This is a genomic window from Mycetocola spongiae (genome assembly GCF_020424085.1).
Classification (GTDB): Bacteria; Actinomycetota; Actinomycetes; order Actinomycetales; family Microbacteriaceae; genus Mycetocola; species Mycetocola spongiae.
In genome coordinates this window covers 224,798-455,483 of the sequence record NZ_CP080203.1, presented here as the reverse complement: position 1 = coordinate 455,483, position 230,686 = coordinate 224,798, and the positions used below count along the sequence as shown (strand labels likewise).

At 66.9% G+C, this 230,686-nt stretch carries 192 protein-coding genes, 7 tRNA genes, 1 other RNA gene, 1 pseudogene and 1 riboswitch (2 of these 202 cut by a window edge); of the genes and pseudogenes, 83 read left to right on the top strand and 118 right to left on the bottom strand.

Features of this window, described 5'->3' with window-relative positions; all coding sequences use genetic code 11:
• Both KXZ72_RS02185 and KXZ72_RS02180 read left to right on the top strand, forming a co-directional pair.
• Positions 1-1,103: the 3' portion of a thiolase family protein gene (locus KXZ72_RS02185; protein WP_226082107.1), read on the top strand. It extends 94 nt beyond the left edge of the window; 1,103 of the gene's 1,197 nt are visible here — the last part of the coding sequence; the start codon falls outside the window, past its left edge; its stop codon occupies positions 1,101-1,103.
• A gap of 3 nt (positions 1,104-1,106) precedes the next feature.
• Positions 1,107-3,239 carry a 3-hydroxyacyl-CoA dehydrogenase NAD-binding domain-containing protein gene (locus tag KXZ72_RS02180; RefSeq protein ID WP_226082106.1) on the top strand — a complete coding sequence of 711 codons (2,133 nt, stop codon included), beginning with the start codon at positions 1,107-1,109 and terminating at the stop codon, positions 3,237-3,239.
• 55 nt (positions 3,240-3,294) lie between these two features.
• Here KXZ72_RS02180 and KXZ72_RS02175 read toward each other — a convergent pair whose 3' ends face one another.
• The 3 genes from KXZ72_RS02175 to KXZ72_RS02165 form a co-directional block, all read right to left on the bottom strand.
• Positions 3,295-3,750: a hypothetical protein gene (locus tag KXZ72_RS02175; RefSeq protein ID WP_226082105.1), complete on the bottom strand. Its 456-nt coding sequence runs from the start codon at positions 3,748-3,750 to the stop codon at positions 3,295-3,297.
• 18 nt (positions 3,751-3,768) lie between these two features.
• The gene (gene dxs / locus KXZ72_RS02170; protein ID WP_226082104.1) at positions 3,769-5,721 is read right to left on the bottom strand and encodes a 1-deoxy-D-xylulose-5-phosphate synthase; all 1,953 of its coding nucleotides are present in this window, start codon (positions 5,719-5,721) and stop codon (positions 3,769-3,771) included.
• A gap of 276 nt (positions 5,722-5,997) precedes the next feature.
• Complete coding sequence (locus KXZ72_RS02165) at positions 5,998-6,144, bottom strand: sigma factor-like helix-turn-helix DNA-binding protein (protein ID WP_264159493.1); 147 nt, start codon at positions 6,142-6,144, stop codon at positions 5,998-6,000.
• A 47-nt stretch (positions 6,145-6,191) separates the two neighbouring features.
• On the opposite strand from KXZ72_RS02165, the gene KXZ72_RS02160 reads away from it, so the two are divergent.
• Positions 6,192-6,410: a hypothetical protein gene (locus tag KXZ72_RS02160; protein ID WP_226082103.1), complete on the top strand. Its 219-nt coding sequence runs from the start codon at positions 6,192-6,194 to the stop codon at positions 6,408-6,410.
• 74 nt (positions 6,411-6,484) lie between these two features.
• On the opposite strand, the gene acnA is transcribed toward KXZ72_RS02160, so the two are convergent.
• The 4 genes from acnA to dut form a co-directional block, all read right to left on the bottom strand.
• Positions 6,485-9,238, bottom strand: a complete 2,754-nt coding sequence (gene acnA / locus KXZ72_RS02155; RefSeq protein ID WP_226082102.1) for an aconitate hydratase AcnA — start codon at positions 9,236-9,238, stop codon at positions 6,485-6,487.
• A gap of 167 nt (positions 9,239-9,405) precedes the next feature.
• Positions 9,406-10,200: a DUF3159 domain-containing protein gene (locus KXZ72_RS02150; RefSeq protein WP_226082101.1), complete on the bottom strand. Its 795-nt coding sequence runs from the start codon at positions 10,198-10,200 to the stop codon at positions 9,406-9,408.
• A gap of 101 nt (positions 10,201-10,301) precedes the next feature.
• Positions 10,302-10,970: a DUF3710 domain-containing protein gene (locus KXZ72_RS02145; RefSeq protein ID WP_226082100.1), complete on the bottom strand. Its 669-nt coding sequence runs from the start codon at positions 10,968-10,970 to the stop codon at positions 10,302-10,304.
• Positions 10,967-11,425, bottom strand: coding sequence for a dUTP diphosphatase (gene dut / locus KXZ72_RS02140; protein ID WP_226082099.1), 459 nt, complete (start codon positions 11,423-11,425; stop codon positions 10,967-10,969). Before dut ends, KXZ72_RS02145 begins: the two co-directional genes overlap by 4 nt.
• 38 nt (positions 11,426-11,463) lie before the next feature.
• Here dut and KXZ72_RS02135 point away from each other — a divergent pair, with 38 nt between their 5' ends.
• Complete coding sequence (locus tag KXZ72_RS02135; RefSeq protein WP_226082098.1) at positions 11,464-11,928, top strand: DUF3093 domain-containing protein; 465 nt, start codon at positions 11,464-11,466, stop codon at positions 11,926-11,928.
• On the opposite strand, the gene KXZ72_RS02130 is transcribed toward KXZ72_RS02135, so the two are convergent.
• A complete protein-coding gene (locus tag KXZ72_RS02130) occupies positions 11,925-12,218 on the bottom strand; it encodes a DUF4193 domain-containing protein (RefSeq protein ID WP_226082097.1) in 294 nt (97 codons plus the stop codon). The genes KXZ72_RS02135 and KXZ72_RS02130 overlap by 4 nt on opposite strands.
• 201 nt (positions 12,219-12,419) lie before the next feature.
• On the opposite strand from KXZ72_RS02130, the gene sepH reads away from it, so the two are divergent.
• Positions 12,420-13,532, top strand: a complete 1,113-nt coding sequence (sepH, locus tag KXZ72_RS02125) for a septation protein SepH (protein WP_226082096.1) — start codon at positions 12,420-12,422, stop codon at positions 13,530-13,532.
• Here sepH and KXZ72_RS02120 read toward each other — a convergent pair.
• Positions 13,529-14,611, bottom strand: a complete 1,083-nt coding sequence (locus KXZ72_RS02120) for an alkaline phosphatase family protein (RefSeq protein WP_226082095.1) — start codon at positions 14,609-14,611, stop codon at positions 13,529-13,531. The genes sepH and KXZ72_RS02120 overlap by 4 nt on opposite strands.
• 143 nt (positions 14,612-14,754) lie before the next feature.
• Here KXZ72_RS02120 and KXZ72_RS02115 point away from each other — a divergent pair, with 143 nt between their 5' ends.
• Complete coding sequence (locus KXZ72_RS02115) at positions 14,755-17,508, top strand: DNA gyrase/topoisomerase IV subunit A (RefSeq protein WP_226082094.1); 2,754 nt, start codon at positions 14,755-14,757, stop codon at positions 17,506-17,508.
• A 37-nt stretch (positions 17,509-17,545) separates the two neighbouring features.
• On the opposite strand, the gene KXZ72_RS02110 is transcribed toward KXZ72_RS02115, so the two are convergent.
• The gene (locus tag KXZ72_RS02110; RefSeq protein ID WP_226082093.1) at positions 17,546-18,022 is read right to left on the bottom strand and encodes a MarR family winged helix-turn-helix transcriptional regulator; all 477 of its coding nucleotides are present in this window, start codon (positions 18,020-18,022) and stop codon (positions 17,546-17,548) included.
• Positions 18,023-18,067: 45 nt separating this feature from the next.
• On the opposite strand from KXZ72_RS02110, the gene KXZ72_RS02105 reads away from it, so the two are divergent.
• Positions 18,068-18,997, top strand: a complete 930-nt coding sequence (locus KXZ72_RS02105) for a DMT family transporter (RefSeq protein ID WP_226082092.1) — start codon at positions 18,068-18,070, stop codon at positions 18,995-18,997.
• Positions 18,998-19,014: 17 nt separating this feature from the next.
• Complete coding sequence (locus tag KXZ72_RS02100; protein WP_226082091.1) at positions 19,015-20,628, top strand: peptidoglycan DD-metalloendopeptidase family protein; 1,614 nt, start codon at positions 19,015-19,017, stop codon at positions 20,626-20,628.
• Between the two features lie 50 nt (positions 20,629-20,678).
• Here the strand turns inward: KXZ72_RS02100 and KXZ72_RS02095 are convergent, their stop codons facing one another.
• Positions 20,679-22,763, bottom strand: a complete 2,085-nt coding sequence (locus KXZ72_RS02095; RefSeq protein ID WP_226082090.1) for a DNA gyrase/topoisomerase IV subunit B — start codon at positions 22,761-22,763, stop codon at positions 20,679-20,681.
• Between the two features lie 244 nt (positions 22,764-23,007).
• Between KXZ72_RS02095 and KXZ72_RS02090 the strand changes: the two genes are divergently transcribed.
• On the top strand, positions 23,008-23,232 hold the full coding sequence (locus tag KXZ72_RS02090; protein ID WP_226082089.1) for a DUF7455 domain-containing protein: 225 nt from the start codon (positions 23,008-23,010) through the stop codon (positions 23,230-23,232).
• Between the two features lie 82 nt (positions 23,233-23,314).
• The gene (locus tag KXZ72_RS02085) at positions 23,315-23,824 is read left to right on the top strand and encodes a nucleoside deaminase (protein ID WP_226082088.1); all 510 of its coding nucleotides are present in this window, start codon (positions 23,315-23,317) and stop codon (positions 23,822-23,824) included.
• A gap of 16 nt (positions 23,825-23,840) precedes the next feature.
• On the opposite strand, the gene KXZ72_RS02080 is transcribed toward KXZ72_RS02085, so the two are convergent.
• From KXZ72_RS02080 to KXZ72_RS02055, 6 genes are all read right to left on the bottom strand, one after another.
• On the bottom strand, positions 23,841-25,064 hold the full coding sequence (locus tag KXZ72_RS02080; protein ID WP_226082087.1) for an MFS transporter: 1,224 nt from the start codon (positions 25,062-25,064) through the stop codon (positions 23,841-23,843).
• Positions 25,065-25,130: 66 nt separating this feature from the next.
• Complete coding sequence (locus tag KXZ72_RS02075; RefSeq protein ID WP_226082086.1) at positions 25,131-25,850, bottom strand: type 1 glutamine amidotransferase; 720 nt, start codon at positions 25,848-25,850, stop codon at positions 25,131-25,133.
• Positions 25,847-27,154: a Mur ligase family protein gene (locus tag KXZ72_RS02070; protein WP_226082085.1), complete on the bottom strand. Its 1,308-nt coding sequence runs from the start codon at positions 27,152-27,154 to the stop codon at positions 25,847-25,849. The genes KXZ72_RS02075 and KXZ72_RS02070 overlap by 4 nt, the downstream gene beginning before the upstream one ends.
• On the bottom strand, positions 27,138-28,475 hold the full coding sequence (locus KXZ72_RS02065; RefSeq protein WP_226082084.1) for an RNA polymerase sigma factor: 1,338 nt from the start codon (positions 28,473-28,475) through the stop codon (positions 27,138-27,140). Before KXZ72_RS02065 ends, KXZ72_RS02070 begins: the two co-directional genes overlap by 17 nt.
• Positions 28,476-28,729: 254 nt before the next feature.
• Positions 28,730-30,046, bottom strand: a complete 1,317-nt coding sequence (locus KXZ72_RS02060) for an MFS transporter (protein ID WP_226082083.1) — start codon at positions 30,044-30,046, stop codon at positions 28,730-28,732.
• 100 nt (positions 30,047-30,146) lie between these two features.
• Positions 30,147-31,163 carry a proteasome assembly chaperone family protein gene (locus KXZ72_RS02055; RefSeq protein ID WP_226082082.1) on the bottom strand — a complete coding sequence of 339 codons (1,017 nt, stop codon included), beginning with the start codon at positions 31,161-31,163 and terminating at the stop codon, positions 30,147-30,149.
• Positions 31,164-31,260: 97 nt separating this feature from the next.
• Here KXZ72_RS02055 and KXZ72_RS02050 point away from each other — a divergent pair, with 97 nt between their 5' ends.
• From KXZ72_RS02050 to KXZ72_RS02040, 3 genes are all read left to right on the top strand, one after another.
• Positions 31,261-32,757, top strand: a complete 1,497-nt coding sequence (locus KXZ72_RS02050; protein ID WP_226082081.1) for a leucyl aminopeptidase — start codon at positions 31,261-31,263, stop codon at positions 32,755-32,757.
• Between the two features lie 99 nt (positions 32,758-32,856).
• Positions 32,857-34,230, top strand: coding sequence for a dihydrolipoyl dehydrogenase (gene lpdA / locus KXZ72_RS02045; protein WP_226082080.1), 1,374 nt, complete (start codon positions 32,857-32,859; stop codon positions 34,228-34,230).
• A gap of 61 nt (positions 34,231-34,291) precedes the next feature.
• A complete protein-coding gene (locus KXZ72_RS02040) occupies positions 34,292-35,680 on the top strand; it encodes a 2-oxo acid dehydrogenase subunit E2 (protein ID WP_226082079.1) in 1,389 nt (462 codons plus the stop codon).
• A gap of 870 nt (positions 35,681-36,550) precedes the next feature.
• Here the strand turns inward: KXZ72_RS02040 and KXZ72_RS02035 are convergent.
• Positions 36,551-36,775, bottom strand: a complete 225-nt coding sequence (locus KXZ72_RS02035; RefSeq protein WP_226082078.1) for a hypothetical protein — start codon at positions 36,773-36,775, stop codon at positions 36,551-36,553.
• Between the two features lie 1,511 nt (positions 36,776-38,286).
• Between KXZ72_RS02035 and KXZ72_RS02030 the strand changes: the two genes are divergently transcribed.
• Positions 38,287-39,018, top strand: coding sequence for a DUF4191 domain-containing protein (locus tag KXZ72_RS02030; protein ID WP_226082077.1), 732 nt, complete (start codon positions 38,287-38,289; stop codon positions 39,016-39,018).
• 58 nt (positions 39,019-39,076) lie between these two features.
• On the opposite strand, the gene KXZ72_RS02025 is transcribed toward KXZ72_RS02030, so the two are convergent.
• Positions 39,077-39,505 carry an RDD family protein gene (locus KXZ72_RS02025; protein ID WP_226082076.1) on the bottom strand — a complete coding sequence of 143 codons (429 nt, stop codon included), beginning with the start codon at positions 39,503-39,505 and terminating at the stop codon, positions 39,077-39,079.
• Between the two features lie 141 nt (positions 39,506-39,646).
• Between KXZ72_RS02025 and glnA the strand changes: the two genes are divergently transcribed.
• Positions 39,647-41,071: a type I glutamate--ammonia ligase gene (gene glnA, locus KXZ72_RS02020; RefSeq protein WP_226082075.1), complete on the top strand. Its 1,425-nt coding sequence runs from the start codon at positions 39,647-39,649 to the stop codon at positions 41,069-41,071.
• Positions 41,072-41,131: 60 nt separating this feature from the next.
• Here the strand turns inward: glnA and KXZ72_RS02015 are convergent, their stop codons facing one another.
• Positions 41,132-44,737, bottom strand: coding sequence for a S8 family serine peptidase (locus KXZ72_RS02015; RefSeq protein ID WP_226082074.1), 3,606 nt, complete (start codon positions 44,735-44,737; stop codon positions 41,132-41,134).
• 210 nt (positions 44,738-44,947) lie between these two features.
• Between KXZ72_RS02015 and KXZ72_RS02010 the strand changes: the two genes are divergently transcribed.
• A complete protein-coding gene (locus KXZ72_RS02010; protein ID WP_226082073.1) occupies positions 44,948-45,598 on the top strand; it encodes a TIGR00645 family protein in 651 nt (216 codons plus the stop codon).
• Positions 45,599-45,672: 74 nt separating this feature from the next.
• On the opposite strand, the gene KXZ72_RS02005 is transcribed toward KXZ72_RS02010, so the two are convergent.
• The 4 genes from KXZ72_RS02005 to KXZ72_RS01990 all read right to left on the bottom strand — a co-directional run bounded on the left by KXZ72_RS02005 (position 45,673) and on the right by KXZ72_RS01990 (position 52,965).
• Positions 45,673-48,240 (bottom strand): DEAD/DEAH box helicase, encoded by a 2,568-nt coding sequence (locus KXZ72_RS02005; RefSeq protein ID WP_226082072.1) that lies wholly within the window; start codon positions 48,238-48,240, stop codon positions 45,673-45,675.
• Between the two features lie 108 nt (positions 48,241-48,348).
• The gene (locus KXZ72_RS02000) at positions 48,349-51,351 is read right to left on the bottom strand and encodes a bifunctional [glutamine synthetase] adenylyltransferase/[glutamine synthetase]-adenylyl-L-tyrosine phosphorylase (protein WP_226082071.1); all 3,003 of its coding nucleotides are present in this window, start codon (positions 51,349-51,351) and stop codon (positions 48,349-48,351) included.
• 3 nt (positions 51,352-51,354) lie between these two features.
• On the bottom strand, positions 51,355-52,710 hold the full coding sequence (locus KXZ72_RS01995) for a glutamine synthetase family protein (RefSeq protein ID WP_226082070.1): 1,356 nt from the start codon (positions 52,708-52,710) through the stop codon (positions 51,355-51,357).
• 69 nt (positions 52,711-52,779) lie between these two features.
• Positions 52,780-52,965 carry an SPOR domain-containing protein gene (locus tag KXZ72_RS01990; protein WP_226082069.1) on the bottom strand — a complete coding sequence of 62 codons (186 nt, stop codon included), beginning with the start codon at positions 52,963-52,965 and terminating at the stop codon, positions 52,780-52,782.
• Between the two features lie 34 nt (positions 52,966-52,999).
• Between KXZ72_RS01990 and map the strand changes: the two genes are divergently transcribed.
• Together map and ppgK are read left to right on the top strand one after the other, a co-directional pair.
• Positions 53,000-53,875, top strand: coding sequence for a type I methionyl aminopeptidase (map, locus tag KXZ72_RS01985; RefSeq protein ID WP_226082068.1), 876 nt, complete (start codon positions 53,000-53,002; stop codon positions 53,873-53,875).
• 4 nt (positions 53,876-53,879) lie between these two features.
• On the top strand, positions 53,880-54,644 hold the full coding sequence (ppgK, locus tag KXZ72_RS01980) for a polyphosphate--glucose phosphotransferase (protein WP_226082067.1): 765 nt from the start codon (positions 53,880-53,882) through the stop codon (positions 54,642-54,644).
• A 293-nt stretch (positions 54,645-54,937) separates the two neighbouring features.
• On the opposite strand, the gene rnpB is transcribed toward ppgK, so the two are convergent.
• The 3 genes from rnpB to KXZ72_RS01965 all read right to left on the bottom strand — a co-directional run bounded on the left by rnpB (position 54,938) and on the right by KXZ72_RS01965 (position 56,958).
• An RNA gene (gene rnpB, locus KXZ72_RS01975) (RNase P RNA component class A) lies at positions 54,938-55,303 on the bottom strand.
• Positions 55,304-55,356: 53 nt separating this feature from the next.
• Positions 55,357-56,094 carry a zinc ribbon domain-containing protein gene (locus KXZ72_RS01970; protein ID WP_226082066.1) on the bottom strand — a complete coding sequence of 246 codons (738 nt, stop codon included), beginning with the start codon at positions 56,092-56,094 and terminating at the stop codon, positions 55,357-55,359.
• Between the two features lie 45 nt (positions 56,095-56,139).
• Positions 56,140-56,958, bottom strand: coding sequence for a Nif3-like dinuclear metal center hexameric protein (locus tag KXZ72_RS01965; RefSeq protein ID WP_226082065.1), 819 nt, complete (start codon positions 56,956-56,958; stop codon positions 56,140-56,142).
• A gap of 101 nt (positions 56,959-57,059) precedes the next feature.
• On the opposite strand from KXZ72_RS01965, the gene KXZ72_RS01960 reads away from it, so the two are divergent.
• On the top strand, positions 57,060-57,503 hold the full coding sequence (locus KXZ72_RS01960; RefSeq protein WP_226082064.1) for an acyl-CoA thioesterase: 444 nt from the start codon (positions 57,060-57,062) through the stop codon (positions 57,501-57,503).
• 142 nt (positions 57,504-57,645) lie between these two features.
• Here KXZ72_RS01960 and KXZ72_RS01955 read toward each other — a convergent pair whose 3' ends face one another.
• Positions 57,646-58,242: a short chain dehydrogenase gene (locus tag KXZ72_RS01955; protein WP_226082063.1), complete on the bottom strand. Its 597-nt coding sequence runs from the start codon at positions 58,240-58,242 to the stop codon at positions 57,646-57,648.
• A 119-nt stretch (positions 58,243-58,361) separates the two neighbouring features.
• Here KXZ72_RS01955 and KXZ72_RS01950 point away from each other — a divergent pair, with 119 nt between their 5' ends.
• Positions 58,362-59,987, top strand: a complete 1,626-nt coding sequence (locus KXZ72_RS01950) for a hypothetical protein (RefSeq protein ID WP_226082062.1) — start codon at positions 58,362-58,364, stop codon at positions 59,985-59,987.
• Here KXZ72_RS01950 and KXZ72_RS01945 read toward each other — a convergent pair.
• The 3 genes from KXZ72_RS01945 to KXZ72_RS01935 all read right to left on the bottom strand — a co-directional run bounded on the left by KXZ72_RS01945 (position 59,984) and on the right by KXZ72_RS01935 (position 64,235).
• Positions 59,984-60,670, bottom strand: a complete 687-nt coding sequence (locus tag KXZ72_RS01945; protein WP_226082061.1) for a YceI family protein — start codon at positions 60,668-60,670, stop codon at positions 59,984-59,986. The genes KXZ72_RS01950 and KXZ72_RS01945 overlap by 4 nt on opposite strands.
• A 118-nt stretch (positions 60,671-60,788) precedes the next feature.
• Entirely contained in the window at positions 60,789-62,855 is a 2,067-nt protein-coding gene (locus tag KXZ72_RS01940; protein ID WP_226082060.1) for an Ig-like domain-containing protein, read from the bottom strand.
• Positions 62,856-63,248: 393 nt separating this feature from the next.
• The gene (locus KXZ72_RS01935) at positions 63,249-64,235 is read right to left on the bottom strand and encodes a helix-turn-helix transcriptional regulator (RefSeq protein WP_226082059.1); all 987 of its coding nucleotides are present in this window, start codon (positions 64,233-64,235) and stop codon (positions 63,249-63,251) included.
• A 99-nt stretch (positions 64,236-64,334) separates the two neighbouring features.
• On the opposite strand from KXZ72_RS01935, the gene KXZ72_RS01930 reads away from it, so the two are divergent.
• Entirely contained in the window at positions 64,335-64,787 is a 453-nt protein-coding gene (locus tag KXZ72_RS01930) for a VOC family protein (RefSeq protein WP_226082058.1), read from the top strand.
• Between the two features lie 44 nt (positions 64,788-64,831).
• On the opposite strand, the gene KXZ72_RS01925 is transcribed toward KXZ72_RS01930, so the two are convergent.
• A tRNA-Val gene (locus KXZ72_RS01925) sits at positions 64,832-64,907 on the bottom strand.
• Between the two features lie 135 nt (positions 64,908-65,042).
• Positions 65,043-65,118: transfer RNA gene (locus KXZ72_RS01920), tRNA-Val, on the bottom strand.
• 166 nt (positions 65,119-65,284) lie between these two features.
• On the opposite strand from KXZ72_RS01920, the gene KXZ72_RS01915 reads away from it, so the two are divergent.
• Positions 65,285-65,944: an AIM24 family protein gene (locus KXZ72_RS01915; RefSeq protein ID WP_226082057.1), complete on the top strand. Its 660-nt coding sequence runs from the start codon at positions 65,285-65,287 to the stop codon at positions 65,942-65,944.
• 58 nt (positions 65,945-66,002) lie between these two features.
• Here KXZ72_RS01915 and KXZ72_RS01910 read toward each other — a convergent pair whose 3' ends face one another.
• A complete protein-coding gene (locus KXZ72_RS01910) occupies positions 66,003-66,476 on the bottom strand; it encodes a peroxiredoxin (protein WP_226082056.1) in 474 nt (157 codons plus the stop codon).
• A gap of 196 nt (positions 66,477-66,672) precedes the next feature.
• Between KXZ72_RS01910 and aceE the strand changes: the two genes are divergently transcribed.
• From aceE to fabF, 6 genes are all read left to right on the top strand, one after another.
• A complete protein-coding gene (gene aceE, locus KXZ72_RS01905) occupies positions 66,673-69,399 on the top strand; it encodes a pyruvate dehydrogenase (acetyl-transferring), homodimeric type (protein WP_226082055.1) in 2,727 nt (908 codons plus the stop codon).
• Between the two features lie 14 nt (positions 69,400-69,413).
• On the top strand, positions 69,414-70,613 hold the full coding sequence (locus tag KXZ72_RS01900; RefSeq protein WP_226082054.1) for a PucR family transcriptional regulator: 1,200 nt from the start codon (positions 69,414-69,416) through the stop codon (positions 70,611-70,613).
• 127 nt (positions 70,614-70,740) lie between these two features.
• Positions 70,741-71,670 carry an ACP S-malonyltransferase gene (locus tag KXZ72_RS01895; RefSeq protein WP_226082053.1) on the top strand — a complete coding sequence of 310 codons (930 nt, stop codon included), beginning with the start codon at positions 70,741-70,743 and terminating at the stop codon, positions 71,668-71,670.
• Entirely contained in the window at positions 71,671-72,675 is a 1,005-nt protein-coding gene (locus tag KXZ72_RS01890; RefSeq protein ID WP_226082052.1) for a beta-ketoacyl-ACP synthase III, read from the top strand. It abuts the gene before it with no gap.
• A gap of 80 nt (positions 72,676-72,755) precedes the next feature.
• The gene (locus KXZ72_RS01885; RefSeq protein ID WP_226082051.1) at positions 72,756-72,998 is read left to right on the top strand and encodes an acyl carrier protein; all 243 of its coding nucleotides are present in this window, start codon (positions 72,756-72,758) and stop codon (positions 72,996-72,998) included.
• An 83-nt stretch (positions 72,999-73,081) separates the two neighbouring features.
• Positions 73,082-74,323, top strand: a complete 1,242-nt coding sequence (gene fabF / locus KXZ72_RS01880; protein ID WP_226082050.1) for a beta-ketoacyl-ACP synthase II — start codon at positions 73,082-73,084, stop codon at positions 74,321-74,323.
• Positions 74,324-74,375: 52 nt separating this feature from the next.
• Here the strand turns inward: fabF and KXZ72_RS01875 are convergent, their stop codons facing one another.
• On the bottom strand, positions 74,376-74,876 hold the full coding sequence (locus KXZ72_RS01875) for a DUF3145 family protein (RefSeq protein ID WP_226082049.1): 501 nt from the start codon (positions 74,874-74,876) through the stop codon (positions 74,376-74,378).
• Positions 74,877-75,053: 177 nt separating this feature from the next.
• Between KXZ72_RS01875 and KXZ72_RS01870 the strand changes: the two genes are divergently transcribed.
• Complete coding sequence (locus KXZ72_RS01870; protein ID WP_226082048.1) at positions 75,054-75,605, top strand: PadR family transcriptional regulator; 552 nt, start codon at positions 75,054-75,056, stop codon at positions 75,603-75,605.
• 47 nt (positions 75,606-75,652) lie between these two features.
• Here KXZ72_RS01870 and KXZ72_RS01865 read toward each other — a convergent pair.
• The 3 genes from KXZ72_RS01865 to KXZ72_RS01855 form a co-directional block, all read right to left on the bottom strand.
• Positions 75,653-75,727, bottom strand: a tRNA-Ile gene (locus KXZ72_RS01865).
• 35 nt (positions 75,728-75,762) lie between these two features.
• Positions 75,763-76,941, bottom strand: coding sequence for a glycosyltransferase (locus KXZ72_RS01860; RefSeq protein WP_404823678.1), 1,179 nt, complete (start codon positions 76,939-76,941; stop codon positions 75,763-75,765).
• Positions 76,942-77,170: 229 nt separating this feature from the next.
• Positions 77,171-78,088: a DMT family transporter gene (locus KXZ72_RS01855; RefSeq protein ID WP_226082047.1), complete on the bottom strand. Its 918-nt coding sequence runs from the start codon at positions 78,086-78,088 to the stop codon at positions 77,171-77,173.
• A 43-nt stretch (positions 78,089-78,131) separates the two neighbouring features.
• On the opposite strand from KXZ72_RS01855, the gene def reads away from it, so the two are divergent.
• Complete coding sequence (def, locus tag KXZ72_RS01850; protein WP_226082046.1) at positions 78,132-78,698, top strand: peptide deformylase; 567 nt, start codon at positions 78,132-78,134, stop codon at positions 78,696-78,698.
• A gap of 51 nt (positions 78,699-78,749) precedes the next feature.
• Here the strand turns inward: def and KXZ72_RS14695 are convergent, their stop codons facing one another.
• Both KXZ72_RS14695 and KXZ72_RS01845 read right to left on the bottom strand, forming a co-directional pair.
• Positions 78,750-78,878 carry a hypothetical protein gene (locus KXZ72_RS14695; RefSeq protein ID WP_264159435.1) on the bottom strand — a complete coding sequence of 43 codons (129 nt, stop codon included), beginning with the start codon at positions 78,876-78,878 and terminating at the stop codon, positions 78,750-78,752.
• Positions 78,879-79,020: 142 nt separating this feature from the next.
• On the bottom strand, positions 79,021-80,796 hold the full coding sequence (locus KXZ72_RS01845) for an oleate hydratase (RefSeq protein ID WP_226082045.1): 1,776 nt from the start codon (positions 80,794-80,796) through the stop codon (positions 79,021-79,023).
• A gap of 651 nt (positions 80,797-81,447) precedes the next feature.
• Here KXZ72_RS01845 and KXZ72_RS01840 point away from each other — a divergent pair.
• The 6 genes from KXZ72_RS01840 (at position 81,448) to KXZ72_RS01815 (ending at position 88,694) form a co-directional block, all read left to right on the top strand.
• Positions 81,448-82,320 carry an ATP-binding cassette domain-containing protein gene (locus KXZ72_RS01840; protein ID WP_226082044.1) on the top strand — a complete coding sequence of 291 codons (873 nt, stop codon included), beginning with the start codon at positions 81,448-81,450 and terminating at the stop codon, positions 82,318-82,320.
• Positions 82,317-84,263 (top strand): YhgE/Pip domain-containing protein, encoded by a 1,947-nt coding sequence (locus tag KXZ72_RS01835; protein ID WP_226082043.1) that lies wholly within the window; start codon positions 82,317-82,319, stop codon positions 84,261-84,263. The genes KXZ72_RS01840 and KXZ72_RS01835 overlap by 4 nt, the downstream gene beginning before the upstream one ends.
• Before the next feature lie 69 nt (positions 84,264-84,332).
• Positions 84,333-85,733 (top strand): glutamate decarboxylase, encoded by a 1,401-nt coding sequence (locus tag KXZ72_RS01830; RefSeq protein ID WP_226082042.1) that lies wholly within the window; start codon positions 84,333-84,335, stop codon positions 85,731-85,733.
• Positions 85,734-85,819: 86 nt separating this feature from the next.
• On the top strand, positions 85,820-86,506 hold the full coding sequence (locus tag KXZ72_RS01825; RefSeq protein WP_226082041.1) for a hypothetical protein: 687 nt from the start codon (positions 85,820-85,822) through the stop codon (positions 86,504-86,506).
• A gap of 92 nt (positions 86,507-86,598) precedes the next feature.
• Positions 86,599-87,678: a linear amide C-N hydrolase gene (locus tag KXZ72_RS01820; protein ID WP_226082040.1), complete on the top strand. Its 1,080-nt coding sequence runs from the start codon at positions 86,599-86,601 to the stop codon at positions 87,676-87,678.
• Between the two features lie 116 nt (positions 87,679-87,794).
• Positions 87,795-88,694: a DMT family transporter gene (locus tag KXZ72_RS01815; RefSeq protein ID WP_226082039.1), complete on the top strand. Its 900-nt coding sequence runs from the start codon at positions 87,795-87,797 to the stop codon at positions 88,692-88,694.
• A 33-nt stretch (positions 88,695-88,727) separates the two neighbouring features.
• Here the strand turns inward: KXZ72_RS01815 and KXZ72_RS01810 are convergent, their stop codons facing one another.
• Positions 88,728-89,351, bottom strand: coding sequence for a TetR/AcrR family transcriptional regulator (locus KXZ72_RS01810; RefSeq protein WP_226082038.1), 624 nt, complete (start codon positions 89,349-89,351; stop codon positions 88,728-88,730).
• 184 nt (positions 89,352-89,535) lie between these two features.
• Between KXZ72_RS01810 and KXZ72_RS01805 the strand changes: the two genes are divergently transcribed.
• The 6 genes from KXZ72_RS01805 to KXZ72_RS01780 are packed head-to-tail and all read left to right on the top strand — an operon-like array spanning position 89,536 to position 96,627.
• Positions 89,536-91,086 (top strand): ABC transporter substrate-binding protein, encoded by a 1,551-nt coding sequence (locus KXZ72_RS01805; RefSeq protein WP_226082037.1) that lies wholly within the window; start codon positions 89,536-89,538, stop codon positions 91,084-91,086.
• Positions 91,083-92,033, top strand: coding sequence for an ABC transporter permease (locus tag KXZ72_RS01800; RefSeq protein ID WP_226082036.1), 951 nt, complete (start codon positions 91,083-91,085; stop codon positions 92,031-92,033). Before KXZ72_RS01805 ends, KXZ72_RS01800 begins: the two co-directional genes overlap by 4 nt.
• Positions 92,020-92,868 carry an ABC transporter permease gene (locus KXZ72_RS01795; RefSeq protein WP_226082035.1) on the top strand — a complete coding sequence of 283 codons (849 nt, stop codon included), beginning with the start codon at positions 92,020-92,022 and terminating at the stop codon, positions 92,866-92,868. Before KXZ72_RS01800 ends, KXZ72_RS01795 begins: the two co-directional genes overlap by 14 nt.
• Positions 92,865-93,716, top strand: coding sequence for an ABC transporter ATP-binding protein (locus KXZ72_RS01790; RefSeq protein WP_226082034.1), 852 nt, complete (start codon positions 92,865-92,867; stop codon positions 93,714-93,716). Before KXZ72_RS01795 ends, KXZ72_RS01790 begins: the two co-directional genes overlap by 4 nt.
• On the top strand, positions 93,713-94,486 hold the full coding sequence (locus KXZ72_RS01785; RefSeq protein WP_226082033.1) for an ABC transporter ATP-binding protein: 774 nt from the start codon (positions 93,713-93,715) through the stop codon (positions 94,484-94,486). Before KXZ72_RS01790 ends, KXZ72_RS01785 begins: the two co-directional genes overlap by 4 nt.
• Positions 94,483-96,627 carry a family 1 glycosylhydrolase gene (locus tag KXZ72_RS01780; protein ID WP_226082032.1) on the top strand — a complete coding sequence of 715 codons (2,145 nt, stop codon included), beginning with the start codon at positions 94,483-94,485 and terminating at the stop codon, positions 96,625-96,627. Before KXZ72_RS01785 ends, KXZ72_RS01780 begins: the two co-directional genes overlap by 4 nt.
• 95 nt (positions 96,628-96,722) lie before the next feature.
• Here the strand turns inward: KXZ72_RS01780 and KXZ72_RS14690 are convergent, their stop codons facing one another.
• The 7 genes from KXZ72_RS14690 to dusB all read right to left on the bottom strand — a co-directional run bounded on the left by KXZ72_RS14690 (position 96,723) and on the right by dusB (position 106,014).
• Positions 96,723-100,103 carry a DUF7927 domain-containing protein gene (locus KXZ72_RS14690; protein ID WP_264159433.1) on the bottom strand — a complete coding sequence of 1,127 codons (3,381 nt, stop codon included), beginning with the start codon at positions 100,101-100,103 and terminating at the stop codon, positions 96,723-96,725.
• A gap of 273 nt (positions 100,104-100,376) precedes the next feature.
• Positions 100,377-100,449, bottom strand: a tRNA-Asn gene (locus KXZ72_RS01765).
• A gap of 159 nt (positions 100,450-100,608) precedes the next feature.
• Positions 100,609-100,681 (bottom strand) — tRNA-Asn (locus tag KXZ72_RS01760).
• A 109-nt stretch (positions 100,682-100,790) separates the two neighbouring features.
• On the bottom strand, positions 100,791-101,588 hold the full coding sequence (locus KXZ72_RS01755; protein WP_226082031.1) for an ABC transporter ATP-binding protein: 798 nt from the start codon (positions 101,586-101,588) through the stop codon (positions 100,791-100,793).
• A 70-nt stretch (positions 101,589-101,658) separates the two neighbouring features.
• Positions 101,659-103,515: a DNA primase gene (gene dnaG, locus KXZ72_RS01750; protein WP_226082030.1), complete on the bottom strand. Its 1,857-nt coding sequence runs from the start codon at positions 103,513-103,515 to the stop codon at positions 101,659-101,661.
• A 113-nt stretch (positions 103,516-103,628) separates the two neighbouring features.
• Entirely contained in the window at positions 103,629-104,870 is a 1,242-nt protein-coding gene (locus KXZ72_RS01745) for a deoxyguanosinetriphosphate triphosphohydrolase (protein ID WP_226082029.1), read from the bottom strand.
• Entirely contained in the window at positions 104,860-106,014 is a 1,155-nt protein-coding gene (dusB, locus tag KXZ72_RS01740; protein ID WP_226082028.1) for a tRNA dihydrouridine synthase DusB, read from the bottom strand. The genes KXZ72_RS01745 and dusB overlap by 11 nt, the downstream gene beginning before the upstream one ends.
• 211 nt (positions 106,015-106,225) lie before the next feature.
• Between dusB and cyoE the strand changes: the two genes are divergently transcribed.
• Positions 106,226-107,179, top strand: coding sequence for a heme o synthase (cyoE, locus tag KXZ72_RS01735; RefSeq protein WP_226082027.1), 954 nt, complete (start codon positions 106,226-106,228; stop codon positions 107,177-107,179).
• Positions 107,180-107,198: 19 nt separating this feature from the next.
• Here cyoE and KXZ72_RS01730 read toward each other — a convergent pair whose 3' ends face one another.
• Both KXZ72_RS01730 and recO read right to left on the bottom strand, forming a co-directional pair.
• Complete coding sequence (locus KXZ72_RS01730) at positions 107,199-108,005, bottom strand: isoprenyl transferase (RefSeq protein ID WP_226082026.1); 807 nt, start codon at positions 108,003-108,005, stop codon at positions 107,199-107,201.
• A complete protein-coding gene (gene recO / locus KXZ72_RS01725) occupies positions 108,002-108,766 on the bottom strand; it encodes a DNA repair protein RecO (protein ID WP_226082025.1) in 765 nt (254 codons plus the stop codon). Before recO ends, KXZ72_RS01730 begins: the two co-directional genes overlap by 4 nt.
• A 60-nt stretch (positions 108,767-108,826) precedes the next feature.
• Here recO and KXZ72_RS01720 point away from each other — a divergent pair, with 60 nt between their 5' ends.
• Positions 108,827-109,558 carry a trimeric intracellular cation channel family protein gene (locus tag KXZ72_RS01720; protein ID WP_226082024.1) on the top strand — a complete coding sequence of 244 codons (732 nt, stop codon included), beginning with the start codon at positions 108,827-108,829 and terminating at the stop codon, positions 109,556-109,558.
• Here KXZ72_RS01720 and KXZ72_RS01715 read toward each other — a convergent pair.
• The 5 genes from KXZ72_RS01715 to KXZ72_RS01695 all read right to left on the bottom strand — a co-directional run bounded on the left by KXZ72_RS01715 (position 109,555) and on the right by KXZ72_RS01695 (position 116,567).
• Positions 109,555-110,139 (bottom strand): DUF805 domain-containing protein, encoded by a 585-nt coding sequence (locus tag KXZ72_RS01715; protein ID WP_226082023.1) that lies wholly within the window; start codon positions 110,137-110,139, stop codon positions 109,555-109,557. The two genes, KXZ72_RS01720 and KXZ72_RS01715, sit on opposite strands and share 4 nt — an antisense overlap.
• Before the next feature lie 184 nt (positions 110,140-110,323).
• Positions 110,324-112,081, bottom strand: a complete 1,758-nt coding sequence (gene leuA / locus KXZ72_RS01710; RefSeq protein ID WP_226082022.1) for a 2-isopropylmalate synthase — start codon at positions 112,079-112,081, stop codon at positions 110,324-110,326.
• A gap of 383 nt (positions 112,082-112,464) precedes the next feature.
• Positions 112,465-114,597, bottom strand: a complete 2,133-nt coding sequence (locus KXZ72_RS01705; protein WP_226082021.1) for an ABC transporter ATP-binding protein — start codon at positions 114,595-114,597, stop codon at positions 112,465-112,467.
• Positions 114,594-115,613: an ABC transporter permease gene (locus KXZ72_RS01700; RefSeq protein WP_226082020.1), complete on the bottom strand. Its 1,020-nt coding sequence runs from the start codon at positions 115,611-115,613 to the stop codon at positions 114,594-114,596. The genes KXZ72_RS01705 and KXZ72_RS01700 overlap by 4 nt, the downstream gene beginning before the upstream one ends.
• Before the next feature lie 9 nt (positions 115,614-115,622).
• A complete protein-coding gene (locus KXZ72_RS01695; RefSeq protein WP_226082019.1) occupies positions 115,623-116,567 on the bottom strand; it encodes an ABC transporter permease in 945 nt (314 codons plus the stop codon).
• 527 nt (positions 116,568-117,094) lie between these two features.
• Between KXZ72_RS01695 and KXZ72_RS01690 the strand changes: the two genes are divergently transcribed.
• Both KXZ72_RS01690 and KXZ72_RS01685 read left to right on the top strand, forming a co-directional pair.
• Positions 117,095-118,774 (top strand): ABC transporter family substrate-binding protein, encoded by a 1,680-nt coding sequence (locus KXZ72_RS01690; RefSeq protein ID WP_226082018.1) that lies wholly within the window; start codon positions 117,095-117,097, stop codon positions 118,772-118,774.
• A gap of 339 nt (positions 118,775-119,113) precedes the next feature.
• Complete coding sequence (locus KXZ72_RS01685) at positions 119,114-120,778, top strand: ABC transporter family substrate-binding protein (RefSeq protein WP_226082017.1); 1,665 nt, start codon at positions 119,114-119,116, stop codon at positions 120,776-120,778.
• A 199-nt stretch (positions 120,779-120,977) separates the two neighbouring features.
• Here the strand turns inward: KXZ72_RS01685 and KXZ72_RS01680 are convergent, their stop codons facing one another.
• The 12 genes from KXZ72_RS01680 to hrcA all read right to left on the bottom strand — a co-directional run bounded on the left by KXZ72_RS01680 (position 120,978) and on the right by hrcA (position 132,430).
• The gene (locus KXZ72_RS01680; RefSeq protein WP_226083391.1) at positions 120,978-122,366 is read right to left on the bottom strand and encodes an ABC transporter permease; all 1,389 of its coding nucleotides are present in this window, start codon (positions 122,364-122,366) and stop codon (positions 120,978-120,980) included.
• Positions 122,366-123,127 carry an ABC transporter ATP-binding protein gene (locus tag KXZ72_RS01675; protein ID WP_226082016.1) on the bottom strand — a complete coding sequence of 254 codons (762 nt, stop codon included), beginning with the start codon at positions 123,125-123,127 and terminating at the stop codon, positions 122,366-122,368. Before KXZ72_RS01675 ends, KXZ72_RS01680 begins: the two co-directional genes overlap by 1 nt.
• 106 nt (positions 123,128-123,233) lie before the next feature.
• On the bottom strand, positions 123,234-123,926 hold the full coding sequence (locus KXZ72_RS01670) for a response regulator (RefSeq protein WP_226082015.1): 693 nt from the start codon (positions 123,924-123,926) through the stop codon (positions 123,234-123,236).
• 59 nt (positions 123,927-123,985) lie between these two features.
• Positions 123,986-125,212: a sensor histidine kinase gene (locus KXZ72_RS01665; RefSeq protein ID WP_226082014.1), complete on the bottom strand. Its 1,227-nt coding sequence runs from the start codon at positions 125,210-125,212 to the stop codon at positions 123,986-123,988.
• Positions 125,213-125,321: 109 nt separating this feature from the next.
• Positions 125,322-126,263, bottom strand: a complete 942-nt coding sequence (era, locus tag KXZ72_RS01660) for a GTPase Era (RefSeq protein WP_226082013.1) — start codon at positions 126,261-126,263, stop codon at positions 125,322-125,324.
• The gene (locus KXZ72_RS01655) at positions 126,260-127,564 is read right to left on the bottom strand and encodes a hemolysin family protein (protein WP_226082012.1); all 1,305 of its coding nucleotides are present in this window, start codon (positions 127,562-127,564) and stop codon (positions 126,260-126,262) included. Before KXZ72_RS01655 ends, era begins: the two co-directional genes overlap by 4 nt.
• Positions 127,565-127,579: 15 nt before the next feature.
• A complete protein-coding gene (gene ybeY, locus KXZ72_RS01650) occupies positions 127,580-128,041 on the bottom strand; it encodes an rRNA maturation RNase YbeY (RefSeq protein ID WP_226082011.1) in 462 nt (153 codons plus the stop codon).
• Entirely contained in the window at positions 128,038-129,063 is a 1,026-nt protein-coding gene (locus tag KXZ72_RS01645; RefSeq protein WP_226083390.1) for a PhoH family protein, read from the bottom strand. Before KXZ72_RS01645 ends, ybeY begins: the two co-directional genes overlap by 4 nt.
• A 67-nt stretch (positions 129,064-129,130) precedes the next feature.
• The gene (locus tag KXZ72_RS01640) at positions 129,131-129,484 is read right to left on the bottom strand and encodes a histidine triad nucleotide-binding protein (protein WP_226082010.1); all 354 of its coding nucleotides are present in this window, start codon (positions 129,482-129,484) and stop codon (positions 129,131-129,133) included.
• Positions 129,485-129,497: 13 nt separating this feature from the next.
• The gene (locus tag KXZ72_RS01635) at positions 129,498-130,238 is read right to left on the bottom strand and encodes a 16S rRNA (uracil(1498)-N(3))-methyltransferase (RefSeq protein ID WP_226082009.1); all 741 of its coding nucleotides are present in this window, start codon (positions 130,236-130,238) and stop codon (positions 129,498-129,500) included.
• A gap of 3 nt (positions 130,239-130,241) precedes the next feature.
• Positions 130,242-131,339 (bottom strand): molecular chaperone DnaJ, encoded by a 1,098-nt coding sequence (gene dnaJ, locus KXZ72_RS01630; protein WP_226082008.1) that lies wholly within the window; start codon positions 131,337-131,339, stop codon positions 130,242-130,244.
• Between the two features lie 68 nt (positions 131,340-131,407).
• Positions 131,408-132,430: a heat-inducible transcriptional repressor HrcA gene (gene hrcA, locus KXZ72_RS01625; RefSeq protein WP_226082007.1), complete on the bottom strand. Its 1,023-nt coding sequence runs from the start codon at positions 132,428-132,430 to the stop codon at positions 131,408-131,410.
• A 171-nt stretch (positions 132,431-132,601) separates the two neighbouring features.
• Between hrcA and KXZ72_RS01620 the strand changes: the two genes are divergently transcribed.
• Positions 132,602-133,006 carry a DUF4870 domain-containing protein gene (locus KXZ72_RS01620; RefSeq protein ID WP_226082006.1) on the top strand — a complete coding sequence of 135 codons (405 nt, stop codon included), beginning with the start codon at positions 132,602-132,604 and terminating at the stop codon, positions 133,004-133,006.
• A gap of 66 nt (positions 133,007-133,072) precedes the next feature.
• Here the strand turns inward: KXZ72_RS01620 and hemW are convergent, their stop codons facing one another.
• The 3 genes from hemW to lepA are packed head-to-tail and all read right to left on the bottom strand — an operon-like array spanning position 133,073 to position 136,804.
• Complete coding sequence (gene hemW / locus KXZ72_RS01615) at positions 133,073-134,296, bottom strand: radical SAM family heme chaperone HemW (protein WP_226083389.1); 1,224 nt, start codon at positions 134,294-134,296, stop codon at positions 133,073-133,075.
• Entirely contained in the window at positions 134,293-134,946 is a 654-nt protein-coding gene (locus KXZ72_RS01610) for a DUF1990 family protein (RefSeq protein ID WP_226082005.1), read from the bottom strand. Before KXZ72_RS01610 ends, hemW begins: the two co-directional genes overlap by 4 nt.
• Positions 134,947-134,950: 4 nt before the next feature.
• Positions 134,951-136,804: a translation elongation factor 4 gene (lepA, locus tag KXZ72_RS01605; RefSeq protein WP_226082004.1), complete on the bottom strand. Its 1,854-nt coding sequence runs from the start codon at positions 136,802-136,804 to the stop codon at positions 134,951-134,953.
• 883 nt (positions 136,805-137,687) lie between these two features.
• Between lepA and rpsT the strand changes: the two genes are divergently transcribed.
• On the top strand, positions 137,688-137,954 hold the full coding sequence (gene rpsT / locus KXZ72_RS01600) for a 30S ribosomal protein S20 (RefSeq protein WP_226082003.1): 267 nt from the start codon (positions 137,688-137,690) through the stop codon (positions 137,952-137,954).
• Between the two features lie 131 nt (positions 137,955-138,085).
• Positions 138,086-138,595, top strand: coding sequence for a hypothetical protein (locus KXZ72_RS01595; protein WP_226082002.1), 510 nt, complete (start codon positions 138,086-138,088; stop codon positions 138,593-138,595).
• Positions 138,596-139,309: 714 nt separating this feature from the next.
• Here KXZ72_RS01595 and holA read toward each other — a convergent pair.
• Positions 139,310-140,344, bottom strand: a complete 1,035-nt coding sequence (holA, locus tag KXZ72_RS01590; RefSeq protein WP_226082001.1) for a DNA polymerase III subunit delta — start codon at positions 140,342-140,344, stop codon at positions 139,310-139,312.
• A gap of 198 nt (positions 140,345-140,542) precedes the next feature.
• Entirely contained in the window at positions 140,543-141,397 is an 855-nt protein-coding gene (locus tag KXZ72_RS01585) for an SDR family NAD(P)-dependent oxidoreductase (protein WP_226082000.1), read from the bottom strand.
• Between the two features lie 417 nt (positions 141,398-141,814).
• On the opposite strand from KXZ72_RS01585, the pseudogene KXZ72_RS14735 reads away from it, so the two are divergent.
• Together KXZ72_RS14735 and KXZ72_RS14730 are read left to right on the top strand one after the other, a co-directional pair.
• A pseudogene (locus KXZ72_RS14735) lies at positions 141,815-142,003 on the top strand (transcriptional regulator); the annotation flags it as partial.
• Between the two features lie 150 nt (positions 142,004-142,153).
• Positions 142,154-142,678: an MmyB family transcriptional regulator gene (locus KXZ72_RS14730; RefSeq protein ID WP_318999891.1), complete on the top strand. Its 525-nt coding sequence runs from the start codon at positions 142,154-142,156 to the stop codon at positions 142,676-142,678.
• A 495-nt stretch (positions 142,679-143,173) separates the two neighbouring features.
• Here KXZ72_RS14730 and KXZ72_RS01575 read toward each other — a convergent pair whose 3' ends face one another.
• The 9 genes from KXZ72_RS01575 to KXZ72_RS01535 all read right to left on the bottom strand — a co-directional run bounded on the left by KXZ72_RS01575 (position 143,174) and on the right by KXZ72_RS01535 (position 158,033).
• Positions 143,174-145,576 carry a ComEC/Rec2 family competence protein gene (locus KXZ72_RS01575; RefSeq protein ID WP_226081998.1) on the bottom strand — a complete coding sequence of 801 codons (2,403 nt, stop codon included), beginning with the start codon at positions 145,574-145,576 and terminating at the stop codon, positions 143,174-143,176.
• Between the two features lie 272 nt (positions 145,577-145,848).
• A complete protein-coding gene (locus KXZ72_RS01570) occupies positions 145,849-146,832 on the bottom strand; it encodes a ComEA family DNA-binding protein (RefSeq protein ID WP_226081997.1) in 984 nt (327 codons plus the stop codon).
• An 808-nt stretch (positions 146,833-147,640) separates the two neighbouring features.
• The gene (gene leuS / locus KXZ72_RS01565; RefSeq protein ID WP_318999879.1) at positions 147,641-150,163 is read right to left on the bottom strand and encodes a leucine--tRNA ligase; all 2,523 of its coding nucleotides are present in this window, start codon (positions 150,161-150,163) and stop codon (positions 147,641-147,643) included.
• Between the two features lie 85 nt (positions 150,164-150,248).
• On the bottom strand, positions 150,249-151,673 hold the full coding sequence (locus tag KXZ72_RS01560) for an anthranilate synthase component I family protein (RefSeq protein WP_226081996.1): 1,425 nt from the start codon (positions 151,671-151,673) through the stop codon (positions 150,249-150,251).
• Complete coding sequence (locus KXZ72_RS01555; RefSeq protein WP_226081995.1) at positions 151,670-152,161, bottom strand: hypothetical protein; 492 nt, start codon at positions 152,159-152,161, stop codon at positions 151,670-151,672. Before KXZ72_RS01555 ends, KXZ72_RS01560 begins: the two co-directional genes overlap by 4 nt.
• A gap of 27 nt (positions 152,162-152,188) precedes the next feature.
• Positions 152,189-153,892, bottom strand: a complete 1,704-nt coding sequence (gene cydC / locus KXZ72_RS01550; RefSeq protein WP_226081994.1) for a thiol reductant ABC exporter subunit CydC — start codon at positions 153,890-153,892, stop codon at positions 152,189-152,191.
• A gap of 17 nt (positions 153,893-153,909) precedes the next feature.
• Complete coding sequence (cydD, locus tag KXZ72_RS01545; RefSeq protein WP_226081993.1) at positions 153,910-155,586, bottom strand: thiol reductant ABC exporter subunit CydD; 1,677 nt, start codon at positions 155,584-155,586, stop codon at positions 153,910-153,912.
• Between the two features lie 11 nt (positions 155,587-155,597).
• On the bottom strand, positions 155,598-156,605 hold the full coding sequence (cydB, locus tag KXZ72_RS01540) for a cytochrome d ubiquinol oxidase subunit II (RefSeq protein WP_226081992.1): 1,008 nt from the start codon (positions 156,603-156,605) through the stop codon (positions 155,598-155,600).
• Between the two features lie 9 nt (positions 156,606-156,614).
• Positions 156,615-158,033: a cytochrome ubiquinol oxidase subunit I gene (locus KXZ72_RS01535; RefSeq protein ID WP_226081991.1), complete on the bottom strand. Its 1,419-nt coding sequence runs from the start codon at positions 158,031-158,033 to the stop codon at positions 156,615-156,617.
• Between the two features lie 203 nt (positions 158,034-158,236).
• Here KXZ72_RS01535 and KXZ72_RS01530 point away from each other — a divergent pair, with 203 nt between their 5' ends.
• From KXZ72_RS01530 to KXZ72_RS01520, 3 genes are read left to right on the top strand one after another with little or no spacing between them, the layout of a single operon-like run.
• Positions 158,237-158,896 carry a DedA family protein gene (locus KXZ72_RS01530; protein WP_226081990.1) on the top strand — a complete coding sequence of 220 codons (660 nt, stop codon included), beginning with the start codon at positions 158,237-158,239 and terminating at the stop codon, positions 158,894-158,896.
• A 39-nt stretch (positions 158,897-158,935) separates the two neighbouring features.
• Positions 158,936-159,994: an App1 family protein gene (locus KXZ72_RS01525; protein ID WP_404823677.1), complete on the top strand. Its 1,059-nt coding sequence runs from the start codon at positions 158,936-158,938 to the stop codon at positions 159,992-159,994.
• Entirely contained in the window at positions 159,994-161,040 is a 1,047-nt protein-coding gene (locus KXZ72_RS01520; RefSeq protein ID WP_226081989.1) for an FUSC family protein, read from the top strand. Before KXZ72_RS01525 ends, KXZ72_RS01520 begins: the two co-directional genes overlap by 1 nt.
• A 6-nt stretch (positions 161,041-161,046) precedes the next feature.
• Here KXZ72_RS01520 and KXZ72_RS01515 read toward each other — a convergent pair whose 3' ends face one another.
• Positions 161,047-161,433 (bottom strand): YchJ family protein, encoded by a 387-nt coding sequence (locus KXZ72_RS01515; protein WP_226081988.1) that lies wholly within the window; start codon positions 161,431-161,433, stop codon positions 161,047-161,049.
• Between the two features lie 137 nt (positions 161,434-161,570).
• Between KXZ72_RS01515 and KXZ72_RS01510 the strand changes: the two genes are divergently transcribed.
• Positions 161,571-162,272, top strand: a complete 702-nt coding sequence (locus KXZ72_RS01510; RefSeq protein WP_264159431.1) for an SOS response-associated peptidase — start codon at positions 161,571-161,573, stop codon at positions 162,270-162,272.
• Here KXZ72_RS01510 and KXZ72_RS01505 read toward each other — a convergent pair.
• Positions 162,249-162,986: a gamma-glutamyl-gamma-aminobutyrate hydrolase family protein gene (locus KXZ72_RS01505; protein ID WP_226081986.1), complete on the bottom strand. Its 738-nt coding sequence runs from the start codon at positions 162,984-162,986 to the stop codon at positions 162,249-162,251. The genes KXZ72_RS01510 and KXZ72_RS01505 overlap by 24 nt on opposite strands.
• A gap of 73 nt (positions 162,987-163,059) precedes the next feature.
• Positions 163,060-163,207: riboswitch (FMN riboswitch) on the top strand.
• A 57-nt stretch (positions 163,208-163,264) separates the two neighbouring features.
• Between KXZ72_RS01505 and pnuC the strand changes: the two genes are divergently transcribed.
• From pnuC to KXZ72_RS01470, 7 genes are all read left to right on the top strand, one after another.
• Complete coding sequence (gene pnuC / locus KXZ72_RS01500) at positions 163,265-163,972, top strand: nicotinamide riboside transporter PnuC (RefSeq protein ID WP_226081985.1); 708 nt, start codon at positions 163,265-163,267, stop codon at positions 163,970-163,972.
• Positions 163,973-163,985: 13 nt separating this feature from the next.
• Positions 163,986-164,630: a protein-tyrosine phosphatase family protein gene (locus tag KXZ72_RS01495; protein ID WP_226081984.1), complete on the top strand. Its 645-nt coding sequence runs from the start codon at positions 163,986-163,988 to the stop codon at positions 164,628-164,630.
• A 461-nt stretch (positions 164,631-165,091) separates the two neighbouring features.
• On the top strand, positions 165,092-166,738 hold the full coding sequence (gene kdpA / locus KXZ72_RS01490) for a potassium-transporting ATPase subunit KdpA (protein ID WP_226081983.1): 1,647 nt from the start codon (positions 165,092-165,094) through the stop codon (positions 166,736-166,738).
• Positions 166,739-166,824: 86 nt separating this feature from the next.
• Entirely contained in the window at positions 166,825-168,894 is a 2,070-nt protein-coding gene (kdpB, locus tag KXZ72_RS01485; RefSeq protein WP_226081982.1) for a potassium-transporting ATPase subunit KdpB, read from the top strand.
• 9 nt (positions 168,895-168,903) lie between these two features.
• The gene (gene kdpC, locus KXZ72_RS01480; protein WP_226081981.1) at positions 168,904-169,488 is read left to right on the top strand and encodes a potassium-transporting ATPase subunit KdpC; all 585 of its coding nucleotides are present in this window, start codon (positions 168,904-168,906) and stop codon (positions 169,486-169,488) included.
• A gap of 17 nt (positions 169,489-169,505) precedes the next feature.
• Entirely contained in the window at positions 169,506-172,040 is a 2,535-nt protein-coding gene (locus KXZ72_RS01475; protein ID WP_226081980.1) for an ATP-binding protein, read from the top strand.
• Entirely contained in the window at positions 172,037-172,720 is a 684-nt protein-coding gene (locus KXZ72_RS01470; protein WP_226081979.1) for a response regulator, read from the top strand. Before KXZ72_RS01475 ends, KXZ72_RS01470 begins: the two co-directional genes overlap by 4 nt.
• Here the strand turns inward: KXZ72_RS01470 and KXZ72_RS01465 are convergent.
• Positions 172,717-173,439, bottom strand: a complete 723-nt coding sequence (locus tag KXZ72_RS01465; RefSeq protein ID WP_226081978.1) for an SRPBCC family protein — start codon at positions 173,437-173,439, stop codon at positions 172,717-172,719. The two genes, KXZ72_RS01470 and KXZ72_RS01465, sit on opposite strands and share 4 nt — an antisense overlap.
• A gap of 113 nt (positions 173,440-173,552) precedes the next feature.
• On the opposite strand from KXZ72_RS01465, the gene KXZ72_RS01460 reads away from it, so the two are divergent.
• The 4 genes from KXZ72_RS01460 to KXZ72_RS01445 are packed head-to-tail and all read left to right on the top strand — an operon-like array spanning position 173,553 to position 177,684.
• Positions 173,553-174,494: an ABC transporter ATP-binding protein gene (locus tag KXZ72_RS01460; RefSeq protein WP_226081977.1), complete on the top strand. Its 942-nt coding sequence runs from the start codon at positions 173,553-173,555 to the stop codon at positions 174,492-174,494.
• Positions 174,494-176,344, top strand: a complete 1,851-nt coding sequence (locus KXZ72_RS01455) for an ABC transporter permease (protein WP_226081976.1) — start codon at positions 174,494-174,496, stop codon at positions 176,342-176,344. Before KXZ72_RS01460 ends, KXZ72_RS01455 begins: the two co-directional genes overlap by 1 nt.
• On the top strand, positions 176,341-176,643 hold the full coding sequence (locus KXZ72_RS01450; protein WP_226081975.1) for a DUF427 domain-containing protein: 303 nt from the start codon (positions 176,341-176,343) through the stop codon (positions 176,641-176,643). Before KXZ72_RS01455 ends, KXZ72_RS01450 begins: the two co-directional genes overlap by 4 nt.
• 51 nt (positions 176,644-176,694) lie before the next feature.
• Positions 176,695-177,684, top strand: a complete 990-nt coding sequence (locus KXZ72_RS01445) for a diaminopimelate dehydrogenase (protein ID WP_226081974.1) — start codon at positions 176,695-176,697, stop codon at positions 177,682-177,684.
• Between the two features lie 65 nt (positions 177,685-177,749).
• On the opposite strand, the gene KXZ72_RS01440 is transcribed toward KXZ72_RS01445, so the two are convergent.
• The 10 genes from KXZ72_RS01440 to hemE form a co-directional block, all read right to left on the bottom strand.
• The gene (locus tag KXZ72_RS01440; protein ID WP_226081973.1) at positions 177,750-178,937 is read right to left on the bottom strand and encodes a hypothetical protein; all 1,188 of its coding nucleotides are present in this window, start codon (positions 178,935-178,937) and stop codon (positions 177,750-177,752) included.
• 687 nt (positions 178,938-179,624) lie between these two features.
• A tRNA-Ala gene (locus tag KXZ72_RS01435) sits at positions 179,625-179,697 on the bottom strand.
• 260 nt (positions 179,698-179,957) lie between these two features.
• Positions 179,958-181,286: a glutamate-1-semialdehyde 2,1-aminomutase gene (hemL, locus tag KXZ72_RS01430; RefSeq protein WP_226083386.1), complete on the bottom strand. Its 1,329-nt coding sequence runs from the start codon at positions 181,284-181,286 to the stop codon at positions 179,958-179,960.
• A 33-nt stretch (positions 181,287-181,319) separates the two neighbouring features.
• Positions 181,320-182,246, bottom strand: a complete 927-nt coding sequence (gene hemB, locus KXZ72_RS01425; protein ID WP_404823676.1) for a porphobilinogen synthase — start codon at positions 182,244-182,246, stop codon at positions 181,320-181,322.
• 44 nt (positions 182,247-182,290) lie between these two features.
• Entirely contained in the window at positions 182,291-183,076 is a 786-nt protein-coding gene (locus KXZ72_RS01420) for a uroporphyrinogen-III synthase (RefSeq protein ID WP_226081971.1), read from the bottom strand.
• On the bottom strand, positions 183,076-184,020 hold the full coding sequence (hemC, locus tag KXZ72_RS01415; RefSeq protein ID WP_226081970.1) for a hydroxymethylbilane synthase: 945 nt from the start codon (positions 184,018-184,020) through the stop codon (positions 183,076-183,078). Before hemC ends, KXZ72_RS01420 begins: the two co-directional genes overlap by 1 nt.
• Positions 184,017-185,186, bottom strand: a complete 1,170-nt coding sequence (locus KXZ72_RS01410; RefSeq protein ID WP_404823675.1) for a ferrochelatase — start codon at positions 185,184-185,186, stop codon at positions 184,017-184,019. Before KXZ72_RS01410 ends, hemC begins: the two co-directional genes overlap by 4 nt.
• Positions 185,187-185,350: 164 nt before the next feature.
• Positions 185,351-186,052 (bottom strand): hydrogen peroxide-dependent heme synthase, encoded by a 702-nt coding sequence (gene hemQ, locus KXZ72_RS01405; protein ID WP_226081968.1) that lies wholly within the window; start codon positions 186,050-186,052, stop codon positions 185,351-185,353.
• Between the two features lie 7 nt (positions 186,053-186,059).
• Positions 186,060-187,607 carry a protoporphyrinogen/coproporphyrinogen oxidase gene (locus tag KXZ72_RS01400; protein ID WP_226081967.1) on the bottom strand — a complete coding sequence of 516 codons (1,548 nt, stop codon included), beginning with the start codon at positions 187,605-187,607 and terminating at the stop codon, positions 186,060-186,062.
• Entirely contained in the window at positions 187,604-188,710 is a 1,107-nt protein-coding gene (gene hemE / locus KXZ72_RS01395) for a uroporphyrinogen decarboxylase (RefSeq protein ID WP_226081966.1), read from the bottom strand. Before hemE ends, KXZ72_RS01400 begins: the two co-directional genes overlap by 4 nt.
• A 119-nt stretch (positions 188,711-188,829) precedes the next feature.
• On the opposite strand from hemE, the gene KXZ72_RS01390 reads away from it, so the two are divergent.
• Positions 188,830-190,194: a glutamyl-tRNA reductase gene (locus tag KXZ72_RS01390; RefSeq protein WP_226081965.1), complete on the top strand. Its 1,365-nt coding sequence runs from the start codon at positions 188,830-188,832 to the stop codon at positions 190,192-190,194.
• Between the two features lie 34 nt (positions 190,195-190,228).
• Here the strand turns inward: KXZ72_RS01390 and KXZ72_RS01385 are convergent, their stop codons facing one another.
• Positions 190,229-191,965 (bottom strand): ABC transporter ATP-binding protein, encoded by a 1,737-nt coding sequence (locus KXZ72_RS01385; protein WP_226081964.1) that lies wholly within the window; start codon positions 191,963-191,965, stop codon positions 190,229-190,231.
• Positions 191,962-193,617, bottom strand: coding sequence for an ABC transporter transmembrane domain-containing protein (locus KXZ72_RS01380; RefSeq protein WP_226081963.1), 1,656 nt, complete (start codon positions 193,615-193,617; stop codon positions 191,962-191,964). Before KXZ72_RS01380 ends, KXZ72_RS01385 begins: the two co-directional genes overlap by 4 nt.
• A gap of 48 nt (positions 193,618-193,665) precedes the next feature.
• On the opposite strand from KXZ72_RS01380, the gene KXZ72_RS01375 reads away from it, so the two are divergent.
• From KXZ72_RS01375 to KXZ72_RS01335, 9 genes are all read left to right on the top strand, one after another.
• The gene (locus tag KXZ72_RS01375; RefSeq protein ID WP_226081962.1) at positions 193,666-194,472 is read left to right on the top strand and encodes an AraC family transcriptional regulator; all 807 of its coding nucleotides are present in this window, start codon (positions 193,666-193,668) and stop codon (positions 194,470-194,472) included.
• 125 nt (positions 194,473-194,597) lie between these two features.
• Complete coding sequence (locus tag KXZ72_RS01370; RefSeq protein ID WP_226081961.1) at positions 194,598-195,626, top strand: iron-siderophore ABC transporter substrate-binding protein; 1,029 nt, start codon at positions 194,598-194,600, stop codon at positions 195,624-195,626.
• Positions 195,627-195,850: 224 nt separating this feature from the next.
• The gene (locus KXZ72_RS01365) at positions 195,851-196,924 is read left to right on the top strand and encodes an iron-siderophore ABC transporter substrate-binding protein (RefSeq protein WP_226081960.1); all 1,074 of its coding nucleotides are present in this window, start codon (positions 195,851-195,853) and stop codon (positions 196,922-196,924) included.
• Positions 196,925-197,134: 210 nt separating this feature from the next.
• A complete protein-coding gene (locus KXZ72_RS01360; protein ID WP_226081959.1) occupies positions 197,135-198,172 on the top strand; it encodes a FecCD family ABC transporter permease in 1,038 nt (345 codons plus the stop codon).
• The gene (locus tag KXZ72_RS01355) at positions 198,169-199,218 is read left to right on the top strand and encodes a FecCD family ABC transporter permease (RefSeq protein WP_226081958.1); all 1,050 of its coding nucleotides are present in this window, start codon (positions 198,169-198,171) and stop codon (positions 199,216-199,218) included. Before KXZ72_RS01360 ends, KXZ72_RS01355 begins: the two co-directional genes overlap by 4 nt.
• Complete coding sequence (locus KXZ72_RS01350; protein ID WP_226081957.1) at positions 199,215-200,048, top strand: ABC transporter ATP-binding protein; 834 nt, start codon at positions 199,215-199,217, stop codon at positions 200,046-200,048. The genes KXZ72_RS01355 and KXZ72_RS01350 overlap by 4 nt, the downstream gene beginning before the upstream one ends.
• Positions 200,049-200,155: 107 nt before the next feature.
• Positions 200,156-200,773, top strand: a complete 618-nt coding sequence (locus tag KXZ72_RS01345; RefSeq protein ID WP_226081956.1) for a helix-turn-helix domain-containing protein — start codon at positions 200,156-200,158, stop codon at positions 200,771-200,773.
• Complete coding sequence (locus KXZ72_RS01340; RefSeq protein ID WP_226081955.1) at positions 200,770-202,023, top strand: MFS transporter; 1,254 nt, start codon at positions 200,770-200,772, stop codon at positions 202,021-202,023. Before KXZ72_RS01345 ends, KXZ72_RS01340 begins: the two co-directional genes overlap by 4 nt.
• Positions 202,024-202,304: 281 nt before the next feature.
• Entirely contained in the window at positions 202,305-202,724 is a 420-nt protein-coding gene (locus KXZ72_RS01335; protein ID WP_226081954.1) for a hypothetical protein, read from the top strand.
• On the opposite strand, the gene KXZ72_RS01330 is transcribed toward KXZ72_RS01335, so the two are convergent.
• From KXZ72_RS01330 to KXZ72_RS01320, 3 genes are all read right to left on the bottom strand, one after another.
• Positions 202,658-203,422: a PIG-L deacetylase family protein gene (locus KXZ72_RS01330; RefSeq protein WP_226081953.1), complete on the bottom strand. Its 765-nt coding sequence runs from the start codon at positions 203,420-203,422 to the stop codon at positions 202,658-202,660. The two genes, KXZ72_RS01335 and KXZ72_RS01330, sit on opposite strands and share 67 nt — an antisense overlap.
• Before the next feature lie 52 nt (positions 203,423-203,474).
• Entirely contained in the window at positions 203,475-204,230 is a 756-nt protein-coding gene (locus KXZ72_RS01325) for an SDR family NAD(P)-dependent oxidoreductase (RefSeq protein ID WP_226081952.1), read from the bottom strand.
• 126 nt (positions 204,231-204,356) lie between these two features.
• On the bottom strand, positions 204,357-205,547 hold the full coding sequence (locus tag KXZ72_RS01320) for a glycosyltransferase (RefSeq protein WP_226081951.1): 1,191 nt from the start codon (positions 205,545-205,547) through the stop codon (positions 204,357-204,359).
• A gap of 118 nt (positions 205,548-205,665) precedes the next feature.
• Here KXZ72_RS01320 and KXZ72_RS01315 point away from each other — a divergent pair, with 118 nt between their 5' ends.
• The 3 genes from KXZ72_RS01315 to KXZ72_RS01305 are packed head-to-tail and all read left to right on the top strand — an operon-like array spanning position 205,666 to position 208,767.
• A complete protein-coding gene (locus tag KXZ72_RS01315; RefSeq protein WP_226081950.1) occupies positions 205,666-206,829 on the top strand; it encodes a type III polyketide synthase in 1,164 nt (387 codons plus the stop codon).
• Entirely contained in the window at positions 206,807-207,526 is a 720-nt protein-coding gene (locus tag KXZ72_RS01310; protein WP_226081949.1) for a methyltransferase domain-containing protein, read from the top strand. Before KXZ72_RS01315 ends, KXZ72_RS01310 begins: the two co-directional genes overlap by 23 nt.
• Positions 207,523-208,767, top strand: coding sequence for an FAD-dependent oxidoreductase (locus tag KXZ72_RS01305; protein WP_226081948.1), 1,245 nt, complete (start codon positions 207,523-207,525; stop codon positions 208,765-208,767). The genes KXZ72_RS01310 and KXZ72_RS01305 overlap by 4 nt, the downstream gene beginning before the upstream one ends.
• On the opposite strand, the gene KXZ72_RS01300 is transcribed toward KXZ72_RS01305, so the two are convergent.
• The 3 genes from KXZ72_RS01300 to KXZ72_RS01290 all read right to left on the bottom strand — a co-directional run bounded on the left by KXZ72_RS01300 (position 208,718) and on the right by KXZ72_RS01290 (position 212,104).
• On the bottom strand, positions 208,718-209,119 hold the full coding sequence (locus KXZ72_RS01300) for a DUF779 domain-containing protein (protein WP_226081947.1): 402 nt from the start codon (positions 209,117-209,119) through the stop codon (positions 208,718-208,720). The genes KXZ72_RS01305 and KXZ72_RS01300 overlap by 50 nt on opposite strands.
• On the bottom strand, positions 209,119-210,642 hold the full coding sequence (gene exaC / locus KXZ72_RS01295) for an acetaldehyde dehydrogenase ExaC (protein WP_226081946.1): 1,524 nt from the start codon (positions 210,640-210,642) through the stop codon (positions 209,119-209,121). The genes KXZ72_RS01300 and exaC overlap by 1 nt, the downstream gene beginning before the upstream one ends.
• A 100-nt stretch (positions 210,643-210,742) precedes the next feature.
• Positions 210,743-212,104 carry a helix-turn-helix domain-containing protein gene (locus KXZ72_RS01290; protein WP_226081945.1) on the bottom strand — a complete coding sequence of 454 codons (1,362 nt, stop codon included), beginning with the start codon at positions 212,102-212,104 and terminating at the stop codon, positions 210,743-210,745.
• Between the two features lie 263 nt (positions 212,105-212,367).
• Between KXZ72_RS01290 and adhP the strand changes: the two genes are divergently transcribed.
• Complete coding sequence (gene adhP, locus KXZ72_RS01285; protein WP_226081944.1) at positions 212,368-213,381, top strand: alcohol dehydrogenase AdhP; 1,014 nt, start codon at positions 212,368-212,370, stop codon at positions 213,379-213,381.
• A 70-nt stretch (positions 213,382-213,451) separates the two neighbouring features.
• Here adhP and KXZ72_RS01280 read toward each other — a convergent pair whose 3' ends face one another.
• From KXZ72_RS01280 to KXZ72_RS01265, 4 genes are all read right to left on the bottom strand, one after another.
• Positions 213,452-215,626 carry a heavy metal translocating P-type ATPase gene (locus KXZ72_RS01280; protein WP_226081943.1) on the bottom strand — a complete coding sequence of 725 codons (2,175 nt, stop codon included), beginning with the start codon at positions 215,624-215,626 and terminating at the stop codon, positions 213,452-213,454.
• 50 nt (positions 215,627-215,676) lie between these two features.
• On the bottom strand, positions 215,677-216,519 hold the full coding sequence (locus KXZ72_RS01275) for a siderophore-interacting protein (protein WP_226081942.1): 843 nt from the start codon (positions 216,517-216,519) through the stop codon (positions 215,677-215,679).
• Between the two features lie 117 nt (positions 216,520-216,636).
• Entirely contained in the window at positions 216,637-217,674 is a 1,038-nt protein-coding gene (locus tag KXZ72_RS01270) for a prohibitin family protein (RefSeq protein ID WP_226081941.1), read from the bottom strand.
• A 169-nt stretch (positions 217,675-217,843) separates the two neighbouring features.
• On the bottom strand, positions 217,844-219,970 hold the full coding sequence (locus KXZ72_RS01265; RefSeq protein WP_226081940.1) for an Ig-like domain repeat protein: 2,127 nt from the start codon (positions 219,968-219,970) through the stop codon (positions 217,844-217,846).
• Between the two features lie 121 nt (positions 219,971-220,091).
• On the opposite strand from KXZ72_RS01265, the gene KXZ72_RS01260 reads away from it, so the two are divergent.
• Positions 220,092-220,739 (top strand): TetR/AcrR family transcriptional regulator, encoded by a 648-nt coding sequence (locus KXZ72_RS01260; RefSeq protein WP_226081939.1) that lies wholly within the window; start codon positions 220,092-220,094, stop codon positions 220,737-220,739.
• Positions 220,740-220,816: 77 nt separating this feature from the next.
• Positions 220,817-221,257, top strand: coding sequence for a carboxymuconolactone decarboxylase family protein (locus KXZ72_RS01255; RefSeq protein WP_226081938.1), 441 nt, complete (start codon positions 220,817-220,819; stop codon positions 221,255-221,257).
• Here KXZ72_RS01255 and KXZ72_RS01250 read toward each other — a convergent pair.
• The 11 genes from KXZ72_RS01250 to rplU form a co-directional block, all read right to left on the bottom strand.
• On the bottom strand, positions 221,254-222,159 hold the full coding sequence (locus KXZ72_RS01250) for a sigma-70 family RNA polymerase sigma factor (RefSeq protein WP_226081937.1): 906 nt from the start codon (positions 222,157-222,159) through the stop codon (positions 221,254-221,256). The two genes, KXZ72_RS01255 and KXZ72_RS01250, sit on opposite strands and share 4 nt — an antisense overlap.
• Positions 222,160-222,247: 88 nt before the next feature.
• A tRNA-Ala gene (locus KXZ72_RS01245) sits at positions 222,248-222,320 on the bottom strand.
• A gap of 106 nt (positions 222,321-222,426) precedes the next feature.
• The gene (gene rsfS / locus KXZ72_RS01240; protein ID WP_226081936.1) at positions 222,427-222,831 is read right to left on the bottom strand and encodes a ribosome silencing factor; all 405 of its coding nucleotides are present in this window, start codon (positions 222,829-222,831) and stop codon (positions 222,427-222,429) included.
• 17 nt (positions 222,832-222,848) lie between these two features.
• Positions 222,849-224,291, bottom strand: coding sequence for a hypothetical protein (locus KXZ72_RS01235; RefSeq protein ID WP_226081935.1), 1,443 nt, complete (start codon positions 224,289-224,291; stop codon positions 222,849-222,851).
• Complete coding sequence (gene nadD, locus KXZ72_RS01230; protein ID WP_226081934.1) at positions 224,288-224,887, bottom strand: nicotinate-nucleotide adenylyltransferase; 600 nt, start codon at positions 224,885-224,887, stop codon at positions 224,288-224,290. Before nadD ends, KXZ72_RS01235 begins: the two co-directional genes overlap by 4 nt.
• A 16-nt stretch (positions 224,888-224,903) precedes the next feature.
• Positions 224,904-225,098, bottom strand: a complete 195-nt coding sequence (locus KXZ72_RS01225; RefSeq protein WP_226081933.1) for a hypothetical protein — start codon at positions 225,096-225,098, stop codon at positions 224,904-224,906.
• A 49-nt stretch (positions 225,099-225,147) separates the two neighbouring features.
• Positions 225,148-226,422, bottom strand: a complete 1,275-nt coding sequence (locus KXZ72_RS01220) for a glutamate-5-semialdehyde dehydrogenase (RefSeq protein WP_226081932.1) — start codon at positions 226,420-226,422, stop codon at positions 225,148-225,150.
• Between the two features lie 52 nt (positions 226,423-226,474).
• Positions 226,475-227,263 (bottom strand): glutamate 5-kinase, encoded by a 789-nt coding sequence (gene proB, locus KXZ72_RS01215; protein ID WP_226081931.1) that lies wholly within the window; start codon positions 227,261-227,263, stop codon positions 226,475-226,477.
• Positions 227,264-227,365: 102 nt separating this feature from the next.
• A complete protein-coding gene (gene obgE / locus KXZ72_RS01210) occupies positions 227,366-228,943 on the bottom strand; it encodes a GTPase ObgE (protein ID WP_226081930.1) in 1,578 nt (525 codons plus the stop codon).
• 121 nt (positions 228,944-229,064) lie between these two features.
• Positions 229,065-229,322: a 50S ribosomal protein L27 gene (gene rpmA, locus KXZ72_RS01205; RefSeq protein WP_226081929.1), complete on the bottom strand. Its 258-nt coding sequence runs from the start codon at positions 229,320-229,322 to the stop codon at positions 229,065-229,067.
• A gap of 21 nt (positions 229,323-229,343) precedes the next feature.
• Positions 229,344-229,652, bottom strand: coding sequence for a 50S ribosomal protein L21 (gene rplU / locus KXZ72_RS01200; RefSeq protein WP_226081928.1), 309 nt, complete (start codon positions 229,650-229,652; stop codon positions 229,344-229,346).
• A 311-nt stretch (positions 229,653-229,963) separates the two neighbouring features.
• On the opposite strand from rplU, the gene KXZ72_RS01195 reads away from it, so the two are divergent.
• Positions 229,964-230,257, top strand: coding sequence for a DUF4031 domain-containing protein (locus KXZ72_RS01195; protein WP_226081927.1), 294 nt, complete (start codon positions 229,964-229,966; stop codon positions 230,255-230,257).
• A gap of 68 nt (positions 230,258-230,325) precedes the next feature.
• Here the strand turns inward: KXZ72_RS01195 and KXZ72_RS01190 are convergent, their stop codons facing one another.
• Positions 230,326-230,686: the final stretch of an Rne/Rng family ribonuclease gene (locus KXZ72_RS01190; protein WP_226081926.1), read on the bottom strand. Its footprint extends 2,714 nt past the window's final position; 361 of the gene's 3,075 nt are visible here — the last part of the coding sequence; its start codon lies beyond the right edge, outside the window — the gene reads right to left on this strand; its stop codon occupies positions 230,326-230,328.

The following is a 230,686-nucleotide window of genomic DNA, read 5'->3' as shown; positions in this document are numbered from 1 at the left end:
ACGACCTCGTAGTCAAGGCGATGAGGGGGCTGCTGGAGAGAAATCCGCGCGTCCCCGGCGATCGCATCGATGAGGTGGCGATTGCCGCGACCACCCAGCAGGGCGATCAGGGGCTCACCCTGGGCCGCACCGCCGCGCTCCTCGCGGGCCTGCCCACCACCGTTCCGGGCTTTGCCATCGAACGCATGTGTGCCGGCGCCATGACCGCCGTGAGCACCATCGGCTCGGGCGTGGCCTTTGGCGCCTATGATCTTGCGCTGGCCGGCGGCGTGGAGCACATGGGCCACCACCCGATGGGCGAGGGTGCCGATCCCAATCCGCGTTTCCTCGCCGAGCGCCTGGTGGACCCCGAGGCCCTAAACATGGGCATCACCGCGGAAAACCTGCACGACCGCTTCCCCGCCCTCACCAAGGAGCGCGCCGATCGCTTTGGTATGCGCAGCCAGCAGAAGGTGGCAGCGGCCTATGCCGCGGGCAAGATTCAGCCCGACCTGATCCCCGTGGCGCTGCGCAGCGAGGAGGGCTGGGGCCTGGCCGATACCGATCAGGGCCTGCGCCCCGAGACCACCATGGAGGGCCTTGCCACCCTAAAGACCCCGTTCCGTCCGCACGGCCGGGTCACCGCGGGTAATGCCTCGCCGCTCACCGATGGCGCCACGATCAGCCTGCTCGCGGGCTCCGATGCGGTATCCGAGCTGGGCCTGAGCCCCAAGATGCGCATGGTGAGCTTTGCCTATGCCGGCGTGGAGCCCGAGGTAATGGGCCTGGGGCCCATCCCGTCCACCGAGAAGGCGCTGCGCAAGGCCGGCCTGACCATTCACGATATTGGGCTTTTTGAGCTCAACGAGGCCTTCGCGGTGCAGGTGCTCAGCTTCCAGGACCACTTTGGCATCGAGGACGACGACCCGCGGGTCAACCCCTGGGGCGGCGCCATCGCGTTTGGCCACCCCCTCGCGGCCTCCGGCGTGCGGCTCATGATCCAGCTGGCCGCACAGTTCGCCGAGAACCCCGGCGTGCGCTTTGGCCTCACGGCCATGTGCGTGGGCCTGGGCCAGGGCGGCACCATCATCTGGGAGAACCCCAACTGGAACGGAAAGAAGTAGGTTATGCGCGAATACTCCGGTATCGACTTTCAGCCGCTCGTGGACGCCTCCCCCGATGAGGTGGTCACCCATAGCTTTGTGCGTGATATCACCCTGGAATCGGGTAAGATCTTCGCGCTGATCACGCTTGATAATGGGCGCGACCATACCCGCCCGAATACCTTTGGTGCCCGCACACTCATCGAGCTCGGCGGGGTATTGGATGCGCTCACCGAGCGCGCGGCCCGCGGGGAAATCGCCGGCGTGGGCGTCACGGGTAAGCCGTTTATCCTGGCCGCCGGTGCCGATCTGAGCCGCGTGGACGACCTCAACAGCCACGAGGTTGCACGCATGCTGCCGCAGCTTGGCCACTCGGTTTTCCATAAGCTCTCCACGCTTGGTGTGCCCTCGTTCACGTTTATCAACGGCCTTGCCCTCGGCGGCGGCCTGGAGATCGGCCTGAACTCCGATTACCGCGCGGTGGATGCCACCGCCGCGGGCATCGGCCTGCCCGAGGTTTTCCTGGGGCTCATCCCCGGCTGGGGTGGCTCCTGGTTGCTGCCCAACCTGATCGGCATCGAGAACGCCCTGAAGGTCATCATCGAAAACCCGCTCAAGATGAACCGCATGCTGAAGCCGGCCCAGGTGCTGGAGCTCGGCATCGCCGATGCGCTCTTTGACTCGGCCACGTTCCTCGAGTCCTCGCTGCGCTGGGCTTCGCGCGTGATCGAGGGCACCGAGAAGGTGGAGCGTAAAAATAAGCCCGGCAAGATGGAGCGCCTGGCCAAATGGGATATCGCCATCGGCATTGCCCGCAAAACGCTCGAATCCAAGATCGGCACGGAGCCCGTGGCCCCGTATCTGGCCCTCGACCTCCTCAAGGCGGCCAAAAACACCACGCGCGAGGAGGGATTCCTCCTCGAGGACGAGGCGCTCTCGCGGCTCATCGCGGGAGACCAGTTCCGGGCGTCGATCTACGCGTTTAACCTTGTCCAGAAGCGCGCCAAGCGCCCCGCGGGTGCCCCCGATAAGGCGCTTGCCCGCCGGGTCACCAAGGTGGGTGTGATCGGTGCGGGCCTGATGGCCAGCCAGTTTGCCCTGCTCTTTGTGCGTCGACTTAAGGTGCCGGTGATCATCACCGACCTGGATCAGGCGCGCGTGGATAAGGGCCTCGACTATATCCGCGGCGAGATTTCTGCGCTCGCGGAAAAGGGCCGCATCTCGGCGGATGAGGCAAACCGCCTCGCCTCGCTCATTCATGGCACCACCGATAAGGCCGATTTTGCCGATTGCAGCTGGGTGATCGAGGCGGTGTTTGAGGAGCTGGAGATCAAGCAGAACGTCTTTGCCGATATCGAAAAATACGTCTCCGAGGACACCATCCTCGCCACCAATACGTCCTCACTCTCGGTCGAGAAGATCGGCGCGAAGCTTGCGCATCCCGAGCGCCTCGTGGGCTTCCACTTCTTCAACCCGGTGGCCGTGATGCCACTGATCGAGGTGGTGCGGGCCCCGGCCACCAACGATGCCACGCTCTCCACCGCGATGGTCACCGCCAAAAACCTCCGCAAAAACGCCGTGATCACCCGCGATACCCCCGGGTTTGTGGTTAACCGCGTGCTCGCCGTGCTCCTGGGCGAGGCGATGCGCGCGGTGGACGCCGGCACATCCTTCGAGACCGTGGACCGCGCGCTGGCCCCGCTGGGCCTGCCGATGTCGCCCTCGGCGCTGCTTGACCTGGTGGGCCTGAAGGTGGGCGCCCATGTGCTGGATACCCATGCGCAGGCCTTCCCCGAGCGTTTTTATACCTCGGAGAACCTGCATCGCCTCGCCGATTATGGCACGCTCCTGGAGAAGGACGCCCGGGGCAAGGTCAAGGGCTTTGATAAGGGTGCGCTCAAGCTTGTCGCGGGGGGCAAAAACCCGGTTCCCGCCGAGGAGATTCTGCGTCGTGTGCAGGACGGCCTCGCGGTGGAGATCCACCTGATGCTAGAGGACGACGTGGTACACGCCGCGGAGGACATCGACCTCTGCCTCATCCTGGGTGCCGGTTGGCCATTTATCGACGGCGGCGTCACCCCGTATCTGGACCGGGTGGGGGCCAGCGAACGCACGTTCGGCGGCTCGTTCCACACGCCGCAGATCCGCGGCCTCTAGCAGGCCCCGCAGTCGGCCCCGCAGACTCCCCCGGGAGTGTGCGGGGCCGCCCGCGTTAACGCCGGTTGGCGGCGGGAATGGGCAGGGCGTAGTCCTCCGCATAGCCGCGTACCATAAGGGTCTCGGCATCCAGGGCGCCCGCGGGCAGTTCCAGGCGGGTGATATACGGCCCACCCAGGTCGGCGGTGCATACGCCCAGGAGCGAGGAAGAGCCCACCTCCACCTCCAGGACGCCGGGCTCCACAACGCTCAGGGAGTCCACGCGCGGCGGGCACGAGGAGCTTCCATAATTGCTGATATACAGCACCGCGGGCTCCGCGCTCAGGTCCACGTCCCAGCGCGGCTGCTGCGAGAACTCCATCCCCTCCGCGAAGATCTGCGTGGGCGGCCCCAGGGCTCCCGCGGGCACCCGGGACACCATCTGGCCGGCCGGGCCCGCGCAGGCGCTAACGGCCCAGGCCAGGCCACACGCCGCGAGGGCAAGGATGAGGTTCCGCGTCGTTGCGGGCATCTGCGTGACGCCGTGGCCCTAGTTGGCGATCGCGCCGAGATCGGGGCTCGTGGCAGGATGCGGGTCATCGCCATCGGGACGGGCCACGGGAATGCGGCTACCCAGCACCTGCGCCACAACATCGCGCGCGATCTGCTGGCCCGTGAGGCCGGCATCCTCGAGGATCTGCTCGCGCGTGGCGTGATCGATGAACTCATCGGGCAGGCCCAGCTCATCCACCGCGGTATCCACCCCGGCGCGGCGCAGCTCCTGGCGGATCCGCGTGCCGATGCCACCCACGCGCACGCCATCCTCGATGGTGATCACGAGGCGGTGATCCCGGGCCAGGTCCACGATGCTCGCCGGGACCGGCACCACCCAGCGCGGATCCACCACCGTGGCACCGATGCCCTGATGCCGCAGCCGTTCGGCCACATCCAGCCCAATTTCCGCCATGGTTCCCACCGTGACGATGAGCACATCGGCGCGCCCGCCCTCGGCGAGGATATCCACGCCATCGGCGGTGCGGCGCAGCGCGGGGATCTCCGCGATCGCGGTGCCCTTGGGATAGCGCAGCACGGTGGGGGCGTCGTTTATCGCGAGGGCCTCGGCGAGTTCCTCACGCAGGCGAATTGCATCGCGCGGCGCGGACAGGCGGATGCCGGGGATGACCTGCAGGATCGAGAGGTCCCAGATGCCATGATGCGAGGGCCCGTCGGGGCCGGTCACCCCGGAGCGGTCCAGCACAAACGTGACGCCCGCGCGGTGCAGCGCCACATCCATCAGGATCTGATCAAACGCACGGTTCACAAACGTGGCATAGAGCGCCACGACGGGATGCAATCCGCCATAGGCCAGACCGGCCGCGCTGGTCACGGCATGCTGCTCGGCGATACCCACATCGTGGACGCGTTCCGGATAGCGCTCGGCAAAGCGATGCAGGCCGGTGGGGCGCAGCATGGCCGCGGTGATGGCCACAACCCGCTCATCCGCTCCCCCGAGTTCCACCAGGGCCTCGCTGAATACGCCTGTCCAGCTCTGCGCGGAGCTTGTGGCCAGCGCCATGCCCGTGGTGGGATCAATCTTGCCCACGGCATGGAACTGATCGGCCTTATCCTCCAGGGCCGGGCCATAACCGCGGCCCTTTTCCGTGATCGCATGCACGATCACCGGAGCGCCATAGTTTTTGGCCTGGGTCAGCGCCTCCTCCATCGCCACGAGGTCGTGGCCATCGATCGGGCCGATGTACTTAATATCGAGGTTTGAATAGAGAGCCTCGTTATCGCTCGCGCGGGACAGGAAGCCGTGGGTTCCCCCGCGCACACCACGATAAAACGCGCGGCCCGGGCCGCCCAGGCGGTTAAAGAACCGCTCGCTCTTGCGGTGCAGATTGCGATAGGAGCGGCGGGTACGCACGTCATTGAGGAAGCGGGCCATACCGCCGATGGTGGGCGCATAGGAACGGCCATTATCGTTCACGATAATGACCATGCGACGGGCGTTATCGTCCGTCATATTATTCAGCGCTTCCCAGGTCATGCCGCCGGTCAGGGCGCCATCGCCCACCACCGCGACCACCGTGCGCTTATCCTGGCCGGTCATCCCAAAGGCGCGGGAGATTCCATCGGCCCAGCTCAGCGAGCTGGATGCGTGGGAGCTCTCGACGATATCGTGCTCGGATTCGGCGCGCTGCGGATAGCCGGCGAGGCCGCCGCGCTCGCGCAGATGCGAGAAGTCCTGGCGCCCGGTGAGCAGCTTATGCACATAGGACTGATGCCCGGTATCAAAGATGATCGGGTCATTGGGTGAGTCAAATACCCGGTGGATGGCCATGGTGAGCTCCACCACGCCCAGGTTTGGGCCGAGGTGTCCGCCCGTGAGGGAGACCTTTTCGACGAGGAACTCGCGGATCTCGGTGGCCAGCTGCTCCAGCTGTTCGGTGCTGAGTGCATCAAGATCGCGCGGCGACGATATGGTCTCTAGAACGGTCATGACACTCCTCAGCTGGCCGCGGGTATCGGAACACCCACGAAATATCTCTCGGAATAACCCGAACGGCTAGTTTACGCGATCACCCCCCGCATTGCGCGAATGGCCGCGCCACCCCAACGGGGGTAGCGGCGTGCCGCGACGCCATTTTCCCGAAAATACCCGGGGCGGCTGCGGCGCGCGGGGCGTGGAAGGTCTCCGGGCCGGGCATGCGCGGCGGGATAACCGCGGGCTCGCGAACCCGGGCGCGGGCAAAACCGACATGCCCAATAGACCGACTCAGCATGCCGCGTTGCCCGGGCCGGCCCGGCGCAGGTCCGCCAGTTCGGCACACAGCCGCGTGCGCGCGCGGTGGAGCCGCGATTTCACGGTGCCGGGTGGGATGCCCAGTATCCGTGCGGCAGCGGCGGTTGATCGCTCCTCCACGAGGCACAGCCGCAAAACAGCATGTTCCGCGGGGGGAAAGCTGCGCGATGGCAGCGGCGCCCGAACGGCGCTCCCTGGACGCGCTGATCGCCGCCTGGCGCGTGGGCCTGCGGAGCATCATCACGATCCCCTGCCGGGGCACCCATACCCGGGTGATCGGCCCCTCCACCCTCCTGGTGACGGCGGCCAGCCGCCGCGATCCCACCACCTATAGCGCCGCGCTGCACGAATTCCGCGGCAAATACGAGGCCAACTCACGGTGGTGAGCCCGCCCCCGGGTACGGAAAATGCCGGGCGGGGTTTCCCCCGCCCAGCATTTTAGCTATCCGACGTATTATCCCTAGCCGACGAGGCTACGCAGCACGTACTGCAGGATTCCGCCGTTGCGGTAATAATCGGCCTCACCGGGGGTATCGATGCGCACGATGGCATCAAACTCGATGGGCTCCTTGCCCGCGGGCGAGTCGACACTCGGGGTGGCGATCACGCGCACGGTCTCGGGGGTGATGCCCTCGTTGAGCTTCTCCACGCCGATGATCGAAACAACCTCGGTGCCGTCCAGGCCCAGGTCGCCCGCGGACTTGCCGGCGGGGAACTGCAGCGGCACAACGCCCATACCGATCAGGTTCGAGCGGTGGATACGCTCGAAGCTCTCGGCGATCACGGCGTGCACACCGAGCAGCGAGGTGCCCTTGGCGGCCCAGTCGCGGCTCGAACCCGAACCGTACTCCTTGCCGGCGAAGATCACCAGCGGGGTTCCGGCGGCCTGATAGTTCTGCGAGGCGTCATAGATGAACGACTGCGGGCCACCGGCCTGGGTGAAGTCGCGGGTATAACCACCCTCAACATCGGTCAGCAGCTGGTTGCGCAGACGGATATTGGCGAAGGTTCCACGGATCATGATCTCGTGGTTTCCGCGACGCGAGCCATAGGAGTTGAAGTTACCGCGGCTCACACCGTGCTCGGTGAGGTAGCGTCCGGCGGGGGTATCCGCCTTGATCGCACCGGCCGGGCTGATGTGGTCGGTGGTGACCGAATCGCCGAGCTTCGCAAGAACGCGGGCGTTAGCGATATCGGTGACCGGGGTCAGCTCCATGGTCATGCCGTCAAAATACGGGGGCTTGCGCACATAGGTGGACTCATCGTCCCACTCAAACGTGGCACCCACGGGCGTGGGCAGCGAACGCCAGCGCTCGTCACCGTCGAAGACACCGGCATACTGCTTATCAAACATGGCGGTATCGATCGAGTCGTCGATGACCTGCTGAACCTCGGCGGCATCGGGCCAGATATCGGCCAGGTAGACGTCGTTGCCGTCGTGGTCCTTACCCAGCGAGTCCTTCTCGAAGTCGAAGCTCATCGAGCCGGCGAGGGCATAGGCGATCACCAGCGGCGGCGAGGCCAGGTAGTTCATCTTCACGTCGGGGTTGATGCGACCCTCGAAGTTGCGGTTACCCGAGAGGACGGCCGTGACGGCGAGGTCGTTCTCGTTTACTCCCGCGGAGATCTCATCGAGCAGCGGGCCGGAGTTACCGATACAGGTGGTGCAGCCATAACCCACGAGATAGAACCCGAGGTCCTCGAGGTAGCCGTTCAGGCCGGCCTTCTCGTAGTAGTCGGTGACAACCTTGGAGCCCGGCGCCAGGGTGGTCTTCACCCAGGGCTTGGACTTCAGGCCCAGCTTGCTCGCGTTGCGGGCCAGCAGACCCGCGGCCATCATGACCGAGGGGTTGGACGTATTGGTGCAGGAGGTGATGGCGGCGATGGCCACGGCACCGTGGTCGAGCGTGAACTCGGTGCCATCGGCGAGGGTCACCGGGGTGGGCGTCGAGGCCACCTTGGGGGCGGCCGACACCAGTGCCTGCTCGAGCGCGTGCGCCGGAACGGTGGGGTCGGTGGGCTTGGTATATACCGGCAGGTCGTTTTCGAACTGCGATTTTGCGGCCGAGAGCTCGATGCGGTCCTGCGGGCGCTTCGGGCCGGCGATCGACGGTACAACCGTGCCGAGGTCCAGCTCCATGTACTCGCTGTAGACGGGCTCCACGGAGGCGTCGTGCCACAGGCCCTGGATCTTCGAATAGGCCTCCACGAGGGCGACCTGCTCGGCGCTGCGGCCGGTCAGGCGCAGGTAGTCGAGGGTGACGTCATCGATCGGGAAGACGGCGGCGGTGGAGCCAAACTCGGGGCTCATATTTCCGATGGTGGCGCGGTTGGCCAGCGGCACGGCGGTCACGCCGGCACCGTAGAACTCCACAAACTTGCCCACAACACCGTGTGCGCGCAGCATCGAGGTGATGGTGAGTACCACGTCGGTGGCGGTCACGCCGGCGGGGATCGAGCCGGTGAGCTTAAAGCCAACCACCTTGGGGATCAGCATCGATACGGGCTGGCCGAGCATCGCGGCCTCGGCCTCGATGCCACCCACGCCCCAGCCGAGCACACCCAGGCCGTTGACCATGGTGGTGTGCGAGTCGGTACCCACGCAGGTATCGGGGTAGGCCTGCAGCACGCCGCCCACCTCGCGGGTCATGGTGACGCGGGCGAGGTGCTCGATGTTGACCTGGTGCACGATACCGGTTCCCGGGGGAACCACCTTGAAGTCGTCAAATGCGGTCTGGCCCCAGCGCAGGAACTGGTAACGCTCGCCGTTGCGCTCGTATTCGATCTCCACGTTGCGCTCGAAGGCATCGGCCTGGCCGAAGAGGTCGGCGATCACGGAGTGGTCGATGACCATCTCGGCGGGGGCGAGCGGGTTGATCTTGGTGGGGTCTCCACCGAGGTCGGAGACGGCCTCACGCATGGTGGCAAGGTCCACGATGCAGGGCACGCCGGTGAAGTCCTGCATGACCACGCGGGCCGGGCTGAACTGGATCTCGGTATTGGGCTCCGCGGTGGGGTCCCAGTTTCCGAGGGCCTCGATCTGCGCGGCGGTGATGTTCTTGCCATCCTCGGTGCGCAGGAGGTTTTCCAGGAGCACCTTCAGGCCGAAGGGAAGTTTCTCGTACCCCTTGACGGAGTCGGTGCGGAAGATCTCGTAGTCGGTACCACCGACTACGAGGGTCTGCTTCGCCCCAAAGCTATTTACGGTAGACACAGCGTGTTCTCCTTTTACCTAGTCAGGCGCGCCCGCACCTGCTGTCAGGGCATCTCCCGCGGCCGCAACGCCGCGGAATTCCCTCGGGCACGCGAATCGCGCGACTAAGGGTGTCCTTATTTATCTTGATATCGAGATAATTCTATCAGCTTTCCGACACCGTGTAGTTATTCTGCCGTATCGGCGCGGCGATATACCGAGCGCACAATAAGCCAGGTGACCACCAGAATGGGCGCATAGAGCGGCAGTCCCATGGCGATCCGGGTGATCCCCAGCCAGACGGTATCCTCGGCCAGATAAAACGGCAGCTGCACCGCGAGGCGGGCGAGGAACATCGCAACCCAGAGCCCGGTCAGCGCCTGCATGATGCGCCGCTTTGCGCGCTGCGCACGCCAGGCCGTGCCATCGCCCATCAGGAAGCCGGCCACGAGGCCGATCAGGGGCCAGCGCACGAGCATCGAGATGATCAGCGCCAGCGCATATCCGCCGTTGATATAAAAACCGATCAGGAAGTTATTCTCGGGCTTGCCTGTCCACAGCGCGAGCGCCGCGGAGGCCACAACCCCCACCAGCCCGCCAATCGCGGCGGTAATCGGGGTCTTCCCGATCACGCGCGCCACGGTGGCCAGCAGCGCAATTGCCACCGATACCCCGGCCGCCCAGGGCAGCGATTGGGTGGTGGTATAGACGATCACAAAAACCAGCCCGGGCACGATGGCCTCGAAGATTCCCCGGATTCCCCCGATGGCCGAGAGCAGCGAGGAGGCCGAGAGGGTCTCCCCCGCGGCCAGCTCACCCAGACCGGATTTGCGCGCGGCCTCGGCCAGGCTCTTGCCCAGGGTCGCGGCGGCATCCTCCGGAATAACCTCGGGCAGGTGCTCCCGCGCGTCCGGATGAACGGGCGAGGAATTCTCGGTGGGGCTTTTATCCTCGGGCGTGGCCGGGGTCTGCGGATCCGTCATGGGTCAGTCCTTCTGGGAGAAAAAAGCGGCCGGGGCGGGAGGGATCGGGTCGGTTACCCCGCGATTCCTCCCACTCCGGCCAACGATGGGTGCGCTGTGGCCTATTCGGCGCCCGGCGCGACGGGCATCTTCAGCGCCAGCAGATCGCGCGGCGGCATCGGCGTATTGCCGCGCACCACCACAACGCTGCGGAACAGATCGTCGATCGCGTCGATTGCGGCGGTGGCGCCCTGTTCGGCACCGGCGCCGGCAATCACGCCGCGCAGGAACCAGCGGGGACCATCCACGCCGATGAAGCGTGCGGCGCGCGCGCCGCCCGGGTTTTCCTTGGTGGTGGTGCCGGGAAGGGTGGCAAAAAGCTCGGGCCCCAGTTCGGTCTCCACCTCGATCACCTCTCCGCCCTGGGCGGCGATGCCCGTGCGGATCTGCTCGCGGGTCTCGTGCCACAGGCCCGCGCTGCGCGGTGCGGCAAAGGCCTGCACCTGAAGCGTGGAACCGGCATAGTCGAGGCCCACGGCCACGATGCGCTGGGTGGATTCCTCCACCTCGAGGCGCAGGTTCAGGCCCTCGCGGGGAAGAATCTTCACACCGCCCAGATCGATATAGGGGCGAACCGGGTTCGCCTCCTCCTCGTCATAGGGACCCGCGGAGGCGCGATCGGCGGGGGCCGATTTGGCCTCCTGATCAAATTCCTCCTCGATGGTCTCCTCGACCTCGGGGCTGGTTTCGGCAACCTCCACGGAGGTCTCCTCGGCCTTATTCTTTTTCATCGCTGTACTCCTGTCTGGTTCTGACCATATCCGGTTGAGCCGAAGCCGGTTGCGCCGCGCGCGGTTTCCGGCAGCGTGTCCACGGGAATGAACCGTGCCCGGGTGACCGGCATGATCACCATCTGCGCGATGCGATCGCCCACGGCGATACTGTACGGCGTCTCGGGGTCGGTATTCAACAGGATGACCTTGATTTCACCGCGATACCCCGAATCCACCGTGCCCGGGGAGTTCACCACGGTGATTCCGTGTTTCGCGGCGAGGCCGCTGCGGGGCACCACAAACGCGGCATATCCCTCGGGCAGGGCGATTGACACCCCGGTGCCCACGAGGGCGCGCGCGCCGGGCTGCAAAATGAGGGCTTCGGAGGACACCAGATCGGCTCCGGCATCACCCGCCTGCGCATACTGGGGCGGTACGGGGGCGATAATGGGTATATCAACGCTTTCGGTCACAGATCGAGGGTAGTGCAGAACTCTGAATGAATTGAGCCATGACACATTTCCATGAACGGCTGTGGCCGTCCCCCATGATGTTTATTGCCACCGCTCTGGTGATTCCCGCGAGCATCCTCGTGATGTTCCCCATCTCGCTCCTGGCCGGCTATATCGTCGCCGCGGTGCTCTATCTGGGGTGCGTCGCGCTGCTGCTGCTGATGGCGCCCACGGTATCGCTCAACGACGGCGAGCTGCGCGCCGGACGGGCACGCATTCCCGTCACGATGCTCGGCGAGGCCGAGGCATTTATCGGCGAGGAGGCCGCTCAGAAGCGCGGACCCGAGCTGAATGCGCGCGCCTATTTCCTAATTAACGGCTGGGCCAAGCAGGTGGTACAGGTTCCGGTTCTGGATGAGAACGATCCCGCACCGTACTGGCTGATCTCCACCCGCCGGGCAAAAGAATTGGCCGCCGCGATCAATAGATCACGACGGCCGGAAACGCTTAAGCCGAGGGGCTAGGCTGCGCACTCCACGCAGACAGGGCCCAGCTTCGTTTCGTGGTCGATCTGCGAGCGGAACTTCACGAGGAAGCACTCGACGCAGGTGAATTCATCCGCCTGGGGAGGCAGGACGACCACGTCCAGATCGAGGTCGGAGAGATCGGCTCCCGGCAGCTCAAAGCCGCCCGGGTTATCCGCGTCCTCGACATCTACGGCACCCGAAAGCTTATCCGGCACGCGCTCCTTGAGTGCTTCGATCGATTCAGAATCGTCGTCGCTCTTGCGGGGTGCGTCGTAATCCGTTGCCATGTTTATCCACTTCTATTCGCCAATACCGAACTGAATCGGCGGCCATAGTTTGCATCAATCTAGGCGCAATAGCAAACCGAGCCCCGGCTTTTCTCAGGGAATTCCCGGGATACCGCGGCGCGCCCGCAGGAATCCGCGGAAAGCACCCGGTTCATGGCACGATAAGACTCAGGATTTCTGAGGGCGAAAGAGGCATGTGACATGCAGGATTTGAAGGTTATCGGTGTCGAGGACGGCGCCCTGATTGCCGCAGCCGAAAACGGCGATCGCTACCGCCTCGTAATCGACGAGGTATTGCAGTCGCAGCTGCGCCGCATGAAGACCACCCCCACCGCCACCCCGGCGCTGCGCCCGCGCGAAATTCAGGCGCAGATTCGGGCGGGCCTCTCGGCCGCCGAGGTGGCCGAGCTCACCGGGGCCGACCTGGACTATATCCAGCGCTTCGAGGGCCCCATCCTGGCCGAACGCGAGCATATGGTGGTCGCGGCACTGAGCGTGCCCGTGGTGGCCGCGATCGAGCCCGGCGCCGAGCTGGAGGATGCCACGTTTGGGGCGGCCATTCGCGCCCGTCTGGAATCCCTCGGTGCCGAGGGTGAGCGCTGGACCAGCTGGAAGGACGAGGAGGAGGGCTGGATCATTAAGCTCTCGTTCACGGCCAACCGGGTAGATCACGACGCACGCTGGTCCTTCGAGGCCAAGCGGCATATCCTCACCCCCAATAACAGCGAGGCGATCACGCTCTCCAAGCAGGGTGAGCTGCCGGCCCAGCTGATTCCGCGGCTGCGCGCCGTGGAGACCGCCGAGGACCCCGCGGATGCCCGCTTTGATAGCGGAGCCTTCTCCCCCGTGACCGAGCCCGTGGACCCCGCGGTTATCGAGGCGGCGGCCCGGGTGGTGCCCGCGGGCAGCAATGCGGCGGCCGATGCGGCGATCAACCGCGCCGAGGCGCGCGATGACGACGGCAATCAGCACACCGCGGATCTCCTGCAGGCGCTGCGCAAGCGGCGCGGGGAGCGCGAGAGCCGCGCCGAGCGCGAGGCCCGCCTGGAAAGCGATCAGCGCCTCGCTGCGGCCCGCGATGCCGAGACCGGCTTTGGTCTTCGCCCCGTGGACGTGCCGCTGGAAAACTTTGAGACGCTCGCGGGCGATGCGACCCCCGCGGCCGAGGGTGAGCCCGAGGCCGTGATCGAGGCCGTCGAGACTCCCCCGGCCCATGTGGGCGACGATACCGCGGCGATCCGAAACCGGCGCGGGCGCAAGGCGATGCCGTCCTGGGACGAGATCGTCTTTGGCGCCCGCACCGACGAGGACTAGGCGCTATACGCCCCGGCCAGGATCCAGGGCACCTGGCTCTCCTCCTCGGAGAGCGACCCGTGCTGGCCGATCATGCCGCGAGAGCGCTGATCGGCCGGGCGGGAATCATAATAAACAACACGCTTTCGGGCGGCGATAATCAGATCGCCGATGCGCGGGGCAACCTCGGGGTCCACCTCGCCAAACTGTCCCGAGGCGATGGCCTCCTCGCGCGTGCTAATCCGGGCGCGATGACCCTCCTCCGCGATCCAGCGCTCGCGCACGGCCTCCCGCTGATCGGCGGTGGCCTCCGGCTGGAAATAGAGGTGGCGCATGCGCGGTTCCCCGCCGATATGGCGCACGTGGTCCACGAGGCCCGGCTTGTGATCAAATAAAATCTGTGCGTGCTCGGGCACATCCACGCTGCCGTGATCGGCGGTGAGCACGAGCCCCACGTCCCGGGGCAGCGCGGAGACGCAGCGGCGCACAGCGGAGTCCACCTCCTCGAGTGCGTGCAGCCACTCCTCGGATTCCCAGCCCGCGCGGTGGCTGATCTGATCCAGCTCGGGAATATAGAGATATACCAGGCTGCGGCCCGATCGCACCTCCGCCGCGGCGGCCTCAAAGCGCTCCGCGATGGTCTGCGCGGCCACATAGCGGGCGCCGCGCAGGACGGCGCGGCTGAACCCGGTATCGGCATAGCGGGCGGGGCCCACCGCAATCGCGTCGATCCCCTCCTCCCGCGCGCACTCAAAACCGGTGCGGGCGCGCTGCCACGTTGCCGGGTCCATGCCCGCGTCCCAGCCGGTCAGCTGATTCACGATGCGGTCCCCCGCGGGATCCAGCGCCTCATAACCCACGAGGCCGTGCCGGCCCGGAAGGACACCGGTGGTGATCGTGGCCAGTGCCGCGGCCGTGGTGCTGGGAAATACCGAGGCGATCGAGCGCACCTTGGTGGCCGTCAGGAAGCGGGCATAGGAGGAACTCGCGCGCAGCTGTTGCGCCCCCAGCCCATCCACGACAACCAAAATGGCCGAACGCGCACTCAAAAGTGACAGTGTGGAGCGCTCGCCCCGAAGCGAGGCCAGTATATTGGGCATGACATCGGCAAGGCTTCGGGTTTCGGGGCCGCGTGTCGGTAGCATTGTAACCATCGGTGTAAGTCTGGCACAGAGTCGGGCCACACCATCGTCCCCACGCTCTCCCGCGGGCCCCAGGCCCGCGTCTTCTCCGGAAATAAGGAATGACCCGAAAAGATAGCACCGCCGCAGGCGACCCCGTGAACGACCGCATCCTCGACGTGGATGTGGCCGAGGAGATGCAGGGGTCGTTCCTCGAGTATGCATACTCGGTGATCTATTCGCGCGCACTCCCCGATGCCCGCGATGGCATGAAGCCCGTGCAGCGGCGCATCCTGTATCAGATGGCCGAGATGGGCCTGCGCCCCGATCGTGGGCACGTGAAGTCAGCGCGCGTGGTCGGCGAGGTCATGGGTAAGCTCCACCCGCACGGCGACTCGGCGATCTACGATGCCCTGGTGCGCCTCTCGCAGTCGTTCACCCTGCGCCTGCCGCTCGTGGATGGCCACGGAAACTTCGGCTCCCTGGACGACGGCCCGGCCGCCTCGCGTTATACCGAGGCCCGCCTGGCCCCCGCGGCACTGGCCATGACCGAGGACCTCGACGAGGACGTCGTGGACTTCATCCCCAATTACGATAATCAGTTCCTGCAGCCCGCCGTGCTGCCGGCCGCCTATCCAAACCTGCTGGTTAACGGCGCGAGCGGTATCGCCGTGGGTATGGCCACCAATATGGCCCCGCATAACCTCGTGGAGGTGATCGGCGCGGCCCGGCACCTGCTGGAGAACCCGCGCGCCACCCTCGAGGACCTGATGGCCTATGTGCCCGGACCCGATCTGCCCACCGGTGGCACCATCGTGGGCCTGGACGGCGTGAAGGATGCCTATACCTCGGGCCGCGGCAGTTTCCGCACCCGCGCCCGCGTGAGCGTGGAAAACCTCACCCCGCGCAAGAAGGGCCTTGTGGTCACGGAGCTGCCGTATCTGGTGGGCCCCGAGCGCGTGATCGAGCGCATCAAGGACGGCGTGAACGCCAAGAAGCTCTCCGGCATCTCCGATGTCACGGATCTGACCGACCGCACCAATGGGCTGCGCCTCGTGATCGGCATCAAGACCGGCTTCAGCCCCGAGGCGGTGCTGGAACAGCTCTACCGCTATACGCCGCTCGAGGATGGCTTCAGCATTAATAACGTGGCCCTCGTGGACGGTAGCCCGCAGACCCTGGGCCTGCGGGAGCTGCTCCAGGTCTATGTGGATCACCGCATCCAGGTGGTCACGCGCCGCTCCAAATATCGCCTCGCGCGCCGCCGCGAACGCCTGCACCTGGTGGAGGGTCTACTCGTGGCGATCCTCGATATCGACGAGGTCATCCAGGTGATTCGCGCAAGCGATGACACCGATACCGCACGCAAAAAACTGCGCGAGGTTTTTGACCTGTCCACGCTCCAGGCCGAATATATTTTGGAATTGCGCCTGCGCCGCCTCACCAAGTTCTCGCGCATGGAGCTGGAAACCGAGCGCGATGAACTGCTCGCACAGATCGCCGTGCTCGAAAAGCTGCTGAGCTCCAATCGCCGCATCCGCACCCAGGTCTCGAAGGAGCTTGAGGGTGTCTCGGATCGTTTTGGCACGCCGCGGCGCACGATGCTCACCGAGGCCGCACCGAGCATCGCCGGATCCGCGCGCAAGAAGGCCGGAGTGGTCCTCGAGGTGGCCGATACCCCGTGCACGGTCTTCCTCAGCAGCACCGGCCGCATCCTGCGGGTGGATCGCCCCGAGGGCGAGGATCCGGGCATCAGCGCCCCTGCCCGCCGTGCCAAACACGACGCTATCGCCACGGTCCTGGAGACCACCAGCCGCACCGAGATCGGGGCGATCACCAATACGGGTCGCCTGATCCGATTCACCCCGGTGGATCTGCCCGCGGCCCCGGCCACGTCGATCCACCTCACGGCGGGCGTGAAGGTTGCCGACTATATCGGCCTGACCGATAAGAAGGAGCGCGTCCTGGCGCTGGTGGACCTGGGCTCCGAAAACCCGGTGGCGCTGGGTACCGCACTCGGTGTGGTCAAGCGCGTCACGCCCAATGCCTGGCCCAATAAACCCGATTTTGAGGTCATCTCCCTGAAGAAGGGCGATGAGGTAGTGGGCGTGGCCCAGCCCGGCGAGGAGGAGGAGCTGATTTTTGTGACCTCCGATGCCAAGCTCCTGCACTTCTCCGCCGCATCGGTGCGCCCGCAGGGGGCACCCGCCGGCGGCATGGCCGGCGTGGCCCTCGTAGGCAATGCCCGGGTGCTGTTTTTTGGGGCGGCACCGCATGCCGAGAATATTATGGTCACCACCATCTCGGTGGCCGAGGGCACCATCCCGGGCACCGATCCGGGCCGAGCCAAGACGTCCACCTTCGCCGATTTCCCGGCGAAGGGCCGCTCCACCGGGGGTGTGCGCGCACACTCGTTCCTCAAGGGCGAATCGCATCTGGAGCTCGCATGGGTGGGCCCCGATCCGGTCCGCGCACTGGGGGCCGATGGCGGGACCCGCACGCTTCCGGAACCGGTGAATCGCCGCGATGCCTCGGGTACCGCGCTGGATCAGGTCGTGGCCTTCCTGGGCCGCGCGATCCAGCCGCAGGCCCCCGCGGGCGCCCCCGGCGCCCCGGACGGCGGGGAGGATAATCCCCCGCCCGCGCCGGAGGAGGAGGATCTGATCCGGATCCCTGCCCGCGCCTCCAGCCGACCGCGTCAGCCCCTGGGGCAGACCGAGGAGGGCGAGGACGCCATCATCACGGTGACCGAGGCGCAGACGGTATCCCTGGAGACCCCCGCGGAAAAGCCGGCCCCCAAGCGAGCGCCGCGCGCCCGCAAGGCCCCGGCCACATCCGCCACCGAGGTGGGGCTCGACCTGGATCTTCCCGAGTAGTTCACTGCCGGGGCCCGCGGGCCCCGGCGGTTCCCGCTTAGGGCTCCAGCAGGTCCAGCAGCGTGCACAGCTGCTCGCGCTGCTCGGGGCTCAGCCGGGCGAGGATCTTTTCCTCGGTGTGCAGGTGTTCCGGCAGTGCCGCCTCGATGCGCGAGCGCCCCTCCACGGTGAGCCGCACCCGCACCCCGCGGCGGTCCTCGGGATCGGGTAGCCGCTCGATCAGGCCGGCGGCGGCAAGCCGGTTGAGCCGCTGCGCCACGGCACTGGTGGTGATCATCGCACTCTCGGCCAGGTGCCGGGGCGAGAGCTCATAGGGGTCCCCCGCGCGCAGGAGCGTGGCGAGCACGTCAAAGGAGGCGGCGTCCAGCCCGTGCCGGGTGAATGTGCGCGCGAGGCGGGTATCAACGAGTGCACCGAGGCGTCCCAACCTGCCGATGACGGCCATCGGGGATACGTCCAGATCGGGGCGCTCGCGCCGCCACTGTTCCAGGATCTGCTCTATGCCGTGGGTCATGGATCCAGGCTAGCATTTAACTAAGCACTTAGCTATATTAGCTAAGTGCTTAGTAAAAACTCGTTGCTCTATGCAACCACCGCCTATGCCCCGCTGATCTGGGGCGCGACCTATATCATCACCTCCCAGATGCTGCCGCCCGGAACGCCGCTACTGGACGCCGTGCTGCGCGCCCTGCCCGCGGGGCTGCTCCTGCTCGCCCTCACCCGCACACTCCCGCGCGGGTCCTGGTGGTGGCGCTCACTGGTTTTGGGCACGCTGAATATCGGCGCGTTTTTTGCGCTCCTATTCATCGGGGCGACCCTGCTGCCGGGAGGGGTCGCCGCGACCCTCGGCGCCATCCAGCCACTACTGGTCTCCCTCCTCGCCCACGGCCTGCTCGGGGAAAAACTGAGCACACGCCGCGTCCTGGCCGCGCTCCTCGGGATGCTCGGCGTGGGCCTGCTGGTGCTCCAGGCCCAGGCCCGGCTTGATCCCCTCGGCGTGCTTGCCGCGCTCGGCGGCGCGGTCTCGATGGCGCTGGGCGTGGTGCTCTCCAAGCGCTGGGGCCAACCCGCCCGACCGCTGGCGACCACCGCCTGGCAGCTGATCTGGGGCGGGATCGTGCTCCTTCCGGCCCTGTTTCTCGTGGAGGGCCTGCCCACCACCCCGCTGACCCCGCTAAACCTCTGGGGATTTGCGCTGCTCTCGTTGGCGGGCACCGCCCTGGCCTATGCGCTGTGGTTTCGGGGCATCTCCCGGCTTCCCGTTTCACGCACCGCGTTTCTGGGGCTGCTGAGCCCGCTCTCCGCGGTGCTCCTGGGCTGGATTATCCTCGGCCAATCCCTCAGCCCCGGCCAGCTCTGCGGCGCCGCACTGGTCATTCTGGCGCTCGCCTGGGCGATCGTTCCGCCACGACGGCGGACCCGATCCGACAGCGCCACACCACCCCCGTTTGGGGTCCTCCCTTTGGAGGACTGTGCCAAAATCCGGTGATCACTACGGTGGGAAGCATGAGTGAAAATATCGATCCGATTACCCCCACTTCCGACCTCTCCCGCCGCAATGTGTTGCTCGCCGGCTCCGCGGCCGCCGCCCTCGCGATGGTGGGCGGCAACCTGGCGCTAGACCGCACCGCGTCCCGCGCCGCAACCGCCCGTTTTGTCTGGCCGTTCCCCCTCAGCACCGTCTATGCGGAGTTCGGATGGCGTAATTACCCGCCCGCCCCCAATCACCTCGGCATCGATTTTTCCTATTCGCCCGCCTCGCTCGGCGCCGCCGTGCGCTGCGCCGGGGACGGCATCGTCACCCACGCCGAGTCACATAATAAGCACTATAACTGCTGGGTTCGTGTGGACCACGGCGGCGGCCTGGTCACCCGTTACCACATGATGAATCCGCTCCAGGCTCCCGCCGTGGGGCAGGCCGTCAGCCAGGGGCAGATCCTCGGCTATATCGGTGCCGCCTGGGGCACGGGAAGCGGTCCGCACCTGCACTTCCAGACGGAGGAAAACGGGGTACCGATCAACCCGCGCGTCTTTATGTCCAAATACGCCGGCACGGTTGTGCCCACGGAGCCCACCACCGCCCCCGCCTCTGCCGAGGCAATCGTCACCTCCTCGGGCCTGATTGCGCTCTATCAGACCACCGCAGATGGCTCCCTGCGCGGAACCAATCAAGCCACTCCCGGGGGCTCCTTCCAGCCCTGGAGCCTGATCGGTTCCGCCCAGCCCGGCGTGATCGCGCGCCCGAGCGTGGTCCAGATGTCCACCGGGGCGCTCACGATGTACAGCCTGTCCTCCGCCGGGACGATTCTGGGCAGCGGCCAGTCCACCGCGGGAGCCGCCTTCTCGGCCTGGACCACGATTGGCGATGGCGGCAGCGGTGTCTCCGGTCCGCCCGCCGTGCTTGTGGACGCACAGGACGTGGTCTCCCTCTATGTCACCACCGATAGCGGCACCCTGGCCGGGGTAACCCAGCCCGCGGCCGGTGCGCCCTTTGGCAGCTGGCAGCAGCTGGGTGCGCTTTCCGGATTTTTCCTGCAGGGGCGCCCCGCCGCTATCCGGCGCCCGTCCGGTGTGATTGAGCTCTATGCTCACACCACCGATAACCGCATGGCACGCTCCGTGCAGACCGCACCGGGGGCCACCTTTGGCCCGTGGCAGATCGTGGGCACCGGGGGCGGCGGCATCGCCAGCAACCCCGCGGTGATCACCACCGCCGATGGCCGCATCAGCGTATATGCGATTACAGACCACGGTAATTTCTCCGGAATCACCGAGTCCACCCCGGGCGGGGCATTTGGCGCCTGGTCGCAGCTGGGCGATGCCATCGGCACCCTCCGCGGCAATCCCTCGGTTGTCCTGCACCCGAGCGGCTCCATCGTGGCCTATGCCCGCGATGAGGCCGGGAATATTCGCGGCAGCGGCCAGGGCACCCCCGGCGGCTCGTTCTCCGCCTGGGGCATCATGGGCACGGGAAGCCCGCGGCTGGTCACCGACCCGCTCGCGCTGATCGCCCCGAATAATACAATCGCCATCTATTCCACCACGGCCGACGGTGTTGTCCGCGGGGTCTCGCAGGCGAGCGTGGGTGGCTCATTTGGCCCGTGGGGCACGCTGGGCTAATCTCCGAGCGATGGTGGGTGTGGGGCGCATGCCCCACACCCACCATCGCGTTAAACGTCGATGCGCTCGCGGCTGAGATCGGCCGAATGCTCCACGATGAAGTCCTTGCGCGGGGCAACCTCGCTCCCCATCAGCAGCTCAAATACGCGAGAGGCGTTTTCGGCATCGCCCATCCGCACGCGGCGCAGGGTGCGATGACCGCGCTCCATCGTGGTGGTGGCCAGCTGATCGGCGTCCATCTCCCCCAGGCCCTTATAGCGCTGAATCGGCTCCTGATAGCGCTTGCCCTTGGCCTTGAGCGAGGCCAGGACCTCCTGCAGCTCGGCCTCCGAGTAGGTATAGATGGTCTCGTTGGGCTTGGAACCGGCGTTGATCTGCACCACGCGGTGCAGCGGCGGAACAGCGGCAAAAACCCGGCCGGCATCGATCATCGGCCGCATATAGCGGAAAAACAGCGTGAGCAGCAGCGTGCGGATATGCGCGCCGTCCACATCGGCATCGCTCATGATGATGACCTTGCCATAGCGGGCCTGCTCGATATCAAACGTCCGACCCGAACCCGCGCCGATCACCTGAATGATCGCGGCGCACTCGGCATTGGAGAGCATATCGGCCACCGAGGACTTCTGGACGTTGAGGATCTTGCCGCGGATGGGCAGCAGCGCCTGATGCTCACTATCGCGCGCATTTTTGGCGGTACCCAGGGCAGAGTCGCCCTCCACGATAAACAGCTCGCTGGATTCCACGTCATTGCTGCGGCAGTCCACCAGCTTCGCGGGCAGCGAGGAGGATTCCAGCGCGTTTTTGCGGCGCTGGGTCTCCTTATGGGTGCGCGCGGAGATGCGGGATTTCATCTCCGAGACAACCTTTTCCAGCACCAGCGAGGTCTGCGCCTTATCGTCGCGCTTGGTCGAGGCGAAGCGCTCCTTCAGGGCACCCGAGACCACATTGGCGACAATTGCACGCACCGCGGGGGTGCCCAGGATTTCCTTGGTCTGGCCCTCAAACTGCGGCTCCGCGAGGCGCACCGTGAGCACGGCGGTGAGGCCCGCCAGCACGTCGTCCTTATCGGGCTTATCGCTGCCCGCCTTGAGCCGGCGCGAGTTCGCCTCGATCTGGGCCCGCAGGAAGCGCAGCAGCCCCTGCTCAAACCCGGCCTGATGCGAGCCGCCCTTGGGGGTGGCGATGATATTCACAAAGCTGCGCATGACCGTCTCATAGCCGGTCCCCCAGCGCAGGGCGATATCCACAACACACTCGCGCTCCACCTCGGTGGGCACCATTGCGCCACCCTCGGTGAGCACGGGCACGGTCTCGGTGAACGTGCTGGTGCCGGTGAGGCGCCAGACATCGGTGATGCCGGCATCGGGTGCGAGGTGCTCCACAAACGCGGAGATGCCCCCGTCGAAGAGGAACTCGTGGTGCACAGGCGCGATGCTGCGGTCGCTTTCAACCACGATAGTCAGCCCCGGGATCAGGAAGGCCGTCTGCCTGGCGCGGGCCATCAGATCGTCCATCTGGAAATCGGCGCCGCGCGTGAAGATCTGCGGATCGGCCCAATAGCGTACGCGCGAACCGGTCTTGGCCTTGGCCACCTTTTTGATCGGGCGCAGCGCGGGCTCGGTGAGCTCCGTGAACGGGGTGAACGGATTGCCGGGGCGCACGCCCTCGGAATCGTCAAAGACACCGGGCACGCCGCGGTGGAAGGACATCAGCCAGGTTTTCCCGCCGCGATCCACCTCCACATCGAGGCGCTCACTCAGGGCGTTCACCACCGAGGCGCCCACGCCGTGCAGTCCACCCGAGGCGGCATAGGAGCCCGAGCCGAATTTTCCACCCGCGTGCAGCTTGGTGAAAACCACCTCCACGCCGGACAGGCCCGTCTTGGGTTCGATATCCACGGGGATTCCGCGCGCGGTATCGCGCACCTCCACCGAGCCATCGGCGTGCAGCAGAATATCGATCTTGGTACCAAAGCCGGCGAGGGCCTCGTCCACGGAGTTATCGATGATCTCCCAGAGGCAGTGCATGAGGCCGCGGGAGTCGGTGGAACCGATATACATTCCGGGACGCTTGCGAACCGCCTCAAGACCTTCAAGAACGGAGAGATTACGGGCAGAATATTCGGTGGTCACAGGGGCTAATTCTAGCCAATACCGGCGACACCGCGCGCCATCGACACGTTTTGACGCCCGCGGGGTCCGCCGCGAGGATCGTTGGGCCCCGGCCGCGGCACCCCGCGCTCTTGCGCTCCTCCCCCGGACTGGGTCTACGCGCACAGCGAAATGTCCTGCGCGGTGGAAGATTTTTGGCAACTTCGTGGTTGGATTGACTACGAGGCGCCGAACCGTGGGCCTCATGACGGGTCAGGAGGATCACATGTCACAGATCACCGGAAGCACAACCGACGTGGTGGATGCGCCGACGCTGACCGCGGCCGACCGCTGCGATAGCTGCGGAGCCCAGGCCTATATTCGGGTCACCCTGGCGACCGGAGAACTCATGTTCTGCGCTCACCACGGCAAGAAGTACCAGGAGAAGCTCACAGCCATGGCCTCCAACTGGCAGGATGAATCGGCCCGACTCACGGAGTCGCGCGCCTAAACCCCGCACCCATACGACGGCGCCGCCCACCGGATTATTCCGCTGGGCGGCGCTCTTTTTCTGCCCCGGGTAGGCTGGACGCATGTCTGAACACGATAAAACGCAGGCCGCACCGTCCGAGCGGGACCTGGCATTTTTAAGGGACGCCATTAGTCTCGCGGAGCGGGCGCGCGAAAGCGGACGCCATCCGTTTGCGGCCATTGTGGTGAGTGCCGAGGGTGAACCCGTCGCGGCACGCGGCAATAACTCGATGCCTCCCGAGGGTGATCCCACGCAGCACGCCGAGCTCACGGCCGCCGCCGCGGCCTGCGGCGTGCTGAGCCCCGAGCAGCTGGCCCTGGCCACGCTCTATACCAGCGCCGAACCCTGCGTGATGTGCACGGGTGCGGTCTATTGGACGGGCATCGGCCGCATCGTTTATGCACTCTCCGAGACCCGGCTACTGGAGCTCACGGGCGATAACCCCGAAAATCCCACATTCTCGCTGCCCTGCCGCGAGGTCCTCGCCCACGGCCAGCGCGATATCGAGGTGCTGGGCCCGCTGCTTGAGGACGAGGCGGCCACCGTGCACCTCGGGTTCTGGGACCGCTAGGCCACAGCGGGCGGGCCTATCCGGCGGGGTGCTCCCCCGCCGGGTCCTCGCGCGGGCTGCGCGCGGCGCCCGCGAGCAGCGCCACGGCGGCCACCAGCACCAGCACAACCACCATCGCCCCGCGCAGCCCCACGTGCTCGCCGATAAAGCCGAGGATCGGCGGTCCGGCCAGGAATGCCAGATAGCCCGCGGTGGCCACCGCCGCAACGGCCGCAACCGCGTTGCGGGACTGGCCCGCGGCCGAGATCGTGACCGGGAAGCCCAGTGCGGCACCCAACCCCCAGAGCAAGACCGCGGCGCCCGCAATCAGCGCGTTCGGGGAGAAGATTACAAGCGCGATTCCCGCGGCGGATACCAGCGCACTGCCGCGCAGCACGGTGGCCGCACCGAAGCGGTTGAGCAGCGCGGCCCCGGAGAAACGACCGATGGTCATCGCCACGGCAAATAGCGTATAGACCACCGTGCCCGCGAGCTCGCTCACGTGGTGTTCATCCACCATCAGCAGGGGCAGCCAGTCATTTGCGGAACCCTCGGCCAGCGCGAGCGCCAACACGATCAGGCCCAGCGCGATTACGCGGCGGTCGCGCCAGATCGCGAGGCGCGATTCGCGCGCCGCCCCGGCCTCCCGGGCAGCGCCGCTCTCGCGCCCGGTTCCCGACGGAATCACGCTCACAATCCAGGCCATCACGCCGACCCCGGCGATACCCACCACGGCCAGGTGCCACGCCACGGGAAACTGGAGCCAGGTGAGCAGGATACCCAGCAGCGAGCCCACCACGGTGCCGCCGGAATAGGATCCGTGTAGCGCGGGGAGCACCGAGCGCCCGGTGAGCCGCTCCAGCTCGGCACCCTCGATATTCAGGGCGATCTCGGCCACCCCGGTTCCGCCCCCGATCAGCGCCAGCCCCAGCGCGACCACCACGGCCTGTGCGCTCCCCACGCCCAGAGCGAGGGTAAACATGCCGGCCATCGCGAGCACGCCGCCCAGGGCGATGGTCTGTCGGCCGCCGCGGGCACGCACCAGGGCCGCCGAACCGAGGATCCCCGCCATCGACCCCACGGAGAGGCCAAACAGCACCAGGCCCATCTCGGCAATCGAGACGTTAATCGTGTCGCGCACGGCCGGGATCCGCACGATCCAGGAGGCCATACTCACCCCCACAACCCCACTAAACAGGAAGATCGCGAGGCGCCAGCGTTTAATCGATCCGGGCAGCGCCGCGGTGGGGGAAAAGCTCATAGGTACGAGCGTACAGGTCGGGACGGGTGGATAAATACCCACCCGCCCCGCCGATACCGCTGCCCGCTAGCGCGGCAGCTTATTAATCAGAATCTCGCGTGCCAGCGCAACCGTGGCATCGAGTTCGTCATGCTTTTCATTCTTCACGTAGGTATCCCCCGTGCGCGCCACGGCCAGCCCGATCAGGTGATCGGCAAAAACCGGGTTCAGCACCAGCGCGGGACCGTGCAGGTGCGTGCCATAGCTATTGCCCACCACCGCACCCTCCAGGCCATCGCCGTTGCCCACGCCGTTACGCACCGCACCGATCGGGGCCACACCGGCCGCGAGGGTCGTGAGTGCCGAGTGGTTTTCGGTGCCGATCAGCAGGCCAAACTGGCCGTCGATGCCAAAGGCCTCGGTGACCACGCGCGCCGCGTTGGCGTCCACCGTGATATCAAAGATGCCCGCGCCGCTCAAAACGGTGCTGTCATCGAGGCGAATCTCGCGCCCCAGCAGATGAAAACCGGCGCCGGCGGCGAGGAATACCACGCCGGCCTTGGCCCATTCCACGAGCTGCGGCGAGATCGCGGCCAGATCCTCGGCCAGCGCGCGCTGCGCACTGGAGGTTCCGGTACCGATCACCACAATATCGGGCATGATTCCGAGCTTTTCGCCGCGGTTATAGACCCGCTGCTCCACCTCGATACCGGCCAGTTCCAGGCGACGGGCGAGCGCCCGGCGGTTGCCGGTATCGCCGTTGAGCGCCAGATCGGCCGAATAGAGTTCCAGGATTGCTACACTCATGCGGCTCCCGCCTCCAGATCCTTATAGCCCAGGTATTTGCGGGTGGCCATCATCTGGTCGTAGTCCAGGAAGAAGGTATGCCGCCCACTCGCGGGCCGCGGACCGTCAAGCATAATCTGCACGGCCTTGGTCACATCGGGCTCGATCTGATCAAAGGTTTTACCCTCATAGGCCAGGCGGGTGGCAACAAACGCTCCCTTGGGGCCCGAGATGACGTCCACATGCGAGATCTTCGACAGATCGGCGTTATAGAGCCAGGAGGGGTCATAGGAGGATTCGTCATAGGCAAAAAGCACCGAATCGGGCTCGTAGCTCAGCGAGTCCAGGTTGAGCTGGAGGCTCGCGAGGTTTTTGAGCATCAGGATCTCAACCTCGCGGTCGCCGATCTGCATGATCTCGCCGCGGCCATATACGGTTTTACCGCTCTGGACCGCGCCAATGGCCGTGCGGATATCAAATTTCTCGCCGAGGTTATGGGCGGCCAGCGTAAACGACGCCGCCACATCCACCGCATAGTGCAGTCCGCGGCTGGGCATCACGATGGGATAGTCCACCCCGCCGAAGCGGATCACCGCGTTATTACCCTCGGCCGAGACCACCTCGGCCACGGGGTGCTCCCCGCGCGCGGAGGCCACGGTATCGGAGTAGTCCCGGGCGGATGCCTGGCCGTGCGGGGCCGAGGCGAGGGCCTCGGCGCTGGCACCAAAATACTCCACGGTGTGCTTGCCGCCGGCCTCCAGCTCGGTACCCAGCTTGCCGAGGAAGTTATCGTCGCGATTCAGGGCCACATAGCCGTCGATCGCATTGGCGATATTGCGGAACATCTCGGCCACCCGATCGGGCTCGCCAAAGCGATAGATCTGGTCCACAAGCAGGTTGAGGATCACGGCACTGCGCGGACGCAGCTGTTCCGCAATCACCACACCATAGCCCTCGTCGATCTCGAGGATCGCGATATCCGCATCAAGCCGCCCGGTCAGGGAGGTCTCCGCGAGCAGCGCCGAGGCGATACCCTGCGGCATATTGGCGCCGCTGGGGTTGGTGAATACCCGCAGACCGTGCGCACGCACGATATCCGTCATGATATTGGTGGTGGTGGACTTGCCGTTAGAGCCAAGAATAAACACCACGCCGTGGGGCAGGCCGGCCGCAACATCCCGCAGGACGTTGGGGGCCAGCTTCTGCACAACCAGGCCGGGCAGCGCGCTTCCGCCGCCGCGCAGGCGGGTGGCAAAGCGTGCCGCCCGCCCGGCGAGGATCGGAAGAACGTATTTTGCGCCGCCGGGCCTACTCAAGGTAGTCACGCAGCGACTGCGAGCGGGACGGGTGGCGCAGCTTGGCCATCGTCTTCGACTCGATCTGACGGATCCGCTCGCGGGTCACACCGAAGGTATCGCCGATCTGATCCAGCGTCTTCGGCATGCCATCGCCCAGGCCAAAGCGCATCCGGATGACTCCGGCCTCGCGCTCGGACAGGGAGTCCAGGAGCGACTCGAGCTGCTTCTGCAGCATCGTGAAGCCCACGGCATCGGCGGGGACCACGGCCTCGGTATCCTCGATGAGGTCACCAAACTCGCTATCGCCGTCCTCGCCCAGGGGCGTGTGCAGCGAGATGGGCTCGCGGCCGTATTTCTGCACCTCAACGACCTTTTCGGGCGTCATGTCCAGCTCGCGGCTGAGCTCCTCGGGGGTGGGCTCGCGGCCCAGGTCCTGGAGCATCTGGCGCTGCACGCGGGCGAGCTTATTAATAACCTCAACCATGTGCACCGGGATACGGATGGTGCGGGCCTGGTCGGCCATGGCGCGGGTGATGGCCTGACGGATCCACCAGGTGGCATACGTGGAGAACTTAAAGCCCTTGGTGTAGTCGAATTTCTCGACCGCACGGATCAGGCCCAGGTTTCCCTCCTGGATCAGGTCCAGGAACTGCATTCCGCGGCCGGTATAACGCTTCGCCAGCGAGACCACGAGGCGCAGGTTCGCACCCAGCAGGTGGCTCTTGGCGCGCTGGCCGTCCTTAGCCACCCAGGTGAGCTCGCGACGCAGCTGGGGCTTCATGCCCTCGCCCTCGTTTGCGAGCTTATCCTCGGCGAAGAGGCCGGCCTCGATACGCATCGCGAGCTCAACCTCCTCGGCGGCGTTAAGCAGCGCGACCTTACCGATCTGCTTCAGGTAGTCCTTGACCGGGTCGGCGGTGGCGCCGGTGATGGCCGCGGAGTAGACGGGGACCTCATCCTCGTCGTCCTGAGAGGAGAGAACCAGCGCGTCCTTCGGCAGGTTCTCGGGGATATCCGATTTCTTCTTGGACTCCTCCTCCTCGTTAACATCCTCAACATCGGCCGCTTCCAGGGCCTCGTCTACGGCGTCCTTCTTGGTGGCGCGCTTTGTCGCCGGCTTCTTTGCCGGTGCAGTCGCCTTGGTGGCGGGCGCCTTTTTTGCGGGCGCCTTCGCGGCGGCCTTTTTTACCGCGGGAGCCTCGGCGGAGTCCGCCTCGGCCACCACGGTCTTGGTGGCAGCGGATTTTGCCGCTGCCGACTTCGTGGTTGTGGTTTTCCGAGTTGCCGCCGCGGGTGCCGCGGTTTTCTCCTCGGTCACTTCCGAAGCCTGCGTATTTTTGGTTGCCATGTAGGCACCTTTCAGTCTCTTGAGTGGGATATTTACCCCTGCCCCACTCGCGAGCCCCATTAGATTTCGGACATTACTAGGACCCATGTCAAGTCCAAACGGGAAGCGCGGCAAAATAAACTACCGGCCCAAAAGGTCAAGAACGGGTCCTTAAGACCATTATGCCATGCTTTTTGAGTCGTTCGCGCCAAAAGGCTTGCGCGTCGCCCCGCATATCGACTAAACGCGCGGGGGACGCCGGGTATTCCCCGGGGTTAGGCGCGGCCGCGGCGCATTTTTGCCACGAGGGCCACCCAGACCGGGCCCACCTCGATGCCATCCTCGGCCAGATAGCGGCGGGTGCGGCGGCGCGCACGGAACAGCATAAACACGCCAAATCCCACCACAAAATACTGCACGAGGAAGGCCAGTCGGAACGCCTCCATACTGTACAGCGTCTCGGTGGCCGCACCGGAGGGAGACATGCCATCGATCACGAGACCCATCAGGAACATGATGACAAAGCTCGCGCTGAAGCCACCCACGTTCACCACACCATTGGCGGCACCCAGCACCCGGGAGGGGTTATAGGTGCGCGCAAAGTCAAAGCCGATCAGCGAACCGGGGCCGCCCGCGCCGAGCGAGACCAGGAGAAGAATCAGAAGCCACAGCGGCGGCTGCTCGGGCCAGGCCAGCACGGCGGTCCACAGCAGCCCCATCACAAAAACCAGGCCCAGCACGATATTGCTGCGGCGATACGGGAAGCGCGCGCTCAGCAGCCCGAGGATCGGGCCGGCGACCATGCCCGAGGCCACCACCACCAGGAGTAGCAGCGCGGCCATCGACTCGGAGAATCCAAGCCCATAGACCATAAACGGATAGCCCCAGAGCAGGCTAAACACGGTACCCGAGGACTGGGTCACAAAATGCGACCAGAACCCAAGCTGGGTACCGGGGCGGCGCAGGGCCAACCGCAGCTCGGCAATTGCCTCCCCCCAGCTGGCCACGCGCGGGCGCTCATCGGAATCCGCCGGGCGATCGCGCACCAGCGCGAGCGTCGCGACCAGCGCCAGAACACACAGGGCGCCGGCGCTGATAAATGCCGGGCTCCAGCCAAAGGTATGCAGCACCCAGGCGAAGGGCACGGCCGAGAGCACCTGGCCAAGCTGGCCGATATTACCCACCCACTGCGACAGGGTGGGCACGCGGGCACCACTAAACCACGAGGTCACGAGGCGCAGGACCGAGACAAACAGGGCCGCGTCACCCGCTCCCACCAGCACACGGCCCAGCACGGCAATGCCGAGGTTGGGGGCCACCGCAAGAACAAACTGTCCGCCGGCCATCAGGGCCAGGCCGGAGAGCATCAGCACGCGCGGCCCGAGGCGGTCGATGAGCACACCCACGGGGATCTGCATCAGGGCATAAACCACAAGCTGCATCACCGCCATACTCGACAGGGCCGCACCGGCGGCGTCAAATCGGTCGACGGCGGCAACCCCGGCCACCCCCAGTGATGCGCGCTGAAGCACGGCGATCATGTAGGCGAGGACACCGACCCAAAATACTATCCAGGATCTGCGCGAATTCACGCTTCCCACTCTAACCACTTGTCTGACAGCTCGGGCGCGGATCACCGATACGTACTACATATTGTTATCTTTGCACCCCCGGGAGGGACCCGTGGGGGTACTAGGGTGCGGGATCGGTGGGGGTATCCGGGCGCGGCGTTTCCGGCAGGGTATCCTCGGCCGGCGGGAACTCGGGGCGGCGATATTCCGGCTCTCCCCCGCTCCCCAGGCCGGTCACCTCGGGCTGTCCGGCCAGGAAGGACTCCAGCTCGGCGGCGATCTCATCGGCGGAGGGCAGCTCACCATCGGCATCGGTGAACGGCATCCGCGGGGAGTTCTCCTCCATATAGGTGTCGTAGCGCTCCTCAAGCGTGCTCACGAGCCGCCCCAGTTCGTCATTGCCGCCGATCTGCTCGTTAATGCGCACCAGGAACTCGCGGCCCGCGGCACGCAGCTCATCTGTGGGCAGGATCAGGCCCGTGGCGGCGGCAATCGAATCAATCGCGGTCACCACCACATCGGGATACTGGGTATCCGCCAGATAGTGCGGGGTGAGCAGGGCGAGCCCGGCCACCTCGTCTCCGCGCTCGGCGAGGCGATACTCCAGCAGGTGCAGCACGTTGGCGGGCAGTTGGGTGCGCGGACGCCAGACGCTCAGCGACTCGATCAGCTCGGCACGGTTACCGCTCACGGTCACCCCCAGCGGGCGGGTATGCGGAACGGGCATCGGGATGGCATGCACCCAGGTGGTGCGCGCCACGCCCAGGCGATCAATCAGCGTGAGCACCGACTCGATGAACTCCTCCCAGCGGAAATCGGGCTCATAACCGGTCAGGAGAAGGAAGGGCTGGGAGAGATCATCCGCCGCGAGCGAGAGCTGCAGCCGCGCGGGGGTGTAATCGGTCAGGTGGTCCTCGTCAAAGGTGACAACGGGGCGGCGCGCACGATAGTCCAGCAGTCGATCGTTTTCAAAAATGGCGAGGGGTTCGCTATCGATCTGCTCGCGGGCATAATCGAGGAACTGGCCGGACGCTCCCCCGGCATCGGAATAACCGGTCAGCGCAACGACCAGATCGAGGCCGCGCGGAACCTCCTCGGGGTCAAGGAGGAAGCGGTAAAGACGGTCGGAATCAGACATATATTCACTCTAGGCGGCGCGGGCAAAAGCCGGGCCCGGATAGCGGCACTCCGCCTCTGCCGGTAGCGAACACACTTAAAGCGCCTACCATGGAGGCATGACCGTTCCAGTATTAAGTATTTCTTCCGCGTCCGCTCTTGAATCCACCGCAGATGTTCTTGTCCTCGCAGCCTATGGCTCGGGCGAGAACCTGACCCTGCTGGCCCCGGCCGGCTATGAGGCCGTCGCCGACCTGCTGGCCCCGCTCGCGATCAGCGGTGCCGCCGATCAGCTGGTGCGTGTTCCCTCCGTGGTGGGAGCCGCCGGCGCAATTGCGGTCATCGGGCTCGGTGCCAAGCGCACCGTGGACTCGCTGCGCGATGCCGCAGGTTCCGCCGTGCGCCAGCTCGCCGGTGTGGCCCATGTTGCAATCGGCTTCCCGGTGGATACCGCCGCCGAGCTCGACGCCGTGGTGGAGGGTGCCGCCTTCGGAAGCTACGCGTTCACCGATTATCGCGGGGCCTCGCTGCCCGAGCAGAAGAGCCAGGTGGCCACTGTCAGCTTCCACTCCACCGTGGGTACCGAGGAATCTCGCGAGCAGGCCGTCACCCGCGCCGCCGCGGTGGCCGAGGCCATGGCCCTGGTCAAGGACCTCGTAAACACCCCCGCCAATGACATGTATCCCGAGAGCCTCGTGCTCGCCGCCGCCCAGGCGGCCGAGGGCCTGCCGCTGGAGTTCACCGTCTGGGACGAGGAGGCCCTCGCCGTGGACGGCTTCGGCGGGATCGCCGGCGTGGGCCAGGGTTCCGAGCGCGGACCCCGCCTCGTGAAGATCAGCTATACCCCCAGCGGCGCCTCGCAGCACCTCGCTCTCGTGGGTAAGGGCATCACGTTTGACACGGGTGGCCTCTCGCTCAAGCCCGCCAACTCCATGCTCGGCATGAAATTTGATATGGCCGGTGCCGCCTCGGTGCTCGCCGTGCTGATCGCCGCCGCCGAGCTGGCCCTGCCCGTGCGCCTGACCGGCTGGCTCTGCCTCGCCGAGAACATGCCCTCGGGTAAGGCCATCCGTCCCGGCGATATCCTCACCATTCGTGGGGGTCGCACCATCGAGGTCACCAATACCGACGCCGAGGGCCGCCTGGTTCTTGCCGATGGCCTCGTGGCCGCGGGCGAGGAACAGCCCGATGCGATCGTGGATATCGCCACCCTCACCGGTGCCGCCATCGTGGCCCTGGGCAACCGCTATACCGGCCTGATGGGTGATGAGGCGCTCGTGGAGCAGATTGTGTCCAGCGCCAAGGACGCAGGCGAGCCCGTCTGGCCGATGCCGCTGCCCGCCGAGCTGCGCAAGGTCCTGAACTCCTCGGTGGCCGATATGATGAACTCCAATGTGAACGATCGCCAGGCCGGAATGCTGGTCGCGGGCCTGTTCCTGAAGGAATTTGCCACGCCGCGCGCCGATGGCTCGGGCGAGACCATTCCGTGGGCACACCTCGATATCGCGGGCCCCTCGGATAACGGTGGGGCTCCGTATGGCTTCACGGGTACGGGCGCAACCGGTTCCGGTGTGCGTGTCCTGCTCGGACTTGCCGAAGAATATTCGCGTAAGTAGTAAGGTTCTAGGGGTGGCCTATGACCGCCCCGCGGCGATGCCACAAAAGGGTTTCGCGGTTTTTCAAGCCGAAACAAAGACGCATGAGGGAGTAGCTCAGTGACGGAGCAGAATTTTGACATCGTTGTGCTTGGTGGTGGAAGTGGAGGATACGCCGCGGCATTGCGCGCGAGCGAGCTCGGCTTCTCCGTGGCACTGGTAGAGAAGGACAAGGTCGGAGGCACCTGCCTCCACCGTGGCTGCATCCCTACCAAGGCACTGCTGCACGCAGCAGAGGTGGCCGATGTTACGCGGGAATCCGCCAAATACGGTATCCAGGCCACGCTGAACGGCGTGGACATGGCGGGCGTTACCGCCTACCGCGAGGGTATCGTGGCGAAGAAGTATAAGGGCCTGGTTGGCCTGGTGAAGGCCCGCAAGGTTGTCACCATCGAGGGCGAGGGTAAGCTCACGTCCCCGAACACCGTGCAGGTGGGCGACCAGACCATCACGGGTAAAAACATCATCCTCGCCACCGGCTCCTACAGCCGCTCGCTGCCGGGTCTGGAGATCGGCGGTCGCGTAATGACCTCCGAGCAGGCGCTTGAGCTGCCGTTTGTTCCGGGCAAGGTTGCCGTGCTCGGCGGCGGCGTCATCGGTGTGGAGTTTGCCAGCGTCTGGAAGTCCCTGGGCGCCGAGGTGACCATCATCGAGGGTCTCCCGCACCTGGTCCCCAATGAGGACGAGACCATCTCCAAGGGTCTGGAGCGCGCGTTCCGCAAGCGCGGCATCGACTATAAGCTCGGCGTTCGCTTCCAGAACGTCACGCAGCACGAGAACGGCGTGGTTGTCACGCTGGAAAGCGGCGATACCGTGGAGGCAGAGATTCTTCTTGTCGCCGTGGGCCGTGGCCCCTCGACCGCCGGTCTTGGCTATGAGGAGGTCGGCGTGAACATGGATCGTGGATTTGTCCTCACCGATGACCGCCTGCGCACCAATGTTCCGGGCGTCTGGGCCGTGGGCGATATCGTCCCGGGCCTGCAGCTGGCACACCGCGGTTTCCAGCAGGGAATCTTTGTGGCCGAGGAGATCGCCGGACTGAACCCCGTGATCATCGAGGACATCAACATCCCCAAGGTCACCTATTGTGACCCCGAGGTTGCCTCGGTTGGCCTCAGCGAGGCCAAGGCCAAGGAAACCTACGGCGCCGATAAGATCACGAGCTACGACTATAACCTCGCCGGAAACGGCAAGAGCGAGATCATCGGCACCGCCGGAAACGTGAAGGTTGTTCGCGTAAACGATGGTCCCGTGGTGGGCGTTCACATGATTGGCGCCCGCGTGGGCGAGCTGATCGGTGAGGCCCAGCTGGTTGTTAACTGGGAGGCGCACCCCGAGGACATCGCTCCTCTCATTCACGCGCACCCCACGCAGAACGAGGCCCTCGGCGAGGCGTTCCTCGCCCTGGCCGGCAAGCCGCTGCACACGCTCTAAGCACTATCCCCTGCATCACCCCACAGCACATACTTATTAAGTTTCAAAAGGAGAAAAGGTCATGAGCGAATCCGTGGTCCTTCCTGCACTCGGTGAAAGCGTCACCGAGGGTACGGTAACCCGTTGGCTAAAAAATGTTGGCGACCATGTTGAGGTAGACGAGCCGCTGCTCGAGGTCTCCACCGATAAGGTCGACACCGAGATCCCCTCGCCGATTGCCGGCGTAATCGAGGAGATCCTCGTGGAAGAGGACGAGACCGTCGAGGTTGGCGCCGTTCTCGTGAAGATTGGTGACGGTTCCGGCGCGGGCGCAGCAGCTCCCGCGGCACCCGCCGCCGCCGAGCCCGCCGCGGCTCCGGCACCCGCCACACCGGCACCCGCCACACCGGCACCGGCCGCCCCCGTGGCACCGGTTGCTCCCGTGGCTCCCGTGGCAGCCCCGACCGCACCGGTCGCCGCTCCCACCGCCCCCGTGGCGGCACCCACCGCACCGGTAGCAGCCCCCACCGCACCGGTAGCGGCACCCGCCGCGCCGGCCGCCGCAGCAGCCGGTGGCACCGGCTATGTCACCCCCCTGGTGCGCCGCCTGGCTCAGCAGGAGGGTGTAAACCTCGACACCGTCGTGGGCACCGGAGTGGGAGGACGCATCCGCAAGGAGGACGTTCTCGCCGCCGCCGCGGCAGCAACCCCCGGCGCATCGGCCCCCGCGGCCGCCGCACCCGTGGAGATTTCGCCGCTGCGTGGCACCACCGCCAAGATGAGCCGCCTGCGTAAGGTTGTGGCCGAGCGTGCCGTGGCCTCGATGCAGCAGACCGCTCAGCTGACCACCATGGTTGAGGTTGACGTCACCAACGTGGCCCTCTTCCGCGATAAGGTCAAGGCCGAGTTCCTGGAGAAGACCGGCACCAAGCTGTCGTTCCTGCCGTTCTTCGCCCTGGCCGCGGCCGAGGCCCTGCGTCAGGTGCCGATCATCAACGCCACCGTTGATGGCACCGACATCGTGTACCCGGCCACCGAGAACATCTCGATTGCCGTGGAGACCGAGCGTGGCCTGCTGACCCCCGTCGTGCGCGACGCGGGCGAGCTGTCCATTGCCGACCTCGCCACCGAGATCGCCGATCTGGCTGCGCGTACCCGCGATAATAAGCTCACCCCGGATGAGCTGTCGGGCGGCACGTTCACGCTGACCAACACCGGTTCGCGTGGCGCGCTGTTTGACACCCCGCTGGTATTCCTGCCCCAGAGCGCCATCCTGGGTACCGGAATCGTCGCGAAGAAGCCCGCCGTGATCTCCAATGGCGGCGTGGACTCGATTGCTATCCGCTCGATGGTCTTCCTGGCCCTGTCCTATGATCACCGCATCGTGGACGGCGCGGATGCCGCCAAGTTCCTCACCACCATCAAGGCTCGCCTTGAGGCCGGGAACTTCGAGGGTTCGCTCGGCCTCTAAGCCATACGAGCCATCGTCCAGGGCCGGTACCTTTCCCTCGCGGGAGGGTGCCGGCCTTCGGCGTTTCCGGGGGCGCATCCTGCGGCGCGAGGAGCGCGGCCGGAAGCAATACGGGCAGCGGCGGGCCGAGGGCGCGCAGCCGATGCTCGACGAGTCGGGCCCGGTTCCACGCGTCCGCCGCGGCGGGCGGACCCCGGGTCTCGCAGCGCGCGCAGCCTCGGGTGGGCGCGGGCCGGGGCGATTCTGGAGCCCCGAGGGGAACGGACGTGTCCCGCCCGCACCGCTCACCGCCGCGCGCGCGAGGCGCGGGCGTGTCGTGCCCGCGCCGTGCACCGCCGCGGGTGCCGGGCGCGGATTCGATACACCGCGGCGCCGTGCGGTCTCGCGGATCGGGAGGGCCTTCGGAGGCCGGTTCCGCCGGCATGTGCGTGCGCCGTGGCCGCCGCTGCGGTCGGGATCGGGAGTCTCCCGCGGGCGGTGCGCATGCCACCGGACTGAACGCTCCCGCGGGGCATCCGGGCGGGGCGCCCACACCAGCCCAAACCGGGGCAGGGGGTGCGGAATCCTCCGCGGCGCCAGGCGCTCCTTCCGGGACCGCCGTGTTCAGGCACCGCGATTCCGCCGGCTGCGGACCGGGCACCCCCACACCCGTCGCCGTACCCACCCGCGCGCGGGCGTAGTGCCGCTCCAGTACCCCGCGCCGGAGCGCCACCCGCGGCCTCGGCCCCTCCTCGCGTTCTTCCCCGCCGCCGAGCGCGACCCACGACCGCAGGGGTCGAGCCCCCGCGCCGCGCGCGCCCCCGGCAGTATCGTCCAATGGAGCCCGCGCCGTGCCGCCGGGCGGGCTGCCCCCTGCCATCGCCTCCTTGGTTATCTGCACGGCATCTCCACCGGCGCCTCCACCAGCACCAGCACCAGCACATGTACCTGTACTTGCATCTCCACCTCCATCGCCACCGGCACGGGCCCCTCCACCTGCACTGGCACGGGCACGGGCACTGGCACTGGCGCCTCCACAGGTACTGGATCCTCCATCGCCATCACCATCTCCACCCGCACATCCACCGGAACGTGCATTTGCACCTGCACCGTCACCGGCGACGGCGACTGTATCGCCTCGGGGTAAGGCCACCCGCGCCTCGTTGAGTTCCTCCGCGCAGGCCCCGAGTTCGGGATCCGAGCGTAATTGCGCGATTTCCCGCACCAGATCGGCAAAACCACACAGGGGATCGGCGGGACACGGGAAAAACCCCGCCCTCAACCGCGCGCGACCACGACCATCAACACTCAGATCGGCTAAGGATACCGGCCGCGGCCACTCGGGCGCTGCGGCCACGGCCACGACCGCCCCACGCTTGTCTCCCCGCCCCGACGCCCGTGTCCCCACCTCCGCCGCCGAGCCATCGGCGCGAGGGTCGCCGTGCCGCTCCCCCACCTCCCATGTGGACCCAGCCTCCCGCGTGGGCCCTGCATCACATATGTACCCCGCCACCCGCATGTACCCGGATGCCCGCGTTCGCCCGGGCTCCCACTTTCCCGGAGGAGGCCCCGGCGGCAGGGGCGCCCACGGGGACGACGGCCTCCCGCGTTTTGGACGACACCGCTCACCCCATACCCCCTCCTCAACGGGTGTATTGCCCGCAGATAGCCGGCCCCGCCACCCCAGGGTGGCCCTCGCGCCGCACCCCCGCCGCCCGCTGCCCGGGCCTCGCCCGGGCAGGCCGCCCCGACGCCAGCGGGCAGGCGGGGAGGACTCTTGTGAAGCCGCGGCGGGGAGGCCCTCGGCCTCGCCCGGAGGAAAGCTCCCGGAGACCACGGGGCCGCCCAACCGCCGCAAGGAATGGGCGGCGTCCGCACGCCGGGCCAGGAGCCCGGGCACGGGGAGGAGCAGATTGAGGACCACCCCGCGCGGGTGATCGGCGAGGACGCGCAGGGCCTCGGCCAGGGGCAGGCCCGGGCCCGGCGCATAACGAGCCGCCACGGCGGCGCGCTCCGCGTCGGCAGGGAACACCCTGGAAAGACCCGGTTCAAAAAGACCTGGTTCGGAATGACCTGGTTCGGAATGACCGGGTTCGGAATGACCTGGTTCGGAATGACCTGGTTCGGAATGACCAGGTTCGGAATGACCAGGTTCGGAAACAGCCGTTTCGCAAAGACCCGGCTCGGACAGATCCGACGCCGTTCCGGCGCACGCCCGGGCGCCCCCACCGCTCATGGCCGCTGCCCCGCCGCCACAGCTCACGCCACTACCCATACCCCTGGCGCATCCACTGCCTCGGTCGCATCCACTGCCTCTCTCACCGCCACTGCCCCTGTCACCGCCACGACCTCCATAACCTCCGCCGCGCTCCCCCTCACCCTCGCCGGCCCCCTCTCCGCTTGACACGGAAAAGGCACCCGGGCTCCGGACCCAAACGGCACCCTCCGGATCCCTATTTCTCTCGCCCAGGACACCCGGGCCGCCGCGTTCTCGTCTCATTTACCCAGTAAATCCGATCCCCCCTGCGGCGGCCGCGGCCCTCCATAATTTGTGGAAAACCAGCCCTCCGCGAAAATCGGTGGATAGCGGTACTCGGCGGAGACCGATTGCCGGTATCCTTGGTGTCATGGCACGTATGGATAAGGCCGAAAAGGCTCAGAAGAAGGCCCTGAAGAAGGCCAATAAGGAACCCGGCCGCTTTAAGCAAATGTGGCAGGTCTTCCAGATGACCCGCAAGCATGACTCAAGCGTGGTCTGGTACATGGCCCTGTCCCTCGTGGGCGGCCTGGTTTTGGGTCTTGCGCTCGCCCTGTGGCTGAGCAGCGGTAACGTATTTGGCACCGTCATGTGGATCATCGCCGGCTTCTTCGCCGGTATCCTCGGCGCCATGATCATCCTCGGCCGCCGCGCCGAGCGCGCCGCCTACTCGCAGATCGAGGGGCAGCCCGGCGCCGTCGGTGCCATCTTCCGCAGTTCCCTGCCCCGCGGCTGGCGCGGCGAGGAAATGCCCGTGCACGTTAACCCGCGCACCCAGGACGCCGTATACCGCGCCGTCGGTCGCGGCGGCGTAGCCCTCGTGGCCGAGGGTCCGCAGTCGCGCACCAAGCGCCTGCTGGACGATGAGCGCCGCAAGGTCGCCCGCATCCTTCCCAACGTCCCGATCACCACGTTCTATGTGGGTCCGGATGAGGACTCGGTGCCGCTGCACCGTCTCCCCAAGACCCTCCGCAAGGTCAAGAAGAACCTCACCAAGCCCGAGGTTCTTGCCGTGAGCAACCGCCTGTCCTCGCTCGGCAACAGCCTGCCGATCCCCAAGGGTGTTGACCCCTTCAAGGTTCGCCCGCAGCGCGCACGCTAACGCCATTAACAAAACGCCGCGGCCGGTGAGGATTTCCTCACCGGCCGCGGCGTTTTATTTAGGAGCGAATGAGCGCCGTGCCGGCGATCTTATCGTGGAAGCCGCGCTGATCCGAGTCCCAGACCAGCGCCGGAACCACCAGCACCAGCAGGACGGTGCGCACGATGGGCTTCCAGAAGCCGATATGCCCGGCGCCCAGCGGCAGCACCCGCATTCCCAGCAGTCGATGGCCGATCCCACCACCGATCGTGGGGATCAACAGGATCTGCAAAACCGCGAAGATCACGATGGGGGTAAAGTCCCCGAGCGGCTGGGAAATAAGCGTCGCTATCCCCCACGCTAGTGCCCAGTCGATGCAGAGCGCCGCGAAGCGACGACCCGCCCGGGCCATGCTGCGGTGCCCCTCTTTGGGGAGGCCAAGGCGCTCACCCGGGTATTTACTGGGGGCAAGGTCACCAAATGTTGTGGGTTTTTTCTCCTGAGACACCCCTGTAGTCTACGGCCGTTACACTCGTAACATGCCCGAAACACGGGCGACACCGCCGAGAAACGCCGGTTGCCTACTCTCGGTAGTGGATGACCAACCCTCTACATCCCACTCAGTACCAATTATTTGGAGCCTAAGTACATGTTTAGTGATTCTGCCGAGGTGCTCGCCTTTATTAAGGACACCGACGTTAAGTTCGTTGATGTTCGTTTCACCGATCTGCCCGGTGTCCAGCAGCACTTCAACGTCCCCGCAGCCTCCGTGGATGAAGAGTTCTTTGCCGTTGGCCAGCTCTTCGACGGCTCCTCGATTCGCGGATTTGCCAATATCCACGAGTCCGATATGCAGCTCATCCCCGATGTCACCACCGCGTATATCGACCCCTTCCGCATCCAGCGCACCCTGGTCATGATCTTCGATATCTTCAACCCGCGTAACGGCGAGCGTTATTCGAAGGACCCCCGCCAGGTGGCCCGCAAGGCCGAGGATTACCTCGCCTCCACCGGCATCGCCGATACCGCGTTTTTCGCCCCCGAGGCCGAGTTTTATGTCTTTGACGACGTGCGCTACGAAAATAAGCCCGAGGGCAGCTTCTATGCCGTGGACTCGGTTGAGGCCAGCTGGAACACCGGCCGCAAGGAGGAGGGCGGAAACCTCGCCAATAAGACCCGCCACAACAGCGGCTATTTCCCCGTGAGCCCCACCGATAAGCAGGCCGATCTGCGCGATGACATCTGCCTTAAGCTTGCCGAAGCCGGCCTCATCCTGGAGCGCTCGCACCACGAGGTGGGAGCCCCCGGCCAGGCCGAGATCAACTACCGCTTTGATACCATGGTGCACTCGGCCGACGATCTCCTGCTCTTTAAGTACATCGTCAAAAACACCGCCGACCAGTGGGGCAAGACCGCCACGTTTATGCCCAAGCCCGTTTATGGCGAGGCCGGTTCGGGTATGCACACCCACCAGTCGCTGTGGAAGAACGGCGAGCCGCTGTTCTACGACGAGAACGGCTATGCCGGCCTGAGCGATACCGCCCGCTGGTATATCGGTGGCCTGCTGAAGCACGCCCCCGCCGTGCTCGCATTCACCAACCCCACCGTGAACTCCTACCGCCGCCTCGTGCCCGGCTATGAGGCCCCCGTGACCCTGGTGTACTCGGCCGGAAACCGCTCGGCCGCCGTGCGTATCCCGATCACCGGCACCAACCCGAAGGCCAAGCGCATCGAGTTCCGCGCCCCCGATGCCAGCTCCAACCCCTATCTCGCGTTCGCCGCGCAGCTCATGGCCGGCCTGGACGGCATCAAGAACCGCATCGAGCCGCACGACCCGATCGATAAGGACCTCTACGAGCTGCCCCCCGAGGAGGCCGAGGGCCTGCAGGTTGTGCCCGCATCGCTCAACGAGGCACTCGCGGCCCTGGAGGCCGACCACGACTTCCTGCTGGAGGGCGGCGTGTTCACCCAGGAGCTCATCGACACCTGGATCTCCTATAAGCGCGAATACGAGCTGGAGCCGCTGAACGTGCGCGTCCACCCGTATGAGTTCGAAATGTACTACGGCGTTTAGTCTCAAAACGCGAAGTACCCCCGGCCACGGCCGGGGGTATTTTGCGTTCGGGGGTGCCGGCTAGGCCGATCGCCGACCGGTACGGGGCTCGCGCCTGCCGCTACCCAAAACCAGAATCGCGCCGCCGGTCAACGCCAGCACCGCCAGAAGCGTCATGCCCGCCACGATCTGCTCGTTCAGTCCCGAGCGGGCGAGTGTCCCGCCGGTGCGGTCCCGTCCCTCGGCTGGCCCGGCACCCTCACCCTCGCCACCACTACCGCCACCGGTATCGGTGCCGGGAGGCGTTCCCGGCGGAGGCGTACCCGGGCCCGCGGAAGAACCGGACCCGGAGACCGGGACCACCTGCACGCGTGCCGGGGCCGCCGGGTCTCCCCCGGCGTCGGCACCCGAGGCATTATGCAGGTGCAGAAGCAAAATCCGCGGCAGTGTCTCCTCCCCGGTATCGACCACCACCCGGTGCACCCGCAGGTCGGAGCCCGGGGCATCCAGGAACAGCGGGCCCGGCCGGGCGGCCGCGGGGCCCTCCGCGCGCTCAAACCATAACGCCGGGCTGGCCGGGGAAAAGGACAGCGTGGAGCTGCGGTCCACCGCGGCGGGCTGGCCCGCGGGCGCCCAGAGCGCCGATTCGGTCTCCACGCGATAGTTCACGCTTCCCAGCGACGCGGCATCCAACCCCAGCAGGCCTGCCCGCGCGGCCAAGATGGCCACATTATTATCCAGCGTATTGCCGTCGATATTGCCCTCCACCAGGTTGACGGGCCGGGCATCCAGCACGGTGCCCGCGCCATCCGCGCCGAGCCGAGACAGCACCGCGAGGGGAAGATCCAGCCCCGATGCCTCGCTGAATCCCAGGTGCAGCGCAAAGTCATCCACGCCATCTTGGTTGGTATCGATGAGTATCCGGATATTCGCGGCGGGTGTCAGGGCCGCCCAGTTGCCCCACGTGGCGATCCCGAAGGCGGTATCGGCATCCGCGGGGTCGCCTCCGGCAGCGGCCAGCGCAGGGAGGGTCGAGGACACCCCCACCGCCCGCAGGTCCAGGGCCCGCACCGAGGGGCTATCCGCTCCCCCCTCGGCCAGGGAGAGATCGGGTATCCGGGGGCTCTCCTCGCCCAGCAGAAATGGCGCGACCAGGGAGTGATAGCCGTCCACTCCGGGTTCCCCCTGCGCAAGCGCGCGCCCGGAGGTGGCAAGCACGGCACTCTCGGCACCCGCGGCAAAGCTCACGGCCCCACCCGTCAGCGCGGAGACGGGCTTGGGTGCCGCGTGCACGGCCACCCGCAGCTCGGGTTGCCCCTCCGCCCGCAGGATCACGCGCCCCGATTCCTCGGCCAAAAACTGGCGGGCGTGACCGGCCTGGGTGCGATCCAGGGTGGGATCGGCCGTTTTTCTCAGCGCCGCGGGATCGGCGATTCTCAGCCGCACCGGCACCGTGGCCTCGGCACCCGCGGCAACCCGCACCGATTCGGGTACACTCACCTCAACCCCGGGAACCGCGGCGGCCGCGCGATAGGACACCCGATATTCGTGGGTGCGGCTATCGCGATTTTTGATCGTGATCAGCCGCTCCTCGGTGAGGCCTCCCTCCCCCACCTCAAGCACGCCAAACTCCACCGTGGTGGCCGCGGGATCGGCCGTGGCCGCCGCGCCCGCGACCGCGCGGGTGGCGGCCAGCGCGTCCACGCGTCCGGTGCCCACCCGGCCCGGCGCATAGGGGGTGTCCCCGCGGGTGATATCGGTGCCGGCGGTATTAATCACCGCGGTTTTCAGGTCGGCACCACGCAGTCCCGCACGTTCGGCTATCAGCGCGGCGATCCCCGCCACATGCGGGGACGCCATCGAGGTGCCACTCATCACGGCCGCGGCCTTTCCGCCCCCGGCCCGCGCCGAACCGATCAGGGAGCCGGGCGCGGCCACATCGGGCTTCACCACCCCAAACGAGCCGTGTACGCCGCGCGAGGAGCTGGGGGCCAGCGTATTGGCGGCCCCGGAGGGCGAGCGGCCGGCCCCGCGATAATCGGGCGCAAGCGCCAACTCCAGCGACCCCAGCAGGGGACGCAGGTGTTCGGAGGCCTCGCGCGTGAGCTGCACCCCGGGGATGGCCGCGCTCCCGGCGATTCCCGCCGAGAAGAGATCCCGCCCCGAGTCCAGGACCACACCGGTGGCCCCGGCCTCGGCGGCGCGCTCAAACCGGGCGGTGGAGCCGCAGGCGCGTATGGCGTCGTTTTCCTCCCAGTGCAGCCAGACCCAGTGTCCGCGCACACGCTCGGCGTCCGCCGCCGAAAACGCCGCGCAGCCCTCGGCATTGGCCCCCTCGGGCCCGGCAACCACCGTATTGCGCAGCACGGAGGCGGGCGCCTCATCATAGTTAAACGCCGCGGAATACTGACCAAACTCGGTGCTCACCTTCGGCGCGAGGACGTCGATCCGATCGCGGAGCACGGTGGACCCGTAGGCATTGGCCACGCTCAGGGAGCCCACGGCGTTGCCGGGCGAGCCGCCCACATCGTAGCGATCCCCGGCGTTGCCCGCCGCGATCACCGGCAGCACCCCGAGCTCCAGGAGCTTATTAATCACGTCGTTTTCCGGATCGTCCGCGGGTGAATAATCGCTGCCCAGCGAGAGATTCACGATATCCGCACGATCGTCAAAATTGCCGTCACCATTGGGATCAAGCACCCGATCCAGCGCCTGCAATACCAGGTTGGTGGAGCCCGCGCAGCCAAAAACCCGCAGGCTCAGGAGCGTGGCACCCGGGGCCGACCCGGGCCCGATCGCCATGGTGGAGACATCCTCCGCACTCAGGCCGCCATAATCGGTCTCCGCATTGAGGGCCGTGCCATCGGCAGCAATGCCATAGCCCGCGGCGGTGCCCGCCACATGGGTGCCGTGCCCGGCCGCCGCGCAGTCCAGCGGATTATTATCGGGTTCGGGGATGGGCTGATAGCCGGGGCTCTCCGGATCGGGGTTATAGGAATCTCCCGCGAGGTCATAACCGCCGGCAAATTTGCGCGGATCAAAGAGCCCCGCGGGCGGCTCGGTGGCACTCTGCGCCCGCGCATAGGCCTCGGCCGTGCCGGGGCCGCCAAAATCGGCGTGGGTATAGTCGAGCCCGGTATCGATCACCGCAATTTTTATTCCGGCGCCGGTGGCATGGGTGTGAACCCAGGTATCCAGCACTCCGGTATCAAGATCGGAACCGGCGTTTTCCGGCACATGCTTGGGCATAATCGGGGTGATCTTTTTCACGTCCTCGCGCGCAGCCAGGCCCTGCAGGGTGTCGGGGGTGGCCAGTAGCGCCACTCCGGGCACGGTATTGGTGGTGATAAATAGCGGCCGGGTGCCCGCGGCCCGGGAGACATCGCGGGCCGCGGCCTCAATATTGGTTTTTAGCCGGCGGGTCTGGGCGCGGGCATCCCGTGTGCCCCGCGCGGCCTCAAACGCCCCCGGCCCCCGAAACTGAACAAACACGGGGAGGGCGGTATCCGGCTGCGCGGTATCCGGCACACGCAGTTTTTGTTCGATACCCACCGATCCGTGCTGCGCCCCGGCCAGCGCCTCTTCGACCGCGTCGCTGTCCGCCCCCGGTTGGGCGAGCGCCGGGGCGCCTCCCGCCCCAATACCCAGCGCAAGAATAACCGCCGCCGCCACGAGCCTCTTTTTCATTTCGGGCCTCCCTCGCCCCACGATGGGTCATGAACGGCACCAGGCTAGGATCGCCCCCTGGCAGGTAGCTCCGAGTCCGGGAGGATCGTGCAATACGCCGTCACGCCGCCCGGGGTGTGCGACCCGGGCCCGTTCCTCGGGCTCCGCGGAATCACCATAAAATAAAGGGGTGTGGGTTTCGACCGTCGAGCCCGCCCCAAAGGAGATCGAGTGAGCGCTTCGCCGCCCCCTACCCCCACCCCGTATATTCCGCGCGGCCAGCGCGGCCCGGGTCCCGCGTCCCGCACCATGGCGTATATGATCTTCGCGAGCCGCTGGATCCAGGCCCCGCTCTATCTGGGACTGATCGTGGCCCAGGCCCTATATGTCTGGGTATTCATGGTGGAGCTCTGGCATATGATCACGCATATCGTGGAGCATCCCACGGCGCTGGATTCCAATGCCATCATGCTCAGCGTGCTGGGGCTCATCGATGTGGTGATGATCGCGAACCTGCTGATCATGGTGATCATCGGCGGTTATGAGATCTTTGTCTCGCGGATGCGCCTGGACGGGCATCATGATGAGCCCGACTGGCTCTCGCATGTCAACGCCAATATGCTCAAGCTCAAGCTGGCCGTGGCCATCATCAGCATCTCCTCGATTCACCTGCTGAAGACGTTTATCGAGATCGGCAAGCTCTCTACCGATGGCAAGGGTCTCGGCGTGACCTGGGATGCGATCATGTGGCAGGTGCTGATCCACCTCGCGTTTATCGTCTCCGCGATCGCCCTCGCCGTGATTGATAAGATGCAGCACTCCTATCAGGCCATGCTGCGTCCCGCCGAGGAACCGAGCGATCAGCCGGTATCCGCCCACTAAATATCACCACGCATAGACCCCCGGGTCGCGGCCAGCTGCCCGCGACCCGGGGGTCTTTTATCTCCGCCCGTGGCCTATGCCCCGGTGAGCGGGCCCACCGCGGTCACCCGGATCACGGCCTCGCCGGCCTCCACCGACTCCGCAAGATCCACCTCCGCGGAGATCCCCCAGTCGCCATCACCCTCGGGGTCCTCAAAAATCTGCCGCACACGCCAGATGCCCTCCTCCTCGGCGGGAGACTGATCCACCGTGAGCAGCTGCGGTCCGCGCGCCGAGGGGCCAAAGCCCAGGCTCGGATAGTCCTCATAATAGGCGTCCATGGCCTCGCCCCAGGCATCGGCGTCAAAGCCGGATTTGGCATCCAGCTCGCCCAGCTCCTGATAGCGATCGCGGGCAGCGAGCTGCACCCGGCGGAACATCTCGTTGCGGATCAACACCAGGAACGCCCGCGGATTGGAGAGGATATTGCGCGGTGCGGGCGGCAGGGCCGCCGCCTGTTCGGCATGCTTCTCGGGGTCCGGATGCGCAAGTTCCTCCCACTCGTCGAGCAGGCTGGAGTCCACCTGGCGCACCAGCTCGCCGAGCCACTCGATGATATCCCGCAGCTCCTCGCTCTTGGATTCATCCGGGACGCTCTGGCTGATCGCGCGATAGGCATCGGAGAGATAGCGCAGCACCAGGCCCTCGGAGCGCGCAATTTTATAAAAGCCCACGTATTCGGTGAACGTCATCGCGCGCTCATAGAGATCGCGCACCACGGACTTCGGGCGCAGCTCAAAATCGCGCGCCCACGGCCGCTCGGTGGCATAGAGTTCAAAGGCCGCCGAGAGCAGTTCCTCAAGGGGCTTGGGATGGGTGACCTGCTCCAGCAGCTCCATCCGCTCGTCGTATTCGATGCCCTCGGCCTTCATCGAGTTCACGGCCTCGCCGCGGGCCAGGAACTGCTGGGCGTTGATGATCGGGCGCGGGTCCTCCAGCGTGGATTCGATCACGGAGATCACGTCCAGGGCGTGGGTGGGAGCCTCGGCGTCCAGGAGCTCCAGCGCGGCAATCGCAAACGGGGACAGCGGCTGGTTCAGCGCAAAATTGGCCTGCAGGTCCACGGTCAGGCGGAACTGGGTCACGCCGTCCTCGTCCTGATACTGCTCGATAATGCCGGCGGCGCGCAGCGTGCGATAGATGGCGAGGGCGCGCCGGGCCAGTTCGTATTGGCGCTCGCGCGGCTCGTGATTATCAAAGATCAGGGCGCGCACGCGCGCAAAGGCATCGCGGCCATGGGCCACCACGTTGAGGATCATCGAGTGCGTGATCGTCATATGGCTGGTGAGGGTCTCGGGGCGCGCCTCGATGATGCGTTCGAAGCTGGCCTCGCCCCAGGAGACAAAGCCCTGCGGGGCCTTTTTACGGATGATCTTGCGCTTCTTTTTGGGGTCGTCCCCGGCCTTCTGGATGAGCTTGAGGTTTTCAATCTCGTGCTCGGGGGCCTCCAACACCACATCTCCCGCGGTGTCATAGCCGGCGCGGCCCGCGCGGCCCGCGATCTGATGGAACTCGCGCGCGTTCAGCTGCCGCATCTTCACGCCATCGTATTTGGTCAGCCCCGAGAGCAGGACCGTGCGGATCGGCACGTTAATGCCCACGCCGAGCGTATCGGTGCCGCAGATGACGCGCAGCAGCCCGCGCTGGGCGAGCTGCTCCACGAGCCGGCGATAGCGCGGCAGCATGCCCGCATGGTGCACCCCAATTCCCGCGCGCACCAGCCGGGACAGGGTTTTTCCGAAGCCAGTGGTGAATTTAAACTCGCCGATGGCCTCGGCAATCTCATCGCGCTGCTCGCGGGTGACAATTTTAACGCTGGTGAGGGCCTGGGCCCGCTCGGCGGCGGCGGCCTGCGCAAAATGCACCACATAGACGGGCGCGCGATTGGTGTGCAGGAGCTCCTCGATGGTTTCCTGCACGGGGGTCTGCACGTAGTGGTAGCTCAGGGGAACCGGGCGTTCGGTGCCGGTGACCTCGGCGGTCTCGCGACCCGTGCGCCGGCTGAGATCGGCGGAGAGTTCGGTGACATCACCGAGGGTCGCTGACATCAGCAGGAACTGGGTATGCGGCATCGTGAGCAGCGGCACCTGCCAGGCCCAGCCGCGATCACGATCGCCGTAATAGTGGAACTCATCCATGACCACCTGGCCGATATCGGCCTCCTCGCCATAGCGCAGCGCCTCATTGGCGAGGATCTCGGCGGTACAGCAGATGATGGGCGCATCGGCGTTCACCGAGGAGTCGCCGGTGACCATGCCCACGTTCTCGGCACCAAACGCGGCAACCAGCGCAAAAAACTTCTCGCTCACAAGCGCCTTAATCGGCGCTGTGTAATACGTGCGCTCCCCCGCCGCCAGCGCCGCAAAATGCGCGCCCATTGCCACGAGGGATTTGCCGGTGCCGGTGGGCGTGGACAGGATCACGTTTGACCCGGAGACCAGCTCCATCAGGGCCTCCTCCTGCGCCGGATAGAGGCGCAGGCCCGTGGCCGTGGCCCAGTCCTCAAACTCGCTAAATACCTCATCGGCCGAGGCCCGGGAATCGTGGAGCCGGGTGATGCGCTCGTTCAGGCTCGGGCTGGAGGTTTCTGCGGTACCGGACATGGCTCCATTCTCCCATTATCGCGGGGCGCGCCGCGCCGACGGGGCCGCGCAGCGGGGTGAATCCGCGGCCGGGCAGGCCCGGAGCGGCGGGGAATACGCACCCCCGGGCTAGGCCTCGCCCGGGGCGTCATAAAACAGGCGCTCAAATACGGCGCGGGCGCGGCGGGTGGTGCGCAGATAGTCCTGTTCCAGCTCAGTGGCCGATCCCGCGGGATATTCCAGGATGCGCGCGATGCCCTCCAACTGGCCGCGGTCCACGGGCAGCACATCGGTGGTGCGGTTTAGCCACAGCGTCATCGCGGAGCGCACACGCGAGGACAGGATCCACGCCTCGCGGAGCACCTCCTCGTCCTCGGAGTCCATAAAGCCGTGATCGCGCGCGGCCAGGAGGGCGTCCAGGGTGCTCGTGGTGCGCAGTGCTGGAAGCGCGTGTCCGTGTTCCAGCTGCAGTACCTGCACCAGCCACTCCACATCGCTGAGCGAGCCGCGACCCAGCTTCACATGCCGGGTGGGATCGGCACCCTTGGGGAGCCGTTCACCCTCCACGCGGGCCTTAATCCGGCGCACCTCGCGCAGCGCCGCTCGGTCGATGCCGGCCGGATAGCGGGTCTGATTGGCGAGATCGGCGAAGTCCTCACACAGCGCCAGATCCCCGGCGATCGGGCGGGCGCGCAGCAGCGCCTGGGCCTCCCAGGTGAGCGACCAGCGCGCATAATAGGCGCGATAGGAATCCAGGGTGCGCACAACCGGGCCATTGCGTCCCTCGGGGCGCAGGTCCAGGTCAAGATCCAGCGGGAGGCGCGGGTCCACCGCGAGGCGTTTTACCTCCGCCGCGATCCGGGCGGCGGCGCGCGCGGCCTCCGCGGGGGCCAGCGTGCCCGGCCGGTAGACGTAGAGGATATCCGCGTCCGAGCCAAAGCCCAGTTCGGCGCCCCCGAGTCGGCCCATGCCAATCACACCAAATTCCAGCTCCGCGGTGCCCAGCCCGGGCTGGGCGCGCACGGCGGCGAGCAGGCCGCCGATACTCACCTCGGTGATCGCGCTCAGGCCCGCGGCGATCTCGCGGACATCGCTGATGCCGAGCACCGAGGCCATCGCGAGGCGCAGCACCTCGCGGCGGCGGATGCGCAGGATCGCGGTGGCGGCATCCTCGGCGCGCGCGTGACGACGCAGGACTGCCTGCACCTCCTCGCCGAGCGCGGCGGTTCCGCGTCCGCGCAACAGCTCATCGGATTCCAGCCAGGCCGCCGCCTCCGGGATCCGCCCGAGCAGTTCGCCAATAAAGCGCGAACCACTGAGCACCCGGGTCAGGCGTTCGGCCACGCCCGAGGAATCGCGCACCATGCGCAGGAACCAGTGGGTATTGCCCAGGGACTCGCTCAGCCTCCGGAACGCAATCAGGCCATAATCGGGATCGGCCCCATCGGCGAGCCAGCGCAGCAGCACGGGAAGCAGGTGGCGCTGAATCGCGGCGCTGCGCGAGATGCCCGTGGTGAGGGCCGCGATATGGGCGAGTGCTCCCGCGGGATCGCGGAAGCCAATTGCCGCGAGCCGCGCCTCGGCCTGGGCCGGGCTCAGCCGCACCTCCTCCTGGGAGAGTGCCGCCACGGCCGAGAGCAGTGGCCGATAAAACAGCCGCTCGTGCAGCATCCGCACGGTGTTTTTGGTGGCCTCCCAGCGCTGCACCAGATCGGTTCCGGTGGCCGCGAGGGTCGAGCCGCGGGCCAGCACCCGCAGGCCCTGCTCATCGCGCGGCATGAGGTGGGTGCGCCGCATCTGATGCAGCTGGAGGCGATGCTCCAATACCCGCAGGAGGCGATAATCGGCGGTGAACTCGGCAGCCTCCTCGCGGCCGATATAGCCCGCGGCGGCCAGGGCGGTGAGCGCTGCCACCGTTCCCCCCTGGCGGACCGAGGCATCGCTTGAGCCGTGGACAAGCTGCAGGAGCTGAACCGTGAACTCGATATCGCGCAGGCCCCCGGGGCCCAGCTTCAGCTGATAGTGCAGATCGGCCACGGGGATATTCTGGGTCACGCGCTCGCGCATGAGCTGCACGGATTCCACAAAATTATCGCGCGAGGAACTCGCCCATACCAGCGGGGAGATCGCGGCGTGATAGCGCGCACCGAGCTCGGCATCCCCCGCGAGCGGCCGGTTTTTCAGCAGGGCCTGGAACTCCCAGCTCTTGGCCCAGCGCTCATAATAGGCGAGGTGAGAATCGAGGCTGCGCACAAGCGCCCCCTGCTTGCCCTCGGGCCGCAGATTGGGGTCCACCTCCCACAGCGGAGGCTCTACTCCGGTGGCGGCGATCACGCGCATCAGAACCACCGCGAGGCGCGTGGCGATATCCACGGCGCGACCGGTATCCAACCCCAGATCCTCCTGACCCTCGGCCACAAAGATGACGTCCACATCGCTCACATAATTCAGCTCACCGGCGCCGGCTTTCCCCATGCCGATCACCGCGAGGCGGGTTGCGGCCACCTCCTCGCGCGGGAAGCGCGGCAGCTCGCCGCGGGGATCGGAGGCCACCGTCCGGGCCACCGCGAGGGCGGCCTCCAGGGCGGCCGCGGCGGCATCCGAGAGCGCGGACGCCACGGCGTCCAGCACCTCGCGCGGATCCTGCGCCGCGGTGTCATAGGCCACGATTCGCACCACCTCGCCGCGATATGCCACGCGCAGTGCGCGGGTGGCCTCGGCCTCGTCCAGCGCGGAAAAACCGGCGCTGGCCCGCACGGCGCCCAGCAGGGTATCGCGCAGCGCCCCCGCGGTGGGCAGCACCGAGACCGGGGTGGCCAGGATCTCCAAAAAATCGGGGTGGCGCAGGAGGAACTCGGCAAGCCCGCGGGAGATCCCAAAGACCCGAATCACGGCATCGCGCTGCACCGGATCGGCCCCGATCGAGGCCAGCAGCTCGGGGTTATCCTCCCCCAGGCGCAGCAGCGTCTGGAGCGCAAAATCGGGTTCGGCGGCACCGGCAAAGCCGGCCAGGTCCTCGGGCGTGATGCCCCAGCCAAACTCGGCCAGCCGGCCGACGGCCTCGCGCGCGGGAGTGAGCTCATCAAATCCGAGCCGGGCCAGGAGGCTCAGCCCGGTGGTCGCGCGCGCCATCCGCTAGAGAATCTCGATATTCTTGGCCAGCTCATAGGGCGTGACCTGCGAGCGATATTCGTCCCATTCCTGGCGCTTATTGGCCAGGACGTAGTTAAAGACCTGCTCACCCAGCGTCTCGGCCACCAGCTCGGATTTCTCCATCAGGCTGATCGCGTGATCCAGGCTCGCGGGGAGCGGCGCATAGCCCAGCGCGCGACGCTCGGCATCGGTCAGGCTCCAGACATCGTCCTCGGCCTCGGGCGGCAGCTCATATTCGTTTTCGATACCCTTCAGGCCCGCCGCGAGCAGCAGCGAATAGGCCAGATAGGGGTTGGCCGCGGAATCGATTGCGCGGTATTCCACGCGCGCGCTCTGCCCCTTATTGGGCTTATAGAGCGGCACCCGAACCAGCGCGGAACGGTTGTTATGACCCCAGCAGGCATAGCTCGGGGCCTCGGAGAGATTATTGCCCGCCACGCCACCCCAGAGCCGCTTATAGGAGTTCACAAACTGATTGGTTACGGCCGTGATCTCGGGGGCGTGCATGAGCAGGCCGGCGATAAACTGGCGACCCACCTTGGAGAGCTGATACTGCGCACCGGCCTCATAGAAGGCGTTGGTATCCCCCTCGAAGAGCGACATATGGGTATGCATGCCCGAGCCCGGCTGATGCGACATCGGCTTGGGCATAAACGTGGCATATACCCCCTGCTCGATCGCTACCTCCTTCACCACCGTGCGGAAGGTCATGATGTTATCGGCGGTGGCGAGGGCATCGGCATAGCGCAGATCGATCTCGTTCTGCCCCGGGCCCGCCTCGTGGTGGCTGAACTCCACGGAGATGCCGAGGTCCTCCAGCATGCGCACGCTGCGGCGACGGAAATCATGAGCGGTGCCGCCAGGGACATTATCAAAATAGCCGGCGGAGTCCACGGGGATCGGGCCCTCGGGGCCGATCTGCGCGGACTTCAGCAGATAGAACTCGATTTCCGGGTGGGTATAAAACGTGAAGCCGCGGTCCGAGGCCTGCGCGAGCGCACGCTTTAATACGTTGCGCGGATCGGCTCCCGCGGCCTGGCCATCGGGAGTGGTGATATCGCAGAACATCCGGGCGGTGGGATCAATCTCGCCGCGCCACGGAAGAATCTGGAACGTGGAGGGATCGGGGTGGGCCAGCAGATCCGACTCATAGCGGCGCGACATACCCTCGATCGCGGAGCCGTCAAAACCCAGGCCCTCGGTGAACGCACCCTCCACCTCGGCGGGGGCGATGGCCACGGATTTTAGCGTGCCCACAACATCGGTAAACCACAGGCGCACAAATTTTACGCCGCGCTCCTCGATGGTGCGCAGTACGAAGTCACGTTGCTTATCCATGGGCTCCTCTTTCTTGCGTTCTCTCCTAGGGTAGTGGGTGCGCGGGGTGGAATTCCCCGCGCCACACACCTAGTCTTCCGCTGCCTCCTCGCGCGCCCAGCGCTCGCTGTTTTCGCGCAGCTTTTCGAGGGCGCGTGCGGCCTCCTCGGGAGTATCAAACGGGCCGACGCGATCCTGGGCGGGGGAAACATACCCCTTTTCCACGTCGCCGGTGTGAATGTTGTACCAGTACTGGGTTGCGGGATCCTTTTCCATGCTGCGTCCTTTCGTGTGGGCCTAAACTGATCCTATGCCTAAGGATTCTCACGGTCACCTCATTCCCGGTTCGGTTTCTGCGCAGCGCGCCGTCCCCCGCACCATCGCCCGCCCCGAATACGTGGGCAAGGTGGCCCCGGCCCCCTTTAACGGCTCCGATATTTATGGCCCCGAGGACGTGGAAAAAATCCGGGCCTCGGGCACACTCGCGGCCGATGCCATCGCACTGGTCGAGGAGCATGCGGTGCCCGGCGTGACCACGGATGAACTCGATCGCCTCGCCCATGAGTTCCTGATCGGGCACGGCGCCTATCCCTCCACCCTGGGCTATCGCGGCTTTCCCAAATCGCTGTGCAGCTCGCTGAACGAGGTGATCTGCCACGGCATCCCGGATGACACGGTGCTTGAGGACGGCGATATCCTCAACATCGATATCACCGCCTATCTGAACGGCTTCCACGGCGATACCAACCGCACCCTGCTGATCGGCTCGGTCTCCGAGGAGGCCCGGCTGCTCGTGGAGCGCACCGAGGAGGCCCTGCGCCGCGGCATTCGCGCGGTGGCCCCGGGCCGCGAGGTGAACGTGATTGGCCGCACAATCGAGGCCTATGCCAAGCGTTTTGGCTATGGCGTGGTGCGCGATTACACGGGGCACGGGGTGGGCGCCGCGTTCCACTCGGGCCTGATCATCCCGCACTATGACTCCGCTCCCCAGTATTCCGATGTGATGGTGCCCGGCATGGTCTTCACGATCGAGCCGATGCTGACGCTCGGCGGCACCGAGTGGGACCTGTGGGAGGACGACTGGACCGTGACCACACGCGATCGCAGCCTCACGGCCCAGTTTGAACACACCCTGGTGGTCACCGAGCGTGGGGCCGATATTCTCACGCTGCCCTCGGTAAAATAGCGCCATGGGTCACTCGTCACACAGGATTGCCATTGGAATCGATATCGGCGGCACCGGCATTAAGGGTGCCTCGGTGGACCTCGACAGCGGGGAGCTGATCAGCGAGCGAATCAAGATCGCCACCCCCGAGGGCGGGCATCCCGATGCCATCATCGAGGTGGTTGCCGAAATCGTGTCCCGCATTGGCGGGCCCGGCGCGGATTCCGCGCCGCTCGGCGTCACGTTCCCCGCGATCATCCGCGACGGCCACACCATGTCCGCCGCGAATGTGTCCCGGGAATGGATCGGGCTCGACGCCCGCTCACTCTTTGGCCGCGCCCTGGGCCGCGAGATCACGTTTGTGAACGATGCCGATGCCGCGGGCTTTGCCGAATCCGAGTTTGGCGCGGCGAAGGGCCGCAACGGCCTGAGCCTAGTCACCACGCTGGGCACGGGAATCGGCGCGGGCGCGATCTATAACGGCGTACTCATCCCCAATTTTGAGCTGGGCCACCTGGAGATCGACGGCCACGATGCCGAGAGCCGCGCGGCCTTCTCCGCGAAGGAGCGCGAGGGTCTGGGCTGGGAGGAGTGGGCGGCGCGCCTGCAGCGTTTTTATGAGGTGCTGGAATTCCTCTTCTCGCCCGATCTACTGATCGTGGGCGGCGGGGTATCCAAGAGCCACGAGCACTTCCTGCCGCTGCTGCGGCTGGATACGCCGATTGTTCCCGCGGTGCACCGCAATAATGCGGGAATCCTCGGGGCCGCCGCATTTGCCGCGGGGGCCTAGGCAAACTCAACAACGGTCCGAACGCTTCGGGCCGGGCCGCCGGTTGGATAGGCCGCCCGGTTCGGGGTGCCCGGGCCTACGGAACGGCGATCCCATCGGATCACGGCAGCTCAGGCGAACCGGCTGAGGTGACCCGGGCCTACGGCACAGTGCTCTGACCGGGGACCGCGGAGGCGGGTTGAGGTGACCCGGGCCTGCGGCACGGTGACCTGACCGGGACCGCGGAGGCCGGTTGAGGTGGCCCGAGCCTATGACGCAGTGGCCTGGCCGGAGTCCGCGGAGGCCGGTTGAGGTGAATGGGCCGGCTGATACGCCGGGTTCTGTTGGGATGATCTCTCATCCTGGACGACCATCTATCTAGGCCCGCCGTTGCCGACGGGCTCAAGCGATCTACCCGAAAACGGGACGAGCAGCCCCATGGTTTTCTGTCTGATCTTGCTCCGGGCGAGGTTTACCGATCCGACCGGGTCACCCCGGCCGCTGGTGGTCTCTTACACCACCTTTTCACCCTTACCCCGCGCCCGGGGGCGCGTGGCGGTCTATTTTCTGTTGCACTGTCTCGCGGGTTACCCCGGGTGGGCGTTACCCACCGCCCTGCTCTGCGGAGCCCGGACGTTCCTCGCCGCCGTTACCGGCGCCGCGGTCGTCTTGCCGACCCATTCACAACGTTCAGTTTAGCCTGAGTTGGGGACCCCGCGAGACCACGCGGGACCTACCAGAGGCCGGATTCCTCGGTGCGCACCATGATCGCGGTGCACTCGGGGCACTGCAGCACCTCGTCCAGTTCGGCGGAGCGCACGAGGGCAAGCTCATTGCCGGTCAGCGCGATATTACAGGCCCCGCAGGTGCCGGCGCGGAACAGGGCGGCACCCACGATGTTCTTGGCGCGGATGCGCTCATAGAGGGCGATGAGGGGCTCCTCGGCGCCAATCAGGAGGTTGGCGCGCTCGTTTTCCAGCGCGGATACCTCCTCGGCGATGACCTCCAGCGATTCCTCGCGGCTGGCGTTTACAGTGTTGATCTGCGAGCTGAGCTCGGCCTCGGCCTGCTGGCTCGCGCGCAGCGCGGTCTCGGCGGTCTCCACGACCTGCATGGCCTCGAGCTGGGCATCCTCCAGGATGCCGCGGCGCAGGGTGAGCGATTCCAGCTCGGACTGCAGCCCGGCCACGGCCACGGGGCTCTGGCTCTGGGCGATAAGGGCGTTATCCCGGGCGATGCGCGCCTCAACCACCTGCACATCGGATTCCAGGCGACCCAGCTCGGTCTTGGCATCCTCAAAAACGCCGAGGTCGCGGGCGAGCCCGCCGCGCACGGCATCGCGGTCGGTGGTCAGCGAGGCGAGCGCCGCGATCTCCGGGAGGGTTCCGCGGCGATGCACGGCACGGGTGATGGCATTATCGATGCGCTGCGCGTCGAGAAGCTTCTTCTGGGCGGCGGAGGTGGATTTCACGGTTTCTCTTTCACGATGTTGTATTTTGCGTTGGGTGTGTTGTGGTCACTGGGTGACGACAAAATCCCACGGGTCGGTGCGCAGGTCACTCACGGAGAACGAGACTCCGGGAAGTGCACGGCGAAGGTTTTCGGCGGCGGTATCCAGCCAGAGCCACTCGCTGGCCCAGTGCGAGACATCCAGCAGTGCCGGGCCGGAACCCAGCAGCGCCTGCTCACGGAACTCGGATGCGGGATGGTGGCGCAGATCGCTGGTGATATACAGATCGGCGGAGGCCACCTCGGGATGCGAGAGCAGGGAGTCCCCCGCGCCGGCGCACAGCGCCACGCGCGAGATCGGGCGATCATAATCCCCCGAGCCCCGCACGCCGCTCGCGGTGGCGGGGAGAATCACGGCCAGTTCGCGGGCGATCTGTCCCAGGGTGCGCGGCTCGGCGAGCGTGCCCACCCGGCCGATCCCGCGGGTGGGGGTTTCCCCCGCGGTGAGCGGGGTGATCTGGCGGAGGCCGAGGGCGTGGGCGAGCACGGCGGAGGTGCCATCCTCCACCACATCGGCATTGGTATGAGCGGCAATCAGGGCGCAGTCGGCGCGAATCAGGCGGGCGATCAGGCTGCCCTTATAGCGGTCCTCGGCCACGCTCGTGACGCCGCGCAGCAGCAGCGGGTGATGGGTCAGGAGCACATCGGCCCCGGATTCCACCGCCTCGGCCACGGTCTCGGCCACGGGATCCACTGCCAGCAGCACCCGCTCGATCGGCGCATCAAAATCTCCCGATACGGGACCCGAGGCGTCCCAGGACTCGGCGCCGGAGGCCGGCCACGGGTTCTCGATCGCCTCACAGAGGTCGCGCAACGTAGGTTTCACACTCCCTAGCGTACTTGGTTCGCGCCCGCGTGGCTCGCGCCGGACCGTACACTGGGATTCACGACGGCTTCATCACGGCATAGGAAGCAGGCAACACCATCATGCACGGCACCGAAGACATTAATTTCCGCACGCGTAAATGGGTGCGCCCCGAGGATCTGAACGCAAATGGCACGCTCTTTGGCGGCAGTCTCCTGCGCTGGATCGACGAGGAGGCGGCGATTTATGCGATTCTTCAGCTCGGCAATATTAACGTGGTCACCAAGCTGATCTCGGAGATTAACTTTGTCAGCTCCGCGCTCCAGGGAGACATCATCGAGATGGGGCTGCGGGCCACCGCGTTTGGCCGCACCTCGCTCACGATGCGTGCCGAGGTGCGCAATATGTTCACGCGGAAGTCGATCCTGACCATCGAGAAGATCGTGTTTGTGAATCTTAATGAGGAGGGTGAGCCCACCCCGCACGGCTATACCGATATCACCTTCAGCCGCGACCGGCTGCCGCGCGGCGTGGTGATCGCCCCCGAGGATTCGGCGCGCGCCTAGGGCCCCGGCACTGCCCGGGAGGGATGTTACGCCGCGATCCCTACACCGCGGCGTAACACTCCCACGCTACGCGAGCGCGCCCCGCCGCGGGGGGCCGCTGTCCCGTCCCGAACCCCCAACGGATAACAATTGCGATTTGGGGCTAATAGCCCACCGTGAATACGCGTCCCGTGGCGTTTCCCGCGACCGAGCGCAGATAGGCGCGCCCCACCACCGCGGCATCCACGGTCTCAAAACCGCTAAAGGCCTCGTGATATCCGGTGGCCTCCGTGAGCACGGTGGGGCTCACCGCGTTCAGCCGAATGCCGCGCGGAAGCTCCGGCGCCGCCGCGCGCACATAGGCGTCCACGGCGGCATTGCTGGCCGCGGCCGCCGCGCTGCCCGGGATCGTTTCGGCCGAGAGGATCCCGCTGATCAGCGTGAACGAACCCCCGTCCACCACGTGTTCCAGCCCGCGGCGCACCAGCTCCACCTGGCCCAGAAACTTATTGCCCAGTCCCGCGAGAAAATCCTCCCGGTTCAGCTCGGTGGCCGGGGCGAAGGGCACCACTCCCGCGGCACTCACCACGGCCTCGAGCGGGCCAAGCCGCTCAAAGAGTGCCGTGATGGACGCGGGATCGTCCAGATCCACCCGCTGCTCCCCCGCACGCGAGGCGCCCACCACCCGATAGTGCCGCCCAAGCTCCGCGGCGGCTGCCGCCCCCACCAGGCCCGAGGCCCCGATCACCAATACGGTCATTTTGATCCCCTTAATTCACGAATACTGTTTTTTATAACGAGAGTCGCGGGCTCGGCATTCCCGCGCGCTAGCGGGTAGTCTTCGAAAGAATCCTCCCCGCTCCCCCAGAAAGTAGAACCGTGCGCCCTCCCCGCCGCATCGGGGTGCTCGCGCTGATCGCGATCGCCTCGGCCCTTCTCCCCGCCGCGCCCGCCGCCGCCACACCCGCACCCTCCGCGGTGACCTCCGTGGAGCTGATGCCCTATGTGGAGGGCGATCTCTACTGGCCCTCAAACCTCTTTCCCTCGTTTGCGCTGCGCGTGCAGCTGGACAGCGAATATGCCCGCCCTGGCGATTCCACCACGCTGACGCTGCCCGCGGGCCTGCGCGCGCTGGCAGCCCCCGGCGGCGTGGAGCTGGCCGATGGAACGCGGATCGCCGATTATGCGCCGGATCGCGGCGGCAAAAGCCTCACCGTGACCTTCGCCCCGGCGGTGCGCGACCTGCGCGACCTGCACGCGGTCATCGCGGTGCCGGTGACCGCCACGGACCTCACCCGCGCCGGGGGAACCTATCGCGCGGAGGTGACCGCCGGGGGGCGCGTCTTCCCCGTCTCCGCGAACTATAACGGGCTCGAGTGGGGCCTGACCGGGCGCGTGGCGCTCTGGGAGCAGGGCGTGGATCCGGCCATTCCCGAGGTCACCGTCCTCTCGCTGGTTGCCGGCGATCCCGAGCTCGCCCGCTATGGCGGCCAGTGGGTAGCGGTGGGCACCGCGCATGATCTCCCCGGGGATGTCACGGCGATACCCGAAAGCACCCGCGTATTTGCGCTGGATTCCGAGCCGCTGGGGATCGCCGATCTCACCGCACCCGCGGCCGAATTGCGCGAGGGCAGGGACTTTAGCATCAACCCCGCCGATAGCGTCCTGGGTCGGCCCGCCACCTCGGTCTCGCTGCCCCAACCGGTTGCGGGCACCTATGTGATCAGCACCCGCTTTGCCTTCACCGAGCGGGTATCCCTCGGGGATCTCCCGCATCCACGGCTGCCCGCTGCCTCCGCGAGCATCTTCGCCCCCGGCACCGCCACCGGCAACGGTTCGGTACTGTGGCATGACTCCCCCGGCGTGCCCGGGGGCGGCTATTCCACGCTCACCTCGCCGATGTATCTGGGCAGCGCGGGGGCCGAGGGCTCCGCGACCGCCGCGGTCGCGGAGATCTTTGCCGACCGGGACGTGGCCGAGGATCGCGCGGGGGCCGAGGCCACCCTCACGGTGACCAATCGGGGCAATGTTCGGATGTTCGCCACGCTCACCGAGGAGATCGGCGGCGAGGGGGTGGACCTGACCCTGGGGTCTTTTACCGCGGAACGGGGCACGCTGACGCGCACCGCCTCCGGCCTGACCTGGGTGGATACGCTGGAACCCGGCGCCTCCGCACTCATCCGCTATCGGGTGGATACCCGCCCGCGCGGGAGCGCCCCCGGGCGGGTGCACTTCAGCGCGGCGGTCGGGGCCGAGTCGCCCTCGGGATCGCGCCGCGAGGCGGCCGTGGCCGCGGATGAGCTGCTCATCGCGGGCGCGATAACCCCGCTGCCGGGCAGTACCGACCCGGACCCGGCCACGACTCCGGGTGGCTCAACTCCCCCGGCCGCCGATGCCCCGCGGCTCGCGGGCACGGGACTCAACCCGACGGTACCGGTCCTGGTCTCGGTGCTGCTGGCCGCGGCCGGCGCGCTGCTCCTGCTGCGGCGCCGACGCAGTGCCTAGGCGCGCTCCAGGTTTAGGATGAACTCCACGCTGCCGTGGTCCTCGACCTTCACAAAACCCAGGTCGGGGGCACTCACGCCATAATCGGCGAAAACCAGCGGGACCGAACCGGCCAGGCGCACGGTGGTGCCGTCGATGACCGCGGAGATCTCGGCGCTCACGCTGCGCTCCACGCCCGCGAAGGACAGCGTGCCGGTCGCGGTGGCGGTATGGGGTCCCGCGGCGGTGGGATCGGCGGGGAAGGCTATCGGAGCCGTCAGCGTGAAGGTGGCCTGCGGGAACTGAGCCGAGCGGGCCACGGTGCCGCGGAAATAATTATCCCGGGTGCCGTTATCGGTTGCGATGCTCGCGGTATCCACGCTGATGACGGCGGCCTCGATGCCCGTGGCGCTTGCGGTCACGCTGCCCGAGACCTGCTCGGTGCGGCCGGTCACGGTGACATCGGTTCCGTTCAGGACCTCGTCCACCCGGTAGCCCGCGGTGGAACCCGACCCCACGGTCCACTCGCCCGCGAGCTCATCGGCGCCCAGCTCCGGGGCGGCGGCGTTTTCGAGTGCGGTGGTCGGGGCATCGGCGGCGGGGGCGGCGAAGACATCACGATAGATTACGGGACCGAGGGTGGCCCCGAGGATAATCAGCGCGGCGGCCGAGGCCCCCAGAATAATTCCTGTTTTTTTCTGCACCCCTTTATTGTGCCCGGCCACCCGCGCGCGAGCCTGATAGTTTACCCAACAAGTTAAATGACGGGGCCCGGTGTGGTCGCGGAGATTCCGCGATCACACCGGGCCCGGGCCCGCGACGCTAGAGGCGAGCGGGGTTGCGGCGGCGCGTGACGAGGGTGACGCCACCCGCGAGTACCGCACCAAACGCGATCATGACACCAAGCATCACTCCGTCGGCACCGGTATTCACCAGTTTGCCCTCGGCATCGGTCTTGGAATCGGTTTCCTCGGGGAGCGGGGCCGGCACCCCGGGGGTACCCTCAACCTGAAGCGTGGCCTGCCCGGAGGAGGCAGCGTGGTTCGCGTCACCGGCATAGCGCACCTCGATGCCCATGTCCTGGAGCGTGCGTGCGGTCGCGGGGACCTCGGCCACCTCGCCCTGGATAGTAAATGAGCCATCGGCCTCAAGCTCCACGGTTTCCAGCTCGTTGCCGCCCTGAACCAGGACCACGGGGCCGGTGGGGATCGTGCCAAACTCGCCGGCCACGGAGCCGGTCACGGTCACGGGGTCACCCACGATTACCGTCTCGGGGTCCACCACCACGGTGGTCGTGGTGGCCGCGGGGGTGATCGTCAGGTGCGCGGTGACGGCCGGAACCAGCGCGGCACCCGCGGCGGAGCGCAGTTCCGCGGAGATCGCATAGTCTCCCACCCCAAGCGCGGTCGGGTCCAGGGTCAGGGTTGCCACTCCTGCGGCGGGGGTCGCGGCGGGCTGTTCCGCGCCGTCAATCGTGAAGACCACGGTGGCATCCGCGGGGGCCTGCTCGGCCGTGGCGGTGAGCGTTCCGGTATCGCCGTAGATCACGGCGGTATCGGTCAGCGCGAGGCTCGGGTTCACGGCCGGGATGATCGGGTCAAAGAGATAAACGGCACCCTGGCGACCATTGGCGGCGGGGGCGGCGATCAGGGCGCGGTCGCCGCTGACGTTAATCGCCGAGCCGTACATATCGGTACCAAATTCGTCATTGGGCTGCGAATCGGAGCCGGTCATGATCTGCACGGGCTCGGGGTGCTGGCGACCGTTTTCATCGGCAATACCGGCATCCAGCGAGGCGCGGGTATAAACAAAGACCTCACCGGTGTTATCGGGTCCGTGGCTTCCGTTGGCGAGGATGGCATCCCCCACGGCGGCGATGGTATAGCCAAACGAGCGCTCGCCCGCGGGCGGCACAATCTTCGCGCCGATCTGGTTGAGGTTATAGTCCAGGCGATAGATCGCACCCTGCGTGGTGGTGCCATCCGTGAGCGAGGAGAGGTTGCAGCCGCCCAGCGGGTCATCGCGGTCATCGGCGGTGTAGTTGGTCTCCTGCGGCGAACCCACGTACAGCGAGTCATCCGAGAATTCCAGCGACATCCCAAAGGCCGGGCCACTGCCGACGTTATTCAGGCACATCCGCGGGTCTTCCATGGGCTGCGAGCGGAACAGGGGCGCGGCGGTGGGGGTGTTCAGGTCAAAGAGGTGAACACCGCCGATGTGCTGGTTCTGGGCATCCTTATTCTGGACCATGCTCACCGCGACCCGGTTGCCCGAGACCGCGAGGGACTGGCCAAAGATCATAAAGGCGCGCGGGGTCTCCGGGAGCAGCATGGTGCGCTCGCCGGTGACCGTATTGATCACATAGGCCACACCCGAGTACTGAAGGCCGTCCACGCGGGCCATCGGCGCACCCACCACGAGGTTATCGCCGTCGATCACCAGCGCCTCACCGAAGGAGTTATCGTGGCTGCGAATCCGGGGGTCAAGGGTGCCCGCCTCGATCGCGGTGCCCTCGTTCCAGGTATTGGCTCCCGTGCGGTTCCAGACGTAGATCTTATTCTCGCGGGGCGAGGCGATATAGGCGGTGTCCCCGGCGGCATTCAGGCGCACGGTATCACCAAAGCCACGCACGGAGGCGGGCAGCTCGATGACCTGCTCCTCCCACTGCGTGGCGTCGGCACCCAGCTGGTGCATGATCTTCACGCTGAGGTTGCGCTGATACGTGAAGATCGCGTAGTCCCCGGACATATGCGAGGAATAACCGGTGGAGGCACCCCCGGTGGAGTCAAAGCGGTAGGCCTCGGTGTAATTGGCGGGGGCGGCCTGGCTGGACAGGGCCCCGGTGCCGATGAGCCCCACCGTGAGGCCCAGCGCTAATACGCCGCGCATGCGTCGTGAGTGTTTCAAAATATCCCCCAAAGAGATTTAGGCTTGCGATCCATGGGAGGGCGGCTGCCTCCTCCGGGCGGAAAATCGCCTCGCCCGGCGTCCCGATTCGCTTATCGAGAGAAGCCCCCCCGATAAGGGGGCACCTATCGGGTGAGTATTACACCGGGTATGGGCGCCGGGTCGAGGCTGTCGGAAACGGGATGGCTTTTCTGCGCATGCAAAAAACCCCGGAAAACCAAGGTAAAACGACAGATATTCGCGGTATTCCCGCCCCGGGAGCACTCGGATAACACGTTTCGTGTGGTGGCTCCCGCGGGGCAAAAACCCGCGCGCTATTTCCGTGGGATGGACCCGGCCGGCCCCCAATGCGGGAGCCTCACGCTAGGCCTGGCGCTACCCCCGAGGGCCGGTGCGGGCGGTCAGGGCATTGCGGGTAGCGAGCACACCAAAGGCCGCGCTCAGCTCGGCCGGATGAACCACCTCGATCCGGGTATCAAATCGGTTATAGGCCGCCGCGAGGCCCACCCAGGACCAGGAGCCCAGGGTCAGGGAGCAGCGCCGCGGCCCGAGGGGCTCCACCGTGCCATCCCCCGCGAAGGGAAGCACGGCCTCGGCCGGCAACTCCAGGATCGCTGTGCCGCGGCACGGCCAGTCGCCCCCGGCGGCGGATCCGCGGAAGTGGCCGGCCATAAACTCCGCCACGTCGTTGCCCGGGAGCTCCCGCGGCTCGAAGCGCGGGCCGCGCGGGGTACGCGGCGTGATGCGATCGGCCCGCAATACCCGCCACTGCGCGCGCTCGCGATCCCAGGCCAGCAGATACCAGCGCCCGCGGTGGGAGACCAGGTTCCGTGGCTCCACCTCGCGCGGCCCCTCCCCCGCGGCCCGCGGCGTTCCCCCGGCATAGTCACAGCGCAATACCTCGCGGGCGCGCACCGCCGCGGAGAGTTCCAGCAGCAGGCCGGGGTCCACCTCGGGCACGGGGGCCTCCCCGGGGCCGCGCGCGAGAGTCAAAAACTCGGCCGCATCCAGCCGGTAGCGCAGGCGCGGCGGCATGACCTGGCGCACGGTATCCAGGGCGCGCGCGGCGGCCTCCCCGAGCCCCGGCGCGGTAATCTCCGCCGAGCGCAGGGCAAAGGCCAGGGCCAGCACCTGCTCATCGTCAAAGAGCAGCGGGGGCAATTCGTTTCCGGCCGCAAGCCGGTAGCCACCGTCCGGGCCCATCGTGCTCAGGATGTGATATCCCATATCGCGCAGACGCTCGATATCCCGACGCACGGTGCGCGGGCTGATCTCCAACCGCTCCGCGAGCACGGCCCCGGGCCAGTCCCGGCGCGCGTGCAGCAGGGAGAGGAGGCGCAGCAGCCGGGTCGTCGCGGTCATGGCTTCATGCTAGGCGAAGTGGAGGACCAATTCTGACCTCTACCCGTGACACGGTGGGCCCGGCCCGGAAACGCCGCGGCCCCGTATCCGGGAGGAATCATGACCATCATCACCACCACCCACCTCAATTTCCACGGCGAGGCCCGTGCCGCGCTGGGGTTTTATCACTCCGTATTTGGCGGCGATATCGCCCTGACCACCTACGCGCAGCTGGGCATGCCCGCCGGGCTGCCGGGCTCCGCACACATCGTATTTGGCCGCGTGGATAGCGCGGACGGCCTGCACCTGATGGCCTATGACAGCCCGGGAGACGCCGCCCCCGGCGCCGCCCTCCCGACCCGGCGCGAGAACGGGATGACGCTCACCACCGAGCCCTGTTTTATCTCCGTGCGGGGCGATTCCCTCGCCGCCATCGCTGGCTATTGGGAGGGCCTCGCGGAAGGCGGCAGCATCGTGGAGCCGCTCGCGGCCTCGGCGTGGAGCGCGGGCTTTGGGATGCTCACCGATCGCTTCGGCGTGACCTGGGTGCTGGATGTGGCGGCCGCGGCCTAGCCAAATAAAAAACCCGCCCCGTGATAAACACGGGGCGGGTTTTATGGTGGGCCCTACCGGGATCGAACCGATGACATCCACGGTGTAAACGTGGCGCTCTACCAGCTGAGCTAAAGGCCCTCATTGCGATGTTTTGCAACGTAGATGACTCTAGCAGAACACCGCCGCGGGGCACGGATTCACCGCGCAGGCCGGGCGTGTTGGCCCCGGATAGGAAATAAAAAAACACCCCTACCGGAACGTTGGGGTGTTTTATGGTGGGCCCTACCGGGATCGAACCGATGACATCCACGGTGTAAACGTGGCGCTCTACCAGCTGAGCTAAAGGCCCTCCTGCGCCGAAGCGACGCGGTAATCGTATCGAGAAATCCCCGCGGATAGCAAACGACACGGGGTGCCTCCGCGGACCGTGCCGCACGCCCGCCGATCGAAATCAGTAGGCTGTCCCCCGCGGAACGCCGGGGAGCAACCGCATCAGAACTCAGAGAAAGCACCATATGCGCTCCACGCTATTTGATAAAGGCAATAACACTTCTCATACCCAGGACCCGATGCGCCTGCATAACGACTACACGTTGCAGTCCCGGATCACGCCGGGAAATGACCTGATCACCCGCAAGGGAGCGATGATCGCCTATCAGGGCAACCTGGAGTTTAAGCACCAGGGTGCGCGCGATGCCGCGCAGTTCATGCGCAAAATGGTATCCAATGAGGATCAGCCCCTGATGCGCGTGAGCGGCAACGGCGAGGCGTATTTTGCCCAGAATAAGGCGCGCATCCACCTGCTACAGCTGGAGCACGAGGCCGTGACCGTAAGCGGCACCAATCTGCTTGCCTTCCAGGACTCGCTGACCTATGACCTCACCCGGGTCAAGGGGTCAAGCATGCTGCTGAGCGGAATGTGGAACACCACCGTCTCCGGGTATGGCAGCCTCGCGATTGCCGCGCACGGCGAGCCGATCATCTTTGACTGCTCCCAGCAGCCGCTGTTTACCGATATGCACGCGACCGTGGCCTGGTCGGCCTCGCTCCAGCCGCAGGTGAAATCCTCGATGTCCGCGGGCGCGCTGATCGGGCGCGGTTCGGGAGAGGCCTTCCAGTATGTCTTCCACGGCCCGGGCTGGGTGATCGTGCAGCCCGCGGAATACGCCGCCTAGGAGACGCCGGGTCGGGTGATCGTGCAGCCCGCCGAATACGCCACCTAGGAGACGCCGCCTAGGAGAGGCCGGGCGCCGCGAGTGCCGCGACCGCATCCCGGTAGCGCGCGATCGCCCGCGGCTGCCCCGGCTCGGTCATAAACGCATCCCGAATCACGCCATGGATATCGATCAGGAACGTGGCGCGCTGGGCGACCCCGCGACCCTCATCATAAACACCGTATTTTTGGGCCACTGCCCCGTGCGGCCAGAAATCGGCGAGCAGCGTGAAGTCATAACCCTCGCGCTCACCCCAGATCCGCAGCGCCCATTTGGAGTCCACCGAGACCACAAGCAGTTCCACATCGGCGGAGGTTAACTCGGTGAGGTTATCGCGCAATTCGCACAACTCTCCCGTGCAGATTCCGGAAAAAGCCAGCGGAATAAATACCAGCGCTACGGCCTTGCGCCCGGCAAATTCGGACAGTGTGACACTTTCACCAAATTGATTCAGAAGCGTAAAGTCGGGGGCCTGTTCCGTGATGTTCAGCATATTTTCGCCATTTTCCCTTCGCGATGAGCTAGATCCCACCCTAATCGGCACGGACAAATGCGTGCCAGGAATCACGCAAATAGCCCCGGGGTCGGTAGGCTGGGAGAAACGCACACAACTTTTGTAACCCAAGCGGCGTGCGCGTTTTGCCCAAAATTTTATTCGGCACGATCTGCCACTGAGAGAAAGGTCGACGGTGACTGTAAACGACCAGGACCCGTACTCCGTCAACAACTTTGACGTCGATCCGGAAGAAACAGCCGAATGGCAGGAGTCGCTCGACCAGCTCGTCGCGACCCAGGGCCATGGCCGCGGCCGCGACATGATGCTGAGCCTGCTCAAGCGTTCGCGTGAGCTGCAGCTGGGTGTTCCGATGGTTCCCACCACCGACTACATCAATACGATCGCCACGGACATGGAGCCCGAGTTCCCCGGCAACGAGGAAATCGAGCGTCGTTACCGCGCCTGGATCCGCTGGAACGCGGCCATCACGGTGCACCGCGCGCAGCGTCCCGGAATCGGCGTCGGTGGCCATATCGCCACCTATGCCTCCTCCGCCGCGCTCTACGAGGTGGGCTTTAACCACTTCTTCCGCGGCCAGGATCACCCGGGCGGTGGAGACCAGGTCTTCATCCAGGGTCACGCCTCCCCCGGCACCTATGCCCGCGCGTTCCTCGAGGGCCGCCTGAGCACCGATCAGCTGGACGGATTCCGTCAGGAGAAGTCGCACGCCGGTGGCGGGCTCAGCTCCTATCCGCACCCGCGCCTGATGCCGGAGTTCTGGCAGTTCCCCACCGTGTCGATGGGTCTTGGCCCGATCAACGCGATCTATCAGGCACAGGCCAATAAGTACCTCACCAACCGCGGCATCAAGGATGCCAGCGACCAGCAGGTCTGGGCGTTCCTCGGCGATGGCGAGATGGACGAGGTCGAGAGCCGCGGCCAGCTTCAGGTGGCCGCCAATGAGGGTCTGGATAACCTCAATTTTGTGATCAACTGTAACCTGCAGCGCCTCGACGGGCCCGTGCGCGGAAACGGCAAGATCATGCAGGAGCTGGAGAGCTACTTCCGTGGCGCCGGCTGGAACGTAATCAAGGTTGTCTGGGGTCGCGAGTGGGATCCGCTGCTCGCCCAGGACACCGAGGGTGCGCTCGTGAACCTCATGAACGAAACCCCCGATGGCGACTACCAGACCTATAAGGCCGAGTCGGGCGCGTTTGTGCGCGACCACTTCTTCGGTCGCGACCCGCGCACCGCCAAGATGGTTGAGGACTATTCCGACGACCAGATCTGGGGCCTCAAGCGCGGCGGCCACGACTACCGCAAGGTTTATGCGGCGTTTAAGGCGGCGAGTGAGCATAAGGGTCAGCCCACCGTGATCCTCACCAAGACGGTCAAGGGCTACGGCCTCGGCCCGAGCTTCGAGGCCCGCAACGCCACGCACCAGATGAAGAAGATGACCGTGGAGGACCTCAAGAGCTTCCGCGATGCCATGCACATTCCGGTGACCGACGCGCAGCTGGAGGAAAACCCCTATCAGCCGCCGTATTACCACCCCGGCAACGACGATGAGGCGATCCAGTATCTGCACGAGCGTCGCCGCGCGCTCGGCGGCTACCTGCCCGAGCGTCGCAGCAAGTACACGCAGCTGAACCTGCCCCAGGACGACGCCTATAAGATGGCGAAGAAGGGCTCCGGAAAGCAGCAGATCGCCACCACCATGGCGTTTGTCCGCCTGCTCAAGGACCTCCTGCGTTCCAAGGACTTCGGCAACCGCATCGTGCCGATCATCCCGGATGAGGCCCGTACCTTTGGTATGGACGCCTTCTTCCCCTCCGCGAAGATCTATAACCCCAACGGTCAGCACTACACCTCGGTGGACCGCGACCTGCTCCTGGCCTATAAGGAGTCCCCGCAGGGTCAGATCGTGCACGTGGGTATCAACGAGGCCGGGGCACTGGCCGCGTTTAGCGCCCTCGGCACCACGTATTCGGTCCAGGGTGAGCCCCTGATCCCGTTCTACGTGTTCTACTCGATGTTTGGATTCCAGCGCACCGCCGATGCCATCTGGGCCGCCGGCGATGCGATGGCCCGCGGCTTTATGGTCGCCGCGACCGCCGGACGCACCACCCTCACGGGTGAGGGCCTCCAGCACGCCGACGGCCACTCGCCCCTGCTCGCGTCCACCAACCCGGCCGTGATCAGCTATGACCCCGCCTATGGCTACGAGATCGGGCACATCGTGCGCGCCGGCCTCGACCGCATGTACGGCGGCACGCATAACGACCCCAACGTCATGTACTACCTGACGGTTTATAACGAGCCCATCGTTCACCCGGCCGAGCCGGAGAACCTGGACGTCGAGGGTCTGCTGAAGGGTATTTATAAGCTGCGCGATTCCGAGGTCTCGGGCCCCAAGGCCCAGCTCCTGGGATCGGGTGTCTCGGTGCCGTGGGCACTGGAGGCCCAGGAGATCCTGGCCGAGGACTGGGGCGTAAGCGCCGATGTCTGGTCGGTCACCTCCTGGTCGGAGCTGCGCCGCGAGGGCCTGAAGGTTGAGGAGCATAACTTCCTGCACCCCGACCAGACCCCCGAGGAGGCCTACGTCACGAAGAAGCTCGCCGGAGCCGAGGGTCCGTTCATCGCGACCACCGACTATATGCACGCCGTGCCCGACCAGATTCGTCAGTTTGTCCCGGGTGACTATGCCACCCTGGGCGCCGATGACTTTGGTTTCTCGGATACCCGTGCCGCCGCGCGTCGCTATTTCAAGATCGATAGCCACTCGATGGTTGTGCGCACGCTGGAGCTCCTGGCCCGCCAGGGCAAGATCGACCGCGCCCTCGTGGGCCAGGCGATCGAGCGCTATAGCCTGCACGATGTCAACGCGGGAACCACCGGCAACGCCGGCGGCGACGCCTAGGCATTCGATAACCAATGAAGGAACGTTCCAAGGAAGAAACGCTCGCCTGGCTCCGCCGGATTTCCGGAGAGCTGGCGACCGTTACCCTCGGTAAACTCGAGGACGATCTTCCCTGGTACGCGGAGATGCCCCCTGGGCGACGCTCGGCCGTAGGCCTCGTCGCCCAGGCGGGCATCACCTCCTTCATTTCCTGGTACGACGACCCCCGTTCCACCCCGTGGATCGCCGCCGATGTTTTTGGTGCTGCCCCGCGGGAGCTGCTGCGCTCGGTGAGCCTGCAGCAAACCCTGCAACTTATTCGCATCACCGTTGAGGTGGTGGAGGACCGCGTGAAGGACGGCGGTCAGGGCCTGCGTGAGGCCATCCTGCTCTATTCGCGGGAGATCGCCTTTGCCTCCGCGGATGTTTATGCGCGCGCCGCCGAGGCGCGCGGACTCTGGGATGCCCGCCTGGAGGCGCTCGTGGTGGACTCGATCCTCTCGGGCGAGGCCGATGACGAGCTGCCCAGCCGCATTGCCGCCCTCGGCTGGCACGGCCACGGCGAGGTTGCGGTCCTGGTGGGCACCACGCCCGCGCAGCTGGACGTGGATCAGCTGCGCCGCGCGGCCCGCCATATGGCAGCCGATGTCCTGATCGGGGTGCAGGGAGGCCGCCTGGTCCTGGTGATCGGCCGGGCCACCCCGCGCGATCAGGTTGTAGAGGACGATACGATCGGCACCGCCTCCGCCCTGTCATTTTTTGAAATCGCCGCCCACCTCGAGCCCCTCTTTGGCCCCGGCCACCTCGTGCTGGGCCCCGAGATGGGCACGCTCGTGGAGGCCTCCAAGAGCGCCCGCGCCGCCCTCGCCGGTTTTGCCGTGGCCCGCTCCTGGCGCAATGCGCCGCGTCCCGTGGCCGCCGATGACCTGCTGCCCGAGCGCGCCCTCGCGGGTGATCCCATCGCCCGGTCCACCCTCATCGAGAAGGTCTACCGCCCGCTCCAGGCACATTCCACCGAGCTGGTGGCCACGCTCTGGTGCTATCTCGATAACGGCCGTTCGCTGGAGGCCACGGCCCGCGAACTCTTTGTGCACCCCAATACCGTGCGCTACCGCCTGAAGCGCGTCTCCGAGGTGATCGGCTGGGATGCCACCGGGGCACGAGAGGCGCTCATCCTGCAATCGGCCCTGATCCTCGGATCCATCGCCGAGCCCGAGCAGCGCAAGAAGCGCTAGCGGCCGCGCCGCAGGCGCCGGGGAGGCCATCCCCGCCGCACCCGTTATTGATTACTCACAAAGATTTTTCTCATTCTTGTGAGAGAGTCAACACTCAATCGAGCCCACACCTTGGCAAGATGGAGGGGTGATTGTGATTGTTTGCCCCGGACAGGGCTCCCAGACCCCCGGCTTCCTCACCCCGTGGCTCGACAGCCCCGAGGCGCGCGAGCTTCTTGAACGCTATTCGGTTGCCTCCGGGGTGGATCTCATCACCCACGGCACGGTCTCCGATGCCGATACGATCCGCGATACCGCGGTGGCCCAGCCCCTGATCGTGGCGGCGAGCCTGCTCGCCCTGCACGCGCTGCGTGCCGCGGCCCCCGGGGCGCAGATCGGCGGCATCGCCGGACATTCCGTGGGCGAGATCGCCGCGGCCGCCGGTGCCGGCGTGCTCGAGGAGGACGTGGCCCTGCGCTTTGTGGCCGCCCGCGCCACCGCGATGGCCGAGGCCGCCGCCCTGGTTCCCACCGGCATGAGCGCCGTGCTCGGCGGCGGCGACGCCGTGGTCGAGGAGGCCGCCGCGGCCGTGGGCCTGTCCCCCGCCAATTACAACGGCGGCGGCCAGATCGTGGTCGCCGGCGAGTTTGACGGCCTGGAGGCCCTTAAGGCCACCCCGCCCGCCGGGGCCCGCGTGATCCCCCTGCAGGTGGCCGGCGCCTTCCACACCCGCTATATGGAGTCCGCCCGCACCGTGCTGGCCGGGATCGCGCAGGACGTGGAGACCCGCGATCCGCAGCTTCCCCTGTGGACCAATAACAACGGCCACCAGATCACCGATGGGGCCGAGTTCCTGGGCCTGCTGGTAACCCAGGTGGCCTCCCCCGTGCGCTGGGACCTCTGCATGGAGTCCTTCGCCGAGGCAGGCATCACCGGAATGATCGAGCTCGCCCCCGCCGGCGCACTCACCGGCCTGGCCCGCCGCGGCCTTAAGGGCGTGCCCACCGTGGCCATTAAAACCCCCGCGGATATTCCCGCCGCCGTAGCCCTCCTCACCTCGCAGCCCGAAGGAAACTAGATGTCACGCCCCACCCTGAAGCAGGCCACCGGCCCCGCGTTCACCCGCATCCTCGGAATGGGCGCCGCGCGCGGCGACCTCGTGGTCCCCAATTCGGAGATTATCGAACCCATTAATTCCTCCGATGAGTGGATCCAGCAGCGCACCGGTGTGATCACCCGCACCCGCGCGTCCCACGACATCAGCGCGATTGACCTCGCCACCGAGGCCGCCACCGAGGCCATCGCGGCCGCCGGAATCGACCCCGCGCTCGTGGACCTGGTGCTGGTAGCCACCATCTCCAATGTGCAGCAGACCCCGTCGATGGCCGCCGTGGTGGCCGACCGCATCGGCGCCAACCCCGCCGCGGCCTATGACCTCAACGCCGCATGTGCGGGTTATGCCTATGCCATCGCTCAGGCGGACGCGCTGATTCGCGCCGGGGCCGCCCACTATGCCGTGGTCATCGGTGCGGAGAAGCTCTCCGATGTGATCGACCCCACCGACCGCAGCATCTCCTTCCTGCTCGGCGATGGCGCCGGCGCCGCCGTCGTGGGCCCCTCCGAGTTCCCCGGCATCTCCGAGACCATCTGGGGCTCGGATGGTTCCAGCGCCGATAAGGTCGGCATGAACGCCACCCTGACCCAGTTCCGCGATGGCGAGGCCCCGTGGCCCACGCTGCGCCAGGAGGGCCCCTCGGTCTTCCGCTGGGCCGTCTGGGACATGGCCAAGGTGGCCCGACAGGCCCTGGACGCCGCGGGCATCGAGGCAAGCGACCTGGCGGCATTTATCCCGCACCAGGCAAATATGCGCATCGTGGACGAGTTCGCGAAGCAGCTGAAGCTGCCCGAGTCCGTGGTGATCGCCCGCGATATCGCCGATACCGGCAATACCTCCGCGGCCTCGATCCCCCTCGCCACGCACCGCCTGCTCCGGGAAAACCCCGAGCTCAGCGGCGGCCTCGCCCTGCAGATCGGCTTCGGCGCCGGCCTCGTATTTGGCGCCCAGGTCGTCGTTCTGCCCTAAATTTCGGCACCCAATTGCCCGAAACACTCGTGACTGCCATAAACTGTTCGACGGTCACTCGATATTCAAGGAGAAACATCATGGCACTGTCCACCGAAGAAGTACTCGCCGGCCTGGCCGAGCTGGTTAACGACGAGACCGGTATCGCCGCCGATCAGGTTGAGCTCGAGAAGTCGTTCACCGACGACCTCGACATCGACTCCATCTCGATGATGACCATCGTGGTCAACGCCGAGGAGAAGTTCGACGTGAAGATTCCGGACGAAGAGGTTAAGAACCTGAAGACCGTCGGCGACGCCGTCAGCTTCATCGTTAACGCCTAGGCATTACCGTTGCCCCGGGCCCGGCCCTTTGGCCGGGCCCGGGGATGCTTCACCCTCCTTTTACAGACGAAAGAGTTCATCGAATGACCAAGAGAATCGTCGTCACCGGTATCGGAATGACCAGCCCCCTGGGCGGCAACACCGAGGACACCTGGGCGAACCTCCTCGCCGGCAAGTCCGGAGCCTCCCCCCTCGAGCAGGAGTGGGTTTCCGAGCTCGGCATCCCCGTAACCTTTGCCGCACAGGCGGCCGTGAAGGCCACCGACGTACTTGAGCGTTTTGAGACCAAGCGTCTTGACCCCTCAAGCCAGTTTGCGCTGATCGCCGCGCGCGAGGCCTGGCTGGACGCCGGCACCCCCGAGGTGGACCCCGAGCGCCTGCTCGTGGACTGGGCCACCGGAATCGGCGGCGTGTGGACGCTCCTGGACGCGTGGGACACCCTGCGTGAAAAGGGCCCGCGCCGCGTGCTCCCCATGACCGTTCCCATGCTGATGCCCAACGGCCCCGCCGCGGCCATCGGCATGGATCTCGGCGCCCGCGGAGGCGAGCGCACCGTGGTTTCCGCGTGTGCCTCCAGCACCGAGTCCATCGCAAACGCCTATGACCACCTGCAGGCCGGCCTGGCCGATGTGGTGGTCGCCGGAGGCTCCGAGGCCGCGATCCACCCGCTGCCCATCGCCTCCTTCGCCGCCATGCAGGCGCTGTCCAAGCGCAATGACGAGCCCACAATCGCCTCGCGGCCCTATGACCGCGACCGCGATGGGTTTGTGCTCGGCGAGGGTGCCGCGGCACTCATCATCGAGACGCTGGAGCACGCCCAGGCGCGCGGCGCACGCATCTATGCCGAGGTGATCGGCGGCGCCGTGACCTCGGACGCGTATCACATCACCGCGCCGGACCCCGAGGGTACCGCCGCGGCCCGCGCGATGCGCGCCGCCGTGGAAAATGGCGGCTATACGCTGGACGATGTGAGCCATATTAATGCCCACGCCACGTCCACGCCCGTGGGAGACATCGCCGAGTACAACGCGCTCAAGGCCGTATTTGGTGATCGTGTCCACGAGATCCCCGTGACCGCCACCAAGGGCGCCACCGGTCACCTGCTCGGTGGCGCGGGGGCAATCGAGGCGGCCTTCACCGCGCTTGCCCTGCATAACCGCGTGATCCCGCCCACGATTAACCTCGATAACCAGGACCCGGATATCCCCCTGGATGTGGTGACCTCCCCGCGCGAGCTGGGCAGCGAGCCGGTGCTGGCGATCAGCAACTCCTTTGGTTTCGGCGGACATAACGCCGTGATCGCGATGCGCACGTTCAGCGAATAGGCGCAGCGGAGAAAACCGGCCCCGGAGACTATTCCGGGGCCGGTTTTTTGCGTTAACCCACGCCGTGCAGCCAGGCGAGGTTGCCGAGGTCACCCGCACTGCGGAAGACCTCCAACTCCTCGTCCCAGCCCGCCCCCAGCAGCCCGCGCAGCCGCTCGGCGAGCCCGGCGGGCGCCGACTGGGACTCGGCGAGGGCGAGGCGCAGCAGGTTTTCGTCCAGCACGATATCGCCGGCGCGATTGGTCTGTGCGGCGTGCATGCCCCGGCTCGGGGTGAACATCCAGCGCCCGCCGTCCTGCCACGGCGAGGACTCCTCCACCACCTCGAAGCGGGCCTGCGGCCACTCGTGGAGCGCTGAGGCCAGCCGCGCACCGGTGCCCGCGGGGCCCTCCCACGCGTATTCGGCGCGCACGGCATGGGGCAGGATCGGCTGTGCGATCCAGGGCAGGTTGAGGGCGCACTCAAGCACCCCGCCCACGGCCCAGTCAATATGCGCGCGGAGGGCCCGAGGGGCCGAATGAATAAAGATCATTCCCCGTACGGGTTTCTGCATGGCACTGCTCCTCTCGATCACCGTGATACGTCTTCCCCAACGCACCGCGACCGACAGGTGTGGCCATTATGCCCAGATTCACGCGCCGCATGCAAGCGCGCGTCGCGATCCGGGGGCCCATGCCCGCCCCATAAACCCTATACTCGGTAGTGTCAGCTGGTATCGGGGAGGGATGTTATGTCGGTCAGGGGTGCACTTCTTGCGATCCTCACTCTGGGCCCCGCCTATGGCCTCCAGGTGCGGGATGAACTGATCGCGCGCGCGCCGCATCGCCACACGATCAACGTGGGTCAGATCTACGGCACCCTGGATCGTCTCGGAGCCGCCGGCCTGGTGCGCTCCGCGGGGCTCACCGAGGACGGCCTCCCGCTCTATGAGCTCACCACCGGCGGCCTCGAGGCGGCGCATCTCTGGCGCACCCGGGCCGAGGAGCCGGGCGCGCCCGATTGGCCGGATATGCTCGATCAGCTCCTCGTCACGGCATCCCTGCCGGGCTCCGCCCCGGATGTGCGCGATCTGCTGGACTCCTATCGCCGGGCCTGGGACTCCCCCGCGCCCGCCGAACCCGAGGGGCTCGCCGCCGCATTCCTGCGCGAGGCCCGGCGGCTGCGTGCCGCCTCGGCCCGCGAGTGGCTGGAATCCGCGGGACCCGAGCTGGCCTCGGGTCGCGCCGTGGAGCGCGCACCCAGGCCCGAACGCCCGCGGCGCGGACGCCGCGGACGGGACTAAAAACGGGCCGGCGATTCCGGAGGGAATCGCGCGACCCGTTTCTGCGGTAGGGCGGGCGGGACTTGAACCCGCGCATCGTTCGGTTATGAGCCGAATGCCTTAACCAGCTTGGCTACCGCCCCGCAGCGGGCCGCGGAGTGCGCGGCCCGAAACCATACTATTCGATCGCAGGGGTTTCGGTGACCGGATCGGCCACCGTTTCTCCGCGATAGAGTGCCTCAAACGTCGCGAGGGTGCGCTGAATATCGTGGGCGACGATGAGGTCCAGGGAGGCGTTTTTCATCCGGTCCAGCTCCTCGGGGGCGGCCGTGAGCACGGTGTTGAGCTTGCCCGTGAGGTCCTCCACATTGCCCGGCTCAAAAAGATAGCCGTTTTCGCCGTCGTGCACGAGGTGCGGGAGCGCCATCGCATCGGCGGCCACCACCGGCAGCCCCGAGGACATGGCCTCCATCGTGGCAATTGACTGCAGCTCGGCAATCGAGGGCATCGCAAAAACGGTGGCCTCCGTATAGGCGCGGATCAGCTCCTCATCCGAGACATAACCGGCGAAGTGCACACGGTCCTCGAGCCCGAGGCTCGCCACAAGCTTTTGCAGTTCCTTCAGCTGATCGCCGCCGCCGATGATGGTGAGTGTGGCGTGCAGATCGGCGTCCAGCTGGGCGACGGCGCGGATCAGCACGTCGATCTGCTTCTCGCCGGTAACGCGGCCCACAAACAGGATCTTATTGCCGGTGCGCGGCTCAAAATCGGGGGTATAGCGGCTGGAGTCGATGCCGCAGGAGATCGCGTGGACATCGCGAATATTGGTATAGCGCTCGAGGAAATCGGCCGCGCGACGGGTGGGGGTGGTCACCGATTCGGCGCGCGCAAGCGCACGCTGGGCCAGCCGCCAGGACCAGGCCGTGGCCTTATCCTGAAGCCACTTCGGAATCAGCGTGAACTCCAGCATATTTTCGGGCATCACGTGATTGGTGGCCACGACCCGGATGCCGCGCTTCTGCGCCTGCACCGAGAGGCCCCGACCGATCACAAAAAACGACTGCGAGTGCACCACATCGGGCGCAAGCTCATCGAGGATGCGCGCGGAATTGCGGTTGATCGTCCAGGGCAGCGCAAAGCGCAGCCAGTCATGCGGATACCAGCGCCAGCTATAGAGGCGGTGCACGGTCATCCGCTCGCCCTCATGCGGCTCGGTCCAGGTGCCGTGGCGGCGCGAGGCGGCGGGGGCCACAACGTGCACGTCGTGGCCGCGGGCCACCAGCCCGGCCGCGAGGCGCTCGGTGAACCGGGCTGCGCCGTTCACATCGGGGGCAAAGGTATCGGTGCCGATCACAATGCGCAGCGGTCGGGCTGCGGAGGATGCCGGAGTCGCCTCGTGAGCGGCGTCGGAAAGTGGTGCGGGTGCATCGGACAAGATTAAAAATTCCTCCGTTGATGACGCCCCAAAAACCTGGGGGCGTCCGAGCGGGTGCGGTCAGCCCATTCTACCGGGGCCATACCGCGTCACGGCGTGCGCCGCACGGAAAACGCGTGCAGCATCGTCCGTGCGGATGAGGGTGGGCGCGCTATTCCGCGACCTGCGGATGATGCCGCGCAAGATGGAATACTCCCCAGACGGCGATCGCGCCGGCCACAATAAACCCAAGGATCGCGATCATCGGGGCCCCGCTGGCCTCGCCCAGCACGAGGATACCGATCGCCACGGCCACCATCGGATCCACCACGGTGAGACCCGCGATCACGAGGTCGGGCGGGCCGGACGCATAGGCGTTTTGCACAAAATACGCGCCGAGGCCGGTACCCAGGAGCAGACCGAGTACGCAGATAAACGTGAGCGGATCAAAATCTCCGGCCTGAACCCGGCTGATGACAACCTTGGCGAGCGTGGCCACAAAGCCATAAACCATGCCCGCGGAGATGATATAAAACAGCGCGCGGGCGCGCTTGCGGAAGAAGAGGAACATCGCGCCGAGCACCACAAGGACCACGCCCAGCAGGATCAGGATGGTGATGAGTTTATCGTTGGTGATCGGTTTTTCCCCACCCACCTGGGCGGCGATGCCCACAAAGAGGCCGATGCCCACCACACAGGCGATAATCGCGGTGATTGCCGCGCGATTGAGCCGCACGCCGGACACGCGCGAGTTCACAATCGCGGTGACCACAAGCGCGATTGCCCCGAGCGGCTGCACCAGGATCAGCGGGGAGAACGTGAGCGCACCCAGCTGGAGCACGATGGCCAGGCCCAGCATGAGGGTACCGGCCACCCAGGAGGGGCGGGCCAGCAGCGCCCGCAGCTGGCCCATGTTCAGGCCCTGCTTGGCGGCATCCCCCTGCGTATTATGTTCAACCTTATTTACCCCGCGATGCTGAAGCTGCGCCCCCAGCGAGAGGAATACAGCACCCACAATCGCGATGGGTACACCAATGAGGTGCCGGGGGTTCTGCACAAAATCAGGGATACCTTCGAGGACATAGCTCACGGAAACGAGCCTACCGTGTGCCGCGAAAAGATAAGGTAAGGGAATGGCTATTCTTCCCATTTGCATTAAGGGCGAGCCGGTGTTGCACACCGTCGCGGCCCCGGTTACCGAATTTGATGACTCCCTGCGCACCCTCGTCGCCGATATGTTCGAGACGATGGACGCGGCCCCGGGCGTGGGCCTGGCCGCACCGCAGGTGGGCGTGGGGCTGCGCCTATTTGTTTATAGCTATGATTCCGAGGCCACCGGGCCGTGGCGCGGGGTGGCCATTAACCCCACGCTGCTGATCACCCCCACCGAGCCCGGTGAACCCGATGAGGACCTGGAGTCCGAGGGTTGCCTATCGTTCCCGGGTGAGCGTTTCCCGCTGCGGCGCGGGGAGCGCGCGGTACTCAGCGCGGTGGACCTGAATAATGAGCCGTTCACGCTGGATGTATCGGGATGGCGCGCGCGCATCCTGCAGCACGAATACGACCACCTCGACGGCTACCTCTACCTGGATCGCCTGGGTTCGGGCGATTGGAAAACAGCCGAACGCCTGACCAAAAAATATCGCTGGGGTGTCCCGGGCCTGAGCTGGACTCCCGGCGTGGACGATATCGACGCCTAGGCTTCCGCTCCCGCGCCTCCTCGCCCGCCCCGCGGCCGAGGGGGCGCGCCCCTATCCGTTGAGCTGCGTGATGAGCGTGGCCACGGCCACGATCAGGATCAGGCCGATCAGCGTATAACGCACGGCCTTACGCGCCACCCGGGCTGCGCGCCGGGTGCGTTCCTTTTCATAATCACTCAAGACGGGTTCCTCTCGGGCCCGCGGATCGTTGCGCCCCGCGGCCGGTCTCCAGTCTATCGATCCCGCCGGCCCGCGCGGCCCCAAACGCACATACCCCGGGCCCCGCGTGACGAGCGGGGGCCCGGGGTATGTGCCGCGGCGGCTAGCCCTTATCGACCAGCCCGTAGTGCTCCATGAGCTGCCCGACCACGTTATTTTCGATGTGGTGATGCGCAAATTTACGCGCGAGCGGGCCGCCCGGGATCTTATATTCCTCGCCGTCACGCATGGCCGTGACCGCGTGGAAGAGCGCGCGCACGTCATAGGTGGAGTTAAAGACCTCGGGAACGCCGCGCTCCACGTCAAGGAGGGTATAAACGGCCTCCATCGGGGTGCGCACCGAATACTCGGTGGTGAAGATGCAATCGCGCTCCTGCGACTGCGAGAACTGGCCGATAAACGCGAAGTTCACGGAGCCCTCGGGGACAACAGCGGGACGGTCGCTATGCTTACGCGGCATGAAAAACGCGGTGACATAGGGCATCATCACGGGCACCGTTTTGGCGCCGGTCGCGGCCATATCGGCGATCTGATCCACGGGAACACCGAGGTGGTAGAGCCACTCCTGGGTGATCTCCTCGCCGGTGCAGTCCTGCATCGGCTTCTTCACATAATCGCCGATGGCCTCCGGGAACAGGCCGTAGACCCACACCACGATCTGGTCCTTGGGCTGCTTTTTAAAGTGCGGCTGGCGGTTCACCGTCCAGGACATCAGCCAGCTGGAATCCGTGACGGTGACGATTCCACCGGTCACGATCTTGCCGCTGAAGGGGTCGCGCTCCGAGATCTTCTGGATATATTCCGGGATCCGAGTATCCAGCGTGGTGACGGTGGCCGATTCCCATTTGGTCTCCGGGATATGTCCACCAAATACCTCGGGCTTACCAAAGGACGCATCCTTGGCGGCGATCCGGCGCCAGAGGTCCCAGGCGGGGGCGGGACCGGTATTCAGCGTGGCCGGGGTGTGGTGGTCGCCGTCGTTGGAGTTCTCGGTGAGCGAGCCGATGGTCATAAACAGCAGGTCATCCGCGTCCAGGTCGATCTGCTTCTCCTCGCCCTTTTCGGTGAGGTGGATGCGGGTGGCCTGCTTGCGCGATCCATCCGGAGCGATATCAAAGTCCACATCGGTGACCACGGTGCTGTACTGGAAGTTCACACCCTGTTCGTTGAGCCAGGTCACGATCGGCAGGACCAGCGATTCATACTGGTTAAATCGCGTGAACTTCAGCGTGGAGAAATCGGGCAGGCCCTTGATCTGGTGGATAAAGCGGTGCAGATAGAGCTTCATTTCCAGCGCGGAGTGCCACTCCTCAAACGCAAACATGGTGCGCCAGTACAGCCAGAAATTGCTGTCCAGGAATGCGCTGGAGAAGACCTCGTTGATGCGCTTATCCTCCATATCCTCCGGCAGGGCCGTGAAGATATTGGAGATTTCCTGCTGAGCCTTTTTGCTCAGGTCAAATTTAAAATTGGTTTCGCCGTCCTCGCCCTGGTTTTTGGTGGTGCGACGCAGCGTGGAGTTGGGGTCATCGCGGTTAAGCCAGAAGAACTCATCGAGGACGCTGGCGCCCTTTTCTTCGAGCGAGGGAATCGAGCGATAGAGGTCCCAGAGACACTCAAAATTGCTCTCCATTTCGCGGCCGCCGCGGATAACAAAGCCCTTTTCGGGGATGTCCAATCCGTCGAGGGCGCCGCCGGGGAGCCCCTGCTGCTCAAAGATCGTGATCTTTGAGCCCTCCATATGTCCGTCACGAATCAGAAACGCCGCACCGGCCAGCGCGGCGAGGCCGGAACCCACAAACCAGGCGCGCTTGGAGTCCACCCCCGCGGGCTTTCTTGGCCGAGCAAATGCCTCATAATTTCCGCTGGTATACCGCACGTTGACCCCTTCGTTTGGTTGTTCGGACGGGCCGTTTCTCGGGCCCCGTCCCAGAATTCATCGTCTCCCCCGCCGGTCGTGCGGAATTCCGCGACCCCTCCGCGGCGAGGTTGAGACCGAGCCTAACCGCTCGGCGACGGCCAGGTCTAGAGCTACTTACAAAGCAGTCGTTTTGTTCACATATCGGCGCCAAATATTCACCGGACCCCCCAAATGGCCGCGGAATCGCGGGCTTGCACGCGAGCCCACCAATCCGCCACCCCCCAAAGGCGGTACTTACATAACTATCGCTATATAGACCCAATTGGGGATTTTTACAAGCCTGTTTTTTGACCGGACATTACGTAATGATGAGACCAAGACGCACGCGCGCCCCGTTTTTCACGAGCGGGATAGCCCGTGCACACCCGGGGGGAAATATGCACGCAGCAGGCACATCGTGGCCGATGGGGTCTTCCCTCCTGCGCCGGATACCGGCGCAGGAATCTCTGACCCTTTCCGCCCCTCGCCCCTAGCCGGCCCGCCGTGACCGCGCACGCACGATCGTCACCGCCCCTCGCTCGCGCCCGCGCGCGACCCCGGAACCACACCATCACATACCACTCCGGATCCCCGGACCCCTCTCGCGATTAACGCAGGAAGTGACCCGATATGAGTAAGCACGGCGACGCAACGCGGGATGGCACAACACATGCCGCACATGTCCCCCGGCACGAGGCCACCACCAGCCCGATCGCCGCACCCGGCACGGAACACACCCCCTCCGAGCCCACCGCCGATACCGTGACCGCGGAGCTCTCCCCTCCCATCCAGCACGGCAACGAGGTCATCCTGGCCCTGGACGAGGTGAATGTTGAGGCATCCTGGGGTCATATTTATGGCCCCGTGAGTCTCACCGTGCAGCGCGGCGGCGTGACCGTCCTCGTGGGCGAGGGTGGGCGCGGCCGCACGGCACTGCTCCTGACCCTCGCCGGAAGAATGAAACCCTCCACCGGCAGCGTGACTTCATTTGGCGAACTGAACGCACCACACGAGCTATTTAAGCGCTCCAATGTGTGCTTTATCAACGAGGTGGACGAGATCCCGCAGGCCATCCGGGTGCGCGATATCGTCACCGAGCAGCTGCGCTGGCAGGACCGCTGGTATCGCTGGGTTGCCCCCGCGCGCCAGGAGCACCTCGAGGAGCTCTGCCGCCCCGTATTTGGTGACCTGGAGCTGCCCGAGCTGAACTCGATGGTGGAGGAACTGCCCGAGCTGACCGCGGCCCTATTTCGGATTGCCGCGGCCAATGCCCGCCGCCCCGAGATCCTCGTGGTGGGCGGGATCGATAACCTCACCAGCGTTCGGGCCTCCGCGAAGCTTCTTGAACGCCTCGTGGTGCTCGGCCGGGAGCAAACCATCATCACCGCGGATGTGAACGGAAGGCAGAACGATCTCGATGTGCGCGAGTACATCGATGTGCCCAACCTCACCAACCGGGAATTTGTCGACACGCAGCTGGTATCAGGAAGGACCGATCGGTGATTGCCGCATTCTCCCCCGGGAGCGATTTTAAGAGATATTACCGCGGCAAGATGCCGCGCCTCGCGTTTGTGGTGATCCTGCTGATGCCGCTGATGTATGGCGCACTGTATCTCTGGGCATTCTGGAACCCGTTTGGCAATGTGGATAAGGTTCCCGTGGCCATCGTGAACCTGGATACCGGCGCCTCGATGCACGGCAAGGACTTCCACGCAGGCGATCAGGTGGTCAGCGGGCTGATCGAGTCCAAGCAGCTCAACCTGATTAAGGCCTCCGAGGAGGACGCCGCGGCCGGGCTTTCGCATGGAAAATACGATTTCACCATCACCATTCCCAAAAACTTCTCCGATTCCGTGGTCTCCGCGGCCACGGGAAACCCGCACTCCGCGGAACTGATCTTCACGTATGACGAGTCCAATAACTACCTTTCCACCGTGATCGGTCAGGACGCCGCCGAGGAGGTCATCAACCAGGTGAGTGCGCAGGTCGGGGAGCAGGTCTTCCAGGCCGTCATCACCGGAATCGACTCCACCCTCCCCAAGCTCAAGACCGCCGCTGCGGGAGTGGAACAGCTGAATACCGGTATGCAGCAGGCCGATGAGGGCGCACAGCTGCTGGCCACCAACCTGGTGACCGCAAAGGACGGCGCTGCCACCCTCGCCGGGGGAATCAACGAGATCACGACCCGTCTGGACTCCGTGATCGGCGATGCCGATAAGCTCATCGCCGGCTCCGGCATCACCGGGGCCGAGGTGCGTGCCGCCGCGCAGCGCATCGAGGCCAATGTGGATCAGGTGGCAACACTCTCCAATGACATCGCCGCCGCCCAGGCCCGCAATGCCGCCGCGCTGGACGCCGTGATCGCCGATATCCGCCAGGCCGGCGACGGCGCGATGGCCGACCGCATCCAGAAGATCCGCGATGACATCGCCTCGACCCCCGCGATCGTGCAGATCAACGGTGTGCTGGATGCCGTGCGCACCGATTCCTCGCTGCTCGCCGCCCAGCTGGGCGATCCCAGCAGCCAGATCAACGTGGTGATGCGCGCGGTCGAGGACGGCAAGGTGGTCCAGGATCTGGCCGCCGCCCATGCCGCCTCCGATCAGCTGCGCGGCGGGGCAAACTCGCTCAGCTCGGGACTCGTGGAGCTCAGCGACGGGGCCAATACGCTCGCCGCGGGCACCCCCAAGCTGGCGGCCGGAACCTCGCAGCTGGCCGAGGGAGTCACCCAGGGAATGAAGCTGCTCCCGCACTGGGATAACGACCAGCAGGAGAGCTTCATTAAGACGCTCGCCCAGCCGGTGAAGCTGATCGAGAAGACCGAAAACGAGGCCAAGACCTTCGCCTATGGCTTCGCGCCGTTCTTCCTCGGGCTGGCACTATTTGTGGGCAGCATCATCGCCTGGATGCTCTTTACCCCGCTGCAGGCCCGCCCGCTCGCCCAGGGTCTGGGCTCGCTGCGCACGGTCTTTGCCTCCTTTATGCCCACCCTCGCGGTGGGGATCACCCAGGGCACCATCCTGTTCCTCGTGATCTATTTTGGCCTCGGGCTGAAACCCGCGTTCCCGATACCCACGCTGTTCTTTATGTGGCTGATGGTCGCGATGTTTATGGCCATGATCCAGATGTTCAACGCGCTATTTGGGGCGGCGGTGGGCCGCGTGATCACGCTGGCCTTCCTGATGGTGATGCTGACCTCCGCCGGGGGAATCTATCCGGTGCCCACCACCAGCCCGCTCTTCCAGTGGATCCACCCCTATGACCCGATGACCTATACGGTGACCGGCCTGCGGCAGCTGATCATGGGCGGGATCGATTACCGCCTCTGGATCGCAATCGCCGTCATCGCCGGGCTGACCGCCGTGTTCCTCGCGGTCTCCACCTGGGCTGCCCGCAGAAACCGGCAGTACAACATGGATCGCCTCTACCCACCCGTGGAGGTCTAATGCCCCGATTTTCCCCCGTCCACCCCTCGATAATGCACGTCAGTACCTTCGATAAAGAAACGAGTCACGATGTCTGAAATGTACCGAAACGCAGTAGAGAAGCCGTCCTCGGATGAGCTTCAGATCTCTCCCGTTTTTGCGCAGCCCGGGGAGGCGACCAGCCTGCCCAAGTTCTCGATCCCGCAGAATATGATGTCCGGCGATACCGCGTATCAGATCGTGCACGATGAGGCGATGCTGGACGGCAACTCCCGCCTGAACCTCGCGACGTTTGTCTCCACCTGGATGGACGATAACGCGCAGAAGCTCTATGCCGAGAGCGCCGATAAGAACATGATCGATAAGGACGAGTATCCGGCCACCGCGACCATCGAGGATCGCTGCTGGCGGATGATCGCGGATCTCTGGAACGTACCGGACCCCGCGGATACCATCGGTACCTCCACGATCGGCTCCTCCGAGGCCTGTATGCTCGGCGGGCTCGCGCTGAAGCGCCTGTGGCAGGAGCGTCGCCGCGCCGAGGGCAAGAGCACCGAAAAGCCCAACCTCATCCTCTCCGCCGGCGTTCAGGTGGTCTGGGAGAAGTTCTGCAACTACTGGGACGTCGAGGCGCGCTATGTGCCCGTGACCGAGGACCACCTGGTCCTGGACGGCTTTGAGCTGGAAAACTATGTGGACGAAAACACCATCGGTGTGGTCGCCATCCTCGGCCAGACCTATACCGGTCTCTATGAGCCGGTCAAGGAGATCGCCGCCAAGCTCGACGAGATCCAGGAGGCCACCGGCTTCGACGTGAAGATCCACGTGGACGGCGCCTCGGGCGGAATGGTCGCCCCGTTCTGCCAGCCCGATCTGGAGTGGGACTTCAAGGTCAAGCGCGTGAACTCGATCAGCACCTCCGGGCATAAATACGGCCTGGTCTATCCCGGTGTGGGCTGGGTTGTCTGGCGCACCAAGGCCGTGTGCCCCGAGAGCCTGATCTTCCACGTGAGCTATCTGGGTGGCGATATGCCCACCCTCGCGCTGAACTTCTCGCGCCCCGGCTCGCAGGTCCTCCTGCAGTACTACCAGTTCCTCCGCCTCGGCCGCGAGGGCTACCGCATGGTGCAGCAGGGCTCGATCGATGTGGCCACCTATCTGTCCTCCGCAATCGGCGCAATGGCACCGTTTGAGCTGGTCAGCCGCGGAGATACGATCCCCGTATTTGCGTGGCGGATGACCAAGGCCCACCGCAACTGGGACCTCTACGACCTGGCCGACCGGCTGCGCATGCGCGGCTGGCTCGTCCCGGCCTATCCGATGCCCGATGACCTCAGCAATATGGTGGTCCAGCGCATCGTGGTCCGCCTGGGCCTAAGCCAGGACCTCGCGGCCCTGCTCCTGGACGCGCTGAAGGAAGAGGTGGAGTTCCTGGAAAACCTGGACGCCCCGATCCCGCGCGAAAAGAAGCGCCACACCTTCGCGCACTAGGCTCGCGCGGCCGCGGAGGGGCGCGCTCCGGCGCCCCTCCGCCCCACCCCGGCAACCCGCTTGCCCAGACCAACCGAAAGACCCGCATGAATAACTCCCCGCTAGCAGCATCGGGCTCAGCGCCCGATCGCGAGCGAGTGCCCGCCCTGGTGCCCACGCTGAGCAAGCAGAGCTGGTCGTTTATGATCGGCTCGGCCCTGTTTGCCGTGGGGACCCTGATCGGGATGCTGGATAGCAATAACTCCAATATCACCAACCTGCTGTGTTTTTTTGGGGCCTGGTTTTTCACCGCGGCGGGCCTCATGCAGCTCATCCTCAGTGGTGATGCCACAACCCGGGTGAGCTACGGCACCGGCAAGATGTTTCGCGCGGTCTGGCTGGCCGCGGCCATCCAAACCATCGGCACGATCCTCTTTAACGTGAGCACCAGCGCGGCGCTCACCGCCAAGACGGCGCATGCCGAGGACCGCCTGGTATGGACACCCGATGCGGGCGGGTCGGTGGCCTTTTTGGCCAGCGCCGTATTTGTCTATGTGGCCTTCCTCCGATCCGAGGGCACGCTCTGGGATCCCTCAAGCTCCGGATGGTGGGGGGCCCATATCAATATGATCGGCTGCCTGGCATTTGGATTCTCGGCCATCGGGGCGTTTGTGCTTCCCGATGGATCGGCCAAGGACCTCGCCCTGGCCAACTGGGGAACGTTTATCGGGGCGCTGTGCTTTTTTGCCGGCTCCGCGATCGCGCTTCCCCGCCGCACAACCGTCACTCCCTAGAACCGCGGGGCGGACCCGAGGCGGCGAGCAGCAGGCCCCTCGCAGCAGTGTCATTCAATCGCAATTGCTTCACTACGAAAGGACGTAACGCCATGTGTACACGAGTTGTCTGGCCCGACGCCAATGGATCGGTCATTGTGGGAAGAAACATGGATTTCCACATGGATCTCCTCACCAACCTCTGGAAGTTCCCGCGCGGCATCGAGCGTGCCGACGGGGTGAACGGAGACCTCACCTGGACCGCAAAATACGGCAGCATCGTCGCCACCGCCTTTGACCTGGTGGCTTGCGATGGCGTGAACGAGGAGGGCTTCGCGGGACATATCCTCTGGCTCGCCGAGTCCGATTATGGCAAGCCCGCCCCCTCGGACGTGCAGCTGAGCCAGGCCGTCTGGCTCCAGTACTACCTGGATAACTTCGCCACCGTCGCCGAGGCCGTGGAGTGGACCAATAAGACCCAGGTGCAGATTGCGCAGCTATTTGACCCCACCGGTCACCTGGTTCCCACGCTGCACCTCGCGATTAACGACGCCTCGGGCGATTCGGCAATCATCGAATATACCGATGGCAAGCCCACCGTGTATCACAGCCGCGACTACCGCGTCATGACCAACTCCCCCACCTACGATAAGCAGCTGGAACTGGTGAAGGAGATCCAGGGCCTGGGCGGCGATAAGCCCCTCCCCGGCTCGACCCTCGCGAGCGATCGCTTCGCCCGCGCGTCCTATTATGTGGACCACCAGGTGCAGCCCAAGACCCAGCTGGAGGCCATCGCGGCGATGTTCAGCATCATCCGCAACGCGGCCCAGCCGTTCCGCACCCCCGAGGAGGGCAAGCCCGATGCCTCGCAGACCATCTGGCAGGTGGTGCTGGACCTCACCAATAAGCTCTATGTATTTGAGTCCACGACCCGCCCAGGCATCGTCTGGGTGGATCTGAACGACGTGAGCTTCTCCGAGGGCAGCAAGGTTCTGAAGCTGGACCTGGTGAGCGAGCTGGCCCTCGAGGGTGGCCTCGCCGGCAACGTGAGCCGCAAATTCGCCGCGGTGGACGAGCTGACCACGGACGCACTCGCGGCCGGCCTGACCGCGCTGGAGCGCGTGGCCAATATGCAGGATGAGTTTAAGATCATCCAGAAGAAGGTCCAGCAGATGGTGGGCAAAAAGAAATAACGCAATACCGTATGGGCGTCCCGCAGCGGGGCGCCCATACGCCTATTATCGGCGGATAGCCCGCCCCCACCCCGTTCGGCCCGCGCCGAACGGCATCCACTCGCAAAGGACTCCCCGTGTTTACTGGTTCCCTCCCCGCCCTCGGAGTGCTCCTGGCCCTGCTCTCCGCCGCCATTCTTGCCCTCGGAAACCTGGGGCAGAGCCGCGGGGTGCGGCTCGCCGCCGAGGAAAAGGGCGGCGGCTCGCCCGTGATGAAACTCCTCCGGGTGCGCACCTGGCGCGGCGGAACCGTCCTGATTGGGCTCGCGATCATCCTGCAGATGGGCAGCCTCGCGCTCGCGCCGCTGATCCTGGTGCAGCCCCTGGGCGTCGCGGCCCTGGTATTTACGGTGATCTTCACCACCCGCATCTCGAAGAAAAAGCTCTCCCCCGAGATCAAAAACGCGATCATCATCATCCTCGGCGGCGTGATTCTCTACGTGGTTGTTGCCTCGATGGTGGGGAAGCAGAAGTCCATCGGCGACGGCCAGCTGATCGCGATCCTGAGCGTATTAACCGCGATGCTGCTCGTCTCGCTTGCGCTCTGGATCGCGGGGAAAAAGTCCAGCCCGCGCCCGATCATGTATGTGCTGCTCGGCGGCATCTACTCGGGCTTTATCGCGACCCTGGGCAAGACCGTGATCCTGCGCGTGGAGGACCTCCTGCGCGGGCATAACGTGGGTTCGGCCTCCGAGAACTGGCTCACCGTGGTGTGCATCGTGGGCATCAGTATCGCCTCGGCGCTCTCGATCTACTATGTGCAGTACTCGCATACCTGCAATTCGCCGGACGTGGTGATCGCCGGGCTCACCATCGTGGACCCCGCGGTGGCCGTGCTGCTGGGGATTACGATCTTGCAGGAGGCGGCGGGCGCCCCGATCTGGTCGATTTTTATCCTGGTTTTTGCCGGGGCAATCGCGTTTTACGGCGTCCTCAAGCTGGCGCGGGCCGAGACCGCCGAGGGCCTGGATACCTAGCACTCGGCGGGCCCACCCCGCGCCGCTGCCGGGCTAGCCGAGCGCGGCGGTCAGCGCCCGCCGCCAGACCGCCTCATCCACCCGCAGGTGCGCGATCTCGCCGCTGTCCACGTGCTCCAGGAGCACAATCTGGATCAGCCCACCCGTGATTTCGGGGAGCATCGGCACGGCAGCGTGTTGCGGATGGCGGCGCACCGTCTCGGTGATTTCGCGCGCCAACTCGGCGATTGCAGTGCGGTAATAGGCGCTCACCGAGGGCACCGAGAGCAGCGAGAGGCGCAGCCGACGCCGCCTGACATCGCGTTGGGTGGGCGGCGTGGGATAGGCGATGCTGCCGCGCAGCGAGGAGAATGCCGCGTGCAGCGGGGACTCCCCGCGGGCCAGGCAGGCGTCGATATTCTGCGGGATGCCCGGCAGTACGGTGCCCTCAAAAAGCACGGCCTCCTTGCACGGGAAATAGCGGAAAAACGTGCGTCGTCCAACGCCGGCGCGCGCGGCAATCTCGTCGATGGACGCGCGCTCAAAGCCCACCTCCTCGATGAGGTCCAGGGCGGCGGCGCGGATCAGCGCGCCCGTGCGCAGCTTCTGATCCTCGCGGCTGCGCGGCGCTTCCGGTATCGGCGCGGGGGGCCGCAGCGGGTCGGGGGCAGTGCTCATCCGGTGTGTTCTCCTTAGGTCTTGCCATATCCTCCCATGACCACCCCCGGGGGGAGGCCGCTTTTTAACCGGCTATTGTCCATCCGTTCACCTCCAGGAAAGTGGCACTAGTGCCACGATTCATGTGTGCTCCGTAGCTTTCATGACGTGGCCGGCGCACGGCCGCCACGAACCAGGAGGATCCATGTCTCGCAATTGGGCCACACGCGGCCTCGCCGCCGTAGCCGTCATCGGTGCCCTCACGCTCTCGGCGTGTAGCACCCCCGCAGGAGAGGCGGCGCCCGGCGCGACCGCACCGACGACCCCGACCGAGGGCGGCACCCTCGCGGTGGGCCTCGACCGCGAGGTCCCGAGCCTCGACCCCGCCGCCGGCGCACTCGCCCAGCAGCCGCTGTTTATCGTGGCCAATGCGCTCTACGAGCCGCTGCTTAAGCCCGGCCCGGGCGGCACCGTGGTCCCGGGACTGGCCACCTCCGTGACCTCCGATGCCGCCGGCAGCGTCTGGACCATCACGCTGCCCGAGGGCCTGACCTTCTCCGATGGCAGCCCGCTCACCGCCGACTCCGTGCGCCTGCACCTGGAGCGCCTCAACGATCCCGCCACCAAATCCGCTGCCGCCGCCCAGACCGGGCAGATCGAGGGCATGGACGTGCAGGGAGATACCGTGCTCGTGCTCACGTTGAAGAGCCCCAACGCCGATTTTAACGCCCAGTTCGCCCGCGCCCTCGGCATGATCACCTCCACCACCGCCCAGGATGCCTTTGGCTTCCCGCTGGGAGCCGGCGCCTATCGCGTGGAGAAGTTTGTGGGAGGCGACTCCCTCACCGTGACCCGCAGCGAAAACTATGGCGGCTCCGAGCCCGCCTATCTGGACTCGATCACCTACCGTATGATGCCCGATGCCGAATCCCGCCTGCAGAGCCTGCAGGCAGGTGACGTGGACCTGATGTGGACCGAGGTCACCAGCCAGTTTAAGCAGGCCCGCGATGACTCCTCGCTCGCCGTTCACGCCGCACCCGCCGCGATGAGCTCCATCATCCTCAACCTGCAGGACCCTGCCTTTGCCGATCTGGAGGTGCGCGAGGCGCTCGCCCAGGCCATCGACCGCGATGCCGTGAATACCGTGATCAACCTCGGCGAGGGCACCCCCGTGGATAACCCCTATGCGCTGCTGGGCGATCTGGCCCCGAGCATCGGCTACGCCACCTATGATGTGGACGCCGCGAAAAAGGTCCTGGAGGGCCGCAACCTCGCATTTGAGCTCACCGTGAATAACCGCACCGAGACCGTGCAGCGCGGAACCGTGCTCAAGGATATGCTCGCCGAGGTGGGCGTGACCGTCACGCTGAAGCCCGTGGACCCCGCCGAATTTGGGTCGATGCTGGGTGCCCACGATTTCCAGGCCGTGGATTTTGTCACCTCGATCTATGCCGATGCCTCGGGCGGCCGCCTCACGGCCCGCACCGGATCGCCGTATAACTTCGGTGGCTATTCCGATCCCGCAACCGATGCCGCACTGGATGCGGCCGCCGCCGAGACCGATCCGGCCGCCCGCGCCGCACTCCTGGACACCGTGGCACAGAACCTCGCCGCGGCCCTGCCCACGCTGTGGCTCACCGCCAATAACGCCGGCTTCATCGCCAAGGCGGGCGTGGCGGGCATGCCCGACCTCGCCGGCTATTCGCTGATCTCCGTGCAGCCCGCCGGAATCGGCTGGTCCGAGGCCGGGAAGTGATCCGCGCCGGGTTGCCGCGGCTGCTGCGCTCCCTCGGGGTGCTGATCGTCATCGCGGCCCTCACCTGCCAACTGGCGTTCCTGATGCCCGGCGACCCGGCACTCATCCTGCTGGGCCCAGAGTCCAGCGAGGCCCAGCGCGCGGAACTGCGCCGCACGCTGGGCCTGGATCAGAGTTTCCCCGTGCGCTTCTTCGACTGGATGCGCGGGATCCTCACGGGAGACTGGGGCACGTCCTTTACCTCGGGGCGGCCCGTGCTCACCGAGATCATCGAGCGCCTCCCCGTGACATTTGAGCTGGTGCTGCTGAGCCAGATCCTGGCCCTCGCAATCATCATCCCGCTGGCGCTGGCCAGCGCCCGCCGGGTCAACGGCACGTTTGACCGCGTGGTCTCGGGTGCCACCTTCATCACGCTGGCCATCCCGTCCTTTGTGGTGGGTGTCCTGCTCATTTATCTCTTCGCCGTGAACCTCGGCTGGCTGCCCGCAACCGGGTTTGTGCCCTTCGGGGAGAGCCCGCTGGAAAATCTGCGCCGGATGATCCTGCCCGCGCTGACCCTCGGGATCGCGGAGGCCGCGGTTTATACCCGGGCGCTGCGCGGTTCCGCAATCGAGGCGGTGCGCTCTCCCTATGCCTATGCCACCCTGGTGCGCGGCGCGAGCGATCGTGACCTGCTCTGGCGGCGCATCCTGCGCCCCGCCTCCCCCACGCTTGTGGCCATGCTCGGCATCACGATCGCCACGGCGCTGGGCGGATCGCTCCTCGTGGAGCAGCTCTTTGCCCTGCCCGGCCTCGGCCGCCTCACGGTGGGCGCACTCGGCTCCCGGGATCTCCCGCTGATCCAGGGAGTGGTGTTTTTCTCCGCCATCATCGTGGTCATCGCCGGAATCCTGACCGATATCAGCCTCACCCTCATCGATCGGAGAACCGCCCGTGTCCGCCCCTGAACTCACCCTCGCCGCGGCCCCCGCGCGCCGGCCCCGGCCGCGGGTCCCCCGACTCGGCCTCTATCTCGCCTCGGGCTGGCTTATCCTTCTGGCCCTCGCGACCATCGCCGCGCTGCTCGGGGCGGGGGCCGACCCGCTGGCCAATGACTATGCCGCGCTGAACCAGGCGCCCAGCCTCGCCCATCCCTTTGGCACCGATAGCCTGGGCCGGGATATTCTCTCCCGCTCGCTGCATGGCGCCGGGGCCAGCGGTTTTGTGGCGCTGATGACGGTGATCCTCGGCGGCGGGATCGGAATCCTGCTCGGGGTGCTCGCGGGCCTGATGCGCGGGGTGGTGGAGGCGGCCGTGGGCTTCCTGACCGATGTCACCATCGCGCTGCCCTCGCTGATCATCGTCTCGACCGTGGTGACCCTCGCCGGGCCCTCGATCCTCACGATTGCGCTGATCATCTCGGCGTTCACCATTCCGGTCTTCGCCCGGCTCGCCCGCGCCGCGACCCTGTCCATCGCCACCGAAAACCATGTCCTGGTGGCCCGCACCCTCGGCGCGAGCCGCTGGCGGATCCTCACCCGCGAGGTCCTGCCCGGGGTGATTCCGATGATGATGCCCGTGCTGATGACCACGATCGCCGGGGCCATCGTGGCGGAGGGTGCGCTGAGCTTCCTGGGATTTGGTGTGCGCCCGCCCGAGCCCTCCTGGGGTGCGCTGATCGCGCAGGGCCGCGCCGAACTCACCACCGCGCCCTGGCTCACGCTTTTTCCCGCGCTGATGATCTGCTCCACCATCCTGTGTGTCAACGTGCTCGGTGAGCACTTCCGAGAGGCAAGCCGATGAATATTCCCGCCCCCGTCCTGAGCGTGCGTGGTCTGGCCACCGTGATCCACGGCCGCGAGGGCGAACGCACCGTGGTGGAGGACGTCTCCTTTGACCTGGCCCCGGGCCGCTCCCTCGCCGTGGTGGGCGAATCCGGCGCCGGAAAATCCATGCTGATCCGCTCGCTGCTGGGCCTGCACGCCCCGGGCGTGGACGCGCGCGTCTCGGGCAGCGCCCTGATCGCGGGCGTGGATATGGTCTCCGCCGGCGACCGCGCGCGGCGGCGCGTGCTGCGCGAGAGCGTGGGCATGATCCATCAGGACCCGCTGCGTTCCCTGAACCCCACCTATCGGGTGGGCACGCAGCTCACCGAATCGCTCACGTTCCGGAAAAACCCGCCGCCGCGCTCGCGGCTGCGCGCCCGGGCCATCGCGGCAATGTCCGCCGTGGGTTTCCGGGATCCCGAACGCGAATCGCGCCGCTTCCCGCATGAGCTCTCGGGCGGTCAGCGCCAGCGGATCGGGATTGCCGCGGCCACGCTCAACGAGCCCGCGCTGCTGATCGGCGATGAACCCACCACCGCGCTGGATGTCACGGTGCAAAAGCGCGTCCTGGATCTGATCGACGAAATGCGCGCCCGCACCGGGGCCAGCCTGCTGCTGATCACCCACGACCTGGGTGTGGCCGCCGAGCGCTGCGATGACCTGATCGTGATGCGCGCTGGACGCGTGGTGGAGGCTGGGCCCGCGGCCCGCCTCCTGACCCACCCCGCCCATCCCTATACCCGCTCGCTGATCGATGCGATCCCGCGCCTGGACGGGCCGCGCCCGCGCCGCCTGCGCACCCCCTCGGAAGGAACCCAGTCATGAGCCCCGATACCCCCGCCCTGGACGTGCGCGATCTGGTGGTGGGCTATGGCGATCGCACCGTGCTGCACGGCGTGAGCCTCACGGTGCCGCGCGGCGGCTGCGTGGGCCTCGTGGGCGAGTCAGGCTCGGGTAAATCCACCCTCGCCCGCACCGTCCTGGGCCTGCATACCCCGCGCTCGGGCAGCATCACCCTCGCCGAGGACGGCTCCCCGCATCCCGTGCAGATGATCTTCCAGGACCCGATCTCCTCGCTTAACCCGCACCGCCGGGTCGTGGATATTGTGGCCGAGCCGCAGGCCATCCGCGGCGGCGTGCCGCGGGCCGCGCGGCGCGAGGCTGCACGCGAGCTGCTCGACCGGGTGGGCCTGGACCCCGTGCGTTTTGGCGAGGTGAAGCCCGGCAATCTCTCCGGCGGCCAGGCCCAGCGCGTGGCCATCGCGCGCGCCCTCGCGGCCGAGCCGCAACTGTTGCTCTGTGATGAGCCGGTGTCCTCGCTGGATGTTTCGGTGCAGGCGCGCGTCCTCAACCTCTTTGCCGATCTGCGCGAGGATACCGGCCTGAGCATGCTTTTTGTGACCCATGACCTCGCGGTGGTGCGGATGATCTCCGAGGAGGTCTGCGTGTTAAGCGAGGGCCGCATCGTGGAGCACGGCCCCACCGAGAGCGTTATTTCCCACCCCAACCACCCCTATACCCGGGAACTCCTCGCGGCGGCACCCCGCCTGCCGCGCGCCGAGTCCCCCTCCGTTTCCGAAAGGTCAGCATCATGACTCATCTATTCCCGCAGGGCTTCGTCTGGGGATCGGCCACCTCCGCGTATCAGGTTGAGGGGGCCTGGGATGCCGAGGGCAAGGTCCCCTCGATCTGGGATACCGCGATGCACAGCACGCTGGTCACCCCGGATGGCAGCACGGGCGATCGCGCGATCGACCAGTATCACTGCTTCGAGGAGGATTTTGATCTGCTGCGCGAGCTGGGCGGCACCGCACACCGTTTTTCCACGTCCTGGCCGCGGATCGTGGTGGATGCCGCGGGCACCGTCAACCCCGCCGGGCTGGATCATTATGACCGGGTCGTGGACGCGCTCCTGACCCGCGGCATCGACCCCGCGCTCTGCCTATTCCACTGGGATACCCCGCAGTGGATGGAGGACCTGGGCGGAATGCTCACGCGCGATTTTGCCGACCGTTTTGCGGAATATGCCGGGCATCTGGGCGAGCGCCTGGGTGACCGCGTGGCGCAGTGGTATACGCTCAACGAGCCCGTGAACCCCACCCTCGGCGGCTATCTGGCGGGCGGCCTGCCGCCCTATCGCACGGAGGGTGTGCGCGGCGGCCTGCTGGCCGCGCACCACCTGCTGCTGGCCCACGGCCGCTCGGTACAGGCGCTGCGCGCCGCGGGCGTATCCGGGGAGATCGGCAGCATCCTGAGCCTCGGCGGCGTGGTGCCCGCGACCGAGCATCCGGAGGATCTGCGCGCCGCCGAGCGGGCCGAGTATTTTGAGAGCCGCCTCTTCCTGGACCCGCTCTTTGGGCGCGGCCATCTGCCCGAGGTTGCCGCGGTGCTGGGTGACGCGATCCACGAGGGCGACCTGGAGACCATCGCGCAACCGCTGGATATATTTGGCCTGAACTGGTATTCGCAGTATGCGGCATCCTCCCCCGAGCGCGCGGACACCCATGCGTTTGGTGTTCCCGAGCGCGGCGCCGCGATGCTCGGCCTGGCCCGGGCCACGGCCCCGCTGGGCTTTGCCGTGGTGCCCACCCCGGGCGCGCGCTGGGGCGGGGCGCACCGCCAGCTCACCCCGGGTGGTTTCCGGCGCATGCTGGACTGGCTCGCGGCCACCTATCCCGAGCACCCCGATATCATCATCACCGAGAACGGGGTGGGCGGCGCGGATCTGCCGGGCGAGGACGGCATTGTGCACGATAGCGAGCGCATCGATTTCCTCGGCTGGGCGCTTGCCGAGCTGGCCCAGGCCATCACCGATGGCGCGCGGGTGCGCGGTTATCACGCGTGGTCCAGCATCGATAATCTGCAGTGGATGGCCGGGTTCACGCACCGCTTTGGCCTGATCCATGTGGATGCCCACACGCTGAAGCGCACCCCCAAGGACTCGTTCCACTGGTTCCGCGAGGTCATTCGCCGGGGTTCCGTGCCCGCCGTGGCCGCGGGCTCCACGGGAGCCCCCGCCACGGGAGACCATGCGGGGATCACGGTGCAGGGTGTGCGTAATGCCCGCGGCGTCGGTGGTCTGCGGCTGACCGAGGGCGGAACCGTGCGCGATGGTGCCCTGCTGCGCACCGCGGGCCTGCACGCGCTGGAGCCCGCGGGCAGGGACGCGCTGCTCGCCCAGGGCGTGTGCACAATCATCGATCTGCGCGGCCGGGCCGAGTCCTCCGCCGCGCCCGATCCGAGCTTTGGGCCCACGCTGGTCTCGCTGCCCCTACACGAGCCCGGCGCCGGTTCCGGCACGCTCCCGAGCCTGCCCGCGATCTATCGGGAGATCATCGAGCACCGCGGCGCGGATATCGTGGCGGGTATCCGCGAGATTCTCGCCGCGGGTGACGGAACCGTGCTGGTGCACTGCACCGCGGGCAAGGACCGCACCGGGGTGTTTATCGCGCTGCTGCTCTCCGCGGTGGGTGTCTGCGATGAGGATGTGATCGCGAGTTATGCCGAGTCCGCACAGCGGCTGGGACAGCCCTTTGCCGAGGAGGTGCAGGCCCATTTTGGTGGGGTGCTGATCCCCGAGGATATGCGCGATCACCTGCTCGCCTCCCCCGCCGAATATATCGTGGACACGCTCGCCCAGGTGCGCCGCGACTATGGCTCCACCTGGGCGTATCTGCTCGCGCACGGCCTCGGTGAGCAGGAGCTCGCGGCGCTGCGCGCGCACTTCCGCGGCTAGGGTTCACGCCCGGCACGACACAGGCCCGTCCCGGCACGGGGGTTTTCCGAAGAAAATCCCCCGCGCCGGGACGGGCCTCGCGGTTTTACCGGGGGCTAGCCCGATACCTCATCCCGCCGGCGTGCGGTGCGCAGGAGGCCGTAACCCAGCGCAATGGCCAGGAGCGCGGCGGGCAGGGCCGCCATCCAGCCCCCGCCGAGGCCGGTCTCGCCGAGCCCCGGTTGCGGACGCGGGGGCACCACGGTTTCCGGTACCGGAGGATCGGCCACGGGCGGCGGGCCGGGGTGCTCGGTTCCGGATTCCGGCGGGGTGATCGGCTCGCCGCCGGGCGGGGTGGCCTCACCGAGCACCACATTTTTCAGGGTGTGCCCCACGGCCGAGGCCTGGACCAGCACCTGATATTCGATGACGACGATCTGCCCGCTCTCGAGGCTGCCCTCCCAGACCAGGAGTTCCTCGCGCAGCTCGGGATCGTTCACGGGCTCGCCGTCCACGCGGGCGGCCGGCGAATCCTCCACGAGCGTGGCATAGGGCAGCACCCCGGAGAGGTCATCGCTGATCAGCACCGGGTCGAGTACCGTTTCACCGGTATTCTCGCCCGTGAGCGTATAGGTGATCACGTCTCCGGGTTTTACGGTGCTGCCGCTGGCCGGAGCGGATCCCTTGATCAGCTCAAAGCCGGGGGTCGGCACGGGGTGTTCGGTTTCCGTGCCCGGAGGGATCAGGGGATCCCCGCCCGGGGGTGTTGCGGCCCCGGTCAGGCGGTTCTGCAGGAGCTCGCCCGCCGCCCCCGCGGAGACGGTCACCGAATAGGTGATCGTGACCGTTTCGCCCGGCTGCAAAACACCGGTCCAGGTGGCGATACGCGCATCCGCGTCGATCTCGATGTCCCCGGCCGGGTCGGTCCCGTTGATGGTGGCAAAAACATCGCCGTTATAGCGGGCAAAATCGAGTACCCCGCCGAGATCATCGGTCAGAATCACCGGGTCAAGCACGGTCTCTCCGGTGTTATTACCCGTGACCGCGTATTCGATGTTATCCCCGGGGTGGACCTCGGTGCCCGAGGCGGGGTCCGCGCTCTTGGCCGTGGAGAACCCGGGGGTGGGTACCGGATGCTCGGTATCCCCGGGCGGCGGCTTAATCGGCGGGGCACCCGGCGGGGTGGCCTCGCCGGTGACGCGGTTGCGCAGGGTCTGTCCCACGGCCGTATCGCGCACCGTGACCGAATAGGTGATCGTGACCGTTTCGCCCTCGGCGAGTGCCCCCGACCAGGAGGCCTCCCCCGCGGCAAAATCAAAGCCGAATGTTCCGGCGGGGTCCACCCCGTTAATCGTGGCGAAGGCATCCCCGTTATAGCGTGCGAGCCCGTTCAGGCCGGTCAGGTCATCCGTGAGTTTCACGGGGTCCAGGAGGGTCTCTCCGGTATTTTCGCCGGTCACGGTATAGACGATCACGTCGCCCGGGTTCACCGTGTCCCCGCTCCCGGGATCGGCCACCTTGGTGGTCACAAAACCGGGGGTGGGTACCGGATGTTCGGTATCGGTCTCGGGCGGGATTATCGGGTCGCCCCCGGGCGGGGTGCCCTGCCCGGTCACCACGTTTCGGATGGTCACCCCGGCGGCCTCGGGCTTCACCCGAACGCTATACCCGATCACTACCGTCTCACCCGCCTCCAGCACGCCCTCCCAGACCAGCTGGGTGCCGCGGAGTTCGGGATCGGCGGCGGGCCGGCCGTCGATGCGTGCGGTGGCGGATCCCTCGATAAAGGTGGCATGCGGCAGCACATCGGAGAGGTCATCGGTGATGACCACGGGGTCCAGTACCGTCTGTCCGGTATTCACGCCGGTCACCAGATAGGCGATCTCATCGCCGGGACTCACCGTGGTGTACTCGGGCGGATTGGAGACCTTCGAGAGAGAGAATCCGGGGGTGGGTACCGGGTGTTCGGTCTCCTGATCGGGCGGGTTCAGCGGCGGATATCCCGGGGGATGTGCGCTGCCCGAGACGCGGTTTTCCAGGAGCTGCCCCACCGCGTTATCGGCCACGGTGACCGAATAGGTGATCGTGACGGTCTCGCCCGGGGCGAGCGTACCCGTCCAGGTCGCGGTGCCCGCGGCGAAGTCCATGTCCAGCTCGCCGGCCGGGTCCTGCCCGTTAATCGTGGCCGCCGCGTCGTTGTTATATTCCACAAACTCGTTCAGGCCACGCAGGTTATCACTCAGGAGCACGTCCTCCAGGAGGACCTCCCCCGTATTGCTGGCGGTCAGGGTATAGCCGATCACGGTGCCGGGGTTCACATCGGATCCGCTTGCGGGCACCGAGGTCTTCCCCAGTTCCAGCCCGGGGGCGGGAACGCGCACCGCGGCGCGCGCACGATCCGAGGTGCTCTCGGTGCGACCGAGTGCATAATCGGCGAAGACCTGACATCCGGGGTTGCCATTCCAGAGATAGGTGAGGCCCCCCGAGACGGGAATATCATCACCAAAGGCGCTCAGGGTGATGTCTCCGCCCAGGTCCGAGGTGATACAGATCAGGGCGGCGCGTGGCTGGCTGAAGTCCAGGATCGAACCGCGCAGCTGCACGTGGTTTTGGTTTCCGGGGCACAGCGCCACGGCAAGACCGCGGGAGGCGGAGAGGCGCACGTCGCCGGTGAAATTGGGCAGCACCGAGAAGCGGGCCACCTCTCCGGCGGTCAGCGGCGAGTTGAGGGAGGTGACCTCCAGCGTGGGGCTATCGGGCGCAACTGCCCACTCCTCACACGTGGCCTCGGCATCGTTGATGCGTGCGTTTTCGGGGCTATTGCCGCCCGCAAAAAGATTATTATTAAAGTAGTCCTGCGCGCGGCGCTCCACGTTTCCGGGCTGGATGGTCACACCATCGTAGGTCGTGCCGTATTCGGTCACACACCAAACCTGCAATTGCAGCAGGGTGCGGCTGCGCTTCGAGGAGGTATCCCCCTCGTGCAGCAGGACCGCGATGGCCTCCTCCTGCTCCTCGCTGAGCTTGGTATTGCCCTCGACGCTCTCGGGCGGCTGCGCGGCACAGCCCGTGAGGCCCTCGTCCGTGCAGAAGCGCCAGTCCACGGTGACCGATCCCGTGTCCGGGTTTAGCTGGGCGCCACAATAGGCGAGGCGGGCACCCACACCCTCATAGCTGCCGTCCGGCTGAACAACTATCTGGCCCTTGGCGTCAAAGAGGAAAACCGCGAGGCCCGCGCGCAGATCCTCGGCGGCCTCCCCGCGCAGAACGATGTCCCCGGGGGTATTCAGCACACCCCGATAGGTGGATGTGGTGCCGTTACACGCGGGGAGCGTGATATCCCCGCTGGCGGGGATCGATGGGGCCACGGCGGGGGCTGCCGCGGCGGGGGAACTCAGGAGTCCCCCGAGTGCCGCGCCCGCGGGAATCAGGAGCACAAGGGCCAGCAGGAGGGCCAGGAGCGTTCTCCCGCGCTTCTCGGGGAGTATTCGAGCCACCGAGGCGCTCGGGGGGCCGGAAAAATTACCCATCATATGTGACTGCCTTCCGCGATGAGGGCTCTTGCATAAAACGTCTCGACGGCACCGGATTAGCACCCCGCGATACATAGCGTATGATATGTACTCCCCCGGGGGTAGCTTGACTTTGCCGCCGCCGGGGCCTATTCGCGCGGGCGCGTGGCGCAACCGGAACACCGCTCCGGTCGGCGGGCCAGCCGACTCCTACGGTTAAAAAAAATAAGCCCCGCGGATCTCTCCGCGGGGCAACCGCTCCCCGAGTTGGACTCGAACCAACAACCTGCCGGTTAACAGCCGGCTGCTCTGCCAATTGAGCTATCGGGGATGACGTCTCGGATTACCCTGCGGTATTCCTTGGCACGGGAATTACTGTACTACAGCCCGCGGCCCGGAGACAATTATGCCGTTTCCCCCGCGCGTCGCGGCTTAAAACCACGGGCGTTAAACGTGAAAGGCCCGGAAAGGTGGAGCTTTCCGGGCCTAGCTCCCCGAGTTGGACTCGAACCAACAACCTGCCGGTTAACAGCCGGCTGCTCTGCCAATTGAGCTATCGGGGATTACATCTTGGCGGTGTTGCAATATCTCCACTCTAGCAGGGGTCGGGGCGCGGAAAAAAATCCGCCGACGCTTCCGGGCGTTTCTTCCACTTCGCCCCGGATCCGGCCGCTAGATTTCGCGGCATAGCCCCCGGATAAACGGGTGCCGGGATTCCGCGGCAAGCTGCCGATAGGGGGCCAACCCCACCAGGGAACCTCGCTCCAGGACGGCCACCCGATCACAAACATCGGTCAGCAGATCGGCATCATGGGTCACAATCACCGCGGCAGCCCCCGTGGAGCGCAGCGCCAACACCATATCGGTCACCACCCCGCGCACCGTGGCGTCAATACCCACCGTGGGCTCATCCGCCACCAGCAGGCGCGGGCCCAGGATCATCGCCCGGGCAAGCGCCGCGCGCTGCCGCTCCCCCTTACTCAGCTCATAGGGAAAGCGCTCCAGCGAGGCCAGCGAAAGCTGCACACCGTCCAGCACCACGGCCACGCGGGCCGCAAGCTCCCGCCGATCATAATCGCGATCTCGCGCCAGCAGCGGCTCCGCAAGCGCATCAAAAATCGTGTCCTCGGGACGCAGGGCCGCGCCCGCATCCTGCGGAAACCAGCCGATCCCGGAGTGCAGTTCGCGGCGGGCGCGCCCCCGCAATCCGCGCAGCTCCCGGCCCAGCACGCGGCCGCGGCCGCCGCCCACGCGGGCGCGGCCCTCGGAGCGTGCTGACTCGTTTTCGCGCCCGGCCAGGACCCGCAATAGCGTGGATTTTCCCGAGCCCGAGGGCCCCGCAATGCCCAGCGTCTCCCCCGGGTTCAGCTCCAGGCTCACGCCGGAGACGGCACGATATTCGGGAGAATGTCGGCGCCGCGGATACAGGATCGAAAGATCGTCAAGCTGGATCACCGCGGCGGAAGTCATAACGCCAATACTGCCGCATCCGATCCACATACCCGAAGCACGACGCTCGGGGCCCGGGAATATTTCTTCGCTATCCGCCGCGCAGCGTGCGCCGCTCGGCCTCCAGCTCCAGCAGCTCCGATTGCACGGCCCGATAGCCGTCGCGATCCTGCGGATCGGCGCGCTGTAATCTGCCGCGCAGATCATGCGAGCGACGCAATAGATCGCGATCGATCAGCGAAACCGTGATATCCACCACATAGCCGGAGAGCTCATCGCCGTTGCGCTGCGGGATCGGGGCCACGGCCAGCTGCTCCACCAGCGAACGGATCGGTCCCGGCACAATCTCGGCCACCGCCTGGAACCAGCCCGGCTGCCCAAAACTCGCAAACGTCGCCGCGATACCATCGCGCACCACGGCCAGCGAGGGATTCACAAACGAGGTATGCATCGCGCGCTCCACAAGCGAACGATCCACCGCCTCGGGATGCTGCAGGACCGCCATCAGGGCGTCGCGCTCCAGGCGGGTGGACGGATCGCGCGGCAGATCCATGAGCGATACCGGACGCTCCTCGGGCTCCGCACCCTCCAAGACCAGCGTATGCGGCGCGGACGCCTGCTGCCCCGGGCGCGCCCGGGAGACCGCTGCCTGCACCTCGGGCAGATCCATTCCCAGCTGGCGCGCCAATACCCGGGTATAGCCCGGGCGGATCGCGGGATCCCGGATCTCGGCGATCACGGGGGCCGAGACGCGCAGGGCGCCCACGCGACCCTCCACCGTCTCCAGGTCATAACCCGCGAGCTGCTGCTTAATCACAAACTCAAACATGGGCTCTTTATTATCGATCAGCCGGCGCACCGCGTCATCGCCGCGGGCGAGCCGCAGATCACACGGGTCGAGGCCATCGGGGGCCACCGCCACATAGGTTTGCGCGGAGAAACGCTTCTCCTCGGCAAACGCGCGCATCGCGGCTTTCTGCCCGGCGGCATCGGGGTCAAACGTGAAGATGACCTCCCCGGTGCCCTTATCGTCGCCCATGATCCGGCGGATCACCTTAATATGTTCCACACCAAATGCCGTGCCACACGTGGCCACCGCGGTGGTGATGCCGGCGAGGTGCGCGGCCATCACATCGGTATAGCCCTCAACCACCACCACCTGGCCGTTACGGGAGATATCGCGCTTGGCCAGGTCGAGGCCGTAAAGCACCTGGTTTTTGCGGTAGACCGTTGTCTCCGGGGTATTCAGATATTTGGGGCCCTTATCGTCCTCCAGGAGGCGGCGCGCACCAAAACCGATGGTCTGGCCGGTGACATCGCGGATGGGCCATACCAGGCGGCCGCGGAAGCGGTCGTAAACCCCACGATCACCCGAGCTGACCAGGCCCGCGGCCACCAGCTCCTCGGTACTAAAGCCCTGGCCCTTAAGCTCATCGGTCAGGGCATCCCAGCTCTTGGGGGCATAGCCCACACCAAAATGTTCCGCTGCCGCGGCATCAAAGCCGCGCTCCCCCAGAAATTTGCGCCCCGGATCGGCGCCGGGTGTACCCAGCTGGGCGCGGAAAAAATCGCCCGCCGCCTGATTGGCCGCGAGCAGCCGCGCGCGCACACCGTGATCGGTGCGCGGGCCGCCCGAGCCACCCTCCTCATATTGCAGGATGACACCGCAGCGCTGCGCCAGACGCTCCACCGCATCGGTGAAGCTCACATGGTCCATTTTTTGCAGGAACGAGATGGCATCGCCGCTCTCGCCGCAGCCGAAGCAGTGATAAAAGCCCAGCTGGGGGCGCACGTGAAAACTGGGGCTGCGCTCATCGTGGAAGGGGCAAAGGCCCTTCATGGAGCCCACACCCGCCGATTTTAACGTGACGTAATCGCCGATGATATCGGCGATATTTGTGCGTGACTTCACCTCGTCGATGTCGCTTTGTCGAATGAGTCCTGCCATTACTGCAGTCTACCCGGTTGCCGCCCCGAGATGGCTGCCGAATACCGCCCCGTCACGGCCAACCCCGCCCCCTCGACCTGCCTCCACACGGGCCAATGCCGCGCAACCCGCCGCTAGCGCAGGGCTTCAAAGCGGGTCATCGCCGCCTGATCGGTCAGGCTCGCGATCTGGTCCACCACCACCCGGCGCCGCGCGGCATCATCCGCGGCCTCGTTCCAATCGGCCGCGAAGCCCACATCCAGCGCGGCCGGGCCCGCCTCATAGGCGGTGGCGGCGAGGGCCGTGAGGATTTCGCGCTGATTACGGTAGAGCGGCTGGCGGCTGTCCCGGCTCATCACAAACGCCGCCACAATGCCCTTGAGCACCGCGATCTCGGACGCAATCTCATGCGGCACAATCACGTCGGCGGAAAAGCGGATCAGCGAATGTGCCGGATAGGCGGCGCGCGTGGCGGCGGTGGCCGCCCCGGCGAAGCGGCCGATCAGATCGCTGGTGAGGTTTTTAAGTCGGGCCAGATCGCGCCGCGAACCATCCCAGGACCCCAGCCAGCTGGGCACGGCGGAGAGCCGATCAAAGGCGGCCCCCAGGTCGTCGATCGTGAACTCATCCCCCACCCACTCGTGTGCCTTGGCCAGCACACCGGCATGGCCCGCGCGATGCCCCAGCAGCGCGGGATCGATATATTCGCCCACGATGGCATCCTCAAAATCGTGCACCGAATAGGCGATGTCATCGGAGAGGTCCATGACCTGCGCCTCGATGCAGCGCCGGCGCTCGGGGGCCTGCGCGCGCAGCCACTCAAACGCGGCCGAATCGGCATCAAAAAATCCGTATTTGGCGCGCCCCCCGGGATCGGCCACGGCCTGCGCCGCGGGCCAGGGATATTTGCAGCTCGCGTCGAGGCTCGCCCGGGTGAGGTTCAGACCATAGGGCGCGCCGTCCGCGCCAAAAACCTTGGGCTCCAGGCGGGTGAGGATGCGTAGGGTCTGCGCGTTGCCCTCAAAGCCGCCGATGGGCTCGGCCCAATCATTCAGCGCCCGCTCACCGTTATGCCCAAACGGCGGATGCCCCAGATCGTGGGCGAGACAGGCGGTATCCACCACATCGGGGTCCAGCCCCAGGCTCAGGCCAAGCTCGCGCCCCACCTGCGCCACCTCGAGGGAGTGGGTGAGCCGGTTGCGGGCAAAGTCCATTCCCGCGGTGGGGCTGAGCACCTGGGTCTTGGCGGCCAGGCGGCGCAGCGCGCTGGAGTGCAGCAGGCGCGCCCGATCGCGCGCAAAATTGCTGCGGTGTGAGGCGTGGGTCTCGGGAAGCCAGCGCTGATTATCGGCCTCGGTATAGCCGCTATCCGCCACTGGTATCACCGGCGCCCTCGGTCAGGCGCTCGCGCTGGTCACCCTCGAGTACCCGCGAGTTCAGCCAGTTCTCGGGCAGCACGGGCCGCTTCGGGGTGCCCGCGCGGCCGCGCTGACCCTCGATGCCATCGGTGGGATAATCGGCATCCCCCAGGCTCGCGAGCAGCTCGTCGAGCTGCTCCAGATTCTGGACCAGGGCCAGGCCGCTGCGCAGCTCGCTACCCACCGGATAGCCCTTAAAGTACCAGGCGACATGCTTGCGAATATCGCGGCAGCCGCGCTCCTCGCTCTCAAAAAACTCGGCCAGTAGCTCGGCATGCCGGCGGAACGCCGTGGCCACCTGGGCCAGGCGCGGGCGGTGCCGCTCATCGCTCCCGGAGAACGCGGCGGCCAGGTCGCCAAAGAGCCACGGCCGGCCGAGGCAGCCGCGGCCCACCACCACGCCATCGCAGCCGGTCTCGCTCATCATCCGCAGGGCGTCCTCGCCGCTCCAGATATCGCCGTTGCCCAGCACGGGAACCGTGGTGACCGTTTCTTTCAGCGTGGCAATCGCGGACCAGTCGGCCTGACCCGAATAAAACTCGCTCGCGGTGCGCCCGTGCAGGGCAATCGCGGAGGCGCCGGCTCCCTCGGCGATGCGGCCCGCCTCCAGATAGGTGAGGTGATCGGCGTCGATTCCCTTGCGCATCTTCACTGTGAGCGGCAGATCGCCCGCCGCGCGCACCGCGGATTCCACGATGTCCTGGAAGAGGTCCAGCTTCCACGGCAGGGCCGAGCCGCCACCCTTGCGGGTGACCTTGGGCACGGGGCAGCCGAAGTTGAGGTCCACATGATCGGCGAGGTTTTCCTCGGCGAGCATCTTTACCGCGCGATACACGGTGGGGGCATCCACGCCATAGAGCTGGATGCTGCGGGTCTTCTCGGAGGGGTGATGCGTGATCAGCCGCATGGTTTCGGTGGTGCGCTCCACGAGGGCGCGGGCCGTGATCATCTCGCTGACATAGAGTCCGGCACCGTATTCGCGGCACAGGCGGCGGAAGGCGGTATTGGTGATTCCGGCCATGGGGGCCAAAACCACGGGCACGTCGAGCGTGAGGTTGCCGATCTGAAGCGGCGCGGCGGGTGCGGTAACTGTAGTGGACATCGACTCAATTCTCCCAGAGAAACCGGCTCCGGTCGAACACGGCGGCGTGGGTTTCCCGGGCAATACCCACCGGGGGAATCGCCCGGGCCGCCGCGACGGGCCCCCGCGCGCTCCCGCGGGGGCACCCGGGGCAATACCCGCGGGGTCCTGAGCACCGCCGCGCGCCGATATACTGGAGCTTGCTTAACGCGCCGATCGGAGCTTTTCTCGTATGACCTCGCACGGACCCACCCCGGCCTTTCATCCCGGTTCCGATGGAACCGACGGGGCTCTCGCGTCCCGCGCCGAGGGGACCTCGCTGCGTGACCGCTTCACGCGCTATTACTCGCTGACCAAGCCCGGTGTGCTCTATGGCAACGTACTCACGGCCGCCGCGGGTTTTTGGCTCGCGGCCCGCGGAAACTTCGACTGGTTCCTCTTTATTGCGCTGATCCTCGGTACCACGCTGGTGATCGCCTCGGCCTGCGTGCTGAATAACGTGCTCGACCGCGATATCGATACCAAGATGGAGCGCACCAAAAAGCGGGTCACGGTCACCGGCGGCATCGGCGTGCGTAATGCCGTGATCTTCTCGATCCTGCTCTTTGTGATCGGCATGGGCATCCTGATCGCCTGGACCAATCCGCTTGTGGTGTATGTGGGCCTTGGTGGCTTCCTTGTCTACGTGGTGTTTTATGGGATGCTCTCCAAGCGGCTCTCCATCCACGGCACGCTCGTGGGAAGCATCTCCGGGGCCGCCCCGGTTCTTGCGGGTTATGTGGGGGTCACGGGTGCGTTTGACGCCTCGGCGATCCTGGTTTTCCTGATGCTCTTCCTGTGGCAGATGCCCGAGTTTTATTCGATCGCGATCTATCGTCGCGATGAGTATGCACGCGCCGGTATTCCCGTGATCTCGGTGGTCAACGGCATTAAGAACACCAAGACCCAGATCCTGATCTATACGATCCTCTTTGTCATCAGCACGCTCCTGCTGCCGATCTTTGGCGACGTGGGCATCGTTTATACCGTGGTGATGGGTGCGCTGGGCCTGTACTGGATCTGGATCGGCATCGTGGGCCTGCGCGCCACCGATGACGACGCCTGGGCCCACCGCATGTTCCGCTTCTCGCTGGTGATCATCCTCGCGCTGAGCCTCATGCTCGCGATCGGCCCGATCACCCCGTAGCGGCGCGCCCCGAGCGCGGCTAGCTCGCGCCGGGGGTATCCACGGCCCCGCCGAAGCGACGGTCGCGGCCGATATAGATGCCGATGGCCTCCCAGAGCTGGGTGCGACCAAAATCGGGCCACAGCGTATCCAGGAAAACCATCTCCGCATAGGCGCTCTGCCAGAGCAGGAAATTGCTGGTGCGCTGCTCCCCCGAGCTGCGCACAAAAAGATCCACATCCGGCATATCCGGCAGATATAGATGCTTGGCGATGGTCTTTTCGGAGATCGCGGAGGGCTTGATCTTGCCCTCGCGCACCTTCTCGGCGATCTCCCGCACGGCATCGGCGATCTCGGTGCGTCCACCATAATTCACACACATGGTGAGGGTGAGTACCGAGTTATCCCGGGTCAGTTCCTCGGCAAAGCGCAGCTCTTTAATCACCGAGCCCCAGAGCTTTGGGGTGCGTCCGGCCCAGCGCACGCGTACGCCCCACTCGTTCAGCTGATCGCGGCGGCGGTGCAGCACGTCCCGGTTAAACCCCATCAGGAAGCGCACCTCATCGGGGGAACGCCGCCAGTTTTCGGTGGAGAAGGCGTAAACCGAGAGGTGTTTTACGCCGGCCTGAATGGCCCCGGCCACCACGTCCAGCAGGGCGCTCTCGCCCGCCTTATGTCCCTCCACGCGCGGCAGGCCCTGCCGGTTGGCCCAGCGGCCGTTGCCATCCATGACAATCGCAACATGCTCGGGTACTCCCGCCCGGGGGAAGGCCGGGGGGTAGATTCCGGTCCAGTCCAGGGGACGATAGGCCACGGCATCGCGATGGGTCAGGGGCTTGGGGCTCATGCGGGTGGGTTTCCTTCGATTCGGGGGGTAAACGGTTTGCGCTTATCCAGGTGGGCGAGCGAGCGCAGGCCGCGCTCAAGATGCCACTGGGTATAGGCGGCCACCACGGCGCTTGCGCGATCCCGGGCCAGGCCCGTGGCGCTCTCGGCCATATCCCAGCGGCCCGCCAGCAGCGCGATCAGCAGCTCGATGGTATCGGGTTGCAGCGAGGGGGCGCCGGGAGGTGCACAATCGGGGCATACGGCCCCGCCCACCTGCACCACGATGCGTCCGTGCGGGCCCGGGGCCCCGCAGCGCGCGCAATCATAAAAACTCGGGGCCCAGCCGGCGATGGACAGGGCGCGCAGCAGATAGGAGTCCAGGGTGAGCGAGGGCTCGTGTTCGCCGCGCGAGAGCGAGCGCAGGGCCCCCACCAGCAGCAGATACTGTTGCAGCGAGGACTCGGATTCGGTGAGCCGGTCGGCGGTCTCGACCATCGCATTGGCGGCGGTATAGCGGCCATAATCGCTGGCGATATCGGAGCCATAGGCCCCGAGCGATTCGACCTGGTTTATGGTGTCCAGGGTGCGCCCCTCATAGAGCTGCACGTCGGCCACCATAAACGGTTCCAGCCGGGCACCAAATTTTGATCCGGTGCGGCGCACGCCCTTGGCCACGGCGCGGATCTTGCCGTTGCGACGCGTGAGCATCGTGACGATGCGGTCGGCCTCACCCAGTTTATGGGTGCGGAGGACCACGGCTTCATCTCGATATAGCGGCACACATCCATTATCCGCCAGGATGTGCTGGTGTGGCGCATCGGTGGCGTGTTAGATGGACTCGTGGCTCCTCTGTTTACGATTCCCCTATGGCTTGATCTCACCGCCGTCGCCGTCGGCGCGATTCAGGGCGCAATGTTTGCCTCGCGTTTCCGCGAGAACCGCCTGGATCTGCTGGGGGTGGCGATCATCGGCCTGGTGATTGGCCTCGGCGGCGGTCTTGCGCGCGATATCTTGATCAACCAGGTTCCCGCCTCCATGCAAAATAACTGGTATCTGATCACGGCGATCGGGGCCGCGCTGATGGGCATGCTTCTCTTGCGGCTCTTCGACCGGCTAAACCCGCTGATCATCGCGCTGGATGCGCTCACGATTGGGCTATTTGCCGCAATCGGAACCGCCAAGGCCCTCTCGGTGGGGCTGCCCGAGGTTCCCGCGATTTTTATCGGCGTGGTGGCCGCGGTGGGCGGCTCGGTGGTGCGCGATATTATGCTGAATCTCCCGGTCGCGCTGATGCATGTGGGCTCGCTCTATGCGGCTGCCGCCGCGGCGGGAACGATCGCGATGGCCACCGCGGTGCGCCTGGAGGTGCCCGTGGTCACCGCCGCCATCGGCTGCGTGATCCTCACCACCGTGGTGCGGCTCCTCTCGGTGCGCTATGGCTGGAGCCTGCCCGAGCAGCGCGCGCTCAGCTCCTGGCCGCGCTGGCGGCGCCGACAGTCGGGAATAATAAACGGCGGGGACCGTGGAGGTCCCCGCCGCTGGGTGCCGCGTCGTCGCCTGCGCGACGATTAAACGTCGAAGCGCTGACCCTCGGGTCGCGAGGGCATCAGGGCAAAGATAAAGACGATCAGCTCGCCCACCGAGGGCACCAGCTTCAGCAGCGCAAAGGCACCGGGCAGGTTGATATCGTGCAGGCGGCGCCAGATCAGGGCAAGATCCGGCAGGATCAGGCCCAGCCCGATCACAATAAAGAGGATTCCGCCGATCAGGATCAGCGCGGCGGCGGGGGCGTAGTTCAGGATTCCCGCGCCGGTCTGTGCATAAACCTCCTCCCCCGTTCCCTGGTCATATCCGATCAGGGTCTCGGTGGGGTTGGCCACGGCCCAGGCCGCACCGATGCCCACGCCCACGCTCAGCAGGATCGTGGGAATCAGGAACAGGAAAAAGCGGAACAGCGCAACCCACCAGTATTCGCTGCGCGAGGCGCGACCTGTGAAGTTCACATACTGCCGGAAATAGCGGCTCACGGCCTGACCAAATTTGGCCCCGTAGAGCGGCAGGGAGATATCGGCGGGGTCGCTCGCGCCGCGGGGCGCCGCAAAACCGGAGGCATAGGGATTGGAGGGGGCGGGAGGTGCGGGAGGATAGCTCATAAGGGGCCTTTCACGGCGGGTGTGCGATACGGGGCGCCGGTTGGCGCGGGACCGCCCAATATTAGCCGTGATTGTGTCACGCTGCGGGGGTCCCGCGCGGGTCTCGATAAATAATTTCCCGTTAACGCCATCGGGGTGTGGGCCCCGTGGGGCCCCACCCCGATGGGTGAATAAAGCGGTGAACCTAGGCGTTGCTGAGCTCGCGCTCGCCCGCGGTGACCCTCAGGGCGCGGTTCACACCCGAGATAATCGCCTTAAGCGAGGACGTGGAGCTATCGGCATCGATTCCGATACCCCACAGGCGCTGGTCTCCCACGCGCAGCTCCAGATAGGACGCGGCGGCGGCATCGCCACCCGCGCTCATCGCGTGCTCCACATAATCGTAGACCTCCACGTCGATCCCCTGCGCGGCCATCACCGAGATAAACGCGGCGATCGGGCCGTTGCCCCGGCCCGTATACGTGGCCGTGGTCTCGCCATCACGCAGGACCACACTCAGCTCGGTGCCGCCATCGCGGCTCGCGGTGGTGGTGCCACAAATCTCGAAGCGTCCCCACTTGGACTCGGCATCGTCCACGGGCAGATACTCATCGCGGAAGATATTCCAGATATTTTCGCTCGTGAGCTCGCCACCCTCGGTATCGGTGACGTTTTGCACCACACCCGAGAACTCGATCTGCAGCTTGCGCGGCAGATCCAGCGAGTGATCCGCCTTCAGCAGATAGGCCACGCCGCCCTTACCCGACTGCGAGTTCACGCGAATCACGGCCTCATAGCTGCGGCCGAGATCCTTGGGGTCCACGGGCAGATAGGGAACGGCCCAGACCAGGTCGTCCACGTTTTTATTCTCGGCCTTGGCCTGCGCGGCCATCGCCTCGAAGCCCTTCTTAATGGCGTCCTGATGCGAGCCACTGAACGCGGTGAACACGAGGTCGCCGGCCCACGGGCTGCGCTCGGGAACGGGCAGCTGGTTGCAGTGCTCGGCGGTGCGCTTCACGCGGTCGATATCGGAGAAGTCGATCTGCGGGTCGATGCCCTGGGTGAACATGTTAATGCCCAGTGCCACGAGGTCCACATTTCCGGTGCGCTCACCGTTTCCAAACAGGCATCCCTCGATGCGGTCGGCGCCGGCCAGATAGCCGAGTTCCGCGGCCGCAATCGCCGTGCCACGGTCGTTATGCGGGTGCAGCGAGATGATGACGTTTTCGCGGTGGTTCAGGTGGCGACCCATCCACTCGATCGAGTCGGCATAAACATTGGGGGTGGCCATCTCCACCGTGGACGGCAGGTTCAGGATCACGTTTTTCTCGGCGGTGGGCACAAATACCTCAAGCACCGCATTACATACCTCGGCGGCATATTCCAGCTCGGTGCCGGTATAGCTCTCGGGCGAGTACTCATAATAAACATCGGTCTCGGGGACCGTGGCCTCATATTTTTTACACAGCAGCGCGCCCTCCACGGCGAGGGCCTTAATCTTTTCCTTATCGGCGCGGAATACCACCTCGCGCTGCAGCACACTCGTGGAGTTATAGAGGTGCACGATGGCCTGCTTGGCGCCGCGGATCGACTCATAGGTGCGCTCGATCAGGTGCTCGCGGGCCTGGGTCAATACCTGGATGGTGACGTCATCGGGGATGGCGTTTTCCTCGATCAGGCTGCGGACAAAATCAAAATCGGTCTGGCTGGCCGAGGGGAAACCCACCTCGATCTCCTTATAACCCATCTCGACCAACAGGTCGAACATGATGCGCTTGCGCTCGGGGCTCATCGGGTCGATCAGCGCCTGATTGCCATCGCGCAGGTCCACGGCACACCAGCGGGGTGCGGTGGTGATCTCGCGATCGGGCCAGGTGCGATCCGGCAGGTCCACGGCGATCTGGCGGCTATAGGGCACATATTTATGTACCGGCATGGACGAGGGCTTCTGGTTGTTCTTCATGCGAAATATCTCCTGTGACACGGTTCGTGAAAAGCCAACGACGAACTCCGCGACGAGAGGGGCTTGAAACTAAGCCTCGTCGCGGCAGCTAAGGAGCAGCGCAGCTAAGAACACAGATTTAGCGTAGCACCAAAACTCCGTGCCGCGTTCCCCGTGACCGCGCCCGGTATCCACGCGGGGGGCTTTTCCGCGGCCATACCGGCGCACGATAATCCCGCGGGTCGAGGCGGGTGCGCCCGTCGCGGCGGCTACCCACGCCGATCCGGGGAAACCCGGTGCCTTATGCGGGGCGGGGCCGGTTTTTCCCGCCCAGATAGAAAAGACCCGCCTGCCACCCACTATCAGCGGGCGGCAGGCGGGTCGGGAGTGTTGCCCGGGCGGGCCTAGATCACGCTCCGCTCGCGCGGGAAATGGCACGCCACGGTGTGGTCCAGCACGGGACGCCCGTGGTTGGAGGCCACCGGAACCTCGCTCTCGCAGCGCGCGCGGTCCTTCTCGGGCAGCGCCGCAAAAACGGCACAGCGGGTGCGGAAGCGGCACCCCACCTGCTTCTGGGTGGGATTGGGCGGGTCTCCCTGCAGCAGGATGCGTTCGCGCTGGCGCTCGCGCACCGGATCGGGGATCGGCACAGCGGCCAGCAGGGCCTGCGTATAGGGGTGCAGGGGGTTCTCAAAAACATCGGCCACGGGGCCGGTCTCCATCGTGCGCCCCAGATACATCACCGAGACACGATCGGCGATATAGCGCACCACCGAGAGGTCATGCGAGACAAAAAGATAGGCCAGGCCCAGGCGCGCCTTGAGATCCGCGAGGAGGTTTAGTACCCCCGCCTGGATCGACACGTCCAGGGCGGAGACGGGCTCGTCCAGCACGATCATTTTGGGATCCACCGCGAGCGATCGCGCGATCGAGATACGCTGGCGCTGCCCGCCCGAGAACTCGTGCGGATAGCGGGAGGCATCGCTGGATTTCAGACCCACCAGGCCCAGCAGCTCGGGCACCCGCGCGTTGATGCGGTCCCGCGTCCAGCCGTGCGCCGCGAGCGGCTCGGCGAGGATATCGTGGATCGGCATGCGCGGATCGAGGCTGGCCATCGGGTCCTGGAAGACCATCGAGATTTCCTGGCGCAGGGCCCGCAGATCCTTGCGGTCGCGGGACACCGTGTCCAGGGAGCGGCCGAGGATCGAGATGCTGCCCTCCTCCGGGGCCACCAGATCGAGGATCTGATGCAGCGCCGTGCTCTTTCCCGAGCCCGACTCTCCCACGAGCCCCAGGGTTTCCCCGGCACGGATATCAAGATCCACGCCGTCCACCGCATATACGCTGCCCACGCGGCGCTTATAGAGTGCACCGCGGGTGAGCGGGAAGGTCTTGACCATTCCCCGCACGTCCAGGACGGTGGGCAGGGTATCGCGGTCGGCGCTCTCGATCGCGGCCTCGGGAATGACCGGAAGCGGGAAGATATCCTCGGGCGCGGCATCCATCTCGATCACCTCGTCCACGCGGCGGCAGGCCACCCGGTGGGCGGCCTCCCCCGGGGCCACCGGGATCTCGGCCAGCGGCGGCTCCTGGGTGCGGCAGGCATCCTGCACCAGCGGGCAGCGATCGGCAAACGGGCAGCCACCCGCGAAGTTCAGCATGGCCGGGGGCGTGCCGGGAATCGGCACCAGCGGCGCATTACGTTCGCGGTCGATGCGCGGAACCGCGCCGATCAGGCCGAGGGTATAGGGCATCCGCGGGCGGGCGAAAATCTCGTCCACGGTGCCGGTCTCCACGATACGGCCCGCATACATCACGGCCACGCGGTCGGCAAAGCCGGCGATCACGCCGAGGTCATGGCTGACAAAAACCAGCGCGGCGCCGGTCTCGCGCTGCGCGGTGCGCAGCACGTCGAGGATCTGCGCCTGAATCGTGACATCCAGCGCGGTGGTGGGCTCATCGGCCATGATGATATCGGGATCATTTGCGATGGCCATGGCGATCATCGCGCGCTGACGCATTCCGCCCGAGAACTCGTGCGGGAAGGAATTGGCGCGGCGCTCGGGATCGGGGATCCCCACGATCGAGAGCAGTTCCACGGCGCGCGCCCAGGCCTCGGATTTGCTGACCTTGCGGTGGGCCAATACCGCCTCGGCGATCTGCTCGCCGATCTTATATACCGGCGTAAACGCCGACAGCGGGTCCTGGAAGACCATCGCGATCTTCGCCCCGCGGATCTTGCTCATGGTGCGATCGCTCGCGCCCAGAACCTCGGTGCCGTCGATCTTAATCGACCCGGTGATCATGCTTGTGGTGGGCAGCAGGCCCATCGCGGCCATCGAGGTCACGGATTTTCCGGACCCGGACTCCCCCACGATGCCAAATACCTCGCCGCGGCGCAGCGTGAAGCTCACGCCGCGCACCGCGTGCATGATGCCATTGGGGGTGGGGAATCGAACGTTGAGGTCGCTGACCTCGAGGAGCGGGGCGGTCTCGGTGGGGGCCGACTCGCGCTGCATTAGGGCGTCGTTAGTCATGCGGACGCACCGCCTTTCTGCTGCTCACCGGGATCGGTGGGCGTTGAGGTTTCCGTGGTCCGGGCCAGCTTCTTCTCGCGGCGCGAGACGCGGGGCTTGCGCTTGCCCGCCGAGGAGGTCGGGTCAAAGGCATCACGCAGGCCGTCGCCAACGAGGTTGGCGGCGAGCACAAAGATGATCAGGGCGAGGAGCGCAAAGCCCCAGAGCCAGGCGGACTGGAACGCGCCGTCCTGGCCCGCGGCGATCAGGTTTCCGATCGAGACGTCCGGGGGCTGCACACCAAAGCCAAAATAGCTCAGGCCGGTCTCGGTCATCACGGCGGCACCCGCGGTGATCGTGGCATCGATGATGATAAACGACATCACCTGCGGCACAATATGCCGGCGAATGATCGTGAAGTGGCCGATGCCCATATAGCGGGCGGCGCGCACATATTCCTGTTCGCGCAGCGAGAGGGTCATCGAGCGCACCACGCGCGCCGTGATCATCCAGCCAAATGCGGCGATCATGACCACAAGCATGAGCCAGCCGAACTCGCGCAGGCGCGGCGACATGATCGCGATAAACAGGAAGGACGGCAGGGTCAGCAGCAGGTCGATCAGGAACATAATGATGCGCTCGACCCAGCCCCCAAAATAGCCGGCGGCGGCGCCGAGGAACCCGGCCAGCACGGCCGAAACCAGCGCCACGAGGATACCGATGATGAGGGATTTTTGCAGGCCCACGGCCGTGCGCACAAACATGTCTTGGCCGATATTATTTGTGCCAAAAAGATGCTGCCAGCTCGGCGGCTGACTGAGCGCCATATAGTCGATATCGGTATATTTCACCGGGCTCAGCACCGGCCCGAGGAACGCATAGACAAAGAGCAGCGCGATGATCACGAGCCCCACGATGGTGCCGCGGTTGGAGAACAGGCGTCGCACCACGAGGGCTCCGCGCGAGGCGGAGACGTTGTGCTCGGAGGAGTCCTGGGCCGTTTCGGCGGCCAGTTGCTTCTGTACGGGAATCGTCATGATGCTGCCTTAGCTCCGTACCCGCGGATCGAGGGCCGCGTGTAATAGGTCGGCGAGGAATCCGGAAATGAGAACCACCACGGCGGCAAAGGCACAGAAGGCCGTGACCGAGTTGATGTCCTGGGAGTTCACCGAGTCGATGAACCATTTTCCGAGGCCGTTCCAGCCGTAGATCTGTTCCGTCATGGTGGCCCCGGTGACCACACCGATCATGCCGTAGGAAAACAGCGTGGTCATCGGGATGATGGCCATCCGCAGGGCGTGCTTATAGGTGGCCTTGCCGCGGGTGAGGCCCTTGGCGCGCGCGGTGCGCAGATAATCGGCGTTAAGGGTATCCAGCATCGTGGCCCGCTGATAGCGGCTATAGGAGGCCACACCGCCGAGCACAATCGCGATGGTGGGCAGCAGCATATGGTTGAGCGCGTCCCAGAGTTCGGGCCAAAAGCCGCCCGTGATCCCCGGCGTGGACGCGCCCGTGAAGTTGATGAGCTGCACACCCACCGTCTGGTTCAGCCACGTGGCCCCCATCTTCAGCAGGACCGCGAGGATAAACACCGGAATCGACATGATCAAAAAGGACAGCGCCGAGATGATGCGGTCGGAGGGCTTGTACTGGCGCAGTGCGTTCCAGACGCCGATCAGCACGCCAAATACCGCGCCCAGCACGGAGCCGATGATCAGCAGGCGCAGGCTCGAGCCGATCCGCTCCGCGAACTGCGCGTTCACCGAGAGGTTTGTAATGGTCTGGCCAAAATCGCCGGTGAGGACCTTGCCGAGCCACGTCACATAGCGAGACAGCAGCGGCTCGTTATCGTTCACGCCAAGCGAGGTGAGTGTGGCCTCGATGGTGCCCTGCGGCGGCCGCGGGTTGCGCCCCTCAAAGGCGCTGCGCGGATTCATCGAGGCGGAGGCCAGGAGATAGGCCGCCGAGGTGCTGATGAAGATCAAAAGCACGTAATATACGAGTCTTTTGCCAAGAAATCTGATCAAAACGATTCCATTTGCCCGTCCGCGAGATGGCCAAATACGGGCTTCATTGACCCGTCGCCGACACACTCTCGCCGTAATTTTTGGAACGATGCGCCGCCGCCTGCCCTACCAGAACGCGCGCCACACCGAGGTTCGTTTTTACGGTAACACGACAATAACGATGTCAAATTATGACGATGTAAAAAATCGTTATTTTGAATACATTAGGGTTGTAATTTTATGTACTGAATACCGCGTGATCTCGCGGGAGTAGGCCATCATCGTATGGCGTCAAAAAAAATACGGCCAAAATTCCTGCCGGGCGCGTGGACAAATGCGGCCCCTATCGGGCGCTTAGAATCCTTGACGAGGCCTCATCTCCGTGTGAGGCTGTCCAACATAGTCGCACCGGTTTGGCCGCGCGGATTATGCAATCACACAACGAAGTGACGCGGCGGGGATATCGTTTTTTAGCGGGGGGCCCGTCCGCATCGTGAATGAGGAGAACTCCAATGAGAGTGAAATCGTGGACCGGATCCATTGCCGCCGTCGCGGCACTGACCCTGGCACTCTCCGCCTGCTCGGGTAGCCCGAGCGATGGCGGAAGCAGCGGCCCCAAGGAAGAAGTTAAGGTCGGCGCGAGCCAGATCAACCCGCACCCCGTCTCGGACCTCAAGCAGGGCGGCTCGCTCCGCCTGGCCCTGAGCCAGCTGCCCGAGCAGTGGAACTACTATCAGACCGATGGTTCCCTCCTGGACACCGCAACGATCCTGCGCGCCGTGATGCCGGGTGCCTTCCGCATCAACGCGGAGAACGAGCCCGTGATCAACGAGGACTATGTGACCTCGGCCGAGCTGAGCACCGAGGGCGACCAGAAGGTCACCTATAAGATCAACGAAAAGGCCGTCTGGAGCGATGGAACCCCCATCACCTGGAAGGACTTCGAGGGCGTCTGGAAGGCCAATAACGGCAGCAATGAGGAGTTCCTCATGGGCGACCCGACCGGCTACCAGGACGTAGCCAGCGTGGAGAAGGGCGAGACCGATCAGGACGTCATCGTCACGTTCTCGACCCCGTTTGCCGACTGGAAGAAGCTGTTCACGTTCCTCTACCCCGCGCAGTTCTACGCCACGGCCGCGGACTATAACGAGGGATGGCTGGAGAAGGTGCCCGCAACCGCCGGCCCCTTCCAGCTCACCACCGACAGCATCAATAAGACCGCCCAGACCGTCACGCTGACCCCGAACCCCACGTGGTGGGGTGAGAAGCCGCTGCTGGACTCCGTGGTCTTCCGCGCGCTGAGCGGCAACGCCGATATCGATGCCTACCTCAACGATGAGCTCGACGCCGTGCTGGCCTCCAGCACCACGCGTTTTGCCCGCGTGAAGGATGCCCCGAAAAACGATATCCGGGTCTCCCCGAGTAGCCGCTATACCCACATCACGTTTGGTTCCGGTTCGGTACTCGCCGATGCCGATACCCGCCTCGGTGTGCAGCAGGCCATCAACCGCCAGGCCCTGGCCGATACGCTCTTCAACGGCATTCCCTATGACGTGAAGCTGCTGAATAACCACATGTATGTGAATACCGACGAGGCCTATGAGGACAACGCAAAGGGCGTCGTGGACTATAACCCCGAGGCCGCCGCGGCCGCGCTGGATAAGGCCGGCTGGAAGGTCGAGGGAGACGTGCGCGTGAAGGACGGCGTGAAGCTTGCCCCGCGCATCGTTATCCCCGCCGCGACCCCCGTGTCGCAGCAGCTCGCCGAGCTGGTACAGGCTCAGCTCGCCGCCGTGCAGGCCAAGGTGGAGATCGTCTCGGTCCCCTCCGAGACCTTCTTCCGCGATAACATCATTCCCGGCAACTTCGATATGACCATCTTTGTCTGGTCCAGCACCGGCTTCCTGGCCGATAGCGTGAGCATCTACCAGACCGGTGAGAACACGCAGAACTACGGAAAGATCAGCACCGAGAAGATCACCGATCTGCTCAACCAGGCAAACGCCGAGCTGGACCCCAAGAAGCTCGCCGACCTCACCAATGAGGCCGATAAGCTCGTCTGGGAGGAGGGCCACTCGCTGCCCATCGCCCAGGCCCCGCTCGTGACGGCCATCCGCCCCGAGATCGCCAACTACGGTTCCTTCGCCGGCAATTATGCCACCGACTGGACCACGGTGGGCTGGCTAAAGTAGCCCCACCGGTATCACCCGCGGCCCCGTCTCCCCTCCGGGAGGCGGGGCCGCGTGCGTTGCGGCGCCAGTCGGCCATACCCGGCACCTAATGACGAATTATGACCGCCCAAATCGCGTGTCTCTATGACACATCGTCGCTCGCCACGCGCCGCGCAATCACGGGGAAGCACGCGCCCTCCCCACCCGTTTATGCCACTCCCCCGGCCGTCTCTTCGGGATCTGCACCCCAAAAACCACTTGCCCCCAATGGGGGTGGTTGCCAGGATGTGGGCAAGGCTCTGCGCGACGGGCGGGGACGATACGCCCCGCCCGTCGCGCCATTACGGCACGGGAGGAATCATGAACGGCAGCACACGGAACCGATTAATAATTATTCTCGCCCTCGCGGGCCTCGCACTCTCCGCATGCGCGGGCGGCGCGGCCCCGGAGTCCAAGGACGAGGTGGAGGCGGGTGCGAGCCAGATTAATCCGCATCCGGTGGAGGATCTACAACCCGGCGGCACCCTGCGCGCGGCCATCCCGCAGATCCCCCAGCAGTGGAATTTTTATCAGGTTGACGGCACCCTCGCGGTCACCTCCAGCATCCTCGGCGCCACGTTCCCCCAGGTATTTCGGTTTAATGAGCGCAATGAACCCGAGCTGGACCGCAACTATGTCACCGATGCGCGGCTCGAGACCGGCGATACCCAGCGGGTCACCTATCGCATTAACGAGCGGGCGGCCTGGAGCGATGGCACACCGATCACGTGGCGCGATTTTGAGGCCGTATGGCGCGGCAATAGCGGGGCCGATCCCGCCTATCTCTCCGGGAATATCACCGGCTATAGCTCGATCTCAAGCGTGACCGCGGGGGCCGATGACCGCGAGGTGGTGGTCACGTTTTCCACACCCTTTGCCGATTGGAAAAAGCTCTTTGTGGTGCTCTACCCCGCGCAGTATTACTCCAGCAGCGCCGATTTTAATACCGGCTGGCTCGAAAAAATTCCGGTGAGCGCGGGCCCCTTCCGCCTCTCAATCGAGAATATTAGCCAAACCGCCCAGACCGTGACGCTCGTGCCCGATCCCGGCTGGTGGGGCGAAAAACCCGTGCTCGATTCGGTGGTCTTGCGCTCCCTGGAGGGAAATGCCGATATCGACGCCTATTTGAATAACGAGCTCGACGTGGTGCTCACCTCCTCCGGCACGCGCTTTGGGCGGGTGAAGGATGCCCCGTCCAGCGAGATCCGGGTGGCCTCCGGGAGCGCCTTTAGCCACATCACGTTTGGGTCCGGAGGGCTCCTGGCCGATACCGATACCCGCCGCGCCCTGCAGGCGGCGATCGATCGCCGGGCGCTGGCCGCCTCGATTTATTCCAGCCTCCCGTATCGCGTCGAGCCGCTGAATAATCACTTCTATTTGAATACCGATCGCGGCTATACCGATAATGCGCCCGCGGGCGAGCCCGATCCGCAGCGGGCGGCGGAGGCGCTGGATCACGCGGGCTGGAAGGTCTCGGGTGACGCGCGCGTGAAGGACGGCGTGACGCTCGCGCCACGCCTGGTGATCCCCGCGGCCACCCCCACCTCGCAGCAGCTCGCCGAGCTGGTACAGGCTCAGCTCGCGGCGGTCCAGGTGAAGGTGGAGATCGTCACGGTGCCCTCCGAGGCGTTTTTCCGCGATAACGTTACTCCCGGAAATTTCGACCTGACCATTTTTTCCTGGGCCAGCACGGGGTTCCTGGCCGATAGCGTGAGCATCTACCAGGCCGGTGACAAAACCCAGAACTACGGAAAGATCAGTACCGAGAAGATCACCGACCTGCTCACCCAGGCCAATGCCGAGCTGGACCCCAAAAAACTCGCCGACCTCACCAATCAGGCCGATAGGCTCGTCTGGGAGGAGGGCCACTCGCTGCCGATCGCGCAGACCCCGCGGGTGGTGGCCATCCGCCCCGGAATCGCCAATTATGGGGCCTTTGCGGGTAATTTTGGGCCCGATTGGACCACGGTGGGCTGGCTCAAATAGCCCGAATATGCCCGCGCGGCCCCGGCCCTCCGGCCTCGGCGGGCGGGGCCGCGCGGGCCGGCCGGTCCGCGGCCGCGGCGTGCGCCGTGTGATCACCTCAGACCGGCACCTCGGTAGCGCTCGGGGCCTCCCCGGTGGGGCCGACTTCGGGCGCGGCCGCGGCCCCGAAGACACGCCCCGCAGCGGAAGCGCCGGGGGTCTAATCCACCGCGAGTGCCCGCACCGGCGAGAGCCGCGTGGCCGCGCGGCTCGGCGCGAGCGAGGCTCCCGCCGCGAGCAGAAGCGCAAGCAGGAGAATGCCCAGCAGCATCGGCAGGGGAAAGACCGGCGCGATCCAAAAGCCCGGGATCGTCCCGCCGAGCAGCGATTGGGCCCCGGCCCAGCCATAGGCAGTGCCCAGCAGCACCCCAAAAAGCACCGCCACGAGCGACATCTGGGTGGCCTCGGCCAGTATCATCCGACGCAACTGCCCCCGCCCGAAGCCCAGCGCACGCAGCAGGCCCAGCTCGCGACGGCGCTGGATCACGCTGAGCGAGAGATTATTAATCAGCCCGACCGCTGCGATCAAGGCGGAAAAACCAAAAAGAACCCCAAATATCGTCATGACAATCGTGACCGCCTCGTCCAGGGCCGGGGCGACCCCCGGGTTTGCCTCCCCCAGCACGCCCACCGCGGCCACCAGGGTCTGGCTCGCCACGGAGAACATCGAGATCAGCGTGATCCCGATCACCAGCCCAATCATGCTGCGGGCGCTGCGCGCCGGATAGCGCACGGCATTGGCCGCGGCGATTCGCCCCGCGGGGCCCGAGCCCAGTAGCCCGCCGGTGAGCCGGAGCAGCGCCGGCATCAGGCTCGGGGACAGCGCCACGATGCCGCTGAAGGACAGGATCCCCCCGAGCACACCGATCAGCACGGCGGCCCCCGATACCGCACCCGCGGCCACCCCCGCGGCAAGCAGCAGCACGCCCACCGCCAGGAGCACCCATCCCCATGTGGTGCGTGCCGGGCCGGCCCCGCGCTCCCCCGCGTCGGCGCTGTCCACGCCGAGCGCCTGGATCGGGGTGACGGCCAGCACCCGCCGCGAACCCGCCCAGCTCGCGGCCCAGCCCATCAGGATGGTCACGATCACCGGGAGAATCAGGAGCGGCTCCAGCAGCACATAGTGGTGGTCCGGGAGCGCCCCGGCGGCCACGGCCCCGGCAACCCCCGCAAAGACCAGCCCCACGGCGGCCAGCCCACCCAGCACCGCACCGATGGTGCCGGCCAGCAGGCCATCACGGGCGATCCCCGCGCGCAGGCTCGCACCATCCGCGCCGATCAGCCGATAGAGCGCCAGCTCCCGGATCCGCCCGGCCACCACGGTGCTCACGGTATTGCTGGTCACCACCGCCGAGACATAAACGGCGATCGCAAAAAAGACCACCGCGACCAGCCCCACCATAATCCGCGTGGTGGGAGACTGGCCCACACTCTCGCCGTCGATCACCGTGCTCAGGATCGAGGTGCCCTGCAAGAGCGCAACACCAAACGCACTCGCGAGCGCCGCGACCAGGATCGCCGAACCGCGCTCACGCAGCGCCGCGGGCATCACGCCGCCTCCTCGAGGCCCAGCATCAGTGCCGAGATCTGCTCGGGCGTCTGCCGCCCCACATCGCGCCGGATCACGCCGTCCTGGAGAACCAGGATCCGATCGGCAAAGCTCGCGGCAATCGGATCGTGGGTGACCATCGCTATCGACTGGCCATAGCGGGCACAGGCATCCGCGAGCAGCCCCAGCACCTCGCGACCCGTGCGGCTATCCAGCGCACCCGTTGGCTCATCCGCGAAGATCAGATCGGGCCGGGTGGCGAGGGCACGCACGATGGCGACCCGCTGCTGTTGCCCGCCCGAGAGCTGGCTCGGGCGATGCCCCAGCCTGTCCTGGAGCCCCAGCGCGGCGCAGAGACCGTCGATGAACTCGCGGCGCTCCGCGTCCACGGGGGTGCCGCCGAGCTCAAACGGAAGCTCAATATTCTGCGCCGCGGTCAGGGTGGGCACCAGGTTAAAGGATTGAAAAACGAAGCCGATGCGGGTGCGGCGCAGGCGGGTCAGCTCCCGGTCGTCTAGCCCGCTGATCTCGGTATCGCCGAGCCAGACCTCGCCCGAGGAGGGGGTGTCCAGCCCGGCCATGATGTGCATCAGCGTGGACTTGCCCGAGCCCGAGGGGCCCATGATCGCGGTGAACTCGCCGCGCCGGATCCCCAGCGATATATCGCTGAGGGCGCTCACCGCCCCGCTGCCGCTGCCAAAATGCTTCTGAACATGAATAACGCGGGCCGCGAGGGCCGGCGTGGGGGAAGAAGTGGTCATGCCTCCGACGCTATGGCCGCGGCGGTGGGCCCGTCATCGCCACCGCGGGCTATCCCGCGTCATCCGGGCGAGGTATCCCCCACCCGGTTGTGATCATCCGCGCGGCTCAGGCGCGCGGCGCGCCATCGTTTTCGCTCGCGTTCAGGCCGTGCTCATAGGCAAAAACCACGAGTTGCACGCGGTCGCGCAGCGAGAGCTTGGAGAGCACCCGGCTGATATGGGTTTTCACGGTGGCCTCGCTCAGGAATTCGTGGCCCGCAATCTCGGTATTGCTCAGGCCCGCGGCCGCGAGCCTGAAGATTTCCTCCTCGCGCCCAGTCAGGCTGCGGAAGCTCTCCGGCACGGGACGCGCCGCGGGGCGCGAGGACACGGAGCTGAACAGGTCGTGCACGGCACCCGGGGCAATCACCGCGCTGCCGGCATAAACCGTGCGGATCGCGGCGAGCAAAAACTCCGGCTGGGTATCCTTCAGCAAAAATCCGCTGGCCCCGATCCGGAGGGCCCGGGCCGCGCCCTCGTCCAGGTCAAACGTGGTGAGCACCACGATCTTCGGGGGCGGGGTGCCGAGGCGATCGGCCTCCTCCAGGATGGCGGCGGTGGCGGCGATGCCGTCCATCACGGGCATGCGCACGTCCATCAGCACCACATCGGGGGTGCGCTCGCGCACGAGTTCCAGACCCTCGCGGCCATTGGCCGCCTCCCCCACAAATTCCAGGTCGTCCTGGGAATCAATCAGCATCTTAATGCCGGCCCGAAACAGCGCCTGGTCGTCCACAAGTCCCACGCGAATTACGCTCATGCTGTGTTGTTCCTTTGGATAGGGGTCCCGATGTCACGCTACCACCGGGTGAGTTGAGTTTAGGGCCGGCCGAGCGCAATCGCACCCGTGCCGCCCACCGGCATATGCACGGTGACCACAAAATGTTGTGCGCCCGAACCTCCCGAGAGCGGCCGCGGTCGGTCAAAGGTTATGCTTCCGCCGGCTAGCGCTGCACGCTCCTGCATGCCCGGCAGGCCGTGCCCGGGCGAGCGCGGGGCCGCGCCGGGGGCCACCGGAAGCGTGGTGTTATCGATCTGCACGGTGAGGGAGTCGGGGCGCCAGAAAAAATGCAGCATCACGGGGCGCGAGCGGTCGCCGTGGCGCAGCGCATTGGTCAGCGATTCCTGCACGATGCGATAGAGGGCGATCTGTTGCCCGGTGGGCAGGGGCACCATCGAGCCGGTCTCGGTGAAGTGGATATCCAGGCCCGTGGCGCGCATCTGCTCGATCAGGTGGCCGAGGTCGCTGAGCACCGGCTGCGGGCCGTCCCCCTGGCTATGGCGCAGCTCCGAGAGCAGCAGGCGCACATCGGTCAGCGCCTCGCGGGCGGTATCCGAGACCGTGCGCAGCGTGCCGTCCAGGGCCTGCGGATTATCCCGGTGCACATAGCGCGAGCCATCGGATTGCGCGATGATCACCGCGAGCGAATGGGCAACCACATCGTGCATATCGCGGGCGATGCGGTTGCGCTCCTCCAGCGCAAACATGGCCTGCTGCGCGGCAAACTGCTCCCGCTCGGCCAGATAGCGCTGATGTCCCTCGGCGCGCGCCTCGCGCCCGGTGCGGATCAGCAGGCCCACGGTCCAGGACAGCGTGAGAACAAATACCGCGGCCACCGCGGCCACCGTGCCCAGCACCATCGTGGAGGGCAGGCTCTCGACCGTGAGCGGGCCGTTCATCGTGCGGGTGAGATGGAAGGCCGTATAGTATCCGGCGAGCAGCCCGCCGATGATCGCCGAGACCAGGCCCATCCACTTGGAACGTTTTTCGCCATAGGCCCCCGAGGAATAGAGCACCCCGAGGATCGCGGCATTGGCGAGGATCGCGGGCATGCTGCTGCCCAGTTGCACCGCGATTCCCAGCCAGGCGATGATCAGCGAGAGCCCGGGCGAGAGCCGGCGCAGCGCAAGCGCGGCCGCCATCGCGAGCAGCACCAGCATCCCCGGGAGCCCATCGTGATAGTTGATGGGTACCATGAGCGCGCCAAAGGCCACAGCGATAATCAGGTCGCTGACAAGCTGCACGCGGGTCAGGGGTCGGAACATATCTCTCACGCTAGCGCTCCCCGGGGCCAAACCCGTATTATCCGGCCCGCATCCGGGGAAAGATCACTCTTCCGATGTATCTCACCCCGGCCGCGGGCATTCCTCCGGGCTAGAAGCCGAGGCGTCCCAGCTGGTTCGGGTCGCGCTGCCATTCCTTGGCGACCTTCACCCGGAGCGAGAGGAATACGCGGCGACCCAGTAGGTCCTCGATCTGCGCGCGGGCGGTCTCGCCCACCTCGCGCAGGCGCTCCCCGCGGTGGCCGATGATGATGCCCTTCTGGCTATCGCGCTCCACAAAGAGGTTGGCGTAGATCTCCAGCAGGTTTTTATCCTCGCGCTCAACCATCTCGTCGATGGTCACGGCGAGCGAGTGCGGCAGCTCATCGTGAACTCCCTCGAGGGCTGCCTCGCGGATGAACTCGGAGATGCGCTCCTCATCGGTTTCATCGGTGATGGCCTCCTCCGGATACATGGCCTCGGCCACCGGCATGAGCTTAATCAGCTCGGCGGAGAGGATATCCAGCTGCTCATCGGTCACGGCCGAGACGGGAATGATCGCATCCCATTCGCGCAGGCCCTGCACCGCCATCAGCTGCTTAGCGATGGTGGTGTTATTCACGGTATCGATCTTGGTGACAATCGCGACCTTCTTGGCCCGCGGGTAGAGATCAAGCTGCTCGTTGATGAAGCGGTCACCGGGGCCCAGCTTCTCGTTGGCGGGCATGCAAAACCCGATCACGTCCACATCGCTCAGGGTATTCTGCACCAGGTCGTTCAGGCGCTCGCCCAGCAGGGTGCGCGGACGGTGGATACCGGGGGTATCCACCACCACCAGCTGGCCGGTGCTGTGGTGCACAATTCCGCGGATCGCCTTACGCGTGGTCTGCGGCTTGGCGCTGGTGATCGCAACCTTCTGCCCCACCAGGGCATTGGTCAGCGTGGACTTACCCACGTTGGGGCGTCCCACAAAGGACACAAAGCCGGAGCGGAACTCCGGGGCCTTGGCGCCGCCGCGCGGCTTGCGGGGCGTGGGCTCCTCCTGATTGGTCATGACTGGTCCTCTCCTGCCGCGTCCTGCGGCGTTAAAATGTCCTGGGCCCCGGTATCCGGGGACACAATAATGGTGGAAACACGCTTGCGGCGGCCCTCGGTGCGCTCGGCACGCAGGGTGAGACCGTCCACCTTTGCCACCGAGCCGGCCACGGGCAGCCTGCCCAGCGCCTTCGAGAGCAGGCCACCCACGGTGTCCACGTCCTCGTCCTCAAGTTCCAGATCGTAGAGCTCCCCGAGCTCATCGATGGGCAGCCGGGCGTTCACCCGATAGCGGCCCTCCCCCAGCTCCTCGACCTCCACGGTATCGGAATCGTATTCATCGGAGATATCGCCCACCAGCTCCTCGAGGAGATCCTCGAGGGTCACCAACCCGGCGATGCCGCCATATTCGTCCACCACCATCGCGAGGTGATTGGATTCCAGCTGCATCCGGCGCAGCAGCGCATCGGCCTTGACCGAATCGGGCACAAACGAGGCCGGGCGCACAAGCGTGCGCACCTCGGCGGCGCGGGCCAGCTCGGAGCCCTCATAGGCAAGGCGGGCCACATCGCGCAGGTAGAGGATGCCCACCACCTGATCGGCCGAGCCGTCGATCACGGGGATACGCGAGACGCCGGTGCTCAGGAATAGACCCATCGCCTGCCCCGCGGAGGAATCCGCGTCGATCGTGATCATATCGGTGCGCGGCACCATGACCTCGCGCGCGAGCGTGTCGTTAAATTCAAAGATCGAGTGGATGAGCTCGCGGTCATCCTCCTCGAGCACATCGTATTCCGTGGCCTCGTCCACCATCGAGAGCAGCTGCTCCTCGTTATTAAACGTGACATCGCGGGCCACGCCCGGGGTCACCCGGTTGCCCAGGTGAACCAGCGCATCCGCGAGCGGCCCCAGCAGCCAGCGCACGGCATGCAGCAGCGGCGCGGTCAGGCGCAGCACCTGCGCGGCATGCACCCGGCCCACGCTGCGCGGGCTGGCCCCCACGAGGATAAACGAGACGACGGTCATGATAAACGCCGAGATCAGCAGGGCGAGCCAGAAATTATCCAGGCGCGAGGAGATCGCGAGGGTAATCAGCACCGCGGCGGTGGACTCCGCCAGAATCCTGATGAAGTTAATCGCGTTCAGGTGGGTGCCGGGATCGGCGGAGATGGCGCGCAGGGAGCGCGCAAAACGCGAGGTCTCCGAGAGCTCCAGGATATCGCTGCGGCTCTTCACGGTGATCGCGGCATCACCCGCCGCCATGAGACCCGCAAAGGCCACAAGGAGGAGGGCAACACCGGCCACCAAAAATTCACTCATGCGGGGCTACCGGGACTATTTTCGACGCTCCTGGACGTGAAATCCGAGCAGGATATCGCGCTGAATCCCAAACATCTCGCGCTTTTCCTCGGGCTCCGCGTGATCGTAACCCAGCAGGTGCAGAATGCCGTGGGTGGTCAGCAGCAGCAGCTCGTCGAGCTCGCTGTGGCCGGCGGTCTCGGCCTGGCCCTGCGCCACCTGGGGGCACAGCACAATATCGCCGAGCAGCCCGGCGGGGGTCGGCTGATCCGGGGTACCCGGGCGCAGCTCGTCCATCGGGAAGCTCAGCACATCGGTGGGGCCCGGCTCGTCCATCCACTGCACGTGCAGCTGTTCCATCGCGGCCTCGTCCACCGCCACGATATTGAGGTCGGCCTCGGCGCTGACGTGCATGGCCGAGAGGGCGTAGGCGGCCAGGCGCAGCAGCGCGGCCTCATCCACCGGGACGGCGGATTCGTTATTTATTTCGATGCTCATGAGCTGGTGCCCCTCCTGGGGTTGCGGCCCTGGGGGCCGCCCGTTCCGGTGCGCCGTTCGGCGCGGTTAGCAAATTCTGCGGCGCGATCGCGTTCATAGCGATCCGCGAGGCGGCGCTCATCATAATCGCCATAGGCGTCCACGATCTTGCCCACGAGCGAGTGCCGCACCACGTCGGCGCTCGTGAGCTGCGCGAAGTGGATATCGTCGATATCGGTCAATACCCGGGTGACCAGGCGCAGCCCGCTCGCCCCGGTGGGCAGATCCACCTGGGTGACATCGCCCGTGATGACCATCTTGGAGCCGAAGCCCAGCCGGGTCAGGAACATCTTCATCTGTTCGGGCGTGGTGTTTTGTGCCTCGTCCAGGATGACAAATGCATCGTTAAGCGTGCGTCCGCGCATATAGGCCAGGGGTGCAACCTCCACGGTGCCGGCCGCGAGCAGCTTGGGCACCATCTCCGGGTCCATCATATCGCCGAGGGCGTCATAGAGCGGGCGCAGATAGGGGTCGATCTTATCGGTCAGGGAACCGGGCAAAAAGCCCAGCCGCTCCCCCGCCTCCACCGCGGGACGGGTGAGGATGATCCGGGAGACCTCCTTGCGCATGAGCGCCTGAACGGCCTTGGCCATCGCCAGATAGGTTTTACCGGAACCGGCCGGACCGATGCCAAAAACAATGGTGTTTTCGTCGATCGCGTCCACATAATCGCGCTGACCCTCGGTCTTGGGGCGCACCACCTTGCCGCGCGAGCTGAGGATATTCTGGCCCAGCACATCGCTCGGGGCGCGGCCGGAGCCGGTGGCGAGCAGGCGCACGGCCTCGGTGACATCACCCGAGGAGAGGTCGTGTCCGTTTTTGACCAGCGTGGCGAGCTGTGCGATCAGGGCCTCCACGCGCGCCACCTCGAGGGCGGGACCGGTGAGGGTGATCTCGTTGCCGCGCACGTGGACGTCCACGGCGGGATATTCCTTCTCGATGGTGGCGAGGAGTCGGTCCTCGGCCCCCAGCAGGCCCACCATCGGCAGGCCCTCCAGCGGGATGCGCAATTCCACGGAGCCCTCGGCCGCGGGGTTCTCGCCCGGGGCGTTAGCTGCCAACGGAGGCCTCGGTGAGTCCACCGGCGAGGACGTGGGCGTGCACGTGGAAGACGGTCTGACCGGCGGCGGGGCCGGTATTAAACACGAGGCGGTAGTCACCATCGGCGTGTTCCGAGGCGATGTTCTGGGCAAAGAGCACCAGTTCGCTGAGCAGCTCGGGGTCGCCCGCGGCCAGCTCGGTGACATTGGCATAGGCTTCGGTCTTGGGTACCACCAGGATGTGTACCGGCGCCTGGGGAGCGATATCGGTGAAGGCGATCAGGCGATCGGTCTCGGCAACGATATCCGCGGGGATTTCACGGGAGACGATGCGGGCAAAAATACTCGGCTCGTGTTCGGTCATGTTCCTATCCTAGCTACCAGCGGCCCAGTGCGGCATTGATAACCGCCATTGCGGCGGGTCCCGCCGTGGAGGTGCGCAGGATCGTATTGCCCAGGACCACGCGCCGCGCGCCGGCGCTGTCCAGGAGCGCCAGCTCCCGCGGCGAGATTCCGCCCTCCGGGCCGATCACCAGCGCGATCGGCCGGGTGTGCTCGCTGTGATTCACCAGATACGTGGTGAGAGCGACCTCGGCGGTGGGATCAAGCACCAGCATCTCAAATTCCTGGGTGAGTTCACACAGCCGGGTGAGGTCCACAATCTCGCGCACCTCGGGCAGGTGCGCGCGGATCGACTGCTTGGCGGCCTCGCGGGAGATGGTCTCCCAGCGGGCGCGCCCCTTTGCGACCTTATCTCCCTGCCAGCGCGAGATGCTGCGCTCGGCGGCCCACGGAATGACCCCGGCCACGCCCAGCTCGGTGGCCGCCTGCACGGCCATCTCATCGCGGTCGCCCTTGGCGAGGGCCTGCACGAGGTACAGGCGGGGACGATCGGGCTCGCTCAGGGTCACGGCGGTGGCCTCGGCCACGAGCTCGCGCGGGGATACAGCGGTCACGGTGCAGGCCACCATGATGCCCTTGCCATCGCCGAGAAAAAGCTCCTCGCCCACGCGCACGCGGTTCACCGTGACCGCGTGCTTGGCCTCGGGCCCGGTCAGGGTCAGCGAGTCCCCCACGGCCGGAACCGTGGGGAACTCGCGCAGAAACAGGCTGGACACGGCTTAGCCCTTGAACTTATCGCGCAGCTTGGAGAAGAGACCCTGCTGGAACTGGCCCAGAGCGGCGGTTTTATCCTTGCGGCCCGCGGCGAATTTTTCGATCAGCTCGCGTTCCTTATGGTCCAGCTTGGTGGGGGTGACCACCTGGATGCCGATGCGGAGGTCGCCGCGGCCGTGGCCGCGCAGCTTGGTGATTCCCCGATCGCGGATGGTGATCACATCGGAGGCCTGGACTCCCGCGCGGATCTCGATCTCGAGGTCGCCATCCAGCGCCGGGATCGTGGTGGTGGTGCCCAGGATGGCCTCGGTCATAGGCACCTCCAGGGTGCACAGCAGGTCGTCGCCGCTGCGGCTGAAGACATCGTGGTGGCGCACCTTGATCTCCAGATAGAGGTCGCCGTTGGGGCCGCCGGCCTGGCCAACCTCACCCGAGCCGGGCATTTGCAGGCGCAGGCCGGTGTCCACTCCCGCGGGGATGTCCACGGGCACGGTGCGTCGGGCGCGCACGCGGCCCTGGCCCTGGCACGTGGCGCAGGGGTTGGTGATGATCGTGCCATAGCCGCGGCATGTGCCACAGGGCGAGGCTGTCATCACATTGCCCAGCAGGCTGCGCACGGTGCGCTGGATCGAACCCGAACCGTGACAGATATCACAGGTGACGGGGTGGGTGCCGGGCTGGCAACAGCTGCCCTGACACGTCTCACACAGCACAGCGGTATCCACCTCGAGGTCGCGGTGGGTACCAAAGATGACCTCGTCCAGGTCAATATCCACGCGCAGCAGGGCGTCCTGGCCGCGCTCGCGCCGGGATTTGGGTCCGCGCTGCTGGCCGCCACCGCCGCCAAAGAACTGCTCAAAAATATCGCCGAAGCCACCAAAGCCCTGGCCCTGTCCCTCGGAACCGCCCATGTCATAGCGGCGACGCTGCTCGGGATCGCTCAGCACGTCATAGGCGTGGGTCACGGCCTTAAAGCGTTCCTGCGCGTCCTCGGCGGGGTTCACGTCGGGATGCAGCTGACGCGCCAGCTTACGGTACGCCTTCTTAATCTCTTCTACCGAGGCATCTTGCGCAACACCCAGTACCTCGTAGTGGTCAGCCACCCGTGATCCTCCATTTATGGCCGCCCCGACGGGGGTGCGGTCCGTTTACTCTTACCGATTTTTGTGGGCTAGCCCTCGCCGAGCTGGCGGGAGAGATAGCGCGCCACGGCGCGAACCGAGGCAATATTGCTTGAATAATCCATTCTTGTGGGTCCAAGCACCCCAAGACGGGCGATTTCGCCCGCAGAGGAAGAATAATTTCCGGCGACGATCGAGGTCTCGGAGAGCCCAAAGGGGGCATTCTCCCGCCCGATCCGCGCGGAGACGCCCTGGGCGTCGATCTGCATCTCACCAAAAAGACGCATCAGCACCACCTGTTGTTCCAGCGCCTCCAGCACCGGATAGATGCTGCCGGCAAAATCGTGTTCGGAACGCGCGAGGTTGGCCGTGCCGCTCATGACCAGCCGATCCTGGCGATACTCGGTGATCTGCTCCTCAAGCGCGCCACATAGCCGCTCCATCAGATCGGGGTGTTCGGCGACGGGATCGGCGCGCAGCCGGGCGAGCCCGCGCGCGGCATCGGCCACGCTCAGGCCGTGCAGCTCGCGGTTAATCCGCGCCTTGAGGGTATCCACCTCGTCGATCCCGAGGGGAAGAGTGAGCTCAATCTCGCGCTGCTCCACCCGGCCGTTATCGGTGATGAGGACCACCAGCAGGCGACGCTCGCCGAGCATGACCAGCTCCACATGGCGCACCTGGGCGCGCGCGAAGGACGGATACTGCACGATGGCCACCTGGCTCGTGAGCTGGCTGAGCAGGCGCACGGTGCGCGAGAGCACATCGTCCAGGCCCACGCCATCGCCGAGGAACTCCTCGATGGCCCCGCGTTGCACGGAGCTGAGCGGGCGCAGATCGGCCAGTTGATCCACAAAGAGGCGATAGCCCTTATCGGTGGGGATGCGTCCCGAGGAGGTATGCGGGGCGTGAATCAGCTCCTCCTCCTCGAGCTGCGCCATATCGTTGCGAATGGTCGCGGCGGAGACCCCGAAGGAGTGTCGCTCCACGATGGCCTTGGAACCCACGGGTTCGCGGCTGGATACGTAGTCCTGCACAATAGCGCGGAGGACGGCGAGGGAACGCTCGGAAACCATCCGTTCACCACCCTCCCATATCTGTGCACCGCCGGTATAACGCTACCGGCACGGGGCCGCTGGCACTCCGGGCCCCTGAGTGCCAATCTTAGCCCGCTTCCGTCAGCGGCACGAATCATCCCGGCCATCCCCGTTATACAACACCGGTACTGCCGCTATCCTGGCCAAATAATGAGCCAATACGAGCAGGGACAGCCTCCCTATTACAACGCAGCGCCCGCCGGCCCCGTGCCGCTGACCCCCGGCCAGGATAAAACCTGGGCCGCCCTGTGCCACTTCGGCGGAATCTTCAGCCCACTGCCGGCGCTGATCATCTGGCTGATCTTCCGCGACCGCGGTCGTTTTGTGGATCAGGAGGGCAAGGAGGCGCTGAACTTCCAGCTCAGCGCGTTGATCGTGATCATCGCCCTGGGAATTGTCGGCACCGGCACGCTCTTTCTGGGCATCGGCCTGATCCTGCTCCTGCTGGTCCCGCTGTTGGAGCTTGCCGCGCTGATCTTCGCGATCATCGGCGGGTCCACCGCACTGGTCGGCACCCCGTATCGCTATCCGCTCAGCTGGCGGATGATCAAATAGGCCATACCCACCGGCCCGGGCCTGCCATTTCCTCGCGGGGATGGCCGGCCCGAGTGGTATCCGGCGTTAAACGGTCAGGGCACGCACCACGGCATCGGCGAGGAGCCGCCCGCGCAGCGTCAGCCGCAGCCGCCCCGCGATGGCCTCGCGGCCCTCGATCAGGCCATCGGCAATCAGGCGCGGAATCGCCTCCCGCGCCTCGGGCTCCAGGCCGGAGAGCGCAATCCCCTCCAGGGTGCGCGATTCCAGGAGGATGCGCTCCATCTCGCGGGTCTCGGCATCCAGGGTTTCCCGGCCGATGGCCGGGGACTCCCCCGCCGCCATGCGCTGCGCATAGGCCGCGGGATGCTTCACGTTCCACCAGCGGACCCCGCCGATATGGCTATGGGCGCCCGGCCCGATGCCCCACCAATCATCGCCGCGCCAATAGGCGAGGTTATGCCGGGAGCGGGTGGCCTCCGAGAGGGACCAATTGGACACCTCATACCATTGGAAGCCCGCGGCGGCGAGCGTGGCATCGGCGTATTCGTACATATCCGCCTGCAGGTCCTCATCGGGTTCCGCCAGCTCACCGCTGCGAATCTGGCGGTGCATCTTGGTGCCCGGTTCCACGATCAGCGAATAGGCGGAGAGATGATCGGGACCATAGCTCAGCGCGGCATCCACGCTGGTCTGCCACTGCTCCAGGGTTTCGCCCGGGGAACCGTAGATCAGGTCCACGCTCACCTGCAACCCCGCCCGCTTGGCCCAGTCCACCACGAGCGGAACGCGCTCCGGGGTATGGCTGCGATCCAGCGTGCGCAGGGTCTCCGGCACGGCCGATTGCATCCCAAAGGAGACGCGGGTGAAGCCGGCCGCGGCCAGCTCCTCCAGATAGGCGAGGTCCACGGAATCCGGATTGGCCTCGGTGGTGATCTCCGCGCCCGGGCGAATACCGTGGGTATCGCGCACCACGTGCAGCATCCGCGCCAGATTCTCCGCGGGCAGCAGCGTGGGGGTTCCGCCCCCAAAAAACACGGTATTTACCGCGCGTGCGGGCAGCCCCGCGGCCTCCAGCACGCGCGCTGAAAGGTGCACCTCGGCGATGGCCTCATCGGCATAGTCCACCTGTTTTGCGCCGCGCAGTTCGGTGGCCGTATAGGTATTAAAATCGCAGTATCCGCAGCGCACCCGGCAAAACGGGACGTGCAGATAAAAGCTCAGGTCGCGATCGCGCGAGGCCTCCACCACATGGGCGGGCAGGGCACCATCCGCGGGCGCCGGATCTCCGAGGGGCAGGGCACCCATCAGGAGGCGGGGCTCGCCCAGGTGGGCGAGAGCGCACGCAGATACGCGGTGGCCAGAACCTGCGCGCGGCGCGTGGCCAGCGGCGGGAACGTGCGATAGCGCAGCGAGACCGGACGCCAGAAGGCGCGCGTGATAAACCACACCGAGTCGTCCTCGCGGATCTCCACGGTGAAGGATTCCTCGCCGCTGAGCTGGGCATTGCCGATGGTGCCATAGGCGAAGGACGTGCGGTTGGGCGATTCCAGCAGATATACCACCCGGATTTTCATGTCCACCCCAAAGCGGCCGATCCGTCCGCGCAGGCGCGCGGTGGTGCCGGCGTCCAGGAACGGGCTGCCATCGGGAGCGAAGCGCTGCTCCCCCGGGCGATGATTGGGCGCGATTGCATTGCCCTCATCGTCAAACTGGATTCCGGCATACTCGTTGCCGTCGCCCGGGCGAATTTCGAGGATCTCCAGGCCGGCATCACGCTGGGCACCCCAGCTGAGCAGGGTGGCCACCGCGGCGTCATAGCGCTCGCGACCGCTGCCGAGGCGGATGCTGTCCTCGGCGGGGCTATAGCCCTGCGGCGGATACTGCATCAGATCGGCGGCCTGTGTGGCGCCCACCGCGGCATAATCTACGGGCTGATCCTCGAAATTGCTCCGTCGCATCGCCCTACTTCTTTTCCTTCTTTTCGGTATCTCCGGACAGCGCGGCAATGAATGCCTCCTGGGGGACCTCCACGCGACCAACCATCTTCATGCGCTTCTTTCCCTCCTTCTGCTTTTCCAAGAGTTTACGCTTACGCGAAATATCGCCACCATAGCACTTGGCCAATACATCCTTGCGGATGGCCCGGATGGATTCGCGGGCGATGATGCGGGCGCCGATTGCGGCCTGGATCGGCACCTCAAACTGCTGACGCGGGATGAGCTTGGAAAGCCGCTCGGTCATCAACACACCATAGGCATAGGCGTTATCGCGGTGCACGATGGCGCTGAAGGCGTCCACGGCCTCACCCTGCAGCAGAATATCCACCTTCACGAGGTCGGCTTCCTGCTCACCCGAGGGCTCATAGTCCAGCGATGCATAACCCTGCGTGCGGCTCTTGAGGTGGTCAAAGAAGTCAAAAACGATCTCGGCGAGAGGCATGTTATAGCGCAGCTCCACCCGGTCCTCACCCAGATAGTCCATGCCCAGCAGGGTTCCGCGGCGGCTCTGGCACAGCTCCATGATGGTGCCCACATAGTCCTTGGGCGCGAGGATGGCCACGCGCACCATGGGCTCGGAGACCGCGGCGATCTTCCCAGTGGGGAACTCGCTCGGGTTGGTCACGGTGACGGTTTTTTTATCGTCGGTGGTGACCTCGTAGATCACGCTGGGGGCGGTGGCGATCAGGTCGAGGCCAAACTCGCGCTCCAGGCGCTCGGTGATGATCTCCAGGTGCAGCAGGCCGAGGAATCCACAGCGGAAACCAAAGCCGAGGGCCACGGAGGTCTCGGGCTCATAATTTAGTGCGGCATCGGAGAGCTTAAGCTTATCGAGGGCCTCGCGCAGGATCGGATAATCCGAGCCATCGATCGGATACAGCCCCGAGAACACCATGGGTTTGGGGTCGGTATAGCCGGGCAGCGCCTCGGTGGCGGGCTTCTGGGCGTGGGTCACGGTATCGCCCACCTTGGACAGGCGCACGTCCTTCACGCCGGTGATCAGATAGCCCACCTCACCCACGCTCAGGCCCTTGGAGGGCACGGGCTCGGGCGAGGATACGCCGATCTCCAGGAGGTCGTGCACGGTGCCGGTGGACATCATCTGGAGGCGCTCGCGCGGCTTCAGCGTGCCGTCTACCATGCGCACATAGGTGACCACTCCGCGATAGGAATCGTAGACCGAGTCAAAAATCATGGCGCGCGGGGCTGCATCCACATTGCCCACGGGGGCGGGAATATCGCGCACCACGCGGTCGAGGAGGTCCTCCACGCCCATGCCGGTTTTACCCGAGACGCGCAGCACGTCCTCGGGCTTGCCGCCGATGAGGTTCGCGAGCTCCAGCGCATATTTTTCGGGATCGGCCGCGGGCAGGTCGATCTTATTCAGCACGGGGATGATCGTGAGATCGTTTTCCATGGCCAGGTAGAGGTTGGCGAGGGTCTGGGCCTCGATGCCCTGGGCGGCATCCACGAGCAGGATGGCACCCTCACAGGCGGCCAGCGAACGCGAGACCTCATAGGAGAAGTCGACGTGGCCGGGGGTATCGATCATATTCAGGGCATAGGACTGCCCGGCGTCATCGGCCCAGGGCATACGCACGGCCTGGCTCTTAATGGTGATGCCACGCTCGCGCTCGATATCCATGCGGTCGAGATACTGCGCGCGCATATCGCGATTGGCCACCACTCCGGTGATTCCGAGCATGCGGTCGGCCAGGGTGGACTTACCGTGGTCGATATGCGCAATGATGCAGAAATTGCGGATGAACTCCGGCGGGGTACTTGCCGGCTCTAGTGCCTTAACAGCTTGGGGACTCACACGTTCCTCTGGGATTCGATCGACAAAAACTGACATGGCGCGACCCAAGGGGCGCCCTAACCTCCCATTCTTCCATGAAGGTGCGGTTCGCGACGAACGCGCGCCGAAACCCGTGCCGGTTTCCTCTGGATTACTGCGGAGGTGGCGGCGGGCGGGCGCGGGTTTTGGGGGCCATAGGAGACGGGCCGGCCGGGGTGGCGGGCGCGGGAGGGTGTGTGGCGGGCGCGGGAGAGTGCGGGCCAGGCGCGAGCCAGGCGCGGGCGGGTGCGAGCCGGGCGAAGAAGGATGCGAGTCGGGCGCGAGAGGGCGCGAGCCAGGCACGGAAGGGCGCGAGCCAGGCGCGGAAGGGAGCGAGCCGGGCGCAGAAGGGCGCGAGCCAGGCACGGGAGAGCGCGAGCCGGTCACGGAAAGGCGTGAGCCAGGCGCGGAAGGGAGCGAGCCAGGCGGCGAGGGTGTGTGTGCCGGGCGCGGGAGAGCGTGAGCCGGTCACGGAAAGGCGTGAGCCAGGCGAGGAAGGGAGCGAGTCGGTCACGGAAAGGCGTGAGCCAGGCGCGGAAGAGAGCGAGTCGCGCGCGAGAGGGTGCGAGCCAGGCGGGGAAGAGCGCGGGCCGGGCGGCGAGAGTGCGCACCGGGCGGGGAAGGGTCGGTAGGACGGGGTCGCGGGAGGGAATTTCCGGACCCCACTCCCCCGCGGGAGCGCCGGTTTTCCGGGAAAAAGGGGCGGATTCGACGCGCCAGGGGCCCGCGTGGTTGGGTGCGGGGACTTCCGGTGATAGGATCGGGTCTTGACTTGCGTGCGGAGTAACCACACGAATTCGCTGGACGGCGCCCTCTCTCGCTAACCGGCACCTCACCATTCGGAACAAACGAAAGCGTATATAACGTGGCAAATATCAAGTCGCAGATCAAGCGAATTGGCACCAATAAGAAGGCCCAGGACCGCAACCGCGCCGTAAAGAGCGAGCTGCGTACCGTTACCCGTCACACCCTCGCAGCCATCGCTGCCGGTGATAAGGACCAGGCCGTTGTCGCCCTCCGCACCGCATCGAAGAAGCTCGACAAGGCCGTGAGCAAGGGTGTTCTGCACAAGAACCAGGCTGCTAACCGCAAGTCCTCGCTCGCCAAGCAGGTTGACGCCCTCGGCAAGTAGTCTTCACAGACGTTCACTTCACACCCCTCGGGAATCGCACCCAGTGCACTCCGAGGGGTGTTTTGTGTATATTGCGACGCGAATGACCATCCGATTTGTGGGGGTTCCCCGGCGTCGGAAATAATGGGGTGATGACCCCCACGCCCCGGCCCGCACCCTCCCGAGCCGATGCCGCGGCCCGCATCTCCGCCTATGTTTATGGCAACGTCCTCATTCTGACGGCCCTGATCAGCCAGCATCCCACGGATGCCAGCTCGGGTCGCGCGGCGCTGATTGTTTTTGCCACGGGGCTCACCACCTATCTGGCGCATACCTTCGCGGAGGCCCTGGGTGAGCGGGTGCGCACCGATGAGCCGCCCAGCTGGACCCTCGCCAAGCACGAGCTGCGTAATGCGCTGCCCATCGCGTCCTCCACCACCATTCCGGTTCTGCTGCTCGTGGCCGCGGCCCTCGGCTGGCTGCCTCCGGCGGGCGCACTCCTGACCGCGCAGCTGGTGACCGTGATCCGGATGGGTCTCCTGGGGTTGATTCTGGGGCATCTGCGCAAGGAGAAGTCCTCGTTCCGTTCGATTCTCACCGGGATCCTGATTGCCGTCGCCTTCGCCGGAATCGCCGGGCTGAAGGCCTTCCTCACGCACTAGGGGCCGCGCGCGGCTGGCGGCGCGGGATGCCTGCGCGCGGCTTGAGACTGGCGGTTGGCGGCTGGTGGCTCGCGGCTGGCGAGTCGCGGCTGGCGAGTGTCGCGGTTGGCGGTTGGTGGTTGGCGGTTGGTGGTTGATGGCTTGCGGCCACCGGGCTATGCCTCCTACGGGAGGCCCAACCGGCGGCACGGGAGGCCCGACCGGCAGCGCAGGATGCCCGACACTCGTGCCGATCGGCCCGGCTGCGGGCAATGCCCCACGGACCGGCGGCGCGAAATTCACTCCTGCCGGTGGCAATCGAAACCCTGGCCGACGACGCCGGATGCCCTGCCCGACGGAAAAAGACCCGGTTCTGCGACGCGAGGCACTCCGCCCGGCGGCCCGGGAGACGTTCCTCCCGAACCCTGCCCGGCGGCGCGAGTTTCACTCCTGCCGGCGGCAATCGAAACCCTGGCCGACGACGCCGGATGCCCTGCCCGACGGAAAAAGACCCGGTTCTGCGACGCGAGGCACTTCGCCCGGCGGCCCGGGAGACGTTACTCCCGTGCCCTGCCCGCGGCGCGGGATATACCCTCCTGCCCGACGGGGCCTGATACACCGCTCCTAGGTACGTCAGGCTCTGCCCGGCGGGCTGGGACGCTCTGTGACTCTAAGCGGTGGCGACGTCTCGGGACGCCACCCTCCGGCCGGGTTGAGGGGAGCCGGCGCGGGCGGCTAGGAGCGGATGCGGCCGCGCGAGGCGATGGTGTGGACGAGGTTTTCCAGGGCGTAGAGCGGGTCGCCGCCGGCACCCTTAACCGCGGCGTCGGTTTCGGCGACGAGCTGGATGCAGCGGCCGAGGCCCTGATCGTTCCAGCCGCGCAGGTCGCGCTTGGCGCGATCCACCTGCCACGGCGCGAGCCCAAAGGCCTTGGCCATCGATCCCTGCGGGACCGTGGGGGAACTGACCTTGGCCATGGTGCGCAGTTTCATGGCGAAGGCCGCCACGAGCGGTACCGGGTCGGTGCCCGAGGCCAGGGCCTGACGCAGCCCGAGGAGGGCCTCGCCGTGACGGCCGGCAATGGCCAGGTCGGCGACGGCAAATGCGTTGACCTCGGAGCGGCCGCCGTAATAGGTGGTGACGGTGTCTTCGGTGATATCCCCGGTGGTATCGGCCATGAGCTGGGCGCAGGCCGCGGCGAGTTCGGCGAGGTCGCCGGAGAAGGCCGCGACCAGGGCCCGCAGCGCCTCGGGGCGCACGCGGCGGCCCGCGGTGGCGAACTCGGCGGCGGCGAACTCGGATTTTTCGGCGTCTTTTTTCAGCTCGGTGCAGACCACCTCGATGGCGGTGCCGGAGGCGGCGCGGATGGCGTCGAGAAGACGCTTACCGCGCACGCCTCCGGCGTGACGCAGGACCACGGTGGCACCCTCGGCGGGGTTGGCCAGATAGTCGATGGCCTCGGCGAGGAAGCTATCGGAGCATTTTTCGACGTTATCTACCCGGATGAAGCGGGGCTCGCCAAAGAGCGAGGGGCTGGCCATGGTGACCAATTCGCCGGGCGCATAGGAGTCGGCAAAAACCTGGTTGATTTCGAGGCTGGGATCCTCGGCGCGCAGCAGATCGCGCAGCAGCCGGATGGAGCGATCGGCAAGGAAACCCTCGGTGCCGCTGATAAGCACCACCGCGGCCGGACGGATCTGGTTCCAGCCGAGCTGCGCAATGGCCGCCTTGCTGGTTTTTGCCGCCGTGGTTCCGCGTGCACCTGCCACCGGGTTGCCTCCTCTAGGTCATCCCCTAGCGTACCGCGTCGCTCCGACTACGGCGGCCCGCGTTCGGTGCATGGAGCGCTCCTGCGAGCCGATCACCATAACGGACACCGGGACCGGGACCAGCCCTCGGGAGACAGCACCAACCCGCCCGCATTTATATAAATTTCGGGCAGCCGATCGGGACGGCACATCTCCCACTCAGGGCAGCGCTACCAGGGCAGACGCGGCCTCCCAGAGCGTCTGTGCGGTCTTAGGGTCGCGAGCGGCCCGCGACGCTGTGCCGATCTTTGGAAAGCCCCAGACTCCACCCGGGCCGTTTGGTCCAACATAGGAGCCCCCCGGAATATCGGTGGTGGCCGCATAGAGCGTTGGCAGGGCACCACGTTCAGCGTCGTTCAGGAACCATGAGAACCGGTTTATATTACTGGAGCTTGCCCCGGCGGCGAGATTCGTCGTAGCAATACCGGGATGCGCGAGAACGGACCGTACCGGGCTCTTGGCTGCTTCCAGGCGACGCTGCAACTCGATGCCAAACAGTGTATCCGCGAGCTTTGAATCATAATATGCGCGAAGATCCCGATAGGGGCGACGTTCCCAGTTCAGATCGGTGAGATCAAGCCTGGCCATTCTATGCAGTTGAGAGGAGAGGGTGACGATGCGTTCTCTAATTCGAGGGAGCAATATTCGGGTCAGGAGATACGGGCCAAGAAAATTAGTGGCCATCTGCAGCTCAAAGCCCTCAGCCGTGCGCGATTCCGGGACCTGCATGATGCCGGCATTATTGATTAGGATGTCCACGTTCTGTGTCTGCGCCGTGGCGAAGGCCCGCACAGAGGAGAGGCTACTTACGTCAAGCTCCGCGATCTCGAGGCGCCCACCAATGCGTTTCGCCGTGATTTCCCCCTTGGAGAGGTTGCGTACGGCAAGCACCACGGTGGCCCCTGCTCGGGCACATTCACGAGCGGTAACCTCACCGATTCCACTGGTCGCTCCGGTAATGATGATGCGCTTCCCCGTGAGATCCGGAAGTTCTGCCGTTGTCCACCGTGCCATAGTGCTACTCCTTAATGAGCGGTAATCGGGCGCCAGAGAAGCGCCTAAATACATTCTTATCGGCGCTGGCCGCGGTATCCATGGTCTTCCAATCCCACCTTCCGCCCGGGGAAACGGCCACCCATCCGCCGGTTTGACGGCTCGCCACCAGGGTCTGGTTGAGGCCGGTGGAATCGCCCGGACGGGACCTGCCCCGGCGGGCTCTCGTGGGTGAATGGCCCGGCGTTTTCTCCCAGGTCAGTTCCGGGTGGACCGGAGTCGAGCAGAGGTGCCGGCCGCCGACGATTCCCGGTTGAGCAAAATAGGAGTGGCACGGCCACCGATATAGGCCGCGCCGCGCGTATCCGGGGTCTAACGGGCCCTGGATAGGCTAACCAAGAGCGGAGAAAATTGGCTGAGGTTAGCGAAGGAGACAGTGTGATTAATCGAGCGGGCCTCGCGGCCTTCCTGCGGAACAGGCGTGAGAGCCTACAGCCCGAAGATGTGGGGTTGCCCCGCGGGTCTCGCCGACGCACAAACGGTTTGCGGCGGGAAGAGGTGTCGCTTCTTTGCCATATCTCGACCGACTATTACAGTCGGCTCGAGCAAGAGCGTGGCCCACAGCCTTCGGAGCAGATGATCGCGTCAATCGCGCAGGGGCTGCATCTCTCGTTGAATGAGCGAGACTATATATATGAGTTGGCGGGCTATCGCGCGCCCAAGCGTAGGGGGATAAGTAGGCATATAAGCCCCGGAATGCTCCGCATATTCGATCGATTGGACGATACCCCGGCGGAGATCGTCACGGAACTCGGCGAGACGCTTCGACAAACGCCCCTCGGGATCGCCCTCACCGGCGATACAACGAAGTACCTGGGCCTCGCCCGGAGCGTTGTATATCGCTGGTTCACGGATCCGTCAACCCGTTCCCTTTTTCCGGAGGCCGACCACGAGGATATGTCACGGTTTTATGTTTCGGGCCTGCGGATGGCGACCGCAACGCGCGGGGTGGATTCCCCTGCGGGGACTATTGCGGCATCTCTGGAAGCGATTAGCGCGGAGTTCCGGGCGCTCTGGAAGCTTCAACTTATCGAGGGCCAATCCGATCGTTCGAAGCGGTTTTTTCATTCCCAAGTGGGGCTAATTGAACTGGACTGTCAGGTTCTCTACGATCCACAGCAGTCTCATTCGCTGCTTGTATATACGGCTCACCCCGGCTCGGAAAGCGCAGAGAAGCTGCGACTGCTCTCGATCGTTGGAGCACCAGTTCGTCCCCACGCTGGCGGCTCTTCCCGGGTTTAGGCAGTTGTGATCGCCCGGGACTCTCACGGGGAAGACGCGCCGTGAGAATCACCCTGCGAACAGCGCAACGGTATGTCTCGGCGGCCTCGCCTGGACGGTCTGTTCTCCTATCTGTGTCCTAGGCGTTCTCGCCGGATTTGACCACGTCTCCTTCTGCTGAGATGGCCGGGCGCCCCTCGACCGCGAGCTTATTTACGTCCGCGACGTACCGCGGTCCGGGAATTAGGTAGCATGCACCACCCCACCGCAGAAACGACGCTTGCTATTGCGGACGGGTCGGGGCATGTGGGCAGCGTGAATCTGGCCAAGCTCTCACCGATGGGCTTCGCCCGCACGCTTATTACCCGTTCCACGGTTCCTCATTATTGTCGGTTCCGCGTGTGGTTGGATAAAAGGCTGAAGCGGAAAAATGCGCGGTTATTCAGGCGGTGGCCCGGCACAGCACAGCACAGCACAGCACAGCACAGCACAGCACCGTATCGCACTCGCCCATTATTAGGACCGGGGCGGCCCGCGTTCGGTCCACAGGGTGGGGCCCCCGGGGGAGATTCCGACCAGGAGGAGCCCGGATTGGTCGGTGCGCACCGCGCGGGTATGCGCCTCGCGCAGAAGCGTGAGCGCACGGCGGGTGGGGTGTCCGTAGCTATTATGGGCGCCCACCGAGATCAGCCCGATCGTGGCAGAGAGCTGCCGGTAGAGGAGGTCACCCTGATCGGCGCTGCCGTGGTGGGCCACCTTCACCACGTCCGCATGGCCGGGGGCGGCGATCCCGGGGGTGCCGCGGGCGATCCGGTTGAGCTGTTCGGCCCCCAGATCACCAAGAAACACGGAGGTGAGCCCGTCGCCACGAAATTCCACGGCCACCGAGGAGGCATTTCCGGGGAGTATGCCCGCGTCTTCCCGGGGAGGCCAGAGGCGCCGCCAGGAGAGGTTGCCGAGAGTTCCGCGCAGCGCGCTGCTCCCCCGGGCCTCGATAAGGGTGGCGCCGCCGTGGCGGAGGTCCTCGCGCACGCGGTGATCGCGCCGGGTGGCGGAGGGCCCGAGCAGCGCAACCTCGGTGCGCCCGGCGATCGCGGGAACTCCGCCGGAATGGTCGAGGTCAAAATGGGTGAGGATGAGCAGGTCGATCCGGGTGATGTGCAGGCGTTTTAGGCAGCTACTCAGGACCTCGGGGGTGGGCCCGGTATCGATCAGGGCAACGCGCCCCGCAGAGGACAGCAGCAGCGCGTCCCCCTGCCCCACATCGCAGGCGGCGATGACCCAGGCGCGTGGGGTGAGGAGCCGCCCGATCAGTCCGGGCCCGGCGGTGAGGCTCCCGGCCAACAGGCAACAGAGGCCGCAGCACAGCAGTGCGCGGCGGCGCGGGCGGGCACGCAGAATGGCCACCAGCAGCGCCGCGGTGGCCACCGCGAGGAGCAGCGCTCCCCCGATGCCCTCGGGCCAGGGCCAGCGGGTGCCGGGGACTCCCGCGAGGGTATGGGCGATTCCGGCGATCCACTGCGCGGGGAGCCAGGCGCAGCGGGCCAGGATATCGGCCACCGCGGGCAGGAGGGGTGCGCTCAGGCAGGCGAGGAGACCCAGCACGGTGGCGAGGGGGGCCGCGGGCTCGGCGAGCATATTGGCGGGTACGGTGAGTGGGCTGATCTCGGGGCGCAGCAGGATCAGGATGGGGCCGCACGCGAGCTGCGCGGCCAGCGGTACCGCGAGCAGCCGGGCAAGGCGCGGGGCCAGCCGTGATTCGAGCCGCCGCCCGATCGGTTCCACCAGGGTGAGCAGCCCCGCGGTGGCGGCTACCGAGAGGGCAAAGCCGTAGTCGCGGGCGAGCCAGGGGTCGAGGATGAGTAGGACACAGCATGCGGCGGCCAGGAGTGGCAGGCCCTGGCGGGGTCGCCCGCGAATCAGGCAGAGCAGCGAGAGCAGCCCCATCACGGCCGCGCGCAATACGCTGGCATCGGGGCCCACCAGGAGAATAAACCCGCCCAGGGCCGCGGCCGCGCAGACCACCCTGGCGCCGCGTCCGCCGCCCAGGGCGGCCACCAGCAGGAACACCGCCGAGACCACCACGGCACAATTGGCCCCGGACACCGCGGTGAGGTGGCTCAGGCCCGTGCCGTTCATCGCCTCGCTGAGCGCGGGTGATACCGCCGCGGTATCACCGATGGACAGGCCCGGGAGTAGCGCCCCGCCGTCGCCGGGCAGCAGGGCGGACCGGTGTGCGAGGCCCTGCCGCAGCTGCGCGATCAGGTGTGTGACCGCGCACTGCGCGGCGCGCAGCATCCCCGCGCAGGCCTCGGGGTGTGGCGTGGCTCGCCGCGGGGCCTCCACCGCGGAAAGCAGCGCACGGGGACGCTCCCCAGCCCCCGTGGGATGCGCCGCGGCCACCACCTCCACCGGGTCTCCGCGCGCAAGCGCACCCGCCTCCGTGGCCGTGGCCGAACCCGTGCCTGTGCCCGTAGCCGTGGTCGGCATCGTCCAGAGGAGCACCGCGGTGCCCGATGCGGGCTCGCGATCTACCGCGTCGATGTGAATACTGGCCCGGAGCCGGGGCCGCCCGGAGTCCTCCGGCCGTTGCGCATCGGCGCCCACCGGGGTGGGGTCGGAGGCGAAGGTGCCGCGGATCGTGGAACGCTCCCCGGAATCCAGCGCCCGGGCGAGAGAATCCGCGCCGCGCTGGTCCTGAATGAGGGCGAGGTGCCCCGCCGCGGCACAGAGCAGGAGGGCCAGGGCGGCAATCAGCAGGCGGCCCAGGCGGGGAGGGGCCCCGCCGCGCCTGTATCGGCGCAGCGCGGCCACCCCCACCCCGAGCGCCCCGGCCCCGGCAAATGCGCTTGCCAGCCGGGGCGCACCCCCGGGGCCGGGCAGCAGCACCCAGAGCACGGCCCAGAGCGCCGCCGCCACGACACAGAGCCGAGTATCGGCGGGAAGCCGCCGCGGCAGGCCGCGGAGACGCGCCGGGAGCCCGGCGACCCGGGGTGGGCCGCCTCGCCGCGGAGGGCCGCCCCGCCCACCGCCGCGCTGCCCGCTCCTGCCACCCCGCCCGCCGCGGCACGGCCCGCTGCCAACCCGCCCGCCGCGGGGACGATCCCGGGCGGCGGCATTCGGCGATGGTGGCCCCGAACCGGCCACCGGCGCGGGCCTTGTTCGCCCGCGCCCCACCCGGGCCGAGTGGGTCATAGCGTGATCTTTCCGGCGAGCCCCTCAAAGAGGCGCGGGCCGATCCCGGAGACCTTCAGGAGATCATTAAGCGAGGCAAAGGGCCCGTTTTTCTCGCGATATTCGATGATCCGGGCCGAGAGCGCGGGGCCCACGCGCGGGAGCGTATCAAGCTGTTGGGCCGAGGCGAGGTTCAGCGAAACCGTGGCCTCACCTCCCGGCCCTCCCGCCGCGGAAACACCGCCGGGGCCGGGGCCAGCGCCCGGCGCGGCCGCCTCCCCGGGCGCGGGCACACGCACCTGTTCGCCATCGGCCACCGGGCGGGCGAGGTTTAGCGCGTCGAGGTGGGCCTCGGCAACCGGACCGCCGGCGGCCGCGAGGGCATCGGCCACCCGCGCGCCCGGGGGCAGGTGATAGAGCCCGGGGCTGGCCACGGCCCCGGCGATATGCACGATGAGTTCGGAGCCGCCCGGCCGGGCCCCGGGAGAGGACTCTGCGCCGCCCGCGGGGCGCGGATCGGGGCCGGGCTCCCCCGAGTCCACGCCATCGACCCCCTCCACAACCGTGCCCAGCGGCTGCGGGGCGCCGATACCCCGAGCCCTCGCGGCGGCCATACCCAGGAGCAGGGCAACCACCAGGAGCACAGCGACCGCGATCAGCACCGATCGGCGCTGCCACCACGGACGCAAACCGGCCAGGGCCTGGTTCAGGAACTCGCGATCCTCCGCGCTGCGGCCATCGGAGCGCGACCAGCCTTCGCGCGCACGGCGGCCCAGGAGATGCCCGGGGGCCTCGCGGCCCGCGGTTGCGACCCGCTCATCACCGGGTGATACCTCGGCAGGTTCGGCGGCAAGGAGCGCGCCCTCAATACCGGCAGCTGCACCAGGGCCAAAGGCGGCATCCAGACCAACGGCAGTGTCAAGATCAACGGCAGTGTTGATCTCAACGCCGGCGCCAATACCCCGATCACTCCCGACAGCGGTGGGCACGTCCTCGCCCACCCCGACACCATCACCGCCACCGCCACCGGAGAGGCCACCGGCTTCGCGCTCGGCGACGCCCACCGGGGCGGACGCCGCGGCCGGACGCGGGGACCCGCCGGGAGGCAGCACGGGTGCCGCGGCATGTGCCGGGCGCTCGCCCCGGCCGGGACGCTCACCGTTCGGGGCTGCCCCGGTGGTATCCGGGCCGGGGCTCCGGGAGGGCGAAGCTCTGTCGGGCGGCACAGCCCTGTGGGAGGGCTCGGCACCTCGGGAGGACACGGCACTTCGGGAGGACACAGCGCTGTCGGAAGTCACAGCACTGCGGGAGGACACAGCGCTGTCAGAAGTCACATCGCTGTGGGAGGACTCGGCACCTCGGGAGGGCGCGGCGCCGTGGGAGAGCACGGCACCGCGCAATAGCGGGCCGCTGCGCGAGCGGGGCTCGCCGGAGTGCCCGGGACCCGGACCCCATACCGGCGCGCTCGCGCGCACCACCTCGCCCTCCCCCGCCGCACGAGCGCGCCGCAGGGCCCGCACCCGGACCGCCAGAACATCGGTGTATTTTTTCATGCCCCCAGGCTAGAAAAATGGGAGGGGAAAATCCGCGAGGGGGTGGGAGCTGGGGAAAGGCCATGCGCCTTGTCGGGACTGTGGAAAACGCCCCCTCCCGCCTCGGGAAATCCTCCCCTCCCCGGCACGCATCGCGCCTCGGCCGCCCCCGAAACCGTCGCAACCCGGGCAACCCCCACGCATCCGGAATACCAAAACGGCGGTACCGGGTCGTGTTATCCACGTCCCGATACCGCCGCCGACGGCTACGCGCGGGCTAGCCGCGCGGCTTTACCGCAATATTTACCAGCTTGGGCGCACGCACAATCACGTTCACGATCTCGCCCTCACCCACCGCACGCTGCACGGCCTCCGACCCGCGGGCCAGTGCCTCCAGCTCGGCCTCGGAAATATCCGTGGCCACCTCGGCGCGGTCTCGCACCTTGCCGTTCACCTGGAAGACCGCGGTCACGGCATCCTGTACGAGCAGCGCCGGATCGGCATCCTTCCACACCACAAGCGCCACCGGTGCCGGGTGCCCCAGGTGGGCCCACATGTCCTCGGACGCATAGGGCGCAAACAGGTTCAGCCCGGTCGCGATGGTCTCGGCGGCCTCGCGCACGGCCGGATCGGCCGCCCCCGCACCCGCGTCGATCGTGCGCCGCGTGATATTGGTCAGCTCCATGAGCCGCGCCACCACCACGTTGAACTTATAGGATTCCACCAGGCCCGGTGCATCCGTGAGGAACTGGTGCGTGGCCCGGCGCAGCGCGCGGTCCCCGCCCTCGGGGCTGGTGCCCGGCTCGGTGGCCACATCCTTGGCCACGCGCCACGCGCGCGCCAGGAACTTGGCGGCACCGGCGGGCGAGACATCGGCCCAGTCGATATCGTCCTCGGGCGGGCTGGCAAAGGCCAGCGTGACGCGCAACGCATCGGCACCATAGGCGTCCAGCTCGCCCTGGAACTCCACCAGGTTGCCCTTGGACTTGCTCATCTTGGCGCCGTCCATGAGCACCATGCCCTGGTTCAGCAGCGAGGTGAACGGCTCCACAAAGTCCACATAGTCCAGGTCGTGCAGCACCTTGGTCATAAACCGCGAGTACAGCAGGTGCAGGATCGCGTGCTCCACGCCTCCCACGTACTGGTCGATGGGGGCCCAGCGCTTGGCCTCCTCCACATCAAAAGCCACCCGATCGGAATTCGCCGACAGGAAACGCAGGAAGTACCAGGAGGAGTCCACAAAGGTGTCCATGGTATCGGAATCGCGCAGCGCGGCCCCGCCACAGCGCGGGCAACTCACGTTGACCCAGTCCTCGGCGGCACCCAGCGGGCTCTTACCCTTGGCCTGCAGGTCCAGGCCCTCGGCGGGCGGCAGCGTCACGGGGAGCTGATCCTCGGGCACGGGCACCTCGCCACAGGCCTCGCAGTGGATGATCGGGATCGGGGTGCCCCAATAGCGCTGACGCGAAATCAGCCAGTCGCGCAGGCGATAGTTTTTAGCCGAGTGGCCCAGGCCGCGCTCGTCCAGCTGCGCCGTGACGCGGGCAATGGCCTCGGCCTTGGGCAGTCCGTTGAACTCTCCCGAGTTGATCAGTTCACCCTCGCCGGCCAGCGCAATGCCGGATTCCGCGGGATCGGCCACGGCCTCCGCACCCTCCAGCGGGCTGGTCTGCACCACCACGCGCACGGGCAGATCAAATTTGCGGGCGAAGTCCAGGTCGCGCTGATCGTGCGCGGGTACGGCCATGATCGCGCCGTGCCCATAATCGGCCAGCACATAATCGGCCACCCAGATCGGCAGGCGTTCGCCGTTGACAGGGTTGATCGCATAGCGCTCGATAAACAGGCCGGTCTTCTCGCGGTCGGTGGCCTGACGGTCGATATCGTTCGACTTTTTGACCTCGTCCAGATACGCGGCAAAGGCCGTGCGCGTGGCCTCGGAGGCCCCCGCCACCAGCTCCTCGGCGAGATCCGAATCGGGCGCGACCACCATAAACGTGGCCCCAAACAGGGTATCGGGACGGGTGGTATATACCTCCACGGCCTCCGCGCGACCCTCGATTTCAAAACTCACATCGGCGCCATAGGAGCGGCCCACCCAGTTGCGCTGCATGCTCAGCACCTTGGACGGCCACGTAGCCTCCAGCGTGTCCAGGTCGTCCACGAGGCGATCAGCGTAATCGGTGATCTTGAAATACCACTGGTTAAGCTTCTTTTTGGTCACGAGGGAATCGCAACGCTCACAGCGCCCGTTAACCACCTGCTCATTGGCGAGCACGGTCTGGTCCACGGGGCACCAGTTCACGGCGCTGTCCTTGCGATAGGCCAGCCCCTTTTCGTAGAGCTTCAGGAACAGCCACTGGTTCCAGCGGTAGTACTCGGGGTCGCTGGTGTGGATCTCACGATCCCAGTCAAACGAGGGGGCATAGCGGCGGAAGGACGCCCGCTGCTGATCGATATTGGCGTAGGTCCACTCGCGCGGGTCGATACCGCGCTTAATCGCGGCGTTCTCCGCGGGCAGGCCAAAGGAGTCCCAGCCGATCGGGTGCATTACGGCATAGCCGCGGCCGCGCCAATAGCGCGCCATGACATCGCCCAGGGCAAAGGCCTCGGCGTGTCCCATGTGCAGATCGCCCGAGGGGTAGGGGAACATATCGAGCACGTATTTGCGCGGTGCATCGGCGGGGGTATCCGCGGTGGCAAAGGGCTTAAGCTCGTCCCAGACACCCAGCCAGCGGTCCTGGATGGCGGCGAAGTCGTATTTTTCTGCTTCGTCGATGATGGGCTCGTTAGTGCTCACGTGACTCTCATTCGAAATAACCGCCCACCCGGCGGGAATTTCCGGCGGGGAGGCGGGCTGATCTGTGGATTCCCCTAGATTACCGCTATTTGTCGGGGCCCGTGCGGCCCGCGGCGGCCGAGTCGCGGAGCACGCTCAGCAGCGCCGCCGCCTTGAGGTGGGACTCGGCCAGTTCGCGGCCCGGATCGGAGAGCGCGGTGATGCCCCCGCCCGCGCCGATGCGCGCAAGATCGGGCCCGCAGACGATGCTGCGGATCACCATGGCGAGCGAGAGGGTGCCGCGGGAATCGCGATAGCCAAACGCCCCCGCATAGGCGCCGCGCGGGCCCTCCTCGTATTCGGCGAGGAGCGTCATGGCGCGATGTTTGGGGGCCCCGGTCATCGATCCGGCGGGGAAGATCGCGGCGATCAGCTCGCCGAGCCCGGTTTCCGGGGCCAGCCGCGCCTCGACCGTGGAGACCAGCTGATGCACCTGCGCATAGCTTTCCACGGTGAAGAGTTCACTCACGCTCACGGTTCCGGGGGCGGCCACGCGGGTGAGGTCATTGCGGCATAGGTCCACGATCATCAGGTTTTCGGCGCGTTCCTTTTCGTCGGCGAGCAGTTCCGCGGCGAGTCGGCGATCCTCCGCGGCGTCCCCCCGCGCGCGCCGCCGCGTGCCCTTAATCGGGCGGGTGGCCACGCGGCCGCGGCCGTCCGCACTGAGGAAGGTCTCCGGGGAGGCGGAGACCAGGGCGGCCCCGTCCAGGATCAGCAGGCCCGCGTGATGGCTGGGGCTCAGCGCGCGCAGCCGGCGGAATAGGTCCCGGGGGTCAAAGCGTCCGGGAATGGTGGCCATATTGGTGAGGCAGATTTGATAGGCCTCGCCGTGCCCGATCGCCGCGATACAGCCGCGCACCAGGTCGCGGTAGTGTGCATCGGAGTGTCGCCAGCTCACGCTCAGCGGCGGCGCATCCTCCGGCGACGCGATAGGCGCGGGCGGCGGCGGGGCGTCCCGGTCCGTGCCGCCGCATTCCCAGCGCTCATCCCGCGGCAGCCCCGCGCGCTCGATCAGCGTGACCCGGCGCGCGGCATGGTCAAACGCCAGCATGCGTTCGCTGCGCAGCCACGCGGCCTCGGGCAGGTCGCCGGGGCCCGGTGCGGGGGCCACACCCACGAGGCTCGCGCCGTATTCATATCCGAGCAGCCCCACCCAGCCGCCCCCAAATCCGGGCACCTCGGCCGCGGGGAGTTCGTATTGGGCGAGCAGTTCCTCCACGCGCGCATGGGCGCCGCCGGCGGCCACCGGATACTCGGCATCCGCCGCATCCGCGCCGCTGACCCGCACCCGGGTTCCGCGGTCCCGCACCTCGATCAGCAGCCGGCCATAGCCCAGATAGCTCCAGCCCGCGGTGGCGGAGCTGCCCGCATCCAGCCAGAATGAGCGGGGATGATCGGCCAGTAGGGAGTGTGCGGCGGTGGCGGGGTCATACCAGCCGGGCAGAACCCGGGAACGATAGGGCGAGGTCACCTGCCCAGCTTAGCGACCGGACGCGACCATGCCGCCCGCAGCCAGGCCACCGCGAGGATCACCGTGAGGAGGGCCAGCACCCCGGCGGGGATCAACTCCAGGGGCGAGCCCTGTTCGCTGATGACCCAGGGCTCTCCCCCGATGCCACCCACCGTGACCGGGTCTCCCAGGCGCGATGCGATGCGTCGCGGAATATGGCTCAGCGAAAAAATGGCCTCCACAAGCGCCACGATCGAGGTGATCGTGCCCAGTATCCGGGCCCAGCCCGCGCGGCGATGAATGCCCGCGTGGAGGATCACGCAGATCAGCAGGGCCGCAAGCGAAAGCGCCAGCGCCATAAACAGCAGGGAGATCACGTTGCCGTGGTTGGCATCCCCCAGGCGGCGAATCAGGTCGCTCCAGATCCAGGCCACACCCAGCACGAGGGCCAATACCGTGAGGGTCTTGAGCCTCTCGATGCGCTGCTCGGGAATGCTGCTCAGGGCCAACCGGCGTCCTCCGCTTCCTGCCGCGTGCTACGCGGTTCGCAGCACCCCATCGACGATATTTACCCGTCGATCAACCAGTGTGTCATCCACGTCTGCATGGGAGATGAGAAGGATCGTGCGTTCCCGGTCGCGGGCCACCGCCACAAGCTCGGCGAGCAGGCTCGCGGCGAGGTCGCCCTCGACGTTTGCGGTGGGCTCATCAAGCACAATCACCGGGAAATCGTGGAGCAGCGCGCGGGCCAGCGCGATGCGCTGCGCCTGGCCTCCCGAGACGAGGGCCCCGCGCTCGCCCACGCGGGCATCCAGACCGCCGCGGCGCGTGGTCCACTCGGCCAGGCCCACGGCGCCGAGGATTTCCAGCAGTTCGGCCTCGCTGGCATCCTCGCGGGCAAAAAGGAGGTTTTGGCGGATCGTATCGTCAAAGAGATACGGCACCTGTTCGCAGAGCCCAATCACGCCGCGCACGGCATCGGGGTGCAGCTGGGCCATGTCCTCGCCGCCCAGGGTGATCGAGCCGCGGTAGCCGAGGAAACGCACCAGGGTCTGTGCGAGGGTGGTTTTTCCGGCGCCGCTGGGGCCCTCGATCAGCACACATTCGCCGGCCTCCACCCGCAGGTGGGGCACCGTGAGCGCATCGGTCTGCGCGGCGGGCCAGCGCACCGCCACATCGGTCAGCTCCAGGATGGGGGCCCCGGGCACGGGGGCCAGCTCCCGGCGTCCCGTCTCGGCGGGCACGTCCTGGGCGCGCGCGGGCGCGGTGGCCTCGGCGATGCGCTCGGCGCTGACCTTGACCTGGCGCCAGGCGCTCAGCGCGAGCGGCACATTTGCGACGATCTCAAAGACCGCGAGCGGCACCAGCGCCAGGATTGCCAGGCCGGGACCGGTCAGCCCGGTCTTCAGCTCGGGGATTCCGGCGATCAGCATGAGCGCCACGGCCACCCCGGTGAACAGGGCGAGGGCGGCCCCGGCCAGCCCGGCCCCGCTCGCGCGGCGGGTCAGCGAACGGGTGAGTTCGGCGTCGATCCGGTCCACGCGGGCCCGGGCCTGCTTCTCGGCCCCATAGGCCACGAGCACGTCGAGGTTGCCGAGATAGTCCAGCAGTGCATCCATGAGCGAGGCGCGCTGCGGGGCAAGCGAGCGTTCGGCGCGCGCGGCCACCCCGGAGATCGCCCAGGCGCTCAGCACAAACGTGAGGATCAGGGCCACGGCCAGGCCGAGGGCGGCCATCGGCGAGAGCAGCGCGATTCCGAAGATCGCCAGCAGCGCCACCCCGAGCGAGGTGATGAGCGGCTGGATCACACGCAGGCCGAGGTTTTGCATCTCGTCCACATCGGAGACCAGCGTTGAGAGGAGATCGCCGCGCTTGGAGCGCGCCAGCCCGGCCGGGGCGATCGGAAGCAGGCGTTGCAGCAGGTCCACGCGCACCGTTTCCAGCTGGCGGAACGCCGCATCGTGACTAAATAGCCGGTCCAGATAGCGGAAAAATGCCCGGCCCAGCGCAAATGCGCGCACGCCCACGATTGCGGCATTCAGGAAGAGGATGGGCGGCATTTCAGCGGCGCGTGTGATCAAAAACGCGCTGCAGGCCATCAGCGCCACGGTGCTCAGCGCGGAGGCGATGCCGGAAAGCTGCCCGGCCACGGCACTCTTGCCGCGCGGGCGGGCGCGGCGCAGCACGGCGCGCACATCGGCGGCGGTGGCACGCCGGGCGGGTGTGGTGGTACCGGTCACGGGGAAACCCTTTTCTGTCAAGACGCCACGACCGCGGGGCGGGCGGGAGCCATCTCGAGCACGGCATCGGCGGCGGCCAGGACGGCCCCGCGATGCGAAATGATCAGGAGCGCGGGCCCGGTGCGGGTGAACGCGCGCAGATTGGTCAGGAGCAGTTCCTCGGTGCCGTGATCCAGCGCCGAGGTGGGCTCGTCGAGGATCAGCACATCGGCGTCGAGGCGGCGCGCGCGGTAGAGCGCCCGCGCGATTCCCACGCGCTGTGCCTGTCCCCCGGAGAGGCCATCGGCGGCCACGCCGATCTCTGTGGCGGGGTTGATCTCCGCGGCAGCGGCGGTGTCCAGCGCCCAGCGCAGCAGCTCGGGATCGGGGCTCTCCACACCCAGGGCCACGTTATCGGCCACGGTGCCGCTGATCAGGCCCGAGCGCTGGGGGCTCCAGGACAGCCACGTGCGCTCGGCCGGGGCCACGCCGCGCTCATCGCTGCCGGCCAGCGCGATCCGGCCCTCATACTCGGTGAATCCGGCGATCGCGGAGACCAGGCTGGACTTGCCCACCCCGCTCGGCCCGGTCAGGACGGTAAACGATCCGGGCGCAAGCGTCGCGGTCACGGGGGCGTGCAGCGCGGGTGCCGCGGCCTCCCCGTCGGCGCTCACATGCCGGGCGATCACGCCCTCAAGCTCAAGCGCGCGGCGCTCCCCCGGCCGCGCGGCGGCGGGCACCACGGCGGCGGCGGGCAGGGCCTCGGCGGCGTCGAGAATCTCAAATGCCTCCTGGGCGGCGGTGACGCCCTCGGCGGCGGCGTGGAAATTGGTGCCCACATTGCGCAGCGGCAGGAAGGCCTCGGGCGCAAGCAGCAGCACAAACAGACCCACCTCGAGCGAGAGCGAGCCCTCGATCAGGCGCAGGCCGATGCCCACCGCCACGATGGCCACCGCGAGGCTGGAGGCGAGCTCCAGCACAAAGCCGGAGAGGAACGTGACCCGCAGCACCTTCATGGTGGACGTGCGGTAGTCCTCGGTGATCGTCTTCATCCGGCCCACCTGCCGGTGCTGACGACCAAAAATCTTCAGGGTGGCGATGCCCCCCAGCAGGTCCACAAACCCGCTCGAGAGTCGGCCCAGGGTGTCCCATTGGCGCTGCTGTACCGCCTGGGTGGCCCAGCCGATCAGCGCCATAAACACGGGGATCAGCGGGAGCGTGATCACGATGACCACGCCCGAGATCCAGTCCTGCCACCAGATGATCACCACGATCACGGGGGTCACGATGCAGGTGAGGACCAGCTGCGGCAGATATTTGGAGAAATACTCATCCAGCGCGTCCATGCCGCGCCCGGTGAGGGTGGCCACCGAGGTGGAACCCCGGCGGGCGAGCCGGGCCGGGCCAAGGGCCGAAACGGCGTCGAGAATACCCGAACGCAGTTCCGCCTTGACCCGGCCGGCCGCGCGCATGCTGACCGTCTCACTCGCCCATACCGTGAGTGCCCGGAGCGCGGCGATTCCCACCAGCGCGATGATCCACGGGACCAGGTCGGCAAAATCAGTGCCGTCGATGGCCCGGGTCACCACGAGGGTGAGTACCGCGGCAAATCCGATCACGCACGCCATCGTCACCAGTCCGATCAGCGTTTGGCTGACCAAAAAGGCTCGGATGGAGCGGGCGTATTTTACGAGTCGAGAGTCAAACGGTCGCATGGCGTTGCGCGCTAGTGCGCGGCCGCCTCGATGGTGGCACTGGTAATCCGCTTGCGGAATACCCAGTACGTCCACCCCTGATACAGGAGGATCAGCGGCAGTGCGATCAGTGCAACCCAACTCATGAACTCAAGGGTATACGCCGAGGACGACGCATTCTCAATCGTGAGGCCATTGGCGGGGTTATTGCTCGCGGGCATGACATACGGGAACAGCGAGACAAACAGCGTGAGCACCGCGGCCGCGACGGTCGCGGCCATGGCCGTGAACGACCATCCCTCGCGACCGAGGTGGCCCAGCAGCACGGCGGCGATCAGGGCCACGGCCGCGATCAGCGAGCACACGATTGTCCAGAACTTGAACTCGGACATGATGATGGTCCACACCAGGAAGGAGGCAGCCACCACAACGGTGACGATGCCTGCCTTCAGGGCGAGGGCCTTGGCCCGGGCGTGCAGATCACCGTCGGTCTTCAGCAGGATGAAATACAGTCCGTGTAGGAAGAACAGCAGCAGCGTGGTGATTCCACCCAGCAGTGCATAGGGGTTCAGCAGGTTGAAAAAACCACCGATGTAATCGTGGTTTGCATCCAGCGGAACTCCGCGCACGACGTTGGCGAAGGCCACACCCCAGAGCAGGGCGGGGATGGCCGAGCCGACGACGATCATCAGGTCGAAGCGGCGCTTCCAGCTCTCGTGCTTGCGCTGATGGCGGTACTCAAAGGAGACACCGCGCAGGATCAGCGCAATCAAAATTAAGAGCAGTGGGAGATAGAACCCGGCGAAGAGTGTCGCATACCACTCGGGGAATGCGGCAAACAGACAGGCCCCGGCCACGATGACCCAGGTTTCGTTGAGGTCCCAGACCGGACCGATGGTGTTAATCAGGACACGACGGTCGGTATCCGATTTGCCCAGGAAGGGCAGGGACATACCAACACCAAAGTCGAAGCCGTCGAGGATGAAGTAGCCAATAAAGAGGAAGCCAACTATCCAGAACCAGAGTTGTGCAAGATCCATGATCTACTCCTAATAAACCGTGGCGGTGGGCACCGGGGTGTCCTTGCCGTCCGTCGACGTTTCCACCGGGGCGGGCCCGGCAATGGCGGCCTTCTTGATCAGGCCAAACTCGACCACGATCAGCGAACCATAGACCAGGGTGAAGGCTATCAGCGAGATCAGCACCTCAAGGCCCGTGACGTGTGGCGACACACCGTCCTCGGTCTTGAGCAGCCCAAAGACCAGCCAGGGTTGACGTCCCATTTCCGCGAAGACCCAACCGAGGCTCATGGCGAGCAGCGAGGCGGGGAAGGACCAGATGGCGGCCTTCCAGACCCACTTATTCTTGGGCAGACGGTTCTTACGGGTGAGCCACAGGCCAACGATGGCGACGAGGATGTGGATCATGCCGAGGGCGATCATCCAGCGGAACGACCAGTAGGTGATCCAGATAATCGGGGCGTATTCGCCGGGTCCATAGGTCTGGGTATACAGGGCCTGGAGGTCGTTAATGCCCTCCACGGTTCCATCAAACGTATGGGTGGACAGGAACGACAACAGATACGGCACGCGGATCGAGAACAACTCGTGCACACCATCGGGGGTTCCGAGGGTGAACAGCGAGAAGGACGCGTCCGCTCCGGTGGCGGTGTTATATAGCGCCTCCGCCGCGGCCATCTTCATGGGCTGCGTATTAACCATCGCAATGCCCAGCGAGTCACCAAAGAAGACGGTGCCGATGCCGGCCACAATCATCATCCAGAGACCAAACTTCAGCGCGGGGCGCATGGTCTCGAGGTGGTTATTACGCGAGAGGTGGTAGGCGGCGACCGTGATGATCAGGCCGGCGGACACCATGAAACAGGCAAAGATGGTGTGCGGGAATGCGGCCACGGCCACCGGGTTGGTGAGCAGCTCACCAATACTCGTGAGCTCGGCACGGCCGCGCTCCTCGTTGTACTGGTAGGCCACCGGGTTCTGCATAAACGCGTTGGCGGCGATGATGAAATAGGCCGACAGAATCGACGCAATGGCGGTGAGCCAAATGGTCATCAGGTGGAGCTTGGGCGAGAGCTTATTCCAGCCGAAGATCCAGAGGCCAATAAACGTGGCCTCCAGGAAGAAGGCCAGGAGGCCTTCGAGGGCAAGCGGGGCGCCAAAGACGTCGCCCACGAACCGCGAGTAGGACGACCAGTTCATACCGAACTGGAACTCCTGCACGATTCCGGTGACCACTCCCATGGCGAAGTTAATCAGGAAGATCTTCCCGAAGAACTGCGTCAGCTGCAGGTAGTGGATCTTTCCGGTACGCACCCAGGCCGTCTGGAAGATGGCAACCGTGGTCACCATTCCAATCGTCAGGGGGACGAACAGAAAGTGATAGATGGTGGTCAGGCCGAACTGCCATCGCGACAGTATCAGCGGATCCAGATTTAGGAACTCGTTCACTTCACAAACTCTCCAGGTTTCGTAACAAAAATTACTACAGAGAAAGCGACCATCAGATCCGTGCAGGGGGGTGATTCCTGTGGTTTACGACTCGTCTTGTTCTCACAGGTTAGCACGCTATGCTCCTGTGGTCTGACCACAGTCGCGGGTGGGTTTTGGTCGGCCCGAACATCGCGCTCGCGCGCGTGCCGTAGATTTAACGGGTGAATGACTTCCTCAACGGATTCCTCGACCTCCTCCAGGGCGTGGACCCGGTACTGCGCACCCTGATCGCCGGCTTTGGAATGCTCCTGGAAACCAGCATCCTGGTGGGGCTGATCGTGCCGGGAGACACCATGGTGATCGTCGCGGCCACCGCCGTGCAGGGGCCCGTGGAGTTCATTGGCCTCACGGTGGCCATCATCCTGGGGGCGCTGGCCGGGGAGTCGATCGGCTTCTACCTGGGTCGGACATTCGGGGGTCGAATTCGCGACAGTCGGCTCGGGCGTTGGATCGGCGAAAAAAACTGGTCCCGCGCCGAGCGCTATCTGGATCGTCGCGGCGGAATCGCGGTTTTCCTGTCCCGGTTCCTGCCCGTCCTACACTCGGTCATCCCGCTCACGGTGGGGATGAGCACCATGACCTATCGCCGCTTTATCGCATGGACCCTCCCCGCGTGCCTGATCTGGTCGGTCGCCTATGTGGGCGCCGGCTCGGCCGCCGCGAAGACGTATCGGGAGCTTTCGGGCCAATTGCATAGCGCTGGATATATTTTTGTGGGAATCCTGGTGCTCTTTATTGCCGCGGTATTCCTGATCAAAAAGCTCATTCACCGGGGTGAGGCACAACACCTCGACGACGGCGACACACCGGCCGCGCCCTAAACATGCCAGAATTGGGGGGTGTCCGAGCCCGAACCCGATGTGCCCCCTGCGCGCCATACCCACTCCGCCGTGGTCTCCGCGACCATCCACCGTGCGGCGCGCATTGACGACGCCGTGCTGCGGTGGCGGGAAAAGCGCGGACGCCGGCGCGGAATGCATGCGACCGTTGTGCCCTATGTGGGCTATGGCTCCACCACCTGGATCCGGGTGCTCTGCCGCGTCCTCCTGAGCCGCGCCGCCACCCACCCCCAGGCCCTCGAACAGGCCTCCGCGCGCCGCATCCGCGGCTGGCGCAGCTTCACCTCGGTGCCCGTGGTCGCGGCCACCGTGACCGTGACCGTAAACGGCGTGGAACACGAGGTAATCGCCGATCGTGGCGGCCTGATTGATACCGTGATCCCCGCCACCCTGGAACCCGGCTGGCAGCAGATCACGCTGAGCGCCGAGGGCTCCCGGGCCGTCTCCACCGATGTTTTTATCGTGGGCCCCGATGTGCGCTTTGGCGTGATCTCGGATGTGGACGATACCGTGATGGTCACCGCGCTCCCCCGCCCCCTGGTCGCCGCCTGGAATACGTTTGTGCTGGACGAGCACGCGCGCATCCCGGTGCCCGGAATGAGTGTATTCCTGGACCGGATGGTCTCGAGCCACGAGGGTGCGCCGATGATCTATCTGTCCACGGGCGCCTGGAACGTGGCCCCGACCCTGAACCGCTTTATGTCCCGCAATCTCTATCCGGCCGGCGCCCTGCTGCTGACCGACTGGGGCCCCACCGTGGACCGTTGGTTCCGCAGCGGCCGCGAACATAAGGTGCAAAACCTGGACCGCCTGGCCGCGGAGTTTCCGCAGATCCGCTGGCTCCTTGTCGGCGATGACGGCCAGCACGATGAGGACCTCTACCGCGATTTTGCGCTGACCTATCCCAAGCAGGTCGCGGCCATCGCGATCCGCCGGATGTCCACGAGCGAGGCCGTGCTCGCCGGTGGCCGCAGCCGCCACGACGATGCCGAGGACAGCGAGAGTGACGGCATCCTGCGCCTGTCAGCGCCCGATGGTGCGGGGCTGCTGGCGCTCCTCAACGAGGCAGACCTCCCCTGATGCGGCTCACCACGCTGGTGCGGGCGAACTCCCGCATTCCCCTGCTTCAGGCGGTGAAGACCTCGGCGGCCACGATCATCGCCTGGTTTGTGGCGCTGGCGATCGTGCCCTCGCAGATGCCGGTTTTTGCCGCGGTGGGTGCGCTGCTGGTGGTCCAGCCGAGCCTGCACCAGTCCTTTGGCAAGGCCATCGAGCGCAGCATCGGCGTGATCGGCGGGGTCGTGATCGCCACGGGCCTGAATATGCTCTTTGGCGGCGCCAGCTGGGTGGTCCTGGTGGCCATCGTGGTCTCGATCATGGTGGCCTGGGCCGCGCGGCTCTCCGCGGGCTCCTCCAATCAGATCCCGATCAGCGCGATGCTGGTGCTCTCGATCGGCGCAGCGACACCCGATTATTCGCTCTATCGCATCCTGGAAACGCTGATCGGTGTGGCAATCGGCTTTGCCATTAACGCCGCCGTGGTGCCCCCCGTGATCCTCGACCCGGCCGAGCGCGACGCCGCGGCCCTGGCCGAGGCGGTGGCCGATCAGCTGGATGCGCTCGCGGTCGCGCTGCCCAGCAAGCAGACCCGGGCCGAGCGCGATTCGCTCATGATCAGCGCGCGCCTGCTGCGCCCGATGCGAGAAAAGGCCGCGGCCTCGCTGCGCGTGGCCGAGGAATCACTCACGCTAAATCCGCGCGGCGGACGCAATCGCGAACGGCTCCTGAATACCAAAAAGCTCCTTAATAAGCTGGGCCCGCTCACCACGCGCACAGCGGGTATGTCCCGCGCGTTCCACGACCACTATGACGAGAGCCTGCGCTCGGAGGCCTCGGTGCGGGCCATCGCCGAGCAGCTGCGCCGCGCTGCCCACGACCTGCGGCTGATCGCGGATGCCAATATTCTCGACGGCATGGAGCCCCAGCTGGAGGAGGCCCCCGAGGCCCCCATGCTCACGGCCCCGATCGTGATTCACGAGCCGCACCCCGATCACTGGATCCTGATCGGCTCCCTGATGGAGGATCTGCGCCGGGTGCGCGAGGAGATCACCGGGGACTACTCCTAGCCGCGATCAGTCCAGCGCGCGGCCGTCGCGATAGAGCCAGCGCCCACCCTCGCGCGTGAAGTGGCTGTGCTCATGCTGGCTGCCCGCACCCTCGGGTGAGCGGTAATACGCCGTGAACTCCACCTCGCCCGCGTGATCCAGCGGGCCGCCGGCGGATACCGCGCCGATATCCAGCCGATACCAGCGCAGATCGGCGTCCAGCTCGAGCGTGCCCGGGCGGGTATGCGGATGCCAGGTATGCAGCAGATAGTCCACATCACCCAGCGCAAACGCGCTAAACCGGGAGCGCATCAGCGCCTCGGCGGTGGCCGCGGGCTCCCCCGAGTGGGCGCGACCGCAGCATTCGCCATAGGTGAGGCCGCTCAGGCAGGGACAGCGCGCGGAAATATCCATGACTCCAGTGTGCCATCCCGCGCCGCGTCGTAGGCAACCGGGCACCACGCCCGCGGCTCAGACCGCGGCGTCCCCGGTGCGCGATAGCATCGAGGGAGGCCACGGAAAGGAAGTCACCCATGTGTGGAAGATTTGCGATGGATGCCACCGTCAACGAGATGATCACCGAGTTTGTGGAGGCCACCGGTCGCCGCCCCGAGCAGTGGTCGCCCGATTGGCAGGCGAGCTGGAATATCGCACCCACCCAGTCGGTGCCGATCCTCGTGGAATCCGCGCGCGGGCCCGAGCCCACGCTGCGCTTCGAGACGGCCTCCTGGTCGCTGCTGCCCGCGTGGTCCAAAACGGCCACGCCGGAGTTCCCCACGTTTAACGCCCGCTCCGAGACCGCCGCGGAAAAGCCCGCGTTTCGTGATGCCGTGCGCTCCACCCGCGCGATCATCTTCGCCAATGGCTATTACGAGTGGCATACCGATGAAAACGGCATAAAAACCCCGTATTTTGTGCGGCCGTATAGCGAGGAGGTCATCGGCTTTGCCGGGCTCTACTCGTGGTGGGCCGATCCGCAGACCCGGCCGGGAGATCCCAACCGCTGGCATCTGACCGCCACGATCCTCACCGCCCCGGCCGCGGGCGACCTCGTTCCGCTACACGACCGCAATCCGGTGTTTTTGCCGCCCGAGCACTGGGAGCACTGGATCGATACGTCCATCCAGGGCGATCAGGCGCTGATCGATGAGGCGGTCGCGGTGGGTGCCGCCGAGGCCGAGGGTTTTGAGTTTTATCCGGTAAACCGGCTCGGCGGCGACGGCCCCGAACTACTCGAACCGGCCTCGGCCTAGCCGCCGCGTGGCCTCGGCCACGAGCCAGCCGAAGATCGGATCGGCGCCGAGCGTCTCGGGATGCCATTGCACTCCCATCACCGGGGAACCGATCAGCTCGATGGCCTCCACCACACCATCGGGTGCGCGGGCGGTCACCACGAGGCCCTCCCCGGGGACGTCCACGGCCTGATGGTGGAATGAGTTCACCATCTGCGAATCGCCGTAGAGCCCGTGGCTGATCGAATCCTCCAGGATGTCCACGCGATGCGTGCGGTGGTTGCGGGGATAGGCCGAGGTGGCGTGTGCCTCCCCCTCGCCACCCGAGAGGTGCTGAATCAGGGTGCCGCCGAGCGCCACATTCAGGAGCTGGTGTCCGCGGCAGATGCCCAGAATCGGGATGCCCGCGGCGAGGGCAGCGGCAACCAGCGAAAACTCCAGGTCGTCCCGCTCGGGGTCGATGACCTCCACATGCGGATCCGGCGACTGGCCATAGCGGCGCGGGTCCACGTCCTGCCCGCCGGAGATCAGCAGGCCGTCGAGGTGCTCCACGATCTCCGCACCGGGGCTGCCCAGCGGGATGAGGATCGGCAGGCCGCCGGCCCCGGCCACGCTGGTGCCGTATTCGCTCATATAAATATCCAGCGGTGCATCGCTGAATCCGCGCGGAACATCAAGCATTCCGCCGATACCGCGGCGACCGGTGAGCCCGATCAGTGGCCTGCGTGTACTCACGTAAAAATTCCATCCCTACCGGGGCCCCCACCGGCGACCCTCAAGACCACTGTAGCGTTAGCGCTAGACTGGGACGCGTGCTCCGGGGTCGGTGTAATTCCGAACCGGCGGTGATAGTCCGCGACTCGCGCATGTGGTGCTCCCCCGGGGGCCCGACGGCGCGACTGAATCGGTGAAATTCCGATACCGACAGTTAAAGTCTGGATGAGAGAAGCACGCGTATTTTATGCGCACTCCCCGTGGTTTAACGATGCGGAAAAGGAGAATGCGCCATCATCATGAACGTCCTCACCTGGCTCTTTGATGCCCAGCTGGTGATCGGCTCGCAGACCATTTTATGGCGCGAGATCATCGGAAACGCCTTTGGACTCGCGTGCGCGGTGGGCGGAATGCGCCGCAAGGCCTGGGCCTGGCCCGTGGGCATCATCGGCAATCTGCTGCTGCTCACGGTATTTCTCGGGGCCGTATTTCATACCCCCAATCCGGTGAACCTGCTGGGCCAGGCGGGCCGCCAGATCATGTTTATTATCGTGTCGATCTATGGCTGGGCCAGCTGGCGGCGGCACGCGGGTGGCGGCGATTTTGCCGTGACACCGCGCTGGGCCTCCGGCAAACAGCGCGCATTTTTGATCATCGCGCTGCTGGGTGGCACCGCGCTACTGACGCCGATATTTCGGATGCTCGAATCCTATGAGCCGGTCTGGGCCGATGCCTGGATCTTTGTGGGCTCACTGCTGGCCACCTATGGGATGGCGCGCGGCTGGGTGGAGTTTTGGCTGATCTGGGTCGCGGTGGATGCCGTGGGTGTGCCCCTGCTCGTGGACGCGGGCTATTATGCGTCGGCGTTTATGTACCTGTTTTATGGCGCGTTTACCCTCACCGGATTTTTTGTCTGGTGGCGGATTAATCGGCGGGCGCAGATCGGCTGCCCGGTGCCGCTGACCGCCGAACCACGCGACTCTCGGGAAACTCCCGATAAAGAGTGATTTCCTCGGGGGTATGACAGCCTCCCGATTTGGCCAGCGCCCGCGCCCGGGCATCGATCCCGACTGGGACGGGCTGCCCGGCGCGCGCGACCTGGGCGAGATTCCTACCTTCCGCGGCCCCACCCGCACCGGCCTGCTCTATCTGGCGCTGGGCCCGCACGCGGCACCCGGAACCCTGGACCGGCCCGGCCCCTCGCCGCGCGGCTGGGACGACCTGGCCGCCTCCGGGGTGGCGACGATCCTCGCGGTGACCGCGGGCGAGCGCGCCCCCGATCTTTCAGCTGTACCTTCCGCGTATCGCCGGATCCGGGTGCACCGGATGCGGGTGCCCGCGGGCGGCGGCCTTTCCGGCGCCGATCTGGAGCGTTCCGCGGGGGCCTATCGGATTCTCCTGGGCGGCATCATCGCGGCCCCGGGGCCCGTGCTGCTGCATGTGAGTGGCGAGGCCTCGGCACGCGAGCTTTTGCCGCTGATCCTGCTGCATACGGCGGGGGTGGACCCCGCGGAGATCGCGGAGGAGCTGCCGGGGGCCTCGCCGCGGGCGGTGGCCGAGACGGCAGCGGCGCTGGATCGGGTGCTGTGGCGCGATCCGCAGGCCCGGCTCCTGCGGGCGGCGCTGCGGGCCCGGCTCGCGCCGCGGGTGCGCGCGCTCGGTTAGCGACCATACCCGCGCGGCCAGCGCCGCCTCCGGGGTTCGCATTGCAGATTTGCCCCGGCGAGGCCATCCGGGGTCAACATCCGGCGCGGGCGCGACGCAGTGCGAGCCCGCTCCCCCGCGGCCATAATAGACGCGGCGCGGGCGGGCGGCACCGGGGGAATCTCGCCGCGCCGTAATGCCCGGGTGGCGTGGGTGAAACGGGCGGGGCGTTGCGGATTCACGCCTGGCGGTCATACCCGGAGTGGCGGGGCGGAACGCGCGGAACGGGCGGGGCGTTAAGGGTGCGTTAAGATCCGCCTCGCGGTATCCGGGGGCGTGCTCAACTGAGTGCACGGCAATTCGCCGCCCCCACATCCGCACTAGGAGCAAGTCGTGCTTGATGCACTCTTCATCGCGTTAACACTCGCCGTATTTGGCGCGTGCGCCCTCATCGCCCGGGGGGTTGAGAAGCTATGACGGCCGTGGCCTCCGCCCCCCTCCTCGCCGGGATCCTGCAAATTCTGCTTGTGCTCGCGGCCCTCGCCGTGGCCTATCGCCCGCTCGGCGATTATCTGGCCCGCATCTTCACCTCCACCCGGGACCTGCGCGTGGAGCGCGGCATCTATCGCCTGATCGGGGTGAATCCGCGCGCGGAGCAGCGCTGGTCCTCCTATCTGCGCTCGGTACTCACGTTCTCGGCGCTGTCCCTGCTGGTGCTCTATCTGATCCTGCGCACGCAGCAGCTGCTGCCGCTGAGCCTGGGGCACGGCGCGTTGGCCCCGGATCTGGCCTGGAATACCGCGGCCTCCTTTGTGGCCAATACCAACTGGCAAAACTATGCCGGCGAATCCACGCTGGGCACGCTCGCCCAGGCGCTGGGGCTCGCGGTACAAAACTTCCTCTCCGCCGCGGTGGGCCTCTCGGTCGCGATTGTCCTGATCCGCGGCCTGGCCCGGCAGGGCACCGATCTGCTCGGCAATTTCTGGGTGGACGTCACCCGCGCAATCATCCGCGTATTATTGCCGCTCTCGGCGATCTTCGCGGTGGTGCTCCTGCTGGGCGGAGTCGCGCAGAACCTGGGCGATCCACAGACCATGACCGGCATCGCGGGCCAGATCCAGACCATCCCCGGGGGCACGGTGGCCTCGCAGGAGGCCATTAAAAATCTGGGGACCAATGGCGGCGGATACTTTAACGCCAATGCCGCGCACCCCCTGGAAAATCCCAGCGCCTGGACCAATCTGGTGCAGATCTTCCTGATCCTGCTGATCCCCACCGCGCTGACCCGCACCTTCGGAAAAATGGTGGGCAGCACCCGGCAGGGCCTCGCCGTGCTGGGCGCAATGGGCACGCTATTTCTCCTCTCGCTGCTGGCCGTGGTCTCCGCGGAGCTCGCGAATCTGGGCACCGCACTCGAGGGCAAGGAGCTGCGCCTGGGCGTGATCCCGTCCAGCTTCTTTGCGGTGGCCACCACGCTCACCTCCACGGGTGCCGTGGACTCGGCCCACTCCAGCTATAGCCCGCTGGCCGGCGGGGTGCTGATGCTGAATATGATGCTCGGCGAGATCGCCCCCGGCGGCGTGGGTTCGGGACTCTACGGCATGCTGATCATCGCGATCCTTGCGGTATTTATTGCCGGGCTCATGGTGGGGCGCACGCCCGAATATCTGGGCAAAAAAATCGGTGTCCGGCAGATGCGGCTCACGGCCCTGTATATCCTGGTGAGCCCCGCGATTGTGCTCCTGGGCACCGCGCTGGCCCTGCTGTTGCCCGGCACCCGCGAGGCAATGCTGGGCTCCGGCCCGCACGGGCTGAGCGAGGTGCTCTATGCGTTCACCTCGGCGGGCAATAATAACGGCAGTGCGTTTGGTGGCCTGAGCGCCAATACCCCGTTCTTTAACGTGGCCCTGGGGCTCGCGATGCTGCTGGGGCGTTTCCTGCCGATGATCGCGGTGCTCGCCCTCGCCGGATCGCTTGCCGCCCAGACCCCCACCCCGGCGGGGCCCGGCACGCTGCAAACCCAGCGCCCACTGTTTATCGGCGTGATGGTCGGGGTGGCGCTGCTGGTAAGCGCCCTCACGTTCCTGCCCGCCCTGGCACTGGGCCCGCTCGCGGAAGCCCTCGGCTGATGCGCCGCCATCCGGCGCCGCCGCGCCTGCCCCTCGTCACCTCGGAAACCCCCGTTATCACCGACCCCGTCGGACCAAGGAATAACATGTCAAATCTTCGCACGGAGGCCCCCACGGGCCACCCCACTCGGCCCGCGGCTGCCTTCGGCCCGCGGCAATTATTGGCCGCGCTGCCCACCGCGCTGAAAAAGCTTAACCCCCGGTCGATGTGGGCCACACCGGTGATGTTTATTGTGCTGCTGGGAGCGGCCCTCACCACGGTACTCGCGGTGGCCCACCCCAGCGCATTTGCGTGGGGCATCGCCGCCTGGCTCTGGCTCACGGTGATCTTCGCCAACCTCGCCGAGGCCGTGGCCGAGGGCCGCGGTAAGGCCCAGGCTGCCTCGCTGAAAAACACCCGGGTCTCCACCCCGGCGCTGCGCATCTCCGCGGATGGCGGGGCCGAGCGCGTCTCGGCCACGCAGCTGCGCCGCGGGGATCGCGTGATCGTGAACGCGGGCGAGGTCATCCCGGGAGACGGCGATGTGGTGGAGGGGGCGGCCACCGTGGACGAATCCGCGGTGACGGGCGAATCGGCCCCCGTGATCCGCGAGTCCGGCGGCGATCGTTCGGCCGTGACCGGGGGAACCCGGGTGCTCTCGGACCGGATCGTGGTGAGCATCACCAGCGAACCGGGCGAGACCTTCATCGACCGCATGATCGGCCTGGTGGAGGGCGCCGGCCGGCAAAAAACCCCCAATGAGCGGGCCCTGAATATCCTGCTCGCGGTACTCACGATCATCTTTATTCTGGTGGTGGTCACGCTGCAACCGCTCGCGGTGTATTCGGGTGCCACCCAGCCGCTGATTGTGCTCACCGCCCTCCTGGTCTGCCTGATCCCCACCACGATTGGCGCGCTGCTCTCGGCCATCGGCATCGCCGGGATGGACCGCCTGGTGCAGCGCAATGTGCTGGCGCTCTCGGGGCGCGCCGTGGAGGCCGCGGGAGACGTGGGAACGCTGCTGCTGGATAAAACCGGCACGATCACGCTCGGCGACCGCCAGGCCACCGAGTTCCTGCCCGTGCCCGGGGTCACCGGCGACCGCCTGGCCGCCGCGAGCCGCCTGGCCTCGCTCGCCGATGAGACCCCCGAGGGGCGCTCGATCGTGAGCCTTGCCGAGGGAGAATATCGCTGCCCCGGCGAGCCCGGGGAGCTCGCGGAGGCCACGTTTATCGCGTTTTCCGCGACCACCCGGATGAGCGGGGTGCACTATCCCGATGGCGCCTATCTGGTCAAGGGCGCCAGCACCGAGGTGCTTGCCTGGGTCGAGGCCCGCGGCGGCAGCGTGCCGGAGCGCGCGCGGGAACTCGCCGCGGCGGTGGCCGGAGAGGGAGGCACCGCGCTGGTCGTGGCCACGGCCTCGGCCGCGGGAGACGCGGCCGTGCTGGGCATTATCCAGCTGGAGGATATCGTGAAGCCCGGAATAGCCGAGCGCTTCGCCCGGCTCCGCGAGATGGGCATCAAAACCGTGATGATCACGGGAGATAATGCGCTCACGGCACGGGCAATCGCGCATCAGGCGGGTGTGGACGATTATCTGGCCGAGGCCACCCCCGAGGATAAGCTCGCGCTGATCCGCGCCGAGCAGGCGGGCGGCCGGCTGGTGGCGATGACCGGGGACGGCACCAATGACGCCCCGGCGCTGGCCCAGGCCGATGTGGGTGTGGCAATGAATACCGGCACCTCCGCGGCCAAGGAGGCCGGAAATATGGTGGATCTGGACTCCGATCCCACCAAGCTCATCGAGATTGTGGAGATCGGCAAGCAGCTGCTGATCACGCGCGGTGCGCTCACCACGTTCTCGATCGCCAATGACGTGGCCAAGTATTTTGCCGTGATCCCGGCCATGTTTATGACCGCGTTCCCGGGGCTCGCGGCGTTGAATATTATGGGCCTGCACAGCCCCGAATCGGCGATCCTCTCGGCCGTGATCTTCAACGCGCTGATCATCATCGCGCTGATCCCGCTCTCGCTGCGCGGCGTGAAATATCGGCCGCTCCCCGCGTCCCGGCTCCTGGGCCGCAATCTGCTGGTTTATGGGCTCGGTGGGCTCATCGTTCCGTTTATCGGCATCAAAATTATCGATCTCGTGATCTCGCTGATCCCGGGCCTCTAAGGACCTCCCATGTTTGCCTCCCTGCTTCCCTCGCTGCGCACCGCCTCCACGGGCCTGCGCCTGCTGCTGATCATGACCGTGCTGCTCGGGGTGCTCTATCCCGCGGCGATCCTCGGGGTGGGCGCGCTTGCCCCCGCGCGCGCCGCGGGCTCCCCCGTGCTGGTGGACGGCCACCCCGTGGGCTCCTCCCTGATCGGGCAGGAGTTCAGAGGCGCCGAGTGGTTCCACGGCCGCCCCTCCGCCGCGGATTATGACGCGCTCGCCTCGGGCCCGTCCAATCTTGCCGCCCGCAGCCCCGAGCTTGCCCGGCTGATGGCCGAGCGCCGCGCCGCGGTGGCCGCGGAAAACGGGGTGGATCCGACCCGGGTTCCCGCGGATGCCGTGACCGCAAGCGCGTCGGGACTCGATCCCGATATCAGCCCGGCGTATGCTCGGATTCAGGTGGGGCGCGTGGCACACGAGCGTGGCCTCCCCCGCGCGGCGGTGCAGCGCCTCGTGGAGGATTCCGTGCAGGCCCCCGCGCTGGGCTTTCTCGGAACCCCGCGGATAAATGTCCTGACCCTGAATATCTCCCTCGACGCACTCCAGCACTAACGGAAAGACAGACGCTTATGCCCGAACACGTGGCCCGCGGGGACCTCAAGGTCTATCTGGGGTTTGCCCCCGGAGTGGGAAAGACGTTTGCGATGCTTGAGGAGGCGCAGGAGCTGCGTCAGCGCGGGGTGGACGTGGTGGTGGCGCTGGTCGAGGATCACGGCCGCGCCCGCACCCGGGACCTCGTGCGGGGCCTCGAGGTGATCGCGCGCCGCGATGTGGCCTATCGCGGGTCCTCCTTCAGCGAGATGGACCTGGACGCGGTGCTGCGCCGCAACCCCGCGGTCGCGATCGTGGACGAATTGGCGCACTCGCTCACGCGCGCCGAGGGCGATACGCGCGGGCATGAAAAGCGCTGGGAGGACGTCCACGCGCTGCTGGATGCCGGCATAAACGTGATCTCCACCGTGAATATTCAACACCTGGAATCGCTTAATGACGTGGTGAGCGCAATCACCGGGATCCGGCAGCGCGAGACCATCCCGGACCGGGTGCTGCGCGAGGCCGCGGAGGTGGAGCTTGTGGATCTCACCCCGGACGCCCTGCGCACCCGGCTCGGCGGCGGCGAGGTTTATCACCCGGATAAGGTGGATGCCGCGCTGGCCAATTATTTTCGGGTGGGTAATCTCACGGCGCTGCGCGAGCTCGCGCTGCTCTGGCTCGCCGATCAGGTCGAGGAGGGTCTTTCCCGCTATCGCTCGCTGAAAAAAATCGATCGTTCCTGGCCCGCGCGCGAACGCGTGGTGGTCGCGGTCACGGGCGGGCCCGAATCGGAGACCCTGATTCGCCGCGGCATGCGCATCGTGGGCCGCAGCGCCGGGCGGGAGCTGCTCGCGGTGCACGTGATTCAGGACGACGGCCTGCGCTCGGGCGATCCCGGCGAGCTCGCCGCGCAGCGCGAACTGGTGGAATCCCTCGGGGGCTCCTGGCATACCGTGATCGGCGATGATCCGGCCGCGGCCCTGCTGGAATTTGCCCGCGGCGTGAACGCCTCCCAGCTGGTGCTGGGGGTGAGCCGCTCCGGGTGGGGTGCGCGGCTGCTGGGGCCGGGAATCGGGACGCGGGTGATTAACGGCGCGGGCGATATCGATGTGCATATGGTCACCCATTCCGCGACCCGCGCTCGGCGCAGCGCCCCGCGCCGCGCGGCCTCCCTGACACTCGCGCGGCGCGTGGCCGGCTGGGTCGCGGCGGTGCTGGGGCCCGCGCTGGTCACCGGGCTGTTTTTATGGATCGGGCCGGGCACCTCGCTGAGCCTGAACCTCCTGGTCTATACAACCCTGGTGGTTTTTGTGGCGCTGCTCGGGGGGTTTTGGCCCGCCGTGGCCACCGCGGTGCTGGGCACGCTGCTCCTGAACTTCTTTTTTGCGCAGCCGATCGGCACGTTCACGATTCACCAGGCCGAGAACGTGGTGGCCCTGGTGCTTTTCCTCGTGGTGGCCGCGGGGGTGGCCCGGGTGGTGGATCTTGCCGCGCGGCGCACCACCGAGGCCGCCGCGGCGCGCGCCCAGGCGGCCCTGCTCTCCGAGCTTGCGGGCGGGGTGCTGCGCGAGGGGGCGAGTGTGCCCGCGCTGCTGGACCGGCTGCGCGAGACCTTCGGCCAGGAATCCACCACGCTGGTGGAGCGACCCGTGGCCGAGGGCGGGCCCGATACCTGGCGGGTGCTGGCCTCCTCGGGTCCGGCCTGCGCCGATCCGCGCACCGCCGCCAATACCCTACTCCTGGACGAGCGGCACGCACTGCTGCTGCGCGGCCGCGCGTTCTCCGCGCCGGATCAGCGCATCCTGGAGGCCTATGCGGGACGCATCCTGGGGGTGCTGGCGCAGCAATCGCTGGAGGCCTCGCGGATCGAGGCGCGCGAGCTGACCGCGGGCAATGCCATTCGCACGGCCCTGCTCGCGGCGGTCTCCCATGACCTGCGCACGCCGCTGGCCGGGATTAAGGCGGCGGCCTCAAGCCTGCGCCTGACCGATGTGGTGTTCTCCCCCGAGGACGAGGCCGAGCTGCTGGCCACGATTGAGGACTCCGCGGATGTGCTTAATGCGCTGGTGACCAACCTGCTGGATATGAGCCGGATTCAGGCCGGCGCGGTGCGGGTCGAGCGCGCGCCGCTGGAGCTGGGCGATCTGATCGCCGGGACCCTCGCGGGGATTCGCCGCGACCGGCCGCTGCCGGAGATCAGCACCAGCCTGCCGGAGGATCCGCCCGCGGTGCTGGGCGATTATGGCCTGATCGTGCGGATCCTCGCCAACCTCGTGGATAACGCCATTTCGCATGGCGGCGGTGCGCCGATTGGGATCACCCCGGTGGCCCTGGGCGAGCGCGTGGAGATCCGCATCAGCGACCGCGGCCCCGGGGTAAAAAACACCCAGCGGGACCGGATATTTCAGCCGTTTCAGCGCCTCGGCGATACCCCGGAGGGCAATGGCGTGGGCCTCGGCCTGGCCGTGGCGCGCGGGCTGGCCGAGGGGATCGGCGGCACGCTGGAGGCCGAGGATACCCCCGGCGGCGGGCTCACGATGGTACTTACACTCCCGGCGGTGACGGCATGAGCCGCGTGCTGGTGGTGGAGGACGACCCGAATATCGCCCGCGCGCTGCTGGTGAATCTGCGGGCGCGCGGCTATGACACGCTGCATGCAGCCACGGGGCGCGCGGCGCTGGATCTGGCGGCCGCGGAATCCCCGGATGTGCTGCTCCTGGATCTGGGGCTGCCGGATATGAACGGCATCGCGGTGATCCGGGCGCTGCGCGGCTGGTCCAGCATCCCGGTGTTGATCGTCTCGGCCCGGCAGGAATCAGCGGGCAAGATCGAGGCGCTGGATGCGGGCGCCGATGACTATGTCACCAAGCCCTTCGCGATGGATGAGCTGCTGGCGCGGCTGCGCGCGGCCCTGCGCCGGGCCGTGCCGGTGGTGGGGGAATCCCCCGTGGTGCTGACCGCGGACGGCCGGATCCGCATTGATCTGTATCATCACCGCGTGAGCGTGGCCGGGCAGGCCGTGAAACTCACCCCGATCGAGTGGCAGATCATCGAGGTATTTGCCCGTAATCCCGATCGGCTCATCGGCCAGGCCGAGCTCCTGCACGCGGTCTGGGGCCCGGGCTATGCCTCGGAGACCAATTATCTGCGCGTGTATATGTCCCAGATTCGGCAGAAGCTGGAGGAGGACGGCTCGCTCCCCCGGCACCTGATCACCGAGCCCGGGATGGGCTATCGGTTCCTGCCCTAGGCCCCGTAGAGGCGATCCAGGAACTCCTGCCCGGCGCGCGTGAGATCCGCGGCATCCCGGGTGCCCGAGAAATCGTGGATCGCCAGTCCCACGCTCGCGCCGAAGCGGTTGCGTCCAAAAAATCTATAGAGCGCGGTATCGGTGCGCAGGCCGAGGAAATAGTGGTCGTGGTAGTCGATGACCACCTCGGTGCGGCCATCCGGCAGGTCCACGTGCAGGCGCTCGCCCGGGATATCCTCATCGCCCAGGCCCAGCCGCGTGAGCAGGACCTCAAAGGCCTCGGGCTCGTCCCCGCTGCCGCGCGCCTCGACGTGGGTATAGGTCACCGGCAGGCCGGCAAAATGCTCCACATAGCGTCGGAAGGCGTCCAGATAAAACTCGGTGTGACGCTCGATATCCGCCACGACATGGGCGTCCTCCTCGGGCACCACGCCCGCATGGGTATAGCGCAGCACGCGGTGTCCGGCATCCCCCGCGCGCAGGTCAAAATCGAGCCGGTTAAACCAGCCATCGGGTCCCTCGGCGATCGTGGCGAGGTGCCGCGGGGGCTCCCAGGCCTCCACGATCCCGGCGCCCTCGTCCACGAGCCCACCCTCGCGCGGCTCGATCTCCTGTGGCCAGAGCCACCCGCCGATCCCCGTGGTGACGGCCTCCCAGAGCGCCTCGGCGGTACCCACCGCACGCTGTTCCCGAACGATGTTAAATTTAAACCACTGCATCCTGGACTCCTCGCGACCGTTATCCCCACCCTAGCCGCGCTCCCCCGCGCGGTGGGAAAAAATTCCGTCCGGGGGCGGAGGCGCTCTCGGGCGGGGCGGCCTAGCGTGGAGGTATGACCCCGGAAAGCAGCACCCCCGCCGCCCTCAGCCTGTCCCACCTCAGCAGGAATTATCGCGGTTCCCGCGGGATAACCACGGCGGTGGATCGGGTCAGCTTGGAGATCGCACCGGGCGAGGTCTTTGGGCTTCTGGGGCCCAATGGATCGGGGAAAACCACGCTGATCGAATGCATTGCCGGTCTCCTGGAACCCAGCTCCGGTACGGTGCGGGTCCTGGGCCTGGATCCCGTGCGCGAACGCACAGCGCTCACCGCGTGCCTGGGAATCCAGCCGCAGAGCGCGAGTCTCTTTGACACGCTCACGGCCCGGGAAACCCTGGAACTTTTTGCCGCACTCTATCCGGCACCGCGCACTCCCGAGGACCTCCTGGAGGAGGTGGGGCTGGCCGGCAGCGCCCGGGTGCGAACGCGGGCTCTTTCGGGCGGCCAGCATCGTCGGCTCCTGATCGCGGTGGCGCTGATCGGAAACCCGCGGATCGTGGTTCTGGACGAGCCCTCGGCCGGGCTGGACCCGCTGTCCAGGCAGGGCCTCTGGGAGATCATTCGGGGACTGCGGGGGCGGGGCGTCACGGTGCTCCTCTCCACGCACCAGATGGAGGAGGCCGCGGCCCTCTGCGATCGTGTGGGCATCCTGGTGCGCGGCGGGCTCGCGGCGCTGGGCACGCCCGAGGAGCTGATTGCCGCGTCTTCCGGCACGGGCAGCGTGCTGTTTACGGTGCCCCTCGGTACCGATCTTTCCCCGTTGCACCGTTATGTTCCGGCCTCCGCGATTTCCCGGCGCGATCTGGCCGACGGGATCCGCGTGGACCTAAAATCGGAGGACCCGGATGGGCTCCTGCGCCGCCTCACCTTTGATCGGCCCGTGCCCGCCCGCGGCTTCACCGTGCATACGGCCACGCTGGACGAGGTCTTTTTTGGGGTGGTGGAGGGCCGGTGATGCGCGCGCTGGCAGCACTCAGCCGGGCCAGCGCCCGCGAACTCCTGCGGGTTCCGCGGCGGCTTCTGCCCGGTGTGGCACTGTTTATTTTGCTGTTCATTCCGTGTGCGCTCTGGGGTATGCCGCGGTTCGTCCTCGGCCCGCTGCTGCTGTTGGGGTTTCTGCTGCTGGCCGGGACCGGGCTCGCGGTTCCCCTGGCCGAGATGCGGGCGCGCGGATCGCTGCGGCTGCTGGGATGCACCCCCGCGGGCCGTGGGATCTTTTTGCTCGCGCAGGCACCCGTGCGGGTGCTCTTGGGGCTGGGGGAAATTCTCCTGGTACTCGGGACGGCCTCGCTGAGCGGAACGCTACCGCCCACTCGGCTGGCCGGGCTGATCCTCATTGCCACCCTGGGCCTGCTGATGGTCCTGGGGCTGGGCCTGCTTGGCGGGGCGCGGGCCGAAAATCCGGCGGTGCTGGGGCCGCTCCTGGCCCTGGCGATCCCGGTGGCGCTGCTCGGGGCCGGCCCGCTCCTGGTGGGCGGGCTGCTTCCCGCTTCCGCGGAGGCCCTCGGCCGGCTGCTTCCCACCACGTGGCTGCTCGCGGCACTGGCCGAATCGGGAGGGCAGATCCCGCTGTGGCTGGCCCTCACCGGGATGCTTGCGGTGACCCTCGCCGCGGTGGCACTTTCCGCGCTGCTGTTCCGGTGGGAGGGGAGGCGGCCGCGCACGACCGCCGCTCCCGCACCCAAACCCGCGGATCGCCCGCGCCGCCCGGCCGGGGCCTTGCGCCCCGAATCGGTGCGGGCACGCCGCATACCGCGCAGCGCCGTGGGGGCCGCCACGCTCGCGGCGACACGGGAGTTATTGCGCAGCCCGCGCGCCGTGGCCGCCATGGGCACCGCGTTTCTGGTGATGCTGGGCCTGTTTTTCTTCCTGGCCCAGGCGTTTGAGGGAAATCGCCCCGCGCCCGTGGTATCCGTGCGGGGCGAGCCCGCAAACGCGGACACACTCCTGCGGACGCTGGGGGCGGACGGCATCAGACTGGCCCCCGCGGGATCCGCCGCGGTCACGGTGGACGTGGACCTGGAGATAAACGGAGCCCATATCATCCTCCGTGGGGACCGTGACGCGCGCTGGGAGGGCGTGGCCGACCGGATTCGGGACCTCGGCGTCTCGGCCGCGGATATCACCGTGCTCTCAACCGATGGTGTCCCCGCGCTGTTTTATTTCCGCGGCACACTGGGAACGGTGCTCGCTATGGGGCTGGCGGGACTGGCCGTTTCGGGCACGGCATTTCCGCTGGTGAGGTTGCGTGAGCGGGGCACGCTGCGGCTGCTGGGTACCACCCCGCTGAAAAAATCCATGTTGCTGTTATCGCTGCTGCCGGTGCGCGCGGCCCTCGCGCTGGGCATGATGCTGGTGGTTGGCGCGATAGCGCTGGGCGAGGGCTTTTCCGATGGCTGGGGAATGCTCCGACTGCTGATCACCGGCTCCCTCGGTTTTGCGCTCTTCACGAGCCTGGGGCTGCTGCTCGCGGCGCGGGCGCGCACCGCCTCGGCGGTGGATGGCTGGGCCGGGGTGCTGCCCCCGCTGATCATGACGCTTTCGGGTTCGCTGTTTCCCGTGCGGCTGATGCCCGAGTGGCTGCAGGGACTGTTTAACCTCTCTCCCACCACGTGGTTTATCTCCGCCGCGGGATCCGATCTTGCACAATCGGCCCCACTGCTGCCCGAGGCCGTGCTCTGGGCGGGGATCGCCGCGGTGGCTGCCGCGCTCTTTCTTCTTGCGGCAAAAATATTTCTCTGGGAGGTTCCGCGAGATGGGGGTAGCGTGGGCGTCACATACGGTACATACGGGAGGTCATCATGAGGGCTGTTTTGCGGGACACGGTTTTGGCGGAGGCCCCGGCGGAGGACCTGGTGCGCATCGAGGGCAACTGGTATTTTCCGCCCGCGAGCCTCACTCCGGGCCTTTTTATCGAGAGCCCCACGGCCTATACGTGCGGGTGGAAGGGTGACGCCCAGTATTATTCGGTGCTGATCGCGGGCGAGCCCCAGACCGACCTGGCGTGGAGCTATCCCCGGCCGTATCCGGCATCGCTGGAACGGGTGGGTCGCGATTTTGCGGGCTATATTGCGTTTGATCCCGCCGTGAGTGTGCTCGACTAGGCACTAACGTGAGAGGTTAGTTCGTTTCTCTAATCTCGGGAGTACAGCACTGTGAGTGAACAGCCCATCCGCGTCGGCATCGTTGGTTATGGCAATCTGGGGCGGGGCGTGGAAATTGCGCTGGCCCAGAACGCCGATCTGGACACCGTGGGGGTGTTTACCCGGCGCGATCCCGCGGGCCTGATCCCGCATTTTCCCTCCACCGCGGTGCACTCCCTGGACGCGCTGGAGGACTGGGCCGATCGCATCGACGTGCTGATCCTGTGTGGCGGTTCCAAGGATGATCTGCCGGCGCAGGGCCCCGCGCTGGCCGCGCGCTTTAACACCGTGGATAGTTTTGATACCCACGCCCGCATCCCGGAGTATTTTGATGCGGTGGATGCCCCGGCCCGCGCGGCCGGCACCACGGCGCTGATCTCGGTGGGCTGGGATCCGGGCATGTTTTCGCTGAATCGCCTCTTTGGTGAGGCGCTGCTGCCCGAGGGTGATACCTATACGTTTTGGGGTCGCGGCCTGAGCCAGGGCCACTCCGATGCCATTCGCCGGGTGCCCGGGGTGGCGGGCGGCGTGCAGTATACGATCCCCTCGGAGGAGGCCATCGCCCGCGTGCGGGCCGGGGAACGTCCCGAGTTGAGCACGCGCGAAAAGCACGTGCGCGAGTGTTTTGTGGTGCTGGAGGAGGGCGCGGATGCCGCGGCAGTGACCGCCGCAATCACCTCGATGCCCAATTATTTTGCCGATTATGACACCACGGTCACGGTGATTTCCGCCGAGGAACTCGCGGCCAATCATGCGGCGATGCCACACGGCGGTTTTGTGATCCGCGGCGGCGAATCCGGCACCGGCAATAGCCAGGTGATCGAATACCGCCTGGAACTCGGCAGCAACCCCGAGTTCACCGCGAGCGTGCTCGTGGCCTATGCCCGCGCCTGCGCCCGGCTGAATGCCCGCGGCAGCATCGGCGCACACACCGTCTTTGACGTCCCGCCCGCGCTGCTCTCCCCCAAGTCCCCCGCGCAGCTGCGCGCCGAGCTGCTCTAAACCGGGCGGGGCCCCGCGTTGGCGCCCCGGTGCCAACGCGGGATGCCGACCCGGGCCCGGTTCGCTTATGCGGGGTCCCGCGGAGGGGCGAGGGATGTCCAGGCGGCGCTCAGCCCTCCGGGCACTACACACAGCGCCACCCCGGCCGCGAGTATCGCCACGAGGCATACCCAATTGGCGAGGAATACCCCGGGGGCCAGCCATGAGGCCAGGGCCATCGCCGCCACCGAACTCACCCTGGTATAGGACGCGATTCGGCCGCGGGCAGCGGCGGAGCCAAACCCAAATTGAATCTCCATGGCCAGCATGGTGGAGACCGAATAGGCGAGCGTGGCACAGAGCATGGCCAAAAGGAGCAGAGCCACCTGGGCGCCCGCGTGGCCCGAGTTCACCGCGGCCGCGGTTCCGAGGGCGGCCCCGATCATCAGCAGTCCCCCGAGCCGGTGAATCCTCCTCCACCGATCGGGCCGCTTCACGAGTGTGAGTCCGAGGAATCGGATAAAAAAGAAGTCACAGCCCAGGCTCACCAGACCCGCCACGGTAATGAGCCAGGGACCATAGCGGTGGGACGCGGAAAGCCAGGCGGCCAAACCCACCGTGGGCAGTGCGGAAGCCAGGCCCAGGAGGCCCACCACGATCAGGCCGACCGCGAGTGGGGAGCGCACGCTCCGGGGGAGTTTTTCTCCCGCGGCGATGGGGCCCGTCCCGCGCGGGGCCGCCTGGGCCGCGAGGGAACTCGCCACCGCGACCGAGGCGGCGATACAGGCCAGCGAGAGGAGGAGCGGGAGCGACCAATACCGCGCGGGGATAACGCTGAGGGTGAGCGTGCAGAGCGCGGCCACGGCCTCGTTCACCAGAAGAAAATAACGGCGAACCTCCGCGTTAAAAAGCGTGCGCCGCTCGGGACCAATGAACTCCGCGCGGATCCGGTCTTTCGCGGGACCCACCGAGCGGGCCAGCGCCACCGCCAGCATCCCCATGACGTTCAGCAGCAAAAATTGCCCGCAGAGGGCACCGAGGATCAGCCCGAGGATGCAGGCCGCCTGCGAAATCTGCAGCAGTTGCAGCACTCCCGGCGCCACGTGCCGGTCGACCAGGCGGCCCACCAGCAGCGTTCCGAGGATCCCCAGCGCGAGCCCCGCGGCGATTGGGGCCGCACCGAAGACCCCGTTCGGAGGATCGCCCGCGCGGCCAAAAATTAGGAAGGGAAAGAGCAGAATCAGCGCCGTGGATTGAATACCGTCCAGCAGCATAAGCGCCAGAATGCTCCGCTCCCTCCCCCGCGCAACCATCAGCGCCCACCGGGTGCAGGGGAGGCGCAAAAACGGTCCGCGGCGCTCACTCCCGGCCTCCGCGCTCCGCGCGCAGGGAAGAGGGCCGCGGCAGGAGCCGCAGGGGCACGGGCGAGGCTCCCCTCAGCCGCGGCGCGAGAGCGTCGGTCGATTATGACCTCATGCTGCGCGATCATGCTCACTGCTTCCGCGTTCCTTCCCGCCGTCGGGAGCGATCGCGGGCGCCGTCCGCCCGGAGAGCTGCGGCAAAATCGGCGCCCCCGCTTCGAGAAGCCTAAAAATGCGCCCAGCGGGCGTCAAGGGCGCCGGCGGGCCCGCGAACGGTGCCACCCGGGGCCTTCCGGAAGCCCCTCCGGGAAAATCCCCCGGAATACGGGCGCATTCCCGGGTCGGCGCGGGCGATCACCCCGGCCGAGCCGGGTCGGGGGCGCGTCAGATCGCACCGGAGAAGCGACAACGGGGACTCGTGCGGACAGGTGCCGTTGCCACCGGGTATCCCGCCGCGGGTCCCCTAACCCTGCCGCGCCACTCACGCATTACGCTGCGTGGCGCGGTTGCGCGCGTGCCGGTCGGGATCGCGGAAGGCCGCGGCCATGCCGGCACAAAAACCACCCCGCATCCGAGGACGCGGGGTGCTTTTATTCTGGGTGGATCTGGGGGGACTCGAACCCCCGACCCCCTGCATGCCATGCAGGTGCGCTACCAGCTGCGCCACAGACCCAAATATTGAACTATATGCTCCGGCGAGAATGTTTCCCGTTTGGAACGTGTCTAGTCTACAACAGGTTATGGACCCGTTTTGACCAATTGCCACGGAAATCTCGGCCGTCATTTCAACACGCCGCGGCGGGCGCGGAATCCGCGGCGTGGCGCGCGCAGGCAGGGTTTTGCGATCCCGCGTGTCGCCCCGGTGCCGGGGCGGGCGAGTTCCCGGGTGCGCCCGGCGAGGGGCCGCGCACACCCGGGAACCTGCCGCCGAGGCTAGGGGGCCACGGCCTCCGCCGCCGCGCGGGCCGCGGCGGGAAGCGCGGCGCGGATCACCGCGAGGGCCTCCTCATCGTGCGCGGCCGAGACAAACCAGGCCTCAAATACGCTCGGCGGCAGCGAGACACCCGCGTTGAGCATTGCATGGAAGAACGGGGCATAGCGGAAGACCTCCTGCGCCTGCGCCTCGGCATAGGTGCGCGGGGCGGTGGGCGCAAAAACAAAGCTAAACAGGTTGCCCGCGCGCTGCACCACATGGGTCACGCCCGCGGCACTCAGCGCCTCCGAGACCTCCGTAGCGAGCGTCGCCGCCACCGCATTCAGGTGTGCATAAACCTCCCCGGTTGCGCGCTCCAACGTGGCGATACCCGCGGCCACCGCCACCGGATTGCCCGAGAGGGTTCCCGCCTGATAGACCGGGCCCAGCGGCGCCAGATGATCCATCACATCGGCGCGGCCACCCAGCGCTGCCAGCGGCATGCCGCCGCCGATGACCTTGCCAAAGGTAAACAGATCGGGCACATACATCTCGCCCTCGCTCACCGACAGCCCCCAATAGCCGGCCGGGTGCACGCGGAAACCGGTAAGCACCTCGTCCAGGATCACCAACGCACCGTGCTCATGCGCGATCCGCGTCAGCTCGGCATTAAACCCGGGCTCGGGCGGCAGCACACCCATATTTGCGGCCGCGGCCTCCGTGATCACCGCGGCAATATTCTCGCCGTGCTCGGCAAAAACCGCGCGCAGCGCCTCGGGATCGTTATAGGGCACCACCAGCGTCTGCGCCGCGGTGGCCTCGGTCACTCCCGCCGAACCCGGCAGCGCCAGCGTGGCCAGGCCCGAACCCGCCTGCGCGAGCAGCCCATCGGAGTGGCCGTGATAGTGACCGGCAAATTTCACCAGCAGCTCGCGGCCGGTGAAACCGCGCGCGAGCCTGATCGCCGTCATCGTGGCCTCGGTACCCGTGGATACCAGGCGCACCTTCTCCACCGGGCTCATACCATGCGCCGTGACCCGGGCCTCCACCAGCTCGGCCAGCTCGGTCTCGGCGGGGGTGGACGCCCCGAAGGAGAGCCCGCGCGCGGCGGCCTCCTGCACGGCACGCACCACATCGGGCTGCGCATGGCCCAGGATCGCGGGCCCCCAGGAGCCCACCAGGTCCACATAGTCCACGCCATCGGCATCGGTCACGCGCGCGCCACTCGCGGAAACGAGGAAACGCGGGGTACCCCCCACCGAGCCAAAGGCGCGCACGGGCGAGTTCACGCCGCCGGGAATCGCGGCCTTGGCGCGCTCAAAAAGTTCGGAGTTACTCCGGGGTGTCATCGTCATTATCTGCCTCACAGAAGGGTGAAAGGTTTAGCGCAGCCAGCCGGCAAGTTCGGTGGCCCAATAGGTAAGAACCGCGTCGGCACCCGCGCGGCGGATGCCCGTGACCGATTCCTCGATCGCGCGGCGGCGATCGATCCAGCCCCGGGCGGCCGCCGCCTCAATCATGGCGTATTCGCCCGAGACCTGATACGCCCACACGGGCACCTCGCTCGCGGCGGCCACATCGGAGAGCACATCCAGATAGCTCATCGCGGGCTTCACCATCACGATATCGGCACCCTCGGCGAGATCAATCAGGGTCTCGCGCATGCCCTCGCGGCGGTTGCCGGGATCCAGCTGATACGTGCGGCGGTCCCCCTGCAACTGCGAGTCCACGGCCTCGCGGAACGGGCCATAAAACGCCGACGCATATTTGGCGGAATAGGCCAGCAGCGCGGTATCGGTGAAGCCGGCGCCGTCCAGGGCCTCGCGCACCGCCGCGGTCTGGCCATCCATCATGCCGGAGAGGCCCAGCAGGGCCGAGCCCGCGCGGGCCTGCGCGAGCGCCATCTCCACATAGCGCTCCAACGTGGCATCGTTATTCACCGCGCCGTTGGCGTCGAGCACACCGCAGTGCCCGTGATCGGTGAACTCGTCCAGGCATAGATCGGTCTGCACCACCAGCGCATCGCCCACCTCGGCAACCAGCGCCCGGGTGGCCACCTGCAGGATGCCCTCGGGATCACTCGCCTGCGAACCGTGGGCGTCCCGCACCTCGGGAATACCAAAGAGCATCACGCCGCCCACGCCGGCCTCGGCCGCGGCCACGGCCGTGCGCCGCAGCGAGTCCAGGTCGTGCTGGGATACCCCGGGCATCGAGGAGATCGGCACCTCCCCCGCGATATCCTCGCGCACAAATAGCGGCAGCACCAGCTGCGCGGGATGCACGCGGGTCTCGGAGACGAGGCGGCGCATCGCGGGCGACTGGCGCAGGCGACGCGGACGAATATCGGGGGTAATCAAGATTTTTCTCCTTCGGGAGCTGCATAAAACTCTTCCAGCGCGGCAATCAATCCCGCCACGCTCTGTCGGCTCGATTCCACGGCCACGTTCAGGCCCCGGGCCCGGGCATCCTCCGCGGTACGGTCACCGATCGCGGCCAGCACCGTATCCGGATGGCACGTGGCCTGGGCGGCAAGACCCGCGGCCACGCTGCCCGAGGTGAGCAGGATCGCGTCGATTCGGCCCGCGGCCAGATCCGCGATCACCTCGGCGCTCAGGTTCACGGGAATCGTGCGATAGCTCGTGACCGCCTCCACGGTATGACCCGCGGCACGCAGCCCGTCCACCAGCGTGGGCCGGGCAATCTCCGAGGACAGCGTGAGCACCCGACCCGCGGGGATATCGCGCGCCCGGAACTCCGCGACCATGCCGCGCGCGGAGTGATCGCTCGCGGGCAGCAGATCCACGCCGAACCGGCCGGCCTCAAGCGCATCCCGCGTGGGCTCCCCCACGGCCGCGATGCGCGTGCCCGCGGGAATGCGCACACCGCGGCCGCGCAGGATCCCCACGGTGGTGGCGCTGGTCACGGTGACCCAGTCAAACTCCCCCGCCTCGAGGCGATACAGCGCATAGTCCAGCGCGACGGTATCGCGCGCGGGGGCAAAATCGATCAGCGGGGCAAGCACCGGGAGTGCCCCGCGCGAGCGCAGCGTTTCATAAACGGCCACACCCCAGCGCCCGCCGCGCGGAATCAGGATGCTCTTTCCGTGCAGCGGGCCCGGGGGCGTGGAGGTAATAGCCACTAGTTCAGCGGCGCAATCCGGTCGGCACCCGCGGCAAGCAGGTCCTCGGCCAGGGCGCGGCCCAGCGCAAACGCGGCTACGTGCAGATCGGCCACGGGCAGCGCGCTCTCGCGGTCGAGAATCAGCCGCTCGCTGCCATCGGGTGCATAGACGGCGGCACGCAGGAACAGGGAGGATTCGCGCACCTCGGCATGGGCACCGATCGGCGCGGCGCAGCCCGCCTCCAGGCGGGCCAGGACCGCGCGCTCGGCCACCGCGGCGGCATGCGCCCCGGTGTCCTCGATCGCGGCGAGGGCCGCGCGCAGCGAGGCGGAGGCGGGATCGCCCCCGAGGCTCTCGGTGCGCACCTCGATACCCAGCGCCCCCTGTGCGGGCGCGCCGGGCCAGACATCCAACTCAAAATACTCGGTGATCGCGGCTGTGCGCCCCAGCCGGCCCAGGCCCGCGGCGGCCAGCACCACGGCGTCCATCTCGCCGGAGGAGACAAAGCCGAGGCGGGTATCCACGTTGCCGCGGATATCCAGCACCTCGATATCCGGGCGGCGCTCGCGCACCTGCGCTGCCCGCCGCGGCGAACCGGTGCCCACGCGGGCCCCCGCCGGGAGCGTGTCCAGGGTGAGACCATCGCGCGCACACAGCGCATCGCGCGCATCGGCACGCGCCGGAATCGCCCCGATCGACAGCCCGGGATAGGCGGCCGTGGGCAGGTCCTTCAGCGAGTGCACCACGAGGTCACACTCGCCGCGCAGCATAAACTCGCGCAGGGCCGAGGCAAAAACCCCGGTGCCACCGAGGCTCGCAAGCGACTCCCGGCTGATATCGCCGTGGGTGGTCACCGGCACCAGCCGGGTGGCCGTGCCGGTGACCCGGGTAATCAGGTTGGCGATATCGCCGGCCTGGGCGAGCGCAAGCGCGCTCCCCCGCGTTCCAATCAGCAGGGTCACGGACGCAGCCCCGCCAGGGTGGGCTTAAAGCCCGCGCGCACGTTTTCGCAGCAGCCGGGGCGGCATACGTCATACCAGGGGCCCAGGTCGGTCATCGCGGGACGCTCGGACTGCGGGGTGCCGTTGCGGCGCTCCAGCACGAGGTCCACCAGCCCGCTCACAAACTCGTGGTGGGTTCCCGGGGTGGGCACGCGCAGCGAGTACAGCCCGGCCTCCTGCGCGGACTCGGTGGCCTCGTTATCGAGGTCCCAGAGCACCTCCATATGGTCGCTCATAAACCCGAGCGGCACGATGATCACGGCGCGCTTCCCGGCGGCGGGCAGCTCGGCAATCACATCGTTAATATCGGGTTCCAGCCACGGCATGCTGGGCGGGCCCGAGCGGGACTGATAAACCAGCTGCCAGTCGATCTCGCGATCCAACGCCAGATCGGTCTTCACGGCCTCCATAATCACCTCGGCCACCGCGAGGTGCTGGGCGGCATAGGCGCCCCCCTCGCCGAAGCCGCGCTCTGCCGGCCCCGAACGCACGGCATCCGTGGACGGGATCGAGTGGGTGGCAAAAAGAATCTCCACGTCCGCGGCGAGGTCCACATCGCGCACCTCGGCCACGATCTTGGCCAGGGCATCACCAACACCCTCGATAAACGGGGTCACAAAACCCGGGTGGTCAAAAAACTGGCGCACCTTATCGATCTGAATCTCGCCGTAGAGGCCGGTCTCATCCAGTGCGATCGCGAAGTCCTCGCGATACTGGCGGCAGCTGGAGAACGAGGAATAGGCGCTCGTGGCGATCGCAATGAGCTTGGTGAATCCGCGCTCCTTGGCCTCGCCGAGGGCATCGCGGATATAGGGGTCCCAGTTGCGGTTTCCCCACAGCACGGGCAGATCGATTCCGCGCGCGGCCAGCTCGGCCTCCAGCGCTGCCTTGAGCTCGCGGTTCTGATCGTTAATCGGGCTCACCCCGCCGTGGTGGCGGTAGTGCACGGCGACCTCCTCGAGGCGCTCCTCGGGGATGCCGCGGCCGCGGGTGACATTGCGCAGGAACGGGATCACATCGTCCTGGCCCTCGGGCCCGCCGAAGCCGGCGAGGAGGATCGCGTCATAGTCCACGGCGGTCTCGATATAGGGTTCGCCGGTCTGCACGGCATCGGTGCCGCCGGGCACCAGGGCCTCGCGCGCGGCCTCGGCCACGGCGCTCTCGGCGGCCGGATCGGCCGTGCCGCAGGCGCAGTTTCCGCCGCAGCCACCCGTGGGCTGCTCCAGAAGGTTGGTGTTATCGGGGGCGCTCACGCGGGCCTCATTTCCGTCGCTCAGGGTATTGGGGGTGCTCATCGCAGCACCTCGGGGATCTCGGCGGTGCCGATGCGGCGGCCGGTATAAAAGGGGACCTCCTCGCGCACGTGGCGGCGGGCCTCCGTGGCGCGCAGATCGCGCATCATGTCCACCAGCTCGGTGAGCTCATCGGACTCGATCGGCAGGATCCACTCATAATCGCCGAGCGCAAAGGAGGACACCGTATTGGCGATCGCTCCCTTAAAGCCCGCCCCCATGCGGCCGTGATCGGCGAGCATCTTGCCGCGCTCGGCATCGGGCAGCAGATACCACTCATAGCTGCGCACAAACGGATACACCGTGAGCCAGTCCTTGGGCTCCTTGCCAAGCAGGAATCCGGGGACGTGACGCTTATTAAACTCGGCCTCGCGGTGCACACCCATCGCATTCCAGGTGGGCAGCAGGTGGCGCAGCAGGGCGGTGCGGCGCAGCATGCGCGCGGCGGCCTGAAGCCCCTCGGCGGTATCGCCGTGGATCCAGATCATCAGATCGGAATCGGCCTTAAGCCCGGATACATCGTAGAATCCGCGCACGGTCACGCCCTCGGCACTCACCCGATCCACCACGGCGTCCAGCTCGGTGACGAGGTCATCGGGGAGCTCACCCTGAAACTCCGGGTTTCGACGGAAAACGGTCCACAGGGTATAGCCGAAGGGGTTCTCCTCGGTATTGACCGGTGAATTCGCAGCAGACAACATAAGCTCCTTAGGACAGCTCGCCGGAGGCGAGATAGGACTGTGCAACCAGGTGACGCACGCGGCCTGCGGCCGCAAGAGCGTCGGGGACGACCGAGGCGAGCCCGGTGCCCGAAAGCCAGGCACCCGTCACGTCGAGGCCGGGGATACCGGTGATGACCCGGCGCAGGCGCGAGGATCGCTCGCGCTGGCCGAGCGCAGCGCCCGGAAGTGTGCTGTGGTGGCGATCGCGGGTAAACCCGGCCACCGTATTGGGGGCCAGCTCGACCCCCAGGATCGCGGACGCATCGCGCAGCGCCAGATTACGTGCGGCGGTATCGTCCAGGCCCACGCTCGCGCCGCGCGCCCCGCTGCGGCCATAGGACAGCCGCACCACGTGGCGTCCGCCGTGGAGGCGCGTGCACTCCTCGGAGAGCCACGCCCATTTGGCGGTGGAGTGGGTGAGGGCCTTTGCACTCACGCCCGAGCCCGGGCCATCGGCCACGAGGACTCCGCTGCCGCGCGGATGCGCGTCCAGGGCCGGGGCATCCAGCACGAGGCTGAGGATTTCCAGCTCCTCGGGCTCGGCCGCGGCCGGGGCCTCGCCCAGCTCGGTATGCGCGCCCGCGAGCCCCAGCGCGGTGCGCTCGGTGGTGGCGATGATCACATGATCGGCATCCAACGCGGCATCGGCCGCGAGGAATACCCGCCAGAGGGGTGCGGGGGCCTCGGGATCCGCCGGGAACTCATCCGCGGGGATCTCGGGCGCGGGCACGGCCTCGGCCTCGGGATCCAGCGGATTAACGCGCTCGGCCTCGCCGTCCACGATCGCGACCAATTCGGTCACGGCCACGCCGGTGAGGATGCTGCCGCCGAGGCGGCGAATCTCCGCCTCAAGCGCGAGCACCAGGGTATACATGCCGCCGCGCAGCGATTCCACGCGGGATCCGGGCTTGGCCGATCCGCGCAGGCTGCCCACGGCGCCGGACAGGGAGCCCGTGGTGGTCAGCGCGGCGTTCAGGCCGGGGGCGGCGAGGTCCACGTCGAGGTTTTCCGGATCGGAGGAGTACACGCCGCGGGTGACCGGGGCCACCAGCTCGTTAAGCACCCGCTCGCCCATGCGGGATTCCACCAGCGCGCCGAGGTTTTTTTCGCGGCCCACGGTGAGTACGGGCTTTATCCGGTCGGCATAGGCGCGGATCGCCCCGCTCCAGCCGATGATCGCGCGCACATCCGCGGCCAGCGGATTGGAGGGGATGCCGAGGATGCCCGTGCTGGGCATCGGAAAGGATTGGCCGTCGCCGCGGCGCAGCCAGGCGCCCGCGGGTTCGGGGGTCACGATGGACTCCCCCAGGCCCAGGCCCTCCACGAGCGTGCGGACGCTGCCGCCGCGCGTGGCATAGCTTTCGGCACCGGTATCGATGGCGAGGCCGGCCACCTCGCTGCGCGAGACGCTGCCGCCGAGGCTTTCGCCCGCCTCGATCACGCTCACGCGGATGCCCACGCGCGCGCAGTCCAGCGCGGCCACCAGCCCGGAGATACCCCCGCCGATGATCACCACATGGCGCTGCCGGATCACAGGGAATGCACCAGCTCAACGATGCGGGTGAGCACGGCGGGATCGGTCTCGGGAGGCACGCCGTGGCCGAGGTTCATCACGTGGGACGGGGCCGAGAGGCCGCGCGCGTGAATCTCGCGGACATGCTGTTCCAGGACCTCCCACGGGGCGGCGAGCAGCGCGGGATCGATATTTCCCTGCACCGGGACGGTGCCGCCGAGCCGGCGCGAGGCCTCGTCCAGCGGAATCCGGTAGTCCACGCCCACCACATCGGCGCCCACCTCGTGCATGGGCTTCAGGATCTCCCCCGTGCCCACGCCGAAGTGCACCACCGAGAGGTCGCGGGTCTCGCGCCCCTCCGGGGTGGCCACGGTATAGCGGATATCGTGCACGTATTCGAGGGCGAGGCGGCTGGCCGGGGCCACGTGTGCCTCATAATCGGCGCGCGAGAGCGAGCCGGCCCAGGAGTCAAAGAGCTGCGCGGCGGAGGCGCCGGCGAGGATCTGGGTGCGCAGGAAGATTCCGGTGACCTGGGCGGTCCAGCGCATGAGCGCGGCCCAGGCCTCGGGCTCGGCATGCATCATGGTGCGCGCGTGGATGTGGTCCTTGGAGGGGCCACCCTCCACCAGATAGGCGGCGAGCGTAAACGGTGCCCCGGCAAAACCGATCAGCGGGGTGGAGCCCAGTTCGGCCACGGTCAGACCCACGGCCTCGACGATCGGGGCGAGGGTATCCTCCAGCTGCGCGGGATCGTGGGCGATGAGCTCGGCCACATCCGCGGGGGTGCGCACGGCCTTGCCCAGGACGGGGCCGCGCCCCGGGACGATCTCCACGTCCACACCCACCTGCTTGAGCGGCACCACGATATCGCTGAAGAAGATTCCGGCGTCCACGCCGTGGCGGCGCACGGGCTGCAGCGTGATCTCGCTGGCCAACTCCGGGGTGAGGCACGCATCAAGCATCTGGGTTCCGACACGCAGGGCGCGATATTCCGGCAGCGAGCGTCCGGCCTGGCGCATAAACCAGACCGGGGTGACATCGGGACGGGTGCCGCGGTAGGCGGTGATCAGCCGGGAGTCATGCGTAAGACCGGCTTCCAGGGGATGATTCGAGGTGACGTGCATGTCTCTATACTCTCAAATACTTCGGCCGATGTAGCCGACAGATTGTCGAGCCCTCACCGACACCTTGTCGGGAACTATATGCTGGTCAGACACCAAAAATCTGTGGGTATCATGGTGCTGTGTTGATCTGTCTGACCGCGAGCCATAAGAACGCCTCCTTCGACCTTCTCGAGCGCCTGTCCACCGGCGCCGAGAGCCTCGGTCGATCCATCACCGCCTTTGATGAGGCCGTCTCCGGGGCCGTGGTCATCGCCACCTGCAACCGCTTCGAGGCCTATCTGGAATTGGATCTCGCCGGCGCGCCGCCCCTGGGCCGCGCCGCCGTGACCGCCGCCGCGAGCGAGGCCACCGGGATCGCCGCCGAGGAGCTGCGCGAGGTCTGGTCGCTGCACGTGGGCGAGGATGCCGCGCGCCACCTCTTTGCCGTGTCCGCGGGCCTGGAATCGGTGGTGGTGGGCGAGGGGGAAATCGCCGGTCAGGTGCGCCGCTCGCTGGAAACCGCGCGCGCCGAGGGCACCACCACGAGCCACCTGGAACGCCTCTTTCAGCGCGCATCGCAGACCTCGCGCGGCGTCAAAAATAAGACCCCGCTGGGGCGCGCCGGGCGCTCGATAGTGCGCCTCGCCCTCGACCTCTCCGAGGGGCGCATCGCCGATTGGTCCGGGACCCGGGTCCTGCTCGTGGGCACGGGTGCCTATGCGGGTGCAAGCCTGGCCGCACTGCGCGATCGCGGCGTCACCAATATTGCCGTGTATTCCCCCTCGGGCCGCGCCCGCCGCTTTGCCGAGGGCCACGATATCCCCTGGGTGGCCGCCGCCGATTATGCCGCCGAGGCGGCCGCCGCGACCATCATCGTGACGTGCACCACCGCATCCGAATACGTATTGGATGCCGAGATTCTGCGCGCCGGCCGGCGCGCCGAACCCACGCTTCCAGCCTTTGACCGCGATGGCACGCCCGGCTGTCCGGTGGATCACGCCGCCGGCCAGCTGGTGATCGACCTGGGCCTGCCGCGCAACGTGAATCCCGATGTCTCCGGGGTGAGCGGCGTGGACCTGCTGGACCTGGAGACCATCCGCATTCACGCCCCGCTGGAGGAGGTTGAGGCCACCGATCGGGCCCATGTGATCGTGAATCGCGCGGCCAAAAAATTTGTTTCCGTCACGGATGAGCAGGCGCTAGACCCCGCGGTGGTGGCCCTGCGCGGTTATGCGCAGCGCATCCTGGACGAGGAGATCGCGCGCGTGGCCGGGCGCGATGCCGAGGGCGTGGCCGAGAAGGCGCTGCGCCATATGATGGGCCGCCTCCTGCATAAGCCCACGGTGCGGGCGCGCGACCTCGCCCGCAATGGTGAGCACGACCGCTATTTGGAGGCGCTGGAGGTGCTCTTTGGCCTGGAGGTCGAGGAGGATATCGAGGTGCGCACATTCCCGCACGCACTCGGCGGGGCCCCGGTCGCGCTGCCGCACACCCAGACCGCCTAGGCCGGCCGGGTCACCCCGGCGGCGGAGGTCGCAGCTAGCCGCGCTCGCGCGCCCAGGCCGCCCAGAGGTTGGCATAGAGCCCGCCCGCGGCCAGCAGTTCCTCGTGGCTCCCCAGCTCCACGATCCGCCCCGCGTCCATCATCGCGATTCGGTCGGCCGCGCGCGCCTGGGAGAGGCGATGGGCCACCACCACCGAGGTGCGACCCGCAAGCACGGTCTCGGCCGCGCGTTCCAGCGCGCCGCCGGACCCGGCCTCCGAGGTGGCCTCATCCAGCACCACCAGCGGCGGATCGGCCAGCAGGAGCCGGGCCAGCGCAAGCTGCTGGAGGCGGGCGTGATCCAGCGCCTCGCCCGAGGCCCCGATCCGGGTGGCCAACCCCTCCGGGAGCGTATGCACCCACTGCGCGCCCACCGCGTTGAGCGCGGCCAGGACCTCGGCCTCGCCGCGGGTGGGGCCGGCCAGCAGCAGGTCCTCGCGCAGCGTGCCGTCAAAGGCGTGCACCTCCTGGCTGAGCAGATAGGGTCGGCCCCGGAACGGCTCGGCGTCCCGGGTGAGCCGCAGCGCGCCGCGGTCGGCCTCCAGGAGGCCCGCGATCAGCCGGGCGAGCGTGCTCTTGCCCGCGCCACTGGCCCCGACGAGGGCGATATTCTCGCCCGCGGCCACGCTCAGATGAATATCACTGAGGGCGGCGCGGCCCGCGTCATAGCCATAGTCCAGCCCGGAGATGGTGATCTCCACGCCGCCCGCGCCGGGTGCGACGGGTTCAGGGCGCGCGGCGGGCAGCGGCAGATTCATCACGCCCACCAGGCGCGCCAGGCCAATCCCCGCGCGCTGGAGCTCGTCGATGCTGGAGAGCAGCTGCCCGATCGGACCAAACAGGCGCAGGAAATACAGCGCGGCGGCCGTGGCCGCACCCACGCTGACCTCCCCGAGCGATACCAGGATAAATCCCACCGTGAGCACCGAGGCCAACCCCAGATACTCGGCGGCATTGAGCCCGCCAAAAAAGCGCGTGCGCAGGGCGACCGCGCGGCGCTGCAGTTCCACCGCGTGGGCGCTGCTGGCATCCACGAGGGTGCGGTGATGCTCCACGCTGCCCAGCGCTCGGATCGTATCGGCCGCGGTCACGGCCTCCAGGGTGTGCTGGCTGCGCGCGGCCTCGGCCGCACGCACCTCGCGATAGACCGGGCGGGAGCGGCGGATGAAGCGCGCGGTGACCCACCACTGCAGCGGCACCGCGATCAGCGCCGCGGCCGCGAGGCGCAGATCCAGGACACCCAGGCCCACGATGGTCACGCCGATCGCGAAGGCCGAGGCGGTCAGGCCCGGCAGGATCCCGCTCGCGGCCTCGCCCACGGCCTCCACATCCCCCGTGACACGCGATACCAGGTCGCCGCTGCCCGCGGCCTCCACCTGCCCGATGGGAATGCGCAGCGCGGCATCCAGGACCCCCTCGCGCAGCTCGGCGAGGGCCGAGTGCACCAGGCGCGCCATGAGCACCGAACCGGCCATCACGATGAGGGCGCCGAGCACCCCGGAGGCCAGGAGGCCGCCGCCGAGCCAGAGCAGCGCCGAGGTCGCGGCGGAATCGCGCACAGCGTCCACCAGCATGCCCAGCAGCAGCGGGGTAAGGAGGGAAACGGCCGATCCCAGCAGCAGGGTGAGAAGCGCGGCGCCAAGCAGACCGCGCCGGGTGCGCATCAGGTGGGCCACCGCGGCGCGAGTCTCCCGGGCATCCGCGATGGGCAGAGTCAAAAACGTCGAGGTCATGCGGAGGCATCCATCCGAAAACTTGTAGCATCGATAACACGGTGGCAGGCGGCCAGCAGAACCGGGCTCGTGGTGATCACGATCAGGGTCGCGGGATGCTCCCGGAGCCTCCGCGCGATTGTGGTTTCGGTGACCGCATCCAGCGAGGTGGTGGGCTCATCCAGGACCAGGAGCGGGTGCGGGCGGTGCAGGGCGCGGCCCAGGATCACGCGCTGGCGCTGGCCGCCGGAGAGCCGGGACCCACGCTCGCCCACCTCACCCCGGGCGCTGCCACCCAGCCCGTCGATCACATCATCCAGCGCCGCGGCCCGTAGGCTGCGCTCATCCAGGAGCGCGTCACTGAGGTTATCGTGCAGCGTCCCACTGAAGACGGATGCGGCATGCGGGGGAGCAAAGATTCGCTCCCGCAGCGCGCGGATCCCGAGCGCATCGGCGGGCACGCCGTTCACGCGGAGGGCACCCTCCGCGGGGTCGGCGCGCAGGCCGCAGCGATCCGAGAGCGCGCGGGCATCACGCGCCTCGGCCACCCGCACCCCCACCAGCTCGCCCGGCAAAATCTCCACCAGCAGGTCCCCGTCCACTCCCCCAAACTCCAGGCGCGAGACCGGCTCCGGCTCCCCCGCGGCGGGCCGCGCGGCATCCTCGGCGAGGTGGAACTCCGCCGCCAGCAGCTCGCGCACCCGGGAGACCGAGGCGCGCTTATGCGCCCAGTTCGCCCCGAAGGTTCCCACATGCGCGAGTGAACCCTGCAGGAACTGGGCAAGCCCCACCACGGCCACAAGCTGCCCCACGGTGATCTGACCGGAGAGCGCCATCGCCCCCGCCGCCAGCGCGGTAGCCGCAAGAAATACCGCCGAGAGCGCCGTGCTCAGGGCCTCATAGGCCGCGAGCGAGCGGGCCGCGCGCACCGCGGCGGCGGCCGAACCCCGGCTGCGCAGCCGATAGCGGCGTGCGGCCTCGGCCTCGGCCCCCATCCCGGAGAGCACACGTAGCCCCTCCATCAGATCGGCGGCCATCGCCCCGGCACTCGCGGCGGCCGCCTGCTCCTCATAGCCGCGGCGTTCCAGCGGGCGCGAGACCACGTGCATTACCCCCAGGACAATGAGGGTTGCGGCGATCACGCCGAGCCCCAGCGGGAGCGAGATGATCAGCAGCGAGACGGTCGACACCGCAATCGCGGAGAGCGTGCCGATCTGCTCGGTAATCGACCAGGACACCCCGGAGACCCGGGCCGTATCCGAGGCGGTCACCGAGAGTAGGTCACCCGAGCCGCGGCGGCCGCGCACCCCGCGCGGATGCAGCACTCGCAGCACCGAGGCCGAGCGCAGATCATGGGCACCATAGCCATAAACATCCACCATCATGCGTGCCGCCCACTGCCAGGACAGCGAGAGCACCAGGAAGTTCAGCCCGAGGATCCCGAGCCACAGCAGCAGCTGCGGCAGATCCGATCCGCCGATCGCGCGATCGATCACCACCCCCACCACCACGGGCACCAGCGCCTCGGTGGCCTGATGCAGGATAAACCCGAGCGAGGCCCCGGAGAGTTTTTGCCCTCGACCCTCGGAAATCAGTGCCGTGCGGAGGATTCTTTTTCCCGTCCACGGCGTATCGGCGGGCTGGGGAGGGGCACTCGGGGTAGGTAACACCATTCGATGGTAAGGGTAGGCTGGTCTTGCTTCTACCAATTCGGAGGTCAATTGCTATCGCATTCCGGACACGCGGCAGAGCGCCGCGTCCCCGATAATTTTCTCCTCACCACCAATACCCATCTGGGCACCCCCGGGGAGCGCTGGGCACCGCATACCCACGCCGAACACATGCTGATCTGGTCCGACCGCGGATCCATTAACGTGCATACCGCCGACCGCCACTGGGTGCTGCCCCCGGGGCTGGGCCTGTGGATCCCCGCGGGCCAGCGCCACGAGGTATTGGCCTCCACCCAGTCCCAGTACTGCTGCACGTATTTTGCGCCGGAGGGCTGCGAGATCACCTGGCCCGAGCCGGTGACCATCGGCGTGAGCCGCGCCCTGCACGAGCTACTCCTGCACCTCGCGGCCACCGGCATGGAGCCGGAAAAGCGCCTGCGTGCGCAGCGCGTGGGCATCGACCTGATCCACGCGGTGGGCATCCCCAACCTCGCGGTGCCGCGGCCCAGCGATCCGCGCATCCTGCCCCTGAGCACGGCGATCCTCGCCAATCCCGCGGATGACCGCTCGCTCGACGAGTGGGCGCTGGAGCTCAATCTCTCGGTGCGCACGCTCGCGCGCGCCTTTTCCGAGGACATCAATATGACCTTCTCCCAGTGGCGGCTGCTGGTGCGGGTGCGCGCGGCCATCGCGCTGCTCTCGCTCGGCGAACCCGTGGGCCTGGTGGGTCGCCGCGTCGGTTATCACACCGTGAGCGCGTTTGGGGCTGCCTTCCGCCGGGTCACGGGACACAGCCCGGGCGGCTATTTTCGGGACGGGCGGCCCGCAATGACCCCGGTTCTGTCCGATCCGCGATAAGACTCGTCTGCCATGCGCGCCCAAAAACTCCTAGTCTGAGATTCGGCCCCGACGTGGCCAAGTGAGGTAAGCCTACCCTTTTATGGCCCCCGCTCCCCCGGACTGAAAGCACCCCGATACCCGCCATGACCCGCACCCCGTTCCGCCCCCGCATTGCCACAGCACTGGCACTCACGCTCGCCTCGGCCCTCCTGCTCGCGGGCTGCTCCTCCACCACCGCCCCCGCCGAGGGTGGATCCTCCGCCGCGGCCGGCGGGGCCTTCCCCGCCACCCTGGAACACGCCTATGGCGAAACGGTCATCGAGGCGGAGCCGCAGCGCATCGTCACGATCGGCTGGTCCACCCACGATGTGGTGGCCGCGCTGGGCGTGGTTCCCGTGGCGATCCCCAAATTTGGTTGGGGCGACGATAAGGAAGGCTATCTGCCCTGGTTTGAGGAGAAAATCACCGAGCTTGGCGGCGAACAGCCCGTGACCCTCGACTCCTCCGAGATCGACTTCGAAAAGCTCCTGGAGCTCAACCCCGACCTGATCCTCGCCCCGTATTCGGGCATCACAGAGAAGGACTATGAGCGCCTGAGCAAGATCGCCGATACGGTGGCCTTCCCCGAGACCGCCTGGACCTCCGATTGGAAGGAGCTCACCCGCACGGTGGGCACCGCCCTGGGCCGCAGCGATCGCGCCGAGAAGCTGATCACCGATACCGATGCCAGCATCGCCGCGCAGGCGGCCGCACACCCCGAGTTTGCCGGAAAAACCTTTGTTTATAGCCTGACCCTCTCCGAGGGCGAAAGCACCATGGGCCTCTACGGGGGCAGCGATCCGCGCGTGCAGATCGTGGAGCAGCTGGGCATGGTCAGCGCCCCCGAGATTAAGCGCATGGACGAGCAGGGCGAGAAGGCCGCCTGGAACTATAGCCTCGAAAACCTCGACCAGCTCGAGACCGACGTCCTGATCGCCTGGGGCGATGACGAGGGCAAGACCCTCACGCTTGAGAACCCGATGATGCAGCAGTGGTCGCCCGTGGAGAATAACCACGCGCTGATCTTCACCGATAGCGATCTGGTCTGGGCCACCTCGGCCCCCACGGTGCTCTCGATCCCGTGGTCGCTGGATAAGTTTGTGCCGATGCTTTCGGAGACCGTCTCCCGCTAGCCGCCCGCCCGCCCGATCCCCGGATCGGGCGGGCGTTATGCGCCGGAAAACACGGCAAATCCGGCCATCCGCGCGGCGAATCATGCGACCGCGGGTAGCCTCATTCACGAAAACTTTCCCCGATAATTCGTGAAACACGGTAGAACAACCTAGACTTAACCAGGTAAGCCTTACCTAAGCACGAGCGGCCGCATCCGGCCACCGAGAGAAAGCACCCGCACCACATGCCCCTGCACTCCCCCACCCGCTCGCGCCGCCGCCGCCTCGCGAGCACCCTCGCCACCGTCGCCGCCGCCACCCTCATCGTCACCGGTTGCGCCGGAAGCCCCGAGAAGGAGGAGCCGCTTGGCTCCCAGGCCACGGGCGTGATCGGCCAGGCCGATGAGGGCGCGTTCCCCACCACGATTAAGCACGTCTATGGCGAGACCACGATCACCGAGGAACCCAAGCGCGTGGTCACGATCGGCTGGAGCGCCCAGGACGCCGTGGCCGCACTCGGGGTCACCCCCGTGGGGGTCCCCGAATATATCTGGGGCGGCGATGAGGACGGCTATCTGCCCTGGTTTGCCGACCGCGTGGAGGAGCTCGGCGGCACGCTGCCCGAGAAGCTGAATAACGGCTCCAATGGCGAGATCGATTTTGAGCAGATGCTCGCCCTGGACCCCGATGTGATCCTCGCGCCGCACTCGGGGCTGACCGAGACCGATTATGAGCGCCTGAGCACCATCGCCCCCACCGTGGCCTTTGATAAGACCGCGTGGGCCAGCGAGTGGGATCGGCTGACCCTCACGGTGGGCCAGGCCCTGGGCCGCACGTCCACCGCCGAGGCCCTGGTCTCCACCACCAATACCCAGATGGAGATCCAGGGTTCGGCCCACCCCGAGTTTGCGGGCAAGACATTTGTTTATGGCACCTCGCTGAGCGAGGGAGACTCCGATCTGGGCGTCTACGCCCCGAGCGATCCGCGCATCCAGATCGTGGAGCAGCTGGGGCTGACCCTGGCCCCCGGCGTGGCCGAGAATACCACCCCCGATGGCGGCTTCTCCCAGGCCGTGAGCCTCGAGGACCTGGACCGCCTTGATGCCGATCTCTTCATTTTCTGGGGCTCCGAGACCGCCGAGGAGCAGGCCACCCTCGGCAATGCACTCATGGCGCGCTGGCGTCCGGTGGCCGAGAACCACGCCCTCTTCCTGAGCGATAAGTCGCTGGTTATGGCCACCTCCGCCCCCTCGGCGCTGTCGATCCCGTGGTCGCTGGACACGTTTGTGCCCGCGCTCGCGGACATGATCAACCGCTAGGACACCCCCACCCGGGGATCACGTCCCGACAAAAAGTCGGAACGTGATCCCCCGATCCGCGCTAAATTATGGTTAGCCTTACCTCGCACCGACGCGGGGGCAACCGTCACTCCCCCTTCGTTCTCGAGAAAGAACCCCCTCCGGCCCGATGTCCCGTTTAGCCCCCCTCCCCCCGCCGCTCTCCCCCATTCCGGGAGCGCTGAGGCCCGCATGACCGCCGCAACCTCCACCCCCGCGGCGGGACTGGCCCGCTCCGTATGGCTGCGCAGCGCCGGGTTTATCCTCGCGCTGGCCCTGCTCGCGGTGGTCAGCCTGCTGAGCGTCTTCATCGGGGCCCGGGATATGTCCCCCGGCACGATTATGAACGCGATCTTCGCGTTTGATGGCTCCACCGAGCACATCATCGTCTGGGAGCTGCGGGTCCCGCGCACGGTGGTGGGCCTGATCGTGGGCCCCGCGCTGGGCGTTTGTGGCGCACTCATCCAGGCCTTCACCCGCAACCCCCTGGCCGATCCCGGAATCCTCGGGGTCAACGCCGGCGCCGGCTTTGCCGTGACCCTCGCAATCGGGTTTTTTGGCCTGAGCAGCGCCTCGCAGTATGTCTGGTTTGCGATGATCGGCGCGGCCGCCGTGACCGTGATCGTTTATATCATCGGCTCCACGGGCCCCGATAAGGCCACCCCCGCGAAGCTCACGCTCGCGGGCGTGGCGCTGAGCGCCGTGCTCGGCGGCGTGGGTTCGGCCATCGCCCTCAAAAACCCCCAGCTCTTTGACGGTATGCGCTTCTGGGGCGTGGGCTCGCTCAGCGGCCGCTCGATGGAGGTCGTGGCGCAGATCGCACCGTTTATCGTGGTGGGCCTGATCATCGCCCTCGCGGTGGCCCGCCCGCTGAATGCGCTCGCGCTGGGAGACGACCTCGGCCGCTCGCTCGGCGTGAAGATCGGCTCCACCCGGGTGCTGGTGATCATCTCGGTCACGCTGCTGGCCGGTGCGGCCACCGCCATCGCGGGTCCGATCGCGTTTGTGGGCCTAATGGTGCCGCATGCGGTGCGCTGGTTCACCGGCCCCGATCAGCGCTGGGTGATCCCCTATTCCATGGTGGTGGCCGCGCTGCTCCTGCTGATATCCGATATCCTGGGCCGCGTCCTGCTGCCCACGGGCGAACTGCGGGTCGGCCTGGTGACCGCCCTCGTGGGTGCGCCGGTGCTGATCGCACTGGCCCGCCGAAAGACGGCGAGTGGACTATGAGCGAAAAACTAGATTTTGGCCGCCCCACGATCGCGCTGCGACCCGAACGGCTCAGGCTCTCCTGGCGCATGGATCGGCGCAGCCTCGTGGTGGTCCTGATCCTGCTCGCCCTGACGTTTATTATCGGCGTGATTGGCCTGGGCCTGGGCAGCTATCAGCTCACCCCGGGACAGGTACTGGGTGCGCTGCTGGGTAACGCCGAGAGCGCCAAGATCAACATGCTTGTGGTCGAGTGGCGACTGCCGCGGCTACTCTTTGCGGTGGTCTGCGGCGCCGCGCTGGCCATGAGTGGCGCGATGTTCCAGTCCCTGACCCGCAACCCGCTGGGAAGCCCCGATGTGATCGGGTTCTCCGCGGGCTCCTATAGCGGGGCACTTGTGGTCATGCTGGTGATCGGCTCGGGCTCCTATACGGCAATCGCCGCGGGCTCGCTGATCGGCGGCGCAGTCACGGCCCTCGTGGTTTATCTGCTCGCCTATCGCGGCGGGGTGCAGGGCTTCCGCCTGATCATCATCGGCATCGGGATCGGCGCACTGCTCGGCTCGGTGAACTCCTATCTGATGCTGATCGTGGACGTCAAGGAGGCGATGGTGGTGGCCTCCTGGGGCGCCGGCTCGCTGAACGCCCTGGGCTTCACCCAGTTCTGGCCCATGTTTATCGCCTTCCTGGTGCTCGCCCCGCTGGCCTTTGGCCTGGGTGGCGGCGTGGGACAGCTGGAACTGGGAGACGACGCGGCCCAGGCACTGGGCAGCCGGGTCGAGCGCACCCGGCTCACGGCCACGCTGGTGGGGGTGGCCCTGACCGCGATGGTCACGGCCGCGGCCGGCCCCATCTCCTTTATCGCCCTCGCCGCCCCGCAGATTGCCCGGCGACTGACCCGGTCCTCCGGGGTAGAATTGCTGCCGTCGGCGGCCGTGGGCGCACTTCTTCTCACCGGCGCCGATATATTTGCCCAGCAAATCGGCGTCCCGGTGGGCCTTGTTACCGTGTCGATCGGTGGCGTATACCTGATCTGGCTGCTACTTCGGGAGTATAAGAATAAATGACGCTGAACACAGAACAGACCCGCACCGCCTCCCCCGCGCCCGCGGGCACGGCGAAGCTGCAGACCGAGTCGGTGAGCATCGGCTACGATAAGCGCCTGATCAGCGAGGACCTCTCGGTACATATCCCCGAGGGTTCCTTTACCGTGATCGTGGGACCCAATGCGTGTGGCAAGTCCACGCTGCTGCGCGCGCTGGCACGCCTGCTGAAGCCCAGCACCGGCCACGTCCTGCTGGACGGCGGGGATATCTCCAAGCTCGGCACCAAGGAGCTCGCGCGCCGCCTGGGGCTGCTGCCGCAGACCTCGATTGCGCCGGATGGAATCCGGGTGGCCGATCTGGTGGCCCGCGGCCGTTATCCGCACCAGGGTGTTTTTGATCGCTGGTCGGCCACCGATGAGGCGGCCGTGGTGGCCGCCCTGGCCGCCACCAAAACCACCGAGCTCTCGGGCCGCCTCGTCGAGGAACTCTCGGGCGGCCAGCGCCAGCGCGTCTGGGTGGCGATGGTCCTCGCCCAGGAGACCGGCGCGGTCCTGCTGGATGAGCCCACCACCTATCTGGATATCGCGCATCAGATCGACGTGCTGGAGCTCTTCCGCGAGCTGAACCGCAGCAATGGCCAGACGCTTGTGGCGGTGCTGCACGATCTGAATCATGCGGCTCGCTATGCCACCCATGTGATCGCGATGAAGGACGGCAAGATCATGGCCAGCGGCCCGCCCGCCGAGGTCATCACCGAGGATCTGGTGGAGGAGGTCTTCTCGCTGCCGTGCAAGATCATCGAGGACCCGGTCACCGGTTCGCCGCTGGTGATCCCCCTCGGTAAGCCCTAGCCGCCGCTAGGCACCCGCCCGCCGCTCCCCCGGAACGGCGGGCGGGTTTTTATCCACCTTGCAAAGAGTTGTTTGCAAAGCAGTGTTTGCGTTGCTAGGGTGGGCGCATGAATAAGCCCCCTAGCCCCGGCATCGGCGATGCCCGCACGCTGCGCGCCCTCGCTCACCCGCTGCGATTGCGGCTGCTGGGCCTGCTGCGCACGCTGGGGCCCTCCACCGCAACCCGGCTCGCCGCTGCCTGCGGGGAGTCCTCGGCACTCACCAGCTATCACCTGCGCCGGCTCGCCGAGGTGGGCATGATCCTCCCCGCCGATCCCGGCGCACTAACCGAGGTCACCGTGCACGCGCGCGACCGCTGGTGGGTCGCCGCCTCGGCACTGACCTCCACCGCCCCGCCCGCCCCCGGCGATGACGCGGGGCGCGAGGCGGGCACCCAATTTGCCCACGCCGTGGTGACCGCGCACGCCGAGCGCGCGCGGCTCTGGCTGGACCAGCAGGAGCGCTGGGCACCCGAGTGGGCCGGGGCCGCCACCCTCGGCGATCGCCAGCTGCGGCTGACCCCCGCCGAGGCGCGCGAGCTGGGCGCGGAGATCGCCGCGGTGATCGAGAGCTATCGCCCGCAGGACCCGGCCCGGGCCGCGAACCCGGAGGGCAGCGTGATCATCGCGGCCCAGTACGCTGTTTTCCCCGCACCCGAGGTGCTCCCACCCGCGAACCCGGCATGAGTGGCCTCCCGGCCGCGGCCATACCCGGGGGTCGCAGCCGCCTGGCCGCCCTGCTTCTCGCCTGTGGTGCCTCTCAGGTGGGCAATGCCATCTCCGTGCTGGCCACCCCGTTCCTGGTCCTGAGCCTGGGCGGCTCCGGGATCGAGATGGGCATCGCGAGCACGGTGGCCACGGTCCCGGTGGTGCTGGGGGGTCCGCTGGGCGCGGTGCTTGTGGATCGGATCGGCTATCGGCGCTCCAGCATGATCGCCGATGCCGCGAGCGGCGCCACGATGCTCACGATCTGCGTGCTCGCCACCACCGGCACCCTGGCGTTTCCCGCGCTGCTGGCGCTGCTTTTTCTCGGTGGCCTCCTGGATACCCCCGGCAATACCGCCAAGAACGTCTTGCTGCCGGATCTCGCGGCCGCGGCGGGCCAGCCGCTCGCGCGGGTTGTGGCCTTTGCCACGGGGGTCGAGCGCGCGGCACTGATGCTCGGGGCCCCGCTCGGCGGAATCCTGATTGCACTCTGGGGGCCGGGCGGGGCAGCCGGGGCCACCGCCGGACTATTTGCGCTTGCGGTCGTGATCGTGCTGCGCGGAGTGGGCCGCGATCCGGAACCCGCCGGGCGCGGCGGGGCCGAGGATCCGGCGGGCTATTGGGCCGATCTGCGCGCGGGTTTTATCTTTGTCTCCGGGGAGCCGGTACTGCGCGGACTGGTCCTGATCTTCCTGCTGATCAACGTGCTGGATGCCGCGCGCTTCTCGGTGCTGCTTCCGCTGGCCGCCGAGCGCGACCTGGGCGGGGCGGCCGTGCTCGGCGCGCTGATTGCCGCGCTCGGCGCGGGGGCCCTGGCCGGTGCGCTCGCCTATGGGGCCTGGGGGCAGCGTCTCCCGCGACGGGTGGTATTTTTTCTGGCGCTGCTGATCGCGGGCCTCCCCCTCTCGCTGGCGCTGGGCCTGGGCGCGCCGCTCCCGATGATTTTTGCCGCGGCGGCACTCACCGGGCTCTCGGCGGGGGTGCTTAACCCGATAGCCGGAACCGCGCGCCTGGAGCTGGCACCCCCGGCAATGCGGGCGCGCGCGCAGAGCCTGATGCTCGCGGGGTCCTGGGCGGGAATGCCGCTCGGGGCGATGCTCGCCGGGGTGGGGGCGGAGACGTGGGGGCTGCGGGCGTGTTTCCTGGTGATCGCGCTGGTATATACCCTGATCGCGCTGATCCCGCTCCTGGACGGAAGATGGCGGCGGATTAACGCCGCCCGCCCCGCCTAGCCCGCGGGCTGTCCGGGAGGGTCCCGGGCGGCGGCGGCCGATCCGAGCCCCCTCCGCGCGGGCGGGGGCGCGGATCGGCGCCACGCGGGGCCTCCCCGGGGCCGGGGCCGGCTCGGCGGGGCCCGGACACAACGGCCGTGAGCTAGTTTTTCTCCGTGCCGCCCGGGAAAACTGGATATGCTCGGCCCGATCCGCGCGGCCGAGCCTGGCACGCGACCCCGGGCAGACTCCATGACGGCCACAGCAACCGCGAGCACCAGCCCACCGGATCGGCCCCGGCAATGATCCGGGGAACGGGCCCGGGCGCGCTGCCGGGATGGGCCGGGACCCTCACCGCGGCCGCGATCCCCGTGCTGCTGGGGGTAGGCCTGATCCGGCTATTTCCCGGGATCGGCGCGGCGCACGGCGGGTTCGGCGACGCCGCGTATCTCACCCTGTTCTGGGTCTGCGCCAATCTCTATCTGGTGCTCGCCCCGGTCCAGGCGTGGGGCCCGCCGCGGCGCGCCCCCTCACGCATGAGCCGCGCGCTGTGGACCGTGGCCTGCGCGATCGCGCTTGGCGCCGCGCTCCGAATATTATTTTTTGAGCGGCTCGCGGGGGCCGTGCCGGCCGCACTCCTCTCGATCGCGCTCTATTACGCGCTCGCGCCCGTGCTTCTTCCCCGGCCCTCGCCCGATACGCCGGCCCCGGACGCGCGGTAGCGTTCCTCCACCGGAAACTCCTGCTCCTGGCCACCCGAGTGGGTGATCACGTCCCCGCTCAGCGTGAGCTGCGTGCGATGGGCATTCAGCGCCGCGCGCATCTGCCCGGCCACGGGCGCCACCGCGATCACGGTATCCCCGGGCTGCGGATCCTCCGTGACGATCGCGACCACGGGGAGGTCCCGGAGCGCACCCGCCGCGCCCGCCGCCTCCCAGCAGCGCACGTGATCGGGATGGCCATATCCGCCGCCCGCGTCATAGCTCACGATCAGCTCGGGGCGTAGCTCGTCCACGATGCCGAGTACCCGCGCGACCACGGCCTCCAGCGGCACGGTGCTCAGCGCATTCCCGGGCGCATCAGCGGGCGGCTCGGCGCGGCCATCGGCGCCCCACTGCATTCCGGAATCGGAAAACTCCCCCGGGGTGGCCCCCAGATAGCGGTGTTCGCTCACGCCGAGCGCGGCGAGGGCGCGCGCCAGTTCGCGCTCGCGTTCGCGCGGCAGCTCGCCGCGGTCCAGCAGCACCGAGAGCGGGCCCGGGACCACCTCGCCGCGCTCCCCGCGGGTGGCGGTGAGTACGGCCACCTCCACGCCACGCCCCGCGAGCGTGGCGATAGCCGCACCCGTGGCCAGGGTCTCGTCATCGGGGTGGGCGTGGAGAAAAAGAATACGGCGCAGGGAGGCGGGGAAAACACTCATTGGTCTATCGAACCAGAAATTGCCGTTCCCCACACTCCCCGCGCCGCGGGACCTACTGTGCCGAGTAGCCGCCATCAACCAGGTGATAGCTGCCGGTGATAAACGACGCGGCATCGCTGGCGAGGAAGGCCACCAGCGGCGAGACCTCCTCGGGCAGGCCCAGGCGCTTCATCGCGTGGCGGTTGGCCAGGAACTCCTGCTGCGCGGCGGGCATATTTGCACCGAGCAGCGGGGTCTTAATAAAGCCCGGGCCCACGGCGTTTACGCGCACACCGGTCAGGGCGTTTTCCAGCGCGGCGGTCTTGGTCAGGCCCACCACGCCGTGCTTGGCCGCGGAATAGGCGGAGGAGTTATCAAAGCCCACGCCGCCGAGGATCGAGGCCATGTTCACGATCGAACCGCCGCCGTTTTTGATCATCGCGGGGATCTGCGCGCGCATGCCATAAAACACGGCGTTGAGGTTGATCTCGATGACCTTGCGCCAGGCGTCCACGGGATACTCGGCCACGGGGGCCGAGGCGCCGGCGATACCGGCGTTATTCACGGCGATGCGCAGCGGCGCGAGCTTCTCGGCGGCGGCCACGGCGCTCTCGCCCCAGGCGGGATCGGTGACATCGCCGATCAGGCCCTCGGCGGTACCACCGGCGGCGCGAATCTCCGCGACAACCGCCTCGGTGTGCTCGGCGTTCAGGTCGGCAACCAGCACGGCCGCACCGCTGCGCGCGAGTTCCAGCGCCACGGCCCGGCCGATACCGGAGCCGCCGCCGGTCACGATTGCGGAGCGGTCCGAAACATCATAGATAGCCATAATTTTCTCCTTTATGAGGGTTATGGCGCCAGATTACGCGTGGCCCCTGCGCGTTATCCACGATTATGCCGAGGGCGGAGCACCCGCCGTCGGATTTTCGCCCTGGGCAGAACCGCGCGGCGCGGGCTAGGGCCGCGGGGGCAGCCCGGTGCCGTCCAGGAGGGAGTTATACAGCGCCCGGATGCGATCCACCCCGTCGCGCTCCTCGACCCGGGCCGAATACTCGCGGGCCGAGATGCCCAGGGCATCGCGCCGCGCGGGATCGCGCAGCAGCGATTGGATTGCCGCCGCCCAGTCCACCGGATCGCGCCCGGTCACCAGCAGGCCACTCTCGTTCTCGCTCACGGCATCCACGAGCCCGCCCGCGCGCGAGGCGATCGTGGGCACGCCGCTGGCCGCGGCCTCGGTGGCCACCAGCCCAAAGGTTTCCGAATAGGACGGGATCAGCACGATGGCCGCGGCACGCATGGCCTCGGCGAGGCGCTCGCGGTCCAGGCTGCCCAGCAGGCGAAGCGTGACGTTTTTGGCGGCGGCCAGGGATTCCAGGCGCTCGCGATGCTCGGGGGTTCCGCCGCCGGCCACCACAAGCTCGGGCCGCTCCCGCTCCGGGATCTCGGCGAGCGCGCAGATCGCGAGGTCGATGCCCTTCACTGTACGCAGCCGCGCGGCCATAAACAGATAGCCGGCGTTGGTGCCGGGACGGAAGAGTTCGCGGTCCACCCCGGGGCTGACCACGCGTACCCTATCGCCGGCGATTTTTTCGGCCTCGGCGCGGCTCAGGGCGATCACCAGGTCGCTTTCCAGGGCGATTCGCTCCTCCCCGGCAAAGCGCTCGGGCGCCTGCGGGCCCGCCCCCGGCGGGCGCAGGGTCGCGGTGAGTGCGGCCACGGTATGGAAGGTCTGTACGTGCGGGACGCCCCAGGCGCGCGCGGCGGGCAGCCCGGCCAGGCCGGAGAGCCAGTAGTGCGAGTGCACGATGTCATAGGGTTCGCGGCGGATCAGTTCCTCCGTGAAGGCCGCGGCGAGCGCGGGAATCTCGGGCTTATCGTGATAGCGGGGGTCGCCGTCATCAAGCAGGAATACGCGCACGCCCGGTTCCAATTCGGTCTCGGCGGGAAGATCGGGATCGGTGCGCCGGGTGAAGAGGTCCACGGTATTTCCGGCGAGCGCCAGCTGGTGGGCGAGGCCCAGCAGATAGATGGTCATGCCGCCGGCCTCTCCCGAGCCCACGGGTTCCAGGGGGCTGGAGTGCATGGCGATGAGGGCGATGCGATCGCCGCCGATCCCCGCTGCCTCGGTCGGGAGGAGAGTGCTCATGGTGCGTGTCCTTCGGTACGTGGTGGGCGGTTGCGAGATGATATTTTGCCCATCGGTCACTCTATCGGGAACGCACCTCGATCATTGTTATTCCCGGCCCCGCCGGTTATGTTGAATCATGAGCGTTATCATTCGAGCGATTGAGACCGAAGTACCTCCGAATATTCTGATTCAGGACATAACGCGCGACGTTTTTGCCGCCCAGCCCGGGCTCACCCGGCTCGGGCAGCGCCTCGTGGGCTCCGCATTTGACGCCTCGGGCATCCACACCCGGCACAGCGTGGTGGATGACTTTAATACCGAGGGCCCCGCGGGCACGGGCGCCTTTTATGATCGGGACACGGGGCTGCTCGGCTCCCCCGGTACCCGGGAACGTAATGAGCTGTATATCGAGCGGGCCCGCGAGCTTACACTGGCCGCCGCGCGGCGCGCACTCGGCGCCGTTTCCGGGCTGACCGCCGCCGATATCAGCCATGTGATCACGGTGTCCTGCACCGGATTTTATGCCCCGGGGCCCGATTATCAGATCGTGCGCGAGCTGGGCCTGGCCCCCGGCACCCTGCGCTATAACATCGGCTTTATGGGCTGCTATGCGGCATTCCCCGCCCTGCGGGCAGCGCAATCCTTTTGCGAGGCCGATCCGGGCGCGGTGGTACTGATCGTGAGCACGGAGCTGTGTTCGATCCATGTGCGCTCCTCGAGCGATCCCGATCAGATCGTCGCGGCCTCGGTATTTGCCGATGGTGCGGCGGCCGCAATCGTCTCGGCCCGAACCGACCTGGGCACGGCACAGTCCCCCGGGCTGCGCCTGGACCGGCTGCGCAGCGAACTGGTCCCGGTGGGCGAGACGGAAATGGCCTGGACCATCGGCGATGAGGGCTTCGAGATGATCCTCTCCGCGAGCGTACCCAAGATCATCGATACCTATATCGCCGGGGCACTCGGGCCGGTACTGGAGGCCGAGCCGGAACTCGCCGCGGATCCCGCGGGCAATATCGGCCGCTGGGCGGTGCACCCGGGCGGGCGCAGCATCCTGGACCGGGTGCAAAACCGGCTGGGGCTGAGCGAGGAGCAGATGATCCCCTCGCGCACGGTCCTGCGCGATTATGGCAATATGTCCAGCGCCACCATCCTGTTTGTGCTGCGCGAGATCCTGCACGATAGCGACGTGGCCGCGGGAGAGCGCGTTTGCGCGATGGCCTTTGGGCCGGGCCTGACCGTGGAGACCGGGCTTCTCACCCGCACGCTCGGGGACGGCCGTGCCGACGCTCTCCGCGCGTAATACCCGGGTGCGCGAGCTCATGGACGATCCCGGGTGTGACCGGGCCGTGCTGGAGCGCACCTATGCGCAGTTCCCGCTGGTTAATGGCGCGTTTGCGGGCTGGAAACACACCTATCGAACATATATTCGAACGGGGTTCACCGGGCCCACCCATAGCCTGATCGATATCGGTTCGGGCGGCGGGGATCTGGCCCGCGCGCTGGTGCGCTGGGCGGCCCGGGACGGCGTGAGCCTGCGGGTCAGCGCCCTGGACCCCGATCCGCGCGCACAGGAATACGCCCGGCGGCAGCCCCGCACCAGCCCCGCGATCTCCTGGCGCACGGCGCATAGCTCGGATCTGGTGGCCGCCGGGGAGCGCGCGGATTTTGTGGTGTCCAATCACGTATTGCACCACCTGACCGGGCGCGAGCGCGAGGCCCTCTGGCAAGACAGTGAGGCGCTGGCCCGGATCCGGGTGGTGCACTCGGATATTGCCCGTTCCTCCGCCGCGTATCTGGGCTTTTTTCTCGCCACCTCCCCGCTTGCGCTGCCCGGGATTGCACGGTCCACGTTTATTCGGCGGGATGGGCTCACCTCGATCCGGCGCAGCCTGACCCCGGGCGAGCTGGCCCGGGAGCTTCCCCCCGGCTGGCGGGTGGGTACGCAGGCCCCCGCGCGTGTGCTTGCGCTCTGGGAGCCGCGGCGGGGGCGGGGATGAGCGCGGATATGCCCACCCCGGAGGCGAGCGCGGATGTGCTGGTTCTGGGGGCGGGGCCGGTGGGGCTCTTTGCGGCCGCGCTGCTCGCGGAGTCCGGCGCCCGGGTCACGGTGCTGGAGGCGCGACTGACCCGCCCGCCCGGTTCGCAGGCCATCGGGTTGCACCCGCCCGCGCTGGCGGCCCTGGACGCACTCACCCTCGCGGGCGAACCCCTCGGTGCGCGCATCGCGCGCGAGGGCGTGCGGGTATTCGCGGGCCGGGCGATCTTTTATGGCGCGGACCTCGGCGCACCGCTCCTGGATGCGCGGCTCGCGCTGGATGTGCCCGGCAGCCGCTATCGGCACGTCGTGACCCTCCCCCAGTATCGCGTGGTCTCCCTGCTGGAGCGGGCCCTTGCCGAACGCGCCGGCGTCACGATCCTGCGCGGATTCCGGGCGGGCCGGATCACCCGCACGGGCGAGCGGATGCGCGTGATTGAATCCGTGCCGCCCGAGACCGCCGCGGCCCCGCGCACGTGGGAGGCCCGGTTTATCCTGGGCGCGGACGGGGCCCGCGGCGCTGCCCGGGCGCAGGCCCATGCGCGCATCGGCACGCGCGTCTCGCGGCATCGCTATGTGATGGGCGATGCGCCCGACCGGGGCGATCTGGGTCCCGTGGCCACGCTGATCTTTCATCCCGAGGGGGTCCTGGAATCCTTCCCGCTACCCGGGAACCGGCGGCGCTGGGTGGCACACCTGGGCCGCACGGACCCTCGCGGCGATCCCGCGGCCACGCTATGCGCGCTGGTGGGCCGTCGCGGCGGCGAGGCCCCCGCACTCCCGGAGATCAGCGATGCCACGTTTTTTGGGACGCGGCGCGGCGTGGTCTCCGCGATGACCGGCCCGGGGATCGCGCTGCTCGGCGATGCCGCCCACGAGATCTCCCCGATCGGCGGGCAGGGCATGAACCTGGGCCTGTTGGACGCCCACGCGCTGCTGCCGGGCATTCTCGCGGCCGCGCGCGGGGATTCCTCCGAGCCCCTGCGCGCGGCCGCCCGGATCCGCGTGCGCCGCGCCCGCCTGGCCGCGGCCATCGCCGAGGCCAATGCCTCCTGGGGTGCCCCCGCCTCGGGGCCGGGGCTGCGCGTGCGCGCGGGGATGGCCCGGATCGTCCTGGCCACCCCCGCGCTCTCCCGCCTCGCCGCCCGCGTCTTTACGATGCAGATTCCGCGGCCCGAAGCGCCGCGCTCTCCTCATCGCTAAAAAGCCGCGAGCGAATTAGGAAGCGTTTGCCGTGCGGGGCCTCGATCGAAAACCCGGAGCCGCGTCCCTCCACCACATCGATCGTGAGATGGGTATGCCGCCAATATTCAAACTGCGAGCGCGACATATAGACCGGCACCGGATCGATATCCGCCACCTCAAGCTCGCCCAGCAGAATATCCGCGGCCCCGATGCGAAACATCCCCACCGGATAGCACATCGGCGAGCTGCCATCGCAGCAGCCCCCGGACTGATGAAAGATCAGCGGCCCGTGGGCGGCGGCCAGCTCCCGCAGCAGCCCGGCGGCCGCGGCGGTGATCTCCACCCGCCGCGGCACCCCGGTATGCGGCATTAGAAGAAGCCCATCGGTCCCTCGGCATAGCTGACCAGGAGGTTTTTGGTCTGCTGATAGTGATCAAGCATCATCTTATGGTTTTCGCGGCCGATACCCGACTGCTTATAGCCACCGAAGGCGGCATGGGCCGGATACTGGTGATAGGTATTGGACCAGACCCGGCCGGCCTGGATGGCCCGGCCCGCGCGGTATAGGGTATTTGCCTCGCGGCTCCATACCCCCGCACCGAGGCCGTAGAGCGTGTCATTGGCGATCGAGATGGCCTCGTCATAATCGCGGAAGCTGGTGAGCGCCAGCACCGGGCCGAAGATCTCCTCCTGGAAGATGCGCATATCGTTCCTGCCCTCGAATACGGTGGGCTGCACATAATATCCCCCGGAGAGCTCGCCACCCAGGTCCGCGCGCTCGCCGCCGATCAGCAGCTTCGCGCCCTCCCGCTTGCCGATATCCAGATAGCTGAGGATCTTCTCCAGCTGATCATTGGAGGCCTGTGCGCCGATCATCGTCTCGGTGTCCAGTGGATTGCCCTGCTTAATGGCCCGCACCCGCTCCAGGCCATCGGCCACAAACCCGTCATAAATCGAGGCCGCCACGAGCGCGCGCGAGGGGCACGTGCATACCTCGCCCTGGTTCAGCGCAAAGAAGCTGAACCCCTCCAGCGCCTTATCGTAATAGGCGTCCTTTTCGCGGGCCACGTCCTCAAAAAATACGTTGGGGCTCTTGCCGCCCAGCTCCAGGGTGACCGGGATCAGGTTCTCGCTGGCATACTGCATGATGAGCCGGCCCGTGGTGGTCTCCCCGGTGAAGGCGATCTTGCGGATGCGCGGATGCGAGGCCAGCGGGGCCCCGGCCTCGATGCCAAAGCCGTTGACGATATTCAGCACTCCCGGCGGCAGCAGGTCGCCGATGATGTCCATCAGCAGCAGGATCGAGGCGGGGGTCTGCTCGGCGGGCTTCAGCACGATGGTATTGCCCGCGGCGAGCGCCGGTGCGAGCTTCCAGACGGCCATCAGCAGCGGGAAATTCCAGGGGATGATCTGCCCCACCACGCCCAGCGGCTCGAGAAAGTGATAGGCCACGGTATCGCCGTCGATCTCGCCCAGCGTGCCCTCCTGGGCGCGGATGGCCCCGGCAAAATAGCGGAAGTGGTCGATCGCGAGCGGAATATCGGCGGCGAGGGTCTCGCGCACGGGCTTGCCGTTTTCCCAGGACTCGGCCACGGCGATTTTTTCGAGGTTCTCGGCCATCCGGTCGGCGATCTGATTTAAGATAATCGCGCGCTCGGTCACGGAGGTTTTGCCCCAGGTCTCAAATGCCCGCCAGGCGGCATCCACCGCGGCGTCGATATCGGCGGCGGTGCCGCGGGCCACCTCGGTAAAAACCTGCCCGGTCACGGGGGTGCGGTTTTCGAAGTATTGCCCACCGCTGGGCGGCGTGAACTCGCCCCCGATGTAGTGGTCATAGCGCGAGCGATAGCTCACGATGGAGCCGGCGGTTCCGGGGTTGGCGTAGAGGGTCATGGTGCTCCTTAGGACATCGTTGTCGTGGGGCCCGCTTCGGATACGGGGACCTGGCTCGACACTATGTTCCCGAGGGTTGCACAGGGTTGCATCGCGGCCGCTAGGCCAGCTGGGTCTCCAGCTCCTCCAGGTGCTCTACCACCCGGGCCCGGCGCGGCGAGCGCGCGGGCAGCAGGTGCAGGCATGCGGTCCACACCTCCACGTCGTAATAGGCGTCGGGGGTTTGTGCGTATTGCAGGAGCACGTCCACGGAGGCATCGGTGAGCAGGGCCTCGCGCATGCGGGAGGCCAGACGGGTGCGCATGTCCACGATCCCGGGGGCCTCCGAGCGCGGCAGCAGCGGCCCCGGATAGCTCGCGAGCGCCACCCTGTGTGCGCCGCGGTCGAGGAGGGAGAGCACCCGGCAGCCATCCACCTCGGGCGGGGAGGGGAGACGATAGGGGCGGGATTCGATCACCAGGGCGGGCGCGCGCCGGGCGAGGATCTTGCGCAGCCTCACGATCTCGGCGCGCAGGGTGACCACGGTGGGTTCGCCATATACGCGCCACGCGAGATCCTCGGCGGAGAGGCCCGCGGGATGCCAGGCCAGCAGCGCCAGAATTTCGGTATGCCGGGCGCTCAGGCTCAGGGCCTCGGGGGCACCCTGGGCCGCGGCCGGGCCAAAGCCCTCGCGCGGATCGGTGCCGCGCGCGGCACCCACCGGCAGCTCGGGGGCCTCGGGGCCGAGGTCAAGCTCGCCGGTATCGCGGCCCAGCAGGTTCAGCGTGGGGGCCGCGGCGCGGGAGGGACGGCGCGGGCCGCGCATAAACTCCACCAGCGGCCGCCGCGGGCTCGCGGGGCGCCCGGCCAGGCTTTCGCGCAGGCGCTGCACCATGATTTCGCTCTCCACTGCGAGGGCCGTGGCCTCCACGAGCGGGAGGGTATGTGGGTCCACGACCTCATCGCCGCCGGTGATATCGATCACGCCGATGATGCGCCGGGTCTCGGGATCGTGCACGGGAACGGCCGTGCAACTCCAGGCGTGCACCGCCTGCGCGAAGTGCTCGGCCCGGTGAATCTGCACGGCGTGATCCAGCGCGAGGGCCGTCCCGGGGGCGCTGGTGCCGATGCCGTTCTCGGACCAGTCGGCTCCCTCCACAAAAAGCATGCGTTCGGCTCCGGATTTTAGCCGCCGATCGCCGTCCACCCAGAGCAGCCGCCCGGCCTCATCGCCCACGGCGATCAGCACCCCGGAATCGCCCTCGGCATCGCGCAGCAGGAGCTTGCGGATCACGGGTAGGGCCGCGGCCAGCGGATGCGCGGCCCGGTATTCGCGCAGCGCCTGGGCGTCGAGGATCAGCGGAGGCAGATCGCGTTCGGGGTCGAGGTTGCGTGCCCGGGCGCGATCCCAGGACGCGCTCACGAGCGAGCGGGTGCCGGGAATCAGGTTGCGGGCGGGGAGGGCCAACCAGGGATTGGTCATGATGGCATCCACTCCTCGTTGACGGTAGATCCGGTCCCCCCAGTGTAGATTGCGGGGCGCTCGCTCCGCCAGGGTTCGTCCGATCCCGGACCCTGTGGTCCGACCACAGGGTCGGGCGGGGCAAAACCGTGTCATGATGCAACCTCTTGCAACCCCTCGGCGACTAGCGTGATAATCACACCGGGGCACCCGTGTGCGACTTCCCGCGCGCGGGCGACGCCCCGAATCGTACATCTAAGGAGACCGATTCCGTGTCTAAAAAAATGCGCGCCGCCGTTGTCCATGCCTTCGCCGAACCCCTCACCGTTGATGAGGTGGCGGTTCCCAGCCCCGGCCCCGGCCAGGTCCTGGTGAAGGTGGAGACCACCGGAGTCTGCCATACCGATCTGCACGCCGCCCACGGCGACTGGCCCGTGAAGCCCAAGCTGCCCGTGATCCCCGGCCACGAGGGCGTGGGTACCGTGGTGGAGCTCGGCGAGGGTGTCACCGATATTGCCCTGGGCGATAAGGTCGGAAACGCCTGGCTGTGGTCCGCCTGTGGTGTCTGTCAGTACTGCCGCACCGGCTGGGAGACCCTGTGTGAGTCCCAGGAAAACGGAGGCTACTCCGTGGACGGCAGCTTCGGTGAGTATATGATCGTGGACGCCAAATTTGCCGCCCGCATCCCCGAGGGTGCCGACCTGGTGGAGATCGCCCCGATCCTGTGTGCCGGCGTGACCGTCTATAAGGGCCTGAAGATGACCGAGGCCCGCGCGGGCCAGTGGGTCGCCATCTCCGGCATCGGTGGCCTCGGCCACATCGCCGTGCAGTATGCCGTGGCAATGGGCTTTAACGTGGTGGCCATCGACGTGGATGACGCCAAGCTGGAACTGGCCAAGAAGCACGGCGCGCTTGTGACCGTGAACGCGGCCACGGAGGACCCGATCGCCGCGGTCCAGGAGGCCACCGGCGGCGTGCACGGCGTGCTGGTCACCGCCGTTCACCCCAAGGCCTTTGGTCAGGCCCTCGGCGTGGCCCGCCGCGGCGCGACCATCGTCTTTAACGGTCTTCCCCCGGGAGACTTCCCCGCCAATATCTTTGATATTGTGCTGCGCGGCCTGACCGTGCGCGGATCGATCGTGGGTACCCGTCAGGACATGATCGAGGCCATCAACTTCTATAGCGAGGGCAAGATTAAGCCCACGGTGGCCACCGCGAAGCTCGACGATATCAACGGCATCTTTGACGATATGCTCGCCGGCAAGATCGACGGCCGCATCGTGATGGACCTGCGCTAGGTCCTCCGCGTCCCGAGGGGCCGGTGCCGGGTTTTCCGGCACCGGCCCCTCGTATCTCGGCGGGCGGCGCCTAGCGGGCGAGGGCGGCGCGCACCCCGGCCTCGGGCCGCAAGTCCAGGCGGCGCAGCAGCTGGGCATTGGCGGCCACGATAATCGTGGACAGCGACATCAGCACGGCCCCCACCGACATCGGCAGGATAAACCCGATCGGCGCCAGGACCCCCGCCGCGAGCGGCACCGATAGCAGGTTATAGCCCGCCGCCCACCACAGGTTTTGGCTCATCTTGCGATAGCTCGCGCGGGAGAGCTGGATCACCGAGAGCACCGAGCGCGGATCATCGCTGGCCAGGATCACCCCGGCCGAGGCGATCGCCACATCCGTTCCCGCCCCGATCGCGATGCCCACATCGGCCCGGGCGAGCGCGGGCGCATCGTTCACCCCGTCACCCACCATCGCCACACCCCGGCCGCCCGCCTGCAGCTCGGCCACGCGCGCGGCCTTATCCTCGGGGCGTACCCCGGCAAAAACCCGGGTGATGCCCAGCTCGCGCGCCACGGTCTGCGCCACCGCCTCCGCGTCACCCGTGATCATGACCGCCTCGATTCCGAGGTGGCGCAGCGCCTCCACGGCCTCGCGGGATTCGGGACGGATCTCATCGGAGAGCTTCAGCGCCCCGATCACCTCCCCCTCGGCGAGCACATGCAGGATGATCGCGCCCTCGCCGCGCCAGGGTTCGGCCACCGGCAGCTCCCGGGCGTTGAGCTCGCTCAGCAGGCCCGGGCCGCCCACGCCGATGCTCCGCCCGTCCACGAGGGCCCGCACGCCCAGCGCGGGCGAGGAGGTGAAGTCCCGGGCGGGGAATCGCGGGAGGTTGCGCTCCGCGGCGGCCGCGAGGATTGCGCGCGCGAGCGGGTGTTCGGAATCGGCCTCGGCGGAGGCCGCGAGGCGAAGCACCTCCTCGGGGGTGAGCGAAGAGCCGGGTGCCGACACGATCTCCTCCACGCGGGGTTCGCCGCGGGTGAGGGTGCCGGTCTTATCAAAGAGCACGCTGCTCACGGTCCGCATGCGCTCCAGCGCGAGCCGATCCGTGATCAGGATGCCGCCGCGGGCCGCCCGCTCGGTCGCAATCGAGACCACGAGGGGGATGGCCAGGCCCAGCGCGTGCGGGCAGGCGATCACCAGCACGGTGATGGTGCGGATCACGGCGTCCTCGGGATAGCCCAGCACGGACCAGATAATCGCGGTCACGGCGGCCGAGCCGAGGGCAAACCAAAACAGCCAGCCCGCGGCCCGGTCGGCGAGGCGCTGGGCCCGCGAGGAGGAGTTTTGGGCCTCGGTGACGAGGCGGGAGATGCCGGCCAGGGCGGTGTCCTCCCCCACCGCGCTCACTCGCACGCGCAGGCCGGAGTCGGTGGCCACGGTGCCCGCGATCACACCCTCCCCCGGGCCGCGGCGCACGGTGCGGGATTCGCCCGTGATCATGGACTCGTCCAGATCGGCGGAGCCCTCCTCGATCCGGGCATCGGCGGGGATGCGCCCGCCGGGGCGGACGATGACCAGATCCCCCACGGCGAGCGCGGAGGGCGGGACCCGGGTGATCAGCTCGGCCTCGCCGGGCGCGGCGGGCACGACCCGTTCGGCCTCGTCCGGGAGCAGGGCGGCGAGGCTATCCAGGGCCGAGGAGGTCTGTGCGAGGGAGCGCATCTCGATCCAGTGCCCCAGCAGCATGATCACGATCAGGAGGGCGAGTTCCCACCAAAAATCGAGGCCCGGGTCCAGCAGCCCCAGGCTGGCACCCCAGGAGGAGAGGAACGCGACGCTGATGGCCAGGGTGATCAGCAGCATCATGCCGGGGGTGCGGGCGCGCAGCTCGGATACCGCGCCGGTCAGGAAGGGCCTACCGCCCCAGACATACATGAGGGTGCCCAGTACGGGTGAGACCCAGGCCAGGCCCGGGATATCCGGCAACCGATAGCCGAGGATATGCGCAAACATGCCGGAGAGGCCCACCACGGGGATCGCGATGAGGAGCATGATCCAGAACAGGCGACGGAAGGCGGCCACGTGGTCGCCGTGACCGCCGTGACCCGCATGCGCGTCATGACCGCCGTGGGCGTCATGCGCATCATGACCATCATGACCAACGTGGCCTTCATGCGCTTCATGACCGCCGTGGGCGCCATGACCCGCGGGCGCGACGGGTCCCGTGGGCGGGTGGACGGGGTGGTTCTGTTCCTCGGTCATGACCCCAGGGTATACCCCCCTGGGGTATCTGTCCAGGGTTGTTAAAATGCCTAGGCGGGGAAGATCATCCCGATGGGCTCGCGCTTTTCTGCCTGGAAGCGATCCTCCGCGCGGCCCGTGGCCCAGTATCCCGAGAGCGAGAGCTGCCCGCGCTCCAGCCCGCGCCGATTCAGGAAAACCTCCCGCAGCGCCTTCATCGACTCGCGCTCACCGTGCGCAAAAACCTGCACCCTGCCCGCGGGCCACTCCGCGGCATCCACGGCCTCGGCCAGGAGCCCGGGCGTGCGCTCATCGCGCCGCCCCCGGAAGACCCAGTGCACCGCGACCCCCTCGGGGGCATCCAGCGCGGGGCGATCGGCCTCGGATTCCACCTCGATCACGGCGAGCCCGCGCGCGGCCGCGGGGAGCGCCTCGATGCCCGCGGCAATCGCGGGGAACGCCGATTCATCACCGGCAAACAGGTGCCAGTCATAATCACTCTCGGGCCGATAGGCCCCACCCGGTCCGGCAAAAACCACGCGCTCCCCCACCCGGGCGCGGGCCGCCCACGGACCGGCCAGGCCCTCATCGCCGTGCACCACAAAATCCACGTCGATGCTGCCCGCGGCGGCGTTCACGCGCCGGATCGTATAGGTGCGGGTGACCGGAAGGTCCTCGGGCGCGAGCGTCTCGCGCAGGGCCGCCACATCATAGGGGGGCTCGAGGCCCAGCCCGGGCTTGGCAAAAAAGATCTTAATATAGCGATCGGTGGCCTCACCCCAGTCCACGCCGTCAAAACCGGGACCGCCGAGGGTGAGGCGCACGAGGTGTGGCGTGACCCAGGAGCGCGCCACCACCTCCAGGATGGTCTGCGGGCGGGCGGGACGACGGGAGGGGGCACCGGGGATACTCATAGTGCCCCATTCTGCCGGGTTCGCCCGGGAAACGCCCGGGCGGGGCCCGAGGGGTCCGATTTGCTGGATCGCGCTTCCGATTAGCGCTATTTTGCGTGTGACCCCGCGGGCGCCCTCCTATTCCCGATTCAGGTTCAGCATCCCGTTAAAGCCCTCGGGCACCACCACGAGGTTTCCCGACTGCCCCAGGGTGGAGAGGGTGTCCAGATAGCGCTGCTTGAGGATCGGATCGGTCAGCGACTCGGCCAGCTTGCGGTTGGCCTCCGCCTCGGCCTCGGCCTGCACGATCTTCTGCTGGGCCGAAACCTCGGTGGCCTCAAGCTCGGCGCGGGCCTGCTCCACCTTGATCCGGGAGGCCTGGGCATCGTCAAAGCGCGCGGTCACATCGCTCGAATAGCGAATCTCCTGAAGCGAAACCGTCTCGACCTTCACCCCCTGCTTATTCCAGCGAGCCTCGAGATATTCGGTGATTTCCTTCTCGGCCTTGGCCCGGTTATTCAGCAGCTCCAGCGTGCCGTACTGGGCCGGAACCGTGCGCACACCCGCACGAATATCGTTCTCGATGAAGCGGGATACAAAATTCTCCTGCGTCTGATACTTCTTATAAATCTCGGTCACCGAGCCCGGGTCCACCGAATAGCGCACCGAAATATCGATATTCGCGGTCACACCCTCGCGGTCCTGAATCGTGATCTGAGAGCCGTTATCCGCGCTTCCGTTGGCATCCGCACTACCCCCAAAGAGCACCTGCTGATTGCGGGTGTCATAGGTGACCAGGGATACCCACGGGGCTTTAAAATCGGCCCCGGGCGTGACGTCCTGGCCTACCACCCGGCCATCAAAGCTCAGCAGAACCTTGGCCTGCCCCTCGTCCTGCACATAAAACGTCGAGGCGAAGAGCGCCGCGAGGGTTCCGGCCCCGAGCAGCGCGGCCACACCGCGCGCCACGTTCACGCCCTTCCGGGTGGGGACGGCGGCGGTGTCGTTTTTCCGGGCCTTAGCGCCGCGGACCGCCGAAGATTCCTCCTCAGCCTCGTCACCGAGTGGCGCCTCGGCGGGGGCGACGGGGAGCGCCGCGAGCGCACGCGACATACCCACGGCGATAAACACCGCGATCACGGTGCAGAGACAAAGAATGATGGCGATGATAAACACGAGAATTAACTCCAGAATGGTCCACGCCGGCGATTCCGGCCACGAGCCCGAGCGGCAAAGTATATTCGATGGTATTACATGGCGGGGGGTGCTAAAAACCGCCGCCCGTCCCGCGACCCCCGGGTGATGCCGGGGTGGCGGAACGGGCGGCGGCCCACGCTATATGCGGCTATCCGCGGCGGCGCACCCGCATCGAGGTGAGCACACCCGCGGCCAGCAGCAGCGCGGCCAGCACACCGGCCCCGGCCAGGTTGGCGCCGGTCGCGGCCAGGCCCGCGGGGCGCGGTCCCGCGTCAACCGCGGCGGGGAGCGCCGCGGATTCCACCGTGAAGGGAATCCGGGTGATCCGGCCCGAGGTCTCCCCCACGGCGATGATCGTATGCGCCCCCGGCGTCACGGTGGGGATGCGGGCGATCAGCACGCCGGCCCCGCGCTCATCCATGGTCACGGTACCCAGCAGCACCGGATCGGAGTGCAGGGTCACGCTCACGCGCTCGCCCGGCAGGAAATCACGCAGCTCGATGCGTACCTCGGCGCCCGGCGCGGCCGAGACCACGCTCGGGATCAGGCTGGGGTTGGCGGGGGCGCTCACGAGGATCCGGGCCGGCGCTGAGGTGCCGGGAAGATAGGAGTCGTCCCCGAGATATTCCGCGCGCAGCTCAGTGTCCCCCGCGGTCAGCCCGGTCACGGTGATGCTCGCGGTTCCCGCACTCAGGGTAGCGGTGCCACGCACGGCGTTTTTTGCGTCCAGGAGGCGCACGGTGCCGCCCGCGGCGGCCTCGGCGACGCCCGTGACCGACACGGTGGCCCGGGCCGATTCCCCGGCCACCACCTCGGCGCGATCCAGGCCCAGCGTGACCACGGGCTGGGCGCGGGTGATCTCGGCGGTCGCGGTGGCACTCAGCGGCGCGAGTGCGGGCAGGGCGAGCGTGGCGGTAAAGGAGTGCTGCCCGATGGTTCGCTCGGGCGCGGGCACGCGTGCGATCCCGGCGGCATCGGTCACGGCACTCAGGCCGTTACCAAAGTCCACGCTCAGTCCCGCGGCCGGGCGGCCATCGGCGCGGGATACCAGCGCCCGGTATTCGCCCGCCGCGCCCAGGGCCCGGGTCGAGGCATCCGCGGTGAGGGTCACATCGGTCAGGGTATGCACCAGCCCACCCGCGGTAAGCACATAGCGGGCCCCGCCGGCGCGCGGGTCATCGATCAGGTCGCTGGGCCCGCGGCCCAGGTTCAGGGTGCGCACGGGGTTCTCGGCGTTTACAACCGGCGGCACCACGGACAGGAAGGAGTTCAGCGTCACGGGCCATACCCGGGTCAGGACCTCCACCGACCCGTCGGCGCGGGGCACGATGGCCCTCTGGTCAGACCAGGGCTCGGCCCCGTCCGGGAACGCGCCGAGGGTCTCGGTGCGCAGCACCGGCGCGGTGCCGGTCCAGGGGGTGGCCCCCAGCCAGTTCAGGGTGTTATCGGCGGCATTGGTCGCGAGGATAGTGCCGGAGGCGGGGTCAACCGCGATCGAGTGCGGGCCAAAGCTCATGTCGATGCGTGCGCCCAGCACGGCGGGATTCACGGAGCTATCCACCACGATCAGGCCCCTGCCGGGCTCGTCCGCGACGAGCAGGCGATCGCCCGTCGCATCGCGGATAAATCCGCTTTCGCCGTCTCCTCCCGGCAGGGCGAGGCTCTGCACGAGGTTCAGGCGGTCGGGTCCGGTGGACGCACCCAGTACGTTCACGATGCGGTCATAGCCGTGCAGGATATATACCCGACCATCCGCCCCGACCTGGATACGCTCGGGGTTCTGCTGCGGCAGCACAACCTGCGGGGGCCGCACCGCATCGGTATAGGTTGCGTCCGGGTCCACCACGGAAACGGCCGAGGGCGGCAAGGTGTTATGAGTCACATAGACGGTTCCGTCCAGAGGAGACACCGCCACCCCGCTCGCGGAGGACGGACCCGCCAGTGCGATCAGCGAGGAGAGGCCGGTCTTCAAATCGATCACGGTCAGCCAGGCACCCGAGGGGCTCGTGGCATCGGCGATATAGAGGCGATCCCGGACGGGATCCACGACGCCGCGCATGAGCGCAAAATGGCCGTTCGCCGCGCGCACGTTAACCGTCTGGGCCAGCGCGGTTTGGGTCATGGAGGCCGGCACCACGGGGACGGCCGCGGCGGGTGCGGCCAGCGCGCCCGCTCCGGCCAGCGGCATCATCAGCACGGCCAGCAGGGCGAGGCCCCGACGCGATCGGGCCCTCGGCCCGGATTCCCGCCCGGGGGCGCGGGTATGTGTTTTCACGGTTCTCTATTCTCTTTTCACTACGCACCGTAGCGATTTGAGAATAGCAGAGGCGGGGCGGTTTTCCACCCCGGTTTTGACATTCTAGACTGGGGGATATTCGCCGATCCAGGAGTATATTGTGCACACCGATTCACCATCCGCCTCCCTGCGCCGCCTGCCGCGCCAGGACCGCAGTGGAAAGCGCGTGGAACTCATCCTGGATACCCTCGCCGAACTGATCGACGAGGTCGGATATGCCGCACTCACCCCGACGCTGGTAGCCAAGCGCGCGGGAATGTCGGGCCCCGGAATCTACCGCTATTTTGACGGCCTCCACGCGATCGGCCAGGCGCTCGCGGCGCGGAATCGGGAACGACTGATCGCCGCGACTCGGGAACACCTCGCCCGACCCGGGGGCGACTGGGAAACCTCGATGGCCGAGGTCATCGGCCTCTATGCCGTGTTTTTCCGCACCGAGCCGGGCTTTCGCTGGATGCGGCTGGGCGATGCACTGGATCGCAGCCTGGATGATAATGCCGCCACCAACCGCACGGTGTTTGCCGCCGAGCTGACCGAAATATTCTCCGTGCGCTTTGAGGTGTCCCCGCGCGCCGATCTGCTGCGCCACGTGGAGGTCGCGGTGGAGATCGCCGATAGCCTCACCGCGCGCGCCTTTGAATCCACCCCCGAGGGCGATGCGTTTTATATCCGGGAGTGCGCCACGGTGATCGTGGGATATCTGCGCGATTATCTGGCCCGGACGCTCCCCGCGGAAAACCCGGCCTAGTCCCGCGGGGCGGCCGTCACATATCCGCCTCCCGCAACGACAACCCCTTTGACAGTGATTACTTTCGAAGGAGCATCATGACCCGATTAAATATTGCCCAGCACTCCCCCGCGGGCTATCGCGCGGTGGCCGCGCTGGACGCACTCCTGCGCGATGTTTTGGACCCCGAACTGCTCGACCTAGTGAAGCTGCGCGCCTCGCAGCTGAACGGGTGCGCATTCTGTGTGGATATGCACGGCGCGGATCTGGGCGCGCTGGGGGTTCCCGTGCGCAAGATTATCGCCGTATCCGCGTGGCGCGAGGCGGGCTTTTTTAGCCCGCGTGAGCGCGCCGCCCTCGCCCTCACCGAGGAGGTCACGCTGCTGCCCGGCGGGGTCTCCGCCGCGGTCTGGGCCGAGGCGGCGGGGCTGTATAGCGAGCCCGAGCTGGCCAATCTGGTGCTCGCGATCGGCACGATCAACCTGTGGAATCGGATCGGCGTGAGCACCGAGCTCACGCCGCCGCCACTCGCGGGCTAACCGCGGCCTTCCGCCCCGCCCGCGCGGGGCGGAAGGCACGCGAGGGCGCCGTGTTTTGCCGGGTTTAACACGTCGTAGACCCGGAAAATCGCGCCCTCGCGCACCTCCACGGACAGGATATGGACGCCGCCCGAGAGCGTGAGGACCGCGCCCGGACGGCCGTTGACCCGGAGGAAGCGCACGCGGCGCCGGGTGGCATGCAGTGCGGCCACCCCCGCACTGAACCGCGCCACCCGGGGGCGGCCATATATCGGGTTGAGGGCCGCACGCACCCGGCCGCCGCCGTCGTTATAGGACACCACATCCGCGTGCAGTACGGCCTCGAGGGCCGCGAGGTCGCCCTCGCGGGCGGCGCGTAAAAAGGCGCGCAGAAGCCGCTCGTTTTCGGCATCGGCCGCCGGGCCCGCGGGCCGCCCCGCGCGCCCGGCCTCCAGGACCACACCGGCGCGCCGCGCATGCTGACGCGAGGCAGCGGGGCTGATCCCCAGGATGCGCGCGATCTCCTCGTGCGGGGAACCCAGCGCCCGCAGCACCGTGACCGCCCGCTGCGGCGGCGTGAGCGACTCCGCCAGCACCAAAAACGCATAGCCGAGGGTATCGTCCCGCTCGGCGGCCTCCGCGGGCCCGGGGGCGGCCCCGCGCGGCGCGCGGCGCTCCAGCAGCGGCTCGGGAAGCCACGGACCGATATAGTCGCGTTCACGCTCGCGCCGCCGCAGCGCGTCGATCGAGCGGCGCACCGTGACCGTGGTGAGCCAGCCGCCCGGGTTTTCCACCCCGACCGCCCGGTGTAGCTCCCACAGCACCTCCTGCACCACGTCCTCGGCCTCCACGCGGGAGCCCAGCATACGATAGGCGAGGCGGATAAGCCGCTCGCGCTCGGCGGCATCGGGCTGCTGGGTCATGTTCCCAATATAGGAGCCACCACCGACGCCCGCGGGGCCGCTCCGGGATGCAAAAAACCCCGGCCGCGTGGCCGGGGTTTTTCCTGGGTGGATCTGGGGGGACTCGAACCCCCGACCCCCTGCATGCCATGCAGGTGCGCTACCAGCTGCGCCACAGACCCAAACTGCTACCCGCTCGAAGAAGCTTCTCGCTGGCAACTCATTTAGAATACAACACTTCGGTGTTGGACTCGAAATCGCTGCGCACTCCGGGCGAGTCGCGGTGTTTTAGGCGGAGGGAAGCGCCTCGGAGGACTCGTTCGACTCGGCCGCAACCAGAACGTCCAGGGGAATCTCCGGGCAGTCCTTCCACAGCTTCTCGAGGTCGTAATAGGAGCGCTCCTCCTCGTGGAATACGTGTGCCACGAGGCCACCGAAGTCCACCAGGACCCAGCGTCCGCCGGCGCGACCCTCGCGGCGCTTGGTCTTAAAGCCCGCCTCGTTGAGGCGGTCCTCGATCTCACCGGCGATGGCGATAACGTTACGCTCATTGCGGCCGGTGACGATCAGGAAGGCGTCAACAAACGGCAGCGGCTGCGAGACGTCCAGGGCGAGGATATCGATTCCGCCCTTATCGTCGGCGGCCGTCGCGGCGATCTGCAGCGCCTCGTTTACGGGGAGTTCGGAAGTCATTAAAACCTTTCGGGGAGTTACGGGCCGGCCCCGATGGAGCCATTTGCCAGGGCGATAATCACCACGGCCACCACGGCCAGGGCAAGAGCGCCGGCCGTAATGGACAGAATCATCAGAAGACGGTTGTTTTTGGCCGGAGCCGGAGGGGCAATCACATCGCGTGTCGCGGTGTGGGAACTCACCGCGCGGCTGGCCGAGACGGGGTTCCCGGCCGTTGCCGGCTGCGGGTCCTCATCGTGGTCAAACATGGTGTCCAGCTCGCCCTTTTCAAAGCGATTCGAGTGCTGGCCGGTGTTGCTCAAACTGCCCGGAAGATCAATTGTACCCGTGATCAGCGACTCGCCAAGACCGATGATCGGTCCGGTGAGCGGGCCGGCCCCGGGAATCGAGGGCAAAATCAGGGCGCTCGTGGCGGCCCCGCTGCCCGCCGCGGAGTCCACTCCGCGGGCGATAATATCGTCAAACGCGCTCCCCGAGGCCGGGGAGGCACTGCCCACGGAGGCGCCGAAGTTCTGGGCGAGGCGGGGTTCGCCGGAATGCCCCTTCTCGGCGGCCGCACCAAAGGCGGCGCCGCGCGGCATCGCGGTGGTCTCATCGGGGGTGCCGGCGGGCAGCTGCACCGCGGGGGCCTGATGCCCGCTGCGGCGGGGCCCGGAGGCCTCGGCTGCCGCGGCGGCCTCCTGCTCGGCCTGACGGGCGTTGCGCAGCGCCTCGGCCTCGCGCTCGGCGGCGGCACGCAATTCGTTCACGCGGGCGCTCTCGGCGGCCGCGGCGCGGGCAGCCTCATCGGCCGCCGCCTGCTCGGCCTCGGCGGCGGCCTCGGCCGCTGCCTTCTCGGCGGCATCCTTGCGGGAGGCCTTCTTCGAGGCGCGCTTGGAGGGCGCCCGCTCGGCCTCGAGGCGCGCGGCCTCGGCCCGCTCGGCGCGTTCCTGTTCCTGGCGCGCGGCCACGGCGGCTGCCTCCGCGGCGGCCTCGCGGGCCGCCCGGGCTGCGGTCTCCGCCGCCTGACGCTCGCGCTCGACCTCAGCGCGCACGGCGGCCGCACCGGCCTCGGCCTCGGCGGCGCGGCTCTGCGCGGCCGGGGGTGCGGTGGCCAGGGAACCGGTCACGGCGGCGATGGTCGCCACAACGTCCTCGCTGGTGCGGCCATCGGAGTGGCCACCGGGGGCGTCCTCGACCAGGGGTACCGCTCCGGTCAGGCGGGCGCGTTCCAGCTCGCGCACCTCGCGCCGGGTAAGTGTTTTTCCGTTGGCGGCGGCCTCCTCGAGGCGCTCCAACTCGCGCGTGGAGAGCGGGGCGGTCACCGGGGGAAGGGTGATCTCATGCTCGGGCGCCTCCCATCGGGGCGGCTGCTCGGCGCTCGCGCCGGGGGCTACGGGCCCGGGCGTGATCGCGCCCGTCTGCTGCCGTTCGCGCAGTTCCCGGCGAGACAGCGGCTTATCATCCTGCGACGTGCTCATCCATTACTCCGATATAGGTGGTGCTTGCTAATGTACTGAACCACACCGTCCGGCACCAGGTACCACACCGGTAATCCATTTTTTACCCGGCTGCGGCAATCGGTTGAGGAGATGGCCATCGCCGGAACCTCAAGCACATTAACGTCCTTATTGGGCAACACGGCCTCCGTGAGCACGTGGCCCGGCCGGGTCACCGCCACAAAATTTGCCAGCGACCACAGCTCGTCCACGTCTTTCCACCCGAGGATCTGCGCCACGGCATCCGCCCCGGTAATAAAAAACAGATCGGAATCGGGACGCGCGCGACGCAGATCACGCAGGGTGTCGATGGTATACGTGGGGCCCTCGCGGTCGAGGTCCACGCGGCTCACCGTGAAGCGGGGATTGGAGGCGGTGGCAATCACCGTCATCAGATAACGGTGCTCACCCTCGGTGACCCGGCTCTTCTGCCAGGGCTGGCCGGTGGGCACAAAAACAACCTCATCGAGGTCATAGGATTGTGCCACCTCGCTCGCGGCCACGAGGTGACCGTGATGGATGGGGTCAAAGGTTCCACCCATGACCCCGATCCGTGGCCGGCGTTGCGCCGCCTTCATTCCCGCAAATCCGTGACTAGTGCTGGCCGGCACCGGGCTGTGCGGCCGGCTTCTGGCTGTGGCGGTTGGCTACATCGCGGTAGGCAAAGAGGGTGACACCCAGAACGGTGAACACAACGAGGGCGCATACTCCGTACATAAACGCGGGCATGGGCAGCTCCACATGGGCGGCCTCGGCGGCCGCGGAAGCGAGGATCGTCGAAATCGACATCGAAACTCCATTCAGTTCAGGCGGGGATCGCCTCGCACCAGTCTAGCGACTACTTCCTGGCCTGTCCGTCACCACGCACGATCCACTTGGTACTGGTGAGCTCGGAAAGCCCCATCGGGCCGCGCGCGTGCAGCTTCTGGGTGGAGATCCCCACCTCCGCGCCAAAGCCAAACTCGCCGCCATCGGTGAAGCGGGTGGAGGCGTTAACCATAACCACCGCGGAGTCCACCTCGGCGAGGAACCGCTCGGAGGCGGAGACGCTCTCGGTGATGATGGACTCGGTATGTCCCGTGGAGTGCGCGCGAATATGTTCCAGCGCGCCGTCCAGCGAGTCCACAACCCGCACCCCGACCACCAGCGACATATGCTCGGTATCCCAGGTCTCGGCGGTGGCCGGGCGTGCCGCGGGATAGATCTCCCGGGTCTGCTCATCCCCGTAAATCTCCACGCCCGCGCGGGTGAGCGCACCCAGCACGGCCGGGAGCACCCGCTCGGCGGCGGCGCGATGCACCAGCACGGTATCCACGGCATTGCAGACGCTCGGGCGCTGGGCCTTGGCGTTTTCGACGATATCGGTGGCCCAGTCCAGGCGCGCGGTCTCGTCCAGATAGATATGCACCACTCCCGCGCCGGTCTCGATCACGGGGACCTGGGCGGTCGTGAGCACGGCTTGAATGAGCGAGGCACTCCCCCGCGGGATCAGCACGTCCACGAGGCCGCGTGCGGCCATCAGGGTGGTGGCGCCATCGCGGCCAAAATCGTCCACCGTGGTGATCGCATCGGCGGCAAAACCCGCCAGGACCAGCGCATCGCGCAGGATCGCCACGAGCACCCGGTTGGAGTTTTCGGCGGCACTTCCGCCGCGCAAGACGATGGCATTGCCGCTCTTAATGGCCAGCGCCGCGATATCGATGGTCACATTGGGGCGCGCCTCATAGATCGCACCAACCACCCCAAACGGCACCCGCACCTGGGACAGCCGAATGCCATTGGGCAGCGTGCTGGCGCGCACACCCTGGCCGATCGGATCGGGAAGCGCCGCAATCTCGCGCACGGCCGCGGCGAGGGCGAGGATGCGCGGCTCGTCGAGGCGCAGGCGGTCGAGCAGGCCCGCGCCGATATCCGCGCGCCGCCCCGCCTCCAGATCCAGCGCATTGGCCGCGACGATGCGCTCCACGCCGGATTCGATGCCCGCGGCAATGGCCTCCAGCGCGGCGTTTCGGGCGGCGCCGGTGGCGATGGCCAACCCCCGCGAGGCATCCCGGCTCGCCCGCAGGCGCTCGTGGATGACGGTTTCGATCTGGGCGGGGGTGTTCTCGGTCATGGGCTCCAGTGTAGCCAGCCCGCGGCGGGTCGGCATCCCGGCCCGGGGAGTATTACGCGGCGGGGTTGGCGTCGAACCACGTGCCCACGGAATCGCCCGCAAGCGCGGCCGCCACATTGGCCGTGGAGGTGATCAGGGTGGCCGCCCCGTGCTCGGCCGCATGCCGGGCCGCGGAGGCCTTGGTGGCGGCCCCGCCGGTGCCCAGCCCGGAGACGCCGGGCTCGCCAAATTTTACGCCCGTGAGTTCTGCACCATAGGGCACATGGCGGATGGGTTCCGCGCCGGGCTCCCCCGGGGGGCGGGTATATAGCGACTCGATATCGGAGAGCAAAACCAGCGCATCCGCGCCGATCAGCGTGGCCACGCGGGCCGCCAGATTATCGTTATCACCGAAGCGGATCTCGTGGGTGGCCACCGTATCGTTTTCGTTCACGATCGGCAGGATGCGCAGGTTCAGGAGGCGATCCATCGCGCGCTGCGCGTTTAATCTGTGCGCGTCCAGGCTCAGGTCCCCCGCGGTCAGCAGCACCTGACCGGCGGTGATCCCGTGCCGATCCAGGCTGCCCTGATAGCGGTTAATCAGCACGTTCTGCCCCACGGCGGCGGCCGCCTGCTGGGTGGCCAGGTCCGTGGGTCGCTTCTCCAGCCGCAGGAACGGAATGCCCGTGGCAATTGCACCCGAGGACACCAGCACCACCTGGGTGCCGCGGGCATGCGCGGCGGCCAGCGCGTCCACGAGGGTCTCGATCTGTCCCACGTTCTCCCCGCTCACGGAGGAGGACCCCACCTTCACCACGAGGCGCTGGGCTGTGGTGATTTCGCTCTGGCGGGCCAGGATCATCGGAGGTACTCGTTTCGTCTCGGGTGGGTATGTCCTGCCGATGCTACAGTGCGCCCCGGCCCGGAGACAAAATCTCCCGGCCGGGGCGCACCACGGTTACGGCTATTCGGTATCGCGCTCGGCGGCCCGATCCGCGTCCGCCTGGCGGGCGGCCATGATGGCCTCCTCCTCGTTCTCGGCGTCCACGTCCCAGAATCCGCTCTCGCCCTCGCGGCGCTGGGCCTGGCGTGCGGCCTCCTTGGCGTCCATCTTTGCGAGATATTCGGTGCGGCGCTGCTTGCTTGTGGGCCGGTTCTTCTCGTCGAGACGGGTATCGGTACCACGCGGCATCGACATGATCTCGGCGGCGGAGCTCATGGTGGGCTCCCAGTCGAAGACCACACCCTCGCCCTCGCCGATGATCACGGCGGAGCCACCCACGGCGCCGGCCTTAAACAGGCCGTCCTCCACACCGAGCTTATTCAGCCGGTCGGCCAGGTAGCCCACGGCCTCATCGTTATTAAAGTCCGTCTGCTGCACCCAGCGGAAGGGCTTTTCGCCCAGCACGCGATAGAGAGCACCATAGCTTCCACCCTCGACGCGGATCGAGAACTCGCGGCGGTCCACGGCACGCGGGCGCAGGATGATGCGCGGCTGCGCCTCGACCTTGGCCAGGTATTCGGCGCGGGACTCCTCGACGATCTCGGCCAGCGCATAATTGAGCTGGGTCAGGCCCTCGCGGCTGACCGAGGAGATCAGGAAGACACGATAGCCGCGTGCCTCAAGCTCGGGCTTCACAAACTCGGCGAGTTCGCGGCCCTCGGGCACGTCGATCTTATTCAGTGCGATCAGCTGCGGGCGCTCCTGCAGGGGCTTCTGTCCCTCGGGCACCGGATAGGCGGCGAGCTCACCGAGGATCACGTCCAGGTCGGTCAGCGGGTCGCGGCCGGGCTCTAGCGTGGCACAGTCGAGCACGTGCAGCAGGGCCGCGCAGCGCTCGACGTGACGCAGGAATTCCAGGCCCAGGCCCTTACCCTCGCTCGCGCCCTCGATCAATCCGGGCACATCGGCGATGGTATAGCGCACATCGCCCGAGTCCACCACGCCGAGGTTGGGGTGCAGGGTCGTGAACGGGTAATCGGCGATCTTCGGCTTGGCCGCGGACATTGCCGCGATCAGGCTGGACTTACCGGCCGAGGGATAACCCACAAGCGCCACATCGGCGACGGTCTTGAGTTCAAGGACCACGTCGAGTTCCTGGCCCGGGGTACCCAGCAGGGCAAAGCCGGGGGCCTTGCGCTTGGAGTTTGCGAGCTGGTTATTACCCAGGCCACCGATGCCGCCCTCGGCCACCACAAAGCGGCTACCGGGCTCGATCAGGTCGGCGAGCAGCTCGCCGTCGAGGGTCTTCACCATCGTGCCCACGGGCACGGGGAGAACCAGCTCGGGGCCGTGGGTGCCGCCGCGATAATCGCCCATGCCGGGGCCGCCGTTTTCGGAGCGGCGGTGGGGCGAGCGGTGGTAGTTGAGGAGGGTCGTGGTCTGCGGGTCAACAACGAGGACGATATCGCCACCGTTGCCGCCGCTGCCGCCGTCCGGGCCGGCGAGGGGCTTAAATTTCTCTCGCTTTACCGAGATACAGCCGTCTCCGCCATTTCCGGCGCTCAGGTGCAGCGTGATCTGATCAACAAACGTAGTCACAGTCTGTCCCCTTAAAAGTTTTCGCGCGTTTTGGCGCGTTATCAGCCTTTCGGATGTTCCCGAAAAACAGTGAGGGGCAAGCCGAAGCTCACCCCTCACATAAATCTAGCGGAAACGCGACTTAGGCGTCGACCGCCACGATGTTAACGACCTTGCGGCCGCCCTTTGCGCCGAACTCAACCGCACCGGCGGCGAGGGCGAAGAGGGTGTCGTCGCCACCACGGCCCACGTTCACACCGGGGTGGAAGTGGGTGCCGCGCTGACGGACAAGGATCTCACCAGCGTTGACGGTCTGGCCGCCGAAACGCTTTACGCCGAGGCGCTGAGCATTGGAATCACGACCGTTGCGAGTAGAACTCGCACCTTTCTTATGTGCCATTAGAGGATCTCCTTGCCGTCTCTACTTGATACCGGTGATCTTGAGGCGCGTGAGCTCCTGGCGGTGGCCCTGACGCTTCTTATAACCGGTCTTGTTCTTGAACTTCTGGATGACGATCTTCGGGCCACGGAGGTCGTTCAGGACCTCGGCGGTCACGGAGACCTTCTCGAGCGACTTGGCGTCGGAGGTGATCTTGTCACCGTCTACGAGGAGGACCGGTGCAAGCTGCACGTTTCCGTCCTTGTCGCCCTTGATGCGGTTGACGGTGACAATCGTGCCGACCTCAACCTTTTCCTGCCGGCCACCGGCGCGTACTACTGCGTAAACCACTGTAGATACCTATTCTCTGGGGAGCTGAGCTCCGATTAACGTGCATATCTGAGTGTCACTGCCCTGCCGGAACCCAGTGGGATGAGAGTAACGGCTGTCAGAAAACTTTTGTTCCGTGTGCGTGATAAGCACACACGTACCAGGGACCAAGACTATACGACGCGGGGCCCACTATCAAATGCGAGCGGGCCCGTGTCCGAAGTTTTTTGGGAGTTTTTTGGCGGCGGGGCGATGCCGCGGCCCCGGGGCGGGAGGATACGGGGCGCGACGGGCGGGCACGGGGTCGGGGGTGGGCAACCTAGACTAAATACATGACAATCCTTATTGATGACCCGATGTGGCCCAATCACGGCACATTCTGGGCGCATCTGGTGAGCGATTCCTCGCTCCGGGAGCTGCATGAATTTGCCGCGGCAAACCGGATTCCGCGGCGCGGTTTTGACCTGGATCACTATGACGTGCCGATGGACTCGCGCGCGGCCCTGATCGCCGCGGGGGCCGAGCCCGTCTCCCCCAAGGAACTCACGCGGCGCCTGATCGCCAGCGGGCTGCGGGTGACCGAGCGCGAGCGCCGCGCCGCACGCGCACTCCCCGGCACGGCCTAGCCCGCATCCCCGCGCAAAAAACCCGGCCCGCCTCCCCGAGGGAGGCGGGCCGGGTTTTAAGGGTGGACCTATTCGGTGCCCTCGCTCTGATCGTGCTGGACCGGGGTGCCGGTGAGGGCGGCGGTGCTCACACGACGGTTGCGGTTGCGGCCCTTACCGGGCTGCTTGGGCTCGGGCAGGGCGTTCAGGACGGAACCGAGGAGATCCTCGGCCACCTTTACGTCTACCTTGTGGTTCTTGCGCACGGCCTCCAGCGGGATATCCAGCAGCGGCTGGTTATCCGGGGTGCCACGGCGACCCGAGCGGCCTCCGCGGGCGGGACGCGAGTTGCCGCGGGCGGGACGCTCGGCGGCCGCATCGGCCTCCGCTGACTCCGCCTCGGGGGCCTCGGCGGGAGCCTCGGCCACGGGGATCACAATCACATCGGGG

Coding starts and splice junctions, on each gene's coding strand:
- KXZ72_RS02180 (WP_226082106.1), top strand. CDS start 1,107: ATGCGCGAATACTCCGGTATCGACTTTCAGCCGCTCGTGGACGCCTCC.
- KXZ72_RS02175 (WP_226082105.1), bottom strand. CDS start 3,750: ATGCCCGCAACGACGCGGAACCTCATCCTTGCCCTCGCGGCGTGTGGC.
- dxs (WP_226082104.1), bottom strand. CDS start 5,721: ATGACCGTTCTAGAGACCATATCGTCGCCGCGCGATCTTGATGCACTC.
- KXZ72_RS02160 (WP_226082103.1), top strand. CDS start 6,192: ATGGCAGCGGCGCCCGAACGGCGCTCCCTGGACGCGCTGATCGCCGCC.
- KXZ72_RS02150 (WP_226082101.1), bottom strand. CDS start 10,200: ATGACGGATCCGCAGACCCCGGCCACGCCCGAGGATAAAAGCCCCACC.
- KXZ72_RS02145 (WP_226082100.1), bottom strand. CDS start 10,970: ATGAAAAAGAATAAGGCCGAGGAGACCTCCGTGGAGGTTGCCGAAACC.
- KXZ72_RS02135 (WP_226082098.1), top strand. CDS start 11,464: ATGACACATTTCCATGAACGGCTGTGGCCGTCCCCCATGATGTTTATT.
- KXZ72_RS02130 (WP_226082097.1), bottom strand. CDS start 12,218: ATGGCAACGGATTACGACGCACCCCGCAAGAGCGACGACGATTCTGAA.
- sepH (WP_226082096.1), top strand. CDS start 12,420: ATGCAGGATTTGAAGGTTATCGGTGTCGAGGACGGCGCCCTGATTGCC.
- KXZ72_RS02120 (WP_226082095.1), bottom strand. CDS start 14,611: ATGCCCAATATACTGGCCTCGCTTCGGGGCGAGCGCTCCACACTGTCA.
- KXZ72_RS02115 (WP_226082094.1), top strand. CDS start 14,755: ATGACCCGAAAAGATAGCACCGCCGCAGGCGACCCCGTGAACGACCGC.
- KXZ72_RS02110 (WP_226082093.1), bottom strand. CDS start 18,022: ATGACCCACGGCATAGAGCAGATCCTGGAACAGTGGCGGCGCGAGCGC.
- KXZ72_RS02100 (WP_226082091.1), top strand. CDS start 19,015: ATGAGTGAAAATATCGATCCGATTACCCCCACTTCCGACCTCTCCCGC.
- KXZ72_RS02090 (WP_226082089.1), top strand. CDS start 23,008: ATGTCACAGATCACCGGAAGCACAACCGACGTGGTGGATGCGCCGACG.
- KXZ72_RS02085 (WP_226082088.1), top strand. CDS start 23,315: ATGTCTGAACACGATAAAACGCAGGCCGCACCGTCCGAGCGGGACCTG.
- KXZ72_RS02080 (WP_226082087.1), bottom strand. CDS start 25,064: ATGAGCTTTTCCCCCACCGCGGCGCTGCCCGGATCGATTAAACGCTGG.
- KXZ72_RS02075 (WP_226082086.1), bottom strand. CDS start 25,850: ATGAGTGTAGCAATCCTGGAACTCTATTCGGCCGATCTGGCGCTCAAC.
- KXZ72_RS02065 (WP_226082084.1), bottom strand. CDS start 28,475: ATGGCAACCAAAAATACGCAGGCTTCGGAAGTGACCGAGGAGAAAACC.
- KXZ72_RS02055 (WP_226082082.1), bottom strand. CDS start 31,163: ATGTCTGATTCCGACCGTCTTTACCGCTTCCTCCTTGACCCCGAGGAG.
- KXZ72_RS02050 (WP_226082081.1), top strand. CDS start 31,261: ATGACCGTTCCAGTATTAAGTATTTCTTCCGCGTCCGCTCTTGAATCC.
- KXZ72_RS02040 (WP_226082079.1), top strand. CDS start 34,292: ATGAGCGAATCCGTGGTCCTTCCTGCACTCGGTGAAAGCGTCACCGAG.
- KXZ72_RS02030 (WP_226082077.1), top strand. CDS start 38,287: ATGGCACGTATGGATAAGGCCGAAAAGGCTCAGAAGAAGGCCCTGAAG.
- glnA (WP_226082075.1), top strand. CDS start 39,647: ATGTTTAGTGATTCTGCCGAGGTGCTCGCCTTTATTAAGGACACCGAC.
- KXZ72_RS02015 (WP_226082074.1), bottom strand. CDS start 44,737: ATGAAAAAGAGGCTCGTGGCGGCGGCGGTTATTCTTGCGCTGGGTATT.
- KXZ72_RS02005 (WP_226082072.1), bottom strand. CDS start 48,240: ATGTCCGGTACCGCAGAAACCTCCAGCCCGAGCCTGAACGAGCGCATC.
- KXZ72_RS02000 (WP_226082071.1), bottom strand. CDS start 51,351: ATGGCGCGCGCGACCACCGGGCTGAGCCTCCTGGCCCGGCTCGGATTT.
- KXZ72_RS01995 (WP_226082070.1), bottom strand. CDS start 52,710: ATGGATAAGCAACGTGACTTCGTACTGCGCACCATCGAGGAGCGCGGC.
- KXZ72_RS01990 (WP_226082069.1), bottom strand. CDS start 52,965: ATGGAAAAGGATCCCGCAACCCAGTACTGGTACAACATTCACACCGGC.
- map (WP_226082068.1), top strand. CDS start 53,000: ATGCCTAAGGATTCTCACGGTCACCTCATTCCCGGTTCGGTTTCTGCG.
- ppgK (WP_226082067.1), top strand. CDS start 53,880: ATGGGTCACTCGTCACACAGGATTGCCATTGGAATCGATATCGGCGGC.
- KXZ72_RS01960 (WP_226082064.1), top strand. CDS start 57,060: ATGCACGGCACCGAAGACATTAATTTCCGCACGCGTAAATGGGTGCGC.
- KXZ72_RS01955 (WP_226082063.1), bottom strand. CDS start 58,242: ATGACCGTATTGGTGATCGGGGCCTCGGGCCTGGTGGGGGCGGCAGCC.
- KXZ72_RS01940 (WP_226082060.1), bottom strand. CDS start 62,855: ATGCGCGGCGTATTAGCGCTGGGCCTCACGGTGGGGCTCATCGGCACC.
- KXZ72_RS01935 (WP_226082059.1), bottom strand. CDS start 64,235: ATGACCGCGACGACCCGGCTGCTGCGCCTCCTCTCCCTGCTGCACGCG.
- KXZ72_RS01930 (WP_226082058.1), top strand. CDS start 64,335: ATGACCATCATCACCACCACCCACCTCAATTTCCACGGCGAGGCCCGT.
- KXZ72_RS01915 (WP_226082057.1), top strand. CDS start 65,285: ATGCGCTCCACGCTATTTGATAAAGGCAATAACACTTCTCATACCCAG.
- KXZ72_RS01910 (WP_226082056.1), bottom strand. CDS start 66,476: ATGCTGAACATCACGGAACAGGCCCCCGACTTTACGCTTCTGAATCAA.
- KXZ72_RS01900 (WP_226082054.1), top strand. CDS start 69,414: ATGAAGGAACGTTCCAAGGAAGAAACGCTCGCCTGGCTCCGCCGGATT.
- KXZ72_RS01890 (WP_226082052.1), top strand. CDS start 71,671: ATGTCACGCCCCACCCTGAAGCAGGCCACCGGCCCCGCGTTCACCCGC.
- KXZ72_RS01885 (WP_226082051.1), top strand. CDS start 72,756: ATGGCACTGTCCACCGAAGAAGTACTCGCCGGCCTGGCCGAGCTGGTT.
- fabF (WP_226082050.1), top strand. CDS start 73,082: ATGACCAAGAGAATCGTCGTCACCGGTATCGGAATGACCAGCCCCCTG.
- KXZ72_RS01875 (WP_226082049.1), bottom strand. CDS start 74,876: ATGCAGAAACCCGTACGGGGAATGATCTTTATTCATTCGGCCCCTCGG.
- KXZ72_RS01870 (WP_226082048.1), top strand. CDS start 75,054: ATGTCGGTCAGGGGTGCACTTCTTGCGATCCTCACTCTGGGCCCCGCC.
- def (WP_226082046.1), top strand. CDS start 78,132: ATGGCTATTCTTCCCATTTGCATTAAGGGCGAGCCGGTGTTGCACACC.
- KXZ72_RS01840 (WP_226082044.1), top strand. CDS start 81,448: ATGAGTAAGCACGGCGACGCAACGCGGGATGGCACAACACATGCCGCA.
- KXZ72_RS01830 (WP_226082042.1), top strand. CDS start 84,333: ATGTCTGAAATGTACCGAAACGCAGTAGAGAAGCCGTCCTCGGATGAG.
- KXZ72_RS01825 (WP_226082041.1), top strand. CDS start 85,820: ATGAATAACTCCCCGCTAGCAGCATCGGGCTCAGCGCCCGATCGCGAG.
- KXZ72_RS01820 (WP_226082040.1), top strand. CDS start 86,599: ATGTGTACACGAGTTGTCTGGCCCGACGCCAATGGATCGGTCATTGTG.
- KXZ72_RS01810 (WP_226082038.1), bottom strand. CDS start 89,351: ATGAGCACTGCCCCCGACCCGCTGCGGCCCCCCGCGCCGATACCGGAA.
- KXZ72_RS01805 (WP_226082037.1), top strand. CDS start 89,536: ATGTCTCGCAATTGGGCCACACGCGGCCTCGCCGCCGTAGCCGTCATC.
- KXZ72_RS01790 (WP_226082034.1), top strand. CDS start 92,865: ATGAATATTCCCGCCCCCGTCCTGAGCGTGCGTGGTCTGGCCACCGTG.
- KXZ72_RS01785 (WP_226082033.1), top strand. CDS start 93,713: ATGAGCCCCGATACCCCCGCCCTGGACGTGCGCGATCTGGTGGTGGGC.
- KXZ72_RS01780 (WP_226082032.1), top strand. CDS start 94,483: ATGACTCATCTATTCCCGCAGGGCTTCGTCTGGGGATCGGCCACCTCC.
- KXZ72_RS01755 (WP_226082031.1), bottom strand. CDS start 101,588: ATGACTTCCGCCGCGGTGATCCAGCTTGACGATCTTTCGATCCTGTAT.
- dnaG (WP_226082030.1), bottom strand. CDS start 103,515: ATGGCAGGACTCATTCGACAAAGCGACATCGACGAGGTGAAGTCACGC.
- dusB (WP_226082028.1), bottom strand. CDS start 106,014: ATGTCCACTACAGTTACCGCACCCGCCGCGCCGCTTCAGATCGGCAAC.
- cyoE (WP_226082027.1), top strand. CDS start 106,226: ATGACCTCGCACGGACCCACCCCGGCCTTTCATCCCGGTTCCGATGGA.
- KXZ72_RS01730 (WP_226082026.1), bottom strand. CDS start 108,005: ATGAGCCCCAAGCCCCTGACCCATCGCGATGCCGTGGCCTATCGTCCC.
- KXZ72_RS01715 (WP_226082023.1), bottom strand. CDS start 110,139: ATGAGCTATCCTCCCGCACCTCCCGCCCCCTCCAATCCCTATGCCTCC.
- leuA (WP_226082022.1), bottom strand. CDS start 112,081: ATGAAGAACAACCAGAAGCCCTCGTCCATGCCGGTACATAAATATGTG.
- KXZ72_RS01705 (WP_226082021.1), bottom strand. CDS start 114,597: ATGACTAACGACGCCCTAATGCAGCGCGAGTCGGCCCCCACCGAGACC.
- KXZ72_RS01700 (WP_226082020.1), bottom strand. CDS start 115,613: ATGACGATTCCCGTACAGAAGCAACTGGCCGCCGAAACGGCCCAGGAC.
- KXZ72_RS01690 (WP_226082018.1), top strand. CDS start 117,095: ATGAGAGTGAAATCGTGGACCGGATCCATTGCCGCCGTCGCGGCACTG.
- KXZ72_RS01685 (WP_226082017.1), top strand. CDS start 119,114: ATGAACGGCAGCACACGGAACCGATTAATAATTATTCTCGCCCTCGCG.
- KXZ72_RS01680 (WP_226083391.1), bottom strand. CDS start 122,366: ATGCCCGCGGCGCTGCGTGAGCGCGGTTCGGCGATCCTGGTCGCGGCG.
- KXZ72_RS01675 (WP_226082016.1), bottom strand. CDS start 123,127: ATGACCACTTCTTCCCCCACGCCGGCCCTCGCGGCCCGCGTTATTCAT.
- KXZ72_RS01670 (WP_226082015.1), bottom strand. CDS start 123,926: ATGAGCGTAATTCGCGTGGGACTTGTGGACGACCAGGCGCTGTTTCGG.
- KXZ72_RS01665 (WP_226082014.1), bottom strand. CDS start 125,212: ATGTTCCGACCCCTGACCCGCGTGCAGCTTGTCAGCGACCTGATTATC.
- era (WP_226082013.1), bottom strand. CDS start 126,263: ATGACCAATCAGGAGGAGCCCACGCCCCGCAAGCCGCGCGGCGGCGCC.
- KXZ72_RS01655 (WP_226082012.1), bottom strand. CDS start 127,564: ATGAGTGAATTTTTGGTGGCCGGTGTTGCCCTCCTCCTTGTGGCCTTT.
- ybeY (WP_226082011.1), bottom strand. CDS start 128,041: ATGAGCATCGAAATAAATAACGAATCCGCCGTCCCGGTGGATGAGGCC.
- KXZ72_RS01645 (WP_226083390.1), bottom strand. CDS start 129,063: ATGGTGGGCCTGCTGGGGGCCGAGGACCGACTCCTCGCCACCATCGAG.
- KXZ72_RS01640 (WP_226082010.1), bottom strand. CDS start 129,484: ATGACCGAACACGAGCCGAGTATTTTTGCCCGCATCGTCTCCCGTGAA.
- hrcA (WP_226082007.1), bottom strand. CDS start 132,430: ATGGTTTCCGAGCGTTCCCTCGCCGTCCTCCGCGCTATTGTGCAGGAC.
- KXZ72_RS01620 (WP_226082006.1), top strand. CDS start 132,602: ATGAGCCAATACGAGCAGGGACAGCCTCCCTATTACAACGCAGCGCCC.
- KXZ72_RS01610 (WP_226082005.1), bottom strand. CDS start 134,946: ATGCGACGGAGCAATTTCGAGGATCAGCCCGTAGATTATGCCGCGGTG.
- KXZ72_RS01595 (WP_226082002.1), top strand. CDS start 138,086: ATGACCCCCACGCCCCGGCCCGCACCCTCCCGAGCCGATGCCGCGGCC.
- KXZ72_RS01585 (WP_226082000.1), bottom strand. CDS start 141,397: ATGGCACGGTGGACAACGGCAGAACTTCCGGATCTCACGGGGAAGCGC.
- cydD (WP_226081993.1), bottom strand. CDS start 155,586: ATGCGACCGTTTGACTCTCGACTCGTAAAATACGCCCGCTCCATCCGA.
- cydB (WP_226081992.1), bottom strand. CDS start 156,605: ATGGATCTTGCACAACTCTGGTTCTGGATAGTTGGCTTCCTCTTTATT.
- KXZ72_RS01520 (WP_226081989.1), top strand. CDS start 159,994: ATGCGGCTCACCACGCTGGTGCGGGCGAACTCCCGCATTCCCCTGCTT.
- KXZ72_RS01515 (WP_226081988.1), bottom strand. CDS start 161,433: ATGGATATTTCCGCGCGCTGTCCCTGCCTGAGCGGCCTCACCTATGGC.
- KXZ72_RS01510 (WP_264159431.1), top strand. CDS start 161,571: ATGGATGCCACCGTCAACGAGATGATCACCGAGTTTGTGGAGGCCACC.
- pnuC (WP_226081985.1), top strand. CDS start 163,265: ATGAACGTCCTCACCTGGCTCTTTGATGCCCAGCTGGTGATCGGCTCG.
- KXZ72_RS01495 (WP_226081984.1), top strand. CDS start 163,986: ATGACAGCCTCCCGATTTGGCCAGCGCCCGCGCCCGGGCATCGATCCC.
- kdpB (WP_226081982.1), top strand. CDS start 166,825: ATGTCAAATCTTCGCACGGAGGCCCCCACGGGCCACCCCACTCGGCCC.
- kdpC (WP_226081981.1), top strand. CDS start 168,904: ATGTTTGCCTCCCTGCTTCCCTCGCTGCGCACCGCCTCCACGGGCCTG.
- KXZ72_RS01475 (WP_226081980.1), top strand. CDS start 169,506: ATGCCCGAACACGTGGCCCGCGGGGACCTCAAGGTCTATCTGGGGTTT.
- KXZ72_RS01470 (WP_226081979.1), top strand. CDS start 172,037: ATGAGCCGCGTGCTGGTGGTGGAGGACGACCCGAATATCGCCCGCGCG.
- KXZ72_RS01465 (WP_226081978.1), bottom strand. CDS start 173,439: ATGCAGTGGTTTAAATTTAACATCGTTCGGGAACAGCGTGCGGTGGGT.
- KXZ72_RS01460 (WP_226081977.1), top strand. CDS start 173,553: ATGACCCCGGAAAGCAGCACCCCCGCCGCCCTCAGCCTGTCCCACCTC.
- KXZ72_RS01455 (WP_226081976.1), top strand. CDS start 174,494: ATGCGCGCGCTGGCAGCACTCAGCCGGGCCAGCGCCCGCGAACTCCTG.
- KXZ72_RS01450 (WP_226081975.1), top strand. CDS start 176,341: ATGAGGGCTGTTTTGCGGGACACGGTTTTGGCGGAGGCCCCGGCGGAG.
- KXZ72_RS01440 (WP_226081973.1), bottom strand. CDS start 178,937: ATGCTGCTGGACGGTATTCAATCCACGGCGCTGATTCTGCTCTTTCCC.
- hemL (WP_226083386.1), bottom strand. CDS start 181,286: ATGACACCCCGGAGTAACTCCGAACTTTTTGAGCGCGCCAAGGCCGCG.
- hemB (WP_404823676.1), bottom strand. CDS start 182,246: ATGCGCCGCCTCGTCTCCGAGACCCGCGTGCATCCCGCGCAGCTGGTG.
- hemQ (WP_226081968.1), bottom strand. CDS start 186,052: ATGTTGTCTGCTGCGAATTCACCGGTCAATACCGAGGAGAACCCCTTC.
- hemE (WP_226081966.1), bottom strand. CDS start 188,710: ATGCACGTCACCTCGAATCATCCCCTGGAAGCCGGTCTTACGCATGAC.
- KXZ72_RS01385 (WP_226081964.1), bottom strand. CDS start 191,965: ATGACCTCGACGTTTTTGACTCTGCCCATCGCGGATGCCCGGGAGACT.
- KXZ72_RS01380 (WP_226081963.1), bottom strand. CDS start 193,617: ATGGTGTTACCTACCCCGAGTGCCCCTCCCCAGCCCGCCGATACGCCG.
- KXZ72_RS01370 (WP_226081961.1), top strand. CDS start 194,598: ATGACCCGCACCCCGTTCCGCCCCCGCATTGCCACAGCACTGGCACTC.
- KXZ72_RS01365 (WP_226081960.1), top strand. CDS start 195,851: ATGCCCCTGCACTCCCCCACCCGCTCGCGCCGCCGCCGCCTCGCGAGC.
- KXZ72_RS01360 (WP_226081959.1), top strand. CDS start 197,135: ATGACCGCCGCAACCTCCACCCCCGCGGCGGGACTGGCCCGCTCCGTA.
- KXZ72_RS01355 (WP_226081958.1), top strand. CDS start 198,169: ATGAGCGAAAAACTAGATTTTGGCCGCCCCACGATCGCGCTGCGACCC.
- KXZ72_RS01350 (WP_226081957.1), top strand. CDS start 199,215: ATGACGCTGAACACAGAACAGACCCGCACCGCCTCCCCCGCGCCCGCG.
- KXZ72_RS01345 (WP_226081956.1), top strand. CDS start 200,156: ATGAATAAGCCCCCTAGCCCCGGCATCGGCGATGCCCGCACGCTGCGC.
- KXZ72_RS01340 (WP_226081955.1), top strand. CDS start 200,770: ATGAGTGGCCTCCCGGCCGCGGCCATACCCGGGGGTCGCAGCCGCCTG.
- KXZ72_RS01335 (WP_226081954.1), top strand. CDS start 202,305: ATGATCCGGGGAACGGGCCCGGGCGCGCTGCCGGGATGGGCCGGGACC.
- KXZ72_RS01330 (WP_226081953.1), bottom strand. CDS start 203,422: ATGAGTGTTTTCCCCGCCTCCCTGCGCCGTATTCTTTTTCTCCACGCC.
- KXZ72_RS01325 (WP_226081952.1), bottom strand. CDS start 204,230: ATGGCTATCTATGATGTTTCGGACCGCTCCGCAATCGTGACCGGCGGC.
- KXZ72_RS01320 (WP_226081951.1), bottom strand. CDS start 205,547: ATGAGCACTCTCCTCCCGACCGAGGCAGCGGGGATCGGCGGCGATCGC.
- KXZ72_RS01315 (WP_226081950.1), top strand. CDS start 205,666: ATGAGCGTTATCATTCGAGCGATTGAGACCGAAGTACCTCCGAATATT.
- KXZ72_RS01305 (WP_226081948.1), top strand. CDS start 207,523: ATGAGCGCGGATATGCCCACCCCGGAGGCGAGCGCGGATGTGCTGGTT.
- KXZ72_RS01300 (WP_226081947.1), bottom strand. CDS start 209,119: ATGCCGCATACCGGGGTGCCGCGGCGGGTGGAGATCACCGCCGCGGCC.
- exaC (WP_226081946.1), bottom strand. CDS start 210,642: ATGACCCTCTACGCCAACCCCGGAACCGCCGGCTCCATCGTGAGCTAT.
- KXZ72_RS01290 (WP_226081945.1), bottom strand. CDS start 212,104: ATGACCAATCCCTGGTTGGCCCTCCCCGCCCGCAACCTGATTCCCGGC.
- adhP (WP_226081944.1), top strand. CDS start 212,368: ATGCGCGCCGCCGTTGTCCATGCCTTCGCCGAACCCCTCACCGTTGAT.
- KXZ72_RS01280 (WP_226081943.1), bottom strand. CDS start 215,626: ATGACCGAGGAACAGAACCACCCCGTCCACCCGCCCACGGGACCCGTC.
- KXZ72_RS01275 (WP_226081942.1), bottom strand. CDS start 216,519: ATGAGTATCCCCGGTGCCCCCTCCCGTCGTCCCGCCCGCCCGCAGACC.
- KXZ72_RS01255 (WP_226081938.1), top strand. CDS start 220,817: ATGACCCGATTAAATATTGCCCAGCACTCCCCCGCGGGCTATCGCGCG.
- KXZ72_RS01250 (WP_226081937.1), bottom strand. CDS start 222,159: ATGACCCAGCAGCCCGATGCCGCCGAGCGCGAGCGGCTTATCCGCCTC.
- rsfS (WP_226081936.1), bottom strand. CDS start 222,831: ATGACTTCCGAACTCCCCGTAAACGAGGCGCTGCAGATCGCCGCGACG.
- KXZ72_RS01235 (WP_226081935.1), bottom strand. CDS start 224,291: ATGAGCACGTCGCAGGATGATAAGCCGCTGTCTCGCCGGGAACTGCGC.
- nadD (WP_226081934.1), bottom strand. CDS start 224,887: ATGAAGGCGGCGCAACGCCGGCCACGGATCGGGGTCATGGGTGGAACC.
- KXZ72_RS01225 (WP_226081933.1), bottom strand. CDS start 225,098: ATGTCGATTTCGACGATCCTCGCTTCCGCGGCCGCCGAGGCCGCCCAT.
- KXZ72_RS01220 (WP_226081932.1), bottom strand. CDS start 226,422: ATGACCGAGAACACCCCCGCCCAGATCGAAACCGTCATCCACGAGCGC.
- proB (WP_226081931.1), bottom strand. CDS start 227,263: ATGATCCTGGCCCGCCAGAGCGAAATCACCACAGCCCAGCGCCTCGTG.
- rpmA (WP_226081929.1), bottom strand. CDS start 229,322: ATGGCACATAAGAAAGGTGCGAGTTCTACTCGCAACGGTCGTGATTCC.
- KXZ72_RS01195 (WP_226081927.1), top strand. CDS start 229,964: ATGACAATCCTTATTGATGACCCGATGTGGCCCAATCACGGCACATTC.